The sequence below is a fragment of the Streptomyces sp. NPDC031474 genome (genome assembly GCF_055581185.1).
This window is the reverse complement of the sequence record NZ_JBVIJX010000019.1, coordinates 54238-232520: the sequence shown is the minus strand read 5'-3', so window position 1 is coordinate 232520 and position 178283 is coordinate 54238. Positions and strand designations below refer to the sequence as shown.

At 71.4% G+C, this 178283-nt stretch carries 169 protein-coding genes, 1 rRNA gene, 4 pseudogenes and 2 riboswitches (1 of these 176 running past the window's edge); of the genes and pseudogenes, 97 read left to right on the top strand and 77 right to left on the bottom strand.

All coding sequences use genetic code 11. From position 1 onward, the window contains the following. The 12 genes from rrf to ACZ5SK_RS35985 form a co-directional block, all read left to right on the top strand. Window positions 1-95: ribosomal RNA gene (gene rrf, locus ACZ5SK_RS36040) — 5S ribosomal RNA — on the top strand; the annotation flags it as partial. Between the two features lie 109 nt (window positions 96-204). Beyond that, window positions 205-813, top strand: coding sequence for a CDP-alcohol phosphatidyltransferase family protein (locus ACZ5SK_RS36035; protein ID WP_319348035.1), 609 nt, complete (start codon window positions 205-207; stop codon window positions 811-813). A gap of 114 nt (window positions 814-927) precedes the next feature. Then, on the top strand, window positions 928-3423 hold the full coding sequence (locus ACZ5SK_RS36030; protein ID WP_334583148.1) for a mannose-1-phosphate guanyltransferase: 2496 nt from the start codon (window positions 928-930) through the stop codon (window positions 3421-3423). Between the two features lie 106 nt (window positions 3424-3529). Continuing rightward, the gene (locus tag ACZ5SK_RS36025) at window positions 3530-4426 is read left to right on the top strand and encodes a DUF881 domain-containing protein (RefSeq protein WP_468577002.1); all 897 of its coding nucleotides are present in this window, start codon (window positions 3530-3532) and stop codon (window positions 4424-4426) included. Continuing rightward, a complete protein-coding gene (locus ACZ5SK_RS36020; protein WP_020133151.1) occupies window positions 4423-4755 on the top strand; it encodes a small basic family protein in 333 nt (110 codons plus the stop codon). Before ACZ5SK_RS36025 ends, ACZ5SK_RS36020 begins: the two co-directional genes overlap by 4 nt. Before the next feature lie 5 nt (window positions 4756-4760). Next, on the top strand, window positions 4761-5594 hold the full coding sequence (locus tag ACZ5SK_RS36015; protein ID WP_334583146.1) for a DUF881 domain-containing protein: 834 nt from the start codon (window positions 4761-4763) through the stop codon (window positions 5592-5594). Between the two features lie 82 nt (window positions 5595-5676). After that, window positions 5677-6561: an FHA domain-containing protein gene (locus ACZ5SK_RS36010; protein WP_319348038.1), complete on the top strand. Its 885-nt coding sequence runs from the start codon at window positions 5677-5679 to the stop codon at window positions 6559-6561. A gap of 41 nt (window positions 6562-6602) precedes the next feature. Further along, complete coding sequence (gene ftsR, locus ACZ5SK_RS36005) at window positions 6603-7340, top strand: transcriptional regulator FtsR (RefSeq protein WP_361710634.1); 738 nt, start codon at window positions 6603-6605, stop codon at window positions 7338-7340. 84 nt (window positions 7341-7424) lie between these two features. Continuing rightward, a complete protein-coding gene (locus tag ACZ5SK_RS36000; protein ID WP_004934251.1) occupies window positions 7425-7898 on the top strand; it encodes a bifunctional nuclease family protein in 474 nt (157 codons plus the stop codon). A 244-nt stretch (window positions 7899-8142) separates the two neighbouring features. Further along, entirely contained in the window at window positions 8143-8826 is a 684-nt protein-coding gene (locus ACZ5SK_RS35995) for a MerR family transcriptional regulator (RefSeq protein WP_173877778.1), read from the top strand. A 69-nt stretch (window positions 8827-8895) separates the two neighbouring features. After that, the gene (locus tag ACZ5SK_RS35990; protein WP_334583143.1) at window positions 8896-10308 is read left to right on the top strand and encodes a DNA polymerase IV; all 1413 of its coding nucleotides are present in this window, start codon (window positions 8896-8898) and stop codon (window positions 10306-10308) included. Window positions 10309-10364: 56 nt separating this feature from the next. Next, window positions 10365-10826 (top strand): nucleotidyltransferase domain-containing protein, encoded by a 462-nt coding sequence (locus ACZ5SK_RS35985; protein WP_334583142.1) that lies wholly within the window; start codon window positions 10365-10367, stop codon window positions 10824-10826. A gap of 5 nt (window positions 10827-10831) precedes the next feature. Here the strand turns inward: ACZ5SK_RS35985 and ACZ5SK_RS35980 are convergent, their stop codons facing one another. Beyond that, the gene (locus ACZ5SK_RS35980) at window positions 10832-11203 is read right to left on the bottom strand and encodes a PRC-barrel domain-containing protein (RefSeq protein WP_079663616.1); all 372 of its coding nucleotides are present in this window, start codon (window positions 11201-11203) and stop codon (window positions 10832-10834) included. 112 nt (window positions 11204-11315) lie between these two features. Continuing rightward, window positions 11316-11411: riboswitch (glycine riboswitch) on the top strand. A 182-nt stretch (window positions 11412-11593) separates the two neighbouring features. Between ACZ5SK_RS35980 and gcvP the strand changes: the two genes are divergently transcribed. After that, window positions 11594-14479 carry an aminomethyl-transferring glycine dehydrogenase gene (gcvP, locus tag ACZ5SK_RS35975; RefSeq protein WP_468576998.1) on the top strand — a complete coding sequence of 962 codons (2886 nt, stop codon included), beginning with the start codon at window positions 11594-11596 and terminating at the stop codon, window positions 14477-14479. Between the two features lie 296 nt (window positions 14480-14775). Here the strand turns inward: gcvP and ACZ5SK_RS35970 are convergent, their stop codons facing one another. The 4 genes from ACZ5SK_RS35970 to ACZ5SK_RS35955 form a co-directional block, all read right to left on the bottom strand. Continuing rightward, complete coding sequence (locus ACZ5SK_RS35970; RefSeq protein ID WP_334583140.1) at window positions 14776-15195, bottom strand: TOBE domain-containing protein; 420 nt, start codon at window positions 15193-15195, stop codon at window positions 14776-14778. Window positions 15196-15255: 60 nt separating this feature from the next. Beyond that, window positions 15256-15651, bottom strand: coding sequence for a TOBE domain-containing protein (locus ACZ5SK_RS35965; RefSeq protein WP_079663619.1), 396 nt, complete (start codon window positions 15649-15651; stop codon window positions 15256-15258). Window positions 15652-16270: 619 nt separating this feature from the next. Continuing rightward, window positions 16271-16822, bottom strand: coding sequence for a hypothetical protein (locus tag ACZ5SK_RS35960; protein ID WP_334583139.1), 552 nt, complete (start codon window positions 16820-16822; stop codon window positions 16271-16273). Window positions 16823-16929: 107 nt separating this feature from the next. Continuing rightward, a complete protein-coding gene (locus ACZ5SK_RS35955) occupies window positions 16930-18885 on the bottom strand; it encodes an APC family permease (protein ID WP_468576995.1) in 1956 nt (651 codons plus the stop codon). 397 nt (window positions 18886-19282) lie between these two features. Here ACZ5SK_RS35955 and ACZ5SK_RS35950 point away from each other — a divergent pair, with 397 nt between their 5' ends. From ACZ5SK_RS35950 to ACZ5SK_RS35935, 4 genes are all read left to right on the top strand, one after another. After that, entirely contained in the window at window positions 19283-20575 is a 1293-nt protein-coding gene (locus ACZ5SK_RS35950) for an extracellular solute-binding protein (protein ID WP_334583137.1), read from the top strand. 6 nt (window positions 20576-20581) lie between these two features. After that, on the top strand, window positions 20582-21580 hold the full coding sequence (locus tag ACZ5SK_RS35945; protein WP_334583136.1) for a carbohydrate ABC transporter permease: 999 nt from the start codon (window positions 20582-20584) through the stop codon (window positions 21578-21580). Window positions 21581-21684: 104 nt separating this feature from the next. Next, window positions 21685-22449 (top strand): carbohydrate ABC transporter permease, encoded by a 765-nt coding sequence (locus tag ACZ5SK_RS35940; protein WP_334583824.1) that lies wholly within the window; start codon window positions 21685-21687, stop codon window positions 22447-22449. Window positions 22450-22505: 56 nt separating this feature from the next. Further along, window positions 22506-23579, top strand: a complete 1074-nt coding sequence (locus tag ACZ5SK_RS35935; RefSeq protein ID WP_334583135.1) for an endo-1,4-beta-xylanase — start codon at window positions 22506-22508, stop codon at window positions 23577-23579. Here the strand turns inward: ACZ5SK_RS35935 and ACZ5SK_RS35930 are convergent. The 3 genes from ACZ5SK_RS35930 to ACZ5SK_RS35920 all read right to left on the bottom strand — a co-directional run bounded on the left by ACZ5SK_RS35930 (window position 23572) and on the right by ACZ5SK_RS35920 (window position 26031). Next, the gene (locus ACZ5SK_RS35930) at window positions 23572-24612 is read right to left on the bottom strand and encodes a LacI family DNA-binding transcriptional regulator (protein ID WP_334583134.1); all 1041 of its coding nucleotides are present in this window, start codon (window positions 24610-24612) and stop codon (window positions 23572-23574) included. The genes ACZ5SK_RS35935 and ACZ5SK_RS35930 overlap by 8 nt on opposite strands. 260 nt (window positions 24613-24872) lie before the next feature. Then, window positions 24873-25061, bottom strand: a complete 189-nt coding sequence (locus ACZ5SK_RS35925) for a DUF5999 family protein (protein WP_055632223.1) — start codon at window positions 25059-25061, stop codon at window positions 24873-24875. Window positions 25062-25440: 379 nt separating this feature from the next. After that, window positions 25441-26031 carry a hypothetical protein gene (locus tag ACZ5SK_RS35920; protein WP_079663627.1) on the bottom strand — a complete coding sequence of 197 codons (591 nt, stop codon included), beginning with the start codon at window positions 26029-26031 and terminating at the stop codon, window positions 25441-25443. Between the two features lie 570 nt (window positions 26032-26601). On the opposite strand from ACZ5SK_RS35920, the gene ACZ5SK_RS35915 reads away from it, so the two are divergent. Both ACZ5SK_RS35915 and ACZ5SK_RS35910 read left to right on the top strand, forming a co-directional pair. Beyond that, window positions 26602-28119 (top strand): glutamate-cysteine ligase family protein, encoded by a 1518-nt coding sequence (locus tag ACZ5SK_RS35915; RefSeq protein ID WP_468576992.1) that lies wholly within the window; start codon window positions 26602-26604, stop codon window positions 28117-28119. A 447-nt stretch (window positions 28120-28566) separates the two neighbouring features. Then, window positions 28567-29307 (top strand): CPBP family intramembrane glutamic endopeptidase, encoded by a 741-nt coding sequence (locus ACZ5SK_RS35910; RefSeq protein WP_468158715.1) that lies wholly within the window; start codon window positions 28567-28569, stop codon window positions 29305-29307. Window positions 29308-29334: 27 nt separating this feature from the next. Here ACZ5SK_RS35910 and ACZ5SK_RS35905 read toward each other — a convergent pair whose 3' ends face one another. Next, on the bottom strand, window positions 29335-30144 hold the full coding sequence (locus ACZ5SK_RS35905; protein WP_468576990.1) for a PhzF family phenazine biosynthesis protein: 810 nt from the start codon (window positions 30142-30144) through the stop codon (window positions 29335-29337). A gap of 188 nt (window positions 30145-30332) precedes the next feature. Between ACZ5SK_RS35905 and ACZ5SK_RS35900 the strand changes: the two genes are divergently transcribed. From ACZ5SK_RS35900 to ACZ5SK_RS35865, 8 genes are all read left to right on the top strand, one after another. Beyond that, complete coding sequence (locus ACZ5SK_RS35900; RefSeq protein WP_468577007.1) at window positions 30333-33167, top strand: winged helix-turn-helix domain-containing protein; 2835 nt, start codon at window positions 30333-30335, stop codon at window positions 33165-33167. An 84-nt stretch (window positions 33168-33251) separates the two neighbouring features. Continuing rightward, entirely contained in the window at window positions 33252-34859 is a 1608-nt protein-coding gene (locus ACZ5SK_RS35895) for an MFS transporter (protein WP_334583821.1), read from the top strand. Window positions 34860-34904: 45 nt separating this feature from the next. Continuing rightward, the gene (locus tag ACZ5SK_RS35890; protein WP_334583131.1) at window positions 34905-35426 is read left to right on the top strand and encodes a hypothetical protein; all 522 of its coding nucleotides are present in this window, start codon (window positions 34905-34907) and stop codon (window positions 35424-35426) included. A gap of 136 nt (window positions 35427-35562) precedes the next feature. Continuing rightward, window positions 35563-35778, top strand: a complete 216-nt coding sequence (locus ACZ5SK_RS35885) for a hypothetical protein (RefSeq protein WP_334583130.1) — start codon at window positions 35563-35565, stop codon at window positions 35776-35778. Continuing rightward, window positions 35775-36407 (top strand): HdeD family acid-resistance protein, encoded by a 633-nt coding sequence (locus tag ACZ5SK_RS35880; RefSeq protein WP_334583129.1) that lies wholly within the window; start codon window positions 35775-35777, stop codon window positions 36405-36407. The genes ACZ5SK_RS35885 and ACZ5SK_RS35880 overlap by 4 nt, the downstream gene beginning before the upstream one ends. 155 nt (window positions 36408-36562) lie before the next feature. Then, window positions 36563-36997, top strand: a complete 435-nt coding sequence (locus ACZ5SK_RS35875) for an SHOCT domain-containing protein (RefSeq protein WP_334583128.1) — start codon at window positions 36563-36565, stop codon at window positions 36995-36997. A 76-nt stretch (window positions 36998-37073) separates the two neighbouring features. After that, the gene (locus tag ACZ5SK_RS35870; RefSeq protein ID WP_334583127.1) at window positions 37074-37508 is read left to right on the top strand and encodes a DUF7144 family membrane protein; all 435 of its coding nucleotides are present in this window, start codon (window positions 37074-37076) and stop codon (window positions 37506-37508) included. A 15-nt stretch (window positions 37509-37523) separates the two neighbouring features. Further along, window positions 37524-38360 carry a class II glutamine amidotransferase gene (locus ACZ5SK_RS35865; protein ID WP_334583126.1) on the top strand — a complete coding sequence of 279 codons (837 nt, stop codon included), beginning with the start codon at window positions 37524-37526 and terminating at the stop codon, window positions 38358-38360. 13 nt (window positions 38361-38373) lie between these two features. Here the strand turns inward: ACZ5SK_RS35865 and ACZ5SK_RS35860 are convergent, their stop codons facing one another. Beyond that, window positions 38374-39177 carry an SDR family NAD(P)-dependent oxidoreductase gene (locus ACZ5SK_RS35860; protein ID WP_334583125.1) on the bottom strand — a complete coding sequence of 268 codons (804 nt, stop codon included), beginning with the start codon at window positions 39175-39177 and terminating at the stop codon, window positions 38374-38376. A 114-nt stretch (window positions 39178-39291) separates the two neighbouring features. Here ACZ5SK_RS35860 and ACZ5SK_RS35855 point away from each other — a divergent pair, with 114 nt between their 5' ends. After that, entirely contained in the window at window positions 39292-39909 is a 618-nt protein-coding gene (locus tag ACZ5SK_RS35855) for a PadR family transcriptional regulator (RefSeq protein ID WP_334583124.1), read from the top strand. 87 nt (window positions 39910-39996) lie between these two features. Here ACZ5SK_RS35855 and ACZ5SK_RS35850 read toward each other — a convergent pair whose 3' ends face one another. Next, entirely contained in the window at window positions 39997-40425 is a 429-nt protein-coding gene (locus tag ACZ5SK_RS35850; protein WP_079663640.1) for a type II toxin-antitoxin system Rv0910 family toxin, read from the bottom strand. A 494-nt stretch (window positions 40426-40919) separates the two neighbouring features. Between ACZ5SK_RS35850 and ACZ5SK_RS35845 the strand changes: the two genes are divergently transcribed. The 3 genes from ACZ5SK_RS35845 (at window position 40920) to ACZ5SK_RS35835 (ending at window position 43804) form a co-directional block, all read left to right on the top strand. Then, window positions 40920-41453, top strand: coding sequence for a Clp protease N-terminal domain-containing protein (locus ACZ5SK_RS35845; protein WP_334583123.1), 534 nt, complete (start codon window positions 40920-40922; stop codon window positions 41451-41453). A gap of 196 nt (window positions 41454-41649) precedes the next feature. After that, window positions 41650-42654 carry an EamA family transporter gene (locus tag ACZ5SK_RS35840; protein ID WP_334583122.1) on the top strand — a complete coding sequence of 335 codons (1005 nt, stop codon included), beginning with the start codon at window positions 41650-41652 and terminating at the stop codon, window positions 42652-42654. Window positions 42655-42829: 175 nt separating this feature from the next. Continuing rightward, the gene (locus ACZ5SK_RS35835) at window positions 42830-43804 is read left to right on the top strand and encodes a DMT family transporter (protein ID WP_334583121.1); all 975 of its coding nucleotides are present in this window, start codon (window positions 42830-42832) and stop codon (window positions 43802-43804) included. A gap of 96 nt (window positions 43805-43900) precedes the next feature. Here ACZ5SK_RS35835 and ACZ5SK_RS35830 read toward each other — a convergent pair whose 3' ends face one another. Together ACZ5SK_RS35830 and ACZ5SK_RS35825 are read right to left on the bottom strand one after the other, a co-directional pair. Then, window positions 43901-44533: an FMN-binding negative transcriptional regulator gene (locus ACZ5SK_RS35830; protein WP_334583120.1), complete on the bottom strand. Its 633-nt coding sequence runs from the start codon at window positions 44531-44533 to the stop codon at window positions 43901-43903. Beyond that, entirely contained in the window at window positions 44533-45216 is a 684-nt protein-coding gene (locus tag ACZ5SK_RS35825; protein WP_334583119.1) for a pyridoxamine 5'-phosphate oxidase family protein, read from the bottom strand. The genes ACZ5SK_RS35830 and ACZ5SK_RS35825 overlap by 1 nt, the downstream gene beginning before the upstream one ends. A gap of 35 nt (window positions 45217-45251) precedes the next feature. Here ACZ5SK_RS35825 and ACZ5SK_RS35820 point away from each other — a divergent pair, with 35 nt between their 5' ends. Continuing rightward, window positions 45252-46586: an aminotransferase class I/II-fold pyridoxal phosphate-dependent enzyme gene (locus tag ACZ5SK_RS35820; RefSeq protein WP_334583118.1), complete on the top strand. Its 1335-nt coding sequence runs from the start codon at window positions 45252-45254 to the stop codon at window positions 46584-46586. Window positions 46587-46602: 16 nt separating this feature from the next. Here the strand turns inward: ACZ5SK_RS35820 and ACZ5SK_RS35815 are convergent, their stop codons facing one another. Then, complete coding sequence (locus tag ACZ5SK_RS35815; RefSeq protein ID WP_334583117.1) at window positions 46603-47571, bottom strand: DMT family transporter; 969 nt, start codon at window positions 47569-47571, stop codon at window positions 46603-46605. Between the two features lie 74 nt (window positions 47572-47645). On the opposite strand from ACZ5SK_RS35815, the gene ACZ5SK_RS35810 reads away from it, so the two are divergent. Beyond that, the gene (locus tag ACZ5SK_RS35810) at window positions 47646-48548 is read left to right on the top strand and encodes a LysR family transcriptional regulator (protein WP_334583116.1); all 903 of its coding nucleotides are present in this window, start codon (window positions 47646-47648) and stop codon (window positions 48546-48548) included. Between the two features lie 28 nt (window positions 48549-48576). On the opposite strand, the gene ACZ5SK_RS35805 is transcribed toward ACZ5SK_RS35810, so the two are convergent. Further along, window positions 48577-49044 carry a pyridoxamine 5'-phosphate oxidase family protein gene (locus ACZ5SK_RS35805; RefSeq protein WP_319672631.1) on the bottom strand — a complete coding sequence of 156 codons (468 nt, stop codon included), beginning with the start codon at window positions 49042-49044 and terminating at the stop codon, window positions 48577-48579. A gap of 122 nt (window positions 49045-49166) precedes the next feature. Here ACZ5SK_RS35805 and ACZ5SK_RS35800 point away from each other — a divergent pair, with 122 nt between their 5' ends. After that, on the top strand, window positions 49167-49793 hold the full coding sequence (locus ACZ5SK_RS35800) for a cysteine hydrolase family protein (RefSeq protein WP_334583115.1): 627 nt from the start codon (window positions 49167-49169) through the stop codon (window positions 49791-49793). Window positions 49794-49815: 22 nt separating this feature from the next. Here the strand turns inward: ACZ5SK_RS35800 and ACZ5SK_RS35795 are convergent, their stop codons facing one another. Then, window positions 49816-50325 carry a Rieske (2Fe-2S) protein gene (locus tag ACZ5SK_RS35795; protein WP_468158704.1) on the bottom strand — a complete coding sequence of 170 codons (510 nt, stop codon included), beginning with the start codon at window positions 50323-50325 and terminating at the stop codon, window positions 49816-49818. A gap of 192 nt (window positions 50326-50517) precedes the next feature. Here ACZ5SK_RS35795 and ACZ5SK_RS35790 point away from each other — a divergent pair, with 192 nt between their 5' ends. The 7 genes from ACZ5SK_RS35790 (at window position 50518) to ACZ5SK_RS35760 (ending at window position 56520) form a co-directional block, all read left to right on the top strand. Further along, entirely contained in the window at window positions 50518-51273 is a 756-nt protein-coding gene (locus ACZ5SK_RS35790) for a HipA family kinase (protein WP_334583113.1), read from the top strand. Further along, on the top strand, window positions 51270-51686 hold the full coding sequence (locus tag ACZ5SK_RS35785) for a DUF3037 domain-containing protein (protein WP_334583112.1): 417 nt from the start codon (window positions 51270-51272) through the stop codon (window positions 51684-51686). The genes ACZ5SK_RS35790 and ACZ5SK_RS35785 overlap by 4 nt, the downstream gene beginning before the upstream one ends. Before the next feature lie 155 nt (window positions 51687-51841). After that, window positions 51842-52603, top strand: coding sequence for a 3-oxoacyl-ACP reductase FabG (fabG, locus tag ACZ5SK_RS35780; protein WP_334583111.1), 762 nt, complete (start codon window positions 51842-51844; stop codon window positions 52601-52603). Between the two features lie 13 nt (window positions 52604-52616). After that, on the top strand, window positions 52617-53372 hold the full coding sequence (locus ACZ5SK_RS35775; RefSeq protein WP_334583110.1) for an SDR family oxidoreductase: 756 nt from the start codon (window positions 52617-52619) through the stop codon (window positions 53370-53372). Between the two features lie 207 nt (window positions 53373-53579). Further along, on the top strand, window positions 53580-55169 hold the full coding sequence (locus ACZ5SK_RS35770) for an ABC transporter substrate-binding protein (RefSeq protein WP_334583109.1): 1590 nt from the start codon (window positions 53580-53582) through the stop codon (window positions 55167-55169). A 78-nt stretch (window positions 55170-55247) separates the two neighbouring features. Beyond that, window positions 55248-55931, top strand: coding sequence for a uracil-DNA glycosylase (ung, locus tag ACZ5SK_RS35765; protein WP_079663658.1), 684 nt, complete (start codon window positions 55248-55250; stop codon window positions 55929-55931). Window positions 55932-56055: 124 nt separating this feature from the next. Next, entirely contained in the window at window positions 56056-56520 is a 465-nt protein-coding gene (locus ACZ5SK_RS35760) for a hypothetical protein (RefSeq protein ID WP_334583108.1), read from the top strand. Here the strand turns inward: ACZ5SK_RS35760 and ACZ5SK_RS35755 are convergent. Next, window positions 56508-57008 (bottom strand): hypothetical protein, encoded by a 501-nt coding sequence (locus ACZ5SK_RS35755; RefSeq protein WP_334583107.1) that lies wholly within the window; start codon window positions 57006-57008, stop codon window positions 56508-56510. The two genes, ACZ5SK_RS35760 and ACZ5SK_RS35755, sit on opposite strands and share 13 nt — an antisense overlap. 119 nt (window positions 57009-57127) lie before the next feature. Further along, on the bottom strand, window positions 57128-57640 hold the full coding sequence (locus ACZ5SK_RS35750) for a DinB family protein (protein WP_334583106.1): 513 nt from the start codon (window positions 57638-57640) through the stop codon (window positions 57128-57130). A gap of 228 nt (window positions 57641-57868) precedes the next feature. Between ACZ5SK_RS35750 and ACZ5SK_RS35745 the strand changes: the two genes are divergently transcribed. After that, the gene (locus tag ACZ5SK_RS35745) at window positions 57869-58780 is read left to right on the top strand and encodes a Gfo/Idh/MocA family protein (protein ID WP_334583105.1); all 912 of its coding nucleotides are present in this window, start codon (window positions 57869-57871) and stop codon (window positions 58778-58780) included. Here the strand turns inward: ACZ5SK_RS35745 and lnt are convergent. Then, window positions 58698-60386: an apolipoprotein N-acyltransferase gene (gene lnt, locus ACZ5SK_RS35740; RefSeq protein WP_457495509.1), complete on the bottom strand. Its 1689-nt coding sequence runs from the start codon at window positions 60384-60386 to the stop codon at window positions 58698-58700. The two genes, ACZ5SK_RS35745 and lnt, sit on opposite strands and share 83 nt — an antisense overlap. A 73-nt stretch (window positions 60387-60459) precedes the next feature. Next, window positions 60460-60933, bottom strand: a complete 474-nt coding sequence (locus ACZ5SK_RS35735) for a nuclear transport factor 2 family protein (protein WP_334583104.1) — start codon at window positions 60931-60933, stop codon at window positions 60460-60462. A gap of 111 nt (window positions 60934-61044) precedes the next feature. Here ACZ5SK_RS35735 and ACZ5SK_RS35730 point away from each other — a divergent pair, with 111 nt between their 5' ends. Further along, window positions 61045-61341, top strand: coding sequence for a DUF4291 family protein (locus ACZ5SK_RS35730; RefSeq protein ID WP_334583103.1), 297 nt, complete (start codon window positions 61045-61047; stop codon window positions 61339-61341). A 38-nt stretch (window positions 61342-61379) separates the two neighbouring features. Here the strand turns inward: ACZ5SK_RS35730 and ACZ5SK_RS35725 are convergent, their stop codons facing one another. From ACZ5SK_RS35725 to ACZ5SK_RS35710, 4 genes are all read right to left on the bottom strand, one after another. Continuing rightward, window positions 61380-61973: a DUF4291 domain-containing protein gene (locus tag ACZ5SK_RS35725; RefSeq protein ID WP_334583102.1), complete on the bottom strand. Its 594-nt coding sequence runs from the start codon at window positions 61971-61973 to the stop codon at window positions 61380-61382. Window positions 61974-62165: 192 nt separating this feature from the next. Further along, complete coding sequence (locus ACZ5SK_RS35720; RefSeq protein ID WP_334583101.1) at window positions 62166-64226, bottom strand: restriction endonuclease; 2061 nt, start codon at window positions 64224-64226, stop codon at window positions 62166-62168. Between the two features lie 317 nt (window positions 64227-64543). Next, complete coding sequence (locus ACZ5SK_RS35715) at window positions 64544-65167, bottom strand: hypothetical protein (protein WP_334583100.1); 624 nt, start codon at window positions 65165-65167, stop codon at window positions 64544-64546. A gap of 501 nt (window positions 65168-65668) precedes the next feature. Beyond that, window positions 65669-66388 carry an alpha/beta fold hydrolase gene (locus ACZ5SK_RS35710; RefSeq protein WP_334583099.1) on the bottom strand — a complete coding sequence of 240 codons (720 nt, stop codon included), beginning with the start codon at window positions 66386-66388 and terminating at the stop codon, window positions 65669-65671. A 235-nt stretch (window positions 66389-66623) separates the two neighbouring features. Between ACZ5SK_RS35710 and ACZ5SK_RS35705 the strand changes: the two are divergent. The 5 genes and pseudogenes from ACZ5SK_RS35705 to ACZ5SK_RS35685 form a co-directional block, all read left to right on the top strand. Continuing rightward, window positions 66624-66989: pseudogene (locus ACZ5SK_RS35705) on the top strand (MFS transporter); the annotation flags it as partial. 374 nt (window positions 66990-67363) lie between these two features. Continuing rightward, a complete protein-coding gene (locus tag ACZ5SK_RS35700) occupies window positions 67364-69433 on the top strand; it encodes a flavin monoamine oxidase family protein (protein ID WP_334583098.1) in 2070 nt (689 codons plus the stop codon). Next, window positions 69430-71283, top strand: coding sequence for an alpha-keto acid decarboxylase family protein (locus tag ACZ5SK_RS35695; protein WP_334583097.1), 1854 nt, complete (start codon window positions 69430-69432; stop codon window positions 71281-71283). Before ACZ5SK_RS35700 ends, ACZ5SK_RS35695 begins: the two co-directional genes overlap by 4 nt. A gap of 43 nt (window positions 71284-71326) precedes the next feature. Next, window positions 71327-71836 carry an inclusion body family protein gene (locus tag ACZ5SK_RS35690; RefSeq protein WP_361708883.1) on the top strand — a complete coding sequence of 170 codons (510 nt, stop codon included), beginning with the start codon at window positions 71327-71329 and terminating at the stop codon, window positions 71834-71836. Between the two features lie 151 nt (window positions 71837-71987). Then, window positions 71988-72437, top strand: a complete 450-nt coding sequence (locus ACZ5SK_RS35685) for an SRPBCC family protein (RefSeq protein ID WP_334583095.1) — start codon at window positions 71988-71990, stop codon at window positions 72435-72437. An 87-nt stretch (window positions 72438-72524) separates the two neighbouring features. Here ACZ5SK_RS35685 and ACZ5SK_RS35680 read toward each other — a convergent pair whose 3' ends face one another. Both ACZ5SK_RS35680 and ACZ5SK_RS35675 read right to left on the bottom strand, forming a co-directional pair. Continuing rightward, window positions 72525-72704: a hypothetical protein gene (locus ACZ5SK_RS35680; protein WP_079663672.1), complete on the bottom strand. Its 180-nt coding sequence runs from the start codon at window positions 72702-72704 to the stop codon at window positions 72525-72527. A 156-nt stretch (window positions 72705-72860) separates the two neighbouring features. Then, on the bottom strand, window positions 72861-73736 hold the full coding sequence (locus tag ACZ5SK_RS35675) for an undecaprenyl-diphosphate phosphatase (protein ID WP_361708886.1): 876 nt from the start codon (window positions 73734-73736) through the stop codon (window positions 72861-72863). Between the two features lie 358 nt (window positions 73737-74094). On the opposite strand from ACZ5SK_RS35675, the gene ACZ5SK_RS35670 reads away from it, so the two are divergent. The 3 genes and pseudogenes from ACZ5SK_RS35670 to ACZ5SK_RS35660 form a co-directional block, all read left to right on the top strand. After that, window positions 74095-75297, top strand: coding sequence for a Gfo/Idh/MocA family protein (locus ACZ5SK_RS35670; RefSeq protein ID WP_334583093.1), 1203 nt, complete (start codon window positions 74095-74097; stop codon window positions 75295-75297). Further along, on the top strand, window positions 75294-76223 hold the full coding sequence (locus ACZ5SK_RS35665) for a DUF6807 domain-containing protein (RefSeq protein WP_334583092.1): 930 nt from the start codon (window positions 75294-75296) through the stop codon (window positions 76221-76223). The genes ACZ5SK_RS35670 and ACZ5SK_RS35665 overlap by 4 nt, the downstream gene beginning before the upstream one ends. Beyond that, a pseudogene (locus tag ACZ5SK_RS35660) lies at window positions 76220-76566 on the top strand (cupin domain-containing protein); the annotation flags it as partial. The gene ACZ5SK_RS35665 and the pseudogene ACZ5SK_RS35660, both read left to right, overlap by 4 nt. 221 nt (window positions 76567-76787) lie before the next feature. Here ACZ5SK_RS35660 and ACZ5SK_RS35655 read toward each other — a convergent pair. Then, window positions 76788-77312: a winged helix-turn-helix transcriptional regulator gene (locus ACZ5SK_RS35655; protein WP_334583091.1), complete on the bottom strand. Its 525-nt coding sequence runs from the start codon at window positions 77310-77312 to the stop codon at window positions 76788-76790. A 144-nt stretch (window positions 77313-77456) separates the two neighbouring features. On the opposite strand from ACZ5SK_RS35655, the gene ACZ5SK_RS35650 reads away from it, so the two are divergent. Then, window positions 77457-78626: a thiolase family protein gene (locus tag ACZ5SK_RS35650; RefSeq protein WP_361708890.1), complete on the top strand. Its 1170-nt coding sequence runs from the start codon at window positions 77457-77459 to the stop codon at window positions 78624-78626. 47 nt (window positions 78627-78673) lie between these two features. On the opposite strand, the gene ACZ5SK_RS35645 is transcribed toward ACZ5SK_RS35650, so the two are convergent. Together ACZ5SK_RS35645 and ACZ5SK_RS35640 are read right to left on the bottom strand one after the other, a co-directional pair. Continuing rightward, window positions 78674-79483, bottom strand: coding sequence for a TVP38/TMEM64 family protein (locus ACZ5SK_RS35645; protein WP_334583089.1), 810 nt, complete (start codon window positions 79481-79483; stop codon window positions 78674-78676). Window positions 79484-79539: 56 nt separating this feature from the next. After that, window positions 79540-80091, bottom strand: coding sequence for a hypothetical protein (locus ACZ5SK_RS35640; protein ID WP_334583088.1), 552 nt, complete (start codon window positions 80089-80091; stop codon window positions 79540-79542). 279 nt (window positions 80092-80370) lie between these two features. Between ACZ5SK_RS35640 and tuf the strand changes: the two genes are divergently transcribed. Next, entirely contained in the window at window positions 80371-81540 is a 1170-nt protein-coding gene (gene tuf, locus ACZ5SK_RS35635) for an elongation factor Tu (protein ID WP_334583087.1), read from the top strand. A gap of 123 nt (window positions 81541-81663) precedes the next feature. Beyond that, window positions 81664-82455 carry a spermidine synthase gene (locus ACZ5SK_RS35630; RefSeq protein ID WP_334583819.1) on the top strand — a complete coding sequence of 264 codons (792 nt, stop codon included), beginning with the start codon at window positions 81664-81666 and terminating at the stop codon, window positions 82453-82455. A 120-nt stretch (window positions 82456-82575) separates the two neighbouring features. On the opposite strand, the gene ACZ5SK_RS35625 is transcribed toward ACZ5SK_RS35630, so the two are convergent. Next, on the bottom strand, window positions 82576-83616 hold the full coding sequence (locus tag ACZ5SK_RS35625) for a DUF8017 domain-containing protein (protein ID WP_468576973.1): 1041 nt from the start codon (window positions 83614-83616) through the stop codon (window positions 82576-82578). Window positions 83617-83728: 112 nt separating this feature from the next. On the opposite strand from ACZ5SK_RS35625, the gene ACZ5SK_RS35620 reads away from it, so the two are divergent. Continuing rightward, window positions 83729-84166 (top strand): DUF4442 domain-containing protein, encoded by a 438-nt coding sequence (locus ACZ5SK_RS35620; protein WP_334583818.1) that lies wholly within the window; start codon window positions 83729-83731, stop codon window positions 84164-84166. A 181-nt stretch (window positions 84167-84347) separates the two neighbouring features. On the opposite strand, the gene galU is transcribed toward ACZ5SK_RS35620, so the two are convergent. Beyond that, window positions 84348-85277 (bottom strand): UTP--glucose-1-phosphate uridylyltransferase GalU, encoded by a 930-nt coding sequence (galU, locus tag ACZ5SK_RS35615; RefSeq protein ID WP_361708896.1) that lies wholly within the window; start codon window positions 85275-85277, stop codon window positions 84348-84350. A gap of 406 nt (window positions 85278-85683) precedes the next feature. Between galU and ACZ5SK_RS35610 the strand changes: the two genes are divergently transcribed. Then, complete coding sequence (locus tag ACZ5SK_RS35610; protein ID WP_468576971.1) at window positions 85684-87606, top strand: RICIN domain-containing protein; 1923 nt, start codon at window positions 85684-85686, stop codon at window positions 87604-87606. A gap of 216 nt (window positions 87607-87822) precedes the next feature. Next, window positions 87823-88476, top strand: coding sequence for a DedA family protein (locus ACZ5SK_RS35605; RefSeq protein ID WP_334583083.1), 654 nt, complete (start codon window positions 87823-87825; stop codon window positions 88474-88476). Between the two features lie 3 nt (window positions 88477-88479). On the opposite strand, the gene ACZ5SK_RS35600 is transcribed toward ACZ5SK_RS35605, so the two are convergent. Next, window positions 88480-89007, bottom strand: a complete 528-nt coding sequence (locus tag ACZ5SK_RS35600) for a gamma carbonic anhydrase family protein (protein ID WP_334583082.1) — start codon at window positions 89005-89007, stop codon at window positions 88480-88482. Between the two features lie 76 nt (window positions 89008-89083). On the opposite strand from ACZ5SK_RS35600, the gene ACZ5SK_RS35595 reads away from it, so the two are divergent. Further along, complete coding sequence (locus ACZ5SK_RS35595; RefSeq protein WP_443041384.1) at window positions 89084-89881, top strand: acyltransferase; 798 nt, start codon at window positions 89084-89086, stop codon at window positions 89879-89881. 1 nt (window position 89882) lies between these two features. Here ACZ5SK_RS35595 and ACZ5SK_RS35590 read toward each other — a convergent pair whose 3' ends face one another. Further along, complete coding sequence (locus ACZ5SK_RS35590; RefSeq protein ID WP_334583080.1) at window positions 89883-90740, bottom strand: DMT family transporter; 858 nt, start codon at window positions 90738-90740, stop codon at window positions 89883-89885. Between the two features lie 105 nt (window positions 90741-90845). On the opposite strand from ACZ5SK_RS35590, the gene ACZ5SK_RS35585 reads away from it, so the two are divergent. Next, window positions 90846-91424: a helix-turn-helix domain-containing protein gene (locus tag ACZ5SK_RS35585; RefSeq protein WP_099937760.1), complete on the top strand. Its 579-nt coding sequence runs from the start codon at window positions 90846-90848 to the stop codon at window positions 91422-91424. A 43-nt stretch (window positions 91425-91467) separates the two neighbouring features. Next, window positions 91468-92025, top strand: coding sequence for a YbaK/EbsC family protein (locus ACZ5SK_RS35580; RefSeq protein ID WP_334583079.1), 558 nt, complete (start codon window positions 91468-91470; stop codon window positions 92023-92025). 2 nt (window positions 92026-92027) lie between these two features. On the opposite strand, the gene ACZ5SK_RS35575 is transcribed toward ACZ5SK_RS35580, so the two are convergent. Beyond that, window positions 92028-93137: a cation diffusion facilitator family transporter gene (locus ACZ5SK_RS35575; protein WP_361708906.1), complete on the bottom strand. Its 1110-nt coding sequence runs from the start codon at window positions 93135-93137 to the stop codon at window positions 92028-92030. Between the two features lie 62 nt (window positions 93138-93199). Between ACZ5SK_RS35575 and ACZ5SK_RS35570 the strand changes: the two genes are divergently transcribed. After that, entirely contained in the window at window positions 93200-93559 is a 360-nt protein-coding gene (locus tag ACZ5SK_RS35570; RefSeq protein WP_334583077.1) for an ArsR/SmtB family transcription factor, read from the top strand. Window position 93560: 1 nt separating this feature from the next. Here ACZ5SK_RS35570 and ACZ5SK_RS35565 read toward each other — a convergent pair whose 3' ends face one another. From ACZ5SK_RS35565 to ACZ5SK_RS35555, 3 genes are all read right to left on the bottom strand, one after another. Next, complete coding sequence (locus ACZ5SK_RS35565) at window positions 93561-94769, bottom strand: 4-hydroxybenzoate 3-monooxygenase (protein ID WP_334583076.1); 1209 nt, start codon at window positions 94767-94769, stop codon at window positions 93561-93563. 21 nt (window positions 94770-94790) lie between these two features. Further along, window positions 94791-96434, bottom strand: coding sequence for an APC family permease (locus tag ACZ5SK_RS35560; RefSeq protein WP_334583075.1), 1644 nt, complete (start codon window positions 96432-96434; stop codon window positions 94791-94793). A gap of 143 nt (window positions 96435-96577) precedes the next feature. Then, the gene (locus ACZ5SK_RS35555; protein ID WP_334583074.1) at window positions 96578-96994 is read right to left on the bottom strand and encodes a CoA-binding protein; all 417 of its coding nucleotides are present in this window, start codon (window positions 96992-96994) and stop codon (window positions 96578-96580) included. A 115-nt stretch (window positions 96995-97109) separates the two neighbouring features. Here ACZ5SK_RS35555 and ACZ5SK_RS35550 point away from each other — a divergent pair, with 115 nt between their 5' ends. Both ACZ5SK_RS35550 and ACZ5SK_RS35545 read left to right on the top strand, forming a co-directional pair. After that, window positions 97110-97856 carry a hypothetical protein gene (locus ACZ5SK_RS35550; protein ID WP_334583073.1) on the top strand — a complete coding sequence of 249 codons (747 nt, stop codon included), beginning with the start codon at window positions 97110-97112 and terminating at the stop codon, window positions 97854-97856. Beyond that, on the top strand, window positions 97853-98410 hold the full coding sequence (locus tag ACZ5SK_RS35545) for a SixA phosphatase family protein (RefSeq protein WP_334583072.1): 558 nt from the start codon (window positions 97853-97855) through the stop codon (window positions 98408-98410). Before ACZ5SK_RS35550 ends, ACZ5SK_RS35545 begins: the two co-directional genes overlap by 4 nt. A 30-nt stretch (window positions 98411-98440) precedes the next feature. Here the strand turns inward: ACZ5SK_RS35545 and ACZ5SK_RS35540 are convergent, their stop codons facing one another. Beyond that, entirely contained in the window at window positions 98441-100408 is a 1968-nt protein-coding gene (locus ACZ5SK_RS35540; protein WP_334583071.1) for an APC family permease, read from the bottom strand. 166 nt (window positions 100409-100574) lie between these two features. Between ACZ5SK_RS35540 and ACZ5SK_RS35535 the strand changes: the two genes are divergently transcribed. The 3 genes from ACZ5SK_RS35535 to ACZ5SK_RS35525 all read left to right on the top strand — a co-directional run bounded on the left by ACZ5SK_RS35535 (window position 100575) and on the right by ACZ5SK_RS35525 (window position 105488). Continuing rightward, window positions 100575-101201 (top strand): YigZ family protein, encoded by a 627-nt coding sequence (locus tag ACZ5SK_RS35535; protein WP_334583070.1) that lies wholly within the window; start codon window positions 100575-100577, stop codon window positions 101199-101201. Between the two features lie 133 nt (window positions 101202-101334). Beyond that, entirely contained in the window at window positions 101335-102498 is a 1164-nt protein-coding gene (locus tag ACZ5SK_RS35530; RefSeq protein WP_468576964.1) for an exonuclease SbcCD subunit D, read from the top strand. Continuing rightward, entirely contained in the window at window positions 102495-105488 is a 2994-nt protein-coding gene (locus tag ACZ5SK_RS35525; RefSeq protein ID WP_457495515.1) for an AAA family ATPase, read from the top strand. Before ACZ5SK_RS35530 ends, ACZ5SK_RS35525 begins: the two co-directional genes overlap by 4 nt. On the opposite strand, the gene ACZ5SK_RS35520 is transcribed toward ACZ5SK_RS35525, so the two are convergent. Continuing rightward, window positions 105482-105928 (bottom strand): Lrp/AsnC family transcriptional regulator, encoded by a 447-nt coding sequence (locus ACZ5SK_RS35520; RefSeq protein ID WP_079663704.1) that lies wholly within the window; start codon window positions 105926-105928, stop codon window positions 105482-105484. The two genes, ACZ5SK_RS35525 and ACZ5SK_RS35520, sit on opposite strands and share 7 nt — an antisense overlap. A 164-nt stretch (window positions 105929-106092) precedes the next feature. Between ACZ5SK_RS35520 and ACZ5SK_RS35515 the strand changes: the two genes are divergently transcribed. Continuing rightward, window positions 106093-106572, top strand: coding sequence for a rhodanese-like domain-containing protein (locus ACZ5SK_RS35515; RefSeq protein WP_334583066.1), 480 nt, complete (start codon window positions 106093-106095; stop codon window positions 106570-106572). Between the two features lie 127 nt (window positions 106573-106699). On the opposite strand, the gene ACZ5SK_RS35510 is transcribed toward ACZ5SK_RS35515, so the two are convergent. Both ACZ5SK_RS35510 and ACZ5SK_RS35505 read right to left on the bottom strand, forming a co-directional pair. Next, window positions 106700-108415 carry a DUF885 domain-containing protein gene (locus ACZ5SK_RS35510; protein WP_457495516.1) on the bottom strand — a complete coding sequence of 572 codons (1716 nt, stop codon included), beginning with the start codon at window positions 108413-108415 and terminating at the stop codon, window positions 106700-106702. 33 nt (window positions 108416-108448) lie between these two features. Next, a complete protein-coding gene (locus tag ACZ5SK_RS35505) occupies window positions 108449-108940 on the bottom strand; it encodes an Lrp/AsnC family transcriptional regulator (RefSeq protein WP_334583064.1) in 492 nt (163 codons plus the stop codon). 60 nt (window positions 108941-109000) lie between these two features. On the opposite strand from ACZ5SK_RS35505, the gene ACZ5SK_RS35500 reads away from it, so the two are divergent. After that, complete coding sequence (locus ACZ5SK_RS35500) at window positions 109001-110203, top strand: trans-sulfuration enzyme family protein (RefSeq protein ID WP_334583063.1); 1203 nt, start codon at window positions 109001-109003, stop codon at window positions 110201-110203. A 124-nt stretch (window positions 110204-110327) separates the two neighbouring features. On the opposite strand, the gene ACZ5SK_RS35495 is transcribed toward ACZ5SK_RS35500, so the two are convergent. The 3 genes from ACZ5SK_RS35495 to pdxR form a co-directional block, all read right to left on the bottom strand. Beyond that, window positions 110328-111698, bottom strand: coding sequence for a GNAT family N-acetyltransferase (locus ACZ5SK_RS35495; protein WP_457495521.1), 1371 nt, complete (start codon window positions 111696-111698; stop codon window positions 110328-110330). A gap of 263 nt (window positions 111699-111961) precedes the next feature. Continuing rightward, window positions 111962-113548, bottom strand: a complete 1587-nt coding sequence (locus ACZ5SK_RS35490; protein WP_334583062.1) for an alkaline phosphatase D family protein — start codon at window positions 113546-113548, stop codon at window positions 111962-111964. A gap of 120 nt (window positions 113549-113668) precedes the next feature. Next, a complete protein-coding gene (gene pdxR / locus ACZ5SK_RS35485) occupies window positions 113669-115129 on the bottom strand; it encodes a MocR-like pyridoxine biosynthesis transcription factor PdxR (protein ID WP_457495517.1) in 1461 nt (486 codons plus the stop codon). Here pdxR and ACZ5SK_RS35480 point away from each other — a divergent pair. Continuing rightward, window positions 115120-116013: pseudogene (locus ACZ5SK_RS35480) on the top strand (DMT family transporter); the annotation flags it as partial. The gene pdxR and the pseudogene ACZ5SK_RS35480 sit on opposite strands and share 10 nt — an antisense overlap. Window positions 116014-116058: 45 nt before the next feature. Here ACZ5SK_RS35480 and ACZ5SK_RS35475 read toward each other — a convergent pair. Both ACZ5SK_RS35475 and ACZ5SK_RS35470 read right to left on the bottom strand, forming a co-directional pair. Beyond that, on the bottom strand, window positions 116059-116889 hold the full coding sequence (locus ACZ5SK_RS35475; protein ID WP_334583061.1) for an alpha/beta fold hydrolase: 831 nt from the start codon (window positions 116887-116889) through the stop codon (window positions 116059-116061). A 179-nt stretch (window positions 116890-117068) separates the two neighbouring features. Then, window positions 117069-117722: an NADPH-dependent F420 reductase gene (locus ACZ5SK_RS35470; RefSeq protein WP_334583060.1), complete on the bottom strand. Its 654-nt coding sequence runs from the start codon at window positions 117720-117722 to the stop codon at window positions 117069-117071. 282 nt (window positions 117723-118004) lie between these two features. Here ACZ5SK_RS35470 and ACZ5SK_RS35465 point away from each other — a divergent pair, with 282 nt between their 5' ends. Beyond that, window positions 118005-118766, top strand: coding sequence for a GntR family transcriptional regulator (locus ACZ5SK_RS35465; RefSeq protein ID WP_334583059.1), 762 nt, complete (start codon window positions 118005-118007; stop codon window positions 118764-118766). A 128-nt stretch (window positions 118767-118894) separates the two neighbouring features. Here the strand turns inward: ACZ5SK_RS35465 and ACZ5SK_RS35460 are convergent, their stop codons facing one another. The 3 genes from ACZ5SK_RS35460 to ACZ5SK_RS35450 form a co-directional block, all read right to left on the bottom strand. Then, window positions 118895-120052 (bottom strand): ROK family transcriptional regulator, encoded by a 1158-nt coding sequence (locus tag ACZ5SK_RS35460; RefSeq protein ID WP_334583058.1) that lies wholly within the window; start codon window positions 120050-120052, stop codon window positions 118895-118897. 121 nt (window positions 120053-120173) lie between these two features. Next, complete coding sequence (locus ACZ5SK_RS35455; protein WP_334583057.1) at window positions 120174-120836, bottom strand: response regulator transcription factor; 663 nt, start codon at window positions 120834-120836, stop codon at window positions 120174-120176. A gap of 14 nt (window positions 120837-120850) precedes the next feature. After that, the gene (locus tag ACZ5SK_RS35450) at window positions 120851-122005 is read right to left on the bottom strand and encodes a sensor histidine kinase (protein WP_334583056.1); all 1155 of its coding nucleotides are present in this window, start codon (window positions 122003-122005) and stop codon (window positions 120851-120853) included. A 110-nt stretch (window positions 122006-122115) separates the two neighbouring features. On the opposite strand from ACZ5SK_RS35450, the gene ACZ5SK_RS35445 reads away from it, so the two are divergent. From ACZ5SK_RS35445 to ACZ5SK_RS35430, 4 genes are all read left to right on the top strand, one after another. Then, window positions 122116-123039: an ATP-binding cassette domain-containing protein gene (locus ACZ5SK_RS35445; RefSeq protein ID WP_334583055.1), complete on the top strand. Its 924-nt coding sequence runs from the start codon at window positions 122116-122118 to the stop codon at window positions 123037-123039. Beyond that, window positions 123036-123767, top strand: coding sequence for an ABC transporter permease subunit (locus ACZ5SK_RS35440; RefSeq protein WP_334583054.1), 732 nt, complete (start codon window positions 123036-123038; stop codon window positions 123765-123767). Before ACZ5SK_RS35445 ends, ACZ5SK_RS35440 begins: the two co-directional genes overlap by 4 nt. A 59-nt stretch (window positions 123768-123826) precedes the next feature. Next, on the top strand, window positions 123827-124201 hold the full coding sequence (locus ACZ5SK_RS35435) for a hypothetical protein (RefSeq protein WP_361708938.1): 375 nt from the start codon (window positions 123827-123829) through the stop codon (window positions 124199-124201). 118 nt (window positions 124202-124319) lie between these two features. Next, window positions 124320-124532, top strand: a complete 213-nt coding sequence (locus tag ACZ5SK_RS35430) for a hypothetical protein (RefSeq protein WP_334583052.1) — start codon at window positions 124320-124322, stop codon at window positions 124530-124532. A gap of 18 nt (window positions 124533-124550) precedes the next feature. On the opposite strand, the gene mug is transcribed toward ACZ5SK_RS35430, so the two are convergent. The 3 genes and pseudogenes from mug to ACZ5SK_RS35415 all read right to left on the bottom strand — a co-directional run bounded on the left by mug (window position 124551) and on the right by ACZ5SK_RS35415 (window position 127901). Beyond that, on the bottom strand, window positions 124551-125048 hold the full coding sequence (gene mug, locus ACZ5SK_RS35425) for a G/U mismatch-specific DNA glycosylase (protein ID WP_334583051.1): 498 nt from the start codon (window positions 125046-125048) through the stop codon (window positions 124551-124553). Between the two features lie 53 nt (window positions 125049-125101). Continuing rightward, window positions 125102-126544, bottom strand: a complete 1443-nt coding sequence (gene purB, locus ACZ5SK_RS35420; protein ID WP_334583050.1) for an adenylosuccinate lyase — start codon at window positions 126542-126544, stop codon at window positions 125102-125104. Window positions 126545-126930: 386 nt separating this feature from the next. Continuing rightward, window positions 126931-127901: pseudogene (locus ACZ5SK_RS35415) on the bottom strand (integrase core domain-containing protein). Between ACZ5SK_RS35415 and ACZ5SK_RS35410 the strand changes: the two are divergent. The 7 genes from ACZ5SK_RS35410 (at window position 127809) to ACZ5SK_RS35380 (ending at window position 135450) form a co-directional block, all read left to right on the top strand. Continuing rightward, a complete protein-coding gene (locus ACZ5SK_RS35410; protein WP_468158732.1) occupies window positions 127809-128012 on the top strand; it encodes a hypothetical protein in 204 nt (67 codons plus the stop codon). The pseudogene ACZ5SK_RS35415 and the gene ACZ5SK_RS35410 overlap by 93 nt on opposite strands. 146 nt (window positions 128013-128158) lie before the next feature. Next, window positions 128159-128815 (top strand): transposase domain-containing protein, encoded by a 657-nt coding sequence (locus ACZ5SK_RS35405; RefSeq protein WP_334583816.1) that lies wholly within the window; start codon window positions 128159-128161, stop codon window positions 128813-128815. Next, a complete protein-coding gene (locus tag ACZ5SK_RS35400; protein ID WP_457495523.1) occupies window positions 128812-129528 on the top strand; it encodes a hypothetical protein in 717 nt (238 codons plus the stop codon). The genes ACZ5SK_RS35405 and ACZ5SK_RS35400 overlap by 4 nt, the downstream gene beginning before the upstream one ends. A gap of 72 nt (window positions 129529-129600) precedes the next feature. Then, window positions 129601-131784 carry a glycoside hydrolase family 127 protein gene (locus ACZ5SK_RS35395; protein ID WP_457495524.1) on the top strand — a complete coding sequence of 728 codons (2184 nt, stop codon included), beginning with the start codon at window positions 129601-129603 and terminating at the stop codon, window positions 131782-131784. Window positions 131785-131872: 88 nt separating this feature from the next. Next, on the top strand, window positions 131873-132895 hold the full coding sequence (locus ACZ5SK_RS35390) for a carbohydrate-binding protein (protein ID WP_361709086.1): 1023 nt from the start codon (window positions 131873-131875) through the stop codon (window positions 132893-132895). A 149-nt stretch (window positions 132896-133044) separates the two neighbouring features. Next, window positions 133045-134061 (top strand): LacI family DNA-binding transcriptional regulator, encoded by a 1017-nt coding sequence (locus ACZ5SK_RS35385; protein ID WP_443041383.1) that lies wholly within the window; start codon window positions 133045-133047, stop codon window positions 134059-134061. Window positions 134062-134304: 243 nt separating this feature from the next. After that, complete coding sequence (locus ACZ5SK_RS35380; RefSeq protein WP_468158717.1) at window positions 134305-135450, top strand: Fic family protein; 1146 nt, start codon at window positions 134305-134307, stop codon at window positions 135448-135450. Between the two features lie 1564 nt (window positions 135451-137014). Here ACZ5SK_RS35380 and ACZ5SK_RS35375 read toward each other — a convergent pair. From ACZ5SK_RS35375 to ACZ5SK_RS35335, 9 genes are all read right to left on the bottom strand, one after another. Further along, complete coding sequence (locus tag ACZ5SK_RS35375) at window positions 137015-138031, bottom strand: aminotransferase class I/II-fold pyridoxal phosphate-dependent enzyme (protein ID WP_457495526.1); 1017 nt, start codon at window positions 138029-138031, stop codon at window positions 137015-137017. After that, on the bottom strand, window positions 138028-139368 hold the full coding sequence (locus ACZ5SK_RS35370; protein ID WP_468576952.1) for a radical SAM family protein: 1341 nt from the start codon (window positions 139366-139368) through the stop codon (window positions 138028-138030). The genes ACZ5SK_RS35375 and ACZ5SK_RS35370 overlap by 4 nt, the downstream gene beginning before the upstream one ends. 38 nt (window positions 139369-139406) lie before the next feature. Then, window positions 139407-140033 (bottom strand): hypothetical protein, encoded by a 627-nt coding sequence (locus tag ACZ5SK_RS35365; protein WP_468158718.1) that lies wholly within the window; start codon window positions 140031-140033, stop codon window positions 139407-139409. 119 nt (window positions 140034-140152) lie between these two features. Then, window positions 140153-140992, bottom strand: coding sequence for an SGNH/GDSL hydrolase family protein (locus tag ACZ5SK_RS35360; RefSeq protein WP_334583040.1), 840 nt, complete (start codon window positions 140990-140992; stop codon window positions 140153-140155). Between the two features lie 52 nt (window positions 140993-141044). Then, window positions 141045-142058 (bottom strand): hemolysin family protein, encoded by a 1014-nt coding sequence (locus ACZ5SK_RS35355; RefSeq protein WP_079663723.1) that lies wholly within the window; start codon window positions 142056-142058, stop codon window positions 141045-141047. Beyond that, on the bottom strand, window positions 142055-143398 hold the full coding sequence (locus tag ACZ5SK_RS35350) for a hemolysin family protein (protein WP_334583039.1): 1344 nt from the start codon (window positions 143396-143398) through the stop codon (window positions 142055-142057). Before ACZ5SK_RS35350 ends, ACZ5SK_RS35355 begins: the two co-directional genes overlap by 4 nt. A 170-nt stretch (window positions 143399-143568) precedes the next feature. Continuing rightward, on the bottom strand, window positions 143569-143994 hold the full coding sequence (locus tag ACZ5SK_RS35345; protein ID WP_334583038.1) for a GNAT family N-acetyltransferase: 426 nt from the start codon (window positions 143992-143994) through the stop codon (window positions 143569-143571). Between the two features lie 352 nt (window positions 143995-144346). Beyond that, a complete protein-coding gene (locus ACZ5SK_RS35340) occupies window positions 144347-146914 on the bottom strand; it encodes an ABC transporter permease (RefSeq protein WP_468576948.1) in 2568 nt (855 codons plus the stop codon). Between the two features lie 4 nt (window positions 146915-146918). Further along, window positions 146919-147755 carry an ABC transporter ATP-binding protein gene (locus ACZ5SK_RS35335; protein ID WP_334583036.1) on the bottom strand — a complete coding sequence of 279 codons (837 nt, stop codon included), beginning with the start codon at window positions 147753-147755 and terminating at the stop codon, window positions 146919-146921. A gap of 147 nt (window positions 147756-147902) precedes the next feature. On the opposite strand from ACZ5SK_RS35335, the gene ACZ5SK_RS35330 reads away from it, so the two are divergent. Together ACZ5SK_RS35330 and ACZ5SK_RS35325 are read left to right on the top strand one after the other, a co-directional pair. Further along, window positions 147903-148190: a toxin-antitoxin system HicB family antitoxin gene (locus tag ACZ5SK_RS35330; RefSeq protein WP_468576945.1), complete on the top strand. Its 288-nt coding sequence runs from the start codon at window positions 147903-147905 to the stop codon at window positions 148188-148190. 4 nt (window positions 148191-148194) lie between these two features. Beyond that, the gene (locus tag ACZ5SK_RS35325) at window positions 148195-148569 is read left to right on the top strand and encodes a fic family toxin-antitoxin system, toxin component (RefSeq protein ID WP_319670548.1); all 375 of its coding nucleotides are present in this window, start codon (window positions 148195-148197) and stop codon (window positions 148567-148569) included. Between the two features lie 67 nt (window positions 148570-148636). Here the strand turns inward: ACZ5SK_RS35325 and ACZ5SK_RS35320 are convergent, their stop codons facing one another. Continuing rightward, window positions 148637-149329 carry a class I SAM-dependent methyltransferase gene (locus ACZ5SK_RS35320; protein WP_334583034.1) on the bottom strand — a complete coding sequence of 231 codons (693 nt, stop codon included), beginning with the start codon at window positions 149327-149329 and terminating at the stop codon, window positions 148637-148639. Between the two features lie 82 nt (window positions 149330-149411). Further along, complete coding sequence (locus tag ACZ5SK_RS35315; RefSeq protein ID WP_334583033.1) at window positions 149412-150098, bottom strand: esterase/lipase family protein; 687 nt, start codon at window positions 150096-150098, stop codon at window positions 149412-149414. 114 nt (window positions 150099-150212) lie between these two features. On the opposite strand from ACZ5SK_RS35315, the gene ACZ5SK_RS35310 reads away from it, so the two are divergent. Beyond that, window positions 150213-152444 carry a helix-turn-helix transcriptional regulator gene (locus ACZ5SK_RS35310; protein WP_334583032.1) on the top strand — a complete coding sequence of 744 codons (2232 nt, stop codon included), beginning with the start codon at window positions 150213-150215 and terminating at the stop codon, window positions 152442-152444. A gap of 6 nt (window positions 152445-152450) precedes the next feature. On the opposite strand, the gene bioD is transcribed toward ACZ5SK_RS35310, so the two are convergent. From bioD to bioB, 3 genes are read right to left on the bottom strand one after another with little or no spacing between them, the layout of a single operon-like run. Further along, window positions 152451-153173, bottom strand: coding sequence for a dethiobiotin synthase (bioD, locus tag ACZ5SK_RS35305; RefSeq protein WP_361709099.1), 723 nt, complete (start codon window positions 153171-153173; stop codon window positions 152451-152453). 2 nt (window positions 153174-153175) lie between these two features. Then, on the bottom strand, window positions 153176-154456 hold the full coding sequence (locus ACZ5SK_RS35300) for an adenosylmethionine--8-amino-7-oxononanoate transaminase (RefSeq protein WP_361709060.1): 1281 nt from the start codon (window positions 154454-154456) through the stop codon (window positions 153176-153178). Next, complete coding sequence (gene bioB, locus ACZ5SK_RS35295; protein ID WP_334583030.1) at window positions 154449-155657, bottom strand: biotin synthase BioB; 1209 nt, start codon at window positions 155655-155657, stop codon at window positions 154449-154451. Before bioB ends, ACZ5SK_RS35300 begins: the two co-directional genes overlap by 8 nt. A gap of 147 nt (window positions 155658-155804) precedes the next feature. Between bioB and ACZ5SK_RS35290 the strand changes: the two genes are divergently transcribed. Further along, the gene (locus ACZ5SK_RS35290; protein WP_334583029.1) at window positions 155805-156932 is read left to right on the top strand and encodes an 8-amino-7-oxononanoate synthase; all 1128 of its coding nucleotides are present in this window, start codon (window positions 155805-155807) and stop codon (window positions 156930-156932) included. A gap of 75 nt (window positions 156933-157007) precedes the next feature. Here the strand turns inward: ACZ5SK_RS35290 and ACZ5SK_RS35285 are convergent, their stop codons facing one another. Both ACZ5SK_RS35285 and ACZ5SK_RS35280 read right to left on the bottom strand, forming a co-directional pair. After that, a complete protein-coding gene (locus ACZ5SK_RS35285) occupies window positions 157008-157241 on the bottom strand; it encodes a DUF397 domain-containing protein (protein WP_334583028.1) in 234 nt (77 codons plus the stop codon). Window positions 157242-157250: 9 nt separating this feature from the next. Then, window positions 157251-158111 carry a helix-turn-helix domain-containing protein gene (locus ACZ5SK_RS35280; protein WP_334583027.1) on the bottom strand — a complete coding sequence of 287 codons (861 nt, stop codon included), beginning with the start codon at window positions 158109-158111 and terminating at the stop codon, window positions 157251-157253. A gap of 214 nt (window positions 158112-158325) precedes the next feature. Between ACZ5SK_RS35280 and ACZ5SK_RS35275 the strand changes: the two genes are divergently transcribed. Then, window positions 158326-158808, top strand: a complete 483-nt coding sequence (locus ACZ5SK_RS35275; RefSeq protein WP_334583026.1) for an ATP-binding protein — start codon at window positions 158326-158328, stop codon at window positions 158806-158808. Between the two features lie 51 nt (window positions 158809-158859). Here ACZ5SK_RS35275 and ACZ5SK_RS35270 read toward each other — a convergent pair whose 3' ends face one another. The 3 genes from ACZ5SK_RS35270 to ACZ5SK_RS35260 all read right to left on the bottom strand — a co-directional run bounded on the left by ACZ5SK_RS35270 (window position 158860) and on the right by ACZ5SK_RS35260 (window position 160835). Beyond that, window positions 158860-159333, bottom strand: a complete 474-nt coding sequence (locus tag ACZ5SK_RS35270; RefSeq protein ID WP_079663740.1) for a C40 family peptidase — start codon at window positions 159331-159333, stop codon at window positions 158860-158862. A gap of 3 nt (window positions 159334-159336) precedes the next feature. Then, window positions 159337-159507, bottom strand: a riboswitch (cyclic di-AMP (ydaO/yuaA leader). 379 nt (window positions 159508-159886) lie between these two features. Continuing rightward, window positions 159887-160192 carry a hypothetical protein gene (locus tag ACZ5SK_RS35265; protein WP_099937782.1) on the bottom strand — a complete coding sequence of 102 codons (306 nt, stop codon included), beginning with the start codon at window positions 160190-160192 and terminating at the stop codon, window positions 159887-159889. Window positions 160193-160199: 7 nt separating this feature from the next. After that, window positions 160200-160835 carry an ATP-dependent Clp protease proteolytic subunit gene (locus ACZ5SK_RS35260; RefSeq protein WP_334583024.1) on the bottom strand — a complete coding sequence of 212 codons (636 nt, stop codon included), beginning with the start codon at window positions 160833-160835 and terminating at the stop codon, window positions 160200-160202. A 74-nt stretch (window positions 160836-160909) separates the two neighbouring features. Between ACZ5SK_RS35260 and ACZ5SK_RS35255 the strand changes: the two genes are divergently transcribed. The 8 genes from ACZ5SK_RS35255 to ACZ5SK_RS35220 all read left to right on the top strand — a co-directional run bounded on the left by ACZ5SK_RS35255 (window position 160910) and on the right by ACZ5SK_RS35220 (window position 167789). Next, complete coding sequence (locus ACZ5SK_RS35255; protein ID WP_457495531.1) at window positions 160910-161188, top strand: type II toxin-antitoxin system Phd/YefM family antitoxin; 279 nt, start codon at window positions 160910-160912, stop codon at window positions 161186-161188. Between the two features lie 266 nt (window positions 161189-161454). Beyond that, window positions 161455-161757 (top strand): urease subunit gamma, encoded by a 303-nt coding sequence (locus ACZ5SK_RS35250; RefSeq protein WP_334583814.1) that lies wholly within the window; start codon window positions 161455-161457, stop codon window positions 161755-161757. 10 nt (window positions 161758-161767) lie between these two features. Next, on the top strand, window positions 161768-162079 hold the full coding sequence (locus ACZ5SK_RS35245) for an urease subunit beta (RefSeq protein WP_334583022.1): 312 nt from the start codon (window positions 161768-161770) through the stop codon (window positions 162077-162079). Beyond that, window positions 162072-163793 carry an urease subunit alpha gene (locus tag ACZ5SK_RS35240; protein ID WP_334583021.1) on the top strand — a complete coding sequence of 574 codons (1722 nt, stop codon included), beginning with the start codon at window positions 162072-162074 and terminating at the stop codon, window positions 163791-163793. Before ACZ5SK_RS35245 ends, ACZ5SK_RS35240 begins: the two co-directional genes overlap by 8 nt. Window positions 163794-163821: 28 nt before the next feature. Then, window positions 163822-164496, top strand: coding sequence for an urease accessory protein UreF (locus ACZ5SK_RS35235; RefSeq protein ID WP_361709050.1), 675 nt, complete (start codon window positions 163822-163824; stop codon window positions 164494-164496). A 135-nt stretch (window positions 164497-164631) separates the two neighbouring features. Next, the gene (ureG, locus tag ACZ5SK_RS35230) at window positions 164632-165309 is read left to right on the top strand and encodes an urease accessory protein UreG (RefSeq protein WP_361709047.1); all 678 of its coding nucleotides are present in this window, start codon (window positions 164632-164634) and stop codon (window positions 165307-165309) included. A 1-nt stretch (window position 165310) separates the two neighbouring features. Continuing rightward, a complete protein-coding gene (locus ACZ5SK_RS35225) occupies window positions 165311-166069 on the top strand; it encodes an urease accessory protein UreD (RefSeq protein WP_334583018.1) in 759 nt (252 codons plus the stop codon). Between the two features lie 118 nt (window positions 166070-166187). Continuing rightward, window positions 166188-167789, top strand: a complete 1602-nt coding sequence (locus ACZ5SK_RS35220) for an alpha/beta hydrolase (RefSeq protein WP_334583017.1) — start codon at window positions 166188-166190, stop codon at window positions 167787-167789. Window positions 167790-167861: 72 nt separating this feature from the next. On the opposite strand, the gene ACZ5SK_RS35215 is transcribed toward ACZ5SK_RS35220, so the two are convergent. The 6 genes from ACZ5SK_RS35215 to ACZ5SK_RS35190 all read right to left on the bottom strand — a co-directional run bounded on the left by ACZ5SK_RS35215 (window position 167862) and on the right by ACZ5SK_RS35190 (window position 175699). Beyond that, complete coding sequence (locus ACZ5SK_RS35215) at window positions 167862-168617, bottom strand: lysophospholipid acyltransferase family protein (RefSeq protein WP_361709095.1); 756 nt, start codon at window positions 168615-168617, stop codon at window positions 167862-167864. Between the two features lie 140 nt (window positions 168618-168757). After that, window positions 168758-170011 (bottom strand): PP2C family protein-serine/threonine phosphatase, encoded by a 1254-nt coding sequence (locus tag ACZ5SK_RS35210; protein ID WP_361709043.1) that lies wholly within the window; start codon window positions 170009-170011, stop codon window positions 168758-168760. Between the two features lie 66 nt (window positions 170012-170077). Beyond that, on the bottom strand, window positions 170078-172870 hold the full coding sequence (locus tag ACZ5SK_RS35205; protein ID WP_468158722.1) for a SpoIIE family protein phosphatase: 2793 nt from the start codon (window positions 172868-172870) through the stop codon (window positions 170078-170080). Between the two features lie 113 nt (window positions 172871-172983). Continuing rightward, window positions 172984-174237, bottom strand: a complete 1254-nt coding sequence (gene rocD, locus ACZ5SK_RS35200; protein ID WP_334583014.1) for an ornithine--oxo-acid transaminase — start codon at window positions 174235-174237, stop codon at window positions 172984-172986. Continuing rightward, window positions 174234-175046, bottom strand: coding sequence for a dimethylargininase (gene ddaH, locus ACZ5SK_RS35195; protein WP_334583812.1), 813 nt, complete (start codon window positions 175044-175046; stop codon window positions 174234-174236). The genes rocD and ddaH overlap by 4 nt, the downstream gene beginning before the upstream one ends. Before the next feature lie 167 nt (window positions 175047-175213). After that, on the bottom strand, window positions 175214-175699 hold the full coding sequence (locus ACZ5SK_RS35190; protein ID WP_334583013.1) for an Lrp/AsnC family transcriptional regulator: 486 nt from the start codon (window positions 175697-175699) through the stop codon (window positions 175214-175216). 78 nt (window positions 175700-175777) lie between these two features. Between ACZ5SK_RS35190 and ACZ5SK_RS35185 the strand changes: the two genes are divergently transcribed. The 3 genes in view from ACZ5SK_RS35185 to ACZ5SK_RS35175 are tightly spaced (at most 30 nt apart) and all read left to right on the top strand, a layout consistent with a single transcriptional unit that may run on beyond the window. Beyond that, window positions 175778-176530, top strand: a complete 753-nt coding sequence (locus ACZ5SK_RS35185; protein ID WP_334583012.1) for a LytR/AlgR family response regulator transcription factor — start codon at window positions 175778-175780, stop codon at window positions 176528-176530. 3 nt (window positions 176531-176533) lie between these two features. Then, complete coding sequence (locus ACZ5SK_RS35180) at window positions 176534-176893, top strand: hypothetical protein (RefSeq protein WP_334583011.1); 360 nt, start codon at window positions 176534-176536, stop codon at window positions 176891-176893. Between the two features lie 30 nt (window positions 176894-176923). Beyond that, window positions 176924-178283 carry the 5' portion of a sodium/solute symporter gene (locus ACZ5SK_RS35175; protein ID WP_468576935.1) on the top strand. The gene runs 431 nt beyond the window's last position, so 1360 of the gene's 1791 nt are visible here — the first part of the coding sequence; it begins with the start codon at window positions 176924-176926; the stop codon falls past the right edge of the window.

Genomic DNA, 178283 nt, shown 5'->3' with positions numbered 1-178283 from the left:
AAACGCCCGGTTACATTCCGAACCCGGAAGCTAAGCCTTACAGCGCCGATGGTACTGCAGGGGGGACCCTGTGGGAGAGTAGGACACCGCCGAACTCCTTTTAGAGCTCTGGCTCTTGGGCATACAGCCCGAGGGCCAGAGCTTTTTTGCGTTGGGGTATGGTCAGGGGGCATCGTTGGCTCATTTTCTACTGGAGGCCCCCGGGTGGAGGTCCAGGAGACCCGTGTCCAGACAAACCGGGTGCTCACCATCCCGAACATCCTCAGCATGGCGCGTCTCGTCGGCGTGCCCGTGTTCCTGTGGCTGATCCTCCGGCCTGAGTTCGGAGGCCCGCAGAGCGACGGCTGGGCCCTTCTCGTGCTGGCTTTCAGCGGGGTCAGTGACTATCTGGACGGCAAGCTCGCACGGCGCTGGAACCAGATCAGCAGCCTCGGCCGGCTCCTCGACCCCGCTGCAGACCGGCTCTACATTCTCTCGACTTTGGTCGGTCTCACCTGGCGGGAGATTCTTCCTCTCTGGTTGACCGCTGTACTTCTTGCGCGTGAGCTGGTTCTGCTGGTGATGGTGGGCATCCTCAGGCGTCACGGGTATCCCCCGCCGCAGGTGAACTTCCTGGGGAAGGCGGCCACCTTCAACCTGATGTACGCCTTCCCGCTGCTTCTGCTCAGTGACGGAAGTGGATGGCTGGCGTCACTCGCTGCTATTTTCGGATGGGCGTTCGCCGGATGGGGTACAACGCTCTACTGGTGGGCAGGAGTCCTCTACGTGGTACAGGTCCGCCGCCTCGTTCGTGCGGACGCCATGGCCGACTGACCTCGCCGATCGGCAGCAGCAGTGGCTCGATGGCCCGCGGCGGGAAAGTGCGGGACAATCTGGACGGGTGAAGTCGGCTAGACCGTCGTCTCTTTTTAGGAGGACGCTTCCGACATGAAGGCCGTCGTGATGGCCGGAGGCGAAGGCACACGCCTTCGCCCTATGACCTCAAGCATGCCCAAGCCGCTCCTGCCGGTGGCCAACCGGCCGATCATGGAGCACGTTCTGAGGCTGCTCAAAAGGCATGGGCTCAACGAGACCGTCGTAACAGTCCAGTTCCTGGCGTCTCTGGTCAAGAACTACTTCGGTGACGGCGAGGAGCTCGGAATGGAGCTCAGCTATGCCAACGAGGAGAAGCCACTCGGTACCGCCGGAAGCGTCAAGAACGCAGAGGAGGCGTTGAAGGACGACGCCTTCCTCGTCATCTCCGGCGATGCCCTCACCGACTTCGACCTCACCGAGCTGATCAACTTCCACAAGGAAAAGGGTGCGCTGGTCACCGTCTGTCTGACGCGTGTGCCCAATCCGCTGGAATTCGGCATCACCATCGTCGACGAAGAAGGCAAGGTCGAGCGTTTCCTGGAGAAACCGACCTGGGGCCAGGTCTTCTCGGACACGGTGAACACGGGTATCTACGTCATGGAGCCCGAAGTCTTCGACTACGTCGAGGCCGATGTTCCCGTCGACTGGTCCGGTGACGTCTTCCCGCAGCTGATGAAGGAAGGCAAGCCGGTCTACGGCTTCATCGCCGAGGGCTACTGGGAGGACGTCGGCACACACGAGAGCTACGTGAAGGCCCAGGCCGACGTGCTTGAGGGCAAGGTGGACGTCGAGCTCGACGGGTTCGAGATCTCGCCCGGCGTGTGGGTGGCCGAGGGCGCCGAAGTACACCCCGACGCCGTACTGCGTGGGCCCCTGTACATCGGGGACTACGCGAAGGTCGAAGCCGGCGCCGAAATCCGCGAGCACACGGTCGTCGGATCCAACGTCGTCGTGAAGAGCGGGGCGTTTCTGCACAAGGCCGTCGTGCACGACAACGTGTACGTCGGGCAGCACAGCAATCTGCGAGGCTGTGTCGTCGGGAAGAACACCGACATCATGCGGGCGGCCCGGATCGAGGACGGCGCCGTCATCGGCGACGAATGCCTGATCGGTGAAGAATCGATCGTGCAGGGCAATGTGCGGGTCTATCCCTTCAAGACCATCGAAGCCGGCGCGTTCGTCAACACATCGGTGATCTGGGAGTCGCGGGGGCAGGCGCACCTCTTCGGCGCCCGCGGGGTTTCCGGAATCCTGAACGTCGAGATCACGCCCGAGCTGGCCGTGCGTCTCGCCGGGGCCTACGCCACGACCCTCAAGAAGGGATCGACGGTCACCACGGCCCGGGACCACTCCCGTGGCGCCCGTGCGCTGAAGCGGGCGGTCATCTCCGCGCTCCAGGCCAGCGCCATCGACGTACGCGACCTGGAGAACGTACCGCTGCCCGTGGCGCGGCAGCAGACCGCGCGGGGGAGTGCCGGCGGGATCATGATCCGGACCTCGCCCGGGGTTCCGGACTCCGTGGACATCATGTTCTTCGACGGGCAGGGCGCCGACCTGTCGCAGGGCAGTCAGCGGAAACTGGACCGGGTGTTCGCGCGGCAGGAGTACCGGCGGGCGTTCCCCGGAGAGATCGGGGACCTGTACTTCCCGGCCAGCGTCTTCGACTCGTACACCGGGTCGCTGCTGCGGAACGTGGACACGACGGGGATCACCGAATCCGGGCTCAAGGTCGTCGTGGACGCCTCGAACGGCAGCGCCGGGCTGGTGCTGCCGAGCCTGCTGGGGAAGCTCGGGGTGGACTCGCTGACCATCAACCCCGGCCTGAACGAGGCCAGACCAACGGAGACGGGCGACCAACGGCGCTCCGGGCTCGTGCGGCTCGGGGAGATCGTGGCCTCGTCGCGGGCCGCGTTCGGCGTGCGCTTCGACCCGGTGGGTGAGCGGCTCTCCCTCGTTGACGAGAAGGGCCGCATCATCGAGGACGACCGGGCGCTCCTCGTGCTGCTCGACCTGGTGGCCGCCGAGCGGCGCAGCGGGCGGGTGGCCCTGCCGGTCACCACCACGAGGATCGCCGAGCAGGTGGCGGCGTATCACGGGACGCAGGTCGAGTGGACGACGACGTCGCCCGACGACCTGACGCGGGTCGGGCAGGACGAGGCGACCATCTTCGGCGGGGACGGCAAGGGCGGCTTCATCGTCCCGGAGTTCAGCAGCGTCTTCGACGGTACGGCGGCCTTCGTGCGGCTGATCGGGCTGGTGGCGCGGACACAGCTCACCCTCAGCCAGATCGATGCGCGGATCCCGCGGGCGCACGTCCTGAAGCGGGATCTGGCGACCCCGTGGGCCGTCAAGGGGCTGGTGATGCGGCGGGTCGTCGAAGCGGCCGGAGATCGCTTCGTGGACACCACCGACGGTGTGCGGGTGGTGGAGACGGACGGGCGTTGGGTGATGGTGCTGCCCGACCCGGCCGAGGCCGTCACCCATCTGTGGGCGGAGGGTCCGGACGACGCGTCCGCGCAGGCCCTGCTCGACGAGTGGTCGTCGGTCGTGGACAGCGCCGGACGCTGAACCACGCGCACGCGCGCGTGCCGGACACGTGCCCCCAAGGGGGTCGGTCCGGCACGCCGGTGGGGCCATTCGGAGGTACTGGGCGCGACGTGCGACGATGTGCGGCATGCCGCAGCAGCCCCCCGTTCGGAGCACACCCGCGCGCGCGTCGCGTCCGGACGCGTCCATGTCGCTGCTCACCAAAGTCATGGACCACAGCCTCGACGACGGGTATGCCGAGGCCGCCGCCCGCAAGCGGGCCGAAGGCGCGGGCGGCCTGCCCAAGACGGTGCGGGCGAAGCTCGGTCTCGCCGCAGGGCTGGTGCTCGCGGCCCTCGTGGTCACCGTCGGGGCGGCGCAGGCGCGGGTCGCGGCTCCGGTCGTCGCCAAGGAGCGCGAGGAACTGATCGATCGCATCGACCGCGAGACCAAGGCCGCCGACAAGCTCGAGAGCACCGTCGACGAGCTGCGCGACGACGTGAGCGCCCGGCAGCAGAAGGCGCTCAAGCAGAGCGGGGGCAGTGAGCGGGCGGACCTGGTGGGCATCCTGTCGGGCGCCGTCGAGGTGCACGGCCCGGGCGTCAGACTGGTCGTGGACGATGCCAAGGAGGCCACCACGGGCGGTGACGGCGACCCGCGGGAGACCTCCGGTTTCTCCGACACCGGGCGGGTCCGGGACCGTGACATGCAGCGTGTGGTGAACGGGCTGTGGGCGTCGGGCGCCGAGGCGGTCTCCATCAACGGACAGCGGCTGACGGCGCTGTCGGCGATCAGGGCCGCGGGGGAGGCGATACTGGTCGACAACAAGCCGCTGGTGCCGCCGTACACGGTGCTCGCTGTGGGGGACGGGAAAAATCTCAGTACCCGGTTCCAGAACAGCGCCGACGGGCTGTATCTCAACGCCCTGCAGGAGAACTACGGCATTCGGACGGCCATCTCCGTGGCGAACGACATCCGGCTGCCCGCCGCACCGAGTGTGATCGTACGTACAGCACAGCCGAGAACTGAGAAGGACGCATCGTGATCGCCGTACTGGGCCTCGTCGTGGGAGTCGTGGCCGGCCTGTTGGTCCAGCCAGAGGTTCCGGCAGCTGTCGTGCCGTATCTGCCGATCGCCGTGGTGGCGGCGCTGGACGCCGTGTTCGGCGGGCTGCGCGCCATGCTCGACGGCATCTTCGACGACAAGGTGTTCGTGGTGTCGTTCCTGTCGAACGTGGTCGTGGCCGCCCTGATCGTGTTCCTGGGTGACGAGTTGGGCGTGGGGTCGCAGCTGTCCACGGGTGTCGTGGTCGTCCTCGGCATCCGGATCTTCTCCAACGCCGCGGCGATCCGTCGGCACGTCTTCCGGGCGTGAGGCCGATGAGCGAGCAGGATGAGGCACCCGGGAACAGGCTGCGCAAGGAGTTGCCCGACGAGGTGCCTGTGACGTCGTCTGAGGACGGTGCGGCCGAGAAGCCGGCCGCGCCCGTGCTGACCGGCCGGCAGCGGCTGGTTCAGGGGCTGTGGCCGCCGCGGGTGTCGCGGGCCCAACTCATCGTGGCTCTGCTGCTGTTCGGCCTCGGTTTCGGCCTGGCGGTCCAGGTCGCCTCCAACAGCGACAGCGGCAACGCTCTGCGCGGCGCGCGGCAGGAAGATCTTGTACGCATCCTCGATGAACTGGACGACCGCAGTCAGCGTCTTTCGGACGAGAAGCAGGGACTCGAGAAGCAGCAGCAGGAGCTGGAGAACAGCTCCGACCAGGCCGAGGAGGCCCGGAAGCAGACGGTCGAGAAGGAGAGGCAACTCGGCATTCTGGCGGGCACGGTGGCTGCGCAGGGGCCCGGCATCACGATGACCATCGAGGACACGAAGGGGACGGTCCAGGCCGACATGTTGCTCGACGCGATCCAGGAGCTGCGCGCGGCGGGGGCCGAGGCGATCCAGGTGAACGGTGTGCGGGTCGTCGCCGGCACGTACCTGACGGATTCCGGCAAGAGCGTGAGCGTCGACGGGAACAAGATCAACGCGCCCTTTCGTTTCAAGGTCATCGGCAACCCGCAGGACCTCGAGCCGGCGCTGAACATCCCTGGAGGCGTGGTGCAGACTCTTGAGAAGGAGCAGGCCACCGTGACCGTCGAGCGGTCGGACAAGATCGTCGTGGACGCCTTGCGAGCGGCGAAGCAGCCTGACTACGCTCGGTCGTCGGTCCAGTGAACCGGTGGTGCATGCGGGGCGTCCGGCAGGGGCATGAGGTTGCGGGGGGTCGACGCACCGATCGGGTGGTGCGTGGTGGAAACTGTCTGGTGGACATGGACGTTGTGAAGGTGTCCGGGTCGGCCGGTGTATTCAGTCAGGGTTCGTCCTGCCCCACGGGCGGGTCTGTTTCGGTCAAGGGGAATCGCCCGTGAAGTTGTTTGCGAAGTTGTTCGGCAAGAGCGCGCGAGAGGGCAGCGACAACGCGACCGCTCGTCATCGCGCACAGCCTGATGCAGAGGGTCAGCGGCCGTTGTTCAGGGACCAGGTGGGTGGTCCGGGCGGCGACATTTCCGGAGGTCAGGGTGCGGCGTCTGTTGACCCTGCGCAGTCCGGCGGCATAGGTTTCGGCCAACCGTCAACCTCAAGTGCGGGTGGAGGGTTTTCCCCTATGTCGGCCCTGGTGTGTACGAGGTGCGGTAACCGCAACGCGGAGAACAGCCGCTTCTGCTCCAATTGTGGCGCTCCGTTGCGTCCCGGGCTGACGCCCGAGCGCGCGTCGGAGACGACCTCCACCATCTCCATTTCCGGTCTTGAGGCCTACGACGCCGAGGTCACCGGTCAGACGCAGTTGCCCGCGCTGTCTCCCGAGGCGCAGGCCGCGGTCGACGCGCTGCCGCTGGGTTCCGCGTTGCTGGTCGTGCGCCGCGGTCCGAACTCGGGCAGCCGCTTCCTTCTGGACGGCGACCTGACGACGGCCGGCCGTCATCCGCAGAGCGACATCTTCCTCGACGACGTGACGGTCTCTCGTCGCCATGTGGAGTTCCGGCGCAATCCGGACGGCACGTTCCGGGTTGCGGACGTCGGCAGTCTGAACGGCACGTACGTCAACCGGGAGCGGATCGACGAGGTCGCTCTGTCGAACGGTGACGAGGTGCAGATCGGCAAGTACCGGCTGGTCTTCTACGCGAGCCAGCGGGGCTACTGACCCTCCCCGGACGCCGTCCGGGGGGACCCCAGGGAAGGTCCATGCTTCGAACACCGAGGGGCGGTGTCGGCCACGGCGCCGCCGCCGCGGACGGTGGCCCGATGAGCATCGGCACCGTGCTGAACGCGCTGCGCGACGAGTTTCCCGACGTCACCATCTCCAAGATCCGTTTCCTGGAGTCGGAAGGGCTCGTCGAGCCGCAGCGGACCCCGTCGGGGTACCGCAAGTTCAGCGCGGAGGACGTCGAGCGCCTCGGTCACGTACTGAGGATGCAGCGGGACCACTACCTGCCGCTCAAGGTCATCCGCGAGCATCTGGACGCCATGGAACGCGGCGAGGCCGCGCCGTTGCCGTCCGTCGGCCGGCAGCGGGACGGCGAGGCGGTCCTGGAGCCGTCGGAGGGGCCCACCGTGGCCCGGATCGGCCGGTCCGAGCTGCTGGCGGCTGCCGGAATCGGTGAGCCGGAGCTCGCGGAGTGGGAGTCGTACGGGCTCGTCGTGCCCTTGGAGGACGGGGTCTACGACGCCGAGGCTGCCACGGTGGCCGCGCTCGTGGCGGAGCTGGGCAGGTTCGGGATCGAGCCCCGGCATCTGCGTGTGATGAAGGCCGCGGCCGATCGTGAGGCCGGGCTCGTGGACCAGGTGGTGGCTCCGCTCAGGCGTCACCGCAATCCGCAGACCAGGGCCCATGCGGAGGCCCGTACGAAGGAACTCGCGGGGCTCACGGTGCGGCTGCACGCTGCGCTGGTCCAGACCGCGCTCGGGGTGCGGCTGCCCTGAGCGGGCGGTTTTGCCCAGGGCGGATCGGTCACCCGTTCCCGGCCCGACTACCCAAACGTCCCGGGCACGGCCTAGGGTTGCTGTGTGAACGAGCTCGATGTCGTAGGTGTCCGGGTCGAGATGCCCTCCAACCAACCGATCGTGCTACTGCGTGAAGTGGGAGGCGACCGTTACCTTCCCATCTGGATCGGACCGGGGGAGGCGACGGCCATCGCTTTCGCCCAGCAGGGCATGGCTCCCGCGCGACCGCTGACCCACGACCTGTTCAAGGACGTGCTGGAGGCCGTCGGCCAGGAGCTCACCGAGGTGCGCATCACGGATCTGCGCGAGGGCGTCTTCTATGCGGAGCTGGTCTTCGCCAGCGGGGTCGAGGTGAGCGCGCGGCCGTCCGATGCCATAGCGCTGGCGCTGCGCACGGGGACACCGATCTATGGCAGTGACACGGTGCTCGACGACGCGGGGATCGCCATCCCGGACGAGCAGGAGGACGAGGTGGAGAAGTTCCGCGAGTTCCTCGACCAGATCTCGCCCGAGGACTTCGGCACCAGCAACCAGTAGTCGGCACACAGGCGTGACACGGGCGTCCCGTACGGGGCGCCCGTCCTGTTCACGGCAAATGCCGGCGGCGAGTGAGAGCGTCCTACGGCTCGTTCTCGGCGCATTCGGCTAGCCTTTCCCCGCGGTGGGGTGCGGGAAACCACTCCTAGGGTGATTATCACTCGGCGTGCCGAGTGTGGCGATCGTTGACGCACCCCTGGTGACTGCCTACCGTCGAGAAGGCAGGTCAAGGACGGAGGTCGGCGTGAGAAGCAGCGGCGACGGTACGGCTGGGGGTGCCCCCGGACTCGGTGTCGGGGGGAGCGGTCCGTACCCTCCCCCAAGCTCTCAGCTGCGCTCGGGCAGGGGGTATCCCCCTCACGGCAGCGCGGCCGATCACGCCCCTCATCGACCGGCGGCCGTGCCGAGCAGCGGAGGGGCGACATCCATGGCGTCCGAGCAGATCGGCTATCGCGGCCCGACGGCTTGTGCGGCCGCGGGCATCACCTATCGGCAACTGGACTACTGGGCCCGCACCGGGCTCGTCGAGCCGAGTGTGCGGCCCGCTCACGGGTCGGGTACGCAGCGGCTGTACAGCTTCCGGGACGTCGTCGTCCTGAAGATCGTCAAGCGTTTCCTCGACACCGGGGTGTCGCTGCAGAACATCCGCACCGCCGTCCAGCATCTGCGGGAGCGCGGGTTCAGCGACCTGGAGCGCATGACGCTGATGAGCGACGGCGCCACGGTCTACGAATGCACCTCTCCGGACGAGGTGCACGCGCTGCTCCAGGGCGGTCAGGGGATCTTCGGGATCGCCGTGGGCGTGGTGTGGCGGGACGTCGAGAGCGCGCTGTCGCAGTTGCACGGGGAGCGGGTCGACACCGGTGAGACGCTCGTCGGGCACAACCCGGCGGACGAGCTGGCGCGTAGGCGCAACCGGGCGGTCTGAGGCCCCTCGCGCGATGTGAGGGGCGGCTGTACGACCTCATTGTCAGTGGTGTGGTGCAGCATCGGACATGTGAGAAACGCGCCCACGATCCTGCATCTCGACATGGATGCCTTCTTCGCGCAGGCGGAGCAGGCGTCCAAGCCGAGTCTGCGTGGGAAAGCGGTGGTCGTGGGCGGTCTGGGGCCCCGCGGAGTGGTCGCGACCGCGTCGTACGAGGCGCGGGTCTTCGGGGTCCACTCGGCGATGCCCATGGCCCAGGCGCGCAGGCTGGCTCCGAACGCGGCCTATCTCGTTCCGCGCTTCGCGTTCTACCGGTCGATCAGCGAGCAGGTCATGGAGCTGCTCGGGGCGCTGTCGCCGCTGGTGGAGCCGTTGAGTCTGGACGAGGCCTTCGTGGACCTGGAGGCCGGGGAAGCGGCCTGGGACAGCGAGTCGGCGCGGCTGGCGGGCATCAGGCTGCGCGCGGACATCCGGGCGGTCACCGGGCTCACGGGTTCGGTGGGTCTGGCCTCCTGCAAGATGCTCGCGAAGATCGCCTCGGAGCAGGCGAAACCCGACGGTCTCGTGCTGATCGAGCCGGGCACCGAGCGGGCGCTGCTCGGGCCCATGTCGGTGCGGACCCTGCCGGGGGTCGGCCCGGCGACCGGCGACCATCTGAGGCGGGCCGGGATCACCACGGTCGACGAGATCGCCGAGGCCGGTGAGGACGAGTTGGTTCGGCTTCTGGGCAAGGCCCATGGGCATGCCCTGCACGCCATGGCGCTGGCGCATGACGACCGGCCCGTGGTGGCCGAGCGGGAGACCAAGTCGGTGTCGGTCGAGGACACGTACGACGTGGACATCCACGATCGGGTCCGGGTCGAGCTGGAGGTGCAGCGGCTGGCGGACCGGTGTGTGCGGCGGCTGCGGGGGGCGGGTCTGTCGGGGCGGACCATCGTGCTGAAGGTGCGGCGGTACGACTTCTCCACGCTCACCCGGTCCGAGACCCTGCGCGGTCCCACGGACGACCCGGCGGTGATCCGGGAGGCGGCGGCCCGCTTGCTGGACTCCGTGGACACGACGGGTGGGGTGCGGCTGCTCGGCGTGGGCGTCAGCGGGCTGGCGGACTTCACGCAGGAGGACCTGTTCGCGCAGGCGGCGGAGGAGCGCGCGGCAGGGCCCGAGGAGGAACTCGCGGACGAGCCCGTCGGCGAGGAGCCGGTGCCGGTCGAGCACCAGTGGCGGCCGGGACACGACGTGCGGCATGCCGAGCTCGGCCACGGGTGGGTGCAGGGCAGTGGGCTGGGCCGGGTCACGGTGCGGTTCGAGACGCCCGAGTCGGAGCCGGGACGGGTGCGGACGTTCCGGACCGACGACCCGGAGCTGGAGCCGGCGGATCCGCTGCCGCTGGTGCGGCGAATACCTGAGGAGGACGGCCGGACTGGGAACTCCCGGCGAGACGGATCAGTTACACAGAGTGAAGCCGCTCACGGTGTGGGGTGAGTCGGAGAGGCGGCGGCGTCCTGCGAGGTGGCGCCGGTAGGGGAGGGGAGAGCTGGATGAAACTGCACGGAGGCCGGGTCGTGGACGCGGGTGGGGTGTCGCCGGAGCGTGAGGCGGAGATGCGGCAGGTGGTGGATCGCGTCACCCGCTGGGCCGCGAACCGGAGCGACGTGGTCGGGCTGCTCCTCGTCGGGTCATGTGCGCGTGGCGCCGCGCGACCCGATTCCGACGTCGATCTCGTGGTGTTGTCGACGGCCACTGACCAGTACGCCGCCGACGACGCCTGGGCGCGGGAACTGTCTCTGGGAGAGCTGGTCCGCGTGCAGGAATGGGGGCCCATCACCGAATGGCGGTATGTCACCGGTTCCGGTCTGGAAGTGGAGGTGGGCGTCGGTTCTCCCGACTGGGCGCGGGCCGATCCGGTCGACGACGGGACGCGGAGAGTCGTCACGGACGGCGCCCGGCCGCTGTACGACCCTGCCGGGATCCTTCGGGAGCTGATACAGGCCTGTGTCTGAGGGGCTCAGCTCTCGTCCGTGCCCGCGAGCCGGCCGAAGTCGTGGTCGGGGAGCGGAGGCGGGGCGGCCACGTCGAGGCCGTAGTGGTGGTAGAGCTGGAGTTCCTGTTCCGGAGAGAGGTGGCGGCCCACGCCGAAGTCCGGGGCGTCCTTGATCAGAGCCCGGTCGAAGGGAATGTGCAGAGTGCCCTCGACCAGCTCGCTGGGCTCCAGAGGGACGAAGGCGTCGCGGGAGAACAGACCAGTGCGTATGGCCGCCCACTCCGGGACGCCGGTGGCGTCGTCGAGGTAGACCTCGTCGACGGTGCCGATCTTGGTGCCGTTGCGGTCGAACGCCTTGCGGCCGATCAGGTTGCGCGGATCGATGTCGGTCTGCACGGGCCCTCCACTTGGTCGCAACTCATCCGTAAGCACTACAAAAGAGCACTTTGGGACGGGCGGCCACTCGAGAGGGTGGCGTTGACCTCGCTGGTAGTCTGACAACGGCTGCTGACCCCGTGCGGGAGAGTCCTCCGGACACCATCGGAGGCGCCGAAGGAGCAAATCCTCCCCGGAATCTCTCAGGCTCACGTACCGCACGGACGAGGTCACTCTGGAAAGCAGGGCGGGTGCCGACGGCGTCGACGGCGTCCGCTCTCACCGACGGTGAAAGCCGGCTGTCCTCGGGCGGCCGGTGAAGCTCTCAGGTTGAGATGACAGAGGGGGAGGCCGTCCGGGTACCCGCGCCGTGGTGACCCTCGAAGGTCGTCAGACCAGGAGGCCTCAGAAATGACCGCCGATCGCATTCCGCTCTCCGAACTCGAACAGGGAATCCCCTTCGAGCAGCGCCACATCGGGCCCGACCTCGAGGCGCGGGCCAAGATGCTCGCGCAGGTCGGCTACGGCTCGCTCGACGAGCTCACCGCCGTCGCCGTACCGGATGTGATCAAGAACGCCGACACGCTGGACCTGCCGGGCGCGCGCACCGAGGCCGAGGTGCTGGCGGAACTGCGTTCGCTGGCCGACCGCAACCAGGTTCTCGACTCGATGATCGGGCTCGGGTACTACGGGACGTTCACGCCGCCCGTGATCCTGCGCAACGTCATGGAGAATCCGGCCTGGTACACGGCCTACACGCCGTATCAGCCGGAGATCTCGCAGGGTCGGCTCGAGGCGCTGCTGAACTTCCAGACCATGGTCGCCGACCTGACCGGTCTGCCCACCTCCGGCGCGTCGCTGCTCGACGAGGCCACGGCCGCCGCCGAGGCCATGGCGCTGTCCCGGCGGATGGGGAAGAACAAGAAGGGCCTCTTCCTCGTCGACGCGGACGTGCTGCCGCAGACCATCGCTGTGATCGAGACCCGTGCCGAGCCGACCGGCGTGGAGGTCGTCGTCGCGGATCTGAGCGACGGCATCCCGGCGGAGCTCGCCGGGCGCGAGATCAACGGCGTGCTCGTGCAGTACCCCGGAGCCTCCGGCGCCGTGCGCGACCTCAAGGCGATCGTCGACGAGGCGCACGGGCTCGGCGCGCTCGTCACGGTGGCCGCGGATCTGCTCGCGCTGACGCTGCTGAAGTCGCCCGGTGAGCTGGGGGCGGACATCGCGGTCGGCACGACGCAGCGGTTCGGGGTGCCCATGGGCTTCGGCGGGCCGCACGCCGGCTACATGGCCGTCCATGAGAAGTTCGCGCGCAGCCTGCCCGGGCGGCTCGTGGGGGTGTCCGTCGACGCGGACGGGCACCAGGCCTACCGGCTCGCGCTGCAGACGCGTGAGCAGCACATCCGGCGTGAGAAGGCCACGAGCAACATCTGCACGGCGCAGGTGCTGCTGGCGGTGATGGCGGGCATGTACGCCGTCTATCACGGGCCGGAGGGGCTGCGGGCGATCGCCCTGCGCACCCACCGGTACGCGGCGATCCTCGCCGCCGGGCTCGCGGCCGGAGGTGTGGAGGTCGTGCACGGGTCGTACTTCGACACGCTGACCGTGCGGGTGCCGGCGAAGGCCGCCGAGGTCGTCGCCGCCGCGCGGGAGCACGGGGTCAACCTGCACCTCGTCGACGCCGACCAGGTGTCGATCGCCTGCGACGAGACGACCGGGCGGGCGCAGGTGGCCGCGGTCTGGGCCGCCTTCGGCGTGGACGGCGACATCGAGTCGCTCGACACGGCCACCGCCGACGCCCTGTCCGCCGGGCAGCTGCGGTCCGACGCGATCCTGACGCACCCCGTCTTCCACCGGCACCGCTCCGAGACCGCGATGCTGCGCTATCTGCGCAGGCTCGCCGACCGGGACTACGCGCTGGACCGGGGCATGATCCCGCTGGGCTCCTGCACCATGAAGCTCAACGCGACCACCGAGATGGAGCCGGTCACCTGGCCCGAGTTCGGGCAGCTGCACCCCTTCGCGCCGGCCGAGCAGGCGGAGGGCTACCTCACGCTCATCCGGGAGCTGGAGGAGCGGCTCGCCGAGGTCACCGGGTACGACAAGGTGTCCCTGCAGCCGAACGCCGGGTCGCAGGGGGAGCTGGCGGGGCTGCTCGCCGTCCGCGGGTACCACCGGGGCAACGGGGACGAGCAGCGGACGGTCTGCCTGATCCCGTCGTCCGCGCACGGCACGAACGCGGCGAGCGCCGTCATGGCGGGTATGAAGGTCGTCGTCGTGAAGACCGCCGGGGACGGCGAGATCGACGTCGAGGACCTGCGGGCGAAGATCGAGCAGCACCGGGACGAGCTGGCGGTGCTGATGATCACCTATCCGTCCACGCACGGTGTCTTCGAGGAGCACGTCGCGGACATCTGCGCGCAGGTGCACGAGGCGGGCGGGCAGGTGTACGTCGACGGCGCCAACCTCAACGCGCTCGTCGGGCTCGCCAAGCCGGGGCACTTCGGCGGGGACGTCTCGCACCTGAACCTGCACAAGACGTTCTGCATCCCGCACGGCGGTGGCGGCCCGGGGGTAGGGCCGGTCGCCGTACGATCGCATCTGGCGCCGTATCTGCCGAACCACCCGCTGCAGCCCGCCGCCGGGCCGGAGACGGGTGTGGGGCCGATCTCTGCGGCTCCCTGGGGCTCCGCCGGGATCCTGCCGATCTCCTGGGCCTATGTGCGGCTCATGGGCGGCGAGGGGCTCAAGCGGGCCACGCAGGTCGCGGTGCTCAGCGCCAACTACATCGCCAAGCGGCTGGAGCCGCACTACCCGGTGCTCTACACCGGCCCGGGCGGGCTGGTCGCGCACGAGTGCATCATCGACCTGCGGCCGCTCACCAAGGCGACCGGGGTGAGCGTCGACGACGTCGCCAAGCGGCTCATCGACTACGGGTTCCACGCGCCGACGATGTCGTTCCCGGTGGCCGGGACACTGATGATCGAGCCGACCGAGTCCGAGGACCTCATCGAGCTGGACCGTTTCTGCGAGGCGATGATCGCCATCCGCGCGGAGATCGAGAAGGTCGGGACCGGCCAGTGGTCGGCCGAGGACAACCCGCTCCGGGGCGCCCCGCACACCGCGGCCGCGCTCGGCGGGGAGTGGGAGCACGCGTACACGCGTGAGGAGGCCGTCTTCCCGGCCGGAGTGTCCGCCGCCGACAAGTACTGGCCGCCGGTGCGCCGGATCGACCAGGCCTTCGGCGACCGGAACCTGGTCTGCTCGTGCCCCCCGCTGGACGCGTACGAGGACTGAGCGGGCGAGGCGCTGCTCGGCTGGGGTTTCCCAGCCGAGTCGCCGTCCTTGCCGATGATCAGGGCACCTCTCAGTGACCGGGCAGGGCCTGCCTGGAGCCGGCCGCCGCGGTCGGGGTGCGCGGGGCACGGGGGGTGATCCCGACTCGTCTGCGCGCTGCGGAGCTGCTCAGGCCCTGGTCCGTGAGCGGGACGTGTTCGGCGCGCTCATGGGCCAGGGCTTGCGGCGCCGAGCCTGGAGTCCGTCGCACCGCTCTCGACGCGCCCCCAAGGCGTTCTGTGCCGTGGGCGGGGTGTCTAATCGGTGGCCAGGGACACCTCGGTCGCCTTGATCAGTGCGATGACGTCGGAGCCCACGAAGAGACCGAGGTCGGTGGCCGCGTCCTTGGTGATCGCCGCGGTGAGTTCGCCGCCCGCCACGGTGATCTTCACCGCGGCCATGGCGCTGCCGATCATGAGACCGGTGATCGTGCCGGGGAGCCGGTTGCGGATCGAGAGGCCGTCCACCGGGCCGGTGGCCAGGGAGACGTCCGTCGACTTCACCAGTGCGCGGACGGCGGTACCGGTGGTGAGGCCGAGGTGGTTCACGGCCTCCAACGTGATGGCCGCCGTGACGTCCTGGCCGCCGGCCAGGCGGACCGTGACGGTGGCCATGACCTCGCCGGGGTGGACGGCGGTGACGGTGCCGGGGAGCTGATTGCGGATGCTCAGGGTCATGGGCACCAACGGTAGGGCTCTGCTCGGTTTATGCCGGGTATGCGTGGGTCTGCGTCGCGTTCAGGTGCGGTCGATGTGTACGTTTGTCGACTTCACGCGGGCCGTGGCCTCCATGCCGACCTCCAGTCCCAGTTCCTCGACGGCCTCGCGGGTGAGCAGGGAGACCAGACGGTGCGGGCCGGCCTGGATCTCCACCTGGGCGGCGACGTCGCCGAGCTTGATCGCGGTGACGATGCCGGGGAAGGCATTGCGGACCGACGTGTACGGGGTGTCCTCGGCGGGGCCGTCGGCCCGGGCGAGTGCCACGGAGAAGGCAGCGAGGTCCTTGCCGTCGATGAGGCGCCGTCCGGCCTCGTCGCGATGGGTCGCCACCCGGCCGGCGTCGGCCCAGCGGCGTGCGGTGTCGGGGCTCACGCCGAGCAGCCGTGCCGCCTGGCCGATTGTGTAACTCTGCATGCCGGTCACGATAGGGCCGTGAGCGGCAGGTGGTGGACATGGGGCGGGGGCCGGGCCGTGCAGGCGCTGAGCGCGACCGCGGGGGACGGTCGGCCGACCGTGGATGCGCCCGCCGGCCGGGGTGGAGGCTGCCCTGCCGTGCGGATGCCGGGGGAGGGGGCCGACCGCGCTCACGGCCGGCATGGGCGCGGCCGACCTGCCGGTCGCCCCCGGCTCGCCGCGGTCTGCGCACTCGTCCGCATGAACCCCGCCGACCAGCGCACCCTGGCCGTCCTCGGCGCGGCGACCGGCACCGGCGAACGCGCGAGGGCGGTGCCGGCTGGTCGGTGCCGCGGCGGCTGCCGATGAGCCGTCCCGGGGGACGTGACGCTGGATTTCAGCTGGGCGGGGTTCGGGCGCGGCACCCGTCGAGGCGGGCCGGACAGGCGGTGCGGCACGCTGCGGCTGGAGACAGCGGCCGGGGACAGAGGGGCGTGGTGGACGCCGCCGCGCTCGCTGTCGAGTTCGCCCAGATCAAGGGCCGCTGTGCCTCTTCGGCGGACGGGCCTCAGGGCGGATCGTGGTGTGGCCGCCGCGGCGGAGTCCGTTGGGCGCGAGCCAGGAGTGCCGCGGGCGTCCTTCAGAGCAGGCCCGAGGCCTTCAGGATCTCCCGTGCGATCGGGTCGTCGATCTCGTGACGCAGGCGCTCCAGCACCTCTGCGCCTTCCCGTAGGGTGCCGCGTTCCAGGGAACGGCGTGCTCCTGTGTCGAGTTCGTGCCAGAGCAGCGGGTCTCCGGTGAGTACCCGGGGGTCCAGCTCCAGCCGGTGTCCGTGGGCGTCGGACAGGACCAGGTGGGCGGAGGCCCCGGCGTACTGGCGTACGGCGACCAGCGCGTCGGTGCGCACCTGGCGCCGACGGACCGGGCCGCTGACGGCCAGCAGGCCGGGGCCCGCGGCGACCCTCGGGGGGAGGAGCACGGCGAGGACGCCGGCGGAGAGGGTCAGCCACAGCAGGGCACGGGGGAGGGTGAGGGTCTCCGCGTCCCAGTCGACCAGGAACGCCAGAGCGCAGAAGCCGAGCGCGCAGCCCGTCGCGAGCCGGACGTCGGCGCGCCGGCGGCGGTCGACGGTCGGGTACGCCGGTCCGCCGCCGCCGCGGCCTTGCCCCTGCCCTGCTTCCGGCCCTTGCATGAGCCCGAAGGTAGGCCGCTCCGGGGGCCGCGTGGAGGGGTGCTGACGGGGTTCTGACGTTGACCGGCCGGATTCTTACGCGTTTCTGACGGTGCCGGGTCCCGGGATCAGCCGGTGTGCACGCGGGGGCGGCGGGCGCGGTCCGGTTCCGCCTCGCGCAGGACCTCGCGGGTGACCGGGGCGACCTCGCCCTGGCCGAAGAGGAAGAAGCGCAGGAAGTTGGCGAAGGGGTTGCCCTCGGTCCACTCGAAGTAGATGTGCGGGAGGCAGCCGGTGGAGTCGCGCGTGTGCAGGAGCAGCGCGGCCAGGGCGTTGGAGATGGAGGACGACTCCAGGGTCAGGACGCGGTAGCGGTTGTGCAGGACCTCTCCACGCACGGTGAGGCCGGACTCGAACTCGGACGGGTCGACGACCGTCACCTCGACGAAGACGAAGTCCTCGCCGGGGATGTCGTTGTCCTCGCGGATCTGCTCGATCTTGTCGCGGTACTCGGCTTTGTCCCGGCGGTCGGGCTCGTTGGCGATGAACCGTATCTTGCGGCTGGCCATGTCCCGGATGAAACGTTCCGCCATGTCGTCGAGCGTCACGCTCGTCACGCGGAGCTCGAAGGCGCGGGCGAGCCGGGAGAGGAGGGAGACGAGGATGATGCCGGCGATGAAGCAGGCGCCGATCTTCACGCCGTCGGGGCGCTCGATGACGTTCACGACAGTGACGTAGAGCAGGACCGCCGAGACGACGGCGAAGCCGATGGTCCAGCCGCGTTGCTGGGCGCGGCGGGCAGCGATGGTCACGGCGATCGCGGCGGAGGACATCAGGACCAGGACGCCGGTGGCGTAGGCGCCGCCCTGGGCGTCGACGTCGGCGTCGAAGATCCAGGTGACCAGGAAGGCGACCAGGGTGAAGACGATGACCATGGGGCGCACGGCGCGGGCCCAGTGCGGGGCCATGCCGTAGCGGGGGAGGTAGCGGGGCATCAGGTTGAGCAGCCCGGCCATGGCGGAGGCGCCGGCGAACCAGAGGATCGCGATGGTCGAGACGTCGTAGACCGTGCCGAAGGCGTTGCCCAGGTATTCGTGGGAGAGGTAGGCGAGGGCGCGGCCGTTGGCTTGACCGCCGGGCTCGAACTCCTTCTTCGGGATCAGCACGGTGGTGATGAAGCTGGTGGCGATCAGGAAGACGCTCATGATCAGGGCGGCGGTCGTCAGCAGCTTCTTGGTGTCCCGGATGCGGCCCTTGGGGTTCTCCGCGGTGTCGTCCGGGTCGCCCTGGACGTGGGGCATGACCGCGACGCCGGTCTCGAAGCCGGACAGGCCCAGCGCCAGCTTGGGGAAGACCAGCAGGGAGACGCCGATCATCGCGAAGACGTTGCCGTGCTCGGCGGTCAGGGCGTTGGACCAGTCGGTGACCACCTGGCCCTCGGTGAGCACGTGCCACAGGCCCACGGCCACCACGACCGCGTTCAGACCGAGGTAGACGACGACCAGGACGACGGCGACCCCGATGGCCTCCAGGAAGCCCTTGAGGAACACCGCGCCGAGCAGGGCGACGAGGATGAGCGTGATCACCATCTGCTGGTCGTGCAGGGTGCTGGTGAGGTGCGGGTTCTCGACCAGGTGGGTGGAGGCGTCGGCGGCCGACAGGGTGATGGTGATCAGGAAGTCGGTGGCGGCGAAGCCCAGCAGGGTCAGGACGAACAGCTTGCCCTTCCAGAAGGACAGCAGCCGCTCCAGCATGGCGATCGAGCCCTCGCCGTGCGGGCTCTCCTCGGCCACCCGCCGGTAGACCGGCAGGGCGCCCGCCAGGGTGACGATGACGAGCACGATGGTCGCCACGGGGGAGAGCAGACCGGCCGCGAGCGCGGCGATGCCCGGCTGGTAGCCGAGGGTGGAGAAGTAGTCGACGCCGGTCAGGCACATCACCCGGTACCAGCGCTGCCCCTTGGGCTCGGGCTTGGCCTCGGCGTTCGGGGCCGTCTGCTGAGCGTGCCCCTTGCCCATGTCGGACAGGCCCTCCAGCATCCAGGCGCGCAGGCGACTGGGGGGAGGGTGCTCGGTGGTGGCCATCGGCGTGCTCCTGATGTGCGGCTCAGCGTGTGGTTTCGGCCATCACGCGGACGGCGGCATCAGCGTAAGCGGAGAGTGACGCCCGGGCCCACGGATCATGGGCCGGACGGCGTCAAGCTTCCGTTAAGACTGGTCGCGGGCCGGACGCCCGGCCCCCTGCGCGGACGGGTTCGTTTCCGGCCACGGGGCTCGCGCCGCGCCGCGCTCCGTAATGTTCGCCACCGCATCCGAATGTTTCGGCGTCTTCGGTGATCCCTTCAGGCCTGGTTTCTTGAGCGGGCCCCTGGATTCCCTGTGTTCAAGGGGTTGCCACCCGTCGGAGGGTGTCTCTAGGGTGCGGCAGCAGCGAAGCTTTCTGGATCTGGTTCGAAACTTTCGATCAATCAAGGAGCGCATGATGGGTGACCCGGCACTCTCCCGCCGCGGCTTCCTGGCGGCCTCCGCCGCGGCCGGTCTGAGCATGACGGCACTGAGCGCCTGCGGCGGCGACTCGGACGGGGGGTCGTCGGGGACGACCACGATCGAGTGGTGGAACATCTCCACCACCCAGCCGGCCAAGAACGTCTGGGCCGCTCTGGCCAAGCAGTTCGAGGCGCAGAACCCCAAGGTGAAGATCAAGATCGTCCAGTTGGAGAACGACGCCTACAAGTCGAAGATGACGGCGCTGACCGCCTCGGGGAAGCTCCCCGACATCTTCCACACCTGGGGCGGCGGTGTCCTGAAGCAGCAGGTCGACGCCGGGCTGGTCGAGGACCTCACGGACCGGACGAAGGAGTGGGGGGAGGGCCTGCTGTCGGTCGCCCGCGAGCCCTACCTGCTGGACAAGACGGTGTACGGCATCCCGTTCGACATCGGCATGATCGGGTTCTGGTACAACAAGGCGCTCTTCAAGCAGGCCGGCATCAGCGCCCCGCCCACCACCTGGAGCGGTTTCCTCGACGCCGTGCGGAAGCTGAAGGCCGCCAAGATCACCCCGCTCGCGCTGGCCGGCAAGGAGAAATGGCCCGGCATGTACTACTGGGCGTACCTGGCGATGCGCACCGCCGGTGTCGAGGCCTTGCAGAAGGCCGGGGACGACAAGGACTTCACCGGGGACGGGTTCGTCCAGGCCGGTCAGCACCTGAAGGACCTCGTCGATCTGCAGCCGTTCCAGAAGGGCTTCCTCGGCGCGGCCTACTCCAGCCCCACGGGCCAGGCCGCCGCCGTGGGCAACGGCAAGGCGGCGATGGAACTCATGGGCCAGTGGGCGCCCTCGGTGGAGGCCGACTCGGGCAAGGGGCTCGGCGCCGACCTCGGCTTCTTCCCGTTCCCGGCGGTCGAGGGCGGCAAGGGCGTGATCACCGAGGTGTTCGGCGGGGGCGGCGGGCACGCCCTGCGCAAGGGCGCCCCGCAGGCGGCCGTCGACTTCCTGAAGTTCTTCGCCTCGGCCGCCACGGACACCGAACTGGTCAAGAAGACCGGAGTGCTGCCCGTCGTCCCGGCCGCCGACAGCGCCATCGTCGACCCCAACGTCAAGGCCGTACAGGCGCAGCTGAAGGCCGCCACCGGCTTCCAGCTCTACCTGGACCAGGCGTACGCGCCGGCCCTCGGCCAGGAGGTCAACGACAGCGTGGCCGCCCTCATCGCCGGCTCCAAGTCGCCGAAGCAGGTCACCGAGTCGATCACCAAGGTCGCGAAGGAAGAGCAGTAGCAGGCGATGACCTCCACCTTCCTCCCGGACAAGCGCAGCGGCCCGGACGTCCACCTCCCGCCCCCGGCCGCGGACAGCAGCCGGGGCCGGGCGCGGCGGCGGGCGCTGCACTGGCTCACCGCCGTCGGCTTCCAGGCGCCCGCACTGGTGCTGTTCGGCACGCTCGTCCTGCTGCCGATGATGTTCGCGCTGTACGCCTCGTTCTTCCGCTGGGGCGGCTTCGGCATGCCCGAGAACTACATAGGCGGCGACAACTTCACCCGGCTCTTCAAGGACCCGGTGTTCCTGGGCGACCTGTGGCGCTGCCTGCTCCTGGTCGGACTCTCGCTCCTGCTCCAGCTGCCGTTCGCGCTCGCCCTCGCGGTCGCGCTCAACCAGAAGATCCGCGGCCGGGCCGTGTACCGGATGCTGTTCTTCGCGCCGTACATCCTCTCCGAGGCGATCACCGGCGTCCTGTTCAGCATGATCTTCGCCCCGGACGACGGCCTCGCCGACCACGTCTTCGGCGCGATCGGGCTGGACGGGGTGGGCGGGCAGTGGTTCGCCGACCCCTCCACCGTGATGGCCACCCTCTTCCTGGTCATGACGTGGAAGTTCTTCGGCTTCCACATGATGCTCTACCTGGCCGGGCTGCAGTCCATCCCGGCCGAGTTGACCGAGGCGGCCCTGATCGACGGCGCCGGCCCCTGGCAGCGCTTCCGCAACATCACCCTGCCGCTGCTCGCGCCCACCCTGCGGATCAGCGTCTTCCTGTCGGTCATCGGCGCGATCCAGCTCTTCGACCTGGTGTGGGTCGTCACCGCGGGTGGTCCCGACCACCACTCCGAGACGATGGCCGTGACCATGTTCCAGTACGGCTTCAAGCGCTACCAGGTCGGCTACGCCAGCGCGATCAGCGTGGCCATGTTCGGCATCAGCCTCGTCTTCGCCCTCGCCTACCAGCGGTTCGTGCTCCGCCGCGACCTCCAGGGCGCCACCACGACCATGCGAGGAGGCGGCTCGTGAGCGTCGTCAAGACCGGCGGGAGCGCCCGCGGGACCGGCCGAAGCCCCCGCAGGACCGGCCGGACTCTGCCGCTGCACCTGATCCTCGGGATCGTCGGCGCGGTGATGGCCGTACCGCTCGTCTACGCCGTGCTGTCCGGTTTCAAGTCCACCGACCAGCTCTCCCGCAATCCCATCGGGCTGCCCGACCCCTGGGTCATCTCCAACTACACCGACATCCTCGGCTCCGGTTCGTTCTGGCGGATGGTCGGCAGCAGCACGCTCATCGCGGCCGGGACGACCGTGGTGGTCGTCGCGGTGTCCGCGCTCGCCGCGTTCTCCTTCGCCCGGTTCGCCTTCCGCGGGCGGGAGATGCTGTTCACCCTGTTCACCCTGGGGCTGATGTTTCCCTTCGCGGTGGCGGCGCTGCCGCTGTTCCTGCTGCTGCGCTCCATGGACCTGCTGGACAACCCGCTCGGGGTGATCCTGCCGCAGGCCGCGTTCGGGCTGCCGATGACCATCGTGATCCTGCGCGGGTTCTTCCGGGAGATCCCGGCCGAGCTGGAGGAGGCGGCCACCCTCGACGGCTGCGGGCCGCTCGGCTTCTTCTGGCGGATCCTGCTGCCCATGGCCAGGCCCGCCCTCGGCACGGTCTCAGTGCTCGCCGTCGTCGCCAGCTGGAACAACTTCCTGCTGCCCCTGCTGGTCTTCAACGAGCCCACCTGGTGGACCATCCCGATCGGCGTCCAGCAGTTCCAGGGCCAGTACTCCGCGGACTACGCGCGCGTCTTCGCCTATCTCGTCCTCGCCATGGTTCCCGCCCTGGCCTGCTACTCCGTCGCCGAACGCCAGCTCGTCGGCGGTCTCGCCGCCGGCGCCTCGAAGGGATGACGCGCGCCCGCGGATCCGTACGGCTCACACCCACCCCCCAAGTGAGGAGTCGCCCCATGCCCAGCACCGCCGCCCGCACCCGGCTCAGACTCGCCGGAACCCTCGCCGCCGTCCTCGTCGCCGCCGGCGTCGTCACCGGACCGGCCGCCCAGGCCCAGGAGAGTCCGGCGCACGGAAAGCCGCGGGCCACCCTCGCCGACCTCGCGCAGCGCCACGGCCGCTACTTCGGCAGCGCCACCGACAACCCCGAACTCACCGACACCGCCTACACGAAGATCCTCGGCAGCGAGTTCGACATGATCACCCCCGGCAACGGCATGAAGTGGTACGCCACCGAGCCGCAGCAGGGCGTCTTCGACTGGACCAACGGCGACGAGATCGTCGGCCTCGCCCGGGCGAACCACCAGAAGGTCCGCGCCCACACCCTCGTCTGGCACAGCCAGCTGCCCGGCTGGCTGACCGGCAAGGAGTGGACGGCCGACGAGCTGCGCGCCGTCCTGAAGAAGCACATCCAGACCGAGGTGCGCCACTACCGGGGCACGGTCTACTCCTGGGACGTCGTCAACGAGGCGTTCAACGAGGACGGCACCTACCGCGAGACGATCTTCTACAAGACGCTCGGCCCCGGCTACATCGCCGACGCGCTGCGCTGGGCCCACCAGGCCGACCCGAAGGCGAAGCTGTACCTCAACGACTACAACATCGAGGCCGTCGGACCCAAGAGCGACGCCTACTACCGGCTCGCCAAGGAGCTGAAGGCGCAGCGGGTCCCGCTCGACGGCATCGGCCTGCAGGCCCATCTCGCCCTGCAGTACGGCTATCCGACGACCCTTGAGGACAACCTCCGCCGCTTCTCCCGGCTCGGCCTGGACACCGCGCTCACCGAGGTCGACGTGCGGATGCTGCTGCCCGCGACCGACGAGAAACTGGCCCAACAGGCCGACTGGTACCGGGACATGACCGAGGCATGCCTCGCGGTGCGGCGATGCGTCGGCATCACCGTCTGGGACTACACCGACAAGTATTCGTGGATTCCGGCCTTCTTCCCCGGCGAGGGGGCCGCCCTGCCGTGGGACGAGCAGTTCGCGCCGAAGCCGGCGTACTACGCGATCCGGGACGCGCTCAGCTAGCGGTGCGAGGCGGGGCGGTGCTTGAACGCACCACCAGCTCCGTGCCCAGTTCCACCCGCGGCGAGTCGGGGCGCTCGCCGCGGGCCAGGCTCAGGACCGTGCGGGCGGCGAGTTTGCCCATGTCGGCGAGGGGCTGGCGGACGGTCGTCAACGGCGGGGCCGACCAGCGGACTTCGGGGAGGTCGTCGAACCCGACCACGCTCATGTCCTCGGGGGCCCGCAGTCCGCGCCGGCGCAGCGCCTCGATCGCGCCGAGGGCCATCTGGTCGCTGGCCGCGAACACGGCGGTCGGCGGCTCCGGCAGGTCGAGGAGGGCGGTGCAGCCGGTGAACCCCGACTCGGGGCGGAAGTCGCCGGGGACGACGAGCGTTTCGTCGACGGAGAGCCCGGCCGCCTCCAGGGCCGCCCGGTAGCCGTCGAAGCGGGCCCGGGAGCACAGCAGCCGGGGCGGCCCGGCGATCAGAGCGATCCGGCGGTGGCCCAGCGACAGCAGGTGCTCGGTGGCCGCCAGACCGCCCGACCAGTTCGCGGCGCCGATGGTGGGGGTGTCGGCGGCGGGAGAGCCCGTCGGGTCGACGACGACCAGCGGGACGCCCAGGATGCGCAACTGCTCGTGCAGGGTGGGTTCCAGGGCCGAGGTGACGAGGATGACGCCGTCGGAGGCACGGGAGCGCAGGTTGCGCATCCACTCCCGGGCGTCGCCCGAGCGGCCGTGGATCGCCGACACGACCGTGCCCACCCCGGCCGCGTGAGCGACCTCCTCGACGCCTCGGATGATCTCCACCGCCCAGGGGCTGTCGAGGTCGTTGAAGACCAGGTCGAGCAGGGCGGCACGGGTGGGGGAGGCGGCGGGGCGCTTGCGGTAGCCGTGCACCCGCAGCAGGTCCTCGACCCGGGCCCGGGTCTGCGGCGAGACGTCCGAACGCCCGTTGACCACCCGGGACACCGTCGGCACCGAGACGCCGGCCTGGCGGGCGATCTCCGTGATCGTGACCCTGCCCCGGGACGCCGACGCCGTATCGTCCGCTGTCACTTCATCGTCCGCTGTCACTTCGCCACCTCCGTCGCGTCGCTTCGGACGCTGCGCCGAAACTTCCAGGAGTCTTCCGGAAAGTACGGGGCCGTGGGAAGAGATACAGACACACAAGGGAGCGTATCGCGCGGAGACCGGGGGACTACGGGGAGTGAGCGGCCCCGGACACGCGTCGGGGCCGGTGCGCAGTGGGTGATTGCGGCCGGCCCCTCAGGTCACCGGACGGCGGTCCCGCGCCGTCCGGGTCGTGCGGGTCGTGCTCAGGCGGCGGTCACGACCCGGTGAGGGGCGATGACCTGGCCGTCCGGCAGGAGCTCACCGGTGTCCTCGAAGAGCAGGACGCCGTTGCACAGCAGGCTCCAGCCCTGTTCCGGGTGGTGCGCCACGAGGCGGGCGGACTCCCGGTCGGCTGAGGTCGCTGTCGGACACGGTGGCTGGTGCTGGCACATGGATGGGAACTTCCGCTCTGGCGTGATGAGTGAGATGGCTGTCGTGTCTGACCCGCGGCTTGAAGCGTCGTTCATGGCCGCCCCCCGTTGTGATAAGTCGGTCGGAACCCAGTGTTGCCCTACGGAGGTCGATCCGCAGGGATTTCGCGGCACCGCTTCTCACAGGTTCATGACGCGTCACCCGCGCGGGCGGTTCATCTCAACCGCACTGTCACTTCGGATGGTTCCTGGTGGTCGGATGGGGCTAGTCCGGGCCGGACACGCCAGGGGGCACGGAAGGGCACGGAGGGTGCTGAGGTTCCGGACCGTGGGGCAGCACCGTACCCCGCCATCGGGCCGCGGTGACGGGGTACGGGGGTGCCGGGGCCGGCCGGGTCGATCAGGCCGGTGAGCCGAGCAGCGGGGGCGGCGCCGGCGTCACCCGCAGGGTCAGCACCGGCAGCAGGTCGGCGACGCGGTGCGGACTGTGGGCGGCGATCCCGGGCGGCGCCGGGGCCAGCGGCACCAGCAGGTCGGTCGGGGCGGGATGGCCCGTGGTGCCGTCCGAGGCGCTGTCGCCGTGCAGCCAGAGTGTGAGCATGTACAGCCCGGGCACCGACAGCAGCCGCGCCTGGTACGGCTGGGTGGTCGACTCGGCCTGACGCAGGGCGCGTTCGGTGGAGGCGATGTAGGGGCCCTCGAAGAAGTGCGAGAACGCCCAGCCGTCCGGGGTGAGCCGGGTCTCGGCCGCGGCCACGGCGCGGTCGTCGCAGCGGATCAGGAAGCGCCAGCCGGCCAGCCTTGTCGCGGCCACGCCTTCGGGCGTGATCCGCTCCAGAACGTGCAGCGGAAGCGGGAGTTCGGGGGTGGCCTCACCCTGAGCGGCGCGCAGGGAGGGCGTACGAGCCTCGCGGACCGCGGTGGGGGAACCGAGTGCCGTGAGGACGGAGCGAAGGGCGGGCGCGGGAGCCGGGGGGACATGCAAAGGCATGGTGGGTCGCCTCTCATTCGACAGGCACGGTGGCGCGAGGGCGTGGGCGGACGGCGCTGTCAGCTAGCTCTCGACAGGTCGGAGAGGCGGGGGCCCCGGGTCTGGGGTTGCCGGGGTGCGCGAGCGGCCTGCCGTCACCTCGACGACAGGCTCCTTCGACCGTGGGCGCCAACCTTCTCTGCCTTGTTCGCGGAGTTTATACGACACGTGTTGAGACTGTGTTTCGTCTAGTCGATCCCGGGACACTCGGCAAGGGTTCATTCGGTCGGTGATACGTGTGAATCATCCCGATTCAGAGCGGGACGCGACGCGATGACCTCGGGTTATGAGTGCGGAGTGGTCGGCCCATTGTCGTCGGCGTTTTTCACGAGTTCCGAGTTCAGGAAAGGGCGACCGGCCGCATGCCCGGTGAATGTGCCACCGGTCACCGCCGGTGGCTTTCGGTCAGCGTAGCGTGTGCGTGCGCGGCGGGGGACGTTATCGATCGGCTCGGCTGGGCATCATCCCCCCTGACCCGGGACATCCGGCGGCCGGGATCGCCGGCCCGCCCATGCGAGGAGGGACGCTTCGATGGGGGAGAAGGTCGTGGCAGGCGCGTTCGACCTGTCCGATCGTCAGCACTACCGGGACAAGCTGCGGCGGTGTCTGACGGGGCTTGAGCGGCTCCTGGCCCAGAAGCGCTTCGACCGCCCCAAGAACCTCATGGGGCTCGAGATCGAACTGAATCTCGCGGGCGCCGACGGTCTGCCGAAAATGCTGAATGGGCAAGTGTTGGAGAGGATCGCGAGCCGAGATTTCCAAACAGAACTCGCCATGTTCAACCTGGAAGTGAACATAGCTCCCCATCGATTGGGGGGTCGGGTATTCGACCGGCTCGCGGAGGAACTCCGTACGTCACTGGCATATGCCCATCGAAAGGCGAGCGAGGTCGATGCGGGAATCGTGATGATCGGTATTCTGCCGACTCTCGACCGCGACGACCTGGTCTCGTCCAACCTTTCCGACGTCGACCGCTACACGCTCCTCAACGATCAGATCGCGGCCGCCCGCGGAGAGGACTTCGCGCTCGAGATCGACGGCGTGGAGCGGCTGTCGTGCACCTCGAAGTCGATCGTGCCCGAGGCCGCCTGCACCTCCGTGCAACTGCATCTGCAGGTCACGCCGGGCCGTTTCGCCGCGGTGTGGAACGCGGCGCAGGCCGTCACCGCCGCGCAGATCGCCGTCGGCGCCAACTCGCCGTTCCTGTTCGGCCACGAGCTGTGGCGGGAGTCGCGGCCCCCGCTGTTCCAGCAGGCCACCGACACCCGGCCGCCGGAACTGCAGGCGCAGGGCGTGCGGCCGCGGACATGGTTCGGGGAGCGGTGGATCAGCTCGGCGTACGAGCTGTTCGAGGAGAACCTGCGCTTCTTCCCGCCGCTGCTGCCCATCTGCGACGACGAGGACCCCCTGGAGGCCCTGGCGGCGGGCAGGGTGCCCTCGCTCGCCGAGCTCGTCCTGCACAACGGCACCATCTACCGCTGGAACCGGCCCGTCTACGGCATCGCCGACGGCGTCCCGCACCTGCGGGTGGAGAACCGGGTGCTGCCCGCCGGACCGACGGTGACGGACGTGGTAGCCAACGCTGCCTTCTACTACGGCGTGGTCCGGGCCCTGGCCGAGGAGTCCCGGCCGGTCTGGTCCCGGCTGCCGTTCGAGGCGGCCGCGGCCAACTTCGACGCGGCCTGCCGGTACGGGATCGACGCGCGGCTGCAGTGGCCGCGGCGGGGGCGGCTGGGCGGTGTGGTCGAGGTGGACGCGGTGAGCCTCGTCCGCGACGAACTGCTGCCGCTGGCCGAGGCGGGACTGAACGGGTGGGGGGTCGAGCCGGCCGATCGTGATCTGTATCTGGGGGTCATCGAGGAGCGGTGCCGGCGGCGGGCCAACGGGGCGACGTGGCAGGTGGCCACGTTCCACCGGGCGGTGGAGGCGGGGTTGTCGCGGGACGCGGCGCTTGCCGCCACGACGCGGCGGTATGCGGAGCTGATGCATCACGGGGAGCCGGTGCACACCTGGCCTGTGGGGGTCCCCGAGGTTGTTCCCCTCGGCTGAGGGCTGAGGGCTGAGGGCTGAGGGCTGAGGGCTGAGGGCTGAGGGCTGAGGGCTTTGCGTGGCTCGCCGGCCGCGAGCGCACGGGGCTGGTCGCGGCGGGAGTAGGCGAAGGGCGGCAGGCTGCCCCGCACGGCGGCCGCGGTGTCCCCGGCCGCGGTATCCCCGGCGGCGGCGGTGAGGAGGACGGCGGTGGCGACGGCCTCGGTGCGTCGGCGCATCCGAGGGCGGGGGGCGCTGCCGCCCGCCCCGTACCGATCGGGCAAGCTGTGACGTCCCATGACGGTGGCGACCCTCCCTGCCGGCCCGTAGTTCCCGGTGGCGCAAGCGCTCCGCACGACATGCGGCAGGGGTGGGGATGCGGCGGGGTCACGCAACTGGAGGCACGTGTGCAGGTGGAGGCAGGGGTAGGTGGCTGATTCTGTTCCGCAGGAGCGGCTCTCGCGACGGATGCTCCGGGACGAGACGCTGCTCGTTCTGGGGCTTTCGCTCGGTGCGAGCGGTGTGTCCGCCCTGATCAGTTTTGTTGGATCGGTCACCAAACCGGGAGGTCTGAAGGACCAGGCGGCGACCCTCAACGCCTCGGCCGCGCCGGGCCGTCCGTGGCTCGATCTCGCCTGGCAGCTGTTCGGGATCGCCACGGCGCTCGTCCCCGTCGCCCTCGTCGCGCATCTCCTGCTGCGTGAGGGACAGGGGCTGCGGACGCTGGGCTTCGACCGCACCCGGCCCTGGCCGGACCTCGGCCGTGGGGCGGCGATGGCGGCGGTGATCGGCAGTACCGGCATCGCCTTCTATCTGGCGGCCCGTGGTCTCGGCTTCAACCTCACGGTGGTGCCGGAGGCGCTGCCGGACGTGTGGTGGAAGTACCCCGTGCTGGTGTTGTCCGCGATGCAGAACGCGATCCTCGAAGAGGTCATCGTCGTCGGCTATCTGCTGCGCCGGCTCGGCCAGTTGGGCTGGACGCCGGGCACCGCGCTCGTCGCCAGCTCCGTGCTGCGCGGCTCGTACCACCTCTACCAGGGCATCGGCGGCTTCATCGGCAACATGGTGATGGGCGTGGTCTTCGTCTACCTCTACCGGCGCTGGGGACGGGTGGGTCCTCTGGTCGTGGCGCACTCCCTGCTCGACATCGGTGCCTTCGTGGGATACGCGCTGCTGGCCGGGAAGGTGGGGTGGCTGCCGACGGCGTGAGCCACCCCACGGGGGCGGACCCGGTCACTAGGCGAGCAGCTCGCCCTCGATGACCGTGACCGCGCGGCCCGTCAGCAGGGTGCGGTCGCCGCGCACCTCGGTGCGGACACGGCCGGAGCGCGGGGACGCCTGCAGGCCGGTCAGGGCGGTGCGGCCGAGGCGCTCGGACCAGTAGGGGGCCAGGGCGGTGTGGGCGCTGCCCGTCACCGGGTCCTCGTCGATGCCGAAGTTCGGGAAGAAGCAGCGGGAGACGAAGTCGTATCCCCGCTCCGGGTTCTCGGCGCGGGCGGTGGCGATGATGCCGCGACGGGAGTAGGCGGCCAGTGCCTTGTGGTCCGGCCGCAGGGCGTGGACGGTCTTCTCGTCGGCGAGCTCGACCAGCAGGTCGCCGGTGTGCGGGCCGGTGTCGTGGCAGTCGAGCGGCTCGGCGCCCAGGGCCTCGGCGACCCCGGCCGGGACCTCGACCCTGGTCAGCGGGGCGGTCGGGAAGTCCAGGGTGATCGAGCCGTCCTCGGCGGGCGTCGCGATGAGGACGCCGCTGCGGGTGGCGAAGCGCACCGGCCCCGAATGGGCGCCGGTGGTGTGCAGGACGTGGGCCGTGGCGAGCGTGGCGTGGCCGCACATGTCGACCTCGGCGACGGGGGTGAACCAGCGCAAAGCCCAGTCCGCCTCGCCGCCCTCGGGGAGCGGGTGGGCGAACGCCGTCTCGGCGTGGTTGACCTCCAGGGCGATGTTCTGGAGCCGGTTGTCGTCCGGGAAGGCGTCCAGGAGGAGGACCCCGGCCGGGTTGCCGGCGAAGGGGCGGTCGGTGAAGGCGTCGACGATTCGAATCCGCATGCCGGTGACGGTAGGGGGTCGGCCGAGCCGTCGGCCAAGGCCAATCGGCGAGTCCTGGCCCGATTCCGCCGCCCCGTGAGCGGCCGCACCGTTGGGCCGCGGATCCCTCGGGGCGCGTCCGGGGCGCAACCCTGGGATCCTGGGAGCGAGCGCTACCCATGATCCGACGACCACGGGCGGTGATCGCCATGGGCGGTGTCGAGGAGGTCGCTCCGCAGCCGACGGCTGCGGACGCCGATCCCCAGGGAGAGCCGTTTTTGCGCACACGGTTCGTCGTACCGGCCCGGCCGGTGACGTTCCTGCGGCGTGAGCGCCTGGTCAACCACCTCGACCAGGCGCTGCGGACACCCCTGACCATGGTCAACGGCGCCGCGGGCGCGGGCAAGACGCTGCTGGTCGCCGACTGGGCCGCGGTGCGCGAGGCGCCTGTCGCCTGGCTCACCACCGACGAGGCGGAGCAGGGCCCGGGCATGTTCTGGGCGTATCTGCTCCAGGCCCTGCGCGCCTCGGGCGTCTTTCTCCCCGCGGAGCTCGGCTGCCCCACGGACGCGAGCCACGTGCCCCCCACACTGCTGGCGCGGCTCGCCGCCGAGCTGTGCGCCAGGGACCGGCCCGCGATCGTGGTGCTCGACGAGTACGACCGGGTGAGCGACCCGCAGATCGCAGAACAGCTGGAGTTCGTACTGCACCACGCCGGCGACGGCCTGCGTCTGATCCTCGTCAGCCGTACCGAACCGCTGCTTCCGCTGCACCGGTACCGGGCGGCCGGCCGGCTCACCGAGATCCGGGCCGCGGAACTGGCCTTCACCTGTGAGGAAGCGGCCGAGCTGCTGGAGCTGCACGGCCTGCGGCTTCCGGCGCACGCCACACAGGGGCTCGTCGAACGCACCTGGGGCTGGGCCGCGGGACTGCGGCTGTGCGCCCTCGCCGCGCGGGAGAACCCGGATCCGGAGAGGTATCTGAAGGAGTTCGAGGCCGACCGCACCACGGTCGCCGACTTCCTGCTGGCGGAGGTGCTCAGGCGGCAGTCTCCGGAGACGCAGGACGTCCTGCTGCGGGTCAGCGTCCTCGACCGCTTCTGCCCGGGGCTGGTGAACGCGCTGACCGAGCGCACCGACGCCGGGCCCATTCTGGTCGGTCTGTGCCGCGACAACGCGTTCGTCGAGCACCTCGCGCAGGACTGGTACCGGCTCCACCCGCTGTTCGGGGAGATCCTCCGGGCCCATCTGCGGATGCGGTCGCCGGGTCTGGAACCCGAACTGCACCGGCGGGCCGCGCGGTGGCTGCGCGGCTCGGGATCCCTCGCGGAGACGCTGGGGCACGGCGCGGCCGCCGGCGACTGGGAGTTCACCGCCGGCGCCCTCGTCGACGATCTGGCCATCGGCTGGCTCTTCACCGGCCTGCGCTCCGACGAACTCGCCGCGCTCTTCTCCCGGATGGGGCCGGAGGCCAGGAGCCCCGCCTCGGACCTGGTCCGCGCGGCCCATGAGCTCTCCCGCCGCGACCTCGGCCGCGGCCTGACCCACCTGCGTCGCGCGGAGGAGAGCCTGACCGCCGAACTTGGCCTGACCGCAGCAGAGTTGGGCCTGCCGGGGGAGCCGGGGGACGCGGGGGAGCAGGTGGAGCGGTGGGAGTGGGGGGAGCACGGCTCGGAGAGGGGAGGCGACGGTCTTGCGGCCGAAGGCGCGTTGACGGCGGCCGGGTGGAGTCCGGCGGGCGAGGCGTCCGGCCTCGTGGCGGTCCGGTTGAGCTGTGCGCTGCTGGAGGCGCTGGCCGCCCGGCTGACCGGTGCGCCCGGCCGGGCGGAGCTGGCCGCGGCGGCCGCCGAGACACTGCGCGACCAGGTACCCGCGCAACTGCTGGAGAGGCATCCCGAACTCACCGCCCTGCTGCTGGCCCACCTGGGCTCGGCGCGGCTGTGGGCCGGGCGGTTCGACGATGCGCGGGCCGCCCTGTCGAGGGTGGCCGGGGCCTCGGCAGGCGCGTCCACGGCGCTCGCCCGGGAGGACTCACTCGGCCGGCTGGCTCTGATCGACTATCTGAACGGCTGGCCCGGCAGGGCGGAACGCACGGCGCGGGCCGCGCTGACCGAGACGGAGCGTTACGGCCTGCCCCAGCCGTCCGGTTCCGGCATGGGACGGCTGGTCCTGGCCGCGGTCGCCGTGGACCGCGACGAGCTGCGCCTGGCCCGGGTACTCCTCGACGAGGCGGCCGGCTCGCACCCCGCGCTGCGGGACCCGGTCATGGAGGCGGGCCGGGCCATCGCCACCGCCCGCCTGCACCTGGCCCGTGGCGACCCGAGCGCCGCGCGCGCGGCCGCGGAACGAGCCGTCCCCGCCGTGGTGCTCTCTCCCTGGGCGCAGGGGCAGACGGCGCTCGTGGTCTCCGCGGCCCACCTGGCCGAGGGCCGCCCGGAGACGGCCTTCGAGGTCCTGCGGTCGACGCCCGACGAACAGCCCGCGTGCGCGGTGGCGGCCGCGCGGGCACAGCTCGCCGCGGGCCGGCCCGGCGCGGCGGCCGACCTGCTCGACGGCGTGCGCGCCGAGGGCCGTGCCGGCCCGGCTGTGACGGTCCGCGCCGCGCTGGTGCTGGCGCAGGCGGCGGACGAGGCGGGCGACGTGGCCGATGCGCGCAGGCTCGTCGCCCAGGCACTGCGCGAGGCACGACGCGAAGGGCTGCGACGTCCCTTCCGCGAAGCCGGGCCGTGGATCCGCCCTTACCTGGCCACGGCCTCCCCCCGGGGACCGGCCGGGGACTGGCTCACCCCCGGGGTGCCGTCGTCCGACGGTGCGCCGCCCCCGGTCGTGGAGGAGCTGAGCGGACGCGAACGCGACGTGGTGCGCAGGCTGGCCCTGATGATGTCGACGGAGGAGATCGCCGCCGACCTGTATGTGTCGGTGAACACGGTCAAGACGCACCTCAAGAGCGCCTACCGGAAACTGGCGGTCAACCGCCGAGGCGACGCGGTACGCCGCGCCCGCGAGCTGAACCTGCTGGGACCGACCGGGTCGTCCGGGCTGTGAAGTTCCCCCTTCGTGGGTGAGGCGGCGGCCGGATTTCTCGGCTGCGATGGTGTCGTGGACACCACGACCCGCTGGCGGGCCCTGATGGTCCTGGGCACCGCCCAGTTCCTGATGGTCCTGGACACGTCCGTCATGAACGTCTCGATCAGCCAACTGGTCGAGGACTTCGACACCGAGGTGACGGCCATCCAGGCCGTCATCACCCTGTACGCCCTGGTCATGGCCGCCTTCATGATCATCGGCGGCCGGTTCGGGGACATCCTCGGACGACGACGGGCCTTCCTCCTCGGCCTCGTCGTCTATGCCACGGGATCGGCCCTCACCGCCGCCGCCCCCACCCTGTGGGTGCTCACGCTGGGCTGGTCGGTCATCGAGGGACTGGGCGCCGCGATGGTCCTGCCGGCCATGGCGGCGCTGGTCGCCGAGTCCTACCACGGGCGGGACCGGGCCGTGGCCTACGGCGTCATCGGCGGTCTCGCGGGCGCGGGGATCGCGGTCGGGCCGCTGCTGGGCGGCTGGGTGACGACGTATCTCACCTGGCGGCTGGTCTTCGTCGGTGAGGTCGTGGTCGTGCTGGTGATGCTGTGCTTCCGCCGGGTGATCACGGAGTCCCCGCGCACCGGTACGCCCCCCCACCTCGACGGGGTGGGCGCCGCGCTCTCGGCGGCCGGACTGGCGCTCGGCGTGCTCGGCGTCCTGCAGAGCGGCACGTGGGGCTGGGTGCAGCCCCGCAACCCGCCCTTCACCGTCCTGGGTTTCTCGCCCACCCTGTTCGTCGTCGGCGCGGGAGCGGCCGTCCTCGCCGTCTTCGTGCACTGGGAGCGGCGCCGGGACGCGCACGGCTCGGAGCCGCTGGTGCACCTGGCGCTGCTGCACAGGCCCGCGCTGCGATCCGGCCTGATGTGTCTGCTGAGCCAGAACCTCATCCTGCTGGGACTGTTCTTCACCATCCCGCTGTATCTCCAGGTCGTGCAGGGCTTCGACGCCTTCGAGACCGGCCTGCGACTGCTCCCCGTGTCGATCACCATGCTCGCGGCCTCGATGGGCGCCGCCCGGCTGGGGCGGGTGGCGGGACCGCGCCGGGTGGTCCGGCTCGCGCTGCTGACCCTGACCGCGGCCATCGTGTGGCTGCTGGCCACCATCGACCCCGTCATCGACGACGCGCAGTTCGCCGGGGCGATGGCACTTCTCGGGGTGGGCATGGGCCTGCTCGCCTCACAGCTGGGCAACGTCGTCCAGTCCTCCGTGGGCGAGGACGAACGCAGCGAGGTGGGCGGGCTGCAGTTCACTGCGCAGAACCTGGGCTCCGCGCTGGGCACCGCGCTCATCGGATCGCTGCTGGTCGGCGCCCTGGCCCAGGCCTTCACCACACGGGTGGAGGAGCATCCCCGGCTCTCGGAGGAGACCCGTCGGCAGACCGGTGTCGCCCTGGAGGCCGGCATCTCCTTCGTCCCCACCGAGCAGGTGCGCTCTGCGGCCGAGGACGCCGGGCTGCCACCCGCCGAGGTCGACGCCCTCGTGGACTCCTACGCCTCGGCGCAACTCGAGGGTCTGAAAGCGGCGATCCTGGCCGCCGGCGGGATCACGCTCGCCAGTTTCCTGGTCACGTCGCATCTGCCGACCCGGAAGGCCGAACGTCCGAGCCGGCCCGGGACCGGCAGGCCGGCCGGCACGACCGGGCCGTCGCGCTGACCGGCCCGACCGACCGAACCGTCCGACTCGTCGAGGGAGGCCGCGATGTCCAGGCCCGACCACATCGCGGCGGCCCGGGCGCGCGCCGCCGAGCGCCGGACCGCCGCCGACCGCTCCGGCGGCGTCTACGGCTCCATGCTCGCGGCCTCGGTGGTCGTCGGCGCGGGAAATCTGGGCTCGTTCCCGCGCCTGGAACTTGTGCTGCTGCTGTTGCTGACCGGCGTCGTTTTCTGGATCGCGCATGTACACGCCCAGCTGTTCGGGGCGCGGTTGGCACGGCGTAGCCCGGACCGGGGGATCGTGCTCAAGGTGTGCCGCGACGAGTGGCCGATCCTGCAGGCCGCCATTCCGCCCGCCGTCGCCGTGGCCGTCAGCCCTTTGCTCGGCCTCGGCCTGCAGGGCGCCGGCTGGCTCGCGCTCGCGGTCGCCGTCGCGGGCCAGGTGGGCTGGTCGGCGTCCGCGGCACGACGCGACGGAGCCTCGTGGCGCCTGGTCGCGACCACCGCCTCGGTGAATCTCGCGCTGGGTCTGCTGATCATCGCCTTCAAGCTCTTCTTGACGCACTGAAGCACTGAAGAGGGCGGCGCGGGTGCCGTCCTGCGGTCTATCACCTCCACCGGGTGAAGCCGTCCGTCTCCTCGGGACGGAGGATCGTGGGGAAAGGGCGCAGTCCGCCTGTCCCAGGCCGTCCCGGGAGCAGCTCATGCGCTACGAGATCCGCGTCGACGGACAGCTGTCGGAGGTACTGACCAGGGCCTTTCCGGAGCTGGATCATGTGGTCATGTCCGGTCAGACCGTCCTGTTCGGATACGTCGTCGACGAGGCGCACCTGTACGGGCTGCTGGCCCGCTGCCAGTCCCTGGGGCTGCGGGTCCTGGAGATGCGCCAACTGCCCGCCGGGCGCGAGGAGGAGTCATGAGCGTGTCGCCTGGTCCCGCACCGCACAACGGGCCGCTGGGCAACGATCCCGCCGACACCCTGGCCGTGCTCGGCCGCTCCTGGACCTGGATCCTCGGTTCGGCGGTCGCCAGCTTCGTACCGGGCGTCCTGATCCTGGTCTGGCCGGACGAGACCCTGCACGTCCTGGCGGTCCTCATCGGCCTGTACCTGCTGGTGACCGCGGCGTTCCGGTTCGTCGCGGCCTTCGCCCGGGAGGACCACGGCGAACGGCTGACGGGCCTCCTCCTGGCGATGCTGTACGTGGTGGCCGGGGTGCTGTGCCTGAGACACCCGCTGCAGACGATCGCGGCGCTCTCCCTGGTCGTCGGCGTCCTGTGGCTGGTGTCCGGCATGCTCACCCTCTACACGGCCCTCGCGGCCAAGGACCTCCCGCACCGGGGCGTCGTCCTCGGCGCGGCGGTGCTCGCGATCGTGGCGGGGATCGTGGTGCTGGCGCTGCCCACCGAGTCGGCCCGCGCGCTGACGCGGCTGCTCGGCCTGTGGCTCGTCCTGCTCGGTCTGATCGAGGCGGCGGTCGCCTTCGCGTGGCGTGCCGCGCTTCGACGGGCGCGTACGGCGGGGCCGGGGGCTCCTGCCGGGACGGTCTGAGCAGGGATGCTCCCGCCTCCCGGCGCAGACTCTCACCCGTCTCGGGTGAGGCGCGGGCCGCTTGCCGTGGGCACGCTGAGAACGGCATGCGACGGCATGTCGGTACACCGGATGTCGTCGGGATGGCGGGCGAACGCCCGGAACGGAGGAGAGACATGAGTGGGGACACGTACCTCGCGTACGACTATCCGCTGCTGAGCGCCTTCTGGACCATGCTGGTCTTCTTCCTGTGGATCATGTGGTTCGTCCTGCTGTTCCGGGTCGTCGTCGACATCATCCGCGACGACGACCTCGGCGGCTGGGCCAAGGCCGGCTGGCTGGTGTTCTGCATCGTCCTGCCCTTCCTGGGCGTGTTCGTCTATGTGATCGCCCGGGGCAAGAACATGGGGCGCAGGGAGACCGCGCAGGCGCGTGAGCAGCAGAAGGCCTTCGACAGTTACATCCGCGAGACGGCCAGGGGCGGCGACGCCGGCACGTCCAGCAGCGTCGACGAACTCGCCCGGCTGTCCGAGATCCGCGCCCGCGGCGACATCACGGACGAGGAGTTCGCCAGGGCGAAGGAACTGGTCCTGAGCGGCTCCCGTCACTGAGCACTCAACTCGCAACTCGCAGCACGCAACCCGCAAGAGACAACGGGCAACACCCCAACCGAATCGAGGCACCGGGATGACGACACACAGCACTCACGCGCCGTCGGTCAAGCGGCACACGGCCAAGCAGCACTGGGCCGAGGGCCTGATGGTGTTCGCGGCCGTCACACTCATGCTCTCCGGAGTGCTCGACATCTTCCGCGGCATCATGGGAATCGCCCAGGACGACATCTTCATCACGACCCGCAACTACGTCTTCCAGTACGACGTCACCGGCTGGGGCTGGGTCCACCTCGCCCTGGGCGTGGCCGCCGTGATCGTCAGCCTGGGGCTGTTCCAGGCGTCGATGTGGGCGCGGGTCGCGGGCGTGGCCATCGCCGGGCTGATCGTCATCGCCAACTTCCTGTCCCTGCCGCAGTATCCGGTCTGGTCGGTCGTGGTGATCGCCTTCTCCGTGTTCGTCATCTGGGCTCTGTGCGTGGTGAAGCCGGACACGTCCGAAGACCGCTGACCGAGAGGCTGGACGATGTGCCGTTGGCTCGCCTATTCGGGCACCCCCGTGCCGCTGGAAACGATCCTGTACCGGCCGGCGCACTCACTGATCGACCAGAGCCTGCACTCCCGGATGGGCGTCGAGACGACCAACGGTGACGGGTTCGGCGTCGGCTGGTACGGGCCGGGCATGGACACCCCCGCGGTGGTCCGGGACATCGGCCCGGCCTGGAGCAACCGCAATCTCCAGGAGATCGCCGGGCACGTCCGCTCACCGCTGTTCTTCGCCCACATCCGGGCCTCGACCGGCACGGCGGTGCAGCAGACCAACTCCCACCCGTTCCGGCACGGCCGCTGGATGTGGATGCACAACGGCGGAATCGCCGACTTCCACCGGATGCGCCGGGACCTCGCCCTCGCCGTCGACCCGGAACTCTTCCTCGACATCGAGGGGTCGACGGACTCCGAGTTGATGTTCTTCCTGGCGCTCACCTTCGGCCTGGAGGAGGATCCGCCCGGCGCCGTCGCCCGGATGGCGGGCCTGGTGGAACGCACCGGCCACGGGCACGGGGTGGAGTTCCCGCTCCAGATGACGATCGCCGTGACCGACGGGGTAGGGCTGTGGGCCTTCCGCTACTCCAGCCAGGGAGCCTCACGCTCGCTCTTCTACAGCACCCGCGTCGAGACACTCCGGGAGCTCCATCCCGACGTGGCGTTCCTGCGCGAGGTCTCCGACGAGACCCGCCTCGTCGTCTCCGAGCCCCTGGGCAACCTGCCCGGCGCCTGGAACAAGGTCCCCGAGAGCACGTACGGCGTGGTCCAGCCCGACGGGGACGACAACCTCGTCCACTTCGCCCCGCAGGCCGCGTAGGACACACGCGCGCTCAGTGCACCGAGAACCCGCCGTCGACGAAGATCGCCTGCCCGGTGACGTAGCCGGAGCCGCGGCCGGCCAGGAAGACGGCGGCTCCGGCGAAGTCCTCGGCCAGGCCGTTGCGCCCGGCCATCGTGCGCGCGGCGAGCGCCGCCACCCGCTCCGGGTCGGACGACAACCGTGCGTTGAGCGGCGTCATGACGAAGCCGGGCACCAGGGTGTTGCAGGTGACGCCGTACGGCGACCACGCTTCGGCCTGTGAGCGGGCCAGCGACTCCAGCGCCCCCTTGGAGACCCCGTAGGCGCCGCTCTGGACGAACGCCCGGTGCGCCTGCTGGGAGCTGATGTGGATGATCCGTCCGAAGCCCCGCTCGGCCATGCCGGGTCCGAAGCGTCGGCCCAGCAGGTAGGGCGCCTCCAGGTTCACCGCCATGGTGGCGTCCCACACCTCCTCGTCCAGCTCGCCCATCGGCGGCCGCAGGTTGATGCCGGCGCTGTTGACGAGGATGTCGGGCTCACCGAACGCCTCGACCGCCCGCTCCGCCGCCGCGCGCACCCCGTCGCGGGTGCTCAGGTCGGCGCTCACCCAGGCCGCCCGGCAGCCGTCCGCCGTGAGCTCGTCGACCGTGGCGGCGAGTTCCGCCTCCTTGCGTGCCACAACCACCACGCTCGCGCCCGCCCGGGCGAGGGCCCCGGCGACGGCCCGGCCGATGCCGGAACTGCCGCCGGTCACGAGGGCGACCCGGCCGTCCAGCGAGAAGAGTTGAGAGAGGTAACCGTTCGAGGCGGTGTGCGAAGTGCCGTCCGATGCCATGGCCGCACTCTAAGGGGCAGAGCCTTGCCAAGCGAACTGTTCCGATATATCGTTGACGCATCGCGACAGATCAGCGATGGAATGAACAGAGATGGCAGAAACGGAGTGATGGCCATGCGCGACCACGGATTCGACGGTGGACACCGGCGGCGCGGCGAGGGACGGCGTGCGGCCTTCGGGCCCTTCGGCCCGGGTGGTCCGGGGTTCGGTCCCGGCGGGCCCGGCGGTCCCGGTTTCGGCGGCTTCGGTCCCGGCCCCTGGGGCGGGCGAGGGCGCGGGGGGCCCAGGGGGAGGGCGCGGCGCGGTGACGTACGGGCCTCGATCCTGGCCCTGCTCAAGGACCGGCCCATGCACGGTTACGAGATGATCCAGGAGATCGCCGAGCGCAGCGGCGGGGCGTGGAAGCCCAGTCCGGGCTCGGTCTACCCGACCCTGCAGCTCCTGGAGGACGAGGGTCTGATCACCAGCGAGAGCGAAGGCGGCAAGAAGCTGTTCTCGCTCACCGAAGAGGGCCGCACGGCGTCCGAGGAGGGCCCGGAGGCTCCCTGGGAGGAGGCCACGCGCGGGGTCGACTGGGAGGCCCTCGGTGAGATCCGCCAGGCCGGCTTCGGTCTGATGGAGGCCTTCGGGCAGGTCTGGAAGACCGGCAGCAAGGAACAGCGTGAGAAGGCGCTCGCGGTCATCAACGACGCCCGCAAGAAGCTGTACCTCATCCTCGCCGACGAGGACTGACCGCCGTCGTGCGGCGACGGACGAGCGCCCCGTGGAGTTGTCCGCGGGGCGCCTTCGCGTGCCGGGTGCGCGGGGTGCGGCCCGTGGTCAGGCGACCAGGCCGTCCAGTTTGCGTAGCGACTCGTTCAGCGCGGCCGTCCCCGAGTCCTTCAGCTTGCCCGCCATCAGCGACACGGCCGCGCCGGTGAACTCGCCGTCGATGCGGACCTTCGTGGCGTCGCCGTCGGGAGTGAGGGTGTAGCGCGTGGCGACGGACACCGCCATGGGGCCCTTGCCGCGGATGACCAGCACCCGGGCCGGTTCCAGCTCCGCGACCGTCCACTCGACCTCCGCGGGGAAGCCCATCAGCTTCATGTTCTCCTGGAAGGTGGCGCCCACCTCGAGGGTCTCGGGGCCGCCCCCGGGGAAGTTGGTGTGGGTCGCGTTCCACTCCCCGTACGTCGGCCAGTCGGTGAGCTGGGCCCACACCTTCTCGGCCGGCGCCTGGATGCGTGCCTCCGCGCTGACTTCGGCCATGCGACCACCTCTTCGTATCGGACTCTGTGTCGGACCGCGTATCGGACTCTGTATCGGCCAACTCGGGCTGCGGTGTCGCGGAACGTAGCTCCACCGCCTCGAACATTCAATACTGACGAACCGTCAGAAAGCGTGGAGCTCACCCCGCCCGGCGTATCACCGCCGTGTCGAACACGTCCCACACGCGCGGGAAGGGCCCCTCGTCATGGCAGGGCCACGCCTGCCGGGACAGGTCGGCGGGCAGTGCGTCCTCCGGAGCGTAGACCCTGTACTCGGCGGTCGCGTGAGGCGGGCGGCAAGGCGGCGCGCGCCCCTGAAGGCGAAACGGCCCGATCTCATCCGTAGGGAGGAGATTCCGCCGTCCCTGCTCCGCTCTGCGTGGGACCCGAAGATGCTTCCTTCCGGGGATGACGGCGCCCTGCCGGGGCTGATGGGGTAGGGATGTGCAACCCCGCATTCCCCGGCAGTCGCCCCGCGAACAGGCGGCCCACGCCATGGACGACGATCCCCGGTTCGGCGCCGAGCCCGCGGCGGCGCTCGCCGCCGCCCGCAGACGGGCGGTCCGGGACGGGGACCGGCAGATCGACACCGCCCACGTCCTGCACTCGCTCCTGGAGCACGACCCCCGGACCCGCGCGGCCTTCGGCGGCGGACCCCAGCTCGCCCGGCTGCTCGGCTACCTCGTACAGCGCAGCATCGGCTACGGCCTGCGCTGGCAGAGCGGTGTCGAGGACTCCGGGGCGCTGCCCGTCGTGACCGTCGTCGAGGGCTTCTCTCCGCTGGCCGCGGCCGCGCTGGAGCACGCGTGCGCGCGGGCCGACCGGCGTGACGGCGCGCCGGCCCGGGGCGTCGACCTGCTCGCGGCGATCGTCGCGGATCCGCAGGCGCGGGCCGTCGAGGTCCTCACCCATGCCGGCGTCGACGTGTACGAGCTGCGCGCACGGATCGAGGACGGCCTGGCGGAGCACGAGGAGGACGGCCTGGACGGCCACGAGGCGTATGCCGGGGGCGGCGGACCCGCCTACTGAGCGGACTTCCGTTCTCCCCGCACGACCGCCCGCCTGTACGACGCCGCCTGTACGACGCCGGCTGCACGACGCCCGCCCGCCCGATCCGCCCGCCTGCCCGCTCAGGGCCCCGCCCTCCCGGTCCGGGGGTCCGGCCCGTCCAGCCGATGAGACAGGTGTCAACGGGGGTGACGCTCATGTCGTCGCCTGTCATCATGTGGCGGTGCATACGTCTGTGAGCAGTCAGGGCAACCGCGGGAAGGGCCTCGGGCTCGGTCTGGCGGTCGGGTCGGCCATCGCCTTCGGCGGATCCGGGGTCGCGGCCAAGCCGCTGATCGAGGCGGGCCTGGACCCGCTGCACGTGGTGTGGCTGCGGGTGACCGGCGCGGCCCTGGTGATGCTGCCGCTCGCCGTGCGCCATCGCACGCTGCTGCGCACCCGGCCCGCGCTGCTCGCCGGGTTCGGCCTGCTCGGCGTGGCCGGAGTGCAGGCGTTCTACTTCGCCTCGATATCCCGGATCCCGGTCGGCGTCGCGCTGCTCGTCGAGTACTTCGCGCCCGCCCTCGTGCTGGGCTGGGTGCGGTTCGTGCAGCGGCGGCCGGTGACGCGTGCCGCCGCGCTCGGGGTGGTCCTCGCGGTGGGCGGGCTGGCGTGTGTCGTCGAGGTCTGGTCGGGGCTGAGCTTCGACGCCGTGGGACTGCTGCTCGCGCTGGCCGCGGCCTGCTGCCAGGTCGGCTACTTCGTCCTGTCCGACCAGGGCAGCGATTCGGGCGACGACGCCCCCGACCCCCTCGGCGTCATCGCGTACGGCCTCCTCGTGGGCGCCGTCGTGCTGAGTGTCGTCGCCCGCCCGTGGGGCATGGACTGGGGCGTGCTCGCGCACACCGCGGGCATGAACGGCGCCGACGTCCCCGCCTGGCTGCTGCTCGCCTGGATCGTGCTGATCGCGACGGTCGTCGCGTACGTCACCGGCGTGCTCGCCGTGCGTCGGCTCTCCCCGCAGGTGGCGGGCGTGGTGGCCTGTCTGGAGGCCGTCATCGCGACCGTCCTCGCGTGGGTGCTGCTCGGCGAGCATCTCTCGGCACCGCAGATCGTCGGGGGCGCGGTGGTCCTGCTCGGCGCGTTCATCGCACAGTCGTCCGCTCCCGCCAAGGGCTCCCCGGAGCCGGTGGCCGCCGGCGGGCCCGAAAGGGAGTTGTCGGCCCGCGGCACGGCCGCCTAGGGTGCCGATCATGCCTTCGAACGCACTCGTTCTTCCGCCTCCGGCCGCCTGAGGCGGGCCCTCCTGAGCACGCCCGGCACCTGTTGCCGGGCGGGACGGTGCTGCCCGCAGAAGAAGTCCGAGGACCGCTGCCCATGCGGCGGTCCCTTCCCGACCTTCTGTGCGGAGAGAACGCGTGTCCCCCCTTTCCGGCCTTTCAGGCTCTGCTTCTGTCTCCCTGCCCGTTCGGCGGGCCCTGCTCTACTTGATCGTCGCGGGCGCCGCCTGGGGTACGGCCGGCGCCGCCGCCTCGCTGGTCTACCGGACCAGCGACCTGGGCGCCGTCGCCCTGTCGTTCTGGCGCTGCGCGGCCGGGCTGGTCGTGCTGCTGGCCGCCCGACCCCTGCTGCGCCCGCGCGCCGCGACCACCACGGCGCCCGTGCCGGCACCCGGGCCGCTGCGCCGCAGGGCACGGCGGACCACGGTCACGGGCCTGGGCCTCGCGCTCTTCCAGACGGCGTACTTCGCGGCCGTGTCCGACACCGGACTGGCCGTGGCGACGGTCGTCACCCTCGGTGCGGGGCCCGTCCTCATCGCGCTCGGCGCCCGGCTGACCCTGGGGGAGCGGCTCGGCCGCGGCGGAGTGCTCGCCGTCGCCGGGGCGCTCGCCGGACTGGGGGTGCTGTTCGCCGGCAGCGGTGGCTCGGCCGTCCATCCCCGAGGCGTGCTGCTCGCACTGCTGTCGGCGGCCGGGTACAGCGCGATGACCCTGCTCACCCGGCGCTGGGGCCGTGACGGCGACGCGGACGCCTCCGCCACCACCGTGGGGGCGTTCGCCGTCACCGCCCTGTGTCTGCTGCCGTTCGCCCTGGTCGAGGGGCTGGTGCCGCACAGCGCCGAACCCCTTCGGGTGCTGGCGCTGCTGGCCTACATCGCGGCGGTGCCCACGGCTCTCGCCTACGCCCTCTACTTCGCGGGCGCGGCCGTCGTACGGTCCGCGACCGTCTCCGTGATCATGCTCCTCGAACCGGTGAGCGCGGCGGTGCTGGCCGTCGGCCTTCTCGGCGAACGCCTCACTGCCACGACACTCACCGGCACGTTGCTGATGCTGGCCTCGGTCGCCGGCCTGGCCCTCGCGGAGACACGGGCCGCCGGTCCGGCGCAGGCCTGACGGAACCCCTCCGGGCCGGCTGCCCGCCGACGTGCCTGGCCGCCGCAGCGGCGCGGGGTGCGCGGTGCTCACGGCAACCGCCAGGCCCCCGCGCCGTCATGTCCGGCGGCGGCGCAGGAGGTGGGCGAGGGCCGCCGCGTCTCCCGGTCCGCCGCGGGCGGCCAGGCCCGTGGCGATGCGGTCCTGGGTTTCGGGCGGCCGGTGGGCCGCGTACTTGAACTTCGCTCGTACGGCGGTCACTTCGAGCCGGATGCCTCGGATGCCGGAGAGCATGCGGCCGTACGGCTCCTCGCCGACCGTGGGCCGGGCCGAGCCGCCTTCCGGCTGGAAGTGGCCCAACTGGCGTTGCAGCAGGTCGGCCTTGGCGGCCGGCTCGTCCACGATGTGCGCCGTACAGCGGAGTTGGACGGCCGTGTAGAAGCTCGTGGGGGTGCCGTGCTCGGTGGGGGCGCCCGGCGGCGCCTGCCACGGGCCGGGGACGAAGACATGATCGTCGACGACGCTCAGTGTCACCTCAGGGTTCGCCTGCAGGGCGGACCACAGGGGGTTGGGCCGGGCCAGGTGGGTGACGGCGTCGCCCGCGTCGGGGTCGTAGGCGAAGTGCAGGGGCTGGACGAAGGGGGGCTCCCCCGGCAGCCCGTTGACGGCGAGCTGGCCGAAGTCACGGGCGGACAGCCACTGTTGCCACTCGGCGTCCTCGCGAGGCGCGTCCCATGGATGGATGAGCATCACAACGCCGCGAGGTAGCCGGGGAGTTCGGTTCCGGGTGCGAGGCCGGCGTCCGCAAGGGGCGTGCCGTAGCCCTTGTGCAGCGGGAGCACGCCGGCCCAGTGGGGGAGGGCGAGGTCCTCCGGCTCGTCGTTCACGCCGCCCGTGCGGGCCTTGGCCGAGACCTCGTTCAGGTCGAGGCGGATCACCGCGGTCGCCGCCAGTTCCTTCTTGTTGGCGGGGCGTGAGTCGGCTGCCCGGCCCGGGACGACGTGGTCGACGAGGGCGTCGAGCGCCGTCAGCTTCTCCTGCGGGTCCGTGACGTCATGGGCGATGCCGTGCACCACGACCGAGCGGTAGTTGATCGAGTGGTGGAAGGCCGAGCGGGCCAGCACCAGACCGTCGACATGCGTGACCGTCAGACACACGGCCAGCCCCGGGTCCGCCTGTCCCGTCATCCGCAGCGGACGCGAGCCCGTCGAGCCGTGCACATAGAGCGTCTCGCCGACCCGGCCGTACAGCGTCGGCAGCACGACCGGCCTGCCGTCGCGGACGAAGCCGAGGTGGCAGACGTAGCCCTCGTCGAGTATCGCGTGCACCAGATCCTTGTCGTACGAGGCCCGCTCCGCGCTCCGTGTGGGGATCGTGCGGTCGGTCGGAAGGTAGGCGGCGGCCTGTGTCGTCGTCTCCGGGGACCCCTGCATGGCGCTCTCCATTGCACTAGTGCATAATTGGCTTTGTGCTAGGAGAGTATCCGATCAAAGGTCGGCGCGCAGCAGACATTTCCGCGAGCATCGAGGCGGCGGTGGGTGCGGGTGAACTGAGTCCGGGGCAACTGCTGCCCCCCATGCGGGAGTTGGCGGCAGCGCTGGAGGTGAACCCGAACACCGTCGCGGCCGCCTATCGCACCCTGCGTGAGCGCGGGGTGATCGAGACCGACGGCCGCCGGGGCAGCCGGGTGCGGGCCAAGCCCGCCACGACCGGGCGTGAGGTCATCCGGGTGGAGGTGCCGGAGGGCGTGCGGGACGCCGCGGCCGGCAATCCGGACACGGCTCTGCTGCCACCGCTGGCGCCGGCGTTCGCATGGGCCGCCGCGCAGGGCGACCGGGAGCCGGTTCTGTACGGGCACGCGCCGGTGGAACCCGAGCTCGCCCGCCTGGCACGGGCCGAGCTGGACGCGGACGGCGTGCCGGCCGGCCCCGTGGCCGTCGCCTCCGGCTCCCTGGACGCGATCGAGCGCGTCCTCGCCGCACATCTCAGGCCGGGCGACACCGTGGCCGTCGAGGATCCCGGGTGGGGCTCGCTGCTCGACCTCGTGCCGGCGCTCGGGCTGCGCACCGTGCCGGTCGGCCTCGACGACGAGGGACCGCTGCCCGACGACGTGCGCCGGGCCCTGGAGGCCGGGGCGCGCGCCCTGATCGTCACCGACCGGGCGCAGAACCCGACCGGCGCGGCGGTGAGCGCCGCACGCGCGCGTGCCCTGCGCTCCGTGCTGCGGGCACACCCGGCAACGCTGCTCGTCGAAGACGATCACGGGCATCGGATCGTCGACCTCCCCCTGCACCCCCTGGCGGGCGTCACCCGGCACTGGGCCTTCGTGCGCTCGGCCGCCAAGGCGTACGGGCCCGACCTGCGGTTCGCCGTCCTCACCGGGGACGACGTCACGCTCGACCGGGTCCGTGGGCGGCAGCGGCTGGGACCCGGCTGGGTCAGCCGGATCATCCAGCGGGCGGTGCTGCGGCTGACGGCCGACGGCGCGGTCGACGCGCGGGCGGTGGCGGCGGCGTACGGCAGCCGACGTGACGCACTGATCGCCGCCCTGGCTCGGCGGGGGGTCGAGGCGCGGGGGCGCAGTGGGATGAACGTGTGGGTTCCCGTGCCGGACGAGACGGGGGCCGTCGCCCGGTTGCTGCACGCGGGCTGGGCGGTCGCGCCCGGGGCGCGGTTCCGGATCGCGTCTCCACCGGGGATCCGGATCACGGTGTCGACGCTGACGCAGCAGGAGACCGAGGTGCTGGCGGAGGCGATCGCCTCGGCGGTCGGGTCGTCGCCGTTGCGGAACTACGCCGGGTGAGACACCTCGCCCGTGCTCACGACGTGCCCCTCGCCTGGGTCAGCGCCGCTCCTGCCAGGACTATGGCCGCTCCCACCGGGGTCGACCAGCTCAGGTGTTCGCCCAGCAGGGCGACTCCCGCCGCCGTCGCTATGACCGGGATGAAGTACGTGACCATCTGGGCCGTCGTCGGGCCGACCTCCGCGACCAGGCCGTACTGGACCAGGAGGGCGAGGCCCGTGCCGAGCGCGCCCAGGGCGGCCGTCGCGAGCAGGGGGACGACGGGGAAGCGGGTCGGGAAGGTGGTGAACAGCGGGGTGACCACGGCCAGTTGGAGGGTGGCCAGGAACAGTTGCGCGCCGGTCATCGACAGGGCCGAGGAGCCGGTGTGCGCCAGGGTGCGGCGGAGGTAGATCCAGCCGATCGGGTAGCTGAGCGAGGCCAGCAGGGCCAGGGTCGTGCCCCGCGCGTCCAGGCCGTGGAAGCCCTGCCAGGCGCCCAGCACCGTGAGGACGCCGAGGAAGCCGAGGCCCAGGCCCGCGACGCGCAGCCGGGTCGGCCGGTCCTCCGACAGGGCCACCAGGGACAGGGCCATGCCCCACAGCGGTGAGGTCGCGTTGCAGATGCCGGCGAGGGTGGACGGGATCGTCAGCTCCGCGTAGGCGAACAGGGAGAAGGGCAGGGCGTTGAGGAGGAACGCGGACACGGTCAGATGCGCCCAGGTGCGCGCGTCGCGCGGGAGCCGATCCCGCTTGACCGCCATCGCGGCCGCCAGCACCGTCGTACCGAACAGCAGCCGGCCCAGGGTGACCTGGAAGGGGGCGTAACCCTCGGTGCCCACCTTGATCAGCAGGAAGCTGAAACCCCAGATCAGCGACAGCGCGCCGAAACGCAGGCGCCAGTCGAGGGCGCGTCGGGGGTGGGTGGGGGCTCCCGCCGGCGTGGGGACTTCGCAGGCTTCGGGGGAGGACGAGCGCGGGTCGGCCGGGGGCGTGGCGGTGGTCATGGGGTCAAGGGTGCCGAGCCTTACCGCGTAGCACAATCGAGAATTTTCGAGCGGTACCTCGTAGCATTGCTTACATGTTGAACCTGGAGCGCCTGCGCACCCTCGACGCCCTCGCCCGGCACGGATCGGTCAGCGGGGCCGCCATGGGCCTGCACATCACCACGTCGGCCGTCTCGCAGCAGCTGGCGAAGCTGGAGCGGGAGGTCGGGCAGCAGCTGCTCGCCAAGCGCGGGCGGGGGGTGCGGCTGACGGACGCGGGGCGGCTGCTCGCCGAGCACGCGAGCCGGATCCTGTCGCAGGTCGAGCTCGCACAGGCCGATCTGGAGGCTCAACGCGGGCAGGTGGTGGGGGAGTTGAGGCTGTCCGCGTTCCCGACGGCGGCGCGCGGGCTGTTTCCCCTCGCGCTCGCAGAGCTGCGCAAGGCGCACCCGGGGCTGCGGCTGCGCTCGTGCGAGCTGGAGCCGGAGCACGGCATCGCCGGCGTCGTGCGCGGCGACCTCGACCTCGCCGTCGTCCTGGACTGGTACAACAAGCCGATGCCGATTCCGGACGGGCTGGTCAAGGCGCCCATCCTCGACGACCCCGCCGAGGTCGCGATGCCGGCCGGGCATCCGCTCGCCGGCCGGGACGAGGTGGACCTCGGGGAGTTCGCCGAGGACGAGTGGATCACCTGGGGCGAGGGCGAGTTCTGCCACGAGTGGCTGATGTTCACCCTGCGCTCGCGGGGCATCGAACCGATCGTCGGCCATCGCGCGGCCGAGACGCACACCCAACTCGGGCTGGTGGCCGCTGGGTTGGGGGTGTGCATCGCCCCCCGGCTCGGACGCCACCCGATGCCCGAGGGGGTCGTGACGGTCTCGCTGCGGCAGCGGGTGCGCCGGCATGTGTACGTGGTCTGGCGGGCGGACGCCGACCGCCGCCCGTCGATCCGGGCGGCGGTCGAGGCGCTCAAGGCGGCGGGGGAGTCCATGAGTTGAGCCGGGCCGATCGGTTCTGTGCCCCGCCCTACGCGCCGCCCAGCTTGCGGAAGTCCCAGGACACGATCTTCTCCGGCTTCAGCCGCACCCACGCGTGCCGCCCGTCGTGCGGCATCGCGTCCAGGCCGAAGTTCTTGCGCGCGAACAGCGTCTCCACCGCGTCGAGTTCCGCGCACAGCTGCCCGGTGCGCGGGATCTCGCCCACGAACTCCACGGCGCCGGACAGCTCGACGCCCCGCAACGCGTCGTACTCCTCGCCCGTGTCGATCACGATCGCGACCCGGGGATCGCGGCGCAGGTCCGTCCAGCGCTTGCTGCGCACGACCGAGTACAGCCACAGCGCGGTGCCGTCCCAGAGGAACCACAGGGCGCTGACGTGCGGGGCGCCGTCGGTGGACACGGTCGCGACGCGGCAGGTGCGGTGGACGGTGAGGAACGCGTCCAGCTCGCCCGGCGTCATCATGATCTTCCGGCCCCGGCGCTGAGTGACGGTCATCCGGCCCCCCATTTCTTGTGCTGTCTTGAAATTTGACGTTGCGTCAGAAAAGGATGGTTCTTCTTCCTTCTCCCTGCAACGGTGACTAGTGTCGCCCGCCCACAGCGACTTCAGGAGGAGCCGTGTCCTCGTACGACGTGCTCAGCGAGCTCCTCGACCCCGCGAGCACCGTCCTGCTCACGGTGGAGTGCCAGCAGGGAGTCGTCGGACCGGACGCCGCGCTTCCCGAACTCGCCCGCGAGGCACGGCAGTCGGGCGTCCTCGACCGTATCGCCCGGCTGGTCGACGCCGCCCACGACAGCGGCGTCCAGGTGATCCACGCCATCGCCGAACGCCGCCCCGACGGCCGGGGCGCCGCCCGCAACGCCCGACTGTTCCGCGCCGCCGAACGGCTGCCCGTCCAGCAGCTCACCGGCACCGCCGCCGTCCGCGTCGCGCCGCCGATCCAGGTCGCCGAGGCCGATCTCGTCGTACGGCGGCTGCACGGACTGTCCCCCATCCAGGGCACCGACGTGGACCCCCTGCTGCGCAACCTGGGCTGCCGCACGCTCGTCGTCACCGGGGTCTCGGCCAACGTGGCGATCCCCAACACCGTCTTCGACGCCGTCAACCGGGGCTACACGGCCGTGGTGCCCTCGGACGCCGTCGCGGGGGTGCCGGCCGACTACACCCCCGCGATGATCCGCCACACCCTCGCCCTGGTCGCCACGGTCGCGACCACGGACGAGGTGCTGGCCTGCCTCCGGTGAACCCTGTGAAGCGGACCGGGCGTCAGGCCAGGGTGATCGAGTCGCCGCTGACGTTGATCTTGACCTCGGGCAGCGGCTTCTGAGCGGGCCCGCTTTTCACGCTGCCGTCCGCGATCGAGAAGTTGCTGTTGTGGCAGGGGCAGTTGATCACGCCGTCGGAGATGGACTTCACCGCGCAGCCCTGGTGGGTGCACACGGCGGAGAACGCCTTGTACGTGCCCGCCGTCGGCTGGACGACGACCACCTTCTCGGACGCGAAGACCTTGCCGCCGCCCTCGGGTATGTCGGCCGTCTTGGTGAGCGCGGCGCCGGCCCCGGCGTTGCCGCCGCCCGTGCCGCCCGTGCCGCCGGTGCTCGCGGCTGCGGTGGAGCCGGTGGAACCCGAGGCGCCGGCCGACGACGACGAACTCGACGAGTCGTCGTCGGAGCCTCCGCACGCGGTCAGCGCGACGGAGAGCCCCGCGGCTCCGGCGGCTGCCACGACGGTACGGCGGGCAGGCCCCGACGCGGACTTGATCGATGCGCTGGTCATGCTGGGGGTTCCCTTCCAGGGGGGTCGCGTGGATCTGCCGAGAGGTACGAGCCGCGGGCACCGCTTGTTCAGCGCCCGCGCCAAGTCCGGACAGTGTCGAGATCTTGACCCGTTCGGCATGAGCGCGGCGTAAGCCAGAGCTGTCGCCAAGCTGTCGACCGTGCATCGCCGCAGGCCCAGTAACCTGGGGCGATGCTCAAGGAAGTCACCGCGACCCGCTATGTCACCCCCCTGCGTGAGGGCGGCTCCTTGCCAGGACTCGTCGAGGCCGACGACTTCGGTATGTACGTCATGAAGTTCACCGGCGCCGGCCAGGGCCGCAAGACGCTCGTCGCGGAGGTCGTCTGCGGCGAACTCGCCCGCAGGCTCGGCTTCCGGGTGCCCCGGCTGGTGACCGTCGAGCTCGACGTCCTGCTGGGCCTCGGCGAACCCGACCAGCAGGTCCAGGAGCTGCTGAAGTCCAGCGGCGGCACCAACCTCGGCATGGACTTCCTCTCCGGCGCCCTCGGCTTCGACCCGCTCGCGTTCCCGGTGAGCACCGAGGAGGCCGGCCGGATCGTCTTCTTCGACGCGCTGGTGAACAACGTCGACCGGTCCTGGCGCAACCCCAACCTCCTGGTGCACCGCGGTGAGCTGGTCCTCATCGACCACGGCGCCACCATGATCTGGCAGCACAACTGGCCCACCGCCGAGACCTCCGCGGCCCGCCCCTACGACGCCTCCGATCACGCGCTCGCCCCCTTCGGGCCGGACGTCCAGGCCGCGGCGGCGGAGCTGGCCCCGCAGATCACCGCAGACCTCCTCGCCGAGGTGACCGCCGAGATTCCCGACGTCTGGCTGACGGGCGAACCCGGCTTCGACACCCCGGACGCGCTCCGGCGCGCCTACGCGGCACCGCTCCTCGCGCGCGCCGCCGTCATCCACGACCGCATCAAGGGGACCGAGTGACCGAGCGCCACATCATCAGGCCGGGCCAGGGCGGCGACCGGGACGTCTTCGAGTACGCCCTGCTGCGCGTCGTCCCACGGGTCGAGCGCGGCGAGTGCATCAACGCGGGGGTGCTGGTCTACTGCCGCGGCCAGGACTACGTCGGCGCCCGCACCCACCTCGACGAGGCGAAGCTGCTGGCGCTGGACCCGGAGGCGGACGTGGCCGGGGTGCGGGCCGCCCTGCGGGCGGTCGAGGGCGTGTGCGCGGGCGGCGCGTCGGCCGGGCAGGCGGCGGTCGACGACGCCGGCCGCCGCTTCCGCTGGCTGATCGCGCCACGCTCGACGATCGTCCAGCCGGGCCCGGTGCACACGGGGCTGACCGCCGATCCGGCCGCCGAGACGGAGCGGCTGCTGGACCTGCTGGTGAGGTAATCGATCACACCGGCGACGTGTGGCGTTGACACCGGGTGCCAGGGCTTCTAGCGTCACGTCTGCCGAAGGTACTAAGCGGTCGCTCACCAGTCGGGCGCATCGAGCGCCCACCCCCCGGGCGCAACAGGCTTTCTCAAGGGCGAGGAGAACCAGCAATGTCCACCACTGAGCAGCGGGTCGCCGTGGTCACGGGCGCGGCGCGCGGCATCGGAGCCGCCACCGCCGTACGACTGGCCGCGGAGGGCCGCGCGGTCGCGGTCGTCGACCTCGACGAGGCCGCCTGCAAGGACACCGTGGAGAAGATCACCGCGGCGGGCGGCCGGGCGATCGCGGTCGGCGCGGACGTCTCCGACGAGGCGCAGGTCGAGGCGGCGATCGCCCGCGTCGTCGCGGAACTCGGCGCGCCGACGATCCTCGTCAACAACGCGGGCGTGCTCCGCGACAACCTGCTGTTCAAGATGAGCGCCTCGGACTGGGACACGGTCCTGAACGTGCACCTGCGCGGCTCGTTCCTGATGACCAAGGCCGTTCAGAAGCACATGGTCGACGCCGGCTTCGGCCGTGTCGTCAACCTGTCCTCCTCCTCGGCGCTCGGCAACCGCGGCCAGGCCAACTACTCCGCCGCCAAGGCCGGTCTGCAGGGCTTCACCAAGACCCTCGCCATCGAACTCGGCAAGTTCGGCATCACCGCCAACGCCGTCGCCCCCGGCTTCATCGCCACCGACATGACCGCCGCCACCGCCGCCCGGGTCGGCATGGGCTTCGAGGAGTTCAAGGCCGCGGCCGCCACCCAGATCCCCGTCGCGCGCGTCGGCGAGCCCGACGACATCGCCAACGCGATCGCCTTCTTCACCGACGAGGCCGCAGGCTTCGTCTCCGGCCAGGTGCTGTACGTGGCCGGCGGACCGCTCGACTAGGGAACCGGGAATCATGACTGTGGAACTCTCCGGCAAGGTCGCCCTCGTCACGGGCGCCAGCCGCGGCATCGGTTACGGCGTCGCCGAGGCCCTCGTCGCCCGTGGCGACCGGGTCTGCATCACCGGCCGCAACGAGGACGCCCTCAAGGAGGCCGTCGAACAGCTCGGCGCCGACCGGGTCATCGGCGTCGCCGGCAAGGCCCACGACCTGGCGCACCAGGCCGCCGCCGTCGAGCGCACCATGGAGGCCTTCGGCCGCGTCGACTTCCTGGTCAACAACGCCGGTACGAACCCGGTGTTCGGCCCGATCGCCGATCTCGACCTGGACGTGGCCCGCAAGGTCTTCGAGACCAACGTGGTCTCCGCGCTCGGCTTCGCACAGAAGACCTGGCACGCCTGGCAGAAGGACAACGGCGGCGCGATCGTCAACATCTCCTCCGTCGCGGGGCTCTCGGCGTCGCCCTTCATCGGCGCGTACGGCATCAGCAAGGCCGCGATGATCAACCTGACCCAGCAGCTGGCGCACGAGTTCGCGCCGCGGGTGCGGGTCAACGCGATCGCCCCGGCCGTGGTGAAGACCAAGTTCGCCCAGGCGCTGTACGAGGGCCGCGAGGAGGAGGCGGCCGCCGCCTACCCGCTGGCCCGGCTCGGCGTGCCCTCCGACATCGGCGGCACCGCCGCGTTCCTCACCTCGGAGCAGTCGGACTGGATCACCGGCCAGACCCTCGTCGTCGACGGCGGCATCTTCCTGAACGCCGGCGTGGCGTAGGGCCAACCCCCTTCACGCGAGCACGGGCGTCGTTTCCCTGACCGGAACGGCGCCCGTGTCGTCGTAAAAGACGACATGTGCGCGTCGTGCACGGGGATGACAACGTCGTCATACCCAGAGTGATCAAGAACGCTCCACAGGCGCTGGTTCACGCCATCTTTCGCTGCGGTATGGTCTGCCAACCCTTGGCATGGCAGATCGAGGAGCGTGCGCGTGTTCAACCGGAACCGATCCTTGCAGCAGATGGCGGCGATCGTGTCCATATCCCTGGTGGCCGGGTGCAGCCTCCTGGGGGAGGAGAGCTCCGACGACGCCAAGCCGATCGTCGTGGGCACCACCAGCGCGCCCAGCACGCTGGACCCGGCCGCCGCCTGGGACGGCTCCTGGGAGCTGTTCCGCAACATCTACCAGACCCTGCTGAGCTACCCCAACGGGGCGACGGATCCCCAGCCGGACGCCGCCAAGTCCTGCGTGTTCACCGACAGCTCGAACCGCACCTACAAGTGCGAACTGCGCGACGGCCTGAAGTTCTCCAACGGGGACAAGCTGGACGCCAAGGCCGTGAAGTACTCGATCGACCGGATCAGGACGATCAACGCGATCACCGGTCCCAACGGACTGCTGGGCAGCCTCGCCGGCGTGGAGACCAACGGTGAGCACGAGGTGATCTTCCGGCTCAACAAGGCCGACGCCACCTTCCCCTTCGTCCTCGCCACCCCCGGCATGTCCCTGGTCGACCCCGACGACTACCCCGCGAGATCCCTGCGCAAGGACGACGGCATCGTCGGCTCCGGGCCGTACCGGCTGCGCTCCTACGAGGAGGGCAAGCAGGCCGTCCTCGTGCGCAACGACAACTACAAGGGCTTCGCCGACCGCAAGAACGACGCGGTGACCATCCGCTACTTCCAGGACTCCGGCGAGATGGTCAAGGCCCTGCGCGCCAAGGACATCGACATCACCTACCAGGGGCTCGCCGCCGACGACGTCGTCGACCTGGAGGGCAAGGGCGCCGCCAACGAGGGCCTGCAGCTCATCGAGGCCGCCGGCAGCAACATCAACTACCTGGTGTTCAACCCCAAGGACCCGGTGTCGAACAAGCTCGCCGTGCGCCGGGCCGTCGCCCAGGTCGTCGACCGCGCTGCGATCGCCCACAAGATCTACAAGGACACCGTCGACCCGCTGTACTCCATGGTCCCGTCCGGCCTGACCGGCCACACCACCGCATTCTTCGACGTCTTCGGCGACCCTGACGCCAAGAAGGCCCGCAAGATCCTCAGCGACGCCGACATCAAGACGCCCGTCCCGCTGACCCTCTGGTACACCACCGACCGCTACGGCTCCGACACCGGCCTGGAGTTCAAGGAGCTCAAGAGCCAGCTGGACGCCTCGGGCCTGTTCTCCGTCACCCTCAAGAGCCGCCCCTGGAACGCCTACGTCAAGGGCTACCAGAACGGCGAGTACCCGGTGTTCGGGCGCGGCTGGGCCCCCGACTTCCCCGACGCCGACAACTTCATCGCCCCCTTCGTCGGCGAGCAGAACGCCCTCGGCACGCCGTACCCGGACAAGCGGATCACCCAGGTGCTGCTGCCGCACTCCCGTCAGCAGAGCGACCGCGCCAACGTGACCAAGGACTTCGAGGAGGCCCAGCAGATCCTCGTCGACGACGCCCGGCTGCTGCCGCTGTGGCAGGGCAAGCAGTACATCGCCTCCTCCGAGGACGTCTCGGGCGGAGAACGCTCCCTGGACCCGTCGACGATCATGATGGTGTGGGAGCTGTCCCGCAAAACCAGCTGGTGAGCGGTCGGCCGCGTCGATTGTCAGTGGTCGCCTGTAGGTTCTGTCATCTGAAGCGACCGCACATCAAAGGACGTTGACGTGACCGACATCGCCATGCTGCCCGAGTCCTGGCGCGGGGTTCTGGGCGACGAACTGCAGCAGCCCTACTTCAAGGAGCTGACGGAGTTCGTCGAGGAGGAGAGGGCGAAGGGCCCCGTCTACCCTCCGCGCGAGGAGGTGTTCGCCGCACTCGACGCGACGCCGTACGAGCGGGTGAAGGTGCTCGTCCTCGGCCAGGACCCGTACCACGGCGAGGGCCAGGGGCACGGCCTGTGCTTCTCGGTGCGGCCCGGGGTGAAGATCCCGCCCTCCCTGCGCAACATCTACAAGGAGATGCACGCGGAGCTGGGCACGCCCATCCCGGACAACGGCTACCTGATGCCGTGGGCGCAGCAGGGCGTCCTGCTGCTCAACGCGGTCCTCACGGTCCGCTCCGGGGAGGCGAACTCGCACAAGGGCAAGGGCTGGGAGAAGTTCACGGACGCGGTGATCCGCGCCGTGGCCGACCGGCCCGACCCGGCCGTGTTCGTGCTGTGGGGCAACTACGCGCAGAAGAAGCTCCCGCTCATCGACGAGAGCAGGCACATCGTGGTCAAGGGCGCGCACCCCTCCCCGCTGTCGGCGAAGAAGTTCTTCGGCTCCCGCCCGTTCACGCAGATCGACGCGGCCGTCGCACAGCAGGGCCACGAGCCGATCGACTGGACCATCCCGAACCTGGTCTGAGACCGCTGCCGCCGGGCCGGTCCCTCCGCGGGCCGGACCGGTGCCGCCTGACCGGGATTGCCCTCGGCTGCCGTTAGCGTCGTCCCGAGGACGCGGCGTCGTCCCGGGACGCAAGGAGGACGCGGTGGCGGAGCGACAGGGGCAGACGACACCGGACGCCCTGCTGACGCGCATCGGGCAGGTCGTGATGCTGCACCACGGGGGAGACCGCGAGGAGGCCCGGCACCGCCTCCTCGACCTGTGGACGGAGCTCGGCGAGGACGGCGACCCCCTGCACCGCTGCACCCTCGCCCACTACCTGGCCGACACCCACGACGACCCCTCGGACGAGCTGGCCTGGGACCTGCGGGCGCTGACGGCGGCGGAGGAGCACGAGGGGTCGGTCGAGGCCCGGGCGCTCTATCCGTCGCTGCATCTCAACCTGGCCGCGGACTATGTGAAACTCGGCCGCGCCGAGGCCGCCCGCACCCATGTGCGCCGGGCCCGCACGGCGGCCTCGGCACTGCGCGACGACAGCTACGGCGACGGCGTACGGGCGGCGATCAGCAGGCTGGAACTACAGCTGGGGGAGGGGCCTCACCGCCCGTAGGTCTGTGCGCAGATCGCCGCTTCCGGGCTGTTCCGCTGCCAGCCGCCGTACTTCCTGCCGAGCGCACACACATCGGTGTTCCCGCGCGCCTCCTGCACCCCGTCCGGGATCTCCACGCGCGGCCGTGCGCGCCGCCGGGGCTCGATGGGGGCCGGCCGGGGGTGGTGCGGACGGGAACGGGACGAGGGCGCCTGCGCGACCGGCGCCGGTACCAGCCCCGGCGCGGCCGCCGGCCGCCGACGCTGCGCCGGCACCGTGGGCCGCGGCTTCGGGGACGGTCCGACGAGCGCCAGCGCCTCCCGGGCCGGAGCCTGCACGACCTGCGTCCTGGGCTGCCCCTCCGGCCGCGGCACGGACGGCGAGGAGGGCGGGGACGGCGCCACGGCGGGTCCGGGCGCGGGCGGACGCTGGATCGTCACGCACCCGGCGAGGGCCGAGAAGGCCATGGTGACCAGGAGCGTCGCGGTGGTCGTCGTCGTTCGATGCACCCGCGCCACTTTGGCGGTCGCGGCCGCCCGCGCGACGGCCGACGAGGGAAGGTTGCCCCGCACGGGTGATCTCGCACCCCGTACGAGGGGACGGGGTCGGTCGGGTTGACGTGAGGGTGCTAGTCGCCGGTCGCGCCGTCGACGCGCTCGCGGATCAGGTCGGCGTGGCCGTTGTGCCGGGCGTACTCCTCGATCATGTGGGTGTAGATCCAGCGCAGGCTGAACGGCTCGTCGGTGAACCTGCTCCGGCCGCGCGAGAGTTCGTCCAGGGCGAAGCCGGCCGCGTGCCGCCGGGCGACCTCGATCTCGGCCTGCCAGGCGGCGTGGGCCTGCGCCCAGGTGTCCTGCTCGGTGAGGTGGAACTCGCCGTCCGGGTCCTCGTCGCTGTAGTAGATCGGCGCCGCGCCGTCCCCGACCAGCACCCTGCGGAACCAACTGCGCTCCACCTCCGCCATGTGCCGCACCAGGCCCATCAGGGACAGCTTGGACGGCGGCACCGAGGCGGTGCGCAACTGGACGTCGGTGAGGCCCTCGCACTTCGCTGCCAAGGTCTGCCGGTGGTAGTCCAGCCACCCCTCCAACATGGTGCGTTCGTCGGCGTTCTGGGCGGGCCCGGTGCGCTGCGTCGTCATCCCCGCATGGTCACCCCGGCCGGCCCGCCGCCACCAGCGATTTTCCGCTGCCGCGCGCTGCCGCGCGCTGCCGCGCGCTGCCGCGCCTGCCGGGCCTGCCGCGGTGGCGAGGAGGGGCCGTATGCTGCCGTGCAGGTACGCACAGGTACGTACAGGCACGCGCAGGTGAGTCGGGCAGTGACAGGCGAGTAGCCCGCGACCTGCGGGGCAGGCAGTGAGGGAGCGCTCGTGAAGGTCGGCTGCATCGGGCTCGGTGACATCGCGCAGAAGGCGTATCTGCCGGTGCTCGGCGCGCTGCCCGGGATCGAGCTCCACCTGCAGACCCGCACCCCGGCCACCCTCGACCGGGTCGCCGACACCCTGCGCCTGTCCCGCGAGCAGCGCCACCGCGACCTCGACGCGCTTCTCGCCGTCGGACTGGACGCGGCCTTCGTGCACGCGCCCACCGCCGCCCACCCCGGGATCGTCACCCGGCTGCTGGAGGCGGGCGTCCCCACGTACGTCGACAAGCCCCTCGCCTACGAACTCGCCGACTCCGAGCGGCTCGTGAGGCTCGCGGAAACGCGGAACACTTCCCTCGCCGTCGGCTTCAACCGGCGGCTCGCGCCCGGCTACGCGCAGTGCGCCGACCATCCACGCGAGCTGATCCTCCTGCAGAAGAACCGGATCGGGCTGCCCGAGGAACCTCGCACGATGATCCTCGACGACTTCATCCACGTCGTCGACACCCTGCGCTTCCTCGTGCCCGGCCCGGTCGACGACGTGACCGTGCGCGCCCGCGTCGAGGACGGACTGCTGCACCACGTCGTCCTCCAGCTCGCCGGAGACGGCTTCACCGCGCTCGGCGTGATGAACCGGCTCAGCGGTTCGAACGAGGAGATCCTGGAGGTGTCCGGGCAGGACACCAAGCGCCAGGTCGTCAACCTCGCCGAAGTGATCGACCACAAGGGGCAGCCGACCGTGCGGCGGCGCGGCGACTGGGTGCCGGTGGCCCGCCAGCGCGGCATCGAGCAGGCGGTCCTCGCCTTCCTCGACGCCGTACGTGCGGGAAAGGTGCTCAGCGCCCGGGATGCGCTGGCGACTCACGAACTCTGCGAGCGGGTGATCCGAGCGGTGCGGGACCGCTCCGCCGCAGCCTGACCGCCCGCGCCCCCTCCGTGACCCCGAGGGCCGCGAGCACCAACAGGGCCAGGTGGACCGGCCAGTCCCCGTAGCGGACGTACGGGGTGACGCCGTCGGCGAGCGGGACGTCGTAGACGGCCGTCGTGCTCGCCTCCGTGCCCAGCCACGAGCCGAGACGGCGGCCGCTCGCGTCGTACACGGCGGAGACGCCGGTGAGGGTGGCGTGCACGAACGGCCGCCCGGTCTCCGCGGCGCGCAGCGCGCCCAGCGAGGCGTGCTGCGCGGGCGCCCAGCTCTGCTGGAAGGTGGAGGTCGAGGACTGGGCGACCAGCAGGTCCACGCCGTCCTCGGCGAGGTGCCGGCTCATGTCGGGGAAGGCCGTCTCGAAGCACACCATCGGCCCGATGCGCAGGCCAGGCGCGGCGTTCATCACGACCTGGTCGGTGCCGCGCCGCCGGTCCTCGCCGGCCGCCTTGCCGACGGAGGTCGCCCAGCCGAGCAGGGAACGGGCCGGTATGTACTCGCCGAAGGGCACCAGCCGCATCTTGTCGTACCGGTCGCCGGTCGGGCCGTCCGGGCCGACCAGGATCGAGCTCTTGTAGATGCCGGGCCGGTCGGAGCGGCGGGCGTCGACGTTGACGAGGATGTCGGCGCCGGTCGACCGGGACAACGCCGCGATCCGCCTGGCCAGATCCGGCCGCTCGGCGAGGTCGTACCCGACGCTGCTCTCGCCCCAGACGACCAGATCGACGTCCTGCCCGACCAGCCGGCGGGTCAACTGCTCCTCGCGGTCGAAGCGCCGGTCGGGGCCGTCGATCACACCCGGCTGCACCACCGCGATCCGGGCCCGCCCGTCGACGTCGGGGCGCGGCGCCCACATCCACGCGGCCGAGGCCGTGGCGGCGGTGGCGACGAGACCGGCGACGGCGGGCACCCGGGACGCCGGAACGGCGACGAGGACGGCGACGGCGACGTTCACCGCCACCACCAGGAAGCTGAGCAGCCACACCCCGCCGACGGAGGCGAGCCGCAACGCGGGCTCCACCTGCCACTGGCTGGCCCCGAGCATGCCCCAGGGCCCGCCGAGCCCCTGCCAGGAACGGACGAGTTCCACGGCCAGCCACGCCGAGGGCAGCACGAGAAGCGCGGCGAACAGCCGCCCGCGGGACGGGGCGGTGCTCTCGGCGCCTCCGGTGCTCCCGGCGCCTCCGGTGCTTCCGGCGCCTCCGGTGCTTCCGGCGTCTCCGGTGCTTCCGGTACCTCCGGTGCCTCTGGTGTCGTCGGCGAGGAACCGGCGGACCAGCCACGCCCACGGCGCCCACAGCGCACCCAGCAGCGCGGCGAGGACGAGCGTGAACACATGCAGGCTCGGCAGCAGCCAGTGATGCATGGCCAGCATGAAGCCGAACCCGCCGCTCCAGCCGTCGTACGCCGCCCGCCTCGCCGTGGGCGCGCAGCGGGCCAGCAGGATCCAGGGAACCAGCGCGACATAGGCCCACCACCACAGCGCCGGCGCCGGGAACGCGAGCACGGGCAGCGCGCCCGCGAGAGCGGCGACGGCCGAACGCCGCCTGGGGGAGGTGAGCCAGTGGCCGAGCGTCATCCGGCTCTCCCGGATCTCCATGAGGCGCCTCCCTGCCCGCTGGGTGCCTCCAGTGTGCGCGCCCCGGACGATCTACGACAGGGCGCGTTTCGGCTCAGCCCGGCAGCCGCCGCCACTTCTCCCGTACGACCACGTCACGCACCCGCCAGCCGTCGTACGTCCGCAGCAGCCCGAAGGCGTACCGGCCGCCGCAGACGAAGTCGGGCGCGCCGGCCGGGGAGCCGTCGCCGTCACCGTTCGTGGCCAACCGCATCGGGTTGACGTAGTCGGCCTGTACCCGGGCCGTGTCGCCCGTGTCCTGCTCCAGGATCCCGAACCGCACCCGCCGGTTGACGATGAGATGCTGCCGCATCGCGAACACCTGCATGCTCTCGGCCAGCCATGAGGCGACGTTCCCCGCATCCCCCTCGATGCCGCCGGCCGAACGGTAGTCCGCCCGCCCGTCCGACGTGAACAGTTCCTGATAGGCGGTCCAGTCGCCGTCGTCGACCGCCACCGCGTAGTCGGTGATCAAGCCGTCGACGGCCAGCCGGTCCAGCACGGTAGCGAGTTCCACACGCTGCGTCATGGCCCGAGTGTTGGGCATGGCGGCTGCTCAGCCAAGCTCTGTGCGGCATCGGTCGGAGATCGATACGTAATCGGGTGGCCCCGCGCCGGACCGATCGGCCAGGCTGCTGCCGTGAACGACCTGAACGACCTGAACGACCGACCCGTCCAGCCCGAGCCCGAGCCCGAACCCGAACCGAGGTTCCGCATCCGTGCCCGCCACACCGAGTCCACGCTCACCGTCTACCAGGCGTATCGCCCACAGATCGGCAAAGCGGTGGCCCGCACCGGCCGCATCCCATCGACGTGGAGCCGGGAGCGTACGACATGGATCATCAAGCCGTGTTCACAGACCCTGTTCATGCTGCTGGCATGTGGTGGGAAGCCACCTTGCCTGCCCCCCGACCAGCGAGCATGTGCTGCGGTGTGACCTGTGGGTGATGCCGGCCGGTGTGTCCGGGCTGCCGGTCAGGGACGCACGTGGGCCAGTACTTCGTCGCTGGCGGGGTATTCCTGTTCCTGAGGGAGAAGCCGGGTCGCTGAGTCCAGTTCACCGCCGTTGACGAGGGCGTGGATCTCGTTGGCGAGCGGGGTCACGTCACTGATGGACACGATCCACTCGTTCGCGTAACGCGACGATGCTTCGCCGGAGAGCCCCAGCTGCAGTGAGCGGTGCGACAGGGGACGCAGGTGCAGGTCGCGTTCGGGATCCCACTGCACACGGGCCGGTGCGCGCTTGAGGTCACGCTGCCAGGTGCTGCGATCGGGATGCAGTCCGCGGACGTAGCTCGACAGGCAGGCGTGGCGCAGTGCCCAGTCGAAGCCGTCGCGAGTGATCTCGACGGCAAGGACGGTCTCCTGCCCGGTGCTCGTGCCCCAGTTGGAGCGGTACATCATCCACAGGAAACTGGGTTTGATCCACGTCATACGGTCAGGCTTCCACGCCGCCGGAAAGCGGCCGTCGCGGATGGCGGGCAGTCCGATCTCAGGGGAGTACGCCTGGTAGACGGTGATAGTGGATGCCGTATGAAGCGCACGGATCCGGTGGTGCGGTGCTTTCATGGCGTACAGCGTGGGGTCCGCCAGGTGCAGGTTGCCACCGATTTTCGACCGCCGCTCGTTGCGACGGCACCTGTCGGCAACAGCGTCCGAGGTGTGGGTGCCACGCCAGTGTCTTCAGGGTGATCAGCCGTGTGTGGCCCGTCAGGTTCCACGGACCCTCATCGAGCGCAGCAGCTCTGGACCCAGGTCGAGCTACTCCACCTCGATGCCGAAATCCTGAACGAGTTCACCCAAGCCGCCCGTGTAGCCCTTGCCGCCCAGCACGAAGTCCCAGTCTCCGTTCATCCTCCGGCGGAAGGAGCCGAGTACCAAGGCCGTTTCCTGTGACCGGCCGTCTGAGACCTCAAGCCGTCCCATCTCGGCCAGCTGCGGGTCGAGCAGGCGGATGAACGCGTCGGTGAATCCAGAGAGGTCGGCGTCCGGGTTGACCTCCGGGTCAATGGCTGCCACCAGTACGAACCGGTCGGCTTCGTCGGGCAACCCCTCGAAGGAGACGCAGATCGCGGCCTTGTCCGGCACCGTTGCGGGCAGGGCCCTCACTGAGCCGTCCGGTGTCTGAGGGTTGTTGAAGAAGACGAAGTGATCGTCACTGAGGACCCGGTTGCCACGGCAGACCAGAGCGCACACGTCCAAGGCGACGCTTCCGGTCCACGACATGCCCAAGACGTTGTAGTCGTCCGGCAGCCGAGTGTCCGGCACGGAGGGCGTCGGCTGTGTTGAGACGTGCCGACCGCCGTCACCGAGCCGCCCACGCAGCCCATGACGATGCAGCAGGTCTACGAGTTCGGGGCCCGAGATGAGTTCCAGCGGCTTGCCGTTGGCGAAGGTGTGTGAGCCTGGGCCGAATCCCGACGTCGTCACGAGGACACCCTTGTTGGCGCCGGCGTCCTGCACGGTTCCGTACAAGTCGCGCACAGCGGTGGGCGGCACCGTATTGCGGTAGCGCTTCACCTGCACGACGATCTTGCCGCCTCGGATCGGTGTCGGATCCAGTGCGTCGACGTCCACGCCGCCATCGTTGGAGCGTTGGGTGGTCACTGCCTGCATACCCATGGCACGGAAGAGATCGGCAACGAGATCCTCGAAGGCGATCGGGTCCATGGCGAACAGGTCCGGTTCCTCATCGCCGCCGTGGGCGACAACGCGATTCCCGACCTCTTGCGGTCGTTTGCTCGGCCGCACCGGTGTGAGTTGGTCCGGTCGAGCCGAGAGCTGCCCACGCAGTGCGTCAGCCAGGCAACTACTCGCGTCGACCTGCGCCAAGTGCAAGTCACGGAATGAAGAGCGCGAGGCCATGACGGTTGCGAGGAACATATGGCCCGGCCGGCCGGTCGTAGGGTCATGCCCATCGACGAACCCGTTCAAGGCCACTGACTCAAGCGCACCCAGCTCATCCGCGCCGAACAGCTCGTGCAGAACAAGCAGCATGCACTGAGCCAGAACCTCCCTGTACACAGCACGGCGCTGGCCCACTGGGCGGGGAGTCTCCTTGTCCTGGTCAACCCCGGACATGTACCGAACGGCCTTGACCTCCGGCACGATGCTGTAAGCGGGCAACTCCCAATCCAGCACCAATTGCCGTGCTGCCGGGTCATAGGCAGCTGCCACCTGACGTGGGAAACCCTCCGGCCATGCCGTCGAGGCGTAGAGGGCGGCGGAGAAGTACTCGATCACGGAGTCGGGGTCCTGCCGCCTTACGCCTTCGGTCAACGCGCTGATGCCGGCGTTGTGCCGCCGTACATCTGCCAACTGGGCGTCAACCCATTGCTGGTACTCCCGCTGATACGACGCCAGTTGTTGCTGTCGCTGCGTCTCCGCGGCCTGGGCAGCCTGCCAGTCACGCTCGAAGCGCGCTCGTGCTTCGGCCTGCGCCTGGGCTCTGCGACTCGCAGTCCAGCCGCTCTGCGTCTGGTAGTGATTGAAATCCGGCATGGGCACCGGCTGCGCCAATGGGCCTGGAGCGAAGGGCTGGACATCCTCAGGTCGCATGAGAGAGGCAGCCCGGAAGGCCGGAGTCAGGCAGCCTGAGGCAAGAAGGCCCTGCAACGACGCAACCTGCGCGTCCAGTTCTTCCGTGCGCCGTAGAGCCTCTGCCTGTCGGTACTCCCGGTGGCTCTGGGCAGCTCGCCGCTGGTAGGCCCGCGCTTGCTGTTCTTGCTGTCTCCGCCGTCTGGCTTCGGCTTCCAGCTGGCGCTGTTGCTGCCGTTGCATCTCAGCCCAGACGCCGACAGAACCAGTAGAGCGACGACTCATGTGCTGCAGGCCCTCCCCAGGACGGGGGCAGCCGAAAGGCACTTTGGTTGTCCCCGCAACCAGTTGTAACGAGACGACTCTATCCAGCAATCGCCGCCTCGCACATCCACTCGTCAAAGGTAGTCCGCTCGAGCCATCCCCGCAGGTCAACGTGACTGGAGAGTAACCACTACCGTGCCGGGGCGCAGTACTCGAACCGCCGCATTCCCCCAGCCTCGGTACCGCTGTGTGCGCCAGTGAAAGAAAGGTCTGTGAACGCGGCTTGACGTGGGTCATCACAAAGTCCCGTGGGGTGTGAGGGGACGGACTCTGTGCGGTCAGTCGAACGCCACGACGAGGCGAACGCCGTCATCGCCGAAGCGGCCTGCCAGAGCCTTCATCACGGCGAAGACATGGGGCCAGTGGGTCTCAGGACCCAGGACAGCGCCGGCGGTCAACGGTTCGTATCTGCACATCACTTCGTCGGTGGTCCATTCCACATGTCCCGTCGTGCTGTTGAGGTCCGGGGGCGGCGCGCCTACTGCGGCCAGGACTTCCGACGGCCATGGATCGGGCACGAGCTGTTGGTGCAGGGTCGAGGGCAGCGATGTCGCGTGCCAGGTCAGCAGTCCGATGAAATGTCCCGGCGTGGTCGCGGGATCCAGTGAAGCAAGCTCCGCCCAACTGACCCAGCTCGCGCCGTACAGGCTTCCCGCTGCGACCCAGGGCTCGAGCTGCGAGCGCATGCCACTCGACAGATCGACGGGAAGACCGCGGTCTGGTGCGAGCGGGTGAAAGCCCGCGTAGTTGCGCACTCCGAAGAGACAGCCGAAGGCCGCGTAGTCGGTCTGGTCGTACAACGGCCAAAGGTCCATGGCGGCCACCCAAGGCTCACCGTCGTAGTAGTCGGTGTCGGCGCCGGGGTGACGAAACTCGATGCCGCCATGGATGTCCGTACTCACGAAGCGGCACCGTAACAGAGCCGGCCTGGACAGGCACGGGCATTTGTCTGCTGATCAGCAACGGAGACGGGCCGTGTCCCCATAGATGCGCAGGATGCAGTCTCTGAAGAGGCCCAAGGGGGCGCTCCCGTCCGAAGGGTGCAGGGTGAGTCCCAGATCCATCAAAGGCCGGATGGCCTTCGCGTGCCGGCTCCCGTCAGGGTCAGGGCCCTGTATGGCCGCCCGCTTCGAACAGCGGACTGACGGGCTTCCAGCCCGGCCCAGGCAAGAAGTGGCACAAGAATGTCGGCTGGTCGATCCCGTATTCACGGAGTTCACCAACCTGCACCTCTCGCTGCATGACCCACCACGTCCTGGTCACCCTGGGCTCCTCCCCCGATCTTCAACACCGATAGCACGTTAGCGCCGTTCGGTTCCGCGCATGCTTCGAGAATCAGCCCCCGGCCGGGCGGTCGTCCAGCCGCGCGGGACAGCACTGCGGTAGTGCCTGTCATCGCTTGTTCACACGGCAGGCGTGCCGAACCCGTCGACGATCTCGCCGATCACCTCGGCCAGCAGTTCCGGGTGGGACAGAAACGGATGGTGGCCGGTCGGCAGGTCGATCTGTCGGGACGCCCGCCGGGCGAACTCCCGCTGCTTCGCCGGTGGCGTGGCCCGGTCCTCGGTGCAGACGACGTACGTCGAGGGGGTTGTGTGCCAGGCCACGCCGCGCGGAACCTGAGCGAAGGCCTCCTGTGACTGTGGTCCCCACCGCCGGAGGGCGCCCGACGCTGCTTCCTCGTCGCAGTCGTGCAGGAAGGCGCCCCGCAGGTCGGCCGCCGTGTTCGGGACGACCGTGCCGTCATCCCGGGGCACGACCCAGGGGGATGGCTCGGGTCCGGCCAGGGAAGCGAGGGATTCGCCGGCGTCCGGCACCACCGCGGTGACGTAGAGGAGGTGGCCGACGTCGTCCCGGCCCGCCGCAGCGTCCGTGATCACCATCCCGCCGTAGGAGTGCCCGCACAGCAAGGCGGGACGCGCGGGCTCCTCGTCGAGCACGGCCCGTACCGCGTCGGCGTCGGCGTGCAGATCCGTTCCGGACGCCGCTCCCGGCCGTTCACCGCAGCTGGGTAGTTCCACGCTGCGACTCTCCACACCCAGGGCGGCAAGTGGCTCCACCATCCGGTGCCACCACCAGCCGGCATCCAGCGCGCACGCGCCGTGCACGAATACGACCCTCATCGAGACCTCCCTCGGCTCCGCAGCCGCCCCGTCACGACCGCTCACCCAGGCCATCATGTCCGGCCAGAAGGCCAACCGCCTTCCTCTGCAGGCGAACCTCTCATTCGGCTGTCGGCCGTGTTCACGCGCGGTGGGAGATTCGTCGAGTGAAAGAGCCGCCAACGACCCGGGACTTCAGTCCCGGGTCGTTGACTTCTCCTTCGCCGCCCTGATGACCGTCTCCCGTCTACCTGCTCTTCCTGCCGCGCGCCTGCCGGGCCGGTTCGGTCATGGCGCGGTGCTCGTGTCGGCGGCGGGAGTCGGCGACAGCGCAGTTCTGTGCGTGCCCACGCTGCACGGCTCCTCTGCGGTGAGGGTTGCCGCGCTCCTTGCGGCCGGCTTCACGTTCGGGGCGGGTGGCCAGTTGGCGAATGTCACGGTCATGGCCGTCCGGCAGGCGGTCACCCCGGACGGGATGCAAGCCCGTGCGGCGGCGACGATCACGTGTGTCGGCATGGGGCCGACTCCGCTCGGCTCCCTGCTCGGCGGATTCCTCGCGGAGGAGTGGGTGTTGCACACCGGCCTCCTGGTGACGGGCGCGGGCATGCCGTTGTCCCCCGTTTTCGAATTGTTTGCAGGGCCCCGTGTAAACGTTCGGATCCCACGCCGGGCGGTCCCGGCGCGTGTGGCGGCGACTACTGGCCGGAGTGTGCCGTCCTCCCCGTTCTCCCTGTTCCCCCTCGTCCCGGCCGGTCGGTGGAACTGTCGTCATCGAGGGTCCTGGATTCCGGTGTTCCGTGCCGGATTTCGTTGTTCCGCGAGCGAATCGTCTGTCGGAATAACTCCCATTTCCCTTCCGTCCCTGGCGAACCTTCGGTTCTTGCAAGGGAAATCCGGGCAAGTCAAAATTCCGCCAGACGGTGCGATCGGTGTTTTTAGGACTTTATCCGTCGGAGGGGCCAGGAAATCGTTTCTCCATATCTACGATCGCAAGCTATGACCGACATTCCACGGGGCAACTCCGCGACCCGTGCGCGCTGGCAGACGTGCCTCAGGCTCGCCCGTGAACTCCTCCTCGTCGGGCCGGACGACAAGGACCTCAAGCTCGGCTATCTCCACACCCTCATCGACACGGGGCACCTGGGCTCCACCCGCCACCCGCGCAAGAAGATCCTCGTCATCGGCGCCGGCATCACCGGCCTCGTCGCCGGCCGCCTGCTGAAGGACGCCGGTCACGACGTCACCGTCCTGGAGGCCAACGCCGGCCGCGTCGGCGGACGCATCAAGACCTTCCGCGCGACCAAGCACCACCAGCCCTTCGACGACCACGCCCAGTACGCCGAGGCCGGCGCCATGCGACTGCCCGACTTCCACCCGCTGGTCCTCGCCCTCGTGGACAAACTCGGGCTCGGCCGCCGCCAGTTCTACAACGTGGACGTGGACCCCTCCACCGGCAGCCGGCCCGATGTCCCCGTCCCCCCGGTGACATACACCTCCTTCACCGGCCGGACCTGGACGTACGGCGACGAGAGCCCCGACTTCCGGGAACCCGACAAGCGCGGCAACTCCTGGATCCGCGCCAACCGCGTCCAGGTGCGGCGTGCCGACTACGCCACCACTCCCGAACGGATCAACGAGGGCTTCCACCTCACCGACGACGAGGTGCGCGCCCCCGTCGTGCAGATGGTCGACGACGCGCTGGAGAGCGTGCGCGACTACTACTCCGACGTCGTCGACGGAAAGCGCGTCAACAAGCCGTTCGACGAGTGGGTCGAAGGCTGGGCCCGGGTGATCCATGACTTCGACGGCTACTCGATGGGCGGCTTCCTGCGCGACCACGCCGGGCTCAGCGACGAGGCGATCGAGGCCGTCGGAACCCTGGAGAACATGTCCTCCCGGCTGCACCTCTCCTTCTTCCACAGCTTCCTGAGCCGCAGCGACATCAACCCCGGTGTCCGCTACTGGGAGATACCGGGCGGCAGTTGGCGCCTGCCGCACGCCCTCCACCAGGGCCTGCGCGACGAGGTGCGGCTCGGCCACCGCATGATCCGCCTCGAGTACCACGACCCCAGCCGCGACACCGACCCCGAGGGCACGGGCGCGGTCGGACCCGACGGCTGGGGCGTGGCCGTGCAGACCGTCGCCGAGAACGACCCGCAGGCCCCGCCGCGTCTGTGGACGGCGGACCTGGCGATCGTCACCATCCCGTTCTCCGCCCTGCGCTTCGTGGAGATCGTCCCCTCGATGTCGTACAAGAAGCGCCGTGCCGTCATCGAGACCCACTACGACCAGGCCACCAAGGTGCTGCTGGAGTTCAGCCACCGGTGGTGGGAGTTCACCGAGGAGGACTGGCGGGACGAACTCGAGAGCATCGCACCGGGCCTTCACGAGTTCTACCGGCTGAGCGCCGAGGCGATCCCCGATCCCGCGCTCACGCTCGCCGCATCGCAGACCGGTCCCACCCTCATGCTCCCCGGCCAGGACGCCGGCCTGCTCGGCGCCGCGGTCAAGGACGGCAGCGTCACCGAGGAGATGCGGCAGATCGACAGTGCCCTGCCGCTGCGCGGACCGGCGGTCCGCCCCGCCACCCACTGTTTCGGAGGGGGCTCCGCCACCGACAACCCCAACCGGTTCATGTACTACCCGTCGCACCGGGTCGAGGGCAGCACCGGCGGAGTGGTGCTCGCCTCGTACTGCTGGTCCGACGACGCCGCGCGCTGGGACTCCATGCGGGACGCGGAGCGCTACGTCTATGCGCTGCGCAACCTCCAGGCCCTGCACGGCCGCCGCATCGAGGTGTTCTTCACCGGCCGGGGCGCCACCCAGAGCTGGGCCCGCGACCCGTACGCCTTCGGTGAGGCCGCCCTCTACACCGCCCACCAGATGACCAGCTTCCACCTGGACGTCTCCCGGCCCGAGGGCCCCGTGCACTTCGCCGGAGAGCACACCTCCCTCAAGCACGCCTGGATCGAGGGCGCCCTGGAGAGCGCCGTCCGCGCCGCCGTCGCCGTACACCAGGCTCCGCCGGTCACCACCCCGGGCCCGAACGCGGAGGAGTGTTCATGACCGCGATCACCCCCGGCTGCACGGTCGCCCGCTATCTCGCCCTGCGGCTGGCCGAGTTGGGCATCACCCATCTGTTCGGCGTCCCCGGCAACCACCTCGGCCCGTTTCTGACGACCCTGCGGGCCGAGGGCGACATCGAGTGGGTCGGCACCCCCACCGAGGGCGGCGCGGGCCAGGCCGCCGACGCCTACGCCCGCATCCACGGCGTCGGCGCGGCCGCGGTCACCTACAGCGTCGGCGCGTTCAACCTGCTCAACGCCTGCGGCGGCGCCTACGTCGAGCAGGTCCCGCTCATCGCCGTCAACGCCTCCCCGCCGTACGAGCAGTGGCAGAACTACCGCGCTCTCGGCATGCTCACCTCACACATGAGCCCCCGCCCGGAGAGCAACCTGGACGTCTACCGGCAGGTCACCGTGGACGCGCAGGTCATCTCCAACCCGGGGCTGGCCGCCGGTCAGATCGACGCCGCGCTCACCGCGTGCCTCTCCGAGCGCAGGCCGGTCTATCTGGAGGTCATGGAGGACCTGTGGGACGAGCCCTGCCCCGGGCCCGAGGAGCCGATCGTCCGTCACGAGCGGCCGTTCAGCGCGCGCAACCAGGCCATGCTCGACCAGGCCGTGAACGCGATCCTCACCCTGGTCGAGGAGCATCCAGGACCGGACGGCAGGCCCCGCCCGATCGTGTGGGCCGGCGAGGAGATCGACCGGTTCCGCCTCGGAGGGCAGCTCACCGACCTGGTCGAGGCCACCGGAGTGCCGTTCTGCACCACCGTCGGCGCGAAGGCCGTCGTCGACGAGGACCTGCCGCAGTTCCACGGCGTCTACAACGGCCACGCCAGTCACCCGGACGTGTACCGGATGTTCAAGGACTGGGCCACCTGCCGGATCGGCCTCGGCGCCTGGTCCACGTCGAAGAACCTCGGCGGCGAGCAGTGCGTCGGCGGCGACTGGGTGATGGCCGCGCACGGTGGCGTCAGCGTCGGCACCTCCTACTTTCCCGACGTCCAGCTCGCACAGCTGCTGCCCGCCCTCCAGGACGCCCTGGTGAAGGCCTACGGCTCCGGAGGCCCGGCCGCCGACTACTACGCCGAGGCCCACGCCCACCACGGCCCGCTCGACGGCCGCCCCGCCGGCTTGCGACACCACCGGGCCTCCCTGCGCACCAGCGGCTCGCGGTCCCGGCACGCCGACCGCCAACAGCTCACCTACGACGGCGCGTTCGACCGGATCAACCACTTCCTGGGCCAGGAGACCGAGGAGGACTGGACGGTCGTCTCCGATGCCGCGTTCTCCCTCATCGGCTCGATGAACCTGGCCCTGCCCGCGGGCGGGTTCCTGTCACAGGTCAGCTGGCTGTCCATCGGCTGGTCGGTGGGCGCGGCCACCGGCGCCGCGCTCGCCCCCGAACGCGGGCGCGCCCGCCCGATGGTGTTCGTCGGCGACGGCGCCTTCCAGGAGACGTGCCAGGAGATCTCCACCCACACCAGGCTCGGGCTCCGGTCGGTGGTGTTCGTCATGGACAACGGGCACTTCTACGGCATCGAGCAGATGCTGGTGCACCCGTCCTACTACTCCGAGCCGGGCTCCGCGGACCCGGAGGGCGCTGACTTCTACAACGTCCTGCACCCGTGGCACTACGACCGCCTCGCGGACGTCTTCGCCGGCAAGAACACCCCGGCGAACGGGATCAGCATCACGCACGCCTTCGAGCTGGACGACCTGCTGGCGCGCCTCACCGACCCGAACGACCCGGTCAACGCCGGACCGCTGCTGGTCCGCGTCCGCCTGCGCCGGCACGACTACCCGCGGGCGATGGCCTACAAAGTGCCGAAGCCATCCGCGACGGCCTGAACCGGAAAACCCAGGAAATTCTCGTATTCGAAAGGGGCAGGAAATGGCTGATCTCAACGTCCTGATCGCGTTCGACGCGGCCACGATCGTCGAGCAGAATCCCAACGCGTCGCGGAACCCCGACGCACCGACGTACGTCGACGAAAGCCTGATCTACATGACGACGCGGCACGATCACATCGTCGGTACGTCGGGGGCCGAGCTGAACCTGCGGGCCGAACCCGGGGACAACATCCGGTGGCGCGAGACGACCCTGTCGCTCAGCAGTGACTACAAGGCGCTGCTCTACAGGTACGTGAGCAGCGACACGGACCACCAGCTCATCAGGACGCCGGAGATAGAGGTGATCGACGGCATCTTTCCGATTCCGAAGGAGGGGAGCGAGGGCAGGCCGGAATTCGTGACGCAGAACTACCAGGACCATTACTGGCGGGCGACCGTCAAAAAGCCCGGCAAGGTCGTGTACCACTTCTCCTTCCAGATCCTGGACCGCCATCGGCAGTTGAAGGGGTACTTCCAGTGGGACCCCTTCATCACCATCGAAAATCCCTGACGGTCCCGGTCGGGGGCGGCGGCCGACAGCCGCCGCCCTCGGCGCGCTGGGCCGGCCCACCTGTGGGGCGGGCCGCAGCGATGAGTTTCCGCGTCCGCGGGTGTCTACCAGGCGACCTTCCCGACCAGGCATCCGCACAAGGAGACGCACCATGAGCACCGAGCAGTCCACCCCGGCCAACGGCTTCTCCTACCACCTCACCCGGACCCTGTCCGCCCCCGTGGCGAAGGTGTGGCAGGCGTGGACCACCCCGGAGCAGTACGCCCGGTGGGCCTACGCCGTCGCCGGATCCGTCGAGATGGACGTACGGCCGGGCGGAGCGTGGAAGGCCACGGTGGCCACGCCGGACGGCGAGCAGGTCCCGCTGACCGGCTCCTATCTCGAGGTCGTCGAGCACCGTCTCCTGGTGGTCGGCATGGACGTACCCGGCAGGTCCGCGCCCGCGGCCATGACCATGGAACTCGACGAACAGGACGATCGCCACACGCGGATCGGGCTCCACCAGACCTGCGACACCGCCGAGGAATGCGCCATGGCCGAGCAGGGCAGCACGATGCTCCTCGACAGCCTGACCGCCCTCCTGGCCGAAGAGAGCGAGTAGCCGACAGGACGAGTAGCCGACAGGGCGAGTGACCGGACCCTGCCCAGACCCGTCCGCCGCTCACGGTCCGTGGGAGGCGGGCGGGGATCAGGCCGCCGTGACCACCTCGCCGCGGATCGCCGCGGCCCACTCCACCACCAGCAGCTCGTACTCCGCCCGCTCCTGGGCGGACAACGAGCCGCCCGCGCGTCGCCAGAGGGCCCGGATCCGCTCGTTTAACTCGGCTGCAGACCGCACGGAACCAGAGGTCACAGAATTGGGGGACATGCGCCAAGCCTAGGCGGAAGCACTGACACTGCGCTACCGGACCACTACGCGTGCAGATATGGGGTTGGTCACGGCTGATCGATCAACCCGGACGGCTCGCCGGCGAGTCCGGCGAGCAGCGGTGGGGAGCGGCGGGCAACGGTGGTGATGAAGGGGTCAGCCCGCGGACTCCGCCGCGTGCGGGCTGAGCGCACCCGTCGTCACCAGGGCGATGATGACGATGCCGAGGACGACGCGGTAGTACACGAACGGCATGAACGACTTGGTGCTGATGAACTTCATGAACCAGGCGATGACGGCGTATCCCGACGCGAAGGCGATCACCGTCGCGAACATCGTCGGCCCCCATGCCACGTGACCGCCCTCAAGGGCGTCCTTCGTCTCGAAGACCCCGGAGGCGAGTACGGCCGGAATGGCCAGCAGGAAGGAGTAGCGGGCCGCCGCCTCGCGCTTGTAGCCCATGAACAGGCCGCCGCTGATGGTGGCGCCGGAGCGCGAGACGCCCGGGATGAGGGCGCAGGCCTGGCAGAGGCCGAAGATCAGGCCGTCCTTGACGCCCAGGTTCTCCAGGGACTTGCGCTGCTTGGGCGCGCGGTGCTTTCCGCCGGTCTCGTCGCGGGCCGCGAGCCGGTCGGCGACGCCGATCACGATGCCGATGACGACGAGCATGGTCGCCGTGATCCGCAGGTCGCGGAAGGGGCCCTCGATCTGGTCCTTCAACGTCACGCCCAGCACGCCGATCGGAATCGAGCCGACGATCACCAGCCAGCCCATCTGGGCGTCGTGGTCCTTGCGCAACGTCTTGTCGAACAGCGACCGGCTCCAGGCCGAGATGATCCGGCCGATGTCCTTGCGGAAGTAGATCAGCACCGCTGCCTCCGTGCCGATCTGTGTGATCGCCGTGAAGGCGGCGCCCGGGTCCTTCCACCCGGAGAACGCCGCGGTCAGCCGCAGATGCGCGCTGGAGGAGACGGGGAGGAACTCGGTCAGCCCCTGGACGAGTCCGAGGATGAGGGATTCAAACCAAGACATGAGGTTACGGAGTCCAAGTGCCGATCGGGGAGGGCGACGGCGACGGCAGGCCCGCCGCGCGAAGTGATCAGGTGATCAAGTGTGTGCCGAGGGAAGCGTAGCGGTCCGCGACAGCGGTCCCGGCACAGGGGTTTGGCAGGCGCCCCGCCACTGCTGACGCCGACGACACCCGCCTCCCGCCCCGGCCGGCACGCGCCCGCACGTCCGACACCCCCACATGGTTGACCGGCTGCCCGGCCGCCGCATACGTTGCTGCTCAGGGAAAGCGCTTGCTGCGCGTGCGTGCTGCAGGCTTTCTGCTTGGTTGCTGGCCCGTCCGGTCTTGTGGCCGTTCGTCGGAGGAGTGCTGATCACGCCCATGTCCCCATCCAGTCGGCCGTCCGCTCCGCTGCCCGCGCCGCTCGCCGGGCGCCGTATCCGGGCTGCCGTCATCGGTACCGGCGCCATCGGTCGCGGCTCCCATCTGCCCGCCCTCCAGCAGCTCGCCGCCGAGGGCGAGATCGAGGTCGTGGCGGCTGTTGACATCGATGCCGGTGCCGTCGAGGCGTTCTGCGCGGAGGGCGGCGTTCCGCACGGCTACACCGATCTGGAGCGGATGCTGGCGGAGCAGCGCCCCGACCTGGTGACCATCTGCACCCCGCCGACCCTGCACCGCGAGCAGAGCGTGGCCGCGCTGCGGGCCGGCGCCTGGGTGTGGTGCGAGAAGCCGCCGGTGCCGACCCTCGCCGACTACGACGCCGTAGCAGCGGAGGAGGGGGCGGAGAGCGGCGGCGGCCCGTACGCCTCGATCGTCTTCCAGCACCGCTTCGGATCCGGGTCGCGGCACGTGCGGCGGCTGCTCGCCGAGCAGGCTCTCGGGCGGCCGCTCGTCGCGCACTGCCAGACGACCTGGTACCGCGACACCGCCTACTACGCCGTGCCCTGGCGCGGCCGCTGGCAGACCGAGGGCGGCGGCCCCGCCATGGGCCACGGCATTCATCAGATGGACCTGCTGCTGGACCTCCTCGGTCCGTGGAGCGAGGTGCGGGCGATGGCCGGCCGGCTGGTGCACGACGTGGAGACGGAGGACGTCTCCACCGCGCTGGTCCGTTTCGAGAGCGGGGCCATGGCCACGGTCGTCAACAGCGTCCTGAGCCCCGACGAGGTCAGCCGCATCCGTATCGACTGCGAGCGCGCCACCGTCGAACTCACCCACCTCTACGGCCACTCCAACGCCGACTGGCGCATCACCCCCGCCCCCGCGGTCCCCGGCGAGCAGGCCGCGGCCTGGCAGGACTTCGGCGCGGACGTCCCCAGCTCGCACCTGGCGCAGCTGCGCGAGCTGGTCGCGAGCATGCGGGCCGGCCTGCGGCCGCGCAGCAGCGGCGCGGACGGGCGCACCAGCCTGGAGCTGATCACCGCGCTGTACAAGTCGGCGTTCACGGACACGACGGTGAAGCGGGGCGAGGTCGGACCCGGCGACCCGTACTACACGGCCCTGCACGGCGGCGCCCCCGGCTGGGCTCCGCACCCGAACCCGAACCCGAGCCCGGTCACGGTCGACGCGGAGGTGTCCGCATGAGCGGCGACCTGCGTCTCGTCCACGCCCACGGCGACCGCGTCACGGTGACCGACCCGGTCACCGGCGTCGAACTGCTCTCCTACGTCTACCGGCCCGAGGCGGCCTGGGAGGCGCCGAAGCCGTACCTGCACCCGCTGCGGACGCTTCGGGGCGGTCTCGTCACGGACTACCGGCCCAACGACCACCGCTGGCACAAGGGGCTGTCGCTGACCGCCTCCCACCTCTCGGACGCCAACCTGTGGGGCGGCAATTCGTACGTCCACGGCGAGGGGTATCTCGCCCTCCCCGAGCGTGTCGGGTCGATGGCGCACATCGGCTTCGACGAGGTGTCCGCCGTCGGCGGCCGGGCCGTGATCGCCGAGCGGCTGACCTGGCACCCGTACAGCGGCGAGCTGTGGGCGGACGAGGCGCGCCGGATCGAGGTGCACGACGTCGACCCGGACGCCGGTGCCTGGGCGCTGACCTGGACCAGCGCCGTCACCAACCGCCGCGACGAGCCGCTCCGCTTCGGCAGCCCGACCACCGCGGGGCGGGAGCTGGCCGGCTACACGGGCCTGTTCTGGCGCGGCCCGCGCGCCTTCCGGGACGGCCGGATCATCGGCCCCGAGGGCGAGGGGCCCGGGCTGATGGCCTCGCAGAGCTCCTGGCTCGCGCTCTCCGGCGAGCACGACGGCGCCGACGGCCACGCCACCGTCGTCTTCGAACACGCCCCCGGGAACGACCACTTGGGCGCCCACGGCGCCCACCCCGCCCACTGGTTCGTCCGCAACGAGCCCTTCGCGGGGATCGCACCCTCCTGGGCCTTCTTCGAAGAACTCGTGCTCGCTCCCGGCGACACCCTCACCCGCAGTTACCGGGTGGTCGTGGCCGACGGCGCCTGGGAGCGGGAGGAGATCGCCAAGTACCTGGAGACGCACCCGTGGTGAACGCGTACCGGGGGCTGCCCGGCGGGGTCGCCGTCTCGCACCTGTGCGTGTACGACTGGCCCGCAGCCGACGGCCTGCACGGCGGAACTCCCCATATGCACCTGGCCTGTTCGGAGGGTATGTCGTCACGGGCGGGCGCGGCGCCGTGCGGACCCTGACGGCGTCCGGGTACGAGGTCACGCCCCTCGCGCCCGGCACGGTCGCCTGGTTCACACCGGGCACCATCCACCGGCTGGTCAACGAGGGCGACCTGCGCATCACGGTGCTGATGCAGAACAGCGGGCTGCCGGAGGCGGGCGACGCGGTCCTCACCCTGCCCCCGCAGTACCTCGACGAGCGCGAGGCCGAACTCCATCCGGCCGACCCCGCCGGACTCACCGGGATCGGGGCCCGTCTGCATGCCCTGGCTCTGGGGGCGGGACAGGACGTCGTGGCCGGCTGGCTGGTCCATCTGTTCGGCCGGGTGACGTGCTCCGAGTGCGAGACGGTGTTCGGCCTCGCGGAGAGCGCCGCCGTGTCCTGAGGCGACTTCGGGCGCACCCCCGATCCCGGCCGGCTGACGTGCTACGCCGCCGACGGGCCTGCCACCGTCCACCCCGGTGTTTGCGGGTGGGCGGTCAGGTCTTCGTGACGGACCTCCTCGCCGCAGGCCGAGCAGGTGACCAGGGGGACCAGTTCGTTGCCGCAGGCGTGCTCGATCACCATGGGGCGGTCGTCGTCCTCACGGAGGTGGCGGTCGCCCCACGCCATGAGCGTCATCAGGAGCGGCTCCAGTTCGATCCCCGCCTGTGTGGGCCGGTACTCGAAGCGCTGCGGGCGCTCGCTGTAGGCGCGCCTGGTCAGGATCCCGGCGTCGACGAGGCGGCGCAGCCGGGTGGCCAGGATGTCGCGCGGGGCGCCGATGTTGCGCACCAGCTGGTCGAAGCGGCCGTTGCCCATGCATACCTCCCGCAGGACGAGCAGGGAGTACTTCTCACCGACGAGGGCGAGGGCGTCGGCGATCGAGCAGGGGCGCGGGGCCTTCGAGCCCCAGGAGCTCTTGGAGCCCTCGGAACCCTTGGAGTCCTTGGAGTCTTTGGTGGCGGCCATGCGATCAGTCTAGGGGAGCGTTGGAAAAACAAACCCGGGTCAGTTGGATTTTCCAACTCTCGGAGTTATGGTGGGTTTGAATTTCCTACTCACCAGTAGGCGCCGCAGGCATCCCTGCTCGTGCTCGTCATGGAGGCCCCGCACATGCGTGACGCAGTCATCGTCGAAGCCGTACGCACCCCCATGGGCAAGGGCAAGCCCAACGGCTCCCTCGCCCACGTCCACCCCGTCGAACTCCTCGCCCACACCCTGCGCACCCTCGTCGAGCGCTCGGGCGTCGACCCCGCGCTGATCGACGACGTCATCGGCGGCACGGTCGACCAGGTCGGCGAGCAGGCCATGAACACCACCCGCTACGCGCTGCTGTCGGCGGGCTTCCCCGAGACGGTCCCCGCGACCACCGTCGACCGCCAGTGCGGCTCCTCCCAGCAGGCCGTGCACTTCGCGGCCCAGGGCGTCATGTCCGGCGCCTACGACCTCGTCGTCGCCTGCGGGGTCGAGTCGATGAGCCGGGTGCCGATGTGGTCCAACGTGCCGCCCGGCAAGGACCCCTTCGGCCCCGGCGTGGCCGAGCGCTACCCCGAAGGGCTCGTCCCCCAGGGCGTCAGCGCCGAGCTCATCGCCGCCAAGTGGTCGATCACGCGGGAGCAGATGGACGCCTTCGCGGTGTCCTCGCACCGCAAGGCCGACGCGGCCTGGTCGGCGGGCCTCTTCGACGCCGAGGTCGCGCCCCTGGAGGGTGTCTCGCGCGACGAGTGCGTACGCCCCGGGAGCACGCCCGAGATCCTCGCCGGCCTCAAGTCCGCCTACTACGACCCGGCCTTCGCCGAGCGCTTCCCGCAGATCGAGTGGAACGTCACCGCGGGCAACGCGAGCCCCGTCAACGACGGTGCGTCGGCCGTGCTCATCACCTCCGGCGAGACCGCCGCCCGCCTCGGTCTGCGCCCGCTCGCCCGGCTGCACAGTTTCGCCGTCACCGGCTCGGATCCGCTGCTGATGCTGACCGGCGTGATCCCGGCGACCGAGAAGGTGCTGCACCGGGCAGGGCTACGGCTCGACGACATCGACCTCTTCGAGGTCAACGAGGCCTTCTCCAGCGTCGTCCTGGCCTGGCGGCAGGAGACCGGCGCCGACCTCGCCAAGGTCAACGTGCACGGCGGGGCGATCGCGCTCGGGCACCCGCTGGGCGCGAGCGGCACCCGTCTGACGACGACGCTCGTCCACGCGATGCGTGAACGCGGCGCCCGCTACGCCCTGCAGACGATGTGCGAGGCGGGCGGGCTCGCCAACGCGATGATCCTCGAAAGCGTCTGAGATGTCGTCAGGCGTTTGAGACGAGACGTTCTCCGGCGTTCGAGGCGTCAGGTCCTGCGCAGGTGGTGGCGTTTGCGCCAGGCCACCGCCGCGCCGCCGACCGCCGGCAGGGCGATGCAGGCCATGGCGATCAGGAAGGCGGGCGAGGTCGGCGAGGAGGCACGCGCCCCGGCGACGACGTACGCGGCGGTGTTCGGTATCGACCCCAGCGCGGTCGCGACCAGGAACGACAGCCAGCCCATGCGGGAGACTGCGGCGCAGTAGTTCGCGGCCCAGAACGGCACCCCCGGGAACAGCCGGGCGGCCAGCATCGAGCGCATGCCGTGCCGGCTCAACTGGCCGTCCGCCGCCTTGAGCAGCCGGCCGCGCAGCAGCGGACGGAGCGCGTCCTGCCCGAGGACGCGGCCGAGCCCGAACGCGATGCCGGCCCCCAGCACCGTGCCCGCCAGCGACGCGGTGAGACCCCACTGCGTGCCGAACAGCGCGCCCGCGGCCAGGTTCAGCAGCGGTCTCGGCACGAACGCCACGGTGCACAGGCCGTACGCCACCGCGAAGACGGCGGCCGCCGAGACGCCTCCCAACTGCGGTGGCCAGCCGTCCGCGAGGAGCTTTTGCGGTTCGAAGAGCAGCACGCTCGACGCGGCCCCCGCGAGCAGCGCGACCAGCAGCGCGAACCGGGCCCAGGGCGAGCGAAGCGCTCTGCTGCAGCGCGCGGTGATACCGCCGGACGCGGCGACGGGATCCGCGACGGACGTGGCGAAGGGCACGGGAGCCGGTACGGGGACGACGAGCTCCGTCGCGGCGGCCCGGGGAGGGGCCGTGGCGGTGCCCCCAGAGCGGGTGGTGGCATCGAGCATCTCGCGACAGTAACGGACGGACAGGTGTGATCGCCGTATGGTCCGTCTCACGACCGTCACAGGTGCGGGCGTCGGCGGGGCGCGTCGTCGTCCGGGGCGTGCGGGCTCGCGAAGCGGAACGGCACCGAGAGTCGGTCGGCCAGCGCCCTGCCCACCTCGTCGGCCACGGCTGCGCAGGGGTGGAGCGGGCCGGGGTCCGCGTCGGCGAGGTGCCGTACGGCTGCGCGCCGGTACAGCGTGGCCAGCGGGTGTTCGCCCTCGGGGTCGGCGGTGACGGCGCGCAGGATCACGAACCAGTCGTGGACCGTGTCCCCGTCCCAGACGGCCTCTATCGCCACGACGCGCCCCGGCGCACCGGCCGCACGTGCCGTCAGCGAGTCCAGGTCCAGCGGATCGTCCGGGGTCCGGGCGATCCGGTCACTGTGGTGGATGTAACGCTCGTGGACGACCAGTTGCGCGTCGTGGAGGCCCAGGCCTTGGGCCCGTCCGGCCTCCCAGACGGCGCGCACCGCCGGAAAAAGGGCGTCCTGGAGGACATATGCGTCGACCTGCTCGCGGATGCCCTCCGGCAGCAGTTCCCACCACTCGGTCGTGCTGATGCCGGTCATCAGGACAGCACCCCTCCCTCTCATCCCGTTTCAAACCGTCGAAAACCATTCGACACCGAACGAACCCTCGGCGATCATCGACACCATGTTCCGGTACGCCTTCGTCCTCACAGCATCCGCAGTCGCGGATGCACCGAAGGCTGCCGTCCCGCTCCTCGTGGCCGCTGTCGACGGCGCCCGAAGCTGACCCTCTCCGGATCGTCCGGCGACCCCGCAGGGGGAGGGTCGGCCAGCTCCCCGGGGTCCCCGCTTCCTACGGACACGCTTCGAGGTACAGCCATGCCCAAGACCGCCTACGTGCGCACCAAGCCGCACCTGAACATCGGCACCATGGGTCACGTCGACCACGGCAAGACCACCCTGACCGCCGCCATCACCAAGGTCCTCGCCGACCGCGGCGCCGGCACCTTCGTGCCGTTCGACCGCATCGACCGCGCCCCGGAGGAGGCCGCGCGCGGCATCACCATCAACATCGCGCACGTCGAGTACGAGACCGACACCCGGCACTACGCGCACGTCGACATGCCGGGCCACGCCGACTACGTCAAGAACATGGTCACCGGTGCCGCGCAGCTCGACGGGGCGATCCTCGTCGTCTCCGCGCTCGACGGGATCATGCCGCAGACCGCCGAGCATGTGCTGCTCGCCCGGCAGGTGGGCGTCGACCACGTGGTCGTGGCCCTGAACAAGGCGGACTCCGCCGACGAGGAGCTCGCCGACCTCGTCGAGCTGGAGGTCCGGGAACTCCTCACCCAGCACGGCTACGGCGGCGACGCCGCGCCCGTCGTACGGGTGTCGGGGCTCAAGGCCCTGGCGGGCGACCCGCGGTGGACGGCCTCCATCGACGCGCTGCTCGACGCGGTCGACACATATGTGCCGATGCCCGAGCGGTATCTCGACGCGCCGTTCCTGCTGTCCGTGGAGAACGTGCTCACCATCACGGGCCGGGGGACCGTCGTCACCGGCGCGGTGGAGCGGGGCACGGTCCGGGTGGGTGACCGGGTCGAAGTGCTCGGCGCCGGGCTGGAGAGCGTCGTCACCGGCCTGGAGACCTTCGGCAAGCCGATGGAGGAGGCGCAGGCGGGGGACAACGTGGCACTGCTGTTGCGTGGGGTGCCACGGGACGCCGTCCGGCGGGGCCATGTGGTCACGGCGCCGGGGAGTGTCCGGCCCAGTCGTCGGTTCACGGCCCAGGTGTACGTGCTCTCGGCGCGCGAAGGAGGACGTACGACGCCTGTCGCCACCGGGTACCGGCCGCAGTTCTACATCCGCACGGCTGACGTCGTGGGCGATGTGGACCTGGGGGAGGCGGCCGTGGCGCGACCGGGGGAGCGGGTCGTCATGACCGTCGAACTGGGGCGGGAGGTTCCGTTGGAGCCGGGTCTCGGGTTCGCCGTTCGTGAGGGCGGAAGGACCGTGGGAGCGGGCACCGTGACCGCCGTTCTGTGAGGGTGCGCGGGAGCCGTGTGGGGGGACGGCCCCGCGCCCCTTCGGGGGTCGCAGTGCAGGCACAATGAACAGGTGGAAGCCATACCCGTCACCCGCGACGTCGATCACGGCATCGCCAAGCTGATGCCCGACGTCGACCGGGAGCGGGCCTGGCTGCTGACCGTCGACGGGGCGCCGCAGTCGTACGTCGACCTGGACGACCCGACGTATCTGGAGTTCGAGTACACGCGGCGCCTCGGGCACGTCCTGGACACCGTCGCCGAGACGGGACGGCCGCTGGCCGTGCTGCACCTCGGCGGCGGCGCCCTCACCCTGCCCCGGTACCTGGCCGCGACCCGCCCGGGCTCCCGGCAGGACGTCGTCGAGTTCGACCGCGCTCTGCTGGACCTGGTCGCCGAGCACCTGCCCGTGCCGGCCGGCGCGGGCATCGCCCTGCACGCCGCCGACGCGCGGGCCTGGCTGGAGGCAGCCCCGGACGGCTCCGCCGACGCGCTCGTCGCCGACGTCTTCGGCGGCTCCCGGGTCCCCGCCCATCTGACCTCCCTGTCCTACGCCCAGGAGGCCGGACGGGTCCTGCGCGGTGACGGCGTCTATCTGGCGAACCTCGCCGACGCCGCGCCCTTCGGCTTCCTGCGGTCCCAACTCGCCAACCTCGCCGCGGTGTTCGAGGAGCTGGCGCTCATCGCCGAGCCGGCCGTCCTGCGCGGCCGCCGGTTCGGCAACGCGGTGCTCGTCGCCGCGCACCACCCGCTCGACGTGACCGCACTGGCCCGCCGCACGGCCTCCGACGCGTTCCCCGCCCGGGTGGAGCACGGCCTGGGCCTGCGTCAATTCATCGGCGACGCACGCCCGGTACGTGACGAGGACGCCGTACCCTCGCCCGTGCCGCCCGACGGGGCGTTCGGCATCGGCTGAGCGGCCGGGGCCCTTGCGGGCGCAGCTGTGCTGGTCCCGCCCAGGACCGAGGACATCGGCATGTCCTCGGCCGCGGGGGACAAGAGCCCCCGGCCGGTGCCGCCGGGCGCCCTCTCGTCCCTAGTTGTGCGTCGGCGTCCCGTGCAGCCGTACGGTGCTGAGGATCTGCATGATCGTGGCCTTCGGGAGCTCGTCCTTCACGCCCTTGGCCCCGTACAGGTTCCATGACACGTAGTCGCCGTTGGAGTTCTTGAAGCCGAACGTGATCGCCTTGCCGTCGCTGTCGCACTTGCCCTTCTGGGGCGTGTTCGTCGACTGCGCCCAGGCGTAACTGCCCTTGACGCCGGAGGCGGTCGTGAAGGGCGTGGCCTTCTTGTCGAAGGTGATGCTCTTCTTGTCCGGCTGGGTGTAGCCGCCGAAGACCCACCAGGCGGGCGTGTTGATCGCGATCTCGTCGGTGGTCTTGGCCCCTTCGGCTCCCTTGCTGCCGACCACGGCGAGCGCGGTGTCGTCGGTCTTGCCGTCCTTGTCGGAGTCCGTGGAGCACCACTTCGACTTGAACTCGGCCGTGCCCTGCTGATGGATCGCGTCGTAGCCGTCGGGCTTCTTCTTGTCCTCCCACTCGAAGCCCTGGCCGAGCCCCGGCGACTGGACCTCCCAGTCGGCCGGCACGTCGAAGGCGATCCCCCACTTGGGGTTCACGACGACCTTCCAGCCGGCGACGGTCGGCTTCTCCGTCTCGTTGCTGCGCGGGTTGTCGTCCGTGCCGGACGAGGCCGACGCGGAAGCGGATGTCGAGCTGGTGGGGCTCGCGCTGCCCTTGCCCGCGTCGACCGGTTTGTCGTCGTCGCCGCCCAGCACCAGGAACCCGGTGACACCGGCGGCCACGACGACGGCCGATGCCGCGACGATCGCCACCAGCTTCGTCCGGTTGCCACCTGCTCCGCCGCCGGGCGGCGGGGTGGGCGCGCCCGCGGGCGCCGGGCCGCCCCACTGCGGCTGCGTGGGCGGCTGCGCGGGCTGCTGCGCATAGGGGTTGGGCTGCTGCTGGTAACCGGGCTGCTGATACGGATTCGGCTGCTGGTATCCCGGCTGTTGGTACGGATTGTTCTGCGCCTGCGGGTTCTGCTCTCCCCCGGGCGGCTGCTGTCCTGGCCACATGGCCAGAAACCCTAGTGCCGTCGGGGCGTGATGCGGTCACCGCCCCTTGTCAGGGTGTGCTGGCCAGCTGAAGCTACTCGCAGGTAACATTGTGGCCATGAGCGCAGACCAGATGTCCATCGGCGAGATGCTCGCCGCCACGGTGCCCATGGCCCGGACCCTGAATCTCGAGTTCCTCGAGGCCGGTCCGGAGAAGGCCGTGGTCGCCCTGCCGGACCAGGGCGAATTCCACAACCACGTGGGCGGGCCGCACGCCGGGGCGATGTTCACGCTCGGCGAGTCCGCCAGCGGCGCGATCGTCCTGGCCGCGTTCGGCGACCAGCTCTCCCGCGCCGTGCCGCTCGCCGTCGGCGCCGAGATCGCCTACCGGAAGCTGGCCATGGGCGCGGTCACCGCCACCGCCACGCTGGGCCGCCCGGCCGCCGAGGTCGTCGCGCAGGTCGACGCGGGGGAGCGCCCCGAGTTCCCGGTCGCGATCGAGATCCGCCGCGCGGACGGGGCCGTCACCGCAGAGATGACCGTGATCTGGACCCTGCGCCCCAACGGCTGAGGTTCCAACGCGTCGTGCGTACGAGAGCGGCGGCCCCGGGGACGGTGCACACCACCGCCGGGACCGTCGCGCCGTCCCCGGCCCGTGACGCAATCGTGCCGTCAGCCCGTCAGCCCGTCAGCCCGTCAGCCCGTCAGCCCGTCAGCCCGTCAGCCCGTCAGCCCGTCAGCCCGTCAGCCCGTCACGCCGCCGGCCGCTCCCGCTGCGTCCCGCCGTTCTCCAGGTCCGCCACGAACTCCTTGAGCCAGGCCACGAACTCCGGTCCCAGGTCGGGGCGGTCGCAGGCCAGCCGGACGACCGTGCGCAGGTAGTCGGCCTTGTCGCCGGTGTCGTAGCGGCGGCCGGAGAAGATCACGCCGTGCACCGTGCCGCCCGCCGCGAGCTCCTGCAAGGCGTCGGTGAGCTGGATCTCGCCGCCGCGGCCCGGCTGGGTGCGCTCCAGGACGTCGAAGACGGCCGGGTCGAGGACGTAGCGCCCGATGACCGCGTACCGGCTCGGCGCTTCCTGGCGTGCGGGCTTCTCCACCAGGCCGGTGACGCGCACGACCCCCTCCTCGCCGGACGGCTCCACGGCCGCGCAGCCGTAGAGGTGGACCTGCTCCGGCGGGACCTCCATCAGGGCGACCACGCTGCCGGCGTACCGCTCGCGGACCTCGAGCATGCTGCTGAGCAGGCTCTCGCGCGGGTCGATGAGATCGTCGCCGAGGAGTACGGCGAACGGCTGGTCGCCCACGTGGTTGCGGGCGCACAGCACCGCGTGGCCGAGGCCGAGCGGGTCGCCCTGCCGGATGTGGTGGATGTCGGCGAGTCGGGCCGGGTCGCGCACCGCGTCCAGCCGCACGGTGTCGCCCTTGGCGGCGAGCGCCTGCTCCAGCTCGAAGGCGTGGTCGAAGTGGTCCTCGATGGCGCGCTTGTGCCGGCCGGTGACCATCAGGACGTCGTCCAGACCGGCGGCGGCAGCCTCCTCGACGACGTACTGGATGGCCGGCTTGTCCACGACCGGCAGCATCTCCTTGGGGGTCGCCTTGGTGGCCGGCAGGAAACGGGTGCCGAGACCGGCGGCCGGGACGACTGCTTTGCGGACACGGGGTGCGGAGTGGGGGGTGCTCATGCGGAGCATGCTGGCCCGCCGGGATGGGAGAACACCGAGAGTCCCATCTGAGATTCCTGTGGGCCGCTCCCGTGCCGGGGCGGCCGGCCGCGCGAGGGCGGGAAGTTGGAGATTCGGTGCCTCATCCGGCTTTCCGCGTACACAAGTTGAGTCCCGCAGTCCGCGTTATTTTCGAATGCGGGTGCGGATACCGCCGGTAACTTATCTGAAGTTTCCGCACTTTGAACTTGGGTCACTCGAACTCCTTGTTTCTTGTGAGGCGCGTGTGCGAAGGTGAGCCTCCCCTTACGGATGGGTCGGATCCGGCCAACGCGCCCGATCAGGCCAAAGGTACGCACCAATCAGGCACCTGCTTTCCGACGACGTGTTTTCCGTGCCGTCCGTCGGCTTGGAAGGAAATGGTTCCGTGCAATCCCCGAACCCCCCACGACCGCCCCACCCGCCCCGCCCCGGCCGGCCCCCCGGCGATTCCGACCCCCAACTCGTCGCCCGGCTGGGCGACGCCGACGGACGCGCCCGCGCGGTCGCCCTGCTGATCGCCCGCCACTGGCGGGCGGCCCACGAGTACGCGACCGTCTGCCTGGCCGGCACCGAGGACACGGCGCGGCTCGTGGCCGCCGCCGCGTTCCACGAGGTGCTCGGCCGGCTGACGGACGGGCGCATGGGGGGCGCTCTGCGTCCCCAACTCCTCGTCGCCGTACGGGAGACGGTCAGGGAATGGGCCGGCGCCGACGGGGTGTCCGCCGTTCTGCCGGAACTGCGGAAAACCGTCGGCGGCCGGGGACTGCGCGCGGCACGGCCCGTGACCTCCGAAAGGCGGCAACTCGCCGAGCGCGCTTTCCGGTCACTCCCGGCAGCCTCCCAATGCCTCTTGTGGCACACGGAGGTGGAGGCGGAACCCATATCCGTACCGGCCGGTCTGTCGGGTGTGGACGACATCACCGCGGCGGCCGTCCTGGAACAGGCGCGGGAACAATTCCGGGCCGGCTGCGTGCGCGCCCACCGTGAACTCGCGCCGACGAGCGAATGCCGTTTCTACAACCGCCTCCTGGACGTTCCCCTGCGCCGCGGCGGAACCCTGCTGCCCGATGTCCGCTCGCATCTCGCGCACTGCCGCTTCTGCCGGCACGCCGCCGAACAGCTCAGCCATTTCGACGGCGGACTGGACGTACTGCTCGCCGAGACCGTGCTCGGCTGGGGCGCCCGCCGCTACCTCGACTCCCGCCCCGGACGCCCCACGTCCGCCGATGCCCCGGCCCGGCCCGCCGGGGTGCGCCCGCTCGCCGGCCAAGGCCGGCACCGCACCACCTCGGCGGGGTTGCTCGCCCTGCCGGGCAGACGGCCCAAGGCCGTGCTCGTGGGTGTGGGGCTGACCTCCCTGGCGCTGGTCGCGACGGTCTTCGTCGCCAAGGGCTGGACCGACGACAGCGGTGTCCCCGCGCCCCGCGCCACCTGGGGCGCGCCGGTCGGCGGGACCAACACCCCGGCCGCCGACGGACAGGGCGTCCCGGGCCGCTCCGCCGCCGGCCCGCCCCCCGGATCCCCGTCGGCCGCCTCCGCGTCCGACTCCCGGACCGCCGAGGCCGGGCACGGCAGGCTGCGCAGCCCGGACAGCGGACTCTGCCTGGACGCCGACGGCGGCCGGACCGAGCCCGCGACGCCGATCGTCGTGGCCGCGTGCTCGTCCGCCATCTCCCAGCAGTGGTCGTACCAGGACGACGGACTGCTGCGCAGCGCCGCCGCCCCGACGCTCTGCCTGACCGCCGACCCCGGCCACCGCACGACCGCCCTGGCCGCGTGTCTGGTGCACTCGGGCGAGACGTTCTTCGACCTGACCGTCCGCGGTGAAATCCTGCTGCGCCGGGACGGCGGCCTGGTCGTCGCCCGCGGCGCCGGAGGGTCGAGGAAGGCCGTCGTCGCCGAGCGGGACGGGTCGGCCGGACAGCGCTGGGTGTTCGACACCGCCGACGCGGCGGCCGGGGCCCTGGGCCCGGAGGTACACGGGACGGCACAGCCGCCCGGTCCGGGCACCGCCCACCCTCCGGGTGATCCGGGCCTCCCGGCGTCCTCGACCCCGCCCGGCGCCGCGCCCTTCGCCCCCGACACGGCCCCGGCGCCCGCTCCGGCCGCACCCGCCCCGCTCGCACCGGAGTTCGGGACGAGGGTCGCCCAGGTGGGCTGCTGTGGAGCCGCTGCCGACCCGGCCGGACCGGCAGCGGGAACGGCCCCCGCGACCCTCCTCGACGCCGTCCCGGCCCCCGCCGAGGTGCCCCGCCTGCTCGGCGAGGCCGTCGTGAACGTGACCAAGCCCCTTTCGTTCGGTCACTGAGCGACGAACCGAAGGCCGAAGGAGGGGCCGCCCGAGGGGAGCGGCCCCTCCTTCTCGTCGCCGACCGCCCGCTGACGCCTTGGCGAGCACGGCAGGACGGCGTCCCCGTCGGCGGTTCACGGCCAAGGGCGAGGTCCTTCGGCGCTGCACCACCGACCCGGTAGGCTTCCCGGGTACGCAAGGCTGCCGAGGGACGTCGAACGGGAGGAACGCGCGGTGCACGTGCAGGAATGGCTTGACACGGTGCCCGCGGCCGCCGTCTACGCAGTGGTCGCCCTGGTCATCGGACTCGAAAGCCTCGGCATCCCGCTGCCGGGCGAGATCATCCTGGTCTCGGCCGCGCTGATGTCCTCCCAGCACGGCGGTATCAACCCCGTTGTCCTCGGCGCCTGCGCCACCGCCGGCGCGGTGGTCGGCGACTCCATCGGCTACGCCATCGGCCGCAAGGGCGGGCGCCCGCTGCTTGCCTGGCTCGGCGCGAAGTTCCCCAGGCACTTCGGCGAGGGGCACATCGCCACCGCCGAACGGTCCTTCGAGAAGTGGGGCATGTGGGCCGTCTTCTTCGGCCGCTTCATCGCCCTCCTGCGCATCTTCGCCGGCCCGCTCGCGGGCGTCCTGCACATGCCGTACTGGAAGTTCCTGATCGCCAACGTCCTCGGCGGCATCGCCTGGGCCGGCGGCACGACGGCCGTCATCTACTACGTGGGTGTCGTCGCGGAGTCCTGGCTGAAGAAGTTCTCGTACCTGGGGCTCGTGGCAGCGGCGCTCATCGGCTTGGCGTCGTTCCTGATCATCAAGCGCAAGGCGAAGCGCGCCGCCCGGGAGGCCGAGGCGAAGACCGAGGTCGAGACGGTGGCCGCCGCCGAGTAGTGCCTACGCGTGGATCTCACCATGGGCTTTGGCCAGATCCGCGTAGAGCGTGCCGTTGAGGGTCACTCCCTGACGCTCCTCCTCGCTCAACTCCCGCTTCACCTTCGCCGGCACCCCCGCCACCAGTGACCCCGGCGGCACCTCCATCCCCTGCGGCACGAGCGCCTGCGCGGCGACCAGCGAACCCGCCCCGATCACCGCCCCGTTGAGCACGGTCGCGCCCATCCCGATCAGGCAGTCGTCCCCGACCGTCGCCCCGTGCACGACCGCGTTGTGGCCGACGGACACCCGCTCGCCGATCGTCACCGGAAAGCCGGGGTCGGCGTGCAGCGTCACGTTGTCCTGGATGTTGGCGTCGCGCCGGACGGTGATCCGCTCGACGTCACCGCGCACGACCGCGCCGTACCAGACGCTCGCGCCCGCCTCCAGCGTCACGTCCCCGATCACCGAGGCCGTCGGCGCCACGAACGCCTCCGCGTCGACCTCGGGTTCCCTGCCGCCGATGCCCACGATCAGCGCCTTGTGCGTCATCACCGTCTCCTCGTGTCGGTCGTCCTCCCGCACGGTACGCCACCCGGTAGGGCGAAGATCACAGGGCGTCGCACCCATGGCCGCAACGCGCGCTGAGTACGGTGAGCGGGTGCCGAAGCGCAAGAACACGTTCTCATCATGGCGGCGTCGCCTGGGGCAGCGCGCCGTCCAGGCGGGCTGGGCCTGGGTGCAGCGCACCGGCTCCGTCACCGCCGAGCACCCCGGCCGCTTCCGCTTCGGCTCGATGGGCACGGGCACCCGGCTCGCCTTCCCGCTCGGCACGGTGTTCGGGGAGCCGTGGATCCACCTCGGCGCGCACTGCATCGTCGGCGAGCAGGTGACTCTCACCGCCGGTCTGATGCCCGACCTCGACCTCGGCCCCGATCCGATCCTGCGCCTCGGCGACGGCGTGGTCCTCGGCCGGGGCAGCCATGTCATCGCCGACACGACCGTCACCATCGGCAGCGACTGCTACTTCGGCCCGTATGTGTACGTGACGTCCACGAACCACTCCTACGACGATCCGCACGAGCCCATCGGCAAGCAGTGGCCGCGCATGGAGCCCGTGGAGATCGGCCCCGGGTGCTGGATCGGCACGGGGGCGGTGATCCTGCCGGGAGCGCGGATCGGACGCAACGTCGTGGTCGCTGCGGGGGCGGTGGTGCGGGGCACGGTGCCCGACCATTGCGTCGTCGCGGGGGCGCCCGCCAAGGTCGTGCGGCGCTGGACGCCCGCCGAGGGCTGGCAGCCGCCGCTGCGCACGCCCGCGCCGGTGCCGATACCGGACGGGGTCACCCCGGACCAGCTGGTCGCGCTGTCGGAGCTGGACGAGGAGACCGTCGAGAAGCTGGCCCAGCTGGAGCCGGAGGGCTGACTCAGCCCGTCGCCAGCAGCAGCGTGCCCACCAGCGCCAGTCCCGCGCCCGCGGCCTGGACCGCGCGTAGCCGCTCCCGCAGGAAGCCGCGCGCGGCCAGCGCCGTCACCACCGGGTAGAGCGAGGCGAGCACCGCGGCCACCGTGACCGGGCCGTGCTGGGCGGCGACGGCATAGGTGCCGTTCGCGGCGACGTCGGCCAGCCCGACGAATCCGAACGACGGCAGCGAGGCCCACGCGAGCCCGCCCGCGGGCAGCGCGGACGCCCCGCGCCGGACAGCGACGTACAGCGCCGCACCGCCCGTGGCCACATTGGTCACGCGCTGCACGAACAGGGCGAGGAACAGGCCGGTGACGGTCGTGGACGCCTCGGTGATCAGCACGAACACCGTGCCGAAACCGAGCGCCGCGACCAGCGTGAGCAGCACGGCCTGCCGCTGCACCGCCGCGCCGCGCAGTTGCGGACCGCCCGCGAGGACGACCCCGACGACCGCCACCGCGATGCCCGCGAGCTGGACGAGCCCCGGGCGCTCGCCGAGGACCAGCCCGACGGAGACCGGCACGGCCACGCTCAGCGTGGCCAGCGGGGAGACGACCCCCATGGGGCCGAGCGCCAGCGCCTTGTAGAACGAGAGCAGGGCGACGGGCCCCACCAGCCCGGCCGCGACGGCGAACCACAGCCGGGGACCGGCCTCGCTCCAGCCGCCGGTGGCGATCACGATCACGCCGAGGACGGCCGCCGCGATCGACTGCGAGACCATGACCACCGTGAGCGCCGGGGTCCTCCGGGTCAGCAGCCCGCCGCCGAAGTCGGCCAGGCCCCACAGGAGGCTGGTGGCCAGGGCGAAGAGTGCTGTCACCGGGTCCTCGCAGTACAGTTCGGTGCACGGTCGGGTGCACCACACCGTAGTGCAAGGTGCTGAACCCTGTCATCCAGAATATTGGACTCCCGAAGTGGACGGAACGTGTCGGACCTCGAACTCCTGACTCAGTCCCTGGCGCGCAACGTCAAGCACTGGCGCGCGGTGCGCGGCTTCACCCTCGACACGCTCGCGGCCCGCGCCGGGGTCAGTCGCGGCATGCTGATCCAGATCGAGCAGGCCCGCACGAATCCCAGCCTCGGCACGGTCGTCAAGATCGGCGACGCGCTCGGGGTGAGCATCACCACCCTGCTCGACTACGAACAGGGGCCGAAGGTCCGTGTCGTTCCCGCCGAGCAGGCGGTACGGCTGTGGCACACCGACGAGGGCAGCTTCAGCCGGCTCCTCGCGGGCACGGAGGCGCCGGGCCCGCTGGAGATGTGGGACTGGCGGCTCATGCCCGGCGAGAGCAGCGGCTCGGAGCCGCACCCGCCGGGCACCGTCGAGATCGCCCATGTCACCGCCGGTGAACTCACCCTCACCGTCGACGGCGTGGAGTACCGCGTGCCGACGGGCGCGAGCGTCACGTTCGAGGCCAATGCCGCGCACCGGTACGGCAATCAGGGCGAGGTCCCGACGGAGATGGTGCTGACCGTGTCGGTGCCGCCGCCGCCCGTGAGCTGAGACCCCCCTCGGGCGGGCGTGGACGGGCTGTTAGCGTGCGATCATGCGCGCACCCATCGGTCACTTCGACACCGCCGTCCCCGCCCCCGACTGCCTCGACGAGCTGACCGCCCCGGTCGCCGACGCCGTACGTCACTGGAGCGGCAGCGTGCCCGCCGACCGGATCGTCTACGTCGACACCGACCCGCAGTGGGCCGACACGGCCGTGTTCGTGGAGCACTACGGGCCCGAACTGCTGGAGCAGTCCGCGAACTGCGTGGTGGTGGCCGGCAAGCGCGGCGGCGAGACGACCCTCGCCGCCTGCCTCGTGCTGTCCACCACCCGGGTAGACGTCAACGGCGTCGTCCGCCGCCAACTGGGCGCCCGCAAGGCCTCGTTCGCCGCCATGGACACGGCCGTCGGGGAGACCGGCATGGAGTACGGCGGGATCACCCCGATCGGACTCCCCGCCGCCTGGCCGGTGTTGGTGGACTCCGCCGTCGTCGACCTGCCGTACGTCCTGGTGGGCAGCGGGCGCCGACGCGGCAAGCTCCTGGTGCCGGGCAAGGCCCTCGCCGAACTGCCGGGCGCGGTGGTGCTGGAGGGGCTCGGGGTGGCCTGAGCTCAGGCCATGCCGTGATGGGCGAGGGCCAGATGCGGGTCGTCCTCGCCGGGGGCCGGCGCCGGGTCCGCGTGGACCAGCGCGGCCGTCAGGCGGGGGACGGCGTGCAGCAGGGCGTGTTCCGCGTCCACGGCGATACCGTGCGCCTGACGTACCGTCACCTGGCCGTCCACGACGACCGCCACCTCGGCCCGCAGCCGGTGCCCGATCCAGCGCAGCCGCAACTCGCCCACCCCGCGCACTCCTTCGACCTCCCGCAGCGCCCGCTCGGCCCGGTCGACCAGGGCCGGGTCCACGGCGTCCATGACGCGCCGGAACACCTCCCGCGCCGCGTCCCGCAGCACCAGTGCGATCGCCGCCGTGATCGCCAACCCCACGACCGGGTCCGCGAGTTGCCACCCGAGCGCGGAGCCGCCCGCGCCCAGCAGCACCGCCAGTGAGGTGAACCCGTCCGTGCGCGCGTGCAGTCCGTCCGCCACCAGCGCGGCCGAGCCGATGGAGCGGCCGACCCGGATGCGGTACCGCGCCACCCACTCATTGCCCGCGAAGCCCACCAGCGCGGCCACGGCGACCGCGCCGATGTGGTGCACGGGGCGCGGGTCCAGCAGCCGCTCGACGGCCGTCCACCCCGCGAAGGCCGCCGACGCGGCGATCGTCAGCACGATCGCGATGCCCGCCAGGTCCTCCGCCCGCCCGTAGCCGTAGGTGAAGCGGCGCGTGGCCGCCCGCCGGCCCAGCACGAACGCGATCCCCAAGGGCACGGCCGTCAGCGCGTCCGCCGCGTTGTGCACCGTGTCACCGAGCAGCGCCACCGACCCGGACAGCACCACCACGACCGCCTGCGCGACGGCCGTCACGCCCAGCACCGCCAACGACAGCCAGAGCGCGCGCATGCCCCGGGCCGAGGACTCCAGGGCCGGGTCCAGCTTGTCGGCGGCCTCATGGGAGTGCGGGGTGAGGAGATGGGCGATGCGGTGGCGAAGGCCCAGGGAGCGGGATGGGGACGGGGAGGGGGCGTGGTGCGGATGCTCATGGGCGTGCTCATGGTGATGCCCGTGCTGGTGCTGGTGCTGGTGCTCGTGCCCGTGTTCGTGGTCGTGCCGCTCGCTCACGTCGATCCCCTTCCGGTGCGCCGAGGTGGACGCGCACGCGTCCGTCCCGCCATTATGTGCGTATGAGCGCACGCATGCACCTGTCACCTGCACACCATGCGCATCCGCGCACGCCCGGCGAGGAGCAGTTCGCCCTCGCCGCCGAACTCCTCGCCCTCCTCGGCGACCGCACCCGGCTCGCCCTGCTGCACGCGCTCGGCTCCGGCGAGGCCGATGTGACGACCCTGACCGAACGTTGCGGAGCGGCCCGGCCGGCGGTCAGCCAGCACCTGGCGCGGCTGCGGCTGGCCGGGCTCGTGCACACCCGGAAGGAGGGCCGCCGGGTGATCTACTCGCTCTCCGACGGCCATCTGCGCCGCCTGGTGGACGAGGCCCTGAACGTGGCGGACCACCGGCTCGGGGACGAACCGCCGCACGACTGACTCAGTAGTGGTCCGCGGTCCCGAGGTACTGCTCCGCGAAGGCGGCAGCGGCGGTGGGAGACGTGAACAGCCGGCGCAGCCGGGCGAACGTCGTGCCCGCCCGGAACGGGTCGCCGGCCGCGGTCCCGTGGTAGACCTCGGACAGCCACTGGGAGAACTCCTGGTAGTCCCACACCCGGCGCAGACATGTGTCCGAGTAGCTGTCCAGGCCGGCCCCGTCGCCGCCGTCCAGGTAGGCGACCAGTGAGTCGCCCAGCAGGAACGCGTCGTGCAGGGCGAGGTTCAGGCCCTTCGCGGCGATGGGCGCCACGAGGTGGGCCGAGTCCCCGGCCAGGAAGAGCCGCCCGTACGTCATCGGCTCGACCACGTAGTCGTGCATGTCCAGCACACGCTTCTCGATCAGCGGCCCCTCGGTGAGCGGCGGACCGTCCAACGCGCCGAGGCGCTGGTGCAGCTCGGACCAGATCCGGTCGTCGGACCAGTTCTCCGGGTCGTCGCCGGGCGGGCACTGCAGGTAGTAGCGGGTCATCTCGGGGCTGCGGGCCATGTGCCCGGCGAACCCGTTCGGATGGACGCCGAACAGCACACAGTCGGCGGACGGCGGCGCCTCGGCGAGCAGCGCCAGCCAGCCGATGCCGTAGTCGTGCCGCGCGATCCGCGCCCGCTCCGGCGTCAGCGCGGCCCGGCCGACCCCGCGCGCCCCGTCCGCGCCGACCACGAAGTCGCAGGTCAGCACCTGCCGTTCAGCCGTGTCGTGACAGGTGTACGACACCGTCGGCCGGGCCGTGTCGAGGTCGTGCAGCTCGACGTCGCGCACCGAGAAGCGGGCGTCGCCGCCGCGTACGTCGACGTAGCTGTGGACGAGGTCCGTCACCAGCAACGGCTGCGGGTACACCCAGTGGTGATGGCCCGTCAGTTCGGTGTAGGGGAAGCGGTACCGCTCGCCGCCGAAGCGGAACTCGCACGCGGAGTGCAGCTGAGCACGCTCCGTCAAGTGGTGTGCGAGGCCCCGTTGTTGCAGTCCGCGCACCGCCCACTCCTCGATGACGCCGGCGCGTGGCCGCCGCTCGATGAACTCACGGCTCTCCGTCTCCAGGACGACACAGTCGACGGACGCGGCCCGCAGGATGTTGCCGACGGTGAGACCCGCGGGGCCGGCGCCCACGACGACGACCGGAGTGTGGTGAGAGGAGGGGGAGTTGGTGGTCACCCGCACATTATGGGCCGCACATTATGGGTGGGCCGGGGCGTCCGCGACCGTGACCTCCTCGATGCTGCGCTCGATCTCCTCGGGGCGGGACGCGGACGCCTTCGCCCAGGAGTAGACCGCCAGCGAGAATGCGGTCACGACCAGCATGTCCCACCACAGTCCCAGGTGCCCCTGGCCGCCGAAACCGCCCTGCCAGGAGATCAGGCCGAGGCCCAGCAGATAGACGGGAAGCCACTGCGCGGCCTTCCAGTCCAGCCGGGGCGCGTCGGGCAGCCCGGCGCGGACGGCGTACCAGGCGTAGCCGCCGAGCAGCACATAGCCGATGACGATGGCGACGCCGAGCCGCCACAGCGTGTCCCAGCCGGCCCAGTAGATGATGAGGTTGGCCACCGCGAACGACAGCGGGGAGACCCACCTGCCGCCCGGCAGCCGGTACGGACGCTCGTGGTGCGGCAGCCGGTCGGCGAACACCCCGTAGGCCAGCGGCGCGCCCGCGTACATCAGCACGCTCGCCGAGGTGATGAAGCCGACCAGCTCCTGCCAGCTGGGGAACGGCAGGAAACAGACGACGCCGGTCACGAACGACATGATCAGCCCGAACCAGGGCACGCCCCGCCTGTCGGTGTGCGTGAACACCTTCGGCGCGTAGCCGTTGCGGGCCAGGCCGAAGGAGATCCGGGAGGTCGCGGTGGTGTAGATGAGGCCGGTGCCGCCGGGGGAGATCACCGCGTCGAGGTACAGCACGGCGCTCAGCCAGCCCAGTCCCACCAGGGTCGCCAGGCCCGCCCAGGGGCCGCTGATGCCCGCGTAGTTCAGCTTGGCCCAGCCGTCGGCGAAGGCGCTGTGCGGGAGCGCGGCGATGAACACGACCTGGAGCAGCACATAGACCACGGCGCCGATCGCGACCGAGCCGAGGGTCGCCCTGGGCAGGTCCCGCTTCGGGTCCCGGCTCTCGCCGGCGAGCTGGATCGCCTGCTCGAACCCCAGCAGGGCGAAGATGATGCCGGACGAACTGATCGCGCTCAGCACGCCCTTCGCGCCGAACGGCGCGAAGCCCTCCGAAGTGAAGTTGCCCGGATGGAAATTGCCGGCCGCGATGACGAATATCGCGACCAACGGCACCGCGATCTTCCACCAGGTGGCGGCGCTGTTGGTGTGCGCGAGCGCCCGGACGCCCAAGAAGTTCACGGCGACGAACAAGGCCATGAGGAATACGGCGACCATGAACCCGTCGGTGGTGAGGGTGCCGTCGGAATGCTGAAAACCTTGTGCCCAGCTCCAGTGCCCGGCGTATCCGATCATCGCCTCGACCTCGATCGGCGCCACGGTCGCCGCCTGCAGCCAGGAGAACCAGCCGAAGGACATTCCGGCCAGGCCGCCGAAAGCGTAGTGCGGATAGCGTGCCGTGCCGCCCGCGACCGGGAACATCCCGCCGAGCTCGGCGTGCACCAGGGCGAGGAGCACGATCGCCACGGCCCCGATCACCCACGACACGACCGCGGCGGGGCCGGCCACCACGACCGCCTTCTGGGCGCCGTACAGCCAGCCGGAGCCGATGATGGATCCGACCGACGCCCACATCAGCCCGATCAGTCCGACGTCCCGGCGCAGTCCGCCCGCGCCCGGGTTCTCCTTGGCCTGGGAAAGGGGATCTACGCTTACCATATTTTCAACGGCCTCTCATAAATGACTTACCTGGAAGGTGAGTTCGCCATTTATCGGAGGCTCAGAATAGGAATCGGCCACCGTCGCACTGAAGACCGCGGGCGCAATTTTGACCTGTGTGCGGGTATTTCCTGGGCAGCCTTTCAGGAGTCGCGGCCCAGGCGGGGAATCTCGATCGCCGGGCAATGGTCCATGACCATCTCCAGTCCGGCCGCGCGCGTACGGTCGTAGGCCTCTTCGTCGACGACGTCCAGCTGGAACCACACCGCCTTCGCGCCCTTGGCGACCGCCTCGTCGGCGACGGCGCCCGCGAGCTCGCTGTTGACGAAGACATCGACGACGTCCACGTCGAAGGGGATGTCCGCGAGGGAGGCGTACCCCTGCTCCCCGTGCACCGTCTCCGCCTTAGGGTGGACGGGGACGACCCGTTTGCCGAACCGCTGGAGCACCTCGGCGACCCCGTAGGCCGCGCGCCGGCGGTTCGACGACAGGCCCACAACGGCCCAGGTGTCGCCGAGTCCGGTGAGGATCTTCCGGATCGTTTCCTCGTCGCCGTACACCGGCGGCCTCCTTCGGGTCGGACACAAGCTGTCCTCCACTGCAACAGAGCACGGCGGACGCTGATTCCGGGCGGCTTGCCTGCGAACCGTCCGCCGTCCGCCTACGCTCGGCCTCGTGCTGCGCATCATCGACGCCCGAACCGGCGAGTCCGTCGTCGCCGCCCCCGTCCGGCGGGGCCTGACCCGTGTCGAGGCCCATGCCTCGGGGTACGGCTCCGGGGCGCTCCGCGTCCTGCTCGTCGCCGATCTGCTCCTTCGCGCGCTGGAACTGGGCGGTACGCCCGTCTTCGCCCTGCTCACCGGCGAACGCGAGCAGGCGGAACTCCGGGCGGGCGCCACCGCCCTCGGCATGCACCCCTTCGAGGACGGCCGCGAACTCGGCGCCGGCGGGGGCGAGGCACAGATCCTGCACGTCGTGGGGGCGGACGGCCCGGCCCCGGACGGCGTACGGGTCGCCGTCGCGCCGGCCGAGTGGGCGGCCGGACCCGGGGAGCCGGAGACGGACGCCGTATCGGCCCCCGACCCCGCCGTGCTGCGCCTCGCCCTCCTCTCCACGCCCCGCAGCGAGCCCCTCCGGCTCGACGCGGCCGTACTGGGCGAGGCCCACGACACCCTCGTACGGTGGAGGAGAGCCGTCGCCGACTGGGCGCGGCGGCCCTCGAGGCCGGTTCCCGAGGACGTGCGCGGCCGGCTGCGTACCGCATGGGAGGACGACCTGGACATGCCTCAGGTGCTGCGGGTGCTGCGGTCGGTGGCCGACGCCGGCCCCGAGCTGCCGGACGGGGCCCGCTTCGAGACCTACGCCTACGCCGACCGTCTCCTCGGCCTCGAACTCACCCGCGACCTGGGGGCCCCGGCGTGACCGGGCCCGTCGGCCGGGGGCCGCGTCGGCTGGTCGTGCTGCGGCATGCCAAGTCGGCCTGGCCGGACGGCGTCCCCGACCACGAGCGGCCGCTGGCCCCGCGCGGCCGCCGGGACGCACCGGCCGCGGGCCGCGCGCTCGCCGCGGCCGACTGCCTGCCCGACCTCGCCCTGTGCTCCACCGCCGTCCGCGCCCGCGACACCTGGGACCTGGCCGCCGCCCAGTGGCCCGGCCCGACGCCCCCGGTGCGCTTCGACCCCCGGCTCTACGCGGCCGACCCACCCGAGCTGCTGGACGTCGTCCACGAGACGCCCGCCGAGGTCGGCACCCTGCTGCTGGTCGGACACAACCCCGGCCTGGAGGAACTGGTCCTCGACCTGGCCGGGGACGGCCTCGACGACGCCCTGGACGAGGTGCGGCTGAAGTTCCCGACGTCGGCCGTCGCCGTCCTCGCCTGGCACGGACCCGACTGGCGCGCCCTGACCCCCGGCACGGCCCTGCTGACCTCGATGACCGTCCCCAGGGGCAAGAAGCCGCCCGACGGCGACAGCTAGGAACCGGTCCAGCCGGGTCCCAGCCGGGTCCTAGCCGACGTGCACGCGTGGGCGCCGGGCGGGATCGGGCTCCGCGCGGCGCAGTACCTCGCGGGTGACCGGGGCGACCTCGCCGTCGCCGAACACCAGGAAGCGGATCAGATGGCTCACCGGGTTGCCCTCGGTCCAGCTGAAGTAGGCGTGCGGGACCTGACCCGTGCGGTCGCGCAGCGCCAGCAGGACGGCGGCGATGCTGTTGGGGACGGTCGGGCCCGAGACGCGCAGCCTGCGCACCCCGTGCTTCTCGTCGCCGTGCACGGTGACGTCCGCCGTGAAGTCGGAGGAGTCCCGCACGAACACCTCCACGAACAGCACCGGGCCGCCGCCGGGGATGGGAGTGTGCTCGCGCTGCTCCCACTCCTTGGCCCGGTACGCGCGCGTGGTGTGCTCCTGCGGCTCGTTCGCGATGAGCTGCACGGGCCCACGGCGCGCGGCCCGGTCGACGAACCGGGACGCCGTCTCGTCGAACGTCACCTCCGCGGCGCGCAGCTCGAAGGCCCGGCGCACCCGTGAACCGAACGACGTGACCAGGATGGCGAAGATGAAGATCGCCGCGATCCTGATGCCGTCCGGCCGCTCGACGACGTTCGCGACGAGCGTGTAGGCGAAGACGGCCGTGATCGCCCCGAAGCCCAGCGTGGCAAGCCGATGCCCGTGCCGGTGCACGGCCACCGTGGACGCGAACGCCGCCGACAGCATCAGCACCAGCACACCCGTCGCGTAGGCGCCGCTCTGGTCGTCGACGTTCGCGTTGAACCACAGGGTGATGAGCACGGCGGCCGCCATGAACACCAGCACCAGCGGCCGCACCGCGCGCGTCCACTCGGGCGCCATGCCGTAGCGGGGCAGGTACCGCGGGACGAGATTGAGCAGACCGGCGAGCGCGGAGGCGCCCGCGAACCACAGGATCGCGATCGTGGAGACGTCGTAGACCGTGCCGAAGGCCTTGCCCAGATGCTCGTGCGCGAGATAGGCCAGCGCCCGCCCGTTCGCCGGGCCGCCGCTCTTGAAATCCTCCTGCGGGATGAGGATCGTCGTCGCCAGGCTGGACAGCAGCAGAAAGCAGCTCATGATCAGCGCGGCCGTGGTGAGCAGCTTGCGGGTCTCCCGCACCCGCCCCCCCGGATCCTCGAACGTGTCCGTCGGATCCCCCTTGACCTGCGGCATCACCGCCACACCCGTCTCGAAGCCGGACATACCGAGCGCCAGCTTCGGGAAGACCAGCAGCGCCACCCCGACCATGATCCACGGCGAGGAGTGCTCGGCGGTCAGCGCGTGCGTCCAGTCGGCGATCCGCACCGGGTGGCTGAGGATCTCGTGGGCGGAGACGGCGAGCACGACGAGGTTGAGCGCGAGGTACGTCGACACCAGCACCACCGCGATGCCGATGGCCTCCCGGAAGCCCTTGAGGAACACCGCGCCGAGCGCGCCGACCAGCACCAGCGTGATCCACTCGTTGCCGTCGGACATCCAGTGCGGGGCGAACGGGTTCTCCACGACGTGCGCTGCGGCGTCCGCGGCCGACAGGGTGATCGTGATCATGAAGTCGGTGGCCGCGAAACCCAGCAGCACCAGCACGAAGATCTTCCCCGACCACCACGGCAGCAGCCGCTCCAGCATCGCGATCGAGCCCTCGCCGTGCGGGCTCTCGTGCGCCACCCGGCGGTACACGGGCAGCGCGCCGAGCAGCGTCAGCGCGATCAGCACGAGCGTCGCGAGCGGGGACAGCAGACCGGCCGCGAGGGCGGCGATGCCCGGCTGGTAGCCGAGGGTGGAGAAGTAGTCGACACCGGTCAGGCACATCACGCGCCACCACCGGTGGCCCTCCTGCTCCGCGCGCGGGGTGGCATGCGGCCCCGGATGGCGGGCGGTCTGCTCGCTCAGCCCTTCCAGGAGCCAGGTACGCCACCGGGAGTGCGGCGAACCCGCGCTGGTCTCCTTCACCCCGGTGCCGGTCATGCTGTGTGCTCCCTGCGGTCGGTCGGGCCATGGCGCAGCCGCATGCACGGTGCCTCGTGCACGGCGCATGGTCACCACCGTTGGTTACCCCGCACATCGTCGCCCGCACCTGTGCCGACGGCGACTCAGCGATCGGGCGTCGGCGAGCAGCGCATAGGCTGGCCGGATGCAGGACGAGTACCGCACAGTGGCCCACGCGGGCGTGCACGAGACCGAGGTCAACCGCTCCCGCTTCCTGTGCGCCCTCGCCCCGGCGGCCACCGAGCAGGAGGCCCAGGACTTCATCGCCGCCGTCCGCAGGGAGCACGCCGACGCCACCCACAACTGCTGGGCGTACGTCATCGGCGCCGACGCCTCCGTCCAGAAGGCGAGCGACGACGGGGAACCCGGCGGCACCGCGGGCGTGCCGATGCTCCAGATGCTGCTGCGCCGCGACATGCGGTACGTCGTCGCCGTCGTCACCCGCTACTACGGCGGCGTCAAGCTCGGCGCCGGCGGCCTCATCCGGGCCTACGGCGGCGCGGTCGGCGAGGCCCTCGACACCCTCGGCACGCTCACCCGCCGCCGCTTCCGCCTCGCCACCCTGACCGTGGACCACCAGCGCGCGGGCAAGGTGCAGAACGACCTCCACTCGACCGGCCGCGCGGTACGGGACGTCCGCTACGGCGAGGCCGTCACCATTGAGATCGGCCTCCCGGACGCCGACGTGGACGGCTTCCGCGCCTGGCTGGCGGACGCGACGGCGGGCACGGCGGCCTTCGAGCTGGGCGGCGAGGCGTACGGGGACGTGTGACGTGTGACGTGTGACGCGTTGAGCGAACGGTCGGGGGAAATGTCCGTAACGCTCCTTTGTGGTGGCTGTCATGACGGTGCGATACGGGAGTAACCGCCCGTGATGTCAGACCCGGCCGTTAGGGTCGGGGATCATGAGGCTCCTGCACACTTCCGACTGGCATCTGGGCCGGGCGTTCCACCGGGTGAACATGCTCGGCGCCCAGGCCGAGTTCATCGGTCACCTCGTCACGACCGTGCGTGAACGCGAGGTCGACGCGGTGCTCGTGTCGGGAGACGTGTACGACCGCGCGGTGCCCCCGCTCGCCGCGGTGGAACTCTTCGACGACTGTCTGCACCGGCTGGCCGACCTCGGCGTGCCCACGGTGATGATCTCCGGCAACCACGACTCGGCCCGCCGTCTCGGCGTCGGCGCGGGTCTCATCGGCCGCGCGGGCATCCACCTGCGGACGGACCCCGCGGCGGCCGGGACACCGGTCGTCCTTCAGGACGCCTTCGGCGACGTCGCCTTCTACGGCCTGCCCTATCTCGAACCCGCCCTGGTGAAGGACGAGTTCGGCGTGGACAAGGCCGGCCACGAGACCGTGCTCGCCGCCGCCATGGACCGCGTCCGCGCCGACCTCGCCGCCCGCGCGCCGGGGACGCGTTCCGTCGTCCTCGCCCACGCCTTCGTCACCGGCGGCGAACCCAGCGACAGCGAGCGGGACATCACCGTCGGCGGGGTCGCCTCCGTGCCCGCCGGGGTCTTCGACGGCGTCGACTACACGGCGCTCGGGCACCTGCACGGCTCCCAGACCATCACCGAGCGGGTCCGCTACTCCGGCTCCCCGCTGCCGTACTCCTTCTCGGAGAGCGCGCACCGCAAGACCATGTGGCTCGTCGACCTCGGCGCCGGCGGGGAGGTCACCGCCGAGCGGATCGACTGCCCGGTCCCGCGCCCGCTGGCCCGGATCCGCGGCCCCTTGGAGGCGCTGCTCGCCGACCCCGCGCTCGCCCGCCACGAGGACGCGTGGATCGAGGCGACGCTCACCGACGCCGTCCGCCCGGCCGACCCCATGGCCCGGCTCACCGAGCGTTTCCCGCACACCCTCAGCCTTGTCTTCGCCCCCGAGCGCGCACCCGACGACCCGGACGTCTCCTACGCCCGCCGCCTCGCCGACCGCAGCGACCAGGAGATCGCCGAGGACTTCGTGGCCCATGTGCGCGGGGCGGGGCCCGACGCCCGCGAGCAGGGTGTGCTGCGGGACGCCTTCGACGCGGTCCGCGCGGACGACGCCGTGCGGGAGGTGGCGCGGTGAGGCTGCACCGGCTCGACCTCACCGCCTTCGGTCCCTTCGGCGACCCCCAGAGCGTCGACTTCGACGAGCTGTCCGCCGCCGGGCTGTTCCTGCTGCACGGCCCGACGGGCGCCGGCAAGACCTCGGTCCTGGACGCCGTCTGCTACGCGCTGTACGGCTCCGTACCCGGCGCCCGGCAGAGCGGCCAGGGCCTGACCCTGCGCAGCGACCACGCCGCGCCCGGCACCCGCACCGAGGTCACCCTCGAACTCACCGTCGCGGGCCGCCGGTTGGAGGTCACCCGGCAGCCGCCGCATGAACGCGCCAAGAAGCGCGGCAGGCCCGGGACCACCGTCGAGAAGGCGCAGAGCTGGCTGCGCGAGTACGACCCCGTGGCCGGCGCCTGGAAGGATCTCAGCCGCTCCCACCAGGAGATCGGAGAGGAGATCACCCAGCTGCTCGGCATGAGCCGCGAGCAGTTCTGCCAGGTCGTGCTGTTGCCCCAGGGGGATTTCGCGCGCTTCCTGCGCGCCGACGCCGAGGCCCGCGGCAGGCTGCTCAGCCGCCTCTTCGACACCCAGCGGTTCGCCGAGGTCGAGAAGCGGCTCGCCGAGCGCCGCCGTACCACCGAGGCACGCGTGCGTGAGGGCGACTCCGCGCTGCTCGCCGACGCGCACCGGATGCAGCAGGTCGCCGGGGACGCCATGGAGCTGCCCGAGCTCGACCCGGGCGAGCCGGGGCTGGCCGGGGCGGTGCTCGCCGCGGCCGCCGTCGCCCGCAGCACCTCCCGCGAGCTGCTGACGACCGCCCACTGCGGCCGCCTGGCCGCCGAGTCCGCGCAGGCCGCAGCCGAGCGCACCCTGGAGGAGGTGCGGGAACGGGCCCGGCTGCAGCGGCGGTTCACCGAGGCGCGGGAGCGTGCCGCGCTGCTCCAGGAGCGGGCCGGCGCCCACCGTGAGGCGCAGGCGCGGATGGAGCGGGCGCGGAAGGCGGAGGCGGTGGCGCCGGCACTGGAGCTGCGCGAGGCCGCCGACGCCGAGCACACGACGGCGTCGGCACGTGCGGCACGCGCGCGTGCCCTGCTTCCGGAGGGGTACGCGGACGCCGGAGCCGCCGGCCTCGCCGCCGCGGCCCGGCGGGCCGCCGAGGAGCTGGGCGGGCTGGAGTCGGCCCGCCGGGGCGAGCGGCGGCTGGCCGACCTCGCCGCCGAGCGCGCCGACCTGGACCTGCGGGAGCGGGACGACGAGGACGTCCTGGCGGAGACCGAGGCCTGGCTCGCCGGCTGGGACGCCGTCCGCGCGGGTCTCCAGGCCCGCATCGAGTCCGCCCAGGAGGCCGCCACCCGCGCCGAACAGCTCGACGGCCGACGCGAGCCCGCGCAGCGGCGCCTGAAGGCGGCCCGACTGCGCGACGAACTGGCCCATGACCTGGAGGCGGCCGGGCGCAGGGCCCTCACCTCCGGCGAGCAGGCACAGACTGCCCGCGCGCACTGGCTCGACCTCAAGGAACAGCGCCTCAACGGCATCGCCGCCGAGCTGGCCGCCACCCTCACCGCCGGCGAACCCTGCGCCGTCTGCGGCGCCACCGAGCACCCGGCGCCCGCCCGCAAGGTCGCCGGGCACGTCGACCGCGAGGCCGAGGAGCAGGCACTCGCCGCATACCAGCGAGCCGAGGAGCGCCACACCGAGGACGAGCAGAAGCTCGGCCTCGTCCGGGAGGCCCTCGCCGCCGCCACCGCCGAGGCGGGCGACACCCCGACGGACCGGCTCGCCCTTGACGTCCAGGAGGTGGAGCAGGCCTACGCCCTGGCCCGGCGGGAGGCCTCCGCCCTGCATCCCGCGCGCGAGGAGCTTCGCCAGGCCGAGCAGGAGCACGAACGCCGTACGGCGGCGCAGCGCGAGGCCGCGGTGCGGGCGGCGTCCCGGGTGGGCCACCGCGACCGCCTGGAGCGTGAACGGGCGGTGCTGGAGGAGGAGTTGACGCAGGCGCGGGGCACTGCGCAGAGCGTCGCGGCGCGGGCCGCCGAACTGGAGCGGCAGACGGCCCGGCTCACCGAAGCGGCCGACACCGCCCGCGTCGCCGAGGAGAGCGCCGAGCGCCTCAAAGCCGCCGACGGACGCCTCGACGAGGCCGCCTTCCGGGCCGGCTTCGACACCCCGCAGGCCGCCGCCGACGCCCTCCTGGACGACACCGCCCACCGCGAGCTGCAACGGCGGCTGGACTTCTGGCAGTCCGAGGAGGCCGCCGTACGGGCCGTTCTCGCCGAACCCGACACCGCGGCCGCCGCGCAGCAGCCGCCCGCGGACCTCGCCGCCGCGGAGCGGTCGGCGGCCGACGCGGCCGAACGCCTCCGCGCGGCAGCCTCCGCCCAGGACGCCGCCGCCCGCCGCTGCACCGAGCTGGACCAGCTCTCCGCGCGCGCGGCCGACGGCGTGCGGCGGCTCGCCCCGCTGCGCGAGGAGTACGACCGGGTGGCCCGCCTGGCCGGTCTCACCGCGGGCACCTCCGCCGACAACGAGCGCAAGATGCGCCTGGAGGCGTACGTCCTGGCGGCCCGCCTCGAACAGGTGGCCGCCGCCGCGACCGTACGACTGCGGCGGATGTCCTCCGGGCGCTACACCCTCGTCCACTCCGACGACCGGGCCGGACGCGGGCGCAGCGGGCTCGGTCTGCATGTCGTCGACGCCTGGACCGGCCGCGAGCGGGACACGGCCACGCTGTCGGGCGGCGAGACCTTCTTCGCCTCGCTCGCCCTCGCCCTCGGCCTCGCGGACGTCGTCACCGACGAGGCGGGCGGGGTCCGCCTCGACACCCTCTTCATCGACGAGGGGTTCGGCAGTCTCGACGAGCAGACCCTCGACGAGGTCCTTGACGTCCTCGACTCCCTGCGCGAGCGCGACCGCAGCGTCGGCATCGTCAGCCATGTCGCCGACCTGCGGCGGCGGATCCACGCCCAGCTGGAGGTCGTCAAGGGGAGATCGGGGTCGGCGGTGCGGCAGCGGGGTCAGTGACCGACCGGGCGCCGGGGGAGCGGTGAGGAGTAGACGACGCTGGTCGTGACCGACCCCAGCGCGCCGATCCTGCCCGACACCTCCTCCAGGTGTCGCATCGAACGCGCCGCGACCTTGATCACGAAGCAGTCGTCGCCCGTCACATGGTGCGCCTCCAGGATTTCGGGCGTGACGGCCACCAGGTCGTGGAACGGCTTGTAGTTGCCGTGGGGGTAGCGCAGCCGCACGAACGCCAGGATCGGCAGCCCCAGCCGCTCGGGGTCCACGACGGCCGCGTACCCCTGGATGACGCCCGCCTCCTCCAGTCGCCGCACCCGCTCGGTGACGGCGCTCGCCGACATCGCCACGGCCCGTGCCAGGTCGGCGAAGCTGGCCCGGCCCTCGCGCTGGAGGACCTCGAGGATGCGCCAGTCGGTGGCGTCCGGGGAATACGCGGTCATGACCCGAAGACTGCAGGGGAATCCCCGGCGAGGCAAGGCCGACGCCGGGGAATGCCCCTTCAAGGAGATGATCACCGGTCGTAGATTTCAGGACACCGGATTTCAAAACACCGGATCTCTGGTCATCGAAAATCCGTTCGGAACCGTCTACGGAAGGCCCCGCCATGACCGTCACGACCGCCGTCAACCCCGTCCTGCGGGTCGCTCCCGCCGCACCGGCCGAGGCCGCCGCCCACTTCCGGGCGAGCCTGGCCTTCCACGCGGACGTCTCCGACGTGGCCGCGGCCCTCGCCGCCGGCGGCGACCCCGGCTTCGTCGTCCTGGACTGCCGTTCCACCGAGTCCTGGGACCAGGGGCACCTCCCGGGCGCCGTCCACCTGCCCACCGCGCTCATCCCCGAGCAGGCCGACCAGCTCCTCGACAGGGGTGTGCCGGTCGTGACGTACTGCTGGGGCCCCGGCTGCAACGGCGCCACCCGCGCCGCCCTGGCGCTCGCCGAACTCGGCTACCAGGTCAAGGAGATGCTCGGCGGCTTCGAGTACTGGGCGCGTGAAGGCTTCGAGTTCGAGACGTGGGAGGGCCGGGAGCGGCGCGACACCGACCGGCTCACGGCTCCCGTGGACGCGGAGAACTGCGGCTGCTGACAGCCAAGTCGCCCGCTCCGTCCCGTACGACCTCCGCCGACGGACGCGGGAACAAATGAGGGTGGGGCAGGCGCGGGCCGCAGGACGGCGGAATTCCGCAGCCCTCCGGCCCGGCCCGCACCGGGGCTCAGAGCCGCGCCAGCTCGTCCACCAGGTCGTCCAACCCCAGCGAACCCTGGGAAAGGGCCGCCATGTGCCAGGACTTGAGGTCGAAGGCGTCACCGTGGCGCTGCCGGGCCTTCTCCCGGCCCAGCAGCCAGGCCCGTTCGCCGAGTTTGTAGCCGATCGCCTGGCCGGGGATGGTCAGATAGCGGGTCAGCTCGCTCTCGACGAAGTCCGCCGGGCGGCTGCTGTGCGCGCCGAAGAACTCCTGGGCCAGCTCCGGGGTCCAGCGCTCACCCGGGTGGAACGGGGAGTCCGCCGGGATCTCCAGCTCCAGGTGCATGCCGATGTCGATGATGACCCGGGTCGCCCGCATCATCTGCGCGTCCAGGTAGCCGAGCCGCTGCTCCGCGTCGGTGAGGAAGCCGAGCTCGTCCATCAGCCGCTCCGCGTACAGCGCCCAGCCCTCGGCATTGGCGCTGACCATGCCGATGGACGCCTGGTAGCGGGAGAGGTTCGCGGCGATGTGAGTCCACTGCGCGAGCTGGAGGTGATGGCCGGGGACGCCCTCGTGGTACCAGGTGGACACGAGGTCGTACACCGGGAAGCGGGTCCGTCCCATCGTCGGCAGCCAGGTACGGCCCGGACGCGAGAAGTCCTCCGACGGGGGCGTGTAGTAGGGGGCGGCCGCGCTGCCGGGCGGCGCGATCCGCGACTCCACCCTGCGCACCCGCTCGGCGAGTTCGAAGTGGGTGCCGTCGAGCGCGTCGATCGCCTGGTCCATCAGGCCCTGCAGCCAGTCGCGGACCTCGTCGACGCCCTCGATGTGCTTGCCGTGCTCGTCGAGGTGGGCCAGCGCCACCCAGGGGGTGGCCGCGCCCGGCAGGATCCTCTCGGCCTCCTGCTTCATCTCGGCGAGCAGCCGGTGGTACTCCGCCCAGCCGTACGCGTACGCCTCGTCGAGGTCGAGGTCGGTGCCGTTGTAGTAGCGCGACCAGCGGGCGTACCGCTCCCGGCCCACGGTGTTCGGCGCGCCCTCGGCCGTCGGCGCGTACACGTCGCGCACCCAGTCCCGCAGCTGGACGACCGCCGCGGTCGCCGCCCGAGCCGCCTCGTCCAGCTCGGCGCGCAGCGCCTCGGGCAGCGCGGCGGACAGCGCCTCGACGCCGGTGGCCACGAAGTCCTCGAACCAGCCGAGACCCGCGCCGTCCGTGTCCGACCACTGGGTGAGCTGTTCGACGAACGTGGCCGTCGGCCGCGGGGCCGCGTACAGCTTGCGCTCCAGGCCGAGCGTCAGGGACTCCCGGTAGCCCGCGAGGGCGGCCGGGACCGCGCGCAGCCGCTCGGCGATCGCGGTCCAGTCCTCCTCGGTCTGGGCCGGCGTCACGGTGAACACCTCGCGCACGTGGTGCGCGGGCGTGCCCATGTTGCCGACGGAGCGCAGGCCCTCGTCGGCCTCGTGGACGCCGAGTTCCGCGGTCAGCCGCTCGCGCAGCAGGCGCGCGCACCGGCGCTCGATGTCACTGTCCGCGCCGGGCCTCCGCTCCGCCTCGTCGAGCTTCGCCAGGGTGTCGCGCGCGAGCCGCGCGATCGCCTCCTGGCCGGCGGGCGAGAGGTCGGGCAGCCGACTCGAACTGTTTTTCACACCGAGATAGGTACCGGTCACCGGGTCGAGGGCGATGAGATCGTCGACGTAGGCGTCGGCGACCTCGCGGGGCAGCGGGCTGTTGGTCTGTGACATGCGCACCATCCTCGTACGCGGCGGCGTCGCACGTCACGGCGTTTGTCCCGAACCCGTCGGCGGCAGCAGCGGTCCGCACTCCCACTGCTGGAAAATCAGCCGTGTCTCGACCCGGGCGACCTCTCGCCGTGCCGTGAACTCGTCGAGGACGAGCCGCTGCAGATCCGCCATGTCCGCGACGGCGACATGGACGAGATAGTCGTCGGGCCCGGTGAGGTGAAAGACGGTCAGCGCCTCCGGCAGCGCCCGGATCCGCTCCACGAAGGGCCCCACCAGCTCCCGCCGGTGCGGCCTGACCTGCACGGACAGCAGCGCCTGCAGACCGCGCCCCAGCTTGGCCGGATCCAGCCGCAGCTGATGCCCGAGGATCACGCCGGAGCGGCGCAGCCGCGTCACCCGGTCCAGGCACGTCGACGGCGCGACGCCGACCTGCGCCGCGAGGTCGCGGTAGGTGGTCCGGGCGTCGTTCTGCAGCAGCCGCAGCAGGTGCAGATCGACCGGGTCCAGTACGACTGATTCGCCCATTGGCCGAACGTAACACGGTGTTCGACGAATATGACCCGTTCGATGTTCACCCTGCGGTCCATGGACTCAACCGCTGCGAGCACGCACGCGTACCACGGTGTACGTACGTCTGGAGCGACCCGCGCACTGGCCACCGAGGCCGTGCACGCCGGGCGGGACGACCTGGCCCGGCAGGGCCTGCACGCCCCGCCCATCGACCTGTCCACCACCTACCCCTCGTACGACAGCCGCGCCGAGGCCGCCCGTATCGACGCGTTCGCCGCGACCGGCGTGGAGCCGGAGGGCCCGCCCGTCTACGGTCGGCTGGGCAACCCGACGGTCGCCCGCTTCGAGACGGCTCTCGCCCGGCTGGAGGGCGCCGAGAGCGCCGTCGCCTTCGCCAGCGGGATGGCCGCGCTGAGCGCGATCCTGCTCGCGCGCGCCGCGACGGGCCTGCGGCACGTCGTCGCCGTCCGCCCCCTGTACGGGTGCAGCGACCATCTGCTGACGGCGGGACTGCTCGGCTCCGAGGTCACCTGGACCGACCCGGCGGGCATCGCCGACGCGTTGCGCCCCGACACCGGCCTGGTCATGGTCGAGTCGCCGGCCAACCCGACCCTCGCCGAGGTCGACCTGCGGGCCGTCGCCCACGCCTGCGGGTCGGTCCCGCTGCTCGCCGACAACACCTTCGCCACGCCCGTGCTGCAACGTCCCGTCGAGCAGGGCGCGCGGCTCGTCCTGCACAGCGCCACGAAGTACCTGGGCGGGCACGGGGACGTCCTGGGCGGCGTGGTCGCCTGCGACGAGGAGTTCGCCGGACGACTTCGGCAGATACGTTTCGCCACCGGTGGTGTGCTGCATCCGCTGGCCGGCTATCTGCTGCTGCGCGGCTTGTCGACGCTTCCGGTGCGGGTGCGGGCCGCCTCGGCGACCGCCGCCGAACTGGCCCGGCGACTGGCCGCCGACCCGCGTGTCGCCCGCGTCCACTATCCGCGCATCGGCGGCGCGATGATCGCCTTCGAGGTGGCCGGCGACCCGCACGAGGTGATCGCGGGCGTCCGGCTGATCACCCCTGCCGTGAGCCTCGGCAGCGTCGACACGCTCATCCAGCACCCGGCGTCCATCAGCCACCGCATCGTGGACGCGCACGAGCGCCGGGGCGCGGGCGTGAGCGACCGGCTGCTGCGGCTGTCGGTCGGGCTGGAGGACGTCGAGGATCTGTGGGGCGATCTGACGGGGGCACTGGGGCCGGTGCGGGCGCCGGGGACGTCCGTCACCGTATGAAGAAGGGCCCGGCGGCGCACCGCCGGGCCCCTCACACGTGATGCGTCCGGGCTGCTCACGCGTGGTGCGTCCGGAGCCGGTCGCGCGTGGAGCGTCCGGGCTCCTCAGACGTGTGACGTCCGGGTCAGTCGCGCGTGACGCGTGCTCCGTGCCGGCGGGGCGACTCGTGCGCCGCGTTCTTCTCCAGGCGTGCGGTGATCACGAGCGTTCCCTCCTCGATCTGGTAGTCGAGGGGCAGGCCGAGGCCGCGCATGGCGGCGACCATGCCCGTGTTGGAGGCCTGCGTCACGGCGTACACGCTCTCGCAGCCCGCCTCGACGGCCATCGCCACCAGCCGGCCGAGCAGTTCGGCGCCGATGCCGCGGCGCTGCCACTGGTCCTCGACCAGCAGCGCGACCTCCGTCTCGTCGCCGTCCCACAGCAGGTGGCCGAGGCCGACGACGCGGCCGGACGGCGTCTGCACGGCCAGGGTCTGGCCGAAGCGGGGACTGAGCAGGTGGTTGAGGTAGCGGTCGGCGTCGCCGACGGGCCCGTGGTAGCGCATCCCGAGCGTGCGGGCCGAGCACCGCTCGTGCATCGCCTTCGCCGCCTGGACGTCAGCGGTGTCGGCCCGGCGCACGGTGATGTCGTCGCCCTCGGGCAGCGTCAGCACGTCCTGGCCGAGCGGGACGCGGGGCCCGAGCCGGGCGTCGAGCTCCACCAGGGCACGCGCGCGTGCGAACTCGGTCGGGGTGAACGGCAGATACGGCCGCTCCACGGTGATCACTCCGCCTTCCGGCGCCCGCAGCCGCATCACGGTCTCCTCCAGCACGCCCTCCACGGGTACGCCCGCCGGCCCCCGGCCGCGGGTCCCGGCCGTGGCGGGCAGCGAGCGGATCGTGCACCGGCCGAGCAACTGCCGCAGAGCCAGCGGCAGTTCGGCGGCGTCCAGGGCGGTGCGGGTGGCCAGGCCCAGGATCCGGGTCGGCGCGTCCACCAGATCGTGGGCGTCGGCCCGCTCGATCCAGGTGCTCGAGCCGCCCGCCTGCGCGACGGCGCGGGTGATCTCGGCCGCGGCGAGGGGTCCCGGGGCACGCAGCAGGAACTCGTCGACCGTGTCCTCGCCCAGCGGGTGGGTCTGCAGGCTCAGGATGTCCACCCGGTGGCCGGCGAGCGCCGCGCACAGCGCCGCCAGCGACCCCGGGGCGTCCTTCACGGTCGTCCGCATCCGCCACAGGGCGCTCTCCTCGGCGACCCCGGAGGGCAGCTCGGACGACCCGGCCTGCGGCTCCTCGGAGCGTGGCCGGGCATCGGTATCGCCCGTCGGCGGCGCGTGACCGTGGCGGCGTGCCCACCATGTGTGGAAGCCGGCCGTGGCGACCAGCAGGGCGGCGGAGACGGCCAGCAGCGCCGGGCCGTCGGGGCCGTGGCCCACCAGGTTCGCCACACCGTCGGCCACCGCGACGGCCGTGAAGAGCGCGGCGAGTTCCACCACGTCCCGCCGCCAGTGGTGCACAGGGCGTCCGCGTTTCGCACGCGTCACATCAGACATGTCTCGAGTCATGCAGCCACTGTGGAGGAACGGTGTTGCGTGATCACGAACGTACTGTGACCGATGGGTAAAGGTTCCAAATGCCCGTTTTGTTAATTCTTCTACGATCGCAGCGGTGCGTCGTATGCCGTGCGTCGCGGCTGTCACGACCGCACCGCGCACCGGGGGATGACGCCGATGCGCGGCACGTGGTGTCGAGAGTACGGGACGCCGGACCGGACGCCCGACTACTGCCCGACCCGTCCCGGCTGCAGCACCTGCGTGAACAGCACCGTGCCGTCCTGCTCACGCAGCCGGACCGTCAACTCGCCGCTGTCGCCGTCGATGTCGACCTCGCCGAAGAACTGGTAGCCGGCCGCGGGCGAGACGTTCGCGGCGGTCGGCGCCTTCACGAACACCCGCTCCGGACCGAAGGTGTCGTCGAGCGCGCTGGCCGGGAAGGCGCCCGCGTTCAGCGGCCCGGAGACGAACTCCCAGAACGGCTCGAAGTCGGTGAACGCGGCCCGTGACGGCTGGTAGTGCTGCGCCGAGGTGTGGTGCACGTCGGCCGTCAGCCACACCGTGCCGGTGATCCGCCGGTGCTTGATGTACCGCAGCAGCTCGGCGATCTGCAGCTCACGGCCGAGCGGCGCGCCCGGGTCGCCCTGCGCGACGGCCTCGATGTTCGCCCTGCCCTCGGTGGCGTCCGGCACGACCAGCCCCAGCGGCATGTCGGCGGCGATGACCTTCCACACCGCACGCGAGCGCGACAGCTCCCGCTTGAGCCACTCCAGTTGCTCGGCGCCGAGGATGCCCTGCGGGTCCACCCTCTGGTCGTCGGGCGAGTTCGCGTTGCGGTACGTCCGCATGTCCAGGACGAACACGTCGAGCAGCGGGCCGTGCCGCACGACCCGGTGGACGCGGCCCTCCTTGGCGCCCGGACGCAGCGTCGAGATCGGGAAGTACTCGCTGAACGCCCGCCGCGCCCGCCCCGCGAGCACGTCGACGCTCTTCTCGGTGTAGCGGGCGTCGGAGGCGGCGATCACCTCGCCCGGGTACCAGTTGTTGCGGACCTCGTGGTCGTCCCACTGGATGATGGACGGCACCTGGGCGTTGAACCGGCGCAGGTTCTCGTCCAGCAGGTTGTAGCGGAAGTTGCCGCGGAACTCGGCGAGGGTCTCGGCGACCTTCGACTTCTCCTCGGTGGTGATGTTCCGGTAGAGGCTGCCGTCGGGCAGCGCCTGCGTCGCCGTGATCGGTCCGTCGGCGTAGATGTTGTCGCCGCTGCACAGGAAGAAGTCGGGGTCGAGCCTGGCCATCGCGTCGTAGATGCGGTAGCCGCCGATGCCGGGGTTGATGCCCCAGCCCTGGCCGGCGAGGTCACCGGACCACAGGAAGCGCACCCCGTGCCGACGTCCGAGCGGCGCGGTGCGGAAGGTGCCGGTCACCGGCTCGCCGGTGCGACGGGGGTCGTCCGGGTCGGCGAGCAGCACACGGTAGTGGATCTGCTCGCCGGCGGGCAGTCCGTGCAGCCGGGTCGTGCCGGTGAAGTCGGTACCGGCGCCGAGCAGCGGGCCGTGCCAGCGGCGGGCGCCCCGGAAGGACTCGGTCGCCGCCGTCTCGACGACCATCCGCGCCGGACGGTCGGAGCGCACCCACACCAGCCCGGAGTCGGACGTCACGTCCCCGGTCTGCACACCCCAGCCCGCCTTGGGCCGCCCGGACAGCGCGAGGGCGGGAGCGGCGCCGAGCTCGGCGGGCAGGGTCAGGGCCGCGGAAGCGGCGAGCGAGCCGCGCAGGACGCTGCGGCGCCCGGGAAACGGACTGGGTGACATGGAGGGGCCTCCAGGGGCGGGAACCGGCCGGTGTGCACAGCCACAAGTACTGGTGCGCCGCAGCGCACACGGAAACCGCAAGTGAACAACTGACCGCACACCGGGGGGATGCGACCCGCATCACTGCCCGGCGGCCTCCCGCATCAGCCGCACCCCGTCCCGGATACGAGCGGGCGACAGCTGCGCGTAGCCGAGCACGAGCCGTACCTCCGCAGCGCCGTCTTCTGCCCCGGCACGCGCGTGTGCGTACGCGCCGAGCGCACGCACCTCGACACCGGCCGCGGCCACCCGTTCCAGAAACCGCTCCTGCGGCCCGTACCGCTGTGGAAGCCCCGCGATGACATGCAGCCCCGCCGCGATGCCGGACACCCGCGCCCCGGGGAAGTGCTCCTGGAGCGCGCCCACGAGGGCGTCCCGGCGCTCCCGGTAGGCCCGCTGGCAGCGGCGCAGCTGGCGGTCGTAGTCGCCGCGCTCCACGAACCGGGCGAACAGCGCCTGGTCGAGGGCGGGATGACCGAGGTCCATCGTGCGCTTGCGTTCGACGACCTCCTCGGCCAGCGTCTCGGGGACGAGCAGCCAGCCCAGCCGCAGTCCCGGCGCGAGTGACTTGCTGACCGAGCCGGTGTAGGCCACGCGCTCCGGGTCGAGGCCCTGCAGTGCTCCCACGGGAGCGCGGTCGTAGCGGAAGTCGCCGTCGTAGTCGTCCTCCAGCACGAAGCCGTCCACGTGCCTCGCCCAGTCGAGCAGTTCGGTGCGCCGGCGTGCGGAGTACGCGATCCCGGTGGGGAACTGATGCGCGGGCGTCGCCACCACGGCCCGTACACCGGACGACCACAGCGCCTCCAGGGCCAGCCCCTCGGCGTCGAGCGGGAGAGGTACGGCGGTGACGCCGGCCGCCGCGTACAGAGCACTGTGCTGGGGGCTTCCGGGGTCCTCGACGCCGATGGCGTCCAGCCCGCGCGCGTGCAGCGCCAGGCCGAGCAGTGCCGTCGCCTGGGCCACGCCCGAGACCACCACGAGGCGCTCCGGATCGGCGACCACGCCCCGGCGGCGGGCGAGAAGTTCGGCGAGCGCGGTGCGCAGTCGGGGCAGCCCGCGCGGGTCGGGATAGCCGAGCTCGTGGTGGGGCAGCTCGGCGAGCACCCCCCGCTGCGCGGCCGCCCAGGCGGCGCGCGGGAACAGCGACAGGTCCGGCGTCCCCGGCACGAAGTCGACCTGCGCGCCCGGGGTGCGTGGAGCGTGGTCACGCGCGCGTGGCGGGGCAGCCCGCACGGCGCCGCCCACCCAGGTGCCGGCCCCCCGGCCGCTGCGCAGATAGCCCTCGGCAGCCAACTGCTCGTACGCCTCCGTGACCAGCCCGCGCGACACCCCGAGATCGGCGGCGAGGTCCCGGCTGGACGGCAGCCGGGTGCCCTGGACGAGCCGCCCCGAGCGCACCGCGTCCCGCAGCGCGGCCTGGAGCGCACGCCCACGCGCGCGCGGCGGGGCGGAAGCGGCCGGCAACAGCACCTCCCAGGCCGCCGAACCGAACGGGCCGGGCGCGCCGGACGGGCCGTCAGGATTGGTCCCCGATGACGTCATGGAAGTGGACCTTAAACCGGGCCGCCGTCGTTCCTAGCGTCACCTCCATGAACGCCACCACCACGCGCGGGAGCCTGCTCGCCGCGTTCGCCTGCGTCCTCGTCGGAGGGTCCTTCACCGCCAACAGCGTCCTCGGCGCCTACCCGTACGCAGGCGGCCAGGCCCTGCGCTACGGCCTCGCCTGCCTGCTGCTCATCCCCCTCGCCGGCGCCGGCGCCCGAGCCCGGCTGCGTGCGCTCACGGGCCGTCAGTGGGCACGCCTCGCACTGGTCGCGGCCGTCGGTATGGTCGGCTTCAACCTGGCCGTGCTGGCCGCCGAACGCTCCGCGGAACCCGCCGTCCCCGGCGTCTTCGTCGGCTGCGCGCCCGTCGTCGTGGCGGTACTGGTCCCGCTCCTGGCGGGACGGCGGCCCCGGCGCCCGGTGCTGTACGGGGCGTCGCTGGTCGCCGTCGGCGCGTTCACGGTGCAGGGGTGGGGCCGTACGGACGGCGCGGGGATCGCCTGCTCGGTCTGCGCGCTGGCCGGGGAGGTGGGCTTCGCGGTCCTGGCCGTGCCCGTCCTGCGGCCGCTGGGCCCGCGGCTGCTGTCGGCGACGGTGTGCGGGCTCGCCGCGGCCGAGTCGGCCGCGATCGGAATGCTCGCCGACGGCGACGGGTGGCTGCGGCAGCCGGTCGGCGGGGAGGCCGCCGCGCTGCTGTGGCAGGCGGCTGTCGTCACCGTCGTCGGCTTCGTGTGCTGGTACATGGGCGTGCAGCGGATCGGGGCCGAGCGCGCCACGCTCTTCTCCGGCCTCATCCCGGTCGCGGCGGCCTGCACCGCCCCCCTCGTCGGAACGGGCTCCTACGGCCCCGCCCAGGCCGTGGGCAGCGCCTTCGTGGGCGTCGGAGTCGCCCTGGGCGCGGGGGCGTTGAGCCGTGCCCCCAGGGTGTCAGCGGCTGCCGTCGAGGATCACGCGGGCGACGAGCGCCGGGTCGTCGTTCATCGGGCAGTGGCCGCAGCCGGGCAGTCGGACCAGGCGGGCGGCCGGGATGATCTGCTTGGCGCGCAGGCCCTGGCGGCGTACGAGCAGCCAGTCGCGGGTGCCCCAGCCGACCGTGACCGGCATGCCGGGGAGGTCGTCGGTGAACCTGACGGTGGCGCCGGCCCGCAGGGTCTGGTCGAACCCGGTGGCCCGGGCCAGGGCCAGCGTCTCGGCGACCACGGCCTCGGGTGAGCGGCGGCTCGGGCGGGCGTAGATGGTGCTGGTGAGGGCGGTACGGCCGGCCGCCGTGCTCGCCAACCGCTCGACGAGGGGCAACGGCAGCCGGCGGGAGATCTGCCGCATCGTCATCAGGACGCCGAAGGCGTAGCGCCGTTCGGCCTCCGACCAGAACCCGGCCGGGGACAGTGCCGTGACCGTCCGTACGAGCTTCTCCCGGCCGAGTTCCAGGGCGAGCAGGCCGCCGAGGGAGTTGCCGGCCACGTGCGGGCGGTCCAGCTCCAGTTCCTCGCAGAAGGCGCCGAACACGGCGGCCGTCGTGGGCAGGTCGTAGGCGAGCCCGTCGGGCAGGGCGGGGGAGACGCCGAAGCCGGGCAGGTCCACGGCGATCACGTCGCGCTCGGCGGCCAGGATGTCCACCACCGGGTCCCAGGCCTGCCGGTGGTGACCGATGCCGTGCAGCAGGAGCAGCGGTTCGCCCTCGCCCACGCGCGCGTAGGAGACGGTCACGGGCAGCGGGCCACTGGGAGAGGGGACCGTGAAGGAGACGGTGGCGGACATGGGAAGCTCCTCGTCTGGACTGGCCACTGGCCTGCGGATGCCTGGAAACAACGCCTTGGACGCCGGCTGAGACGACGCCCTTAGACAGCTTGTCAGCAATTACTACCGACGGGTAGCCCCTGTGTGGGTGAACTCGGTCCCGGTGGGCCCGGAGGACCCGTGATGGCCTTCCTGGTTGCTCAACGTGCCCGGCGCAGCTCCAGGTTGAAGTCCGCGTGACCGAAGCGGCGCATGAGGTCCAGCCACAGCGGCAACCACATCTCCACGCTGCGCGCCGCCCGGATGCCGCCCAGGTCGAGCACCCGGTCCGCCGGCCAGCCGAACTCCCCGAGCAACGCCGTGACCTGTTCCTTGGCGTCCGCGTCCTCCCCGCACACGAAGATCTGGTGCTCGCCCGGCACGCGCGCGGGATCCACCATCACGTCGCAGTTGACGGTGTTGAGGGTCTTCACCACGCGCGCGTGCGGAAACGCCCGCTGGATCTGCTCGCCCACGCTGTCCGACTCCACCGGCGACAGCCGCGCCTCCCCGTCGTCGAACGCCAGCGGGTTGGAGACGTCCACCACGACCTTCCCGTCGAGGTGGGACGCCCCGGCCGCCTCCAGCGCGGCCAGCGAGGCCCGCCCCGCCACCGCGTTCACGACCACCTCGGCAGCCGCGGCCGCCTCGGCGAACGTGCCGGCGCTCGCTCCGCCGCCCGCCTCCCGAGCCCACTCCAGGGCTGCCGGATTGTCCTTCGTGCGCGAACCCAGGACCACCGTGTGCCCCAGCTCCACCAGTTTTCCGCCCAGCGTGCGACCGACCTGTCCCGTACCCAGTACCGCGTACCGCACAGCGACCTCCCGTTTGTCGGATCAGACCTCCGCCACGGTAATTCCCGACCGCCCAGGGGGCCGCGTTTGACGACGAGGACTTTGCCGGAGTGTCACGAGAACGTGCCTGTACGAACGCGCTGTAAACGCTTTCCCGGCGGTCGGCCCTCGGCGCCCCGAGGGTTCGAGTATTGGTCTTGACCAAGGGTGGGGGCCGCCCTATGGTCGCAGAGAAGTACAACAACCTTTAATAAACAAGGGCGCGAAAAACGCCGCCGGACCACGGCGATTGCGGAGGACAGGGTGGGGACCACGCAACTGGAATCGGTACCGGAACCGAAGTACTGGCATCTCAAGACCGTGCTCAGCGAGGCACTCGACTCCGAATTCACGGTGGGGGAGATCCTGCCCAACGAGCGTGAGCTGGCCGCCCGTTTCGGCGTGGCCCGCGCGACGCTCCGTCAGGCGCTGGAGCAGCTCGAACTGGAGGGCCGACTGCAGCGCCGTCGTGGCGTCGGCACCACCGTCGCGCCGCCGCGCATGGGTGTCGCCGTCGGCACCGACCAGCAGGTCTGGCCGGGCACGGGCGACGACGCCTGGCAGGCCGTGGACTGCACGCTCGCGGCTCCGCCCGCGGCCGTCGCCACCGCCCTGGAGACCGCCCGCGACCAGGCCGTGCACATCGTGCGCCGCTCGCGGGTCTCGCACGGGCAGCCCGTCGCCGCGGAACTGCTCTACGTCCCCCGGACGTCGGTGCCCGACCTCGCCGCGATCGACGCCCTGTCCGAGGCGGCACACGCGCGTGCGGTGCTGCGCGAACTGCAGCACCTGGAGCTGCAGGGCCAGGACCGCGCGGTGGAGCTGGGCTCGGCCCGCGCGGACGACGCCAAGGAGCTCGACCGGCTCCCCGGCGCGCCCGTCCTCGTCGTCACCACCCGCTTCTTCGCGCAGGGCCGTACCGCGGCGCTCTCCGTGGCCACGTATCGCGCTGACACGTGCCGCCTGACATTCGGCGCGTCGGGCGGCGTGGAGATACACCACGGCCCGGAACAGCAGGCGTCCTGAGCACAGCGTCCGCCTCGGGTCGCAGACGGCAGGCTCCCTGAACGGTCTGCCCCCCGCCCGTGCGAGGACACGTCCCCCGCGCCCCGGAACTCCTCCGGGGCGCGGCGCGTTTCACCGGTGACGGCCGGTCAGCGCCGCGCCGTCACCGTCCCCTCCACCGCGAACAACTGCTCCTCCACATGGTCGAGGGCGAGCCGCAGCGCCCCCGTCGCCACCGCCGCCTCGCCGAGCAACGACAGGGTCACCTTCGGCGGCCGCAGACAGTAGCGCGCCAACTCCTCGCGCAGCGGCTCCAGTACGCCGTCCAGACCGGCCGCCCAGCCGCCGACCACGACCAGCTCCGGGTCGAGTGCCAGGACCAGCGCGGCCACGTCGTGCACCAGCCGCTGGATGAAGCGGTCCACCGCCGCCCGCGCCTGCCGGTCGCCTCGGCGCGCCTGCGCGAACACCTTCGCGACCGCCTGCTCGTCCAGCGGATGCAGCGGCTCGTCCGTCGTCGACAACAGCGTCTCCGGGGTCGCCTCCCGCCCGAGCAGGTGCAGCGCGCCGATCTCCCCGGCCGCCCCGCCGTACCCCCGGTGCAGCCGACCCCCGATCAGCGCGCCGGCGCCCGGACTCAGCCCGGCCAGCACGAAGACGACGTCGTCGGACTCGGTGGCCGACCCCTTCCAGTGCTCGGCCACGGCCGCCGCGTTGGCGTCGTTCTCCACCAGCACCGGACACTTGAAGGAACGACTCAGCCGCTCGCCCAGCCGCAGTCCGGTCCACTCGGGCAACGCCGTGCCCAGCCGCACGGTCCCGTCCGCCTCGACGATCCCGGGCGTGCCGACCCCCACCGCCCGCAAGGAGGAGCGCGGCACGCCGGCCCGGCGCAGCAGTTCGGCGACCGCCGTCCGCAGCCGTTCCAGCCGCTCGTCCGCCGGAGCGTCCTCGTCGACGTCCTTGGCCTGCGCGCCCAGCACCCGGCCGTCCAGGTCGGCCAGCAGCGCGGCCACCCGATGCGAGCCGATCTCCAGACCCAGCAGATGCCCGGCCTCCGCCCGGAACCGGAACCGCCGCGCGGGCCGCCCCTGCCGTCGCGCGGCACCCTCCTCCGCCGCCTGTTCGACGACGAGCCCCGCCTGGATGAGGTCCTCGACGACCCCCTCGACGGTCGGCCGGGACAGCCCCGTCACGCGGGTGATCTCCGTGAGCGTCGCGCAGTCCGTGGCACGCAGCGCATGCAGCACCACCGCGGAATTGATCCTTCGCAACAGCGAGGGATCCCCGCCGGTCAGCTGCCCCAACGTCCGTCCTCCCAGCTCGTGCGCGTGTGGGCGGATCGTACTCGGCAGGAGGCATCCCGGCGAGTGACGAACAGGTACCGATGACGTCACGCACCCCTCACGTCGACGTCACGCACCCCTCTCACCCCGGCGCGACGAACCCCGACTCGTACGCCGTGATCACCGCCTGCGTCCGATCCCGCGCCCCGAGCTTCGCCAGTACCGCGCTGACATGGGACTTGACCGTCTCCGCCCCCACGACGAGCCGCGCGGCGATCTCCGCGTTCGACATGCCGCGCGCCATCAGCCGCAGCACCTCGGCCTCCCGTTCGGTCAGCCGGGCCTGCTCCAGCGTGTCCCGGGCCGCGCGGTTGCCTCCGCCTTCGCCGTACTCGGCGGCCAGCCGCCGCACCGACGCCGGGAACAGCAGTGACTCGCCCTCGGCGACCAGGCGCACCGCGTGCACGATCTCGGCGGGCCGGGCACGCTTCAGCAGAAACCCGTCCGCGCCCGCGCGCAGCGCCTCATACACGTACTCGTCGTTCTCGAACGTCGTCACGACCAGGATCTTCGGCGGCTCGGCCACCGTCCGCAGCACCGCGCGCGTGGCCTCGATCCCGTCCATCAGCGGCATGCGTACGTCCATGGCGACCACGTTCGGCCGCAGCTGCCGCACCAGCGGGATCACCGCCGCCCCGTCCGCCGCCTCGCCGACGACCTCGATGTCCAACTGCGCCTCCAGCACGGCCCGCAACCCGGCGCGGACCAGCGGTTCGTCGTCGACAAGGAGCACGGTCACGGGCATCCGGTCAGCGTAGATCACTTCATGGGCAGTTCTGCGTGTACCTGCCAGTCGCCCGCGTCAGGACCGGTCGAGGCCCGTCCCCCGAGCAGGGCCGCGCGCTCGCGTATCCCGCGCAGCCCGCTGCCCCGGCCGGGGCCTGGTATGCCGGCTGTCAGCGGGTTGCGCACCTCCAGACGCAGCAGACCGTCCGAAACGCCCACGCGGACCCGCACGGGAACGGCTCCCGCGTGCCGCAGCACATTGGTCAGCGCCTCCTGGAGGATGCGATAGCCCTCACGGGACACCGGTCCCGGTACCGCCTCCAGCGGGCCGGTCACCTCGGCGTCGACCTTCGCGCCGGACACCCGCGCGGACTGCAGCAGCCGGTCCGCGTCGGCGAGCGTCGGCCGGCTGTTCAGCGGCCGCTCGGCCTCGCGCAGCACGCCGAGCACCCGCTCCAGGTCCTCCAGGGCGGCCCGGCCGGTCTCCTCGATCGCGTCCAGCGCCCGGCCGGTGAACTCCGGGTCGCCCGCGGCTCGCGCCGCGCCCGCCTGCACGACCGCCACCGTGAGCGCGTGCCCGATGGAGTCGTGCAGCTCCCGGGCGATCCGGTTGCGCTCCAGCAACTGCTCGGTGCGCTCCTCAAGGGCGGCGAGCCGCTCGGCCGCCGACGGGCCGAGCAGCCCGCGCGCGAGCGCGGTGATCAGCTCGCCCAGGCCGACGACGACGCCGTACAGAGCGAACAGGGGGACGGGGATGAGTAGCACGAGCCACCAGCCCGGCGCAACGTCACCGGGCAGCGGCAGGTCGTCCGACATCTGCCCGCCCGCGCCGACGGCCAGGTCGTAGACCAGGGCGGGCAGCCACACGCACGCGAACAGCGCCACCGCGCCGAGGGCCATCCGCGTCTCCAGCCACAGCACCGTCCGCAGCCGGTCCCGCCAGGTAGCCGACGGCGCCACGGAGAAGTCGGGGCCCAGGTCGCCCGGCAGGAGCAGCAGCCGGGCCTGCACCCCCTCGCCGGTGCGCACGGCAGGGACCAGGCCGAGCGGAACGAGCACCAGCGCGGGAACCCACGGCCTCGACGGGTCGATGTACATCCAGACGCTCACGACCAGCATCGGCACCCACAGATGCAGCAGTCGCGCGTACGTGATCCCCCGCCGCAGCGGGCGCAGGAAGCGGCCCATGCCGACCATCGTGGCACCCCCCACTGACAACGGCCCTCCCCCGAGCGGGGGAGAAGCCCGCCCCGCACGGGGGAGGCGCCCGACCCGGGCCGGCGGCGAGAGTCGTGGCCATGACCAGCATCGACGTCCACGACCTCACCAAGGAGTACGGCCCCCGGCGGGCCGTGGACCGCCTCACCTTCAGCGTGCGGGCCGGCCGCGTCACCGGCTTCCTCGGGCCCAACGGCGCGGGCAAGTCCACCACCTTCCGCCTCGTCCTCGGCCTCGACCGGCCCACCTCGGGCACCGCCACCGTCGGCGGACGGGCCTACACCGCCCTGCGTGAACCCCTGCGGCACGTCGGCGCCCTGCTCGACGCGCACGCCCCGCACGGCGCCAGGACCGGCCGCGACCATCTGCTCGCCCTGGCCGCGAGCAACCGCATTCCCGTCCGCCGGGTCGACGAGACGCTGGAGGAGACCGGGCTCGCCCCGGCCTCGCGACGCCGGGTGAAGACCTACTCCCTGGGCATGCGCCAACGCCTCGGCATCGCCGCCGCCCTGCTCGGCGACCCCCAAGTGGTGCTCCTCGACGAGCCGTCCAACGGGCTCGACCCCGAAGGCATCGTCTGGATCCGCGGGGTGCTGAGGCGGCTGGCCGCGGAAGGACGCACCGTGTTCGTCTCCAGCCACCTCATGAACGAGACCGCGTCCTTCGCCGACCATCTCGTCGTCCTCGGCCGGGGCCGGCTCCTGGCCGACACCCCCATGCGGGACTTCATCGACGCGCGCGTGCAGCCCCGCGTACGCATCCGTACGACGGACCCGACCGCGCTCAAGAGCGCCCTCGCCCGGCACGGCCACGACGCAGTGGAACACCCCGACGGGCACTGGAGCGTGCAGCACGCGCGTGTGGACGACATCGGGCGCCTCGTGTCCGACGCCGGGGTTCCCCTGCTCGAACTGACCACCGAGGAAGGCACGCTGGAGCAGGCCTACCTCGACCTGACCGCCGCCGACACCGAGTTCGCGGCGCCTGCCCAGGAGGCGGCATGACCAAGGAGTTCACTCCCGCGCTGCACGCCGAGTGGATCAAGATCCGTACGCTGCGGTCGCAGGTCGGCGCCCTGAGCGCCGCGCTGCTCGCGACGGTCGCCTTCTCCGCCGCAGCCGGCGCAGCCGGCGCCGACGACACCGACCCGGACGTGCTCTTCTCCGTCTTCTCCGGGGTGAGCTTCGGACAGATCGCGGCGGTGACCTTCGGCGTGACGGCCGTCTCCGCCGAGTTCCGGGGCGGCGCCCTGCGCGTGTCGCTGGCGGCAGTACCTCGGCGGGGCCGTTGGCTCGCTGCGAAGTTGACGGCGATCGCCCTCCCGATGCTGGCCGTCGGCCTGGTCACGGGACTGGCGACGGCGGCGGTGGGCACGTCGGTGCTGGGGGAGAGGGCCGAGAGCCTGACGACGGCACAGGCCCTGCGGGGCGTGGTCGGCTGCGCGCTCTACCTGACCCTCATGGCGCTCCTGGCAGCCGGCCTGACGGCGGTGGTGCGCAGCGGCACGGCGGCGCTCGGCCTGCTCATCCCGTTCCTGCTGATCGTGTCCTTCGTGGTGGGCGACCTGTCGGGCGGTGCGGCGGACTTCCTCCCCGACCGGGCCGGTCAACTGGCCCTGCACAGCGCGCAGGAGAGCACGCTCGGCCCCTGGACCGGCCTCGCGGTGTCCGCCCTGTGGACGGCGATCGCGGTGACCGCCGGCGCCTGGCGGCTGCGACGCCGGGACGCGTGAGCACGAGCGCTCCACTGACGGGCCGCCAATTGTCAGTGGCGGCGGGTTTACTGGACCGTATGGACATCGAGCAGTACCTCGCCGCCCCCGGCGACCGCCCGGCCGCCTTAGCGACCAGCCACGGTCTCGTGGCGGCGGACGCCGGCGTGCGCGTCGAGGCGGTCGAGCGGTTCCACGAGGACAAGGAGGACCTGGCCGGGGAACTGACGCGGCGGTGGGGCGAGCCGCAGCACATCGGCCTGCAGACGATACGGCTGCGGACCGAGCGGGAGGACATACCCGAGCCCTGGTCCGAGCTGAGCCTCAGGGCAGGCCACGCATACCTCTGGCAGGTGACGGAACAGGGCCGCTGGGTGGCCCTGGGAGTGGCCGACCTCGACCCGGACGACGAGATAGAACTCCTCCTGGTCGTCACGGAGACCGCCCCGCCGTAAAGCCGTAAAGCCGCCGTAAAGCTGCCGGGAAGCTCCACACCGTCCAGGCCTCACACGCTCCCGCGCGCCCCCGGCAAGCTCCTTCCTGGCGACCCCCGAGGCCGTCGACCATGAGCGGATGCATGGATCGGGACCGCCGGGCTGGTGGACAGCCCTTGCGATCATCGCGGCCGTTCTGGGAGTCATCGAGTGGCTGCGACCACCCGGGCCCGGCGAATGCCGCACCTGCAAGGGCAGACGAGGCTTCCACCAGACCTCCTACGTCAACGGCAGGACCACGACCTGGTACGAGTGTTCCGACTGCCGCGGAACCGGCAAGCTCCGCCGATGAGCGCGCCGTTCGCCGGCGTCAGCCCTGCGCCGCCACCCGCAGGCGGGCGAACTCCTGCGCCATCGTCGCCGCCGTCCAATGCGCGTTCAGCCCGCTCGGATTCGGCAGCACCCACACGCGTGTGTCCCCGATGACCCGTTTCTGCGGACCCACCGCCGCCTTGCGGTCGTCGAAAGCCGCCCGGTAGGCCGTCACGCCCACCACCGCCAGCCAGCGGGGCTTCAGCAGCGTCACCTTCTCCGCCAGCAGTCGCCCGCCCTCCCGGTACTCCTCGGCGCTCAGCTCGTCGGCCCGCGCGGTCGCCCGCGCCACCACGTTCGTGATGCCGAGCCCGTGCGACAGCAACTCCCGCTGCTCCGCCGGCTTCATCAGCCGCGGTGTGAAGCCGGAGAGGTGCAGCACCGGCCAGAAGCGGTTGCCGGGGCGGGCGAAGTGGTGGCCGGACGCCGCCGTCATCAGGCCCGGGTTGATGCCGCAGAACAGCACGCGGAGGCCGCCCGCGACGACGTCCGGCACGAGACGGTCGCGGGCGGCCTCCAGCTCCGCCCGGGTGAAGCGTGCGACGCGGGTCAGAGGATCGCTCCGGGGGTGTAGCCGGCCGCCTCCGGGCGCTGCTTCACGATCTCCTCGACACGGCCGACGACCACGGCCACCTGCGCGGCGGCGGCGCCCGTGAAGGACAGCTTGTCGGCCATCAGCGCGTCCAACTGCGCGCGGTCGAGCGGAAGACGCTCGTCGCCGGCCAGCTTGTCCAGCAGTTCGTTGCGCTCGGCGCCCCGCTCGCGCATCGCCAGCGCCGACGCGACCGCGTTCTCCTTGATCGCCTCGTGCGCCACCTCACGGCCGACACCGGCACGCACCGCGCCCATCAGCACCTTGGTGGTGGCGAGGAACGGCAGGTAGCGGTCCAGTTCACGGGCGACGACGGCCGGGAAGGCGCCGAACTCGTCGAGCACCGTCAGGAACGTCTCCAGCAGGCCGTCGAGCGCGAAGAACGCGTCCGGGAGCGCGACCCGGCGCACCACCGAGCAGGACACGTCGCCCTCGTTCCACTGGTCGCCCGCCAGCTCGCCGGTCATCGACGCGTAGCCGCGCAGGATGACCATGAGCCCGTTGACGCGCTCGCACGACCGCGTGTTCATCTTGTGCGGCATCGCGGACGAGCCGACCTGACCCGGCTTGAAGCCCTCGGTCACCAGCTCGTGCCCGGCCATCAGCCGGATCGTCTTCGCCAGCGAGGAGGGAGCCGCCGCGAGCTGCACCAGCGCGGTGACGACCTCGTAGTCCAGCGACCGCGGGTAGACCTGCCCGACGGACGTGAACGCCTGCGAGAAGCCCAGGTGACCGGCGATGCGGTCCTCCAGCTCGGCCAGCTTCGCGGCGTCGCCGCCGAGCAGGTCCAGCATGTCCTGCGCCGTGCCGACCGGGCCCTTGATGCCGCGCAGCGGATAGCGGCCGAGCAGCTCCTCGACCCGGCCGTAGGCCACGAGCAGCTCGTCGGCGGCGGTGGCGAACCGCTTGCCGAGGGTGGTGGCCTGCGCGGCCACGTTGTGCGAGCGGCCGGCCATGACCAGCTCGCCGTACTCGCCGGCCAGCTTGCCCAGGCGCGCCAGGACGGCCACCGTACGGTCGCGCACCAGCTCCAGCGACAGCCGGATCTGCAGCTGCTCGACGTTCTCCGTGAGGTCGCGGGACGTCATGCCCTTGTGGACCTGCTCGTGCCCGGCGAGGTCGTTGAACTCCTCGATCCGCGCCTTCACGTCGTGCCGCGTGACCTTCTCGCGCTCGGCGATGGAGGCCAGGTCGACGGTGTCCAGAACACGCTCGTAGTCGGCGATCGCCGCGTCCGGCACCTCGATCCCGAGGTCCTTCTGCGCCTTCAGCACGGCGAGCCAGAGCTGACGCTCCAGCTTCACCTTGTGCTCGGGCGACCAGAGCGTGGCGAGCTCGGCGGAGGCGTAACGTCCGGCGAGGACGTTGGGGATGCGGGGCTTGGCGGCAGCGGAAGTCACGTGTATGGAGTTTACCTGCCGTCCAGAGGGCCGCCGAATCGTCCATAGAGTCCAGAGAGCGCAGGTCGGATGCACTCCGACCTGCGCTCTTCCGTGGGGTCTGTGAGACGAGTGTGAGACGCCCGCTTCTGCCGTCAGGACGCGTGCTCTGTCGAGGGCTCCTGAGCACATTGTGCCTTGCCGCTGGGCGAGTGGGGTTTGCCCTTGCCGCTCGTGGACACGTGGCTGCCGCAGTTCCGGCAACGCCGGATCTGCTGCCCGTGGGCGTCTGTGTCGGGTGCGTCGACGTGGCCGACGACCTGGTGAGCTTCGCCGCTCACCTGCGGCAGCTCGCCCGCGCCGTCAACCACGCGGTTCTGTGGGTGCCGATTGATCATCCGGGCTGGTCAAGCGGCATATTGGTACTCGTGTAAAGTTCCGCCGAGTCGGTCGCGTCGAGGGATCTGCAGGTTCGCGATCCCCCCTGGTTCGCTGATCGGTTGGGGCAGCGGGCGGAGCGGGGCGGCCTGATTCAGGGCCCGGTGGGGCCGATGCCCGTTGTAGAAGGATTCGAACTCGCGCAGCGCGTGGAGCAGGTGACGCTGGTCCCAGATGAGGGTGCGGTCCAGCAACTCGCGCCGGCAGGTTTGTATCCAGCGCTCCATGATGGAGTTCATCCGCGGCATCCGGATGCCGCTGGTGACAACCGTGATCCCGGCGTCGGCCAGGACCGCGTCGAAGGACTGGGTGAACTTCGAGTCACGGTCACGGATCAGGAACCTCGACCCGCTGCTCGTGTCCTCCAGGTCCATGACGAGATTGCGCCCGAGCTGCACCGCCCACTGCGCGGTGGGGTGCGCGGTGACACCCAGGATCCGGATACGGCGGGTTGCGTGCTCGATGACCGCGAAGACGTACAGGCGCGCACCGGTCAGCGTACGAGTCTCGAAGAAGTCGCAGGCCAGCAGTGCATCCGCCTGGCCGCGCAGGAAGGCGGCTCAGGTCGTGCCCTGGCGTTCGGGTGCGGGCGGGATGCCGTGCTCCTTGAGGATCTCCCAGACGGTAGAGGCAGCGACCTTGATGCCCAGCGCCGCAAGCTCGCCATGGATCCGGCGATACCCCCACGAGCTGTTCTCACGCGCCAGACGCAGCACCAGAGCGCGAATCGAACGGACGGTCGGCGGGCGCCCACGACGCTTCGCCGCCTCAGCAGATCGCGATGCCAGCGCAAGATCGTGTCCGGACGAACCAGCAGCAGGAGCCGCCGCAACCTCTTTCTCGGCAGATGGTGGAGCAGGCCGGCAAGGATCACGCGGTCGGTATCGGTGAACGCGGGCTTGCCGTCCTGGCGTTGCAGGACCAGCAACTGGTGCCGCAGCGCGAGAATCTCAACTTCCTTCTCGCGATCGCTCATCGGCAGCAGGCGCAGGAGCGCGAAGGTGTTCGTGACCGCGAGGTAGGTCAGACGCAGCAGCACGAGAGGTCATGATGCCGCCCGTGCCCTGCCCGGGTGAAGACCGGGGGACCAGCGGTCGGCACGTTCCAAGATCGATGATCTAGACCGTCACCTGGGCGGATGATTTATCGGCACCCGCAGAGTTGACGCAAATCATCGACCCCGACCTGGTTGATGCGGTGCTCGATGACACCGGTGCCCGCGAGCACAGGGTTCGGTTGCTGCCCTCCCGAGTGGTGTTGTACTTCGTGCTGGCCTTCGCGTTCTTCGAGAACGCGTCCTACCAGGCGGTGTGGGGCAAGCTCACGACGGCGACACCGTCAAGGTCGGCGCCTGGCCGGCCAAGGCCCGCACCAAGCACCGCGCCGGCCAACTGCCCGGCGCACAAGGCCGTCGACGCCCACAAGAACCGAGCCGGGATGTCAAGTTGGGGGCCTATGTGCCGGGATGGGGTGGGCGCCCGTTTCTGCCCCGCAACCCGTCTCCGCCGAATGCGGCCGAGGAATGTTCTGCGCAAGGCATTGACGATCGATGTGAGCGCTCCTACTTTCCCGCAAGGAAAAGGTTTTCGATGCGCCACGGGTCATACCACGGGCCCCGGGTCGCTCCAGTGCCGTCATTCCCTGCTCCTCCCCATGGGGAAGGTGGTGGCGCTGGAAGGCCGCAGTTCCACGCGCGGAGTTAGCCCGCGCGCCGAAGGGCTGTTGGCGCTCACATCGCAAGGCTTCAACCGCACCGCGGGCCCCCACATCTCCCCATCCACGGTAAGGATCCCTCGCGATGACGACCTGCCCACCCCCGCACGGGAACTACCGAAGCCGGTGATCCCCCGATGAAGCGTATGCCCCTGCGCGGGCCGCGACGCCGCCGCAGAATCGCCGCCGCCGCCGTCACCGCCCTGCTCGCCGCGCTGGACGGCTACTCGACGGCGTACAACACGGCCTACGCCTCCGACGGCCTGCACGGGACGAAGTACCGCGACCTGCCCATCACCAGCTACGCCGGGCAGATCGCGACGACCACGGGCGGCCCCAACGCCTGGGGGGAGGCCAACGGCAGCGGGCCCTCCAGCGCCAATCCGTGGATCGGCAACCACGCCGGGCCCGAGTTCGGGGCGATCCCGTACGCCTGGCCGATCTCGGCCCAGCAACAGGACCTGATCGAGTCCATCGTCGCCGAGGGCCGCGCCTCCACCGGCTCCGTCCCGTACACCTTCACCCGGCCGCTCTACATCGGCCGCGGTATCCCGAACAGCTGGATCGCCGCGGGCCAGACCACCCCGGTGAGCAATCTGACCTCCTCCTACGACGTCGGCTCGGGATCCCGCAGCACCTACGGGGTCTCGCTCGCCGTCACCAAGCCCGGTTCCGGGCGGGTGGTCACCGTCTCGCTGTCCGGCACCCTGCCCGGCGGCATGGTCGCCATCCAGCTCCCGATCCTGACCTCCGTCGGTGTCACCTCGGTCAGCGGTGGCAGTTACGACTCCGGCACGCACACGGTCACCAGCGACCCCGGCGCCAAGAGTGTGACCAGCACGCTCGCCTCATGACCACCGGAAGCCGGGGCCCGGCCGCTTCCAACTGGCTCCGGCTTCCCCTCGATCGAGCAGGAGAAGCCCCACATGGCAGACCTTACGCGCCGCGACGCGCTGCGCATGGCGGCGATCGCCGCCGCCGTCCCCGCGTTACAGACGGCGACCTCGTCGACCCCGGCCCGCGCAGCGGGCACCCGCGGCATCGCGTCCGCCGGCGCGTCCCCCGCCGCCGGCATGGCGCTCCCCACACCCTCGAGCTGGGTCGTCAAGCCGTTCGACAACACGGAGGTGACTCTCGGAAGCAGCCTGTTCACCGCCAACCGCGACCGGATACTGAACTTCCTGAGGCAGTACCCGATCGACAACATGCTCGCCGTCTACCGCGACAACGCCGGCCTGGACACGCTCGGCGCCCAGCCGCCGGGCGGCTGGGAGACGTACGACAGCAACCTGCGCGGCCACTACGGCGGCCACTTCCTCAGCGCGCTCTCGCTCGCCTACGCCGGCGACGGGGACCCGGCCTTCAAGTCGAGGGCCGACCACATGGTCACCGCGCTCGGCCAGTGCCAGGCCGCGCTGGCCGCCCAGGTCGGCACCCCCGGCGGTCCGAGCCGCGCAGGCTACCTGGCCGCGTACCCCGAGACGCAGTTCATCGAGCTGGAGCGATATGCCACGTACCCGACGGTCTGGGCGCCCTGGTACACCAACCACATGATCATGCGCGGCCTGCTCGACGCCTACCAGTACACCGGCAACCAGGAGGCCCTGGGCATCGTGAGGGGCATGGCCGACTGGGCGTACAGCCGGCTCGGGAACCTGCCGCGCACCCAGCTCGACCGGATGTGGAGCATCTACATCGCGGGGGAGTACAACGCGATGCCGGTGGTGATGGCCGACCTGTACGCCCTCACCGGCAACCAGCACTACCTGACCACCGCCAGGTGCTTCGACAACACCTACCTGCTGCAGGCCGCGGAGAACGACCAGGACACCCTCGACGGCGAGCACGCCAACCAGCACATCCCGCAGTACCAGGGCTACCTGGCGATCTACGAACGCTCCGGCGACTCCTCGTACATCACCGCCGCGCGGAACTTCTGGGACATGGTGGTGCCGCACCGCACCTACCTCGACGGCGGCATGGCCGGCTCCGGCGAGATCTTCGGCGCGCGGGACGTCATCGCGGCCACCATCCAGACGTCCAACGCCGAGTCGTGCTGCGTCTACAACATGCTCAAGCTCAGCCGCGGCCTGTTCTTCAACACCGCCGACCCGACGTACATGCAGTACTACGAGCGGGCCCTGTACGGCCAGATCCTCGCCTCGCGGCAGAACACCAGCAGCTCCTGGGACCCGCTGCTGACGTACTTCGTCCCGGTGAACCCCGGCGCGCGCCGCGACTACGGCAACCTCGGCACCTGCTGCGGCGGCACCGGCCTGGAGACACACACCAAGTTCCAGGACTCGGTCTACTTCAGGTCGGCCGACGACTCCGCCCTCTACGTCAACCTCTACATCCCCTCCACGCTGCACTGGACGCAGCGCGGGCTGACGATCACCCAGACGACCGCTTACCCGACCGACCCGTCCGGGACCAGCACCCTCACGGTCACCGGCAGCGGCCGGTTCGCGCTCAAGCTGCGGGTGCCCTACTGGGTCGAACGCGGGTTCACCGTGCGGCTCAACGGGACCGTGCAGGACGTGATCACCACGGCCGGCACCTACGTGACCCTGGATCGGCAGTGGAGCAGCGGCGACACCGTCGAGGTCAGCGCGCCCTTCACGTTGCGGATCGAGCGCGCGCTGGACGACCCCGCCACCCAGAGCCTGGCCTGCGGACCGGTCCCGCTGGTCATCCAGAACTCCTCGACGAGCTACCGGAACCTGACCCTCTACCGCGACTACCCGCTCAGCCGCGACCTGAGCAAGGTCATCCGCCCCGGGTCGGCCCCGATGACCTTCACCACCCGTGACGGCCTCACCTTCGTCCCGTTCTACATCGGCACCACCGCGAGCTACCACGCCTACTGGAAGCGGTACGAACCGACGATCGTATTCGGCTCGACCGACACCGGGGTCACCAACCGCAAGGGCGGCGACGGGCGCACCTTCCTCGACGAGGTCTGGGACCGGGGTCCGTTCGGCGGACGGTCAGCCGTGGTGAGCGCGGTGGACGCGGTCTCGTCGGCGCGGGTGGGCGCCGGCCTGATGACCTCCGCGCAGCGCCGGACGGTGCTCACCGCGGCCCAGCAGGCAGTGTTTCCGGTCTGACGCCCTTCCGGTCAAGGCCTGCCGGTCCCGGCACCACGTCGTGTCCAGGCCCTGCCATCTCTGTCACCCCCCCAAAGGATCCCCCCACATGAGAACTCCGCGCAGAATCAGAACGAAGTCGTTAGCCGCAGTCGCCACCGCGGCAGCCGCCCTGATCGCCACCAGCAGTCTGAACCCGGCGCTGGCGGCGTCGACGCCATCGAACGCCGACGCCCCGGCCGCGACGACCGCCGGCATCGCCCGGCCGGTCGGTGACGACCCGGCGTCGCGCGGCGCGGTCGCGCCGATCGCCGGTGTGGTTCCGGGCCTGACCGGTCCGGCCGCGCGGAAGGCGGCCGGCGCCGCCGCCAACCGGTTCCGGCAGCTCGCCGACGAGCGCACACGCACGACCGTGCGACCCGCCGCTCACCCCCGGGCCGGACTGGACGCCCAGCTGCACGCCAACTGGGGCATCACCATGCCCAACGGCGCAAGCCAGGGACTTCAGGCCGACCAGAGCGTCATCCCGGGCGCCCAGCCCACCAGCGGAGACGACTACGTCTACGCTCCGACGGCCATGCCTGCAAGTGGCGCCTGCATCGAGATGACCACCGCCTACACACCGGACGGTCCACTGCTGTGGGCGTGGGACTGGTGCGGCGGACGTGACGGGGTCGGCAAGGTGACCCGGATGGACTCCGCCTTCCTGGCCACTTACACCACCACCGTCCACGGTCGGCCCGCCTACCGCCTGGACGAGCACCGGACCTCGGCCAGGACCAACACGTGGACGGCGTACCTGTTCAACTACCGGACGCACACCTGGGACACCTTCTTCACCAGCTCGGGCAGCAACGACATACCGCAGTACCCGTTCGGCTGGGACATGTTCGAGATCTACACCTCGGTGAACCCCTCGACCGGGGTCGGCTACTACTGCCGGGACATGTCCGGTCAGACCTTCGAGAGCAGCAGCATCCAGCTGCTCACCGGCTCGACCTGGACACCGGCCACAGCGGGCAACAGCACGCCGGACAGCGACCCGCCTCCCCCCGGCGGCGATTTTGACTGCCCGTCGCTCACCTTCGCCCTGAACCACCCCAACGACGACTGGACGGCCAGGGTCGGCTGAGGCACCGGCCGTAGGACGGCGAGACACCGGCCAGACGCCGGCGATACGGGAACCCGCCAAGCCAAAGGCGGGTTCCTCTGGTCCCCGGGCCCATCTTCAGGAACCATGGAGCCGGCGGTGGTGTCCTCGACGAGGTGGTTGTCCCAACGATGCGTTCTCAGCGGCGAAGGGTGACCACGATCACCGATGTGGCCACGCTCGCGGGGGTGTCGATCGCGACCGCGTCCAAGGCGCTCAACGGCCGGAGCAAGGTCCGCGCCGAGACTCTGCAGCGTGTTCTCCGGGCGGCCGAGCAACTCTCCTATCAGCCGAACGCGCTCGCCCAGAGCCTGATCTCCGGCCAGACCCGTACCGTCGGGCTGCTCACCAGCGACAGCGTCGGCCGGTTCGGCATCCCGGTGCTGCTCGGCGCGGAGGACGCCTTCGGTACGGGAGAGATGGCCGTCCTGCTCTGCGACGCCCGCGGGGACCCCGTCCGCGAACAGCACTACATACGCACACTGCTGGCCCGCCGGGTCGACGGGATCATCGTGGTGGGCGAGAGCACCGACCCGCGGCCGTCGATCAGCCGCGACCTGGCCGTTCCGGTCGTCTACGCCTACGGGCCCTCCGAGGATCCGCAGGACGTCTCGTTCACACCCGACGATGTCGGAGGCGCCCGCATCGCCGTGCAGCACCTGGTGAGCATCGGCAGGCGGCATATCGCCCACATCGCCGGGCCTACCCACTACCAGGCCGCCCAGGACAGGGCGGTCGGGACCCTCGCGGCCCTTGAGGAGGCAGGAATCATGCTCGCCGGCGGCCAGGTGCACTTCGGCGCATGGTCGCAGCGGTGGGGACGGCAGGCAGCGGAGACCGTGCTCGCCACCGACCCCACGGTCGACGCCGTGTTCTGCGGCAGCGATCAGATCGCCGCCGGCTTCGTCGAGGCGGTCCGTGAGCGGGGCCGCCGGGTTCCGGACGACATCGCGGTCGTCGGGTACGACAACTGGGAGGTGCTGTCCACCGAGAACCGGCCCCCGCTGACCACCATCGACATGAACCTGGAAGTCCTCGGCCGTACGGCTGCCCAGTACCTGTTCGCCGCGATCGACGGCCGAGTCGCCTTGGGGGTGCATCGCATGCCCTGCAGCCTGACGGTCCGTGAATCGACCGTGAGCCGTTGACGTACTCCTTGCGCACCATGCGTCACAACGTCCGGCGAACGAACCGCTGCCGCGCGGCGATCGCAGGGCCGGCGGTCCCGGTCGTGGCTACGGTGAGCGCCGGAGCGCAGGTGAAGTTTCCCTGGGAAACTTCATTGGTGGCGTCCTCCACGAGTACGAACATGCGGCATGACCTGTACGGACGGGGATTCAGCAAGGCAACCCCCGATTGACATGATGATGTAGTCATGGTGTCATCGAGTCATGTTGTACAGCACTCCGGCGCTGGACGCCGACGACCACCGCGTCCTGGCGGAGATCGAGGAGATGCGGCGCAATCTGCGGCATCAGCTGCGTGCGCAGCCACGGTGGTCGGGGCAGTTGCGGCGAAACCTGACGGCGCGGGCGATCGCCGGGTCGAACACGATCGAGGGCTACGCCGCGACCGTGGACGATGTCGAGGCGCTGATGGCCGGCGAGGAGCCGCTGGAGACCGCAGACCGTACCCGGGTGGAGCTGGAGGGCTACCAGCGTGCGATGACCTACATCCAGGCCCTTGCGGATGCCGGGTCGGAGTTCCGGTACGACGCGGGCCTGCTTGGCGGACTGCACTTCATGCTCCAGGGACACCACCTCGACAAGCGCCCAGGCCGCTGGCGGGACGGGCCGGTGTATGTCACCAGCCCCGACGACCCGCTCGTACCCGCCTACACCGCCCCCGATGTCGAACACGTCCCGGGGCTGATGACGGAGCTGATCGACTGGCTCAATGACGGCGACCTGGACGCGCCCGTGCACGTGCGCGCATCGATGGCGCATCTGAACCTGGTCAACGTCCACCCGTGGAAGGACGGAAACGGGCGCATGTCCCGCGCCTTGTCCACGCTGGTGTTCGCCCGGGAGGCCGAGCAGATGCTGCCGCCGGAGTTCTCCAGCATCGAGGAGTGGCTGGGCCGCGGTCAGAACACCTACGCCTACTACCAAGTCCTCCAGCAGGTCGGTGGCCCGAAGTGGAGTCCCGGACGCGACACGCATCCGTGGATCCGGTTCTGCCTCGGCGCCCACCACCGCCAGGCCCAGCAGGCCCAGCGCCGCACCGACTTGATTGCCCGCGCCTGGATCAACCTGGGCGAGGCCACCGCCGCTGACGGCCTGGACGAACGCGTTGTCTACGCCCTGCTTCCCGCCTTCTGGGGCTCAAAGGTCCGCCGCACCGTCTACCAGCAGGACGCCGACCTTTCCGACCAGCAGGCCATCCGCGACATCCGCGATCTGGTCCGCATCGGCTGGCTGGCCCCACACGGCAAGGCCCGCGCCCGTCACTACGGCCCTGGTCCGCGCCTGGACGCCGCCCAACAGGAGGTCCGCCAGTCCTTGGAGCCGTTCGCTGACCCCTACCGGCCCAGCTGACCGTCGGGTTCCGCGACCGGTTCGCCGACGCAGCGGGTACGACCACCGTCCGGGTCCCTCCCACCTCCTTGCCACTCGCTCACCGCCGACAGACGCAGCAGAGCGAACGCATGCGCCACGCACAGGCAGGCCAGTCGCATCAGCACGATCGATCATGCCGCCGCGGCCGTCGGCAATCACGCCAGAGCACCGACCCGAGCGGCCGGCGTCAAGATCCCATATACCCCGCGAAGCGGTGCCGGGACCGAGGACGAGGAATGCAGCCTCCTCCGCGGTCGCCGCCCGAGGGGTGCGGTCGGCTTCGTGCCGTAGAGAGGGGGTGCCGGTGACCTCGGCCCACTGAGCGAAGGCACGGGCCTTGCGCTCGAGCAGTGTGGCGCGGAGCGCCAGGTCAGGTTCCGTGTGCTGCTGGTAGGCGCGGAACGCATCCCCGAGGTCGATGAGTTCTTCGCGCAGCGCATCGGGCTGCGGGTTGTCGGGGACGATTCGCTGCGCGATCTTCCCTCTCTTCCTCGTCTCCTCGGATGTCCCACAGGCGGCGGCGCGGGCCCGGGGCGCCGCAGTGGGCTCGTGGGCCGGGACGGCGGCCTCCGCGGCGGGGAGGTGGCCGGAGAACACCGCGGCCGCAGCATCAGGTGCCGGCGCTCATCGTGCTGCCCCCGGGGACACAGCGGGGCGCGGTGGTGGGGCTGCGGCAAGGACGCGGCAACCGGCAGTGGCGGCTGCGCAGCACGTGCAGGTTTCCGTAATCCGCCGCACTCGCCCGGGCCGGTCCGCATACACGAACAAAACCGCCGGTCCGCCGCACCGTCCCTACTGTCGGATGCCAGCGCAGTCGGTGGTGCGGCAGCCGCACCAGGCCGCCCCGCGCGGCCCACCGTCCGCGCGCAGGTGCGCCAGGTGCATGTTGACGTGCGCGACCGCGGCCTTGCGCCCCTGAGCAGCGCTGGTACAGCGCATGTCGGGACAGCCCGAGCGGGGAACACGTGAGGCGCACCGTGCTGGCGGAGGGGCGGCGGTAGGGGTCCAACCGCACCGTCCGCACACGCCCCGCGACGCGATCCTGCGGCGTGAGGCCTCCACCGCCATGTCGCTTCCGGCGTTACGTGATCCGTTGTCCAGGCATCTCTCATGATCGGGGACACCCACCCGATCACCGACGACCGCCATGCAGCGACGGGCCTCTTGGGGCTCAGGCATTCCCATCGGCCTTCTGGGGGCATTCCTGGAGAATCCAGTCGAGCCGAGACAATCTCGCAGATCAGGGCCGGCCGGCGACATCGGGGGAACAACCGGGGAGGTCCCGGAGGTGAGGGCGACGACGCCCCCGGCAAACAGTGACAGGAATGTGAGACGCGATCCCCCACATGGAGCAAAAAGAGCGCCTCTGACCTGGTCATTTAACTTGATCACTAGAATCAACCTAGGATTCTACTGGCGATTCGTGCAGGCCGGCGCCACCGCCCGGTTCGGCGGAACCTACGACGGCCGTCACGCCGGCCGTCACGCAGGCCGTCCCCGGACGGTGTACCCATGGGGGTTGACTGGTCCGGAACGCGGGGCTTCATCGCGCCACCGCCGGCGTCGGGCCGAAAGCGTCAGCAAGGCTGGTCAGGATGGAGCCGGACCAACTGCTGTCCCCGAACACGCTGACCGGCATGGCGAGCACGCCGCACTCATGCCGGAGCGTCTCCGCCGGGATTCCAACCGGGAAGAAGTAGTTGCCGGGACACGTCCGGCTCGCCGTGGGAATGGCCCCGAGCACCTCGTCCGGCAACCGTTCGAACAACCGCTCAGCCCGTGCGGCCAGTGCGTCGACGACCTGCCGGGGCACGTCGCTGTGCTCGGTCAGCAGGCGGTCGGCGAGCCTCAGCTGCGCCGGCGCCGGCGGAACGGCCCGGAACGCTTCGGCCAATGCGGCTTGCGCCGGATCCAGCAGGACCACGCCGAATGTGCGTGGCCACAGCCATCCCTTGGTGACCGAATGCAGGAGGACCGCGCGACCGGTGTCCAGCAGTCGCCGTGTGCCGGCAGCGAACGGGGCTCCCAGGTCGTAGACGCTGTCGATCAGCAGGCGGCGGCATGGTGATTCCCGCAACCACGACATCACCGCGGCGCACTCGGCATCGGACAGGTACCGGCCGAGCGGCTTGCTGGGGTTGGCGAGCAGCAGGTATTCGGGCCGGTCGTCCGCCGGCGATCTCGGCAGGGCCGGCGCCGGCAGCGTCGGGTAGGACGCGGGCGCCAGGCCCGCAGCGCGGGCCAGCTCGAAGTAGACCGGGTACACGTCGCTGGGCAGCCACAACCGCGCTTGCACGGCGCGCAGCCAGTGGAACACCACGCCGAGCCCGTGACGGACCCCTCGGCAGACCATGGCGCGGCCGGACCACTCTTCCGGCAGCTCGAAGCGCCGCAGCCAGGCACGGGCGAGATCGCACCGGTGCACCGTAGTCATGTCGGGCGCCGGTTCCGGTCGCATCGGAGCAAGCGCCCGGTACACGTTGGTCTCGGCGGCATCGAGAAGGGACGAACCAGCGATGAGTTGCCGGTGCCGGAATTCCTGGAACTCCTCGAACCTCATGCCGTCGCACCTTCCGGCACGATCTCGCTGGCCCGGTCTTCCAGGGAGGCGTAGCAGCGTCCGTCGGCCATGACGTTCCAGCTGCGTGCGATCCCATGGGAGCGTTCCCAGAGCAGGCTGGGTTCGGTGTAAGCGGCGATCCGCATCGGCCGGCCGTCCCAGCTGCCGTGATAGACCGGCGCACCCCAGGGCAGGCGGCTCGCCGGTTCGAAGCCGTGCTGCTCGGCGAAGCGGGTGACGACGGACAGCGACACCTGGTGCTCTCGGCTCCAGCGGTTGGCGGCGCGTTCGAAGTAGAGCGACTCAGTGCTGGTGGAGACGTAGAGTTCCTTGAAGCAGACTTCCTCGACGCCGAGAGCCGCGGCCCACGAAAGGTAGTCGGCGACGCCGGCCGCGTCGGCCACGCCCCCGTGCTGGAGTACGCAGATCAGCCTCATCCGCAGCCCCGGCCAGCGGTCACGTTCCCTACGCCAGGTGTTGATCACAGAGCTCACCGGCGTGCGCAACATCATCAGCCGGTCGCTGACGGCGTCGTCCTGATGGTGCCGGGAGACCGCCAGCACGCTCAGGCCTGCGGCGCTCAGGGCTGCCAGCCGGCCGGCCCGGTCGGCGTGCTGACCCTTCGCCAGGGTGTGCGCGTTGGTGATGAGCACGACCTTCGGGAAGGCCGCCGAGGAGGCGGACACCAGCCGTAGCAGCTGTTCCAAGGGTATGAGCGTGGGCTCTCCGCCGCCGGTGATCACTGCCCGCTCGGCACCCGCCGCTCGGGCGCGCTCCAGCCAGTGGGCGACCGCGTCCCACGGGACCCGGGCCGGCGCTTGGTCGCTGGAGATCGAAGCCGAGGAGAAGCAGAACGAACACCGGGCTTGGCAGGCGGCGGCGACCGGCAGAAGCGAAACCGAGCGCGGTCGCATGTCGGCGTAGCGGCGCTGTGCCGATGGGTGCAGACGCAGGGAAGCCGCCATGGCATCCTCGACGGTTGTCGGGCGCAAAGTGAACTCGTCGCCCACGTGGTCGAGCTCGTGGACGGCTGACAACCGGATGTGAGCCTCACGCAGTTCCATGCCGAGGCCTGTCGACACGTTGGGCACCAACTTGTCCGGTTCCACCGTGGTTTCCAGCACCAGCAGCCGGTCGCCCGGTATGGCCAGACGGTCCAGCAGGCGGCGCGCCTTGCCGATGCCGATTCCCAACTCCGCACGGGTCAGCAGGTGGAACCGGTCGGGAAAGGTACTCTCCGGAATCCCCGCCTTACCGTAAGCGAAGGCGTACTTGTCGAAGCCCTTCGCGAAGTTCGACAGCACGATGACGTGGAAGCGCTGGTCGCCATGATTCATCCCGTCATCATGCATGGCGAAGGAGGAGGAAGACGCGGTTACTGCGGAGACGAAGGAGCGAGTGGTTCGTGCAGGAAGCGGTGCCACTCGAGGAGGGCGCCGTCGCGGAGTCGTAGCTGGTGGAGTACGTACGCGCCGGATTTCTGCACGGCCCAGCCGGGAAGCAGGGTGTGGTTCTTCAAGCGGGGGTCCTCGGCCAGTGGGTGGGGCGTGCGCAGCCCGTGGGCGATCATGGCCTGGAACCCGGCGTCCCAGTGCGCCGGACCGGTAGGCGCCCCGGGCCCCCGGGCGTCGATGATGCCGCGCGCGTGATCAACCACCGCCTCGTTCACCGCCACCTGGAACCGACGGAAGTCATCGGCCGTGGCACTCCCGGACCGCCTGATCCGGATGTCCCGTGAGCGCTGCTCGGCATGCAGGTAGCGGCGCACCCGGTAGCAGCTCATCGTCTTCCCCCCGTCCGCACCAGGGTTCTTCTCGCGCACCCACGCCTCAATGGCCATCACGTCGCGCAGCGGGATGCGTATGGTGCGCCCCCAGGGCAGTGGCCAGAGCCGGCGCGTGATGCTCAGGGTGTGTCCGTCGAAGGTCAGCCGGACGGACAGGGTCGACGCGGTCAGCGGATGGCGGACGGGCGGCTCACTCACCCCGTCGGGATTCGTCATGACCGCAAGTGTGACCGGTGAAGGCCCTTTGGCCGTCCGGTGTCGGGCGTTGCAGGCGGCACCGTCACCGCAGCATCGATCCGATCATGGCCGCCCATGATCCGCCTGGACAGGCCCTGCTAGGGGCCCACCTGTCGCCAGTCCGTCACAGGGCCGGGGTTTGTGTGGTCCACAGGGGTGACCCAGAAGGCTTTGCCGAGTTCGGCGCTGAACTGGGCGCCTGTCCGGCCGTCCCCCGAGGAGCGGCCCGTGAGGCGGCGGCCGATCCATGGGAGCAGGTGCTGCCGGGCGAAGCGGGCGTCCGCGACGCGGCGGGCGGCCCAGCCCGGGGGCGGGGTGGCCGGCATCGGCATGTGCCACTCGGTGTCCTCGGGGTCGTGGCCGAGGGTCTGCCAGACGGCCTCGGCGACCCGGCGGTGCCCCTCCGGCGTCAGGTGCAGCCGGTCGACGTCCCACATGCGCGGGTCGCCGAGCGACGCGGCGCCGTACAGGTCGACGACGAGCGCGCCGTGCCGCTCCGCCAGCTCCTCGACGCATACGAACAGCTCCTCCATGCGCGGCCGGAACCGCTCCAGGACGGGCCCCTGCCGGCCCGGGCTGCGCATCAGGACCAGATGTTTGCAGGCCGGGGCGAGCTGCTCCACGGCCTCCGTGAGCAGGCCCTTGACCCGGCCCATGTCGCACTTGGGGCGCAGGGTGTCGTTGAGGCCGCCGACCAGGGTGATGACGTCGGCGCCCATGGCCGCCGCCACCGGCACCTGCTCGTCGACGATCTGTCCGATGAGCTTGCCGCGCACGGCGAGGTTGGCGTACCGGAAGCCGGGGGTGCGGGCGGCCATCCGCGCGGCGAGGAGGTCCGCCCAGCCCCGGTAGGAGCCGTCGGGCAGCAGGTCCGACATGCCTTCGGTGAAGGAGTCGCCGATCGCGACCAGGCTGGTGTGTGTGGGGTTCGTCTGCATGGCGACACAGATGGTAGCCCGAGTCCCATACCCAGCGGTCGGTCACCTCTCCTCAGGCCTGCTGCCCGAACAGCTCCCGCAGCACGTCCTCCATGGTCACCAGGCCGGCCAGCCGCCCGTCGGAGCCGAGTACGGCCGCCACATGCGTACGGCTGCCGCGCATCGCGGTGAGGACGTCGTCCAGCGGTGTCGCCTCCCGCACCCGTGCGATGGACCGCATGTCCTGCGGCCGGAACGGCACGTCCTGCGGCGAGGCGTCGAGAGCGTCCTTGACATGCAGGTAACCGACGATCCGGCGCCCCTCGTCCACCACCGGGAAACGGGAGAACCCGGACTCGGCCGCCAGACGCTCCAGCCCCTCCGGGGTGATGCCCACGCGCGCGTGGACGACCCGCTCCAGCGGCAGGACGACATCGCGCACCGGGCGCCGGCCCAGCTCCAGGGCGTCGTGCAGCCGCTCCTGGGCGCGGTCGTCGATGAGGCCCGCCTCGCCGGCGTCCCGCACGATCTGAGCCAGCTGGGCGTCCGAGAAGGCCGCGGCGACCTCGTCCTTCGTCTCGATCCGCAGCAGCTTCAGCAGGCCGTTCGCGAAGGCGTTGATCGCGAAGATCACCGGGCGCAGCGTCCGCGCCAGGGTGACCAGCGGCGGGCCCAGCAGCAGTGCGCTGCGTACCGGCTCGGCGAGCGCGATGTTCTTCGGCACCATCTCGCCGAGCAGCATGTGCAGATAGGTGGCGAGGGCGAGCGCGATCACGAAGGACACCGCGTGTCCGGCGCTCTCGGGCACGCCCACCGCGTGGAACACCGGCTCCAGCAGGTGCGCGATGGCCGGTTCGGCGACCACACCGAGGATCAGCGTGCACAGCGTGATGCCGAGCTGCGCCGCCGCCATCAGCGCGGACACGTGCTGCAGCCCCCACAGCACGCTCTTGGCACGCCGGTCGCCCTGATCGGCGTAGGGCTCGATCTGGGAGCGGCGGACGGAGATCAGCGCGAACTCGGCGCCGACGAAGAACGCGTTGACGACGAGGGTCGCCAGGGCGATCAGCAGCTGGACGGCGGTCACTTCCCGGCCTCCTGTTCAAGACTTCCGGACGACGCGGCGGGCGGCGCGTGCAGCAGCACGCGCGCGGCGCGGCGACCGGAGGCGTCCACGACGTCCATCCGCCAGCCGGCGACCTCGACGGTGTCGCCCACGGCCGGTATCCGGCCCAGCTCGGCGGCGACGAGACCGGCGAGCGTCTCGTACGGACCCTCCGGGGCGTGCAGGCCCACGCGTGCGAGCTGGTCGGTGCGGGCGGCGCCGTCGGCCGAGTACAGGGCGCGTCCGTCGTCGTCCGTGCCCGCGGGCGCCAGATCGGGCGTCTCGTGCGGGTCGTGCTCGTCACGGACCTCGCCGACGACCTCCTCGACGATGTCCTCCAGCGTCGCCACGCCCGCCGTGCCGCCGTACTCGTCGATGACGACGGCCATCGTCCGCTTGCCGGACAGCCGGTCCAGCAGCCGGTCCACGGTCAGCGACTCGGGTACGAGCAGGGGCTCGCGCATGATCTCCGAGACGGGCACGCGCACCCGGCGCTCCGCCGGGATCGCCAGCGCGTCCTTGATGTGCGCGGTGCCGACCACCGCGTCGAGGCCGCCGCGGTACACGGGGAACCGGGACAGGCCCGTCGCCCGGGTCGCGTTCGCGACGTCCTCGCAGGTCGCCGTCGCGTCCAGGGCGATGACCTGGACACGCGGCGTCATCACGTTCTCCGCGGTCAGGTCGGCCAGGTTCAGCGTGCGCACGAACAGCTCCGCGGTGTCCGCCTCCAGGGCGCCCTCCCTGGCGGAGTGCCGGGCCAGGGCCGCGAGTTCCTGCGGGCCGCGCGCGGCGGCGAGTTCCTCGGTGGGCTCCAGTCCGAAGCGGCGCACGACGTGGTTCGCGGTGTTGTTGAGGTGACTGATGAACGGGCGGAAGGCGGCGCTGAACCAGCGCTGCGCGTTGCCCACGGTCTTGGCGACCGCCAGCGGGGAGGAGATCGCCCAGTTCTTCGGCACGAGTTCGCCGACGACCATCAGGAACACCGTCGACAGGGCCGTGCCCAGCACCAGGGCGACCGAACTCGACGTGGTGGCCGACAGGCCGAGCGACTGAAGCGGCCCGGCGATCAGCTTGGCGATCGACGGCTCGGACAGCATGCCGACCACCAGGTTGGTGACGGTGATGCCGAGCTGGGCGCCGGAGAGCTGGAAGGTGAGGTTCCGTACGGCCTTGAGGGCCCCGGCGGCACCGCGCTCGCCGCGCTCCACCGCCCGCTCCAGTTCGCTGCGCTCGACCGTGGTCAGCGAGAACTCGGCGGCGACGAAGGCGCCGCACGCGAACGACAGCAGGATCGCCACCAGGAGCAGCAGCACTTCGGTCATCGGGTCACCTCCGTCCCAGGATCGGACAGGGCGGGAAGGAACGCGCGATGTCGCGTGCGGGTACTGGGAGGCTCGCCCATGGGCGGACGCTCACACCTTTCACAAGTCGTCAGGGGGCCGTACGGACCCGTACGGTCCACCAATGGTAAAGGATCAGCAAAGGGATCTGGTCAGTCGGTGAGCGGCTTCACCCAGCGCCGCCATTTCTCCTCCGGCGCATACCCCGCCGCGCGCCAGGCATGATGCGCTGTCTCGTTGCGGGTGAGCACCATCGCGTCCCCGCGCCGCCCGCCCAGCCGTACGAACCGCTCCTCGGCGGCGGCCAGCAGCGCCGAGCCGATGCCCCTGCGGCGCCACTGCGGGTGCACCGCCAGCCGGTACAGATGGCACCGCCACCCGTCGAACCCGGCGATCACCGTCCCCACCAGCTCACCGTCCTGCTCCGCGAGGATCAACGCCTCCGGGTCCCGGGCGACCAGCCGCTCCACCCCGCTCGGGTCGTCGCTGATGCTCGTGCCCTCGGCGGCGGCCTTCCAGAAGGCGAGGACGGTGTCCAGTTCGTCGGGCGTCGCGGCCCGTATCCGCAGATCAGACATGCGGCGATCCCATCACGGGCGGCGCACCGCGGCGCGGAATTCCAGAATCCGGACGGTCGCCGGCCCGCATCCCGGCGTCGACCGGAGCGAACGCCTCCCTTTACGGCCGCCCCTGAGGAGTCCGCCGCAGCGGCTCCAACTCCTCGACCGTGCACCGCAGATGAGCGACCCGCTCGCCCGGAGAGCCCCACGGCGGCCCGCCGCCTCGTGTCGGTGGCCCCGGCGGCCTGTGGCACGCCACTCGTCGGCGGGCCCGGGGCAGCTCAGGCCGGCGCCGAAACGGAACGGACGCGGCATGAACTCTCCTCAGCCGCAAGAGACGTGAGTCTGCGCCGGGATTCCACCCCGTCCGTCACTCGTGAGCGATCGCCGCCAGCACGTTCATCCGGGAGGCACGCAACGCCGGCAGCAGCGCCGCCACGACGCCGACGACCGCCGAGCCCACGACGACCGCGACGATCGTGCCCCACGGGATCGCGAGGGCCTTCAGGCCCTGCAACTCCAGCACCTGCTGTATGCACACGCCCCACACCAGGCCGAGCGCCAGCCCCAGCACCGCGCCGAACACCGCGATCACCACCGACTCCAGCCGGATCATCCGGCGCAACTGCCGCCGGGCCAGCCCGATGGCGCGCAGCAGCCCGATCTCCCGGGTGCGCTCCACCACCGACAGCGCCAGCGTGTTGACCACGCCGAGCACCGCGATGACGATCGCGAGCCCGAGCAGTGCGTACACCAGGTACAGCAGGACGGCGATCTGGTCGTGCACCAGCTTCTTGTAGTCCGCCTGGTCACGGGCCTGCACCTGCGGATACGCGTCGAGCGTCCTGTCCAGTCGGGGGCGCAGCCGGTCGGCCGTCGTGCCGGATTTCGCGTTCACGTACAGCGCGGAGTCCTGCCCGCCCGGCACATACTTCTCGACGGTCGCGATCCCGAAGAACAGGCCGCCCTGCGTCCCGAACCCCTCGGCGGAGTCCTGGTCGGTGAGCGCGCCGACCTTCAGCGACGTCGTCCGGTCGCCGGGGAACTCCACCGGCAGCACGGTGCCGAGCCGCACCCCGTGGTCCTTGGCGAAGTCGACGTCCATGCCGATGGCGCCGGCGGCCAGCGCGGCCGCCGAGTCCCCCTGCACGTAGGTGACATGCGCGACGTCGTCGATCCGATCGTCGTAGCCGGTGGCGGTCGTCTTGATCCGCTTGCCGTCGGGCAGCCGTACGGCGATCGGCGCGAACCGCTGCCGTACGACGAGGCCGACGCCCTCGGTGCCGCGCACGGCGCCCGTGACCTCTTTGGAGAACGGGGTGAACTTGGCGTTCTGGATGACGAAGTCGGCGCCCAGCGTCCGGTCGATCTGCTGGTCGAAGGACTTGGACATGGAGGCGCTCGCCACCGACATCCCGCCCACCAGGGCGAGGCCCACCATCAGCGCGGCGGCCGTGGCGCCCGTACGGCGTGGATTGCGCAGCGCGTTGCGCTGGCTCATCCGGCCGACGGAGCCGAACAGCGCCGGGAAGGCGCCGCCGAGGACACGGATCACCGGACGCACCAGGAGCGGGCCCGCGACGACGGTGGCGATGAGCGTGAGGACCACGCCCAGGCCCAGCAGGGAGGCCGCCGACGCCGTCTTCGAGGAGGACACGCAGCCCACGAGCGCGGCCACGCCCAGCGCCCCGACGACCGCGCCGACCGCCGCGCGCACCTTCAGCGGCCGGCCCACCCCGGCGATGTCCGCGTCCGCCAGCGCCGCCATCGGCGACACGGTCCCGGCGCGCCGGGCCGGCAGGTAGGCCGCCACGAAGGTGACACCGACGCCGACCACGTACGCCGCCACCGGGGTCGCCCAGCCGACGACCATCTCCGTGGTCTTCAGGTTCATGCCGAACGCGCTCATCAGCTTGATCAGCCCGGCCGCGAGGCCGATGCCGGCGGCGAGACCGAGCGTCGAGCCGACGACGCCGAGCAGCACCGCCTCGGTGAGCACCGAGCGCCGCACCTGACGCCGGTCGGCGCCCAGGGCGCGCAGCAGGCCCAGCTCACGGGTGCGCTGGGCGATCAGCATCGAGAACGTGTTGACGATCAGGAACACGCCGACCAGGACGGCGATCCCGGCGAAGCCGAGCATCACGTACTTGATGACGTCGAGGAACCCGCCCAGGGCCTGCGCCGACGACTTGGCCTGCTCGTCGGCGGTCTTCACGTCGTAGGGCCCGGCGCCGACCGCTGCGGCGACGCGCTGCTTGAGCACCGTGTCGTTCACGCCGTCGGCGGCGTCGACGGAGATGCTCGTGGCCCTGTCCGCCGAGCCCAGGAGCTTCGTGGCAGCCGTCCCGGGGTCGAGAAAGACCAGGGCCGCGCCCGGGTTGGTGGTGGTGAAGGTGGCGATGCCGACGATCTTCACTTTGAACGAGCCCGGCTGGGCCATCACGGTGAGCGTGTCGCCGATCCTCACATGCTTCTTGTCGGCGGTGTCGGCGTCCAGCATGGCCTCGCCGGCGCCGTGCGGGGCGTGGCCGTCGGTCAGCTTCACGGGGCTGCGGTCGGTGAGGTACCAGTCGGTGGCGATGGTCGGCGCGCCCGTGGTGGGTCCGACGGACTTGTTCGCGTTGTCGACGACCGTGATGTTCTCCACGCTCACGTCCGGGTGGGCCGACGCGACCCCGTTCACGCGGGCCAGCTGCCCGGCGAGGGAGGCGGGCATGGTCTGGACCGCGCCGGTCGGCACGGAGGAGCTCAGGTCGTCCTTGGGCTTGACCGTCACATCCGCCGCCGTCGAGGCGAAGAGCCGGTCGAAGGTGCGCGTCACGGTGTCGGAGAAGATCAGGCTGCCCGCGACGAACGCCACCGACAGGACGACGGCGAGCGCCGACAGCAGCAGCCGGCCCTTGTGCGCGAGAAAGCTTCGCAGTGTCGCCTTGAGCACCGGGTCAGTCCTTCTCGGGGGCGCCGTCGACCAGCGCGCGGCTGACGTCGACACCGGGGGTCAGAGGGTTTCCCGTGGAGAAAAGGCGCATTCGCTCCAGTACCGCCTCCGCCGTGGGCTGTTCCATCTCGTCCACGATGCGCCCGTCCGCGAGGAAGAGCACCAGGTCGGAGTGGGCGGCGGCGCCCGGGTCATGGGTGACCATGACGACGCTCTGGCCGAGATCGTCCACGGCCTGGCGCAGAAAGGCGAGCACCTCCAGGCCCGCCCGCGAGTCCAGATTGCCGGTCGGCTCGTCGGCGAAGATCAGCTCGGGCCGGGAGGCGAGCGCCCGGGCGCATGCCACGCGCTGCTGCTGGCCCCCGGACAGCTGCGACGGCCGGTGTTTCAGCCGGTCCCGCAGGCCCAGCGTGTCGATCACCTGGTCCAGCCACTTCTGGTCCGGTTTCTGACCGGCGATGTCCATGGGCAGAGTGATGTTCTCGGCCGCGTTGAGCGTCGGGATCAGGTTGAACGACTGGAACATGAACCCGATCCGGTCCCGCCGCAGCCGGGTCAGCTCCCGTTCCTTCAGCCCCGTGATCTCTGTGTCGCCGAGCCACACCTGACCGGCCGAGACGGTGTCGAGGCCGGCCAGACAGTGCATCAGGGTGGACTTCCCCGAGCCGGACGGTCCCATGACGGCGGTGAAACGGCCGCGCGCGATGTCCACGTCCACCGAGTCCAGGGCGAGCACCGTGGTCTCGCCCGAGCCGTACGCCTTGGTCAGGCCGCGGGCGCGGGCCGCGATCCGGTCGGCCAGGGCCAGGCCGGGGGCGTGCTCCGCAGCAGGTGTGGACAAGGCTTCCTCCTCGCTCGCGTGGACGGGCCGACTACGCGTCGGCACTCCTCCTGGCCGAGCGTAGTGTGACCCGGCGCACACCGCGCATTCCTTTTTGATTCCCGGCCGCCCTTGCGGCTGCTAGCATCCCGGCGCTAGCGTCGAGGTATGGCGAAGACCCAGCTGAACGTACGCGTCGACGAGGGCACGGCCCGGGCCGCCCGCGAGCGCGCCACGGCGCGCGGCATGAGCGTCAACCGCTACATAGAAGAGCTGGTCAGACAGGACGCCGGGGAAATCGGTCATACGTTCGTCGAGGCGGCCAGTGACTTCATGAAGCAGTACGAGGCCGTCTTCGTGGAGGAGTTCGGCGCGGAGCGCGAGGGCGGCAGCCGCGGCACGGGTACGCACGAGGTCGGTACCCGCGAGGCCGGTACGCGCGAAGGTCGCCGCTGATCCCTTGAGCGACCTTCGCATCGACCTCGCCTGGCTCCTCATGCTCGCCGAACAGAACACCCCGGGGGACCCCCAGGTCACCGACTGGGGGGCACTGGTCGCGGCCGTGGCACGCCACCAGGCCGAGATATTCGACGTCCCCGTCTATGACGACCCGCAGGCCCGCGCCGCCGCCCTGCTCCAACTCCTCATCCATGTCCCCGCGTTGGAGCGCTCCAACGCCCTGTTCGCCTGCGCCGTCGCATACGCCTATCTCGTCGCCAGCGGCCTGAAGGTCGCCACCTCGCCCGAACAGGTCCGCGACCTGGCCCGGCTGGTGAAGGACGGGCAGACGTCGGTGTCCGACATCGCGCAGGAACTGCGCCAGTGGAGCCTGTGAGGCCTGTGAGGCCTGTGAGGCCTGTGCGGGCGGTGAGGTCTGTGGGGCCTGTGCGGGCGGTGAGGCCTCAGCCGGGTGCGTCGGGCCGCCGGGCGGTACCGGTCACGCAGTAGGAGAACGGCAGCCGCGGGCCCTTCTCCGGCAGCAACAGCCGTCCGTACGGGCCGAGTTCGAACCCGGCCTCGCGCAGCGCGCCGACCGCGTCACGGGTGAGCCGGCAGCCGCCGGCCAGGTGCGGCCACACCGTACGGTCCAGCGCGCGCTGGGTGAACCGCATCACCCGGCCGCCGCCCGGCCCGTGTTCGAGGAACCGCACCTCGCTGCCGGGCCGCAGCACCCGCCGCAGCTCGGCCAGGGCGCGTGGCACGTCCCGCACACTGCACAGCACCAGCGAGAGCACCGCCGCGTCGAAGGCCTCGCTCTTGACCGGCAGGGCCTCGGCGATGCCCGGCACGACGTCGACCGGGACCTCGGCGCGCAGAGCGGCCTCCAGCGCCGCCTGCCGCATCCCGCGCTCGGGTTCGATCGCGACGACCTCCGAGACGGCGCCGGGATAGTGCGCGAAGTTGAGCCCGTTGCCCGCGCCGATCTCGATGACCCGGCCGGAGAGTCCGGCGAGCAGCCGGTCGCGCACACCGGCGAGACCGGCCCGGGTCTCCGCGGCCGCGCCCAGCCTGGCGTAGCAGCGGGCGAACAGCGGATGGTGGACGGGATCACCGAGCACCTTGCCGGAGCCGGAGCCGGTGGAGCACAGTCGCATGGCGACCTCCCGGGCAGGATGGGCCTACCTGGATTCTCCCCCGCGCGGGCCCGTCGCACCCCCGCTGTTCCGTCGCGTGCGGCTACTGGATGAAGTCGCGCACCCGTTCGTACACGCCGTGGTCGTTGTTCATCTCGTCGTGCGAGATGCACCCGACGCCGACATTGGTGGCCCCGCTCAGCAGCGCCGAGGAGTCCGGGTCGACGGCGGCGTCGCAGTTCGACCAGTAGGCCGCGTAGTTCACGCTGCCCGGGGTCTCGTCACCGGAGTTGAGCGCGGTGACGAAAGAGCTGCCGGTGACCATCTCGGCGCAGGAGGTGTACAGCCAGCTGCACCACGCGGCGACCGACGTGCCGTGGTTGGTGCCGGCGACGGAGACGAAGTCGTCCACGTACGCCGTCCCGCCGAGGTTCTTGAGGTAGTAGCGGGAGCTGAGCGCGCCCATGGAGTGGACGACGACGTCGACCTTGCTCGCGCCGGTTCTCGCCAGCACGTTCTTGATCTCGGTGGCCAGCTGCGAGGCGGTGGTGGCGTTCGACTGGGACCAGCTGTAGGTCCACGCGTCGAGCTCGGAGGCCGCGTAGCCGTCGGCCTTGAAGTCGGCGACCCAGTCGTCCCAGCTGCTCGACGAGCTGCTGATGCCGTGCACGAAGACGATCGGGTTGTGGGTCGCCGCGTGGGCTGTGGGGGCGGAGAAGGACAGTGACAGCAGGAGCGAAGAGACCACGGCCGAGAGAGCCGCGGCGATGCGACGCTTGGGGCGCTGCATGATGCCTCCTGAAACGGGTGGGGTTGCCAGGAGTGTCCGGCGGGTCTACGCGCGCCGCATCGGTGAAATCGCCGGTCTTTACGGTTCAAGTAACCCGCCAGTAACGTCAGTTGTGTGGTGACACCGGTGAACCCCCCACCTCTTGACCGCACTTCGCCACCGACGCCCCCGGACGCGGGTCCGCGCCCGGCCTCGGCGCTGCCGGACGGCGTCCGCGTGCGCGTGCTCCGGCTCGTATACGGCGATCCGCGCGCCGCCGCCGAACTCGCGGCGCGTCTGACCGAACGGCAGCGGGCCGGCCTCGACCCACTGCCGACCGAACCCGCCGAGCTCGCTCCGGCCCTGCTGCGGGGCTACCGCCGGGAGATCCGCGCCCTGCCCGAGGACACCCGGCTGCTGCTACTGCTGGCCGCCGCGGACCAGTACCCGGTCGCCACCCACGCCTTCCTGCGGGCCGTGGCCGCCGCCCGCCTCGACACCCGCCCCCTGGAGGCGGCCGAGACGGCCGGTCTCGCCCACGCCACGGCCGGCGGCGTCGGCTTCCGCGACGCCTGGACCCGGATCGCCGCGTACGAGACGGCCGTTCCGGCCGACCGGCGCGACGTCCACCGACTGCTCGCCCGCGTCCTGCACGGGCCGGCGGAGACGCCCCGGCGGTCCTGGCACCGGGGCGCGGGCGCGCTCGGCCCGAGCGCGCGGCTCGCCGCGGAACTGACGGCGGCGGCCGCCCAGGCACGCGCCGCCGCAGACCCGGCCCTCTCGGGCGCCCTCGCCGAACGCGCCGCCGCGCTCTGCGCGGACCCCCGCGAACAGTCCCGCCTCCTCGCCGACGCGGCGACCGACGCCTGGCACTCGGGCGACGGCGACCGCTCCCGCACCCTCGCCGCCCGCACGCACTCGGACGCCCTCACCGGCATCCTCGCCCTGCGCACGGGCAACGCGACGGAGGCCTTCGACGCCCTGCTGGCAGGCGCGGCCCGCACGCGGCGCGCCGGCGGCGCCGTCCCCCCGGCGCCCCGCGCCCCCGCTGCCCCCGCCCCGGCCTCCCACCTCCTCGCCCGCGCCGCCGAAGCCGCCGTCTACACCGGTGACCTGCGTCGATGTCGTGAAGTGGGGGCGGTCGCCAGGGAGCTGGGAGTGGACCCGCCGGGTGTGTCGGGCGGGCTCGCCGCGGCCGTCGACGGGCGGTACGACGATGCGCGCGTTCTGCTGGAGGCGACCGCCGGACGGTGCGGGCCCGGCGGTGACCCCACCCTTCTCGTCCACGCCGGCATCGCCGCGCTCATGCTCGGCGACCACACCCGCGCCGCCACCGCCACCGTCCGCGCGGCCGCCGCCGCCCGCGCCCGGGGCCTCACCACGGGCGTGTCCCAGGCCATGGAGTTCCGCGCCTACGCCGAGTTCTGGACCGGCCGCCCGCGGGCCGCCGAGACCGCCGCGCTGGACGCCCTGCGGCAGGCGTACGCCACCGGACAGGACAACGGCGCCTGCCATCTCCAGGCCGCCCTGGCGATGTTCGCCGCGCTCACCGGCGACGGCGACCTGTGCCGGGAGCGGGCCGCGGCCGCCCGCTCGTACGCCCTCGCCCACGGGCTGGGCCTGCCCGCCGCCCTCGCACAGTGGGCCCTCGCCTTCCTCGACCTCGGCTCCGGCCGCTACGACGCCGCCGCGACCCGGCTGCGCGCGCTGGCCGCCTCCGGCCCGGGTCACGGCCACCGGGCCATCCGCCACCTCGCCACCCCGCACTATGTCGAGGCCGCCGCCCGCACCGGCGACACCCGCGTCGCCCGTGCCGCGCACGCCGACTACGACCGCTGGGCCCGCGCCGTCGGCAGCCCCGACGACCTCGCCCTCAGCGCCCGCTGCCGGGCCCTGCTCACTCCGGGCGCCGACGCCCTCGACCACTACCGCACGGCCCTCGACCTGCACGCCCAAGGCGTCCGCGCCGTCGAACGCGCCCGCACGGAGCTGCTGTTCGGCAGTGCCCTGCGCCGACTGCGCCGGCGCACCGAGGCCCGCGACCGGCTGCACAGCGCCCTGGCGGCGTTCGACTCATTCGGCGCCCCGCACTGCGCGGAGGCCGCCCGTGCCGAACTCCGCGCACTCGGCGCGCCCGCCGCCACCCCGGCCCGTGGCGGCCGACGCCCGACGACCGACCTGACCGCGCAGCAACTCCTGGTCGCCCGCATGGCCGCCGACGGCGCCACGAACCGCGAGATCGCCGCCCGCCTCGCCCTCAGCCCCCGCACCATCGACCACCATCTGCGCGGCGTCTTCACCCGCCTCGGCATCCGCTCCCGCATCGAACTCGTACGACTGCTCGCGGACGGCGACGACAGGCCCTGAGCGGCCCTAAGCGCCCGAACCGGTCCTCGTCCGGAACGTCTCCGCCTCCCACGTCCCGTCCAGGCGCGATGCCAGCCAACCGGGCGCCGCCGTACGGAAGTCGGCGGGTGCGAGCGCACCCGATCCGGCCGGGAGCGCGCCCAGCAGGGGCGCCCCGGCCACCTCCGGCAGGTCCGCCACGTTGCAACGGGACGCCAGGTCGGGGGAGTCGGGCCAGCTGCCGATCACGACGCCGAGCAACTCCACGCCCCGCCACCGCAGTTCACGGGCCGTCAGTTCCGTGGTGTTCAGCGTGCCGAGCCCGGCCGACGCCACCACCAGCACCGGCGCCCGCAGCGCCTGCGCCGCGTCGGCCAGCGTCCCGCCCGCCTCGTCGAACCGTACGAGCAGACCGCCCGCGCCCTCGACGAGCACCAGGTCGTGGTCCGTCGCCAGCTTCTGGGCCGCTTCCACCACCTCGTACGGCCGCACCGGCGCGAGGCCCGCCCGGCGTGCCGCCGTCGCCGGGGCCAACGGCTCCGGATAGCGGGCGAGTTCGGCCGTCGTGAGCGCCCCCGCGAGCCGTGCGACCTCGTGGGCGTCCCCGGGCTGGTCCGGCCCGACGCCGGTCTGCGCGGCCTTCAGCACGGCCACCGAGCGCCCCGCCGCCAGCGCCGACGCGGCGAGGGCGGCCGTCGTGACGGTCTTGCCGACCTCCGTGCCCGTCCCCGTGATCACCAGGATCGGCATGTTCATCCCTCCCGCGCCGCGGCGCACACCGCGCGCGCGATCCGAGCCACGTCCACGTCACCGGTGACGTAGGGCGGCATCGTGTAGACCAGATCGCGGAACGGGCGCAGCCAGACGCCCTCCCGCACGGCCGCCGCCGTGGCCGCCTTCATGTCCACCGCGTGGTCGAGCTGGACGACTCCGATGGCGCCGAGGACACGGACGTCCTGGACGCCCGGGATGTCGAGGGCGGGGGCCAGCCCGTCCCGCAGCCCGGTCTCGATCCGCTTGACCTCCGCGAGCCAGTCCTGTCCGAGCAGCAGTTCGATGGAGGCGCAGGCGACGGCGGCGGCGAGCGGATTGCCCATGAACGTCGGCCCGTGCGCCAGCACCGGCACCTCGCCCCGCGAAATCCCGTCGGCCACCCGGGACGTGCACAAGGTCGCCGCCATCGTCATATAGCCGCCGGTCAGCGCCTTGCCGACGCACATCACGTCCGGCGTCACCGCCGCGTGCCCCGCCGCGAACAGCGCGCCGGTGCGCCCGAACCCCGTCGCGATCTCGTCGAACACCAGCAGCACGTCGTGCGCGTCGCACGCCTCGCGCAGCACCCGCAGATACGCGGGGGAGTGGAACCGCATCCCGCCCGCGCCCTGCACCACCGGCTCCACGATCACCGCGGCCAGTTCGTCGGCGTGCCGCTCGATCGCCGCACGCAACTGCTCCGCGTACGACTCCTCGTACTCGACCGGCGGCGGGTCCACGAACACCTGCCGGGGCAGGACCCCGGTCCACAGCTCGTGCATCCCGCCCTCGGGGTCGCACACGGACATCGGCTGCCAGGTGTCGCCGTGGTAGCCCCCGCGCCAGGTCAGCAGCCGCTGCTTGCCCGGGCGGCCCAGCGAACGCCAGTACTGCAGGCACATCTTCACCGCGACCTCGACCGACACCGAACCGGAGTCGGCGAGGAAGACATGCTCCAGGCCGTCGGGCGACATGTCGACAAGGAGCTTCGTGAGCCGTACGGCGGGCTCGTGGGTCAGCCCGCCGAACATCACATGGCTCATCCGCCCGAGCTGTTCGCGCGCGGCCTCGTTCAGCACGGGGTGGTTGTAGCCGTGGATCGCCGACCACCAGGACGACATGCCGTCGACCAGCTCACCCGAGCCGTCCGCCAGGCGCAGCCGCACCCCGCTCGCCGACGCGACGACGAGCGGGTCCACCCGGCCGGGCATCGGACCGTAGGGATGCCACACATGCCGCCGGTCGAGCTCCAGCAGTTCGGAGACGGGCAGCTCAGGCATTGGGCGCGAGGTCGGTACCGGCGCCGCGGCGGCGCACGGCGACCAGGTCCGTACGCGGCTCGCTCACCGCGGGAGCCTCAGCCACGGCGGCGGCAGCGCCACCGCACACGCCCCCGCCCTCGTGGGATCCGCAGCCCGCGCTCTCGTGCGCACCGCAGCCGCCGCCCTCGTGGGACCCGCAGCCCCCGCCCGCCGTCACCCGGTGCTCGGGCAGCGTGACCTCGCCCGCGCCCTCCACCTCGAACCCGGCGTCCGCGATCATCTCCAGGTCGGCCTTGCCGGCCTGGCCCTCGGTCGTGAGGTAGTCGCCGAGGAAGATCGAGTTGGCCAGGTGCAGGGCCAGCGGCTGCAGGGTGCGCAGATGGACCTCGCGGCCGCCCGCGATGCGCACCTCGACGTCCGGGCAGACGAACCGGACCATCGCCAGGATCCGCAGACACCGCTGCGGGGTGAGGTTCCACTCCTTGGCCAGCGGGGTGCCCTCGACCGGGATGAGGAAGTTGACCGGCACCGAGTCGGGGTCCAGCGCGCGCAGCGAGAACACCACGTCGACGAGGTCCTCGTCGCTCTCGCCCATGCCGGCGATCAGACCCGAGCAGGCCGACAGGCCGGCCGCGTGCGCCTTGTTGACCGTGTCCACTCGATCGGCGTACGTGTGCGTGGTCGTGATGTCCCCGTACGTCGACTCGGAGGTGTTCAGGTTGTGGTTGTAGGCGTCCGCGCCCGCCTCGCGCAGCCGCTCGGCCTGACCGTCGGAGAGCAGGCCCAGACAGGCGCACACCTCGACGCCCTCGTTCTCTTCCTTGATCGCCTTGATGGTGCCGGCCACCCGGTCGACGTCCCGGTCCGTCGGGCCCCGCCCGGACGCCACCAGACAGACCCGCTTGGCCCCGCCCGCGAGCCCCGCCGCGGCGGCCCGGGAGGCCTCGTCGGGCTTGAGCCAGGTGTACTTCAGGATCCCGGCCGTGGAGCCGAGCCGCTGCGAGCAGTACGAGCAGTCCTCGGGGCACAGGCCCGACTTGAGGTTGACGAGATAGTTGAGCTTCACCCGTCGCCCGAACCAGTGCCGGCGCACCCTCCCGGCCGCGGCCACCACGTCCAGCACGTCGTCGTCGGAAGTGGCGAGGACGGCCAGAGCTTCCTCGCGGGTCGGCAGCTCGCGCCGAAGCCCCTTGTCCACCAGCGTGTTCAGCAGGTCCATGAGAGCCGATCCTGTCCTACGCACCCACTTCGGGCCAAGGTAGGGATCGCACAACACACCCGCTTCGACGTGTGGGTATTGCCACACCGTGGGCGGCGATCGCTGCCGCTAGTGTCTGTCCGCTACCTACAAAAGCCCGGAGGACCCATGGCGTTCGGCTGGATCGACGAGCAGGCGGAGCTGCGCCGCCGCGCCGGACTCGTGCGGACGCTGCGGCCCCGCCCGGCCGACTCGCCGCTCCTCGACCTCGCGAGCAACGACTACCTGGGCCTGGCCCGGCATCCACGGGTCGTGGCGGGGGCCGTGGAGGCGGCCGGCACCTGGGGCGGCGGCGCCACCGGTTCCCGACTGGTCACCGGCACCACCGAGCTGCACGGCGAGCTGGAGCGGGAGCTCGCGCAGCACTGCGGGTTCGAGGCGGCCCTCGTGTTCTCCTCCGGGTACGCGGCCAACCTCGCCGCCGTCACCGCGCTGGCCCCGCACGGCTCGCTGATCGTCTCCGACGCGGGCAACCACGCCTCGCTCATCGACGGCTGCCGACTGGCCCGCGGTACCACCCAGGTCGTCGGACACGCCGACCCGCAGGCGGTGCGCAAGGCGCTCGGCACGCACGACGGCCCGGCCGTGGCCGTCTCCGACACGGTCTTCTCCGTCGACGGCGACGCCGCCCCGCTGGCCGCCCTCGCGGCCGCCTGCCGGGAGCACGGCGCCGGACTGGTCCTCGACGACGCCCACGGGCTCGGCGTGCTCGGGGACGGCGGCCAGGGCGCTCCGTACGCGGCGGGTCTCGCGGGCGCCGACGACGTCGTCGTCACGGTCACGCTGTCGAAGTCGCTCGGCAGCCAGGGCGGTGCGGTGCTGGGCCCCGCGCGCGTGATCGACCAGCTGGTCAACGCGGCTCGGACGTTCATCTTCGACACCGGCCTGGCCCCGGCGGCGGCGGGCGCGGCGCTGGCCGCCCTCAGGCTGCTGCGCGCGGAGCCGCAGCGCGCGCCGCGCGCGCGTGCGGTGGCGGACGAGCTGTACTCCCGGCTGACGGCCGCGGGTCTGGAAGCGGTGCGTCCGGACGCCGCGGTCGTCTCCGTGCGTGCGCCGTCCCCGGAGGAGGCCGTGCGGTGGGCGGCGGACTGCCGGTCGGCAGGCCTGGCCGTGGGCTGCTTCCGTCCTCCCTCCGTGCCCGACGGCATCTCACGCCTGAGGCTGACCGCCCGTGCGGACCTCTCCGGGGCCGAGCTGGAACGCGCTGTACGGGTGATCGACGAGACACGACCATGAGTCGGCGTGACACGGCCGTGGGTCGCCGCTGAGCACCGTTTGCCGACTACTGCGGTGTGTGGTGCTGCGGTGTGCTCAGCGGAACGCCGCCGTGAAGCCCGTCCAGCTCTCGGGGGAGAAGAGCAGGGCGGGTCCGGCCGGGTTCTTGGAGTCGCGCACGGCGAGCAGGCCGGACCAGGGGCCGATGGCCGGCCGGGCGGTCTCCACGCAGTTGTTCGCTCCCGTGCTGTAGCTGCTGCGCAGCCACCGCACCTGCGGGAGATGATCGGAATCGGTACTGGAAGGTACGTTCCGCGGTAGTGCGGACATGGTGCCTCCTTACGCGCCGTCGGCTATCGCGGCGATGTAATCCGATGAGTCCCCGGGCGAAAGGGCGTTTGCCCGAAGGGCGTTGAAGGCCTCGGTGTAGGCCTGGAGGTCTTCTTTCCGTTCGAGATAGAGGCTACTCGTCAAGTGGTCGAGAACAACCACATCCAGATCAGAAGTGCGCGAAAATGAGAAGATAACGAAAGGGCCGGTTAGGCCGATATGCGCCCCGGCGGAGAACGGCAGGACCTGAAGTCTCACCTGCGGCAGCCGGGCCGCCTCCACCAGCCGGCCGAGCTGATGCGCCATCACCTCGGGCCCGCCCACCTCCCGCCGCAGCACCGCCTCGTCCAGCACCGCGTTCAGCTCCAGCGGCGGCTGTGCGCGCAGCACGTCCTGGCGGGCCAGCCGCACCTCCACCAGGGTGTCGAGCTGCTCCTCGTCGGCGCCCTCCACCGCGGCCCTGGTCACCGCACGCGCGTACTCGGGCGTCTGCAGCAGCCCCGGTACCACACTCGTCTCCAGTGTGCGCATCGCGCTCGCCTGGGACTCCAGACTGATGAAGTCCCGGTAGGTGGGCGGCAGCACCCCTCGGTAGGCGTGCCACCAGTGGTCCCGGCCGCCGCTGCCCTCGGCGCCCGCCAGCGCCAGCATCAGCTCCCGCAGCTGTGGATCGGCCACCCCGTAGGCGTCGAGGAGTAACCGCACATCGGCCGGTTTTGACCCACTGGTGCCGGTCTCGATGCGGCTCACCTTGGACTGGTGCCAGCCCACGAGCCGGGCCGCCTCACCACTGGTGAGGCCCGCCCGGGTACGCAGTGTGCGCAGTTCGGCGCCCAGTTTCCGGCGGCGCACCGCGGGACCGTGTTGCATGGGCTCCTCCTTACTCCTTATGGGCCGTCCAAATACGCTCTGTCGTCGCAGAGTTCACCGCATCGAGCGACAGATATATGCATAACTTGGTGGATCGCCACCCGTGACCGGCGCGGTAATGGCAGTCTGGCGAAGAAGCATCCAGTCCGGGACCGTACTCGAACCACACGCACCGTGTCGGACTTCGGTCCCGTGGGAAAGGGACGACGTCGCCATGGCAGATCACCTGGAAGCATCCGTCACTCTGCCGAGCGATCCCGCTTCGGTCTCCACGGCCCGCGGCTTCGTGGTCGGCACCCTCGGGGAGTGGGGTCTGCCGGCGGACACGGAGGCGGCCGACACCGTCCGGCTGATCGTCTCAGAACTCGCCACCAACGCCGTACAGCACACTTTCGGGCAGTCACCCACCTTCACGGTGAACCTCGTCCTCGACCGTGACGAACACCTGCGCATCGGCGTCACGGACAGCCACCCGCGCTTCCCGAAACGACTGCCGGCCGCCGTCCAGCAGGACAACGGCCGAGGCTTGGTGATCATTCGCTGGCTGACCGCGGAGTACGGCGGCAAGCTCAGAGTGCGGCCCACCCGGGAGGGCGGCAAGACGGTCACCGTCGAACTCCCGTGGACCGTCCCGGCGGCGGAACCGGTGGCCGGAGCCCTGACTGCCCCGGCGGAGGGCGAGATCCCAGGGCGGTGACGGCGCGTCAGGGACGCCGGCGCCGCCCCGGGAGACTCAGGACCCGATGGCTCAGCGGACCCGGCCGTACCAGACGCTCTTGGTCCAGATCTTCTGCAGTTTCACCACGTCCCCGGTCTTCGGCGAGTGCCAGATCTTGCCGTTACCCGCGTAGATCCCGACGTGGTACACGTTCGAACCCGAGTGGAAGAACACGAGGTCGCCCGCCTTGCGGCTGGACGCCGAAATGTGCTTCGTCTTGTTGTACTGCTGGGCCGCCGTCCGAGGCAGGGTCTTGCCCGCCTTCTTGTACGAGTACAGCGTGAGCCCGGAGCAGTCGAACCTCTTCGGCCCGGTGGCCCCGTACTTGTACGGAGCGCCCTTCTTGGAGGCCGCGATCTGGAGCGCCTTCGTCGCCGGCGTGGCAGCCGAGGCGTCCGGGGCGAGCCCGGGGACCACGACCGAGCCGCCGACGGCGGCGATGGCGAAGGCCGAGGCCGTACCGGCCCGGACCATGAGCGACGGGACACGATTGAGCGCAGTCATGCGCAACCCTTCGTCAGCCGCCTGTGAAGGATGACCTGTCGGATTCGGGCTGGCGAAGTTGCCCGGCCGCTGACGCGGCTTCACCCCAAGGGCTGCTCGGCCCGGCCATGGCGTGACCGTTCCGGCGACCCGTCGTGCTTGGGTCCTCCACTCCTGCCGATGCACTTCTGTCGACCGGTCATCCGGGCGGCGGCAGGACTCGGCGTCCGCCCGGACCGCCCCGCCTCTTGTGGCGGGGGCTTGTCGTCAGTCAGGGATCTTGGCTCACGGATGTCCGAAAATCCCAATGGAACCGGGGATTTGTGGGGTTACTCACCACTCACCCGTTCGGGTGGACACCCTGATGGCCGATCAGGTGTCAAGGCGGCCACAGGGCCCCGGACCAGCGGTGGAGCCCTTTATTCCGTCCGAAGAGCGCCCATTTGCGCAACCTCTACCGGCCGTGGAAGACAGCGCACGCTACGCCGAACGGGGGTCGCCCGTCTGGTCCGTTTCAACTCCGGGCCGGACGGCACGCGCGAGGCGCGGACCGCCCGGCCGAAGCCGGGTCGCGTCAACTGTCGGAGAGCGGAGGCACCGTGACGCGCGCCGTGCGGCGCTCCCCGTCCAGGACGCGCAGCGCCCGCGCGAGCGTCGGGGCGTGCAGCTCGTTCTCGCCCCGCTGGTGCATCAGCGTCAGCGCGTCACGCAGCACGGCGGCCTTGCTCACCAGCGCCTGGGCGGCCCGCAGCCCGCGGTACGTGTCGCCGTGGTGGGCGGGGTTGATGCGGCCGAGCAGGTCGACGACGTCGAGGTAACCGTCGATCAACTCGGCCTCGGCGCGCGTCAACGCGGGCAGCGGCGGCAGTTCGGGCACCATCGGCCCCTCACCTCCCGCCCTGGCCGCCGGCCGAGGTCTTGCGGGTGGAGATGATGCCGTCCACCAGGCCGTACTCCAGGGCCTCCGGGGCGGTGAGGAACTTGTCGCGCTCGATGTCCGCTGTGACCTGCTCCGGGCTGCGCCCGGTGTGCAGGACGAGCATCCCCTCCAGGGTGGCCCGGATGCGCGCCAGTTCATCGGCCTGGATGGCGAGATCGCTGGCCTGTCCTTCGACAGGCTCGGGCAGGGACGGCTGGCGGATCGTCATCCGCGCGCCCGGCAGCGCGAACCGCTTGCCCGGCGTGCCCGCCGCGAGCAGCACCGCCGCCGACGAACCGGCCTGGCCCAGACAGGTCGTCTCCACGTCGCAGGTGACGTACCGGATCGTGTCGTACAGGGCCGTCATCGCGCTGAACGAGCCGCCGGGGGAGTTGATGTACAGCGCGATGTCCCGGTCCGGGTCCTTGTGCTCCAGGTACATGAACTGGGCCATCACGTTGTTCGCCGAGAAGTCGTCGATCGGCGTCCCCAGGAAGACGATCCGCTCCTCCAGCAGCTTCGAGTACGGATCCATCGTCCGGCTGCCGAAGCTCGTGCGTTCGGTGAACTCGGGCAGGACATGGCGGGCGGACGGTCGGGTCATCGGAAAGCCCCTCCTTCTGCGTCAGGCGCATCTGTAAAAAATGTACAGGACGTACGTGACGTTAGAATGGGGGCATGGCCTACGAGATTCCGGTGACGCAAGCCAGGGCTGAACTCGCCGACCTGATCAACCGCGTGGTGTACGGCGGAGAGCGCGTCGTCGTGACACGGCACGGCAAGCCCCTGGTCGCCCTCGTCTCCGCCGCCGACCTGGAGCGACTCGACGAGCTGGACCGTTCCGCGCAGGAGCCGGTGATCCGCTCGGTCTCCGCCGTGCGCGAGGTCTCGTCCGCTCCCCGCGAACAGCAGCGGTTCGGCATCGCGGCGGAACACCGGGGGCCGAACCCCTCGTGAGGACGCCGCCGGCCGGCGAGCTGTATACGGTTCGGTCCTCGGTGCCGTCCCGGGCGGCCTTGCCGTGGGACCGGTACGGCGGGAGGGCCTGGGCGCGTCGATGAGCGCGACGCTGCCCGCTGTCGGGATCATGCATGGGGCACCGCCCGGTTAACAGGCCCGAAACGCGGTCCAACTAGCCTGCCGGTCCATGCCACCAGGGACTTTTCCCCGTGGCCGCGGCAACCGGGCCCCGCACGGCCTGGAGCGAGGATGTGAGGTGGGACGTGCAACTGACCCCGCACGAGCAGGAGAGGCTGCTGATCCACGTGGCGGCCGACGTCGCCGAGAAGCGCCGGGCCCGCGGGCTCAAGCTGAACCACCCGGAGGCCGTGGCCCTCATCACGGCGCACATCCTCGAAGGCGCGCGTGACGGCCGTACGGTCGCCGAGCTCATGTCCTCCGGCCGCAAGCTGCTCACCCGCGACGACGTCATGGAGGGCATCCCCGAGATGATCCACGACGTGCAGGTCGAGGCCACCTTCCCGGACGGCACCAAACTCGTCACCGTCCACGACCCGATCGTCTGAGGGGGCCTCGATGATTCCCGGAGAGTTCCTGTTCGCGGACGAGCCCGTCGTGTACAACGAGGGCCGCGAGGTCACCCGGCTGACCGTCCTCAACGCCGCCGACCGACCCGTCCAGGTCGGCTCCCACTACCACTTCGCCGAGGCCAACCCGGGCCTGGACTTCGACCGCGCCGCCGCGCGCGGCAAGCGGCTGAACGTCGCCGCCGGCACCGCCGTGCGCTTCGAGCCCGGGATCCCCGTCGACGTCGAACTCGTCCCCCTCGCCGGCGCCCGTGTCGTGCCCGGGCTGCGCGGGGAGACCGGAGGTGCCCTCGATGCCTGAGATCTCGCGTGCCGCCTACGCCGACCTGTTCGGCCCGACGACCGGCGACCGCATCCGGCTCGCCGACACCGACCTGCTGATCGAGATCGAGGAGGATCGTTCCGGCGGCCCCGGCCTCGCCGGTGAGGAGGCGGTCTTCGGCGGCGGCAAGGTCATCCGTGAGTCCATGGGACAGTCCCGCGCCACGCGCGCCGACGGCACGCCCGACACCGTCATCACGGGCGCGGTCATCGTCGACCACTGGGGTGTGGTGAAGGCCGACGTCGGCATCCGCGACGGGCGGATCACCGGCATCGGCAAGGCCGGCAACCCCGACACGATGGACGGCGTCCACCCGGAACTGGTCATCGGACCCGAGACCGAGGTCATCGCGGGCAACGGACGCATCCTGACGGCCGGCGCGGTCGACGCGCACGTCCACTTCATCTGCCCGCAGATCGCCGACGAGGCGCTGTCCGCCGGTGTCACCACGCTCGTCGGCGGCGGCACCGGGCCGGCCGAGGGCTCGAAGGCGACCACCGTGACGCCGGGCCCCTGGCACCTCGCGCGCATGCTGGAGGCGATGGAGCAGTACCCGCTGAACATCGGGTTCCTCGGCAAGGGCAACACCGTCTCCCAGGAGGCGATGCTGTCGCAGATCCGGGGCGGGGCGCTGGGCCTGAAGCTGCACGAGGACTGGGGCTCGACCCCGGCCGTCATCGACGCCTCGCTGACCGTCGCCGACCGGACGGGCATCCAGGTCGCCATCCACACGGACACCCTCAACGAGGCCGGCTTCGTGGGCGACACCCTCGCCGCGATCGCCGGCCGCGGCATCCACGCCTACCACACCGAGGGCGCGGGCGGCGGGCACGCGCCGGACATCATGACCGTCGTCTCGGAGCCGCACGTGCTGCCGAGCTCGACCAACCCGACCCGGCCGTACACGGTGAACACCGCCGAGGAACACCTCGACATGCTGATGGTGTGCCACCACCTCAACGCGGCGGTCCCGGAGGACCTGGCGTTCGCCGAGTCCCGGATCCGGCCGTCCACGATCGGGGCCGAGGACGTCCTGCACGACCTCGGCGCGATCTCGATCATCTCCTCCGACGCGCAGGCCATGGGCCGGGTCGGCGAGGTCATCATGCGGACCTGGCAGACGGCCCACGTGATGAAGCGGCGCAGGGGCGCGCTGCCCGGCGACGGCCGCGCGGACAACCACCGGGTACGCCGCTACATCGCCAAGTACACGATCAACCCCGCGCTCGCACAGGGCCTGGGCCGCGAGATCGGCTCCGTCGAGGGCGGCAAGCTCGCCGACCTGGTGCTGTGGGAGCCCGCCTTCTTCGGCGTCAAGCCGCACCTCGTCATCAAGGGCGGACAGATCGCGTACGCGCAGATGGGCGACGCCAACGCCTCGATCCCGACCCCGCAGCCGATCCTGCCGCGACCGATGTACGGGGCGATCGGGCGGGCGCCGGCGTCGAACTCGTTCAACTTCGTGGCGCCTCTCGCCATCGAGGACGGACTGCCGGAACGGCTCCAGCTGGGCAAGAAGTTCGTCGCCATCGACTCCACGCGCGCGGTGACCAAGGCGGACATGCGGGAGAACGACGCCAGGCCGCGCGTCCAGGTCGATCCCGACAGTTTCGCCGTGCACATCGACGGGGAGCTCGTCGAGGCGACTCCGGCCGCCGAACTGCCCATGGCCCAGCGGTACTTCCTGTTCTGATGGACACGTCGACGACAGGTGGTCCGTGATGGGCAGGGCAGCACTTCTGGTCCTGGCCGACGGCCGCTTCCCCGCCGGAGGGCACGCGCACTCCGGCGGGGCGGAGGAGGCGGTCAAGGCCGGGCGGATCACCGACGCGGCGAGCCTGGAGGCCTTCTGCCGGGGGCGGCTGCACACGGCGGGACTGGTGGCGGCGGCGCTGGCCGCGGCGGCGGCCGTCGGGGCGGACCCGGCGCAACTGGACGCGGCGGCGGACGCCCGCACACCGTCCCCGGCGCTGCGGGCAGCCGCACGACGACTGGGCCGGCAACTGATGCGGGCCGCCCGCGCCACCTGGCCGAGCGCCGAACTGGACGCCCTGGCAGCGGAGTTCCCCAAGGGGGCGCATCAGCCGGTGGTCCTGGGCCTGACCGCGCGGGCGGCCGGCCTGGGGGCGCAGGACGCGGCGTACTGCTCGGTGTACGAGAGCGTGAGCGGGCCGGCGACGGCCGTGGTGCGGTTGCTGAGCCTGGACCCGTTCGAGGCGACCGCCGTCCTGGCCCGGCTGGCGCCGGAGCTGGACCGGGTGGTCGACCGGGCGGTGTCCGCGGGGGCGGCGGTGGCGGCGCGCGGGGTCGACGCGTTGCCTGCGGCTTCCGCGCCGCTGCTGGAGATCGGGGCGGAGGTGCATGCGGCTTGGCCCGTGCGGCTGTTCGCCTCCTAGATTCCTCGCCCCCGCCGCCCCTTCCCGTCCCATCCCCGGGGGCTCCGCCCCCAGACCCCCGTTCGGCCCCGAAGGGGCCTCGTCCTCAAACGCCGGACAGGCTGAATTGCCCGGCCTGGCTGAATAGGAGCCGTTGTGCATCTTGGTCACTCCCCCCACGGTCCCGCCGCCGTCAGTGCCGACGCGCGTCGGCCGGACGGGTTGCGGCGCGCCCTGCGGATCGGGCTCGGTGGGCCCGTCGGGTCCGGGAAGACCGCCACCGTCGCCGCGCTCTGCCGGGAGCTGCGGGACGAGCTGTCCCTCGCCGTCGTCACCAACGACATCTACACCCGCGAGGACGCCGAGTTCCTGCTCCGGGAAGCCGTGTTGCCGCCCGAGCGGATCACCGCCGTCGAGACCGGCGCATGTCCGCACACCGCGATCCGGGACGACATCTCCGCCAATCTGGAGGCCGTGGAGGATCTGGAGGACGCCGTCGGGCCGCTCGATCTCGTGCTGGTCGAGTCCGGCGGGGACAACCTCACGGCCACCTTCTCCAAGGGGCTCGTCGACGCGCAGATCTTCGTGATCGACGTCGCGGGCGGGGACGACATCCCGCGCAAGGGCGGCCCCGGCGTCACCACCGCCGACCTGCTCGTCGTCAACAAGACCGACCTCGCGCCGTACGTCGGCTCCGACCTCGCCCGGATGGCCGCCGACGCCAAGGCCCAGCGTGCCGAACTGCCCGTCGTCTTCCAGTCGTTGCGCAGCGACAGCGGGGTGAGCGACGTCGCCGCGTGGGTGCGGACGCGGCTCGCCGCCTGGACGGCGTGACATGAGCGGTGTGCACGCCACCGCGCGGATCGGGGCGCGCGGCGACGGACGTGGGGGGACCGCGCTGCCCGTCCTGGAGAGCGACGGGCCGCTCGCCCTGCGGCGCACCCGGGGCACGGGCGCTCAAGCGCGGGTCGTGCTCGTCGGGGCGATGAGCGGACCCCTCGGCGGCGACCGCTTCGCCGTCGAGGCGGACGTCGGCAGCGGCGCCCGGCTGTGGGTGGGATCGGCCGCTGCCACCATCGCGCTGCCCGGCCAGACGAAGGGCGAAGCCCACTACGACGTGCGCCTGAGGGTCGCCGACGACGGCGAACTGCACTGGCTGCCCGAGCAGTTGATCTCCGCCCGGGGCAGTGACCTGTACGTCGCCACCCGGGCCGACCTCGACGCCGGGGCCCGGCTGGTGCTGCGCGAGGAGCAGGTCCTCGGACGGGTGGGGGAGGAGCCCGGCCGGCTCACCAGCCGGCTCGTCGTACGGGTCGCCGGGCGGGTCGTCCTCGATCAGGAGCTGGCCTGCGGGCCCGGCGCTCCCGGTGGCTGGGACGGCCCCGCCGTGCTCGCCGGACACCGCGCCCTGGGCCAACTCGTCGTCGTCCGACCTGAGTTCGCCGAGCAGGCGGTGGCGGCCCGGGTCCTCGGGGAGCAGGCCTGTGTCATGCCGCTGGCCGGCCCCGCCGCCCTCGTCACCGCCGTGGCGCCCGACGGACTGCGGCTGCGCCGCGTGCTGGACGAGGCGCTCGCCGCACTCGACATCCGGTGAGCGGTACGTTCTGCTCCGGTTATCGGATTGGCAAAGAAGGTCAACGACACCTGTTCTCAGGCGCCTCACAGCCGAGAGGATCCCTCTGCCGCCATAACTAGGTAGGGAGAGGGCCCACTTGAGGGACATACGACCGACCAAACGGACCGCTGCGCTCGGCTCGGCCGGTGTACTCGTCGCCGCCACGCTGCTCGCCGGCGCCGTCGCGGCGCCCACGGCGAGCGCGACCAGCAGCCGCCCCGGGCAGGACCGTGAGGCGCGCGGCGCTGCGATCGCCGCGGAGCGCGCCGCCAAGGCCGGCATCGACTGGCAGGACTGCCCCGCCGACTGGGGCCTGGAGAAGCCGATCCAGTGCGGCTGGGTCACCGTGCCGCTGGACTACGCCAGGCCGAACGGCAAGCAGATCAAGCTGGCCGTCGACCGCATCGGCAACACGGGCACGCCCCAGGAGCGCCAGGGCGCGCTCGTGTACAACCCCGGCGGCCCCGGCGGGTCCGGCCTGCGCTTCCCGCGCCGCGTCACCACCAAGGCCCCCGTGTGGACCAACGTCGCCAAGGCCTACGACTTCGTGGGCTTCGACCCGCGCGGGGTCGGCCACTCCGCGCCCATCTCCTGCATCGACCCGCAGGAGTTCGTCAAGGCGCCCAAGGCCGACCCGGTCCCCGACAGCGCGGCCGACAAGCGCGCGCAGCGCAAGCTCGCCCGTGAGTACGCGGACGGGTGCGCCGAGCGCAGCGGCAAGGCCGTGCTCGCGCAGATGACCACGCCGAACACCGTCCGCGACCTGGACGTCATCCGCGCCGCCCTCGGCGAGAAGAAGCTCAACTACCTGGGCGTCTCCTACGGCACCTACATCGGCGCCGTCTACGGCACCATGTTCCCGGGTCATCTGCGCCGCATGATCGTCGACAGCGTGGTCAACCCCTCCCGCGAGAAGATCTGGTACGAGGCCAACCTCGACCAGGACGTCGCCTTCGAGGGCCGCTGGAAGGACTGGCAGGACTGGGTCGCAGCCAACGACGCGACCTTCCACCTCGGCTCCACCCGCGCCGCCGTCCAGGCCAAGTGGCTTCAGCTGCGCGCCACCGCCAAGAAGAACCCCATCGGCGGGGTCGTCGGCCCGGCCGAGCTGATCTCCTTCTTCCAGAGCGCCCCGTACTACGACTCCTCGTGGGTTCCGGTCGCCACCGTCTTCGGCAAGTACTTCGCCGGGGACACCAAGGCCCTCGTCGACGCGGCCGCCCCGGACCTCACCGACACGGCCGGCAACATCACCTCGGAGAACGGCAACGCCGTCTACACGGCCGTCGAGTGCACCGACGCCAAGTGGCCCACCAGCTGGCAGAAGTGGGACCGGGACAACACGGCGCTCAACAAGAACTACCCGTTCATGACCTGGGCCAACGCCTGGATGAACCTGCCGTGCGCCACCTGGCCGGTCAAGCAGCAGACCCCGGTGGACGTCAAGACCCACAAGGGCCTGCCGCAGGTGCTCATCGTGCAGTCCACGCGTGACGCGGCCACCCCGTACCAGGGCGCCGTCGAACTGCACCAGCGGTTCAAGGGCTCGCGCCTGATCACCGAGAAGGACGCCGGCTCCCACGGTGTGACCGGCCTGGTCAACACCTGCATCAACACCCGGGTGGACGCCTACCTCCTCACCGGCAAGCTGGACACCGCGGACGTGACCTGCACGCCGCACGCCACGCCGAAGCCGTAACCACCGGCAGCACGACGGCGACGAGGGGCGGCCGGAACAATCCGGCCGCCCCTCAAGCATCTTGACGGTCCGTCAACTCAGCGGCAGCCGACGGAACTTCCGTTCCTTCTGCGGCTTGTCCGGTTTCTGGGCCTTCTCCGCCTTGGCCGCGGCGGCTTCCTCCGCCTTGGCGACGGCCGCGTACTGGTCCACGTACTCCTGCTCGGACAGCATCAGGATCGCGTACATGATCTCGTCGGTGATCGCCCGCAGCACCGCCTTCTCGTTCTCCATGCCGAGGTAGCGGGAGAAGTCGAGGGGCTTGCCGAAGCGGATCACCACGGGGTGCAGGGTGGGGATCTTCTTGCCGGGAGGCTGTGCCTCGAAGGTGCCGATCATCGCGCAGGGGATCACCGGCGCCTGGGCCTTCAGGGCCATCACCGCGACGCCGACCTTGCCCTTGTAGAGGCGGCCGTCGTGCGAGCGGGTGCCCTCCGGGTAGATGCCCAGCAGTTCGTCCTTGCTCAGGACGCCCAGACCCTCGCGGATCGCCGCCTGACCGGCCTCCTTGCCCGAACGGTCGACCGGGATCTGTCCGGCGCTGCGGAAGAAGGTCGCCGTCAGCCGGCCCTTGATGCCGGGGCCCGTGAAGTACTCGGCCTTGGCCAGGAAGGTGATGCGCCGCCTGAGAACGGCGGGCATCAGGAAGTGGTCCGAGAACGACAGGTGGTTGCCGGCGATGATGGCCGCTCCCGACTCGGGGACATGCTCCAGACCCTCTATGCGGGGGCGGAAGAGCAGTTTGAGCAGCGGCCCCAACACCACGTATTTCAGGAGGTAGTAGAACAAGGGAGTCGCTCCTCGGGTCCGGCGGATCGGCTCGTGGCCGTGTTCCAGCAGGTCAACCGGCATGGTGTGGGGTGTCAGTGTAGGGGCAGGCGGCGACGGCCGGAACCGTGCCGATCCAGGTCCGCGGCCCGTCCCCACGGTCACAGCCGTACGACGACCAGGGCCGTGTCGTCGGTTGCGCCGCCGGGCGGCAGCAGCTCCAACAGGACGGCGTCGGCGAGGGTTTCGGGGTCGGCGTCCCGGTGCCTGGCGAGGGCGTCGGCGAGGCGGTTCACACCGGTGTCGATGTCCTCCCGCCGGCGTTCCACCAGCCCGTCGGTGTACAGGGCGAGGGTGGCGCCGTCGTCGTAGGAGGTGCACGCCTGGGGCCGGGGGGTCGGGGTGGGGCGGGCGTCGAGCGGGGGATCGGTGGCCTGGTCGAGGAACTCCACGCGGCCGTCGGCGTGGACGAGCACGGGCGGCGGGTGCCCGGCGCTGCTGTAGGTGATGGTGTGGTGGTCGAAGTCGATGAACGTGGTGACCGCGGTGGCCGACTCGGCGCCGTCCACGACGTGCGCGTACCGCCCGAGGACGTTCAGCGCCTCGGCCGGTCCCTCGGCGACCCGGGAGGCCGCGCTGAGCGCGCTGCGCAGCTGGCCCATCACCCCGGCGGCCTCCAGACCGTGCCCGACGACGTCCCCCACCGACACGCCGATGCGGTTGCCGCCGACCAGGTCGACCAGGTCGTACCAGTCCCCGCACACGTTGAGCGCGCCCACGGCCGGCCGGTAGCGCACGGCCGCCCGGTGGTGTCCGACCTGATGGCGGGCCGGCAGCATCGCCTCCTGCAGGACCAGGGCCACCTCGCGTTCGCGGGCGTGCGCGCGGCGCAGCCGCTCGTTGAGCTCCTGCAGCTCACGGGCCCGGGTGTACAGCTCGGCCTCCAGGACGCGACCCCGGCTGTCGACCTGTGATCCGTGCCCGCCCGCCCCGCGCCCGCCGCGGGCCCGGATCAGCTCGGTGACCTCCTCGACCCGGTGCACCAGCAGCACCACCGACCCGTCCGGGCCGTGCACCGGCGCGTTCACCGGGCTCCAGTAGCGCTCCTCCCACTCACCGGGGCGCTCGGCCGACTCGACGTCGTAGCGCTGCAGCGCCATGGTGTCCCGCTCGCCGGTGACCAGCACCCGGCGCAGCGAGGCCTCCAGGTTGCGCATGCCGGTCGCGGCCTCGTCGTTGGGGTTGTCGGGAAACACGTCGAAGAGATGCCGGCCGACCATCTGCTCGCGCTTGCGGCCCGTCACGCGCAGGAACTCCTCGTTGGCGTCGGCGTACACCAGCCCGGGCGTCAGCAGCGCCACCATGCCCGGCAGGGCCTGGAACACCGCCGCGTAGTCGATCGCCGTGTCGTTCATGGCTCGCGCCCCATCCGCCGGTATTGCGTCATTTTCTCATGTGATGTGACGAATGTGGGATTGTACTCAGACGCCGGGACCCGTGAGCGACTGCTCGGCCCAGATGATCTTCCCTTCGGGGAGGAAACGGGTGCCCCACCGCTGGGCGACCTGGGAGACCAGCAGCAGCCCGCGGCCGCCCTCGTCGGTGGTGCGCGGATGGCGCAGGTGGGGTGCGGTGGCCCCGCCGTCGAAGACCTCGCAGACCAGGGAGCGCTCGCGGATCAGCCGCAGCCGGATCGGTCCGGTGGCGTACCGGATGGCGTTGGTGACCAGCTCGCTGACGACCAGCTCGGTGGTGAACGACAACTCGGCGAGGCCCCAGTCCGCCAGCCGGCGGCTCGCGGTCTTGCGGGCCTCGGCGACCGCCGCCGGGTCGGCGGGCAGCTCCCAGTCGGCGACCTGGTCGACGGCCAGCCGGTGCGTGCGGGCCATCAGCAGGGCCACGTCGTCGTGCGGCCGGGCCGGGACGAGCGCGTCGATCACGGCCCGGCAGCGCAGGTCGAGACGGTCCGACGCCCGCTCCAGGGCCAGCCGCAGCCGCTCCCGGTCCGTGTCCAACGACCAGTCCTCGCCCTGGGCCAGCAGCCCGTCCGTGTGCAGCGCGAGCGTGCTGCCCTCCGGCAGGGTCACCTCGGCCGACTCGAACGGCGGGCCGCCCACGCCGAGCGGCGGCCCCTGGGGCAGCTCGACGAACGTGACGGTGCCGTCGGGCAGGACGACGGCCGGGGCGGGGTGCCCGGCGGCGGCCATCGTGCACCGCCCGTCCACGGGGTCGTAGACGACGTACACGCACGCCGACCCCGCGGTCTGCGTCCCCTCGGCCCCCGGCTCCGCCTCGCCCTCAGCCGCCGCCACGCCGTCCTCGTGGTCCATGCGGGTGACCAGGTCGTCCAGGTGCGCGAGGACCTCGTCGGGCGGCAGGTCCAGGGCGGCGAGGGTGCGCACGGCGGTCCGGACGCGGCCCATGGCCGCGGCGGCGTCGATGCCGTGCCCGGGCACCTCGCCGACGACCAGGGCGACCCTGGCCGCCGACAGCGGGATCAGGTCGTACCAGTCCCCGCCGAGGCCGGTCAGCTCGTCGGCCGGCCGGTAGCAGGCGGCCACCTCCACCGCCCCCTGCTCGGGCAGCCGGCGGGGGAGCAGGTTGCGCTGGAGCACCAGGGCCGCGTCGCGCTCGCGGGTGTAGCGGCGGGCGTTGTCCACACAGACGGCCGCCCGCGAGACGAGGTCCTCGGCCAGGGCCAGGTCGTCCTCGTCGAACGGCTCACGCCGGTGGCCTCGCAGGAACGTGGTCACGCCCAGGGTGGTGCCCCGCGCCCGGACCGGCACCACCAGGACGCTGGGCGGCTCGGCCGCGGGGGCCAAGGCCGCCCCCCACTCCTCGGTGAGCCGCTCGGCCCACCAGGGCCGCCCCGTCACCAGAGCGCGCGCCGGCGGCGAGTCGACCGGATAGACGACGGCGGGGGCACCGGCGACGTCCCCGAACCCCTCGCCCCCACCCGTCGACCGACCCGCCCCGCCCCTGGCGACGGACCCTTCGAGGCCGTCCTGCGCCGGGGGAGTGTCGGTTCCGTGGGTGACTGAGGGGTCACCGGCGACCTCCTCAAGACCGTCGGCCCCTCCCGTCGGCCGGCCTGTCCTGTGCCCGGGGACGGGGTCTTCCGGGCCGTCCTGCGCCGGGGGCGTGTCGGTTCCGTGGGCGGCTGAGGGGTCGCCGGCGACCTCCTTAAGACCGTCGGCCTCGGCCGTCCGTCGGCCTGCCTCCTGCGGGGGGACGGGGTCTTTCGGGCTGTTCTGGGGTGGGGGCGAGTCGGTTGCGTGGGTGACTGCGGGGGTGTCGGTGGCGGCTGTGCGTCGGCCGGCTCTGTGCAGGGTGACGGTGTTCTTCGGGGCGTCCGTCGGTCGCTCTTGGGCGGGCTCCGCGCCGCGCAGGACCGGCTCCAGGAGGTCCACGGTGACGACGTCGGCGAAACCCGGCACGGCGATGTCGGCCAGTTCCTGGGCGGTGCGGCCGATGTCCAGGCTGCGGCCTATGCGCCGGCCGGCCCGGTCCAGCAGCGCCAGCCGCTGCCGGGCGCGGTGGCGCTCGGTCATGTCGACGACCGTGTAGTACACGCCCATGGGATGGCCGTGGTCGTCGTCGAGCCGGGTGAACGACAGCATGTGCGCCGTCTCCCGGTGCGGCGAGGCCCGTACATGCCCCACGTGCTCGTACCCGAGGACGGGCTCCCCGCTCTGCAGCACCCGCCGCATCTGCGCCTCGATCGCCTCGGAGTCCAGACCCGGCTGGACGTCCGCGAGCCGCAGGCCCAGCCGGTGCTCGGGCGGCCCGCCGCCGAACCGGGCGAGGGCCGCGTTCGACCACACGAAGCGCAGGTCGGTGTCGACGATGGCGATGCCGATCGGCGAGCCGCTCACCATCTTCTCCAGCACGGGGCGGCTCATGCTCCAGCCGGGGGCGTCGCCGCGCTCGTTCAGCAGGACCAGCCAGCGTGTCGGGCCGCCGGGCTCGTCCGCCGAGGTGATCCGGGCCATGACCGGGATCGGCCGGCCGTCCCCGCGGCGGGCCGACAGCAGTCCCGCCCAGCCGCCCTCCCGACGGCACCGTTCGAGGACGTCCGGCACCCGCGCGGCGTCCGCCCGGGTCAGCAGCCCGGCCAGCCCCCTGCCCACCGCGTCGGCGGCCGGATACCCCAGCAGCCGCTCGGCGTCCCTGGTCCAGCCCCTGACCACACCGCCCGCGTCGAGCAGGAGGGGGGCGGCATCCGCCACGTCGAACCGCCGACGGGCAACGTCGTCCTCGTCGTGTGTGCCCACGGTCGACCTCTCTGTCGCTGAGAGTGGTCTACCACCTCCTGACTCAATCATCACCCTGCCTGCACGACCGACGCCGAGCCACCCGGGGACTGCGGGGCCGGTCCGCGGATCCCTCAGGCCTCCCGGGTCAGCACCCGCTCCAACGCCGTCAGCGCCGAGGCGAGTTCCTCTTCGGTGATCGTCAGCGGCGGGGCCAGCCGGATGGTCGAGCCATGGGTGTCCTTGACCAGGACGCCCTCGCCCATCAGGCGCTCGCTCACCTCGCGCCCGGTGCCGAGCGCCGGGTCGACGTCCACGCCCGCCCACAGCCCCCGCGCCCGGAAGCCGACGACGCCCTTGCCGACCAGCCCGGTCAGACCGTCCCGCAGGACCGCGCCCAGCTCGGCCGCCCGGCGCTGGAACTCACCCGTCTCCAGCAGTTCCACCACCGCCGTGCCGACCGCCGCGGCCAGCGGATTTCCGCCGAACGTCGACCCGTGCTCGCCCGGCCGCAGCACCGACAGCACCTCGCGCCGCGCCACCACCGCCGACACCGGCACGATCCCCCCGCCGAGCGCCTTGCCCAGCAGCAGGACGTCGGGGACGACCTCCTCGTGCTCCACGGCCAGCGTGCGCCCGGTGCGTCCGAGCCCCGACTGGATCTCGTCGGCGACGAAGAGACAGTTCGCCCGCCGGGTCAGCTCCCGCACCCCCGCGAGATAGCCGTCGTCGGGGATGAGGACGCCCGCCTCGCCCTGGATCGGCTCGATGAGCACCGCGGCGGTCGTCTCGTCGACGGCCTGCTCCAGCGCGGCCAGGTCGTTGTACGGGACGATCCTGAACCCCGGCGTGAACGGCCCGAAGCCCGCCCGGGCCGTCTCGTCCGTGGAGAAGCTCACGATCGTCGTCGTCCGGCCGTGGAAGTTGTCCGCGGCGACCACGATCGTCGCCCGGTCGGCCGGGACGCCCTTCACGTCGTAGGCCCACTTGCGGGCCACCTTGATGCCGGACTCGACCGCCTCCGCGCCCGTGTTCATCGGCAGGACCATGTCCAGACCGGTCAACTCCGCGAGCCGCTCGGCGAATTCGGCGAGGCGGTCGTTGTGGAAGGCGCGGGAGGTGAGGGTCAGACGGTCCAGCTGACGGTGGGCCGCCTCGATCAGCAGCGGGTGCCGGTGGCCGAAGTTGAGGGCCGAGTAACCGGCCAGCATGTCGAGGTACCGGCGGCCCTCGACGTCCTCCACCCAGGTGCCCTCGGCGCGCGCGACGACCACGGGCAGCGGATGGTAGTTGTGCGCGAGGACGGGCTCCTCGGCACGGATCAGGTCGGCGGAGGAACGCCCGGAGGCGGCATCGGCGGACTGCGCGGGGACGACGGGTGCGGTCATGAACGGATCTCCTGCGTGCAGCACTTGATGCCACCGCCGGCCTTCAGGAACTCCGAGAGGTCGACGGGGACGGGGACATAGCCGCGCTCGGCGAGCCGGGAGGCGAGGACCTCGGCCTGCGGGGCGATGAAGACATGACGGCCGTCGGAGACCGAGTTCAGGCCCAGCGCCATGGCGTCGTCGCGGGTGGCGAGCACCGCGTCCGGATACAGCCGGGCCAGCACCTCCCGGCTGCCGGCCGAGAACGCCTCCGGGTAGTACGCGATGTTGTCGTCGTCGAGGACGAACAGCGCCGTGTCCAGGTGGTAGAAGTGCGGGTCCACCAGCGTCAGGCTGATCACCGGGTGGCCGAAGAACTCCTGCGCCTCCCGGTGCGCCTCCCGGGTCGTGCGGAACCCGGTGCCGGCCAGCACGTACCGGCCCGTCCACACCAGGTCCCCCTCGCCCTCGCAGACGGACTCGGGCCGGTGGACGTCGAAGCCCGCCGCCTTGAACCAGGTGTCGTAGTGCACGGACTCCGGCCGCCGCTGCGGCGCGTGGAAGAGGGCCCCGAAGACCCGGCCCGCCACGACGACCGCCGAGTTCGCGGCGAAGACCATGTCGGGGAGACCGGGAGCCGGCTCCACGACGTCCACGGTGTGGCCGTGGGCCCGATAGGCGCTGATCAGCGTCTGCCACTGGGCCTGGGCCAGATCGACGTCCACGGGGGTGTCGGGACGCATCCAGGGGTTGATCGCGTACTGCACGGCGAAGTGTCTGGGTTCACAGACGAGGAAGCGCCGGGGGCGCTGCACACGATCGTCGGTCACACTCTCGGGCACAGAGGGTTCCTCCGCTTTTCCTGCGGTGTCGACTGAGGGTTGACACCAAGGTAGGAACTGACGGGGACGCACGACAAGGAACGAGCATTGCGTGTCCACGCAGGAACGCTGCGTGGTGAGTACAGTCTGCGCAGGTTTGCTGCGTCTTCGCAGGTTTATTCGGGAGCGTGCTGGGTCGCGCCCGCCTCCGGGCTCTCCGGCAGCAGATGCGACAGCACCATCACGCTGATCGTCTTCCGGATGAACGGCTCGGCCCGGATGCGCTCCAGCACGTTCTCGAAGTGCTCCACGTCCCGCGCCCGCACATGCAGCAGCGCGTCCGCCCCACCCGTCACCGTCATCGCCGCGGTGATCTCCGGATGGTTGCGCACCACCTCCGCCAGCCGCCTCGGCGGGGCGGCCCCCTCGCAGTACACCTCCACGTACGCCTCCGTGCGCCAGCCCAGCGCCGACGGCTCCACGGTCGCCGTGAACCCGGTGATCACCCCGGATTCCCGCAGCCGGTCCACCCGGCGCTTGACCGCCGTCGCGGACAGGCCGATCGCCGTGCCGATCTCGGCGAAGCTCGACCTGGCGTTCGCCATCAGAGCCGTGATGATCTTCCGGTCGAGATCGTCGAAAGGGGCGGGCGCGCTGTTCATGCGGGCACTGTATCCAGGGCGTACGTCCACACCCCGGTACATGTCCAGCGGTGCGGATCGCCCCTACACTCCACCTTCATGCTGCGCGCCCTCGCCGTCGACGACGAACGCCCCTCGCTGGAGGAGCTGCTGTACCTGCTCACCGCAGATCCCCGGATCGGCAGTGTGGAGGGAGCCGGCGACGCGACCGAGGCGCTGCGCCGCATCAACCGCGCCCTGGAGTCCGGCCCGCACGGCCCCGAGGCCATCGACGTCGTCTTCCTCGACATCCAGATGCCCGGCCTCGACGGCCTCGACCTGGCCCGTCTCCTCACCGGCTTCGCGCAGCCGCCGCTGGTCGTCTTCGTCACCGCCCACGAGGACTTCGCCGTCCAGGCCTTCGACCTCAAGGCCGTCGACTACGTCCTCAAACCCGTCCGCAAGGAACGCCTCGCCGAGGCCGTGCGCCGGGCCGCCGAACTGCGCGGCGCCGCCGCCCCGCGCATCCCCGTGCACGAGCCCGACCCGGACCACATACCCGTCGAGCTCGGCGGCGTGACCCGCTTCGTCGCCGTCGACGACATCACCCACGTGGAGGCGCAGGGCGACTACGCCCGCCTGCACACCGACCGCGGCAGCCACCTGGTCCGCATCCCCCTGTCCACCCTGGAGGAGCGCTGGCGTGCCCGCGGCTTCGTCCGCATCCACCGCCGCCACCTCGTCGCCCTGCGCCACATCGGCGAACTCCGGCTGGACGCGGGCACGGTGAGCGTCCTGGTCGGCGGCGAGGAACTCCAGGTCAGCCGCCGCCACGCCCGCGAACTGCGGGACCTGCTGATGAGGAGGACCTAAGCCGTGCCCCAGGACCCCGTCGAACGGCGCGTGGTGGTCACCGGCCCGCCGCGCCGCACCCGGCGTGCCTTCGGCTACTACCGCCCGCGCACCGAGATCGACGAGCAGACCACCCTCGGGCACACCTACGTCCGTTCCCTCATGCGCTCCCAACTGCGGGCCGCCCTCACGGTGTTCGCCGTCCTCATGCTGCTCGTCGGCCCGCTGCCCCTCCTCTTCGCGGCGATGCCCGACGCCCACCGCCTGCAGTGGGCGGTCCTCGGCTTCTGCCTCTACGCCCCGCTCGTCCTGCTCGCCCGCTGGTACGTGCGCCGCGCCGAACGCAACGAACGGGACTTCATCCGGCTGGTCGAGGACAAGTGAAGGGCGAGGACAAGTGAAGGCCGCACCGCGATGAACTCGACGTTCGCCGTTCCCGCCGTCGCCCTGGTCGTCGTCGCCACCGTCCTCGTCGGCGCCTTCGGCCTGCGCATCTCCCGCACCACCTCCGACTTCTACGTCGCCTCCCGCACCGTCGGCCCCCGCCTCAACGCGGCTGCCATCAGCGGCGAGTACCTCTCCGCCGCCTCCTTCCTCGGCATCGCCGGACTGGTCCTCGTCCAGGGCCCGGACATGCTCTGGTACCCCGTCGGCTATACCGCCGGCTACCTGGTCCTGCTCCTCTTCGTCGCCGCCCCGCTGCGCCGCTCCGGCGCCTACACCCTCCCCGACTTCGCCGAGGCCCGCCTCGCCTCCCGGCCGGCCCGACGGCTCGCGGGCGCCTTCGTCGTCGGCGTGGGCTGGCTCTATCTGCTGCCCCAACTCCAGGGCGCCGGGCTGACGTTGACTGTCCTCACCGGCGCCCCCGACTCGCTGGGCGGGCTGATCGTCGCCGTCGTCGTCACCGCGACCGTCGCCGCGGGCGGCATGCGCAGCATCACCTTCGTGCAGGCCTTCCAGTACTGGCTCAAGCTCACCGCCCTCCTCGTCCCCGCCCTCTTCCTGACCCTGGCCTGGCAGGGCGACGGCGCGCCCCGCGGCGCCTTCGAGGAACCGGCCGCCTTCCGCGACCAGCGCGTCGTCCGCGTCGACGACACCCTCGACCTCAAGCTGGAGAGCCCCCTCACCGTGACGGTGGACGGCACGGTCGACGGCCGCCCGCACGACGACGCCGTACTGCGCCTCCCCGCCGGCACCCACCACATCGAGCGCGGCGCCCGCCTCACCTTCGCCGCGGGCACCGCCGTCCCCACCGCCGAACGCGGCAGCAACGGAGGCATGTCCACCTCTCTCGCCGCCGGCCGCGAGGAACGCCCCCTGTACGCGACCTACGGACTGATCCTCGCCACGTTCCTCGGCACCATGGGCCTGCCGCACGTCGTCGTCCGCTTCTACACCAGCCCGCACGGGGTCGCCGCCCGCCGCACCACGGTCGCCGTCCTCGCCCTGATCGGCGCCTTCTACCTCCTGCCACCCGTCTACGGCGCCCTGGGCCGCCTCTACGCCCCCGAACTGGCCCTCAGCGGCGACGCCGACGCGGCCGTCCTGCTGCTGCCCGACCGGGTGATCGGCGGCCTCGGCGGCGACCTGCTGGGCGCGCTGGTCGCCGGCGGCGCCTTCGCCGCGTTCCTGTCCACGGCGTCCGGGCTGACGATGGCCGTGGCGGGGGTGCTCGCACAGGACGTCCTGCCGACCCGCGGCGTACGGCACTTCCGGCTCGGCACCGGGCTCGCCATGGCCGTACCGCTCGCCGCGAGTCTGCTGGTGGGCGGGC

Coding starts and splice junctions, on each gene's coding strand:
- ACZ5SK_RS35860 (WP_334583125.1), bottom strand. CDS start 39,177: ATGGCATCGGACGGCACTTCGCACACCGCCTCGAACGGTTACCTCTCT.
- ACZ5SK_RS35650 (WP_361708890.1), top strand. CDS start 77,457: ATGCGTGACGCAGTCATCGTCGAAGCCGTACGCACCCCCATGGGCAAG.
- ACZ5SK_RS35240 (WP_334583021.1), top strand. CDS start 162,072: ATGCCTGAGATCTCGCGTGCCGCCTACGCCGACCTGTTCGGCCCGACG.
- ACZ5SK_RS35245 (WP_334583022.1), top strand. CDS start 161,768: ATGATTCCCGGAGAGTTCCTGTTCGCGGACGAGCCCGTCGTGTACAAC.
- ACZ5SK_RS35625 (WP_468576973.1), bottom strand. CDS start 83,616: ATGTGGCCAGGACAGCAGCCGCCCGGGGGAGAGCAGAACCCGCAGGCG.
- ACZ5SK_RS35680 (WP_079663672.1), bottom strand. CDS start 72,704: ATGTCCCCCAATTCTGTGACCTCTGGTTCCGTGCGGTCTGCAGCCGAG.
- ACZ5SK_RS35895 (WP_334583821.1), top strand. CDS start 33,252: ATGGTCCTGGGCACCGCCCAGTTCCTGATGGTCCTGGACACGTCCGTC.
- ACZ5SK_RS35275 (WP_334583026.1), top strand. CDS start 158,326: ATGGCAGATCACCTGGAAGCATCCGTCACTCTGCCGAGCGATCCCGCT.
- ACZ5SK_RS35775 (WP_334583110.1), top strand. CDS start 52,617: ATGACTGTGGAACTCTCCGGCAAGGTCGCCCTCGTCACGGGCGCCAGC.
- ACZ5SK_RS35900 (WP_468577007.1), top strand. CDS start 30,333: ATGGGCGGTGTCGAGGAGGTCGCTCCGCAGCCGACGGCTGCGGACGCC.
- ACZ5SK_RS35475 (WP_334583061.1), bottom strand. CDS start 116,889: ATGTCCGCCACCGTCTCCTTCACGGTCCCCTCTCCCAGTGGCCCGCTG.
- ACZ5SK_RS35255 (WP_457495531.1), top strand. CDS start 160,910: ATGGCCTACGAGATTCCGGTGACGCAAGCCAGGGCTGAACTCGCCGAC.
- ACZ5SK_RS35920 (WP_079663627.1), bottom strand. CDS start 26,031: ATGCCTTTGCATGTCCCCCCGGCTCCCGCGCCCGCCCTTCGCTCCGTC.
- bioB (WP_334583030.1), bottom strand. CDS start 155,657: ATGGACCTGCTGAACACGCTGGTGGACAAGGGGCTTCGGCGCGAGCTG.
- ACZ5SK_RS35515 (WP_334583066.1), top strand. CDS start 106,093: ATGACCGTCACGACCGCCGTCAACCCCGTCCTGCGGGTCGCTCCCGCC.
- ACZ5SK_RS35925 (WP_055632223.1), bottom strand. CDS start 25,061: ATGTGCCAGCACCAGCCACCGTGTCCGACAGCGACCTCAGCCGACCGG.
- ACZ5SK_RS35360 (WP_334583040.1), bottom strand. CDS start 140,992: ATGCAGACGAACCCCACACACACCAGCCTGGTCGCGATCGGCGACTCC.
- ACZ5SK_RS35225 (WP_334583018.1), top strand. CDS start 165,311: ATGAGCGGTGTGCACGCCACCGCGCGGATCGGGGCGCGCGGCGACGGA.
- ACZ5SK_RS35375 (WP_457495526.1), bottom strand. CDS start 138,031: ATGAGGTTCGAGGAGTTCCAGGAATTCCGGCACCGGCAACTCATCGCT.
- ACZ5SK_RS35645 (WP_334583089.1), bottom strand. CDS start 79,483: ATGCTCGATGCCACCACCCGCTCTGGGGGCACCGCCACGGCCCCTCCC.
- ACZ5SK_RS35330 (WP_468576945.1), top strand. CDS start 147,903: ATGGCGAAGACCCAGCTGAACGTACGCGTCGACGAGGGCACGGCCCGG.
- ACZ5SK_RS35400 (WP_457495523.1), top strand. CDS start 128,812: ATGAAGCGTATGCCCCTGCGCGGGCCGCGACGCCGCCGCAGAATCGCC.
- tuf (WP_334583087.1), top strand. CDS start 80,371: ATGCCCAAGACCGCCTACGTGCGCACCAAGCCGCACCTGAACATCGGC.
- ACZ5SK_RS35935 (WP_334583135.1), top strand. CDS start 22,506: ATGCCCAGCACCGCCGCCCGCACCCGGCTCAGACTCGCCGGAACCCTC.
- ACZ5SK_RS35385 (WP_443041383.1), top strand. CDS start 133,045: ATGCGTTCTCAGCGGCGAAGGGTGACCACGATCACCGATGTGGCCACG.
- ACZ5SK_RS35380 (WP_468158717.1), top strand. CDS start 134,305: ATGTTGTACAGCACTCCGGCGCTGGACGCCGACGACCACCGCGTCCTG.
- ACZ5SK_RS35965 (WP_079663619.1), bottom strand. CDS start 15,651: ATGCAGAGTTACACAATCGGCCAGGCGGCACGGCTGCTCGGCGTGAGC.
- ACZ5SK_RS35955 (WP_468576995.1), bottom strand. CDS start 18,885: ATGGCCACCACCGAGCACCCTCCCCCCAGTCGCCTGCGCGCCTGGATG.
- ACZ5SK_RS35810 (WP_334583116.1), top strand. CDS start 47,646: ATGTTGAACCTGGAGCGCCTGCGCACCCTCGACGCCCTCGCCCGGCAC.
- ACZ5SK_RS35710 (WP_334583099.1), bottom strand. CDS start 66,388: ATGAGGGTCGTATTCGTGCACGGCGCGTGCGCGCTGGATGCCGGCTGG.
- ACZ5SK_RS35855 (WP_334583124.1), top strand. CDS start 39,292: ATGCGCGACCACGGATTCGACGGTGGACACCGGCGGCGCGGCGAGGGA.
- ACZ5SK_RS35675 (WP_361708886.1), bottom strand. CDS start 73,736: ATGTCTTGGTTTGAATCCCTCATCCTCGGACTCGTCCAGGGGCTGACC.
- ACZ5SK_RS35350 (WP_334583039.1), bottom strand. CDS start 143,398: ATGACCGAAGTGCTGCTGCTCCTGGTGGCGATCCTGCTGTCGTTCGCG.
- ACZ5SK_RS36030 (WP_334583148.1), top strand. CDS start 928: ATGAAGGCCGTCGTGATGGCCGGAGGCGAAGGCACACGCCTTCGCCCT.
- ACZ5SK_RS35570 (WP_334583077.1), top strand. CDS start 93,200: ATGAGCGCACGCATGCACCTGTCACCTGCACACCATGCGCATCCGCGC.
- ACZ5SK_RS35505 (WP_334583064.1), bottom strand. CDS start 108,940: ATGGGCGAATCAGTCGTACTGGACCCGGTCGATCTGCACCTGCTGCGG.
- ACZ5SK_RS35450 (WP_334583056.1), bottom strand. CDS start 122,005: ATGGGCCGCTTCCTGCGCCCGCTGCGGCGGGGGATCACGTACGCGCGA.
- ACZ5SK_RS35620 (WP_334583818.1), top strand. CDS start 83,729: ATGTCCATCGGCGAGATGCTCGCCGCCACGGTGCCCATGGCCCGGACC.
- ACZ5SK_RS35490 (WP_334583062.1), bottom strand. CDS start 113,548: ATGTCACCCAGTCCGTTTCCCGGGCGCCGCAGCGTCCTGCGCGGCTCG.
- ACZ5SK_RS35685 (WP_334583095.1), top strand. CDS start 71,988: ATGAGCACCGAGCAGTCCACCCCGGCCAACGGCTTCTCCTACCACCTC.
- ACZ5SK_RS35365 (WP_468158718.1), bottom strand. CDS start 140,033: ATGACGAATCCCGACGGGGTGAGTGAGCCGCCCGTCCGCCATCCGCTG.
- ACZ5SK_RS35560 (WP_334583075.1), bottom strand. CDS start 96,434: ATGGTAAGCGTAGATCCCCTTTCCCAGGCCAAGGAGAACCCGGGCGCG.
- ACZ5SK_RS35265 (WP_099937782.1), bottom strand. CDS start 160,192: ATGGTGCCCGAACTGCCGCCGCTGCCCGCGTTGACGCGCGCCGAGGCC.
- ACZ5SK_RS35845 (WP_334583123.1), top strand. CDS start 40,920: ATGGACGACGATCCCCGGTTCGGCGCCGAGCCCGCGGCGGCGCTCGCC.
- ACZ5SK_RS35390 (WP_361709086.1), top strand. CDS start 131,873: ATGAGAACTCCGCGCAGAATCAGAACGAAGTCGTTAGCCGCAGTCGCC.
- ACZ5SK_RS35690 (WP_361708883.1), top strand. CDS start 71,327: ATGGCTGATCTCAACGTCCTGATCGCGTTCGACGCGGCCACGATCGTC.
- ACZ5SK_RS35865 (WP_334583126.1), top strand. CDS start 37,524: ATGTGCCGTTGGCTCGCCTATTCGGGCACCCCCGTGCCGCTGGAAACG.
- ACZ5SK_RS35725 (WP_334583102.1), bottom strand. CDS start 61,973: ATGAAAGCACCGCACCACCGGATCCGTGCGCTTCATACGGCATCCACT.
- ACZ5SK_RS35850 (WP_079663640.1), bottom strand. CDS start 40,425: ATGGCCGAAGTCAGCGCGGAGGCACGCATCCAGGCGCCGGCCGAGAAG.
- ACZ5SK_RS35735 (WP_334583104.1), bottom strand. CDS start 60,933: ATGACGCAGCGTGTGGAACTCGCTACCGTGCTGGACCGGCTGGCCGTC.
- ACZ5SK_RS35880 (WP_334583129.1), top strand. CDS start 35,775: ATGAGCGTGTCGCCTGGTCCCGCACCGCACAACGGGCCGCTGGGCAAC.
- ACZ5SK_RS35260 (WP_334583024.1), bottom strand. CDS start 160,835: ATGACCCGACCGTCCGCCCGCCATGTCCTGCCCGAGTTCACCGAACGC.
- ACZ5SK_RS35290 (WP_334583029.1), top strand. CDS start 155,805: ATGGCGTTCGGCTGGATCGACGAGCAGGCGGAGCTGCGCCGCCGCGCC.
- galU (WP_361708896.1), bottom strand. CDS start 85,277: ATGAGCACCCCCCACTCCGCACCCCGTGTCCGCAAAGCAGTCGTCCCG.
- ACZ5SK_RS35655 (WP_334583091.1), bottom strand. CDS start 77,312: ATGGCCGCCACCAAAGACTCCAAGGACTCCAAGGGTTCCGAGGGCTCC.
- ACZ5SK_RS35700 (WP_334583098.1), top strand. CDS start 67,364: ATGACCGACATTCCACGGGGCAACTCCGCGACCCGTGCGCGCTGGCAG.
- ACZ5SK_RS35510 (WP_457495516.1), bottom strand. CDS start 108,415: ATGTCACAGACCAACAGCCCGCTGCCCCGCGAGGTCGCCGACGCCTAC.
- ACZ5SK_RS35665 (WP_334583092.1), top strand. CDS start 75,294: ATGAGCGGCGACCTGCGTCTCGTCCACGCCCACGGCGACCGCGTCACG.
- ACZ5SK_RS35985 (WP_334583142.1), top strand. CDS start 10,365: ATGAAACTGCACGGAGGCCGGGTCGTGGACGCGGGTGGGGTGTCGCCG.
- ACZ5SK_RS35500 (WP_334583063.1), top strand. CDS start 109,001: ATGGACTCAACCGCTGCGAGCACGCACGCGTACCACGGTGTACGTACG.
- ACZ5SK_RS35235 (WP_361709050.1), top strand. CDS start 163,822: ATGGGCAGGGCAGCACTTCTGGTCCTGGCCGACGGCCGCTTCCCCGCC.
- ACZ5SK_RS35950 (WP_334583137.1), top strand. CDS start 19,283: ATGGGTGACCCGGCACTCTCCCGCCGCGGCTTCCTGGCGGCCTCCGCC.
- ACZ5SK_RS35905 (WP_468576990.1), bottom strand. CDS start 30,144: ATGCGGATTCGAATCGTCGACGCCTTCACCGACCGCCCCTTCGCCGGC.
- ACZ5SK_RS35280 (WP_334583027.1), bottom strand. CDS start 158,111: ATGCAACACGGTCCCGCGGTGCGCCGCCGGAAACTGGGCGCCGAACTG.
- ACZ5SK_RS35435 (WP_361708938.1), top strand. CDS start 123,827: ATGGACATCGAGCAGTACCTCGCCGCCCCCGGCGACCGCCCGGCCGCC.
- ACZ5SK_RS35970 (WP_334583140.1), bottom strand. CDS start 15,195: ATGACCCTGAGCATCCGCAATCAGCTCCCCGGCACCGTCACCGCCGTC.
- ACZ5SK_RS35370 (WP_468576952.1), bottom strand. CDS start 139,368: ATGAATCATGGCGACCAGCGCTTCCACGTCATCGTGCTGTCGAACTTC.
- ACZ5SK_RS35300 (WP_361709060.1), bottom strand. CDS start 154,456: ATGCCTGAGCTGCCCGTCTCCGAACTGCTGGAGCTCGACCGGCGGCAT.
- ACZ5SK_RS35915 (WP_468576992.1), top strand. CDS start 26,602: ATGGGGGAGAAGGTCGTGGCAGGCGCGTTCGACCTGTCCGATCGTCAG.
- ACZ5SK_RS35315 (WP_334583033.1), bottom strand. CDS start 150,098: ATGCAGCGCCCCAAGCGTCGCATCGCCGCGGCTCTCTCGGCCGTGGTC.
- pdxR (WP_457495517.1), bottom strand. CDS start 115,129: ATGACGTCATCGGGGACCAATCCTGACGGCCCGTCCGGCGCGCCCGGC.
- ACZ5SK_RS35830 (WP_334583120.1), bottom strand. CDS start 44,533: ATGCTCATCCATCCATGGGACGCGCCTCGCGAGGACGCCGAGTGGCAA.
- ACZ5SK_RS35320 (WP_334583034.1), bottom strand. CDS start 149,329: ATGCGACTGTGCTCCACCGGCTCCGGCTCCGGCAAGGTGCTCGGTGAT.
- ACZ5SK_RS35210 (WP_361709043.1), bottom strand. CDS start 170,011: ATGAACGACACGGCGATCGACTACGCGGCGGTGTTCCAGGCCCTGCCG.
- ACZ5SK_RS35790 (WP_334583113.1), top strand. CDS start 50,518: ATGCTCAAGGAAGTCACCGCGACCCGCTATGTCACCCCCCTGCGTGAG.
- gcvP (WP_468576998.1), top strand. CDS start 11,594: ATGACCGCCGATCGCATTCCGCTCTCCGAACTCGAACAGGGAATCCCC.
- ACZ5SK_RS36015 (WP_334583146.1), top strand. CDS start 4,761: ATGAGCGAGCAGGATGAGGCACCCGGGAACAGGCTGCGCAAGGAGTTG.
- ACZ5SK_RS35910 (WP_468158715.1), top strand. CDS start 28,567: ATGCTCCGGGACGAGACGCTGCTCGTTCTGGGGCTTTCGCTCGGTGCG.
- ACZ5SK_RS35270 (WP_079663740.1), bottom strand. CDS start 159,333: ATGACTGCGCTCAATCGTGTCCCGTCGCTCATGGTCCGGGCCGGTACG.
- ACZ5SK_RS35190 (WP_334583013.1), bottom strand. CDS start 175,699: ATGAACAGCGCGCCCGCCCCTTTCGACGATCTCGACCGGAAGATCATC.
- ACZ5SK_RS35805 (WP_319672631.1), bottom strand. CDS start 49,044: ATGACCGTCACTCAGCGCCGGGGCCGGAAGATCATGATGACGCCGGGC.
- ACZ5SK_RS35670 (WP_334583093.1), top strand. CDS start 74,095: ATGTCCCCATCCAGTCGGCCGTCCGCTCCGCTGCCCGCGCCGCTCGCC.
- ACZ5SK_RS35395 (WP_457495524.1), top strand. CDS start 129,601: ATGGCAGACCTTACGCGCCGCGACGCGCTGCGCATGGCGGCGATCGCC.
- ACZ5SK_RS35885 (WP_334583130.1), top strand. CDS start 35,563: ATGCGCTACGAGATCCGCGTCGACGGACAGCTGTCGGAGGTACTGACC.
- ACZ5SK_RS35580 (WP_334583079.1), top strand. CDS start 91,468: ATGCGCGCACCCATCGGTCACTTCGACACCGCCGTCCCCGCCCCCGAC.
- ACZ5SK_RS35960 (WP_334583139.1), bottom strand. CDS start 16,822: ATGCAAGGGCCGGAAGCAGGGCAGGGGCAAGGCCGCGGCGGCGGCGGA.
- ACZ5SK_RS35630 (WP_334583819.1), top strand. CDS start 81,664: ATGCCCGACGTCGACCGGGAGCGGGCCTGGCTGCTGACCGTCGACGGG.
- ACZ5SK_RS35600 (WP_334583082.1), bottom strand. CDS start 89,007: ATGACGCACAAGGCGCTGATCGTGGGCATCGGCGGCAGGGAACCCGAG.
- ACZ5SK_RS35285 (WP_334583028.1), bottom strand. CDS start 157,241: ATGTCCGCACTACCGCGGAACGTACCTTCCAGTACCGATTCCGATCAT.
- rocD (WP_334583014.1), bottom strand. CDS start 174,237: ATGACCGCACCCGTCGTCCCCGCGCAGTCCGCCGATGCCGCCTCCGGG.
- ACZ5SK_RS35440 (WP_334583054.1), top strand. CDS start 123,036: ATGACCAAGGAGTTCACTCCCGCGCTGCACGCCGAGTGGATCAAGATC.
- ACZ5SK_RS35455 (WP_334583057.1), bottom strand. CDS start 120,836: ATGCCCGTGACCGTGCTCCTTGTCGACGACGAACCGCTGGTCCGCGCC.
- ACZ5SK_RS35430 (WP_334583052.1), top strand. CDS start 124,320: ATGCATGGATCGGGACCGCCGGGCTGGTGGACAGCCCTTGCGATCATC.
- ACZ5SK_RS35750 (WP_334583106.1), bottom strand. CDS start 57,640: ATGACGACGCAGCGCACCGGGCCCGCCCAGAACGCCGACGAACGCACC.
- ACZ5SK_RS35890 (WP_334583131.1), top strand. CDS start 34,905: ATGTCCAGGCCCGACCACATCGCGGCGGCCCGGGCGCGCGCCGCCGAG.
- ACZ5SK_RS35815 (WP_334583117.1), bottom strand. CDS start 47,571: ATGACCACCGCCACGCCCCCGGCCGACCCGCGCTCGTCCTCCCCCGAA.
- ACZ5SK_RS35595 (WP_443041384.1), top strand. CDS start 89,084: ATGGCCGCAACGCGCGCTGAGTACGGTGAGCGGGTGCCGAAGCGCAAG.
- ACZ5SK_RS35535 (WP_334583070.1), top strand. CDS start 100,575: ATGCAGGACGAGTACCGCACAGTGGCCCACGCGGGCGTGCACGAGACC.
- ACZ5SK_RS35345 (WP_334583038.1), bottom strand. CDS start 143,994: ATGTCTGATCTGCGGATACGGGCCGCGACGCCCGACGAACTGGACACC.
- ACZ5SK_RS35540 (WP_334583071.1), bottom strand. CDS start 100,408: ATGACCGGCACCGGGGTGAAGGAGACCAGCGCGGGTTCGCCGCACTCC.
- ACZ5SK_RS36025 (WP_468577002.1), top strand. CDS start 3,530: ATGCCGCAGCAGCCCCCCGTTCGGAGCACACCCGCGCGCGCGTCGCGT.
- ACZ5SK_RS35520 (WP_079663704.1), bottom strand. CDS start 105,928: ATGACCGCGTATTCCCCGGACGCCACCGACTGGCGCATCCTCGAGGTC.
- ACZ5SK_RS35795 (WP_468158704.1), bottom strand. CDS start 50,325: ATGACCAGCGCATCGATCAAGTCCGCGTCGGGGCCTGCCCGCCGTACC.
- ACZ5SK_RS35720 (WP_334583101.1), bottom strand. CDS start 64,226: ATGAGTCGTCGCTCTACTGGTTCTGTCGGCGTCTGGGCTGAGATGCAA.
- bioD (WP_361709099.1), bottom strand. CDS start 153,173: ATGCCGATCCTGGTGATCACGGGGACGGGCACGGAGGTCGGCAAGACC.
- fabG (WP_334583111.1), top strand. CDS start 51,842: ATGTCCACCACTGAGCAGCGGGTCGCCGTGGTCACGGGCGCGGCGCGC.
- ACZ5SK_RS35695 (WP_334583097.1), top strand. CDS start 69,430: ATGACCGCGATCACCCCCGGCTGCACGGTCGCCCGCTATCTCGCCCTG.
- ACZ5SK_RS35185 (WP_334583012.1), top strand. CDS start 175,778: ATGCTGCGCGCCCTCGCCGTCGACGACGAACGCCCCTCGCTGGAGGAG.
- ftsR (WP_361710634.1), top strand. CDS start 6,603: ATGCTTCGAACACCGAGGGGCGGTGTCGGCCACGGCGCCGCCGCCGCG.
- ACZ5SK_RS35410 (WP_468158732.1), top strand. CDS start 127,809: ATGGTGGAGCAGGCCGGCAAGGATCACGCGGTCGGTATCGGTGAACGC.
- ACZ5SK_RS35870 (WP_334583127.1), top strand. CDS start 37,074: ATGACGACACACAGCACTCACGCGCCGTCGGTCAAGCGGCACACGGCC.
- lnt (WP_457495509.1), bottom strand. CDS start 60,386: ATGGAGATCCGGGAGAGCCGGATGACGCTCGGCCACTGGCTCACCTCC.
- ACZ5SK_RS35530 (WP_468576964.1), top strand. CDS start 101,335: ATGAGGCTCCTGCACACTTCCGACTGGCATCTGGGCCGGGCGTTCCAC.
- ACZ5SK_RS35825 (WP_334583119.1), bottom strand. CDS start 45,216: ATGCAGGGGTCCCCGGAGACGACGACACAGGCCGCCGCCTACCTTCCG.
- ACZ5SK_RS35445 (WP_334583055.1), top strand. CDS start 122,116: ATGACCAGCATCGACGTCCACGACCTCACCAAGGAGTACGGCCCCCGG.
- ACZ5SK_RS35640 (WP_334583088.1), bottom strand. CDS start 80,091: ATGACCGGCATCAGCACGACCGAGTGGTGGGAACTGCTGCCGGAGGGC.
- ACZ5SK_RS35940 (WP_334583824.1), top strand. CDS start 21,685: ATGGCCGTACCGCTCGTCTACGCCGTGCTGTCCGGTTTCAAGTCCACC.
- ACZ5SK_RS35945 (WP_334583136.1), top strand. CDS start 20,582: ATGACCTCCACCTTCCTCCCGGACAAGCGCAGCGGCCCGGACGTCCAC.
- ACZ5SK_RS35875 (WP_334583128.1), top strand. CDS start 36,563: ATGAGTGGGGACACGTACCTCGCGTACGACTATCCGCTGCTGAGCGCC.